This is a genomic window from Chromobacterium sphagni, assembly GCF_001855555.1.
Lineage (GTDB): Bacteria > Pseudomonadota > Gammaproteobacteria > Burkholderiales > Chromobacteriaceae > Chromobacterium > Chromobacterium sphagni.
The window spans coordinates 668,754-891,491 of sequence record NZ_MKCT01000001.1 but is presented as its reverse complement, the minus strand read 5'-3'; the positions used below and the strand labels follow the sequence as shown (position 1 = coordinate 891,491).

Genomic DNA, 222,738 nt, shown 5'->3' with positions numbered 1-222,738 from the left:
CCGCTACGGCACCGTTTCCGACGAGACAAGAACCGAACTGCGTCTGAACAAAAAAGCCATTTACGCCGACAACGGCAACATGATCTACCTGCAAGGCAGCTACCCGCTGAAAGACAAGGATGTGGCGCTGGTCAGCAGCAACTGCGGCGGCAGCGGCTGCGTGCGGCAGAGCTTCGCGCTGATCGCCATCGGCAAAGGCGGCGTCGCCAGGAAGTATAAGCTGGGAGACTTCGGCACCGACGTGGAAGCCAAGGCCAGGCTGGAGGGCCAGCAACTGAGAGTGGAATTCAGCCCGGAAGCCGGCATGCAGACCACGATCCTATTCGATGGCGACAAGACCCGCAAAACCGAACAGCGCGTCCAATCCAAGGCCGCCGTAGCACTGGCAGATTGTCAATCGGTGTATGAAATAGCCGACGCCTGCGTGGACGCCGGTCAGCAGGGCAGCGACTGCAATGGCAAAATGAGCGACGATTTCGCCGGCGGAGACGCCCGCGCGCTGGCCGATCTGCAAGGCAGTTACAAGGAAACCGCCTTCAACCAGGTGTGCCAGAGCTTCTGCCAGGCAAAACGCAAGACCATCGCTTTCAGGGCTTTCTCCAAGCGCGTCTGCGTATTGAAGTAAGCCTGACCGCCAGGCGCCGCCGCTTATCCACAGCCATTGGCAACTTGCCGCTTTATCCACAGCGGCTGGCTATTGCGCGCCGCGCGGCTGCTCGCCCTTTTTTCGCGCCAGCCGGCTGGCCAGCGGCAGCCACAACCCCCAGGCCAGGCCCAGGATAGGCAGCAGGCCGTACCAGGCGATGCCGGGCTGCAAAGCCTGTAAACGGAAGCCGGCGTAATAGGACGCCGGTCCGGCCAGCGCGCCCAGCAACATCAGCATCTTGCCGGACGGCCGCCAGTATTGCAGCTGCCACAGCCACCAGCAGGCGAAGCTGAGCCATAGCGTGATCATCCACAGCGGCAGCGCGCCGACGCCGACGAAGCGCAGCAATCCGGCGGCGGCGAGGGAGAAGTCCAGCAGGCAGCCGACGGCGGCCAGCGCCAGCGCCCGCGCCTTCAGCCCACGCGGCAGCATCTCCCACGCCAGCAAGGCTCCGGCCAGCGTCAATAGCGCGAGATGGTCGCGGAACCACACCAGCAGCAGCCACCAGCCGTTGAAAGCCAGGCCGCCGAGCGCCAGCCGGACCGGAAGCCTCATGACAGCGCCTCGCGGCGTCCCGGCTCAGGCGTCATAACCCAGATTCGGCGCCAGATCGCGCTCGGCCTGCTCTATGCTGACGCCGCGCCGTTCGGCATAGCTTTGCACCTGATCCTTTTCCACCTTGCCGACGCCGAAGTAGCGCGAGGCCGGATGGCTGAGGTAGAAGCCGGACACGGCGGCGGTAGGCAGCATCGCGTAGCCTTCGGTCAGCGTCATGCCGATCGCCGGCGCGTCCAGCAGATCGAACAACGCCTTCTTCACCGTGTGGTCCGGGCAGGCCGGATAACCGGGAGCGGGGCGGATGCCGCGGTATTGCTCGTCGATCAGCGCCTCATTGTCCAGATGCTCATCGGTCGCATAGCCCCAGAACTCGCGCCGCACTCGGGCATGCATCAGCTCGGCGAAGGCTTCGGCCAGGCGGTCGGCCAGCGCCTTGAGCAGGATGGCCGAGTAGTCGTCGTTGGCGTCCTCGAAGCGCTTCACGTGCGGCTCGATGCCGATGCCGGCGGTGACGGCGAAGGCGCCGATGTAATCCTCCACGCCGCTGTCCTTGGGCGCGACGTAGTCGGCCAGCGCCCAGTTGGCCTTGCCGTCCAGCTTGGGCAGCTGCTGCCTGAGGCCCACCCAGCGCATCAGCGCCTCGCCCTCGGAAGAGTAAATCTCGATGTCGTCGTCGTCGACACTGGCTGCCGGAAACAGGCCGATCACCGCGTTGGCGCCCAGCCAGTTTTCCTCGATGATCTGTCCCAGCATCGCTTGCGCGTCGGCGTACAGGCCGCGCGCCGATTCGCCGACGATCTCGTCGTCCAGGATGCGCGGGAAGCGGCCGGCCAGCTCCCAGCTCTGGAAGAACGGCGTCCAGTCGATATGGGCGGCGATCTCGGCGAGCGGATAGCTCTCGAAGCGGCGCACGCCCAGCCATTGCGGCTTGGGCGGAACGTAATCGGCCCAGTCGATTTTTTCCTTGTTGGCGCGCGCCGCCTCCAGGCTGACAACTTTACGATTGGCCTTGTTGGCGTGGCCGTCGCGCGCGCGCTGCTGTTCGGCGGCGTTTTCCAGCACGAAAGCGTCCAGCAGGGTGTCGGACAGCAGGTTAGAGCAGACGCCGACCGCGCGGCTGGCGTCCGGCACGTAGACTACCGGTTGCCGGTAGTGCGGGGCGATCTTCACCGCGGTGTGCACCTTGGACGTGGTCGCCCCGCCTATCAGCAAGGGGATGCTGAAGCCCTGACGCTGCATCTCCTTGGCCACGTGGCTCATTTCTTCCAGGCTGGGCGTGATCAGGCCGGACAGGCCGATGATGTCGGCCTTGTGCTCGGTCGCGGCGTCGAGGATCTTCTGGCACGGCACCATCACGCCCAGATCGATCACCTGGTAGTTGTTGCAACGCAGCACCACGCCGACGATGTTCTTGCCGATGTCGTGCACGTCGCCCTTGACCGTGGCCATGATGATCACGCCCTTGGCCGGCGCATCCGCCAGGCCCAGCCGGATCTTCTCTTCCTCGATGAAGGGCTCCAGGTGGGCGACGGCGGCCTTCATCACGCGGGCGGATTTGACCACTTGCGGCAGGAACATCTTGCCGGCGCCGAACAGATCGCCGACCACGTTCATGCCGTCCATCAGCGGACCTTCAATCACATGGATGGGCCGTGCGCACTTCAACCGCACTTCCTCGGTGTCCTCGACGATGAAGGTGGTGATGCCCTTGACCAGCGCGTGCTCCAGCCGCTTTTCCACCGGCAGGCTGCGCCAGGCCAGGTCTTCGCCCTTGGCCTCCTTGGCGTCGCCGCGGAAACTTTCCGCCAGCGCGATCAGCGTTTCGGTCACCGCCATGATGTCGTCGCCGCGCATCAGCACCACGTCTTCAATGCGCTGGCGCAATACAGGATCGACTTCGTCGTACACCTCCAGCGCGCCGGCGTTGACGATGCCCATGGTCATGCCGCGCTGGATGGCGTGATAGAGGAACACCGCGTGGATCGCCTCTCGCACCTTGTTGTTGCCGCGGAAGGAGAACGATACGTTGGAAACGCCGCCGGAAATCTTGGCGTGCGGCAGGTGCTGCTTGATCCAGCCGGTGGCCTCGATGAAGTCCAGGCCGTAGCGGGCGTGTTCCTCGATGCCGGTGGCCACCGCGAAGATATTGGGGTCGAAGATGATGTCTTCCGGCGGAAAGCCCACCTCGTCCACCAGGATGCGGTAGCTTTTGTCGCAAATCTCTATCTTGCGGGCGTAGCTGTCGGCCTGGCCCTGCTCGTCGAAGGCCATCACGATCACCGCCGCGCCGTAGCGGCGCAGCAGCCGCGCCTGCTCGACGAACTTGGCGCGGCCTTCCTTCATCGAGATTGAGTTGACAATGCCCTTGCCCTGGATGCACTTGAGGCCGGCCTCGATCACCTCCCACTTCGAGCTGTCTATCATGATCGGCACGCGGGCGATGTCGGGCTCGGCGGCGATCAGCTTGAGGAAGCGCTCCATCGCCGCCAGCGCGTCGAGCATGCCCTCGTCCATATTGATGTCGATGATCTGCGCGCCGTTTGCCACTTGCTGGCGCGCCACGTCCAGCGCGGTCGCGTAATCGCCGTTCAGAATCAGCTTGGCGAAGGCGCGGCTGCCGGTGACGTTGGTGCGCTCGCCCACGTTCACAAACAGATCATCGTCGCCGATATTGAACGGCTCCAGGCCCGACAGCCGGCATTTCTTCTCGATATCCGGCAGCGGGCGCGGCGCGACGCCGGCTACGGCCCGGGCGATGGCGGCGATGTGCTCCGGCGTGGTGCCGCAGCAGCCGCCGACGATGTTGATCAGCCCCGATTCCGCCCATTCGCGCACATACTCGCCCATCGCCTCCGGTTCCAGGTCATAGCCGCCGAAGGCGTTGGGCAGGCCGGCGTTGGCGTGCACCGAGACGAAGCCGGCCGACACCCGCGCCAGCTCTTCCACATAGGGCCGCAGCAGATCCGGGCCCAGCGCGCAGTTAAGGCCGTAGCTGACGGCGTCGGCGTGGGACAGCGAGTTGTAGAACGCCTCGGTGGTCTGGCCGGTGAGGGTGCGGCCGGACTGGTCGGTGATGGTGCCGGAAATCATGATCGGCAGCCGCGGCGTGGCCGGATGGTCGTCGAAATACCGGTGGATGGCGAACACCGCCGCCTTGGCGTTCAGCGTGTCGAAAATGGTCTCCACCAGCAGGAAATCGGCGCCGCCGGCCACCAGGCCGTCTATCGCCTCGGTGTAGGACGCCACCAGCTCGTCGAAGCTGACATTGCGGTAGCCAGGGTCGTTGACGTCGGGGCTGATGGAGCAGGTGCGGTTGGTGGGGCCTAGCACGCCGGCGCAGAAGCGCGGCCTGGCGGGGTTCTTCGCCGTCTGGGCCTCGCACAGGTCTTTCACCAGACGGGCGGCGGCGTGGTTGATTTCCCACACCAGGCTTTCCATCCGGTAGTCCGCCATCGCGATGGAGGTGGCGTTGAAGGTGTTGGTCTCGATGATGTCGGCGCCGGCGTCCAGATAGGCCTGGTGGATGCCGGCAATCACGTCCGGGCGGGTCAGCACCAACAGGTCGTTGTTGCCTTTGACGTCGCTGGGCCAGTCGGCGAAGCGCTGGCCGCGGTAGTCGGCCTCCTCTAGCCGATGACGCTGGATCATGGTGCCCATGCCCCCATCCAGGATCAAAATGCGTTGCGCGAGGTGCTGATAAACAGGATGGGTTAATGGCTTCGTCATGTCGCTTGCAGTTATTTTGTCTAAAACGATATCTAAAGACTACGGCGCTACTGGTTTATCCATCTTAACATCGGCATCCTGCTGATCCGACACCCGGCATTAGAATAAAGAGAGAACACCTATATGGCCAGTTTGCATAAAAAATGGCTCCTCCCCTGCCTGTTGCTGGCATCGACATCGGCCTGGGCGGCTACCAGCCTGCGCATAGGCGTGGCCGATACCGACGCGCCGCCGATAGCGGTGCTGTCAGAGGACGGCAATACCCTGACCGGCGGCCTGGCGCGCGATCTGGGCCTGCTGCTGGCCGAAGAAATCAACCTCAAGCCGCAATTCGTGCTGCTGGCCCGCCGCCGGGTGGAGCCCAGCATAGAAAGCGGCAAGGTGGACATCATCTGCAACGCCAATCCCGACTGGTTCCCCAACTCCAGCCGCCTGGGCTGGACCCATGAAATCTACCCGCTGGTGGAGCGCGTGCTGTCGCTAAAGGGGCAGCCGCCGATCCGCCAGCTGGACGACCTGGCCGGCAAGAACATCGGCACTCTGCACGGCTACCACTACCCGACGCTGGAATACCTGTGGGCCAGCAACCGCAGCCAGCGCCAGACCGAGGCGCGCTTCGACCTGCTGTTCAAATCGCTGGAAAAGCACCTGAGCGACGTGGCCATCGTCACCGAGCTGACCTATGTCTGGTGGACCCGCGGCCATGCGCAGGAGGCCGCGGCCTTCAAGGTGCACCCGCTGCTGGTGTCGTCGCAGCCCACCATGTGCGCGCTGTCGCCGCAATCGCCGCTGAAGCTGGACGAGCTCAACCGCGCCATCGACCGGCTGCACAAGAGCGGCAAGCTCAAGACGCTGATGTCGCGCTACCAGTGGCAGGAGTAGCAAGCCCGGACGGATGGCGGACGCACGCATGCTAAAATGGCGTTTTTGCAGCGGAAGCCCCTCCCGTCATGAGCGATCTGTTAGCCGGTCTCAACCCGGAACAACTGCGTGCCGTCACCTGGCCGGCCAAGAGCGCGCTGGTGCTGGCCGGCGCCGGCAGCGGCAAGACCCGGGTACTGACCACCCGCATCGCCTGGCTGCTGTCCACCGGACAAAGTTCGCCGGCCGGCGTGCTGGCGGTGACCTTCACCAACAAGGCCGCGCGCGAGATGCAGACCCGGCTGGCCGCCCAGGTGCCGGTCAACGTCCGCGCCATGTGGATAGGCACCTTCCACGGCCTGTGCAACCGGCTGCTGCGCATCCATTACCGTGACGCCGGCCTGCCGCAAACCTTCCAGATCCTCGACTCCGCCGACCAGCAGGCGGCGATCAAGCGCCTGCTGAAAAGCCTGGAGCTGTCCGACGAGAAGTACCCGCCGCGCGCGGTGCAAAGCTTCATCAACGGCAACAAGGAAGCCGGCGTGCGCGCCGACCGGCTGCCGCCGGCGCTCAACCCCTACGAAGCCAAGCTGGTGGAACTGTACGCCGCCTACGACGCCCAGTGCCGCCGCGAAGGCGTGGTGGACTTCGCCGAGCTGCTGCTCAGAAGCTATGAGCTGTTGTCGCGCAACGAGGCGCTGCGCGCCCACTATTGCAGCCGCTTCTCCCACATACTGGTGGACGAGTTCCAGGACACCAACCGCCTGCAATACGCCTGGCTGAAGCTCTTGGCCGGCGAACACGGCGCGCTGTTCGCGGTCGGCGACGACGACCAGAGCATCTACGCCTTCCGCGGCGCCGAAGTCGGCAATATGCGCGCGCTGCTGGCCGATTTCCACGTCGCCGAGCCGGTGCGGCTGGAGCAGAACTACCGCTCGATGGGCACCATCCTCAACGCCGCCAACGCGCTGATAGAAAAGAACGATGGCCGTCTGGGCAAGAACCTGTGGACCGACGCCGGCGAAGGCGAAAAAATCCGCTTCTTCCAGGCGATGAGCGACGGCGAGGAAGCCGAGTTCATCATCGACGAGGTCAAGGCGCTCAAGCGCGATGGCCTGCCGTTGTCCGACATCGCGGTGCTGTACCGCTCCAACGCCCAGTCGCGGCTGATGGAACACGTGCTGGTCAACGCCCAGCTTCCCTATCGCATCTACGGCGGCCTGCGCTTCTTCGAGCGCCAGGAGATCAAACACGCGCTGGCCTATCTCAGGCTGATGGCCAACCCTGACGACGACAACGCGCTGCTCAGGGTGATCAACGTGCCGGCGCGCGGAATCGGCGCGCGCAGCGTGGAAGGCCTGCAAGCCGCCGGCCGCGAACAGGGCATCTCGCTGTGGCAGGCCGCCTGCGGGGCCGGCAGCGGCCGCACCGCCGCCAAGATAGGCGAATTCGTGCTGCTGATCGAAAAGCTGCGCGAACGCAGCCAGGGCTTCAGCCTGGCCGAGACCATCAGCCTGGCGATCAACGACAGCGGCCTCTATGCGATGTACGAGCAGGACAAGAAGGACGGCGAGGAGCGGCTGGCCAACCTGGACGAGCTGGTCAACGCCGCCGTCGGCTTCCTGCCCGACGATCCGGCGCAGGCGCTGACCGAGTTCCTCACCGCCGCCAGCCTGGAGGCCGGCGAGCATCAGGCTGAAGCCGGCAGCGAGGCGCTGCAGCTGATGACGGTGCACGCCGCCAAGGGCCTGGAGTTCGACGCGGTGTTCGTCACCGGCCTGGAAGAGGGCCTGTTCCCCCACGAGAACAGCATGCAGGACAGCAAGGGCTTGCAGGAGGAGCGCCGGCTGATGTACGTGGCCGTCACCCGCGCCCGCAAGCGGCTGTACCTGTCCAGCGCGCAAAGCCGGATGCTGCACGGCCAGAGCCGCTATCCCATCCCGTCCCGCTTCATCGACGAGATTCCCGCGGAACTGATCCACTCGCTGTCTGCTAAAGTGAAAGCACCCGCCCAGCCGCAGTTGGCGCGCAGCGCCGCCAAAGCGCCGCGCCGCCAGGCGGACAACGCCTACGGCCTGAACATCGGCCAGTCGGTCAGCCACGCCAAGTTCGGCATCGGCGTGGTGATCCAGGCCGAAGGCAGCGGGGAAGACGTGCGCTTGCAAATCAACTTCGCCGAACACGGCGTGAAATGGCTGGATTTGCGTTATGCGAAACTGACGCCGGCCTGAGCCGCGTGCCGCCGGAGCGCCAATCCGATCGAAACAGGATCATGCTGCAAGCAGACGAAAGTCCCATGAGCGAATCCACCACCCCCAACTCGACGGCGGCAGCCGACGGCCGGGCGCATCATGTGCGGGCCGCTCCGCAGCGCAACAATTACGACAATCCGTACGCCAAGCGGCTGTTCCTGATCATAGACAGCCTGCCGCAGATGCAGCGGGCGCTATCCATGACCTTGTCATCTTTCGGCGCCAACAGCGTGGAGTACGCCGCCAAAGCCAGCGAAGCGCTGGCCAAGATGGCCAAGTACGACTTCGACGTGGTGCTGTGCGACTATGATCTGGGCAACGGCTACGACGGCCTGTACCTGTTCGAAGAGGTCAGGGAGCGCAATCTGCTCAAGCAGTCGTGCGTGTTCATGATCGTCACCGGCGAACGCCGCTCGCAGCGGGTGATCTCCGCCGCCGAGATGACGCCGGACGATTACCTGCTCAAGCCGTTCACCGGCGAGGTGCTGCGCGAGCGGCTAGAGCGGGCGATGCGCAAGCGCGAGGCGTTCCGGCTGGTGGACGAGGGCATCCTGCGCCACGAATACCTGGCCGCCATCGAGGCCTGCGACCGCAAGATCGACGAAAACAACGAGTTCTCGATAGACTTCATGCGGCTGAAAGGCTCGCTGGCGCTGAAAATCCACGATTTCGACAGCGCGCGCGACGCCTATATGCAGGTGCTGCGCATCAAGCCGTCCACCTGGGCCAAGATGGGGCTGGCCAAGGCGCTGGCCGGCCTCAAATCCCTGGACGAAGCGCGGCTGCTGTTCGAGGCGGTGCTGGCCGACAACAACCAGGTGATGGAAGCCTACGACTGGCTGGCCAGGCTCTACCGCGACAACCACGACCTCAGCCGCGCCCAGCACACGCTGCAGACCGCCGCCGAGATGTCGCCGGCGGTGTTCCGCCGCCAACAGCAGCTGGCCGAGGTGGCGGTGCTCAACCACGACCTGGCCACCGCCGAGGCCGCCTGCCAGCAGACGCTGGACATCGCCAAACACACCTGGCACCGCAGCCCCACCCATTACGCGGCGCTGGCGCGCATCCAGCTGGCGCGCGGCGACACCGGCAACGTCGGCCGCACGCTGGCCAGCCTGCGCCACGACTACCGCTACAACGAAGAGGCCGAATGGCTGGCCAATGTGATGGACAGCCAGCTGCAGGCCAAGAGCGGCAACGCCGACAAGGCGCGCGCGCTGCTGGAGGAGGCCGAGGGGCGCTTCAAGCAGTTGGCGGCGAAGCTGGAACAGGAAGCCCAGATGGAATACGCGCGCGCCTGCTACCAGCAGGGCAAGGAAGCCCAGGGCAACGAGGCGATGCAGTACCTGGTGCGCAACCATCACGACGACGAGCAGCTGCTGGCCCATTTCAGCGACATGTTCGAGGAGCTGGGCATGGGTCAGACCGGCCGCCAGCTGATCGCGCAAAATGTGAAATCAGTGCTGGAACTGAACAACCAGGCGGTGCGCGAGGCGCAGACCGGCGAACTCGACACCGCGATCGAACGCTTCGCCAAGGCGCTGGAGGACATGCCGCACAACGTGCAGATCATGCTCAACCTGGTCAACGCGGTGCTGGCCCACGTCAGCCAGCACGGCTGGCACGAAAGCCATATGCGCCGCGCCTACGAGCTGCTGGGCAAGGTGCGCGACATCGCGCCGACCAACAACAAGTTCCAGAAGATCCTGCAATCCTGGCGTCTGCTGGTGGACAAGATGGACAAGCCGCAATGGGCGCTCTGAGCCAGTTGCGAGTGGTGGTGGTGGACGACGAGGCGCCGGCGCGCGAACGACTGAACCAGTTGCTGGCCGATTGCGGCGTCAGCCGGACCCACAGCCTGGCGGACGGCCAGTCCGCGCTCGCCTGGCTGGCGCAGCATCCGGCGGACGTGGTGCTGCTGGACATCAGCATGCCCGGCCTGGACGGCATGGCGGTGGCGCGCCAGCTCAAGCTGCAGCCCTTGGCGCCGCAGCTGATTTTCAGCACCGCCCACGACCATTTCGCGGTGGAGGCCTTCGAACTGAACGCCGCCGACTACCTGCTCAAGCCGGTGCGGCGCGAGCGGCTGGAACAGGCGCTGCAACGAGCGCTGGCGCGCTGCGGCGGCCAGGAGGAAGCGCCCAGTTTCACCGTGCGCCAGCGCGGCCGGCTGTTGACGGTTCCCTTCACCGACGTGCGCTACCTGAAGGCCGAACTCAAATATGTCACCCTGGTCGCGCAAAACGGCGAATACCTGCTGGACGAAGCGCTGGTGACGCTGGAGCAGCGGCTGGGCGGCGCCGTGCTGCGGATACACCGCAACTGCCTGGTGATGCGCCACGCGGTGCAGGAGCTGCGCCGCAGCGGCGGCGACGGCAGCGAAGAACAATGGGTGATACGGCTGCGCGACGTGGCGGCGCCGCTGCCGGTCAGCCGCCGCCAGATCCACGCCATCAAGGACGCGCTGGGCGCCTCGCCATCCTTACGTACTATTACTTAAATGGGGATTTCGCCGATTTATTGCTAAAAAACGGGGTCCCGTTCTTATAGAATCACCCATTGCCGAATATATGTCGATGGTTTTAACATGCAAGCAAGACTGGTTTATGCTGGGTGCATGGCCCTGTGGCTGATATTGAGCGCGCTGGCGGCCCTGTCGATTGCCAGCCGCTCGCTGCTGGGCGCGGAACAGCAATTCAACAACCAGTCGCAGCAATTGACCGAGCAGTTGAAACAGCGTCTGCTCACCAATGAAACCGTGCTCGACAGCTACGCCACCTTCAGCGCCCTGGACCACCGAAACGAAATCCGGCAGAAACATCCCTTCGTATTGCAGCTGCTGCGCCGCTATCCGCAGATCACCACCCTGGCCCACATCGAACGGGTGCCGCAATCCAGAATCGACGGCTACAACCGCCAGTTGCAGCGCGAATACGGCGCTGGCTACCGACTGCGCGCCTATGCGCGGCCATCGGCCGCCCGGCCGCTGCCGGCCCAGGACGAATATTTCCCATTGATGTTCGCCGAGCCGCAGTCGCAGGGCAATCTGCAACTGGTGGGAATGGACGCCTCGCAGCAGCCGCAATTGCGCGAAGCGCTGCAGGAAACCCTCAATAGCGGCCGCACCACGCTATCGCGCCAGCTGCGTCTGCCCGATGGCGAAGCCGGCTACGTGCTGCTGCGCAGCATAGACAAGCATCAGGCCAGCGGCCCGCTTGAGCTGCAACCCCGGCATTTCGCCATGCTGTTCATCCGCGCCGACTCGCTGCTGCCGCCCGACCTCATCCTGCCGCCGGGCATGGCGGTCAGCGTGCGCCACCGCGACGATCCCCTGCGACCGCCCGGCGGCCAGGCGCTGTTGCTGGGCAACAGCCATCCCGACGCGCTGGAGCGCCTGCTGTTCCCGCGGCTGGAAACCAGCCAGCTGCTGGGCGGCGCCGGCCAGCCGCTGCGCTTCACCCTCAGTTGGCAACAGGGTTGGGCGCAGATCGGCTTGTTCGAATGGGTGGTATGGCTGCTGCTGTCGCTGCTGCTGGGCTCCGGCCTGGCGCTGGCCAGCTACAGCTTCGTGCGCAGCAACAACAGCCGCCGCCTGCGCGAGAGCCAGCTGTTCCACCTGGCCAACCACGATCGGCTTACCGGCCTGGCCAACCGCAACCTGTTCTACGACCGGCTGCAGCACGCTATCAGCCGGGTCGATCGCAGCGGCAAGCGCCTTGCGCTGCTGTTCCTCGACCTGGACCGTTTCAAGCCGGTCAACGACACCTACGGCCACATTGCCGGCGACCGGGTACTACAGCTGATCGCCGCCCGCATCCAGGACGTGATCCGCAACGAGGACACCGTCGCCAGGCTGGGCGGCGACGAATTCGTCATCCTGATGGAAGACATCGAGTCCAACCGCGAGGCCGACAAGGTGGTGGCGCGGCTGAAGCAGGCAATCCAGATGCCGTACCCGGTGGACCAGCACCGCATCATGGTGGGGGTCAGCATAGGCATCGCCTATTACCCGGAGGACGGCCTGCTGATAGACGAATTGCTGGCGGTGGCCGACCGCAAGATGTACGGCAACAAGCAATCGCCCAACCGCCAGTCGGAAACCGTCGCCTGACGGCGGCCTCCGGCCGCCATCCTCACTTCAGGCTCAGCTCCACCGCGATATTGCCGCGCGTGGCGTTGGAGTAGGGGCAGATGCGGTGGGCCGCCTGCACCAGCTCCTCCGCCGCGGCGCGCTCCATCCCCGGCAGCGAAACTTCCAACCGCACCGCGATGCCAAAACCGTGCGCTATCGGCCCGATGGTAACCTTGCCGCTGACCGCTACTTCGGCCGGCAGGCGGAGTTTGGCCTGCATCGCCGCCACTTTCAGCGCGCCGATGAAGCAGGCGGAATAGCCGGCGGCGAACAGTTGTTCCGGATTGGTGCCGTCGCCGCCGACGCCGCCCAATTCGCGCGGCGTGCTCAACTGCAGCTGCAGCGCCTTGTCGCTGGACTCGGCGCGGCCATCGCGGCCGCCAAAGGCGGTGGCTTCGGCCGTGTACAGCACTTTTTGCAGGGTATTCATCCAGATTCTCCTTCGCTCATGGTTTGAGATAAAAATAACTAGCTATTAAATAGCGAGCTATATAAATACCAAAACCCAAACGGGCTTCATGGCTGCAGCAGCTGATCGCGCAAGCCGCACAAGGCTGCTCTCAACTGCTGTATGTCCTCTAAGGGCAGTCCGCTGCGGCACAGCATCTGCAGCGGAATCGATTCCGCCTGGCCGCGCAGCTCTCGTCCGGCCGCGCTCAACCGCACCACCACTACCCGCTCGTCGCTGGCCAGCCGCTCGCGCGACAGCCAGCCGGCCGCCTCCATCCGCTTGAGCAGCGGCGTCAACGTCGCCGAGTCCAGATAAAGCTTGTCGCCGATGTCGGATACCGAGCGCTGGTCCTGCTCCCACAGCACCAGCAGCACCAAGTATTGCGAATAAGTGATGCCCAGCGGTTTCAGGCTGTCGCGGTAGGCCTTGTTCATCGCCAGCGAGGCGGAGTACAGCGCGAAGCACAGTTGCTGATCCAGTTGCAGCAGCTTGGGGTCGGACGGGCAGATTGGGTTTGGATCCATGTCCAAATATTAAATAGTGCGCTATTTATTTGCAAGCAATAATTTTTACCGCAAGCCGGACTCCCGCCCTATGCGCAAAAAACGGAACCACGTCCTCGGGCGGGCTCCGCTTGCGCCGGTTCGGCTCAGGCCGCCACCCGCACAGGGCCGCGGCCCAGATCGGCCAGCGACTGGCACACCTGATGCCAATCACCCAGGCTGCGCACGCCTTGCAGAATAATGCGGGCCAGCGATTCGTTGCAAACCTCCGGACCAAACTGCATCAGCATCTCATGCAGCGCAAAACGCAGGGTATGGCTGCCTTGCAACAGGGCATCCACTTCGTCGTGCACCTCCGCGCAAACCCGCATTTCGCCCTGGGCGTCCCATTGCACCTGATGCCGGGGACAGAAGCCGGAACGGATCAGCGCCACATCGCCGTTCAGATCCGGCGCGAACAGCAGGGCGCTGTGCTGCAGATAGCCGCAAGCCACGATCAGGCTTTCCAGCGAATGCGGGGTAGCGGCCGGCGCGCCGGCGGGAAGGGTGGTCATGTCGTTTCTCCTCGATTTTTATTTGTCGCTTATTTGAGCATCCGCCGCGCCTGGATGACAATGGCCGGCAATGGATGGCAAAGAGCTTTTACCCTAAATTTACAACTCGTCCAACTATCCGCGGCAACTGACAAGCGCTGCGCCGCGTCGTAACATCAAGTGCTATTCCACTGGCGACAAACTTCATGCATATCGTCTATCTTCATGGCTTCAACTCCAGCCCACAGTCGCTGAAGGCCGGCGAAACCGCCGCCTGGCTCCGGCAGCATGCGCCGGACATCGAACTGCATTGCCCGCGGCTGTCGCCGCATCCGGCCGAAGCCGTGCGCCAGGCTGGCGAACTGCTGGCCGCGCTGCCGGAAGACACGCTGCTGATCGGCAGCTCGCTAGGCGGCTTCTACGCCAGTTGCCTGGCCGAACGGCAGCGGCGCCCGGCGGTGCTGATCAATCCGGCCATCCGCCCCGACCGCGACCTGGCGCGCTTCGCCGGCGAGCAAACCAATCCCTATACCGGCGAGGCCTACATCCTGGGAGACGACGATCTGGCGGCGCTGCAGTCGCAGCGGGTGGAAACGCCGAGCCGGCGGCGCTACTGGCTGCTGCTGGGCAGCCGCGACGAAGTGCTGGACTGGCGCGAAGCCGCGGCCCATTACCGTCACAGCCGGCAGACTGTATTCAATGGCGACGACCACCGCCTGAACAACTGGCCTAAGGTATTGCCGGAAGTCGTCGCCTGGGCGCGCCGGCAACTGTCCATCTCCGTTTGACGGCCCGTTCAGCGGCGCCGGCTTGCCGCTGGCATGGCGTCGGAGCAGACTGACGCTTCCCATTTCCAAGGAGTGCGCCATGAGCCACAGCATCGTGTTTTCAGAAAGCGGCAGCCCGGATGTGCTGCGCCTGGCCCCGGCCCAGGTAGGACAGCCCGCCGCGGGCGAAGTCCGGCTGCGACATACCGCCATCGGCGTCAACTTCATCGATATCTACCAGCGCAGCGGCCTCTATCCGCTGCCGCTGCCCAGTGGCCTGGGCAGCGAAGCCGCCGGCGTGGTGGAGGCGGTGGGCGAGGGGGTGGACTGGCTCAGGAGCGGCGACCGCGTCGCCTATGCCGGCGGCCCTCTGGGTGCCTATTCCAGCCAAAGGCTGATCTCCGCGCAGCACCTGGTCAAACTGCCGGACGAGATCGGCGACGAAACCGCCGCCTGCGCGATGCTGCAGGGCATGACCGTCGAGTATCTGGTGCAGCGCACCTACCCGGTGCAGCCTGGGCAGACCGTGCTGTGGCATGCCGCCGCCGGCGGCGTGGGCCAGATCGCGCTGCAATGGCTGACAGCGATGGGAGCCAAGGTGATCGCCACCGTCGGTTCGGCGGCCAAGGCGGAAATCGCCCGCGCGCTGGGCGCCGCCCATGTGATCAACTACGGCGAGGAAGACGTGGTGGCCCGGGTGCGCGACATCACCGGCGGCAAGGGCGTGCCGGTGGTGTACGACTCGGTGGGCAAGGACACTTTCCAGATTTCGTTGTCCTGCCTGGCGCCGCGCGGCATGATGGTCAGCTTCGGCAATGCCTCCGGCCCGGTGCCGGCCCTTTCGCCGCTGGAGCTGACCAAGCACGGCTCGCTGTTCCTCACCCGCCCCAAGCTTGGCGACTACACCGCCAGCCGCGAAGAACTGGAGGCTTCGACCCAGGCGCTGTTCGCGCGGCTGGCTGACGGCCGAATCCGGGTGACGCCGTCGCACCGCTATCCGCTGGCCGAGGCCGCGCAAGCGCACCGCGATCTGGAAGCGCGCCGCACCACCGGATCGGTGATCCTGCTGCCCTGAGCCGCAGGCTCAATCCGCCAACGGCGGCGCCGACAGGCACCAGCCGGCGCCGCGGCGCCGCGACGAGTCGCAGGCGCCCTCCGCGCAGCTCTGCGGCAAGCGCGAGCAGTCGCCTGACGGCAGGCGTTCGTCTATGCACTGGCGCCGACCGGCGCCGGTCATGCCCTCGCAGGACGCCTGCGCCGCCAGCAAGGCTTCGCAACGCTTGGCGTCGCGCTGGCGCTGGCAACTCAATGGCGGAGTGTAGTAGGCGAGGCAGACGCGCCGCTGCGGTTCGGCCAGGTCCAGGCAGCTGCGCAAGCCCTGCTGGTAGGCCTGGCAGCGCTGCGGCGCGATGGCCCGGCTGCAATCGACATCCGCCGCCGCCGCTTGGCTGCCCAGGCAGCACAGCAACAGTCCGAAACCGGCGCGGACGCACCCCTCCCAGCTGGACATCCCCTGTTGCTTCATCACAGCGTCCTTTCCCGAGCGGACGACGAATTATTCGGACTGGTTCTGTTGTTGTTCCTGCCTGCGCTTATCTTGCCAAAAATTCGGCCTGACCGGCGTGGTTTGCGCGTGCCCGTCCGGCGTCGGCGGCAACAAGCGGTTGGACTGGTGCTTGACCGGATCAAATCCCATGTCGCCGTTCTTGGCGGCTTCGCGCAGGCGCAGATTGCGCAAGCGGCGGTTTTCCGGGCATTGCGGATCGGTTTGACACGATGTCGGCGCTGACCTGGCCTCGGCGCTGCGGGCCGGGCCATGCTGGTGGAAAGTCTGCGCCAGCGTGGCCTGTTGCGCAAACAGGCTGCCCCACAGCAGAATGATCAGGTATCGCTTCATATCGGCATTTTATCCTGTCTATGACAACCACGGCCATGACCACTCGGGACGGCATGGCGGAATCGGGTTGTCCACTGGCCTGGGGGCAAGCGTCTACCGGCCTGGATCCGCCATTGCGCCCATGATGGCGCGGCTTTTCCAAGCATTTGAAAATATTGGCCGTTGCATTGCGGAACCGGACTTTCGTCCCGCTGTTGTCCAAGCTTAGGGCCAAGCATTTGCGCAGACGTCTGCGTCGGCCCCACAATTGTTAACGACTGTATCGCGACGAGCGGGCTTAACATCTGTAAAAACAAGGCCTGCCAGAGCGCGCGCGCGCAACGCTAAGCTGGCAGCCTGAACACTGAGGACAACCACATGGAACACAATAAAATCCTGGTCGTGGACGACGATGCCAAGCTGCGCGAGCTGCTGACCCGTTACCTGACCCAACAGGGTTACAGCGTGGAAACCCTGCCCGACCCCAAGGATCTGGACCGCAAGCTGGCGCGCAACCGGCCCGACCTGATCGTGCTGGATGTGATGATGCCCGGCGAGGACGGACTGGCGGTGGTGCGCCGCCTGCGCGCCCAGGGCGAATCGCTGCCGGTGATCATGCTGACCGCCCGCGGCGAGGACATCGACCGCATCCTCGGCCTGGAAATGGGCGCCGACGACTACCTGCCCAAACCGTTCAATCCGCGCGAGCTGACCGCGCGCATCCAGTCGGTGCTGCGGCGCCACCATACCACGCCGGCGCTGGCCGCCCAGCACAATGCCGACGACGTGGTGGAGTTCGGCGAATTCTCGCTTAATCTGGGTCAGCGCGAGCTGCGCCGCAGCGGCCAGGCGATCGCGCTGACCAGCGCCGAGTTCGCCGTGCTGTCGGTGCTGGTCAACCACCCGCGCCGCCCGCTCACCCGCGAACAGTTGATGGAGCTGGCGCTGGGCAAGGGCAACGGCGAATCGCTGGACCGCAGCATAGACGTGCACATCTCGCGCCTGCGCAAGGCGCTGGAAAACGGCGACAGCCAGTTGCGCTACATCCAGACGGTGTGGGGCTACGGCTACGTGTTCGTTCCGGACGGCTCGCCCAGGGAGTAAGCCTTGTTACGCAAGCTGTTTGGCTCGCTGTTCTTTCGCTTGGCGCTGCTGGTGGTGACGGTGGTGATCGCCACCCAATTGTTCACCATCTCGCTGGCCAACCTCGAAAGACACAAGCTGCTGGAGCGCCAGCTGTACATCCAGGTGTTGGACACGCTGTCCTATCTGGAAGACTCGATGACCGGCATGAGCAACGAGGAGAAGCAGGCCTTTCTGGACAACTACAACCGTCCCGGCCTGCCCAGCCTGCTGCCGTTCAACGCCGACCACGGCCAGAGCTTCGCCGACGATCTGCCCAAGATAGGCGCCATGCTGGCGCAGCGGCTGTCGCATGACCTGAACGAGCCGATCCAGGCCCATTATGCGCGGCGCGAAGACCACAGCGAGCTGTGGGTGCACGTGCACGTGCTGGATCAGCCGTACTGGCTGGTGATTCCGTTTGGCCGCTACCGCGAGCGCTGGATCAATCCGATGCTGCAGGCGTCGCTGCTAGCCGCATTGTTCGCCACGGTGCTGGCGTCCCTGTTCGCTTGGCGCATCACCCGGCCGATCAGCCGGGTGGTGATGGCCAGCCGCGAACTGGCCGGCGGTTCGATGCCGCAGGCCATCCCGGAAACCGGCCCGCGCGAAGTGCAGCTGCTGGCGCACAACTTCAACAGCATGGCGCAGGCGCTGGACAACGCCGCGCGCGAACGGCGGCTGATGCTGGCCGGATTGTCGCACGATCTGCGCACCCCGCTGACCCGGCTGAAGCTGACGCTGGAAATGCAGGACGCCAGCCACGATCAGCACGACATGCTGTCCGACATCGACGAGCTGTCGCGCATCGTTCGCCAGTTCATCGACTTCGCCCGCGCCGAGGAAACCAGCCGCCTGGAGCCGGTGGCGCTGGCCGACCTGGCCGCCAGCGTGGTGGCGCGCTTCCGCCGCGAAGACATGGACCTGAAACTGGACATCCGCAACGAGCCGGAACTGCAGGCCGACGCGCTGGCGCTGGAGCGCCTGCTCAGCAATCTGCTGGAAAACGCCCGCCGCTACGGCCAGCCCCCGGTGGTGGTGAGAGTGGAGCAAGGAGAGGGCGAAGTGCTGCTCAGCGTGATAGACCACGGCCAGGGCATACCGGCCGCCTTGCGCGAAACCGCGCTGGCGCCATTCGAACGGCTGGCCGAGCACCGCGGCACCGATGGCGGCAGCGGCCTCGGCCTCGCCATCGTCTCCCGCATCGTCAAGCAGCATGGCGGCCGACTGGAGCTGGCCGACGAGGACGGCGGCTTCAAGGTGGCGATCCACCTGCCGCTGGCCTGAGACCGGGGCCGGGCATCCGTCCGGCCCTGTCGACGCAACCGCAAACTTCTAGCCCGGCGGTTTTGGCCAGATCCCGCCGCGCGAACCCTGCGCCGAACCGGACGGATTCGCGCCTCAGGCCATCCATGCCGCGTCTTGCGGCTGCGCCGCCAACTGCGCGCTTTCCCAACCGACCAGTTCCGCCTTGCGCGCCTCGCCCCAGCGGTATTGCCCCAAGGCGCCCTCGGCGCGGATCACCCGGTGGCAGGGAATCAGCCAGGCCACCGGATTGGCGCCGACGGCGCTGCCCACCGCCCGTGCCGCCTGCGGCCGCCCAATGCTGGCCGCCAATTGGCCGTAACTGAGTAGGCCGCCATAAGGCACACCGAGCAACGCCCGCCACACCTGGATCTGGAAATTGCTGCCCTGCACCCTCAAGGCCAGCGGCGGGCCGTCGCGCAGCGACAGCGGCGCGAACAGCCGCTCGGCCAGCGCCCGCCCCTGGCCATTCTGACGACGCAAGCGCGCCTGCGGCCATTGCTCGTGCAGCCAGGTTTCGGCGCCCGCCTCATCCACGACGAACTGCAAGGCGCAGATGCCGCGCGCCGTCTGCGCCAGCAGCAGCGGACCGAAGCGGCTGGCCTCCACGCTCCAGCCTATCTCCAGGCCGGCGCCTCCCCTCTGGTATTCGCCCGGCGTCATCGCCTCCAGCGTGACGAACAGATCATGCAATCGGCTGCCGCCCGACAGGCCCAACTCGTACGCCAGCGGCAATACCGGCACGCCGGCGGCCAAGCGCGCTTTAGCCGCTTCGCAGGTCAGCTGCTGGATAAAACGCTTGGGGCTGACCCCGGCCCAGCAGGTGAACAGCCGCTGCAGCCGCGATTGCGACAGGTGCACGGCGGCGGCCAAATCAGCCAGCTGCGGCTGCTCGGTGGCGTGCGCCACCAGATAGCGGATGGCGTCGCCGATGCGGGCGTAGTCGCGCGCGTCTTCTGGATGGGTTTGCAATTGGAGGTCCATGTCAGCCGTTCCTGTCTAGCCGCAGAGCATGGCAGCCATGGGCGGGAAAACGCAACAACGCGCTGGCGACTTCGGGCCGCGCCGCCCAGCGCGCCAGCAGATCGGCCGCCAGGCCAAGCTCGACCAGCATCGCCTCCAGCATGAATTCGCGGCGGTCGTAGGCGCGCAGCGCAATGCGCTCGCCCAGATAGGCGTCGTCCCCCGCGCGCCGCAACAAGGCCGGCAAAGACGGCGAGAACTGCGGCTGCGCCGCCGCCAAGAGGAAGACAGGCCCGTACTCGCGGTACGGCCCGGCCTGCCGGAACGGACTGTAGCTGGCCAGGATCAGCGGCTCGCCGGGCCGGGCCCGGCGCAAGGCGTCGCGGCAGGGCTCGCCTCCCTGCGCCGTCAAACGGACCACCGACTGGCCCAGATCGTCCAGGCCGTCCTCCCGCGTCCGCCGCAAAAAGCCGTCGTTCAGCGTTTGCACTCGCCAGGTCATCGCGTTCTCCTTGAGGTTTTCGATGCCTCAAGTCTAGGGAGAGGGCCGGCGGGACACGACCCGATTCTTGCCGATTTGCCGACCGGATCAGCCGGTGTACAGCAGCGAATACTGGATTTCCGACAAGGCCTGCGGTACCCGGATGAAGGACAGCGGCATGCCCAGCAGGCGCGCCATGTGGCTGGTGGAGAACAGCCCGCACACTTCATGATGGCCGCTGGCCGGATTCAGTTCCACCACCAGCGCGTGCTGGCGGCCCAGTTGCTTCATCGTCGCCACCAGCTGGCCGACATTGGCTAGCGCCACATCGGTCAGTTGCAACGCATCCAGCCTGGCGCGCGGCGTCATCACGTCGCCGACCAGCACGTCGGCGTGGTGCTTGCCGTGCTCTTTCATGCACTGGATCGGCCGCTCGCCCAGCAGATCCACCGCCGTCACCAGCCCCAGCAGGCTGCCTTCGTCATCGTGGACGAACAACAGGCGGATGCCGTGGCTGATCATGCGCTGGTGAGCCTCGCGCAGCCCGGCGTCGGCGGAAATGCCCACCGGATTGACCAGGCGCAGGTCGGTCATCGCGCTCAGCGCCGGGCTGTGCACGGTAATCGGAGGATGCGGACGCTGCTCCAGTTGCACCAGATCGGTGGTGCGTGGCAGAGTCAGGGTGGGCAAGGATTGAAAATCGTTAGCCATGGCGGCTCCTCGCGGGCCAAGACAGAAGGTGAGACGGGCTGCCCAGCCCGTTGCGGGCGGCCCAGCTTTCACGTTAGCGGAAAAGCCTCCCGACTTCAGCGTCCCGACAGGGAACTTTACGTTTATACAACGTCTATTTAATGTCTTTGTTCTAATTCTTCCGCAAATCTATGAACCATCATGCCAACCGCCGGCTCAATGCCGCTCGATTCCCCCTCAAGGCGCTGGGGCTGTTGCTGCCCGCCGCCCTATTGCTGTCCACCGCCGCTCGCGCCGACGGCTGGCCCTATCCTGGCTGGCAGGACAGCGAGGCCACCCGCGTCAAGGCGCTGGCGCTGCTGCAAACCGTCAACGCCACCCTGTTGAGCAACAGCAGCGCCACCCGCACGCTGCAGCAGTGGTGCGGCGAGCACCGGCTGGCGGCGGAGCCGCGCATCCGCGCGCTGCGCGACAACAACACCCGCAAGCCGGCCGACGCCGAAATCCGCAAGCAGCTGCAGGTCGGCGCCAGCGAGGCGATAGGTTACCGCCGGGTGCAGCTGGCCTGCGGCGACCATGTGCTGTCGGAAGCCGACAACTGGTACGTGCCGTCGCGCCTCACTCCGGAGATGAACCGTCTGCTGGACACCACCGACACCCCATTCGGCACCGCGGTGCGAGCGCTCAATTTCACCCGCCGCACCGAACAGGCCAAGCTGCTGTGGTCGCCGCTGCCGCAGGGCTGGGAAATGCGCCCGGCGCCGGCCGCCGCCAAAACCCAAGGCCTGGAGATTCCGGAACAGCTGATCCAGCACCGCGCCGTGCTGTACCGGGACGGCAATGTGCCGTTCAGCCTGGTGGTGGAAACCTACCGCCACGACCTGTTCGCCTTCCCGCTCAACCAGCCGCAGACTGCGCCATGACCAGGCGCAGATTCCTCCTGGCCAGCCTGGTCGCAAGTTGCGCGCTGGCCGGCCAGACCGCCGGCGCCGACCAGTTGGACAACATCCTGCAACGCGGCGAGTTGCGGGTGGGCACCACCGGCGACTACCTGCCGTTCAGCGGAAAGGACCCGGCCAGCGGCCGCTACCAGGGCCTGGACATAGATTTGGCGGAAGACCTGGCCCGCGCGCTGGGCGTCAGGCTGCGCTTGGTTCCCACCAGCTGGCCGGCGCTGATGCGCGACCAGGCGGCCGACAAATTCGACATCGCGATGAGCGGAATATCGGTCAGCCTGGAGCGGCAGAAGCGGGCTTTGTATTCCATCCCCTATCTGAACGACGGCAAAACGCCGATCGCCCGCTGCGAAAACCAGCGGCGCTTCCAGACGCTGGCGCAAATCAACCAGCCTGGCGTGAAGCTGGCGGTCAATCCCGGCGGCACCAACGAGCGCTTCGCCCGCACCAATCTGCCGCAAGCTGAATTGACGGTTTTCCCCGACAATACCCGGATTTTCCAACAGATAATCGATGGAAAGGCAGATCTGATGGTCACCGACGCGGTGGAAACCCGCTATCAGCAAAAACTGCATCCGGCGCTGTGCGCGATCCATCCGGAGCGCCCCTTCGATTTTTCGCAGAAAGCCTATCTGCTGCCCAACGACTGGCGCTGGAAGGCCTGGGTCGACCAATGGCTGAGCCAGAGACTGCAGGACGGCGGCTTCGCGCGCTTGTCGGCGCAGTGGCTGGGTCAGTGAACCGGATGCCGGCCCGGACGGGGCAGGATGCAGCAATGGGTTGCGCCTTGGCATGCCGGCTCCCCTAGCCGAAACAATAAAAAAGCCGTCCGCGCCCGCAGCGTGAACGGCTTTGCCAACTTCAAGCCGCGACTTATTCCCGCGCCGCCAGCGTGGCGCGTATCAGTTCCAGCATCCGCTGGCTAGCGCCGCGGTGGGCCTGGCGGAATGCCGCCGCACCCCGGCGCATCGCCTCGCGCCGCGCCGGATCCGCCAGCAGCGCCAGCGCCGCCGACACCATCCCGGCGGCATCCGCCACCTGGGTCGCCGCGCCGGCCGCCTGCGCGTCGGCGGCGGCCTGCTGGAAATTGAACACCGAAGGGCCGAACAGCGCCGGCACGCCGACGATCGCCGGCTCGATCAGATTGTGGCAACCGAAAGGCTGCAGGCTGCCGCCGATGAAGGCGACGTCGCAGGCGCCCAGGTAGCCGAACATCTCGCCCATGCTGTCGCCCAGCCATACCCGGGTATCCGCCGCCAGCGCGGCTTCGTCGCTGCGGCGCTGCAGCTTCAGGCCGCGCTGCGCCGCCAGTTCCGCCACCGCGGCCAGCCGTTCCGGATGGCGCGGCACCAGCGCCAGCAGCGTGTCGCCGACGGAGGCGCCAGCCGCGAGCCAAGCATCCAGAATCAGCGCTTCCTCGCCATCGCGGGTGCTGGCGCACAACAGCGTTTGCCGGCCGCCGATGCGGCGGCGGAAAGATTCCGCCAGTTGCATTTGCGCTGACGGAATCTCTATATCATATTTGCTGCTGCCGCAAATCGTAATGTTTTCCGCGCCCAACTGGCGGAAACGGTCGGCATCGTCAGCCGTTTGCGCAGCAATGGCGGTCAACTCCCGCATTGCCGGCCGGATCAGGCCAAGTATCCGGCGGTAGCCTTTCAGAGATTTGTCGGACAGCCTGGCGTTGGCCAGAATCAGCGGCACCCGCTGAGCGGCGGCGGCATGGATCAGATTGGGCCACAGCTCGGTTTCCATCAGGATGCCGCAGCGCGGCCGGTAAGCGGCGAGAAAAGCGGCGGCAGCCTGTGGATAATCGTAGGGCAGGTAGCGCACCTCCGCGCCCGGGTACAGCGCCTCGGCGGTGGCGCGGCCGGTCGGCGTCATCTGGGTCAGCAGCAGCGGCGCATCCGGCCATTGCCGGCGCAGCGCCTCCACCAACGGCTGGGCGGCGCGGGTTTCGCCCACCGACACCGCGTGTATCCAGATGGCGCCGGTGGCGCGTGGCTGCAGCGCGCGGCCGAAACGCTCGTCCCAATGCTCCAGATAGGCCGGAGCCTTTTGCGCGCGCTTTTTCAGATAGCGGCGAATCAGCGGCGTCAGCGGCCGCCACAGCCCGCCGTACAGGCGGCGCTGCCAGCTCATGTCCAGTCCCTGCGGGCAAACAGCGCCTGCAATACCGCTTCCACCGTCGGACATTGCCCGACATTGCCCAGATTGGTCGCCCAAGGCGTTTCCACCACCCCGGTCTGTTGCGGATCGGTATCGGTGTAGATGGCCACCAGCGGTACGTTCAAGGCGTTGGCCAGATGGGCCAGCCCGGTATCCACGCCGATGACCGCGCTGGCGTGGCCCAGCAGGCCGGCAGCCTCCAGCAGATCCATCTTCGGCGCCACCACAGCGGCCGGCAGCCGGGCCGCCAGCCGCTCGGCGCGCGCTTTCTCGCGCAGGCTGCCCCAGGGTAGCACCGTCACCAGGTCATGCTGGCTGGCCAGCCGGATTCCCAGCTCCACCCAACTCTCCTCCGGCCACTCCTTGGAAACGCGGCTGGTCGCGTGCAGCAGCACCGCGTAACGGCCGCTGAGCATCCACGCCGGTTTCGCGCCGGCCTTGACGCCGAATTGCGGCTCGCCCTGCGGCTGATAGCCGAAGCTCAGGCCGAACAGGCGGCGGTTGCGCTCTATCGCCGACAACTGGCGCGACACCGTGTGCTTCTTGTCGTAGAACAGGCTGGCCAACGATTCGCGCGCGCTGTGCCAATCCAGTCCGGCCAGCGGCGCAGCGGCCCAGCGCGCCGGAATGGCGCTTTTCAACAGCCCTTGGCTGTCCAGCACCAGATCGAAGTGGGTGTCGCGCAGCTGTTGCTTCAGCGCTTTCAGTTCGCGCCAAGCGGCAGGCCGCAGCAGACGCTTGCGCCAGCTACGCCAGCGCAGGGTCAGCACCTCGGCGACTTGCGGATGCAGCCGGGCAATGTCGGCGAAGCTTTCCTCGGCCAGCCAACTCAAGCGGATATTGGGGTAATGCGTCTTCAGCTCGGTGATGGCGGGCCAGGTGTGGATAAGGTCGCCCATCGACGAGGTGCGCACGATCAGCACATTCATCATGGCGCGCATTGTACCCGAGGGGGGCTGTGGTTAACCAAGTAAAATCCCTCCGCAGCAAATGTGGATAAGCCACTGTGAATAAGTGAAGTCAGATTTATCCACAATCTGCCAGACCTTTGCGCGCTGCAATAATCCCATGGCTATCAACAGGACAAACACATGAAAAATATGGTCTTTTGACGATTATCCACATAAAAAGCCCTCCTTCAGCATTATCATCATTTTATAGCTGCGTTAAAGAAACAACGGTGAGGCCACATCGGCCGAGCGCAAAAAATCCGTGCACAGCGCAAGCAGCGATAGCGGCCGCCAACATGTGGAAAACCAGGCTTCCACGAAAAAACTCAAACTTATCCACAACTGGCCAGTCAGCAACAAACATGGCTGACAACAGCTTTCCAGTTATAGCAAACCATTGAAATACAATGGTTATAGGTACTTACCCACAGACAAGGACCCTCTTCTACCAGTTTCTTCAATATAAAAATGGGAATATTAAGAAAAGAAGCGGGCAGGAAATATTTAGCGGCGCAGCGTGCAAAAACAGCTGGAAAAGACAAACAGAAGCGCTGCAGAACAGAAGTTTGCAAAAAAGCGAATTGGCTTGTGGACCAGTTCATCCAAGCAGGGCAAAGGTCATAGCCTCAACCTATCGATGCAAAGTTATCCACTTCTCCCTTAGGAAAGCCTTGCTGGAACCAGACAGTCCGGCAAGCGGAAACCAAGCATCCAAAGCAGGGGGAAAACGAAAATTATCATTTATTTTCAATGATATGAATGGTTCTCCACACTGGAAAAACCCGTGCCGTCATTACAGCGGACAACTTGCCGCTGACAAACGGGCTGCTGGTTTCAACATGGCAACGACGTGGGCAGCAGTGGTAAAGCGCCGCGTATTCAAGCGATGGACTGCTCGCCGGGCAAGACAGGCAAGATGTTTCGGCCCGGCATTGAATGACATTTGATTGTTCGACTTCATCTGATGCAAAATGGAATTTTGCCCACCTGATGATCGATGACGATGCAAGCCTTGGTCAGATCCATGCTGGAGAGCGACATCGCCGAGGTGGCGCGGCTATGCGGCGATCTGGACTATCCCAGCAGCGAAGAGGATGTCGCGCGGCGCTACGCCGCCATCCGCGCCTTTCCCGACAACGAGATCTGGGTGGCGGAGCGCGAAAGTCGGGTGGTCGGCTGGGCGCATGGCCACGGCGTCCATCTGCTTGAGGCCGAATCCTGTGTGGAAATCGGCGGCATCGTAGTGGACCCGGCCTTCCAAGGATTGGGCATAGGCAGGCTGCTGCTGGCCGCCTGCGAGCAATGGGCGCAGGAAAGGGGCTATCCGCGGATCCGGCTGCGTTCCGGACAGCAGCGCCTGGACGCGCACGCCTTCTATCGCCATATCGGCTATCAGCAGAAAAACACCGGCATCACTTTCGCGATCGATCTGCCGCGTACGGCGTGAACGCCTTTCGACTTATCCACAGATACGGCGCCGATCGCCAGGTAATCCACAGTTATGAAGATCCAGTTTCCCGCTCCCTTGCAAGCCGGCGACGCCGTAGTCGTCACCGCCATCTCCTCGGGCGTGCCCGTCCATCTGCACGCAGGTCTGGACGCCTCACTGGACAGGCTGCGCGCGCGCGGCTGGAAGGTGGTGGAGGGCGATTGCCTGCGCGAAGAGAAGCATGACGCCAGCGCGCCGGCAAAAGCGCGGCTGGCGGAATTCAACCACTTCCTGTTCGATCCCGGCATCCGCGCCATCCTGCCGCCGTGGGGCGGCGAGCGGGCGATCGAGCTGCTGGCCGGCATGGACTTCGCCGCGCTGGCCAAATTGCCCGCCTAATGGCTGGCCGGCTTTTCCGACATTTCCACGGTGGCGGCGCCGCTGACCCTGCTGTCCGGCTGGGCGACGCTGCACGGCGCCAATCTGTACAACCTGGCGAGTGAGGAGGGCGATTTCGGCTGCGCGGCGCTGCTGGAGACCCTGGAGTGCGGTTTGCCGCCGCTACAGACGGCCTGCGGCGAGTTCTGGAGCTGGGGCAGCCCCATGCAGCGCCATCCGGGCCAGCTGCGCGTGCTGGGCGCCGCAGAGGCCCGCATCGAGGGACGGCTGATCGGCGGCTGCCTGGATACGCTGAGCCGGCTGCAGGGCAGCCGCTATTTCGATTTGAGCGCTTTCAAGGCGGAGCCGGCCATCCTGTATCTGGAAAACTGCGAAATGGGGCCGTGCGAGCTGCTGCGCGCGCTGACCGGCTTGCGGTTGGGAGGCGCGCTGGATGGCCTGGCCGGGCTGGTGTTGGGCCGCAGCGGCGGGCCTGACGCCGGCGACGCCAACGCGCTGGATTACCGGGCGGCGCTGGAAACGGCGCTGGCCGGACTGCCGTATCCGGTGGCGGTGGATGCCGACATCGGCCATGTGCCGCCGCAGTGGAGCCTGCTCAACGGCGCCTGGGCGACGCTGGAGGTGAAGGGGAGTGCAGGGGTGCTGGAACAGCGGCGGACGCGCTGAAGGGGCCTTGCCGGGGCTTACAGGGCCATCTTGTAGAACACCACCCGCTCGCTTTCGGCGAAACCCAGCGCCAGGTGGGCCGCCTGCGCCGGATGATTGTCCAATTGGGCGTCGGAAGCCAGCTCATCGCAGCCGTGCTGCCTGGCCCAGGCCTTGACGCGGGCCAGCAATAGCCTGGCCACGCCGCGGCGCCGTTCTGCGGGGACCACGTAAATGCCTTCCAGGAAAGCCACCGGGGAACGGGATGTGCCGTTGACGTAGTCGTGGCGCAGCGCGGCCTCGATCAGGCCTATGGGCTGGCCGGCGGCGTCATGGGCGAGGAAGGCGATGTGGCGGGAGGGTTTCGCCAGTTGGGCGGCGATGTCTTCCTGGTGGCGCGGCAAGGGGCAATGAGGCCACAGCTGGCCGCGCAATTGCAGCCAGTGTGCCGCGCTGTGTTCGCTGGCAGGCGCGATGTTCATCTAGATGGACTCGAATTCCGGCTGCGGCAGGTGGCGGCGCAGCACCAGTATCTTGTCCACCCGGGTCTTGTCCATATCCACCACTTCGAAGCTGAAGCCATTCCATTCGAAGCGGTCGGTGACGCTGGGAATGCGGCCCAGCTGGTATAGCATCACGCCGGCCAGGGTGTGGATGTTGCCGCCGGCTTCGCCAGGCAGCGGATTGTCCAGCTCGAAGAATTCGCGGAACCGTTGTAGCGACACCATGCCGTCCACCAGCCAGCTGCCGTCTTCGCGCTGCACGATCTCGTCGTCTTCGACGCCGATGGCCGGCATATCGCCGACAATGGCTTCCATCACGTCGTTGATGGATACCAGGCCCTCCAGCTCGCCGTACTCGTCCACCACCAGCGCGCTGTGGCTGCGCGCCTGCTTGAACTGCTCCAGCAGCTGCATCAGCGAGCTGGTGGCCGGCACGTACAGCGGCTGGACTAGGTCGGCGGCGAAGTCGGCCGGCTGGCCGGTGAGCAGCCGGTCCAACAGCCGCTTGGCGTTGAGTATGCCTATCACCTGGTCGCTATCGCCGCGGCACACCGGAAAGTGGCTGAAGTTATGCAGCAGCAGTAGTTCGCGGTTGCGTTCCGGGCCGTCTTCCAGGTCCAGCAGCACCACGTCCTTGCGCGGCGTCATCACCGACGCCACCTTGCGGTTGTCCAGCCGGAAGATGTTTTCCACTAGTTCCTGTTCGGCGCGGTCGAACACGCCTTCATCGGCGCCCTGTTCCATCAGCACGCGGATTTCGTCCTCGGTGATGGAAGGTTCGCTGCTTTTTTTGGCGCGCAGCAGCCTGAGCAGGCCATCGGTGGTGCGGCTGAAGATCTGCACCAGCGGGCCGCTGGCGCGCGACAGCAGCAGCATGGGCCGCGCCAGCGCCATCGCCACCCGCTCCGGATTCAGCAGCGCCAGCCGCTTGGGCACCAGCTCGCCCAGAATCAGCGACAGCGTGGTGATGAACATCACCATCAGCGCCACCGACAGCGGCTTGCTGTACGGCGCCAGCAGCGCGACGGCCTGCAGCTTCTGCCGCAGGTGCTCGGACAAGGCCGCTTCGCCGTAGACGCCGGACAGGATGCTGATCGAGGTGATGCCGATCTGGATGGTGGACAGGAAGCGGGTGGGTTCGGCCGCCAGCTTCAGCGCGGCGCGCGCGCCCTTGTGGCCGTCGTCGGCTTTTTGTTGCAGCCGGACTTTGCGCGAGGAGACGATGGCGATCTCGGCCATCGCGAATACGGCGTTCAACAGCACCAGGCCAAGCAGCAGCAGGATTTCCACGATGCAATCAGGGTAAGTTGCGGAGCTACTAGCTTAGGGCAAGCCGTCCGCCGCGCAAAGTGGCGCAGCGGACAGCAGTATCAGAACAGGCTGCTCTGCGGCGCGGCGCCGGCCCAGCGGATGGGATCGCGGCCATGGGCGATCAGCCAGGCGTTGACCTGCGAGAAGTGGCGGCAGCCGTGGAAGCCGCGGCTGGCCGACAGCGGCGACGGATGGGCTGCGGTCAGCGCCAGATGGCGGCTCTGGTCTATGCGCTCGGCCTTGGTCTGCGCCCAGTTGCCCCACAGCAGGAACACGCAGCCGGGGCTTTGCGCGTTGACGGCGTCGATCAGCGCGTCGCTCACCGCCTGCCAACCCAGCTTGCCGTGGCTGCCGGCCTGGTCCTGCTCCACGGTGAACACGCTGTTGAGCAGCAGCACGCCCTGTTGCGCCCAGTGGCTGAGGTCGCCGCTGGCGGGGATGCCCAGGCCCAGGTCGGCCGACAGTTCCTTGTAGATGTTGCGCAGGGACGGCGGCACCCGCACGCCGTCCGGTACCGAGAACGACAGGCCCATTGCTTCGCCGGCGCCGTGGTAGGGATCCTGGCCCAGAATCACCACCTTGACGTCGGCGGGGGCGGTGAAGGTCAGCGCGTTGAACACCTGCGGCGGCGGCGGAAACAGCGTCTTGCCGGCTTGCTGCTGCTGCGCCAGCTGGCGGTCGATGGCGGCCAGCTTGTCGGTGATGGACGGGCTGTTCAATACGGTTTCCCAGTCCGGATGGATGCGGGCCAGGCCGGGGGACAGATAGGACAGTTGTTGCATAGGTTTCTTGAAGTGACGGCGTCGGGGTTGGAGCGGTCGGCGCGGGTATTCGTTCCTGCGCCGCGCCAAGCAAAACACCGCCCGAGGGCGGTGTCGTCTCAGGGCTGGCCCGGGCTCAGTAGCGGGCGACTTTAGGGTCCACTTGGGCGGACCAGGCGTCGATGCCGCCCTTGAGGTTGATCACGTCGTCGAAGCCGGCGTTCTGCAGGAACAGCGCCACCTGGGCGCTGCGCATGCCGTGGTGGCAGATGGCGACGATGGTGGTGTCGTCCGGCAGCTCGCTCATCCGCAGCGGGATCAGGTTCATCGGGATATGGACGCTGCCTTCTATCCTGGCAAGCTGGTATTCCCATTCTTCGCGCACATCGAGCAACAGCGTGGCCGGCGCCTGGGCGTCGGCCAGCCGGGCGGCCAGCTCGGGGGCCTGGATTTCGCGCAGCATCAGAAGCTGAACCGGGCGGGTTCCACCGCCTCGAATTTTTTCAGCCGCTCGATACAGGTTTCGAACAGCGCGGTTTCGCGGAAGCTGGTTTCGGTTTCGCGCTGGATCAGCTTGCAGCTCATCACCGGCAGGTCGCCCGCCACCATGATCAGGCGGCCGCCGACGGCCAGCTGGTCTTTCAGTTCCTGCGGCACTACCGGCAGCGAACCGCCGACCACGATCACGTCGAACGGCGCCTGCTCCGGCAGGCCCAGCACGCCGTCGCCTTCCACCAGGCTGACATTGCGGATGCCGGCTTTCTTCAGATTGGCGGCGGCGCGTTCTTTTTGCGCGGCATCGATTTCCACGCTCACCACATGCTTGCCGAGTTTGGCCAGCAGCGCGGTCAGGTAGCCGCTGCCGGTGCCGATTTCCAGAATCTTGTCTGAGGGCTGGATGGCGGCGTCCTGCGCCAGGCGGGCTTCCATCTTGGGCTGCAGCATCTTGCTGCCGTTGGGCAGCGGCAGCTCGGTATCGACAAAGGCCATCTGGCGCTGGTTGTCAGCCACGAAGTCTTCGCGTTTCACGTGAAACAGCAGATCCAGCACGGTCTGATCCAGAACTTCCCACGGACGAATCTGCTGTTCGACCATGTTGAAACGGGTTTTTTCGAAATCCATCAACTTAAACTCCGGAGGGCTGGGAGTCCGCTCCGCCTGGAGAAGGGCTGCGGCGGCAAGGACTCGTGTCATGACGATAACTTGCGATTATCCCATATTTGCCTTACCTTCACAGCATCGCTAGGGGTCCTGCGCCTGGCGTTCGGCTTGATCGGCTACCAAAGTGTAGGACATCGGGCTGAAAGATTAGGGCGCGGGTGAGAAATACCCTTGGAACCTGACCCGGATAATACCGGCGTAGGGAAGCGTCACCTGTCCGGGATAGCCCACCATCCCGCTGCAGCCGGCACCCAGCCGAACCGCTCCTTGCGCCGCTTCATCGCCTTGGAGACCCGCCCGATGAACGCGCCCGTAAACAAGCAGATGGTGGTGGACGCCGCCGCCATCCAGCCGCTTCCCAATTCCCGCAAAATATATGTAGAGGGCAGCCGCTCCGACTTGCGCGTGCCGATGCGCGAGATCAGCCAGTCCGACACTCCCACCCAGTTCGGCGGCGAGAAAAATCCGCCGATCTACGTCTACGACTGCAGCGGTCCGTACAGCGACCCCCAGGCGGAAATCGAGATCCAGAGCGGCCTGGCGCCGTTGCGCGCCGGCTGGATCGCCGAGCGCGGCGACTGCGAGCAGCTTGACGGCCTGTCCAGCGAATACGGCCGCGCCCGTGAAGCCGACCCCAAGCTGGCCGAGCTGCGCTTCAACCTCAAGCGCCAGCCGCGCCGCGCCAAGGCCGGCCGCAACGTCAGCCAGATGCATTACGCCCGCCGCGGCGTCATTACGCCGGAGATGGAATTCGTCGCCATCCGCGAAAACCTCAACCGCAACGCTTATGTGGAATCGCTGAAGTCAGCCGGCAATTCCCGGCTGCTGGAACTGATGACGCGCCAGCATGCCGGCCACAGCTTCGGCGCCAATCTGCCGGAAGAGATCACCGCGGAATTCGTGCGCCAGGAAGTGGCCGCCGGCCGCGCCATCATTCCGGCCAACATCAATCACCCGGAATCCGAGCCCATGATCATTGGCCGCAATTTCCTGGTGAAGATAAACGGGAATATCGGCAATAGCGCGGTAACGTCGTCGATATCTGAAGAAGTGGACAAGATGACCTGGGGCATACGCTGGGGCGCCGACACCATCATGGACCTGTCCACCGGCAAGAACATCCACGAAACGCGCGAGTGGATTCTGCGCAACAGTCCGGTGCCTATCGGCACGGTGCCGATCTACCAGGCGCTGGAGAAGGTGAACGGCAAGGCCGAGGACCTGACCTGGGAGATCTTCAAGGACACGCTGATCGAGCAGGCTGAGCAGGGCGTCGACTACTTCACCATCCATGCCGGGGTGCGGCTGCAGTACGTGCCGCTGACCGCCGGCCGCATGACCGGCATCGTGTCCCGCGGCGGCTCCATCATGGCCAAGTGGTGCCTGGCGCATCACCGGGAAAATTTCCTGTACACCCATTTTGAAGAGATCTGCGAAATCATGAAGGCCTACGACGTGGCCTTCAGCCTGGGCGACGGCCTGCGTCCGGGCTCCGCCTGGGACGCCAACGACGCGGCGCAGCTGGGCGAACTGAAAACCCTGGGCGAACTGACCCAGATCGCCTGGCGGCATGATGTCCAGGTTATGATCGAAGGCCCGGGCCACGTGCCGATGCAACTGATCAAGGAAAACATGGACAAGGAGCTGGAGTGGTGCCACGAAGCGCCGTTCTATACCCTGGGGCCGCTGACCACCGACATCGCGCCCGGCTACGACCACATCACCTCCGCCATCGGCGCGGCGCAGATAGGCTGGTACGGCACCGCCATGCTCTGTTACGTCACCCAGAAGGAACATCTGGGCCTGCCCAACAAGAACGACGTCAAGGAAGGCATCATCACCTACAAGCTGGCGGCGCACGCGGCCGACCTGGCCAAGGGACATCCCGGCGCGCAGATCCGCGACAACGCCTTGAGCAAGGCGCGCTTCGAATTCCGCTGGGAAGACCAGTTCAACCTGGGACTGGACCCGGACAAGGCGCGCGACTTCCACGACGAAACGCTGCCGAAGGACAGCGCCAAGGTGGCGCATTTCTGCAGCATGTGCGGCCCGCACTTCTGTTCGATGAAAATCACCCAGGATGTGCGCGAATTCGCCGCCAAGCACGGCGTCAGCGATGAAGAGGCCTTGCGCAAGGGCATGGAAGTGAAGGCGGTGGAGTTTGTGAAGGGCGGCTCCAAGCTGTACGACAAGGTGTAAGGCCGCGTTGGCGGTCCGGCCGACGGCAAGGCGCCGGCCGGGCGGATGGAAAGAATGCCGTTCACTGGATTTTGCGTGGGCGGCATTTTCTGTTTCGCCGCGGCGGCCGGAATGGCGGTCTGCCGCTCATCGCGGCTGCATTGCCGCGCCCGGGCGGCTAACATGGAGTGGTTGTCAAGCACGGGAGTGAGAGATGGATACCAGCAGCCATTTATTGCCCGGCCTGTTCTGCCAGCTTGGCCTGGCCGACGAGCCGGCCGCCATCCGCGCCTTCATCGCCAGCCATCCGCTGCCGCCGCGCGTTGCGCTCGCCGATGCGCCGTTCTGGAGCGCGTCGCAGGCGGCGTTTCTGCGTCAGGCGCTGGAGAGCGACGCCGAGTGGAGCGAGGCGGTGGATGAATTGGCGGTATTGTTGCAGCAGGCGGTGGGCTGAGCGCGGGATTGTGGATAAACGCGCTCCCGGACGGCAGGCTGTGGATAGATGGATTTCGCGTGATGGTTTGAGTACTTCGCACAGACAAATGGCAGCCTTGGTGGCTGCCGTTTTGCGTCTTCCCGCCGCAGCGGCGGCCGCCATTTTGCTGCGCTATCTTATCGAAATCTCCAATTTTTCAGTGGTTTATTTATCAAAATGGCATTGAATAGCCGGCAACGGCGATATAGCTTTAATAAGATTCATGACAATGGTAGAAGACGGTATGAAGCAGACCGATCAGACCCTGCTGGAGCAGTTGCGCATCACCGAGTTTGAAATCGACCAGCGCAAACAGCTGTTCGCTTTGGCAACGCGCGACGAGTTGCTGCTACGCGCCGCCGGCGTGCTGATAGAGGCGCAATTGGACGAACTGGTGGAGCGTTTCTACGAATTGCAGACCAGCACGCCGGAAATCGCGCTGCTGATTGGCGACGCCGACACCCTGCAGCGGTTGCGCAGCGCTCAGCGTCGCTACGTGATAGACCTGTTCAGCGGCGTCTACGATCTGGAATACGTCAACAACCGCCTGCGCATCGGCCTGGTGCACAAGCGCATTGGCGTGGAGCCCAAGCTGTACTTGGCCGCCATCCATACCTTGCGCTCGCTGCTGTCCGTCCAATTGAGCAAGCTGATCCCCGACGACGATGTGCGCGTGCAGACCCTGTTGTCTATGGACAAGCTAGTGATGTTCGACATCGCGCTGGTGTTCGAAACCTATATCCGCAGCCTGGTGGCGGAAATCGAAACCTCGCGCAACAAGTCGGAGCAGTATGCGCAGGTGTTGGAGGAAAAAGTGGTGATACGCACCCGCCAGTTGGAGGAGCTGTCGCGCACCGATCCGCTGACCAGCCTGCTCAACCGCCGCTATCTGGACGAAACCCTCACCCGGGTGCTGCGCAGTGCGCAGCGGCGGCATGAGAAGGTGACGATGGTGTACCTGGATGTGGACGACTTCAAGGCGATCAACGATACCGAGGGCCATCAGCACGGCGACGAGATCCTGCGCGTGCTGGGCGAAACCATCAACCGCATCTCGCGGGTGGAGGACGGCTGTTTCCGTTACGGCGGCGACGAGTTCTGCATCGTGCTGCCCAATTGCAGCCGCCGCCTGGCGGAGGAAAACTTTGTCCAGCGGCTGCGGGCCGAGCTGGATATCTCGCTGCCGGGCGTGAAGTTGAGCGTAGGCTGCGTCGAGACCGGGCCGGATGATTTCGTCAGCCCGGAAGCGCTGGTGGGGATGGCCGACCAGCACATGTACACGGTCAAGCAGCAGCACCGGCTGGAGAGTGAAACGGAAAAGTTCGGCAAATGACTATAGCCGGCATACCCGGTTGCGGCCGCTCTGCTTGGCCTGGTAGAGCGCCTGGTCGGCCTTCTGCTGCGCGCTGGCGAAGTCGTGCTGATGGCACTGCCATTCGTACACGCCGGCGGAAAAGCTGCAGCGCTGCTCCGGCTGTTCCGGCAACAGAGCCAGTTCGCTGAATTGCTGGCGCAGTCGGTCGGCCACCGCCATGCCGGCTTCGGCGCCGGTATCCGGCATCACCAGGCAGAACTCCTCGCCGCCATAGCGGATCAACAGATCGTTTTCCCTGACGCCGTTGTTGAGCACACCAGCCAGCGCCTGGATCACCAGGTCGCCCGCCGGGTGGCCGTAGCGGTCGTTGATGGACTTGAAATGGTCGATGTCCAGCATGACCACGCAGACTCGTTCGGTCGACGCTTCCAGCGTGCGTAGCCAGTACTGCAGCGCGCGGCGGTTGCCGGTGGAGGTGAGCGGATCGATGTTGGCGGCGTCCTGCAGCCGGCTGTTCTGCCGCTGCAACACGATGTTGAGAAAGCCCACCGAGCCGCAGACCTGGGCGGCGGCGGCCACGGTCAGCGCCAACTGGTGGGCCAGCGTGTGTTCATGCGGCAGGTGTGGCAGGCCCTGGTACAGCCGGAGCAAGTCCGGCGCGTCGCGCCAGATGAATAGCAGCGCGCCCAGCAGGAACAGCAGCGCGGTAGGGCTGAAGCGGTTGTCGCAGATCCGCTGCTCCGCGCGCTGGTACAGCCAGCCGGCGCTCAGATAGAGCGCGGGGATTTCCAGGGCGTCCAGCGCGGTCGCGTACAGGGGCTGCGGCACCCATTTGTCCAGAATCGAGTAGGCACCCACCCACAGCCACAGCGTGTCGGGCAGGCGGATACTGCTCAGCCGGGCGATGATCATCAACTGCAGCGTGATGCCGGCATTGCTCATGCCGCTGCCCAGCGACAGCCAGCCAAGGTGGCGTCCCAGCACCTCGCCTTCCAGCAACATGCCGGCGGCCAGCAGCAGCGAGGCCTGCAGCCAGCGGCGGCGCGGCCGCAGCAGATCGGCGCGCACGCTGTGTTGCCAGGTGATCGCGCCTATGCTGGCGACGGAGAGGGAAACCATGACGAGCGGGAAATTGAACATTCAGGCCTTGTCGGGAAGATGGGCGGTAGCGATTTAATCCTAGCAAAGCCGGTTTTCCGCTGTCACCGCCCAATTTCCGCCGACCGGCTTCAGAAGCGGGCCACCACCTTGCGGCGTATGCTGTAGTCGGGGCGCAGGCTGGCTTCGGTATCGAGGAAATAACGGTTGCTGTCCAGCCAGAAGTGCGGGTCGTTGGTGGCTTGCGGATCGGCCCACAGCTGGAACAGCTGGTGCACTTGTTGGGCGTGGTCGCAGCGCGCCAGCGCTTCGCGGAATGGACGCTCGCTGAACATGCGGGCGATGGTGGCCAGCAGTTGCAAGTGCTGCGGATGCGCCTCCTGCGGCAGCAGCAGCAACAGCAGGCTGTGCACCGGCGCGCCGTCGGGCGCGTCGAAGGCCATGCCGCGTTTCAGGCGCAGAAACAGCGCATGGGCTTCAGTCAGGCCGGGAATGCGGGCATGCGGCAAGGCCAGGCCGTGGCCCAGCGCGGTGCTGCCGGTCTGCTCGCGCAGTTGCAGCGCGGTCTGCAGGGTCTGGCTGTTGAGCGCGTGGCGTTGGCCCAGTTGGCGGGCGGCGTGGTCGAACAGCTGGTTTTTGCAGTCTATGTCCACGTCCAGCAGGATGTCGCTGATGCGGCAGATGTCGGGCAAGCTTTCCATGACGGATGTCTCCAGGGGGAATGACAAGACCATGCTAGGTCGCCCAGCCTAAATTCAAGCTAAATAAACCGCAGCCGGACATCAAAATGCCATCAACGCGACTGGCCCCGCTATGGTTTCGGCTGGATGGCGCCCTTGATGTCGGATGCCTGCCGTTTGAGCTTGTCCACCTGCTCTTTCAACTCCGGATTCAGCAAGGTGGCGGCGGCGCCCATTTGTTTGGCCACGCCCAGCGCGGCGCTGGCCTGCTCCTTCAGTTGCCCCAGCGGCGCGCTGGCGGTATCCACGCCCTGGTGCACGCTGCCGATGGCGGCTGAGGCGGCCTGTTGCAGCTGGGTGGTCTGTTGCGGGTTGCAGCCGGCCAGCGCCAGCGTGGCGCTCAGCAGGAAAATGGGGGTGCGCATGGTTGAGTCCGGTCTGATTATGGTGGTGTGATAGAGAGTTGGCATCGGTGCCGCAAGTTCCATCGCCGGCGGCACCGGGCTGGCATTGCCTATAGTTCAAGCCGGGTTGCCGGCTGCTTGCGGCACGACTTCGGGGAAAGGCAGGTCCGATGAAGCGCTTGCGCCACTTCCGCCGCCTGCTGCGGGCCGGATGGCTGCCGCTGCTGTTGGCTCCCGCGGACGGGATGGCCGCGGAAACGCTGCGGCTGGTCAATTTGTCGCCGCTGGACACGCCGAACATGCTGGCGATGCGCCGGACGCTCGACGCCGCGTTTGCGCATGCGGGGCTGGCGTACACCATAGAATACCAGCCGCCGGAGCGCGCGCTGGCGGCTTTCATGGCCGGAGAGTTCGACGGCGATCCCAATCGCGGGCCGCAGTTCCAGCAGTTCTATCCCGGTGCCATCCGGGTGGAGCCGCATCTGCGCACCTCCTGGTATTACGCGATCAGCGCCTCCACCCAGGTCAGGCCCAAGTCCTGGGCCGACCTGGGCCACTACCACATCGCCTATATGCGCGGACTGCACGGCATCGATCTGATGACCCGCCACGTCGCCAGGCGCGAAACGCCGTATACCCACGACGCCTGCATCAGGATGGCGCTGCTCAGGCGGGTGGATTTATGCATCGTATCCAGCGAAACCGCCGGCCATTGGCCCTTGCAGGAAAAATACGCCAGCCGGGTGCAGGCCACCGCCTTCGAGCATCTGGACATCTATCTATGGCTGGCCCCCGGCGAGCGCGCCGCCGCTGACAAATTGACCCGGGCGATGCAGGGCATGGCCGGCAGCGGCGAGTTGCAGAGGCTGATGGGGCCTTTCCGTTCCAATTGATGCGGACTGGCGACAGCGCATGTCGAAATGACATTGGCAATGTTGCGCCAGGCGGGTAAGTTGATTTCTCCGTCAAGCACAACAGGAGCTCGCCATGATCGCCGTCACCGTTGTCTATCCCAACCGCGCCGCCGCGCGTTTCGACTTTGACTACTATATGCAGCAGCACATGCCCATGGTGCAGCAACTGCTGGGCAGCGCGCTCAAGGGCGTGCAGGTGGAGCGCGGGCTGAGCGGACTGGAGCCGGGCAGCCCGCCGGACAGCCTGGCGCAGGCCCAGCTGGTGTTCGAATCGCCAGAGGCTTTCCAGCGCGCGTTCGCTCCGGTGGCGGCGCGCATCATGGACGACATCGCTAATTACACCGATATCCAGCCGACGATACAGCTCAGCGAGATTCTGCTGCATGAGGAGCGCAAACCCAGCGTCAGCGGCTGGTACGCCTCGGCGGGCTGATCCTTCAGGCCAATATGCGTTCGGCCAGGCCGTCCGGCGCCTGGCTGATGGCCAGTCGCGGCGTGCGGTGCCAGGCGGCCAGTTTGGCCAAGGCGCCGGACAGGTCGTCGGCCAGACGCTGGCTGACGCGCACGCCGGGTTCCAGATGCAGCGACTTCACCTCGAATAGTCCCTGCGCGCGGTGGGCCTTGGCGTCCAGCCGGCCCACCAGCTTGCCGCGGTTGAGGATGGGCAGGGTGAAGTAGCCGTATTTGCGCTTGTGCGCCGGGGTGTAGCACTCGATCTTGTAGTCGAAATCGAACAGCTCCAGCGCGCGCTTGCGGTCCCACACCAGCGGGTCGAACGGCGACAGGATGGCGGTGTTGCCGCTCTTGAGCCGCTCCGCCGCCGCCAGTTCCAGCTCGGCGGCGAGGCTGGCGTGAACGTAGGCCTCGTCGCTCCAGCCTTCCACTTTCACCGCGATCAGTTCGCCCTGATCGGCTAGTTGCGCCAACATCTCGCCGTACGGCGCCCGCTTCAGCCGATAGTAGTCGGCCACCCAGCCGGCCTTGACCAGCCCCAGCGCGCGGCAGCTGTTGCGCACCATCTGCAGCCTGGCTTCTTCCGGCGACGGCAGGTCGCGCGCGTCGTCCCAGCCGGGCAGCACCCGTTCCGCCAGGTCGTAGACGCGCTGGAAGCCGCGCCTTTCCTTCACCATCAGCCGGCCTAGCGTGAACAGTACTTCCAGGTGGCGTTTTTCCGGCTTCCAGTCCCACCAGCCGTTGCCCTTGCCGCCCTTGCGCTCGAAATCGGCGGAGCGCACCGGGCCGCTCTCGCGGATGTGTTCGACGATGTTGTCGATATCGGCGCAGTGTTGCTCCAGCCAGCGCTGCGAATATTTCCAGCCCATGCTTTCGGCGCTCAGCATGCGGTGGCGCAGCAGGCCGTAGTCCTCCACCGGCACGAAGCAGGCCTCGTGCGCCCAATATTCGAACAGCGCGCCTTCGGCCAGCAGCTGTTCCAGCCACTCCTGCGGATAGTCGCCGATGCGGCTGTACAGCACCATATAGGGGCTGCGCGCCACCACGCTGATGGTGTCGATCTGCAACAGCGCCATCCGGCGCACCGCCTCCAGCGCATCGGCCTTGCTTGCCTTGCGGCGTGGCGTGTTCAGCAGGCCCTGGGCAGCCAGTTGCAAGTGGCGGGCTTGTTGCCGCGAGAGGTGGGTGGAGGACATGTTGTGCGCATGAATGGTAGGAGGAAAGACTATAGCAGGGGCGAATGGGGAGTGTCTGCAGGGATGCAAATGGCCAATTCCATGCCATGCCATGGCCGATGGCGGCAGTGTGGACAATTCCAATTCATGCGCATGAAATGGAAAGGATGATCAGCCATCGACGCGGTGATCGCCAATCAGGCGGTGCATGAGCTCCGCCACCAGCGCCATGCGCCGACGCTGCATCGCCAGGTGCGCGAGGTGCTGAAACCGGGCGCGCTCTATCCGATGCGCGATCATTTCGCCGGCGACGGCGGCATGGCCAATGCCGAGCGATACCTGACGGTGGACGAGCAGCGCGCGGCCCGGTTTTGCCGCAGCGGAATTGCCGTTGCGCCAGGGCGGCTTGGCTTTGTTTCGCGCCCGATAACGCTTGTGATATGGCCGCGCCTGTCGTTTAATCCATTGTCATTGCCGCTTGACCGGCATATCAACCCGGACGTCGGATGGCCATCGGCTCCATTTTCTTAGGCGATCTCATGAATACCAGCAAAACCGTGATTCAGCGTTTCAATCGGGAAGTGATAGAAAACGGCGATATGGCGGCCTTTGCCGAACTAGTGGCGCCGGATTTCATCAACCACTCGGCCCCGCCGGGGGTACCCAACGGCCCTGACGGCTTTGCCGGATTCTTCACCGGCATGTTGCACTCGGCCTTGTCCGATATCCGCGTGCTGATACATGAGCAGATCGAAGAGAACGGCAAGGTAGTGACCCGCAAGACCATAGAGGCTACCCACACGGGCGTGTTCTTCGGTCAGGCCGCCAGCGGCAAGCGCATCGCCATTAATGCGATGGACATCGTCGTCGTGCGCGATGGCAAATACGCCGAGCATTGGAGCTGCGCCGATCTGTACGGCGCGATCGCCCAGATCCAGCGCGGCTGAACCCCGCCTGCATGGCGAAGGCCGGATAGCCTTAATTCCCGCTGCGGCGGCTGGCGAAAAACTTCCGCACCAGTTGCTGATAGCTGCCGTCCTGCCGCATTTTTTCCAGCGCCTGGTTGAAGCGCTGCAGCAGCGCCTGCTGGCCGGATTGCTTGTTGACGGCGATGAAGGTCGGTTTGGCCGCCAGGGCCGTCGCTGCGATTGCCAGGCCGGCGCGGCGCTTGGCGGGCAGGGTTTCCATCGCCTCCTGTATGCCCAGCACGGCGTCCAGATAGCCCCTTTCCAGCCGCTGCAGATTCTGCTGGTCGGAGTCTCCGTCGTAGGCGGTGAAGCGGCGTGCGGCGCGGGCATGGTCGAAGTCGTCGCCATAGCTCCATCCGGCCATCACGCCGATGCGCTTGTGGTCGAGGTCGGCCAGGCTGCGGAAGTCCAGCGGCCGCCGCCGCAGGTAAACCACCACGATGCGCTCGGTGAACAAGGGCAGGCTGAAGTCGTAGCGTTTTTCCCGCTCCGCGGTTTTATACAGGCCGCCGACCGCGCTGTTGCTGTTGTCGATCTCGTGCAGAGCCCTGCGCCAGCTCATCGCCTGCACGGTCAGCGGAATGGCGGCTCTGTCGCAAATCTGGCGGATCAGTTCGGGATAGAGCCCTTGCGCGCCGTCACCGCCGCCGGCGTACATGAACGGCGGGTCGCTGGCATCCAGCGCCACCGTCAGGCCATCGGCCGCCAGAATCGGGCTGGGCTGGCCCAGGCAGCCGCAGATCAGCATGGCTTTCAGCCACAGCCGGCATCTCCGGCTGGTCAGCGGGCGCACAGTCATTTCAGGTGGTCTCGCGAGGCCTTGGTCACCTGCTAAGAATAGTCGCAGGACTAGCCGCGAGCCCGGCGGCCGGCAATAAAAAACGGAACCGACGGGTTCCGTTTCGATATGGCGATTTCGGCGGCGCTTACGGATAGACGATGCGCAGCAGGTTGGTCGATCCCGGCGTGCCGAAGGGCACGCCGGCGATGATCACCATCGGCTTGCCCTGCTGAGCCAGGCCCAGCTTGGTGGCGCAGAAGGTGGTCTTCACCACCATGTCCTCCAGGTTTTCCGCGTCCGGACCGTGGTAGGCCACCACGCCCCACACCAGCGTCAGGCGGCGGGCGGTGTCCAGGCTGGGCGAGATGCCCAGGATAGGGGTGGATGGGCGTTCGCGCGCCAAGTATAGGCAGCTGGCGCCGCTGGTGGTGAAGGCGACCGAGACGGTGACCGGCAGCAGCGTGGCCACCTTGCGCACACAGGCGGCGATGGCGTCGGTGCGGTCGGGTTCGTCGGCCACGCTGTAGTCCAGCGCCATCACTTTGCGGTAGTCCGGCGCGTTTTCCACCCGGCGGATGATGCGGTCCATGATCTGCACCGCCTGCAGCGGGAACTGGCCGGCGGCGGTTTCGGCCGACAGCATCACCGCGTCGGCGCCTTCGTACACCGCGGTGGCCACGTCGTTGGCTTCGGCGCGCGTCGGCGTCGGCGCGGTGATCATCGATTCCAGCATCTGGGTGGCGACGATCACCGGGCGGCCCAGGTGGCGGCACTGGTGGACGATGCGGCGCTGCACCACCGGCACGTCTTCCGGCGGCAGCTCCACGCCCAGGTCGCCGCGCGCCACCATCACGCCGTCGGCCAGCGTGGCGATGGCTTCCAGATCGTCCACCGCCGAAGGTTTTTCGATCTTGGCGACGATGCCGGCCTGCTTGCCGACGATCTGCCGCAGCTCGGCCACATCCTGCGCGGTCTGCACGAAGGACATCGCGATCCAGTCGGCGCCTTCCTGCAGCGCGAACTCGGCGTCCTTGCGGTCTTTATCGGTGATGGCGGACATCGGCAGCACGGTGTGCGGCAGGTTGAAGCCCTTGTTGCTGGACATTTCGCCGCCGACGGTGACGCGGGTGGCGATGCGGCGCGGTTCCACTTGTTCCACGTGGAACGCCATCTTGCCGTCGTTCACCAGAATGACGTGGCCGGGCTCCAGTGCGGCGAAGGCTTCCGGGTGCGGCAGGCTGGCGCGCTGGGCGTTGCCTTCGACCTCATCCAGCACGAATTCGTAGCGGGCGCCGGTCTGCACGGTCGTGGGCTGTGGAAATTTGCCGATCCGCAGCTTGGGGCCCTGCAGGTCAAACAGCGCGCCTATCGGCCGCTCCAGCGCCTTTTCCGCGGCGCGGATGGCGGCCAGGCGGGCGCGGTGGTCGTCATGGCTGCCGTGGCTCATGTTGAGGCGGAAGATGTTCACCCCGGCGCGGGCCAGTTCCAGGATCTGTTCCGGGGTGCTGGACGAGGGGCCCAGCGTGGCGAGAATTTTGGTGTTGCGAAGCATGACTGTCCTTTGCGGCCTCCGGCCGGTTAGGTTGGAGCTGAAAGCATATTGCCGGAGCCGCGGCCCGGGCTTGCCGCCCGGCATGGACGGCTGCGCGGCGTTATCAAGGGGACGTTATCCCCGCTTTGCCGCCATGTATCCGATGGTGCCACGCTTGCGCCGCGGCTTCTTTGCGTTGGGTCGAATCCGCGCGTCTTGCGGGGCTGGCGGCGCGCATCGGCGGGGTGTTCGGCATTGTCGTCCATGCTGCCATAACTGCCATGTAGCGGCAGGATTACTTGAAAATCAGGATTTGTGCGTAAAACAACGGTTTATGGTGTTGTTTTTTCTGTATGTGTTATCTGAATGTTCGCTTATTTTCTTATTTTTTCTTTTGTAATAAGTGCCCTGTAATCGACGCAAAGCCTTGTTGCAGTGCGGGATTGCGCGCGGAGGACGGGATCGGCGCGCAAGCCTTGCTGGGCGGGGAAGCCTGCGGCGACGGTCCGGCGTTTTGGCGCCTGGCGCTGGCGGAATGACAGGGTAAGTGCGCGAATGTAGCGCTGCGCTACATTTTTCAATGTATTGATTTTATTGAAAAATATCATGGATTATTTCATTGCCAGGCTTGGTTGCGCTGCGGAAAATGTATTTTTTTTTACCGGATGATTGACAAGCGTGTGTTCGGGAATAGAATTGTCCGAAAATAAAACGAACGTCATAAGCAAAAAAAGCAACATTAGCGCAACGTTGACACCCCCGCTGTTAACCATGCTGCCTTACCGGCAATCAGGAGAAGACACTCATGAGCGATCAGTACGTACTGGCCTTGGACCAGGGCACCACCAGTTCCCGCGCCATCCTGTTCAACCGCAGCGGCGACATCGTGTCGCTGGCGCAAAAGGAATTCCGCCAGATCTACCCGCAACCGGGCTGGGTGGAACACGATCCGCAGGAAATCTGGGGCGGACAGGTGGGCGTGGCGGCGGAAGCCGTGGCCAAGGCCGGCATCGACGGTCGCAGCATCGCCGCCATCGGCATCACCAACCAGCGCGAAACCACCATCGTCTGGGACCGTGAAACCGGCCAGCCGGTATACAACGCCATCGTCTGGCAGGACCGCCGCACCGCAGGCTTCTGCGACGAACTTAAGGCGCGCGGCCTGGGCGAGCTGATCCGCAGCAAGACCGGGCTGCTGGTGGACGCCTACTTCTCCGGCAGCAAGATCAAGTGGATTCTGGACAATGTGCCGGGAGCCCGCGAACGCGCGATGAGCGGCAAGCTGGCCTTCGGCACCGTCGACAGCTGGCTGATCTGGAACTTCACCCACGGCAAGGTGCACGTCACCGACGTGTCCAACGCCTCGCGCACCATGGTGTACAACATCCACACCCAGCAATGGGACGCCGAGTTGCTGGACATCATGGGCATTCCGGCCAGCATGTTGCCGGAAGTGAAGAGCTCGAGCGAAGTGTACGGCCACACCCACGCCGCCCACCTGGGGGTGGAAATCCCGATCGCCGGCGTGGCCGGCGACCAGCAGGCCGCGCTGTTCGGCCAGCAGTGCACCCAGCCTGGCATGGTGAAGAACACCTATGGCACCGGCTGCTTCATGATGCTGAACACCGGCGACAAGCCGATCGAATCGTCGAACAATCTGCTGACCACCATCGCCTGGAAAGTGGACGGCAAGGTGCAGTACGCGCTGGAAGGCTCCATCTTCATCGGCGGCGCGGTGGTGAAATGGCTGCGCGACGGCCTGGGCATCATCCGCCACTCGGCCGACGTCGGCCCGCTGGCGCAGGAGGTGAAGGACAGCGACGGCGTCTACCTGGTGCCGGCCTTCGCCGGCCTGGGCGCGCCGCACTGGAACCCCAACGCCCGCGGCACCATCGTCGGCGCCACGCTGGGCACCAAGGCCGCGCACGTGGCCCGCGCCGCGCTGGACAGCATCGCCTACCAGACCATGGACGTGCTCAAGGCGATGGAGGCCGACGCCAAGATGGGCATCGCCGAACTGCGCGTCGACGGCGGCGCCACCGTCAACGAGCTCTTGATGCAGTTCCAGTCCGACATCCTCGGCGTGGACGTGGTGCGCCCGAAGATCACCGAAACCACCGCGCTGGGCGCCGCCTACCTGGCCGGCCTGGCCGTTGGCTACTGGAAGAACCTGGACGACGTGCAGGGCCAATGGCAACTGGACCGCCGCTTCCAGCCGCGGATGGCGGCCGAAGAGGTGGCCGGCAACGTCAAGGGCTGGCAGCGCGCCGTCAAGGCCGCCACCGTCTGGGCAGACGACCAGTCCTGATTTCCGGCTGAACATGCGATGACCCGCCGCGCAAACAGCGGCGGGCGGGCGACCCCTTTTCTGAAAGACAAAATCATGAATCCTCTGATTGGCGAATTCATCGGCACCGCCTTGCTGGTGCTGCTGGGCAATGGCGTGGTGGCCAATGTATTGCTGAAAAACACCAAAGGCCACAACAGCGGCCTGATCGTGGTGGCCTTCGGCTGGGCGATGGCGGTGTTCGTCGGCGTGTTCAGCGTGGCGGCGATCAGCGGCGCCCACCTGAACCCGGCGGTGTCGGTGGCGCTGGCGGTGGCCGGCAAGTTCGCGTGGAACAAGGTGCCGGGCTATGTGGCGGCGCAGATGCTGGGCGGCATGGCCGGCGCCGGCCTGATGTGGCTGATCTATCGCAAGCACTATGAAACCACCGACTGCGCCGACACCAAGCTGGCCACTTTCTGCACCGGTCCGGCCATCCGCAGCCTGCCGGGCAACCTGGTGTCCGAGATCGTGGCCACCTTCGTGCTGGTGTTCGCCATCCTGTCGATGGTGGCGCCCAAGGTGTCGCTGGGCGCGATCGATGCGTTGCCGGTGGCCCTGTTGGTGCTGGGCATCGGCGTGTCGCTGGGCGGCACCACCGGCTACGCGATGAGCCCGGCGCGCGATCTGGCGCCGCGCATCATGCACGCGATCCTGCCGATTCCGGGCAAGCGCGACAGTGACTGGGGCTATTCCTGGGTGCCGGTGATCGGTTCGCTGATCGGTGGCACGCTGGCGGCGCTGGCCTACACTTTCTAATGGCTGTCGACGGCGCGTTTCCCGGCGCGCCGTTTTCCTTTTTTGTTCGTTTTTCGCGTCGCGCGCATCGGCCTTGCCGCTATTCCCTTCATATCGAAAAGTCTTGTTATACAAGGCTTGCATGTCTGTTTTCCAGCTTGGTTCCGCCATGATTGCTTTGCCTAATTGCCGAACTTTGCGGCGGTAGTGTCGTAAAAGCGAAAAATAACGAAAGAAAAATGTATTATTTGTGTTCCATGTTAGCTATTGTGGATAGAATAAAGGCGGTAGATCAAGCAAGGACGGGGCAATGGACGTATACGATTTGATGGTGATTGGCGGCGGCATCAACGGCGCCGGAATTGCGCGCGACGCGGCCGGCCGCGGCCTGTCAGTGGCGCTGTGCGAGAAGGACGATCTGGCCTCGCACACCTCATCGGCCAGCACCAAGCTGATCCACGGCGGCCTGCGTTACCTGGAGTACTACGAGTTTGGCCTGGTGCGCAAGGCGCTGCAGGAGCGCGAAGTGCTGTTGAAGGCGGCGCCGCACATCATCTGGCCGCTGCGCTTCGTGATGCCGCATGCGCGCGACCAGCGGCCGGAGTGGATGATACGCGCCGGCCTGTTCCTGTACGACCATCTGGCCAAGCGCGAAGTGCTGCCCGGCTCGGAAACCGTCAGTTTCGCCAGGCATCCGTCGGGCGCGCCGCTGAAGGACGCCTTCAAGCGCGGCTTCGTCTATTCCGACGGCTGGGTGCAGGACGCGCGGCTGGTGGTGCTCAACGCGATGGACGCCGCCGAGCACGGCGCCAAGATCCACACCCGCACTGCCTGCGTGGCGGCGCGCCGCGACGACGGCCACTGGCTGTGCACGCTGGAGCGCGAGGACGGCAGCCGCTTCGAGGTGCGCGCCCGCGCGTTGGTCAACGCCGCCGGCCCCTGGGTGCAGAGCCTGATCGAAGACAAGCTGGCGATGCCGGCCAGCAAGTCCATCCGCCTGGTCAAGGGCAGCCACATCGTGGTGAAGAAACTGTTCGACCATCCGTTCGCCTATATTTTCCAGAACCCGGACCAGCGCATCATCTTCGCCATCCCGTACGAGAAGGATTTCACGCTGATCGGCACCACCGACGTCGAATATCACGGCGATCCGGCCCAGGTGGCGATAGACGCGCAGGAAATCGCCTACCTGTGCGAGATGAGCAACCGCTACTTCCACAGCCAGATCGGCCCGCAAGACGTGCTGTCCACCTATTCCGGCGTGCGCCCGCTGCTGGACGACGCCGCCGACAACGCCGCCAGCGTCACCCGCGACTACGCGCTGGAGACCGACCTGGCCGGCGCGCCGCTGCTGTCGGTGTTCGGCGGCAAGATCACCACCTTCCGCAAGCTGGCGGAAGAGGCGGTGGACAAGCTGGCGCCGCTGTTGGGCAACCGCAAAGCCAGTTGGACCGCCGACGCGCCGCTGCCGGGCGGCGACATGCCGGGGGCCGATTTCGGCCGTTTCCTGCAAGGCCTGCGCCAGCGCCATCCCTGGCTGCCGGCCCCGCTGGCCGAACGCTGGGCGCGCGCCTACGGCACCCGCGTCGGCAAGCTGATAGCCAAGGCCAGTTGCCTGGCGGAGCTGGGCGCGGAGATACTGCCTGGTTTGTACGAGGCGGAACTGGAGTATCTGGCGGAGCACGAATGGGCGACGCGCAGCGACGACATCCTGTGGCGCCGTTCCAAACTGAGGCTGCATCTGCCGGCTGACGCCGCCGAGGTGGTGGACCAGTGGCTGGCGCGGCGTCTGGCCGCCAGGCAAGAGGTTTTGAGCGCCTGATTGTTGCGCGTCGTCGATTCAAGCCCGGCTGAAGCCGGGCTTTTTTCTTGGCTTATTCGATGTCGGCCAGCTCCGCCATCCGCGTCGGCGTCGGCTGGGCCGTCGGATCGAGCTTCAGTTCGGTCAGCATGAACGGCGGCTTGTGGCCCTCGGCCAGCAGGAAGGCGGCGACGAAGTCGTCGAAGCGGTTCTTATCCTGAAAGCTGACCATGCCGTAGTTGGGCTCGAAGAAGCTGTACGTTCCGCCGCGACTGGACATGGCCATCGTGTGTTCGGCGGTGCGGAACACCAGCGCGCCGTCGCCGTGCGCGGGCAGGCGCGCGCATAGCTGGCGCTCGGCCGGCGTCGCGCCGGGTTTGAGGATGTCCACGCTGGCATCCATGCCGTTGCGCTTGCCCCAGCCATCGACCGCCTGCAGGTAGTTGCTCATGTCCTGCTTGGGGCTGCCGGTATTGGCGAACTGGCTGAATTGGAAGTCCTGCATCTTCTTCAGCTGGTTGAGCAGCGGGATGCGCGTCTGGCTGAGCGGAGAAGGCGCCCCGTTGCCACGTGGCCCGCGCGCCAAGCTGTCGCTGGCGGCCACCTGGGCTATCCATTCCAGCTTGTTTCCGCCGTTGCCGGTTTTCAGCTGTTCCTCGGCCCAGGCGTAGGAAAGGCCGTTGCACACGCCCTCCTTCATGTCGGTCAGTCCCAGCTTGGCCAAGTCGGCGCGGCAGGGTGTCAGTACCGCATGCTTCTGGTCGAAAACCAGCTTCTGGTCTGCGCCGCCTTGGGCATTCAGCGTTTTTTCGAAAGGATTGGCTAGCAGCATGCGCATGCGGTCTAGCAGGCCGCCGCCGTGGCGGCTGACCACCGCGGGCTGGAAGCCAGGCACGTCGATCGGCGAGTTGCCCAGCGCGCGAATGCGGGCGGCCAGCGGGGATGCCGGTGCCTGGGCCGCATCCTGGCGCAGGGTTGAGAGGCCGGATGTCTGGACTATGGAGGAATGTACTTGCATGACAAAGCCCTTCGCGGATTGATAGCCGCAGTGTCTGCGCTTGGGTTCCGCCGGTCTTGCAGATTTCGTCGCCCGCTAATGCCCCATTAGCACAAGTCGTTTCCCTGGCGGCCGCGCCTTGTTTAGCATGGTCCCCCCCAGATTCGCCAGGAGCGCCGCATGCAGATATCCCTCACTCCCCGCCTATTGGGCCGCTTGCCGCAGATGCGGGTGGCCGGGCTGATCGCGCTTGATATCGACAGCGCCGCCTTGCCGCCCTTGCTGCCGGCGCTGGTCGACACCGAACGCGACGTCGACGCGCTGCTGCTGCGCTGGAAACAGCTGTATCTGGAGCTGCCGGGGGACAAGAAGGCGCGCTGCTCGCTGGAATACCTGGTGAAGGCGGTGCGGAAAGACAAGCTGCGCAGCATCCTGCCCTTGGTGGATTTGTACAACCAGGCGTCGCTGATTAGCTTGGCCCCGTTCGGCGGCGAGGACATCCGTGCGTTGGGCGGAGAATTGGCGCTGGACCTGGCCTTGGGCGACGAACCCTTCCTGCCGCTGGGCAGGGACGAGGCGGAAAACCCGCAGCCGGGCGAGGCGGTCTGGCTGGGCGGCGGGCGCCAGGTGGTGTGCCGCTGTCTGAACTGGCTGGAGTCCGACCGCTTCAAGCTGACGGAGCGAAGCCGCGACGCGGTGTTCGTCAGCGAACGGCCGGATGCGGACTTCCCGGACGGCGAGGCGGGCATGGACTGGCTGGAGGCGCGGCTGCGGCCGCACGCCGGCCGGCTGCAGCGCTTCCGCCTGGATGCGCGGCAGCCGCTGTTCCGGCTATAGCCGGAACTTGCCGACCATGGTTTGCATGCGCTCGGCCAGCGAGCTCAGGCTGACCACGGTGCCGCGCAGTTCGATGGCGGACTGCGAATTGTCCGCCACCATCTGCGCCACGGTTTCAAAGCGCTGGGCGATGCTGTTGCAGACGGCCTTCTGCTCGGCGATGGCGTCGCGGATCTGGACGACGCCGCCGTTGGCTTCATGCACGCTGTCGTTGGCGGCCTGCAGATTGCCCATCACCACTTCCATGGTGCCGCGGCTCTGCCGGGTGGCGGAAATGCCGTTCTGCACCGTGTTGCCGACCGATTGCGCGCCCTGGTTCAGCTGTTCGGTCACATTCTTGATCTCGCTGGCGGCCTTGGCCGAGTTTTCCGCCAGCTTGCGCACCTCGTCGGCCACCACCGCGAAGCCGCGGCCCTGTTCGCCGGCGCGCGCCGCTTCTATCGCCGCGTTCAGCGCCAGCAGATTGGTCTGTTCGGCGATGTCCTTGATCTGATTGGTCAGTTGGCCGATGGACTGGGTGCTGTGCTGGAAGGCCTGCGAAGCGTCGTCCACCTGGCCCATCACCTTGTCTATCACCTCGGCCTGCTGGTGCAGCCGGGTGACTTCGTCCAGGCCGTCGCGGGTCTTTTGCGCGCTGGTGTCCGAGTCCTGGCTGATGCGCGCGGTCTGGTCGGCGATGGTGTCTATGCTGGTGGCCATCTGCTCCAGCGAAGCCGCGTTGCTGGAGATGGCGTCGTTCTGCGTTTCCGCGCCATGGGCGAGCGTGTGCGCGGCGCGGCTCAGTTCCTGGCTGGTGTCGCTGACCTCCCTGGCGGCGTTGATCAGCTCGCGGATCAGCGCGCCCAGGTTGACGCGCACGGTTTCGCTGCAGGCGGCGATCTGGCCGATCTCATCCATCCGTCCGCTGACGCAGGGGCGGGTGAAATTGCCCTGCGCCAGCAAGGTCAGGTCCTCCACCAGCCGCTGCGCGCGCGCGATGATGGTGCGGTTGACGTAGTACAGGAAAAAGACGATGCCCAGCACCGTGCCCAGCGCCATGGCGATGGCCACCCGCCACAGCGCGCCGTTCGCGCGCTCCACGGCGTTGGCCGCGGTGGCCTGGGCGCGTTTGCTCAGCAAGTCGCTGGCCTGGGTCAGCAGCTCGGTGGGCGGGCGGTCCATGCCGGCAACCTGCTTGTCGCCCACCTTGGCGTCGCCTGCCGCCTGTTTGAACGCGTCCAGGCCCTTGCGGTAGTCGTCGCCCATCTTCTGGTGGGCGGCGACGAATTGCTGCAGCAGCTGCTGCGCCTGCGGGTCGGAGACCGAGGCCGCCAGTCTGTTGCCTTCGTCGCGAACCTGCTGCTCGCGCTGCTGGAAATTGTTCCAGTATTTGGCCAGTTTGGCCGGGTCCTGGCCGCGCAGCAGCGTGTCTTTCCATTCCTGCACCTGCTTCTTGAAGTCCACCTGCATGGTCAGCACCTGCTGCATGCTGCGCTGGTCGGCGCCCACCTGGTCGCGGAACTCGCGGATGCCTCCCCACAATTGGAACAGGGAGAAAACCGAGGTGGCCAGCAGGATGCCGATCACCAGGGCAACGATCAGTGCCAGTTGCCGGGCTAGCGAGGTTTGGCGATTCATTGCGACGCTCCGTACAAAACATCCTGCTCTAGTTGTAGGGCAGTTGCCGGTCGGTTACGAAGAAATACTTAATCATTTCAATTATTTCCCGATGACGACCGTCCGGGCATGGACGCGGCGGAGGCGGTTTGGTGAAGCGGAACTCGGCGGGCGCGGTGTGGACGGAGGCGGTGTGGATAAGTTCAGCGTTCGACGCCGGTTGTGGATAAGAGCGGGGCGCGGCCCCGCCCTGAGGTTTACAAGGCCAGGGCCGGTTCGGCCTGCTGGGTAAGGTCCAGCCGCGGCAGCGCCCGGCCCTTCTGGTCGAACACTTGGCAGTGGCGCGGATCCAGCGCCAGGTGGCGGCGGCTGCCCAGCGCCGGTTCGGCCTCGTGGCCGGGCAGCTTCACCGCGATCGGCTCGCCGACCCCTTCACACAGCGCGTAGACGATCTGCTGGTCGCCCAGGTGCTCTACCAACTGCACCGTCACCGGCAGGCCGGATTCGGCGAAGAACAGATGCTCGGCGCGCACGCCCAGCGTCGCCGCGCCGTCGCCGCCGTCGCCGTCGCCGAAGGGCAGCGCCAGCCGGTAGCCGCCGGGCAGTTCCAGCTCCAGGCCGGCGGCCTGTTGCTGCAGCGCGCGCGCCGGGATGAAGTTCATTCTGGGGGAGCCCAGGAAGCCGGCGACGAAGCGGTTGGCCGGGCGGTTGTACAGCTCCAGCGGCGTGCCCACCTGTTCGATGCGGCCGGCGTTGAATACCGCGATGCGGTCGCCCATGGTCATCGCTTCCACCTGGTCGTGGGTGACATAAATCATGGTGCTGCCCAGCTCCTTGTGCAGCCGCGCCAACTCTATCCGCATCTGCACCCTGAGCGCGGCGTCCAGATTGGACAGCGGCTCGTCGAACAGGAACACGCCGGGTTTCCTGACGATGGCGCGGCCGATGGCGACGCGCTGGCGCTGGCCGCCGGACAGCGCCTTGGGCTTGCGCTCCAGCAGGTGTTCGATCTGCAGCGTCCGCGCGGCGCGGCTCACCGCGGCGTCGATCTCGGCCTTGCTCTTGCCGGCCAGTTTCAGGCTGAAGGCCATATTGCCGCGCACCGTCATGTGCGGGTACAGCGCGTAGCTCTGGAACACCATCGCCACGCCGCGTTTGGCTGGCTCGATGTCGTTGGCCAGCTTGTCGTCTATCCGCAACTCGCCGGCGCTGATCTCCTCCAGCCCGGCGATCATGCGCATCATCGTCGATTTGCCGCAGCCGGATGGACCGACGAACACCATGAACTCGCCATCGCGGATGTCCAGGCTGACATCGTGGATCACCGCGTTGCCGTCGTCGTAGGCTTTGTGGATGTTTTTCAGTGACAGTCGGGACATCTTCATTGCTCCTGATAGGGGGCGCCAAGCTGCACCGGCAGCCGGCCGGCGGCGATGGCGTCGCCGGCCAGGCAGCGGCTGGCCGCGTCGAGCGCGGCGTCGGCGAAGCCGTAGCTGATCAGCGCCGGCGCGGCGATGTCGGCGGCGGCGTACGGGTTCCATAATGCCATATGCAAGTCCGGTTTCCAGCTTTGCCGCTCGCGCGCGCCGTAGCGCTCACGCGTGGTGGAGGCCAGCACGGTGTACAGGCCGTCCTGGGGCAGCGTGTCCCAGTGCAGCGCTTCGCGTCGCTCGAAGCGCACCACCTCCAGCGCGTGGCGCCGCGATAGCGCGGCGATCAGCCGGTCCGCCGCCAGGCCTTCTTCCGACACGCCGTCGGACGGCGCCTGGTCCTGCACCACCAGCCGCAGCCGCCGGCCTGCCGGCAACGTTGGCAGCGGGCCGTGGGCGGTGAGCGCGCGCTGCCAGGCTTCGGCGAACAGCGCTTCGTCGGCGGCGCGCTGTTCGGCGCGGTAGGGCGCGTCGGCGCGGCTGGGGAAGCGGCGGATCAGCGCGTCCACCCGCTCGCTGGCTTCGATCAGCCTAGCGGTTGCCAGCTCGCCGCTTGCCAGCGCCGCCGCCACCGCGTCGGCACTGTGTTGCATTTCGTCGGCGAATTGCAGCACCAGCGCCAGGTCGGCGCCGGCTTTCAGCGTTTGTACCGCACCGAAGGCCTGGCCCCAGCGCTCGCGTATCGCCTTCATGTTCAGCGCGTCGGTGATGGCGACGCCGCGGTAGCCCAGCTCGCGGCGCAGCAGGCCGGTGAGGATGGCCGGCGACAGCGTGGCCGGCCACTCGGTATCCAGGGCGGGGAAGCGGATGTGGGCGCTCATCAGCGCCGGCGCGTGGCCGGCCAGCGCCTGGAACGGCGCCAGTTCGTAGTCGCGCAGCTCGGCCTGCGGCTTGTCCACCACCGGCAGGTCGAGGTGGGAGTCGGTATGGGTGTCGCCGTGGCCGGGGAAGTGCTTGACGCAGCAGGCCACGCCCTCGGCCAGGTGGCCATCCATCCAGGCGCGCGCCAGCAGGGCGGCGCGCGCCGGATCGGCGCCGAAGGAGCGTTCGCCTATCACCGGATTGGCCGGGTTGTTGTTGAGATCCAGCACCGGCGCGAAGTTCCAGTTGACGCCCAGGCTCTTCAGCCCGCGCGCCACCGCCGCGCCGACCTCGCGGCTCAGCGCCGCATCGTCCGCCGCCGCCAGCGCCATCGCTGACGGCGCCTGTGGCAGGAACTGCGTGCGCATCACCGCGCCGCCTTCCTGATCCAGGCCGATCAGGATGTCGTCGCCCAGCGCGGATTTGAGGTCAGCCACCAATTGGCGGGCGCGGGCGGCGTCCGGCACGTTGCGGCGGAACAGGCAGACGGCGCGTACCTGCAGCTTTTGCAGCCGGGCGGCGTCCTCGCGGGACAATTCCGGGCCGGGCAGGTCCACCATCAGGCAGCGGCCGGTCAGTTGTTGCGGGGGCAGGCTCATTTGACGGCTCCATCGAAACCGCGCAGGAAATAGCGCTGGGTGAACAGGAAGACGATCAGGATGGGCAGCACGGTCAGCACCGCGCCGGCCGCCACCACCCGGGTCTTGAAGCTGAAGGCGCCGGCGAGGTAGAGCACGCCCACCGACAGCGGAAACTTGTCCGGGCTGGACATCACGATGGACGGCCAGATGTATTGGTTCCACGCCGACACCGTGGTGAGGATGGTCAGCGCCGCCAGCGCCGGGCGCGACAGCGGCAGCATGATCTTCCAGAAGATCTGCCATTCGCCGGCGCCGTCCACCCGCGCCGCGTCTATCAGGTCCTGCGGCACCGCTTCGAACGCCTGCTTCATCAGGAAGATGCCCACCGCGCCGGCCAGCGTCGGCAGCACCACCCCGCTGTAGCTGTCGGTGAGCTGCAGCTTGGACACGGTGATGAAGTTGACCAGGAAATTGACCTCGCTGGGCAGGATCATGGTGGCCAGGATGGCGCCGAACACCAGCTTGCGGCCGGGAAAGCGCATCCTGGCCAGCGGATAGGCGGCCAGCGCGCTCACCAGCAGCGTGCCGGCCACGCTCAGCGCGGTGATGGCGATGGAGTTGCGGAAGAAGGCCAGCAGATCGATGCTGTCCGCCGCTTCGCGGAAATTGGCCAGCGACGGAGCGGTGGGCAGTAGCGCCGGCGGAAAGCTGAACACGTCGCCGTCGCTGGACAGCGCGGTGATCAGCGTCCACCAGAACGGGTAGACAGTGATCAGGGCTATCGCGGCCAGCGCCAGGTAGTGCAGCGCGCGGTTGGCCAGCTGGTTCAGCCGCGGGACGGCGCGGCGGGCTGCGGGCAGGGTAATGGCGGTCATGGCGTCTCCTCAGCGCTCGCGCGGTTGCAGATAACGGAAGTTGAGCCAGGCCAGCAGAATGCAGAACAGCGACATCACCAGGCTGGCGGCGAGCGCGCGGCCGAAGTTCAGCGACTTGATGCCGAACTCGTAGGCATAGAACAGCGCGGTGTAGGTGGACTGCATCGGCCCGCCCTTGGTCAGGATCTGCACTTCTTCAAACGCCTTCACCGCCGCCAGCACCGACATCATCGAGCACAGCAGGATGGTGGGAGCCAGCAAGGGCATGGTGATGCGCCAGAAGCGCTGCCAGCGGCCGGCGCCGTCCAGTTGCGCGGCCTCGTGCAGATCGGCGGGAATGGCTTGCAGGCCGGCCAGGTACAGCACCATATACCAGCCTATGCCGCGCCAGACGGTGATGAACATCACCGCGAACAGCGCGATGTGGTCGTCGCTGAGCCAGCCCACCGGGCTGTTGATCAGATGCAGCCACCGCAGCGCGGCGTTGAGCACGCCGTCCTCGGTGTACATGAAGTTCCAGATGATGCCTATCGCCGACACCGAGGTGACCACCGGCAGGTAGTAGGCGGCGCGGAACAGCTTGATGCCGGGCAGCTTGTTGTTGACCAGCACCGCCAGCAGCATGGCCAGCACCTGGATCGCCGGCACCACCAGCAGGTACAGCGCCGAATTCTTCAAGGCAACTATGAATAGCTCGTCGGCGAACAGCTCGCGGAAATTGTCCCAGCCCACCCATTGCGGCGCGTCTATCAGGTTGTAGCGGGTGAAGGCCAGCACCGAGCCGAAGCCCACCGGCCAGAACGAGAACAGCAGCATCAGCGCGAGCGCCGGCGCCAGGAACAGATAGGCTTGCAGCGTGGTTTTGCGTGGTTTGCGCATGGCGGGCTCCATCGGGCGGATTGATGACTGCCCGCCGCCATTGCCGGCGGCGGGCGCGAGTCGCGCTTACAGCTTGCCGTTCCAGTAGGCGGCGGCCTCGTCCAGCGCCTGCTTGGCGTCCTGTCGTCCGGTCACCGCTTTTTCCACCGCCGCCGCGAGTCGGGCCGACAGCACGTCGGCGTTCTTCACCGACAGGAACAGGGTGCGGGTCTTGTCCAGGTTGGCGGCGGCGATGCCCACCGCGCGCTCGGCCGCGCCGGCGTTGCCGGCCACCTGCTGGAAGTGCGGGTCTTGCGCCGCCTTGCGGGCGGTGGGCAGGGTGCCGGCCAGCTTGGCGAAGGCCAGCTGGTTGTCGGCGTTGGTCAGGTAATTGCCGAACTTGCCGATTTCCGGCAGCAGCGCCTTGTCCACATTGCGCGCCACCGCGAAGTTGAACATCCAGCCGCCGGCGGCGATGCCGGTGGGGCCCAGCGGCGCGGCGGCGACGCGGGTGTCGCGGTACAGCTTGGGCGCTTCGTCGCGCACCCGGGTCAGCGTGGTCGGCGTCGATTCCAGCATCGCCAGCCGGCCGCCGTTGTAGGCGGCCATCGCCACCTGGAAGTTGTCCTGGGCGAACAGGTTGTCTTTCAACAGCGCGCCGGATTTGTAGGCGTCGGCCAGCTTCTTGACGAAGGCGACGTGGGCCGGGCTGGTGAAGGCCGGTTTGCCGTCCTTCACCACTTCCAGGCCATTCTGCATCAGCAGCGCCTCGATCTTGGTGGGGCCCAGCGTCGGCGCGAAGCCGGCGACGCCGGTCCTGGCCTTGATGGTTTTGGCGTAGGCCAGTTCTTCGTCGAAGGACTTGGGGGGCTTGTTGGGATCGAGCCCGGCTTTCTTGAACAGCGCGGCGTTGTAGGCGATGACGTTGGCGCCGTTGTAGTGCGGGAAGGCGTAGACCTTGCCGTTGAAGGTGATGTCCTTCAGCGCGCCGGCGACGTACTGGCCCTTGTCTATCAGGCCGTCCAGCGGCTGGATCAGGCCCTCCTGCTGGTAGTCGTAAGCCCAGGGCACATTGAGGTTGACCAGCGCCGGAGGCTTGCCGGCGCCCACCGCGGCGGTGAACTTGGCCTGGATCACATCCCACGGGTAGTCGGTCCACTTCACTTCCACATCGGGATGCTGGGCGTTGTATCTGGCGATCATGTTCTTGAAATAGCCGTCGAACTTGGGCGACAGGCTCATGGTCCAGACTTCCAGCACCGGCTTGTCGGCGGCGAGGGCGGCCAGCGGCGCGGACAGGCCGGCAAAGATCAGCAGGGACAGGCTCAGGGTCTTCAGTTTCATCGTGCGGTTTCTCCTTTTCGGCTTCGCTTATCGGAACCGATGGGTGAAGCGGCCGGCACTGGCAGACCGGCTACTTGGTGGATCAGAAGGTTTTGCTGTAAGAAGCGATCACTTTCACGTCGTTGCGGTCGCCTTTGCCGTAACCAGCCTGTAAGAATCCTCCGCTTCTGAACCATCCAGGGTAAACGCCAATGCTGAATCCCTTGAGCGCGCCGTTTTGGACGCTGTAGCCCACGCTGGCATCGATTTCCTTGACGGTATAGGTGCGGTTGGTGTTCGGATTGAATGCGCCGTTGGAGTAGTTGCCGCTGACGCCCATGGTCAGACCGGGAACTCCGGCTTTAGCGAAGTCATAGCTGACGCCCAATTTGATGACCTTCATGCCATCCCAGACGAAGTCGTCGTCCTGGCCCCAGGTCTGGATGAAGTTGCGGTTGTCGCTGTTGCCGTATGGCGTCATGCGGAAGTTGACTTCGCCGCCGTCCGGGTTGTGGCTCTTGCCTACGCCGCCCTGCAGCGTGAGGCCGCCAGTGGTGTAGGCCAGGCTGGCGCTGCCGTGCCAGGCGGTTTGCGAGTTGGGCAGGCCCAGCGGCGCCTCGTCCTTACCTTGGAAGTAGTAGGCTACGCCGGTCAGGCTGTCGCCGCCCTGCAGCTTCCAGGTGTAGGAGCCGGCAATCTGCGCGGTGCGGCGGTAGTCCTTGCCTTCGCCGAAGCCGATGTCGACGAAGGCGTTTTCCGGCGCGTAGCGCAGGCCGACGCTGTTGACGTAGTCCACCTTGCCCGGATTGCTGCCGCTGCTGCGGCCCTGCTCCCAGGAGTTGGTCATGTCGCGGAAGCGGTTGTCCCATTCGTTGCGGAACTGGTCGGCCCAGCCGTAGCCGATTTCGAAGTCGCCAAGCTTGTATTTGCCCTCAAAGCCGCGGTAGGAGTGGGATTGCAGACCGCCGGAGGTGCCCAGGGTGCCGATGCTGATCGGGGTGTAGCCAGCGCGGGCGGAGAAGCCCTGGCCGTCCGGCGACTGGCGGAATTTCACCGCTGCCTGGCTCAGAACCGCGTCGCTCTTGTCCTGGCCGCCGCCGCCTTCCGCCGGATTGCTCATGTCCTTGTAGTCGTGGTAGAGCACTTCGGAAAAACCGATGCCTTTGGTCAGGCGGATGGAGCTATGGGCGGCGGCGTCGAAGCCCAGCCTGTCCCAGGCGTAACCGGAGCGGAAGTTCAGTCCCAGGTTCAGCGCGTTGACGCGGATATCGCCGCCGTTGCTGTTGTTGGGCTGTTTTTCCTGCCTATCGCGTCCGTAATACAGCGCGCTGAAGGTGGTTTCCGATTTGGTCAACAGGTCGTAGACATCGCTCTCGGGAATGGCCTGGTTGGTGCCTTTCAGCGGCGGGCCATCGCTGGACGGCGGGACGGAAGGTTCTTCCTCCGCCAGGGCCAGGCCGGAAAGGGCGGCCAGGACGGCCAAGAGTAAGACGCGCTGCTTGTGCATTTTTTAGCTCCAGGTCCAGTTGCGGAATCCATGCGTGGAAGTCCTGGAGGCAAGTTAGCTGGTCTTATAGTGGTCTTCAAATGGTATGAGACTATTCGGGTTGAAATTGATTGTCATGGCGTTGTAATGTTGCCATGCAGGATAAATAATCAAACAAAAGTATAAAAATAACGCTGAATTGAACAGATTTATTTTAAATAAAACCAAAATTTGGAATTTAGTTTTTATTTTGTGCGCAAGATGCCACTGGTGTTGATCAGGAGCGAAACCAATTCCAATTAAAGACCATTTTTATTTTCATAAAGGAAAATAAACCGGCGCAAGGCAAATGCTGCGTTGCAATATCTGACGGGGAGCCGATCTGGCTAGAGGCGGGGAGGCAGGTGTCCGCGCGGACAGCCCTGCCGCCGGATGGGACGCCGGCGGCAGGGCAAGGTCAGGCGCGCAGCGCGGTGGCGGAGGGGATGGCCGGCAGCGATGTATCGACCGAATGCGCCTGCCCGCCCGCCGGCAGCTTGAAGTGGCTGATGGCCACTTGCAGCGCGCCGGCCATCTGTTCCACCTGGCTGGCGGCCTCGGCGGTCTGTACCGCGGCGGCGCTGGTTTCCTCCGACATCTGCGCCACCTGCTCGACATTGGCGGCGATGCCGGTGCCGGCCTGCTGCTGTTCATTCAGCGAGATCGAGATGGTGGACAGCGACTGTTTCACCCTCTCCACATTGCCGCTGATGCCGGCAATGGCTTCGCGGGCGCGGGTAGCCTGGTTTAGGCCCACTTCCATCTGGTCCACCGTGTTGTGGATGTTTTCCACCACGTGCTGGCTGCTGTCCAGCATGTCGCGGATGCTGCCGCTGATTTCGGTGGTGGACTGCGCGGTACGCTCCGACAGCTTGCGCACCTCGTCGGCCACCACGGCGAAACCGCGGCCCTGTTCTCCGGCGCGCGCCGCTTCTATCGCCGCGTTCAGCGCCAGCAGATTGGTTTGCTCCGCCACGTCGCGTATCACTTGGATCACGTTGGCGATGTCCTGCGAGCGGCTGCCCATCAGGTCGGCCTGCTGCTGCGAGGCGCGCGCCTGTTCCGCCACGTGGTTGATGGTGCTCAGCGTTTCGCCGATGATGGCCTCGCCGCGGTGCGCCAGCTCGCCGCTGGACACCGAATCCTTGGCGACGTCGCTGGTGTGGTCGTTGACCGAGCAGATGCTGACCGACAGCTGCTCCACCGAGGCGGACATCGACGACGCGGCGCGGGTCTGCTCCTCGGCGCTGGTGGCCACCTGCTCCGAGGCGGCGGCCAATTCCGTCGCGCTGTTGGACAGTCTGAGGGTGATGGCCTGCATATTGCGCACCAACTGGATCAGCGCGCTCTGCATCCGCGCCATCGAGGCGACGATGCTGTGCTGGTCGCCCGGCTTCACCAGCAGCTTCTGTCCCAGGTCGCCTTCGGCGATGCGTTCGGCCAGCGCCACCACGTCGCGCGGCTCGCCGCCCAGCTCGGAGAGCAGGCCGCGCACGATGGCCAGCGCCAGGAGAAAGCCTATCGCCACACCGGCGACGATCAGCCCGATATTGGCGGCATGGCTGAACGAGGCGCGCTGCTGCGACTGGGCGAATTCCTCCGCCGCCACCCGCAGTTGCAGGTCGACCAGCGCCGAGATGCGCTGCGCCACCGGGTCCAGCGCCGGGTACATTTCCTGGTCGACATAGGCTTGCAGGGCCGCCGCGTCGCCGGTCTGCACCAGCTGGCGCAGCTTGTCCACGCTGCGGTTGGCGGTGGCCATCGCCGCTTCCGCCTGGTCGGCCAGTTGTTTTTCCTCCGGCGTCAGATAGGTGGCGCGGTAGTCGCTCCACTGCTGCTTCACGTCGGCTTGCGCCTTTTGCAGATTGTTGAAGAAGCTGGCCGGCGTCTGGCTACGGTTGCGCAGCTTCTGCGCGTTGTCGACTATGCCGACCGCGTAGCCGTCGCCGACTATCTTCAGCTGTTTCAGGCACACCACCCGGTCGTTGTAGGTGGTGGCGAAGTCGCCGAGTATGCCCTCCTGGGTGCGCAGGCCGTACAGGCCCACCAGGATGGGGATGGTGAGCAGGGCGACGACCATGATGGCCAGACGCTGGCTGATGGTGAGTTGGCTGAACATGACAGGCTCAATGTGGTGGAGGGCGAGGCCTCCGATATTCTTTGGGTAGCAGCCGTCATAAAGCTAAGCAATTGGATTAAGCGGTTTTAGGTAGAGGCACCTAGGACTATTACGGACTCGAGCCGGCTATCTATAAGCCGATGATTCCGTTATACTTTCGCGCCCGCCATCGCCGGCGGCGATAACCCTTACTCCAGCCCGGAATTGCCATGAGCCTGTTGCCGCATCAAGTCGAACTGCTGTCACCCGCCAAAACCGCCGAAATCGGCCGCGAAGCCATCCTGCACGGCGCCGACGCGGTGTATATCGGCGGGCCGTCGTTCGGCGCGCGGCACAACGCCTGCAACAGCATCGAGGACATCGCCTCCCTGGTGAAGTTTGCCCACCGCTACCACGCGCGCATCTTCACCACGCTCAACACCATCCTGCACGACGCCGAGCTGGACGCCGCGCGCGCGCTGATCTGGCAGCTGTACGACGCCGGCGTGGACGCGCTGATCGTGCAGGACATGGGCATCCTGCAGATGGACCTGCCGCCGATCCAGCTGCACGCCTCCACCCAGTGCGATATCCGCGACGCCGACAAGGCGCGCTTCCTGTCCGACGCCGGCTTCTCGCAGGTGGTGCTGGCGCGCGAGCTGACCATCCCGCAGATCAAAAAGATCGCCGACCGGGTGGCCGATTCCGCCACCATCGAATACTTCATCCACGGCGCGCTGTGCGTGGCCTTCTCCGGCCAGTGCTTCATCAGCCACGCCGACACCGGCCGCAGCGCCAACCGCGGCGACTGCTCGCAGGCCTGTAGGCTGCCCTACACGCTGACCGACGAAAAGGGCGGGGTGGTGGCCTTCGACAAGCATCTGCTGTCGATGAAGGACAACAACCAGAGCGCCAACCTGGAAGCGCTGCTGGACGCAGGCGTGCGTTCGCTGAAAATCGAGGGCCGCTACAAGGACGTGTCCTATGTGAAGAACATCACCAGCCACTACCGCTTGCTGCTGGACGAAATCTTCGAACGCCGCCCGGAACTGGCCCCGGCCGCCAGCGGCACCAGCGAGATCTTCTTCACTCCCAACCCGGACAAGACCTTCCACCGCGGCGCCACCGACTACTTCGCCACCGGCCGCAAGCAGGACATCGGGGCGTTTGATTCGCCCAAGTTCGTCGGTCTCGGCCTGGGCGTCGTGCACAAGGTGGGGGACGCCTGGCTGGAAATCGCCACCACCGAGCAGATGTCCAACGGCGACGGCATCAACTTCATGAAGAAGCGCGAAGTGGTGGGCATGCAGCTGAACACCGTCAAGCAGGTGGGCAAGGCCGAGGGCGGCCTCTTGGTTTGGCGCTGCGAACCCAACGACCCGGCCGCGCTGGCCGGCCTGAAACCGGGCGCCGACATCAGCCGCAACCGCGACCACGCCTGGGAGCTGGCTTTGCTGAAGAAATCGGCCGAGCGCCGCGTCGGCGTATGGGCCACGCTGTCGGAAACCGCCGACGGCCTGGCGCTGACTTACACCGATGCCGACGGCTGCTCCGCTACCGCCTGCGCGCAGCTTGCGCTTGAACCGGCCAAGGACGCGGCCCGCGCCGAGCAAAGCCTGCGCGACAGCCTGGCCAAGCTGGGCAACACCATGTTCCAGGCGCACGACGCGGCGCTCAATCTAAGCCAGCCGTGGTTCGTGCCGGCATCGGCGATCAACGGCCTGCGCCGCGAGGCGGTGGAAAAGCTGGAAGCCGCCCGCCTGGCCGCCTGGCCGCGCCAGCCGCGCAAGGCGGCGGTGGAGCCGCTGGTGCGGTTTCCGCAGACCGAGCTGAGCTACCTGGCCAACGTCTACAACGCGCTGGCCTGGGACTTCTACAAGAAGCACGGCGTCGAGGTGATCGAGCCGGCCTACGAGGCGCATCAGGAGGAGGGCGAGGTTTCGCTGATGATCACCAAGCACTGCCTGCGCTTCTCCTACAATCTGTGCCCCAAGCAGGCCAAGGGCGTGAAGGGGGTGATGGGCCAGGTGCGCGCCGACCCTATGGTGTTGAAGTCCGGCACTGAAACCTACACGCTGAAATTCGAATGCCGTCCCTGCGAGATGCATGTGATGGGCAAGATGAAGAAGCACATCCTGAAGTCGCCGCCGCCGAGCGAAATCCCGGCCTCCGCGCCGATTACTTTCTTCAAGCAGCGGCCGCAGTGATTGGCTAGGGTGCGGTTCCCCATAGGTGCGACGCACCGATACGTGCGGCTGTTACAAAAAGGGCAAGCCTTCGAAGGCTTGCCCTTTTTGATTGTCTAGAGTATTGGACTGTTAATTCACTTGCCATTCGCTGAGTGTTTCGCTCAAATGCAATGACATTTAAATTTCACTTTGTGTTGTGATTAATGTGTCGAGAGTTGGCGAGCGCATGGAAATCCGTTTGATCAAGGCAGGACTGGATGATGCCGTCGCGCTACACCTGATGCAGGTGGAGGCGTTTACGCCTTTGCTGCGGAAATATCAGGATCATGCTTTCAGTCCTGCGACCGAGTCCTTGGACAGGCTGATAGAGAAATTAAAACAACCGAATTCCGATTTCTATCTGATCCGGCGCGGCGATGAGTCTGTTGGCGCGATCCGTGTGGTGAGTCTGAATGGCGGCGAGCAAGGCCGGATCAGCCCCGTTTTCATCCTTCCCGCTTTCCAGAGCCAGGGCCTGGCCCAGCAAGCCATACGGTTGGTGGAGCAGTTATATCAACCCAGCCATGGTTGGTGCCTGGATACCATTCTGGAGGAGGAGGGCAATTGCCATCTGTATGAGAAACTGGGTTTTGTCCGTTTCGGCGCAGCCAAATTGGCGCAGCCGGGCATGCATCTGGTTTCCTACCGGAAAGCGGCGGTGGGTTAGCGCCAGCTATCCGGTAGGGACTGGTAAAGATTTATGCTGCTAGCCTAATTGCGTCCCGCCATTACGCCGCCATCCACATCCAGCACCGTGCCGGTGATCCAGCCGGCCTTGTCCGACAACAGAAATTCGATGGCGTTGGCCACGTCATCGGCGCTGCCGATGCGCCCCAGCGGGTGGAAGTTGTTGAAGCCGGCCAGGGCGGAGGGAATGTCTTCCGCCGCGATGAAGGACTGGTAGATGGTGGATAGCACCACCGCCGGGGCCACCGCGTTGACGCGGATGTCGTCGCCGGCCAGCTCCATCGCCAGGTGCTGGGTGAGGGCGTGCAGGCCGGCTTTTTGCATGGAGTAAGCCGACGATGGCGTGGCTTTCACCGCCTGATGCGCCCACATGGAGCCGATGTTGACGATGGCCCCGCCGCCATGGCGGCGCATATTGCGCGCCACCGCCTGGGTGATGAAGAAGAAGGCCTTGTTGATGTCCAGCTGGCGGTCGTAGTCCTGCTCGCTGTGTTCCAGGAAGCTGACCGGCTGAAAGAAGCCGGCGGCGTTGACCAATTGTCCGATGGGGCGGCTTTCCGCGTCCAGGCGGGCGATGAAGGCGCGCACCTGTTCCGGCTGGTGCAGGTCGACCACGGCGGTTTCCACCTGGCCGCCGCTATCGGCTTCCAGCTCTTCCTTGGCGGCGGCCAGCTTGTCGGCGTCGCGCGCCACCAGCAGGGCGATCTGGCCTTGGCGCAGCAGGCGGCGCGCGCTTTCCTTGCCCATGCCGCTGGAGCCGCCAACAATCAGGGCGATAGAATGGGAATGTGTCACGCTTGTTCTCCGTATGGTGAGGGGATGGGCGCAGCTTAAAAGCGCGCCAAACCCTTGAACAGCAGGCACAAATCGGTAAGCCACTTACTTTTTGGTGCATCTTGATGAAGGCGCAGGAAAAAAAATTTCCCCGGAAGTCGCCGCCGGAACGCAGCGCGCGCATGGTGGAGAGCATTTACGGCTGCAAATGGTCGTTGACGGTTTACCAGTTGCTGGCCTGCGGCATCAATCGTCCCGGCGAAATGGTGCGGCAGGTGGAGGGTTTGAGCACCAAGGTGCTGAATGAGTGCCTGCGCCGCAATATGGAGTTCGGGATTTTGGAGCGGGTGGCCTACGACGAGTCGCCGCCCCGGGTGGAATACCGGGTCACGCCGTTTGGCGGCAAGTTTGTGCGAGTGCTGGATGAGCTGGAAAAACTGCAGCAGGAGCTGGAGCGAGGTGACGCGCCGCCGGGCTAGTCTTCCCCTAGGCCGTCCGGCCGCAGAATGCGCGCTTTCCGGCCAAGGGAAAACTTTTCGCAAGGCAGGAGCACGATATCAAGGCGCTATCGCTATGGGCCGATTCTTTTGCGGCGCCGGCTATTCGGTGATCCAATAGTCATATCCACAGAATAGGGGCCGACGATGATCTACCCGATGTTCGCGCTGGTGTTGCTGACTTTCTTTGTGGGCATCCGTCTGGGAAGCGCCCGTTTCGCCAATGCCCGCTCCGGGCGGGTGAAGCGCAGCTATTACCGGCTGATGCAGGGCGATGCGCCGCCCGAGGGCGAACTGAAGCTGGCGCGCAATTTCTCCAATCTGTTCGAAGCGCCGATGTTGTTCTACGTGGCCGGCGCCATCGTCATCGCCAAAAATCTGGCCACGCCGGCCATGCTGGCGCTGGCTTGGGGCTATGTCGCGCTGCGGGTGGTCCATACCGCCATCCACCTTGGCTACAATCACCCGCTCCACCGTTTTCTGGCTTTCCTGGCGTCCTGCGTGCTGTTGCTGGCGCTGTGGGGCCGGCTGGCATTCTCTTGGTGAACGCCGGCGCAAAGGGCGAACCGCGGCTTTGTCCTTGCCGATGGCTTGGATGCTGAATCCGGGCCATGAGGAGCAGCCCGGCAGCGTCAACGGGCAATTCCAGCCGCTGGCCAAGGCGCTGTTCCGAGCATGGCGGTATCATGGACGGGTATCCGCTTATGGGAGCGACGATGCAAGCCGCTGATCTGCAAGATTATTTGTACCAGCATATTCCGCTGTCCCGCGCGATGGAGGTGGCCGTGGCCGCCGTCGCGCCGAATGGCGTGACGCTGACCGCGCCACTGGCGCCCAATATCAACCACCGCGCCACAGTGTTCGGCGGCAGCGCGTCGGCGCTGGCCATCCTGGCCGCCTGGTCCTTGCTGCATACCCGCTTGCGGGCAGAAGGGTGGACCGCCACGCTGGTGATCCAGCGCAACAGCATGGAATACCAGCAAGCCATCGCCGGCGCGTTTTCCGCGCATGCGGTCCTGGCGGACGCCGATGGCTGGGAGCGCTTCATCAAAACCTTGTCGCGCCGCGGCAAGGCGCGCATCGAGGTGGCGGCGGTGTTGGAGTGCGATGGCGCGGAGGCGGGCCGGCTATGCGGCGAGTTCGTGGCCTTGGCCGGCCAGCGGGCCCCGGCAATGCGGCTTGCCCAACCGGGATAGCCGCCATGCCCAATCTGCCATCCCGCTACCCCGGCTCGGCCTGGCCCGACTACCGCGGCGGCAGCCTGCTCAACCTGATGCAGACGCTGAGCGTGGAGCTGGGCGGGCCGGATCTTGGCCACGCGTCGCTGCGTTCCGGCGCGCTGGCCGGCATAGGCCGCCACCGCCATGTCTGCCTGCTGCTGATAGACGGCCTGGGCGACGCGCAGCTGGCCAGGCTGGGGCCGGACAGCCGCTTGCGCGAGCTGCGGCGCGAGGCGCTCAGCAGCGTGTTCCCGCCCACCACCGCCGCCGCGGTCACCACGGTGCTCACCGGCCAGCCGCCGGCGGCGCATGGCCTGATAGGCTGGCATCTGCTGCTGGACGAGGAAATCATCGCGCCGCTGCCGCTGTATGTGCGCCATCCCGGCACCAGCGCCAGCGCGCCGCAGGCATTGGCCGACGCGTTGTACCGCGCGCCGCCGCTGTTCGACCGCCTGGCGCGGCCGGCGGCCTGTCTGTTGCCGGACTTCATCGCCGATTCGCCGTGCAGCCGCTTTCACGCCGGCGGCGCGCAGCGGCTCGCCTACCATGGCCTGGAGGATGCGTTCGCCCGGCTGGCGGCGCGGCTGGCGTCGCCGGAACCGGCCTTCCATTACCTGTACCTGCCTCAGTTGGACACGCTGATGCATGAGCTGGGCCCGGACGCGGATGCGGCGCGCCTGTTGCTGGACCGGATCGATGCCGGCTTTGCCGGATTGTCGCAGGCGGCCGCGCGCAACGACGCGGCGCTGGTGGCGATAGCCGATCACGGCTTCGTCGCCGCGCCGGCGGCGCAATGGCTGGATCTGGACGCCGACGCCGAGCTGTACGGCATGCTGGCGCGGCCCTTGTCCGGCGAGACAAGGCTGGCCTATTGCCATCTCAGGCCAGGCTGCGCGGAGCGCTTCATCGAACTGGCCAGGCAGAGAATAGGCCACGCTTGTTGGGTGGCGCCCGGCGCCGAGCTGCTGGCCGCCGGCGTGTTCGGCCCCGGGCCGGCGCACCCGGAGCTGGAGCGCCGCTGCGGCGAGGCGGTGCTGATCGCCAGGCCCGGCTGGAATATCCGCGACACGCTGGCGCACGAGCAGCCGCTGCGGCTGGCTGGCGTGCATGCCGGCGTCCAGCCCGACGAGATGAGCATTCCGCTGATCGTGTTCCGGCCGTGAAGCCGGGCGGGCTTGCCACTGCTGCTATGCTGGCATGGTTTTCATCGCTTCAAGGCAGGGCTTTGCATGTACAACAATGACGACCTGGACGCCGCTGCGGCGGCCGGGATTTTCAGTCAGCAGGCGATAGACGACTTCCGCGCGCTGGCGGCGCGGCGGCGCCATACCCAGATGGCGGACGAGGAGCATTTCCGCTTGCTGTCCGGCTTCAACGACATTTTCGTGGTGATCGCCAGCGTGCTGCTGCTGGTTTCGGTCGGCTGGGTGGCCGGCGCGCTGTCCAAGCCGCTGGCGCCGTGGCTGGCGGCGGCGGTGTCCTGGCCGCTGGCGGAATATTTCGTCCGGCGCCGACGCATGGCCTTGCCGGCCATCCTGCTATTGGGCAGCTTCGTGCTGTGCAGCGGCGGCGGGATGCTGGCGCTGTGCCTGGAATGGTTTCCCGGCGATGGCGGGGTGGCCAGGCCGTTGGCGCTGCTGGCGTCCGGCCTGACGGCGGCGCTGGCCGCCTGGCTGCATTGGCGGCGCTTTAGGGTGCCGGTCACCGTCGCCATGGGCGTAGGCGCGTGGGTGGCGATGGCCGCGCTGGCCATCGAGGGGCTGCTGCCGCAGTGGCAGGGCCTGTCCAATGGGGTGTTGGCGGCGGGCGGCGTGTTGGCCTTTTTATTGGGCGTCCACTGGGACCGGCAGGACCCGGCGCGGCAGAAGCGGCAGTCCGACGTGGCGTTCTGGCTGCATCTGCTGGCGGCGCCGCTGCTGGTGCATCCGCTGTTCTCGATGCTGGGCATCATGGATGGCAACACCGGCATGGCGATGCTGCTGGCGGTGATCGCGCTGTACGCGGTGTTCGGCCTGGTGTCGCTGGTGATAGACCGCCGCGCGTTGATGGTGTCGGCGCTGGCCTATGTGCTGTACGCCTTCAACCAGTTGCTGCAGCATGCGGGTTTGCAGAGCGCCGGCTTTGGCGTGGCCGGCCTGTGCATCGCTTCCGGCCTGCTGCTGTTGTCGGCGTTCTGGCAGCCTTGCCGTAGCGCGGTGCTGCGGCGCCTGCCGTCCAAGCTGCGGGCGTGGCTGCCGCCGTTGAAATAGATGTGTCGTGATGGTCCGCAAGATGGCGCGGCGGCGTCTGGCGCGGGCTTCCCGGTACAGGCTGGTGCCCAATGCTGGCCTGCGGCGGATGGAGTTTTACTGACACAGGACGCGCCGACGGCGCGCCAAGAAGAGGGACGCAGATGGAAACCGCTTATGCTGGCAGCGAGTCCGACAAGCACGACATCGACCGCCTGATCGCGGATTTTTTTGCATTGTTCGATAATCGGGACGGCGCCCAGCCCGATCTGGAGCGTATTTTCGTCATGTTCACCGCCAATGGGCGGATCACCAAGGTCGAGGGGACGCAGGCGCAGGAATGGTCGGTGGAGGCGTTCCTCGCGCCGCGCCGCATTTTGTTGTCCGGCGGCGAGTTGCGCGATTTCTGCGAGCGGGAAACCAGCGAGCAGACCTGGATAGGCGGCGACATCGCCAGCCGGATCAGCCGCTACCGCAAGTCCGGTCGGCTGCGCGGCGAGCCGTATGCCGGCGGCGGCGTCAAGCTGTTCCAGCTGATCCGCGGCGCCGACGGCTGGCGCATCGCCGCGCTATGCTGGCAGGACCAGCCATGAGCGCTGCACGCCGTTTGGGGTCGCGGCGGCGCGGCTCTGATCGTACCATTCCCTACCCAGGCTTCGCCTCACCATGCAAGGATCGCCATGTTTCCGCTGATCGTCATCCTTGAAGTCACGCTGCCAGAAGAGGTGCCGCTGGTGGCCGACGCGCTGGAGCGGATGCGTCCGTTATGCCTGGCCGAGCCGGGCTGCCTGCTGTGGCAGGCCTACCATTCCCAGGCGCATCCGCAGCGTTTCGTGCTGGTCGAGCACTGGGAAAGCCAGGCGGATTGGGAGGCGCACGGCAAGCTGGCCGCCATCCAGGACATCTACCTGCCGGAAGTGCTGCCGCGCGCCAGCCGGGCGGCGCACCCATCGCTGCTGGTGGGCGATGGCGGCTGAATGCCTGCCCGAGCATGCCGAATTGCCGCCAGCGTTCGCCGCGGCTTGCCGGGATGAGCGCCGGGCCGTAGAATGCGCGCTCTCCCGTGACGGGAAAATATCGCGTATTCAATGTGTTAAGGACGTCCCGTGGCCGATATCAACCGCCTGGAAACCTGGATCAAGTACAAGAACGGCCTGTGCGGCGACTGCATGGCGTCCTGTTGCACCATGCCGGTGGAGGTGAGGCTGCCGGATTTGATCCGCATCGGCGTGGTGGACCAATTCGAGCTGGAAGAGCCGATCAAGAACATCGCCAAACGGCTGGAAAAGCAGCGGGTGATCCAGCATTTCAACTTCAAGAACAGCTTGTTCACGCTGGCGCAGCGCGCCAACGGCGATTGCCTGTACCTGGACGCCAACACCCGGCGCTGCACCATCTACGAGCGGCGGCCCAATACCTGCCGCAACCATCCCAAGGTCGGCTCCAAGCCGGGTTTCTGTGCCTATACCCGCAAGCCGGACCAGCCCAGATAGATTCAATTATCATGTCGGCTCCTGGTTTTGATCGGGAGCGGTGATGTCGAAACAACTGATTGAACGGTATTGGCGCTGCTGCGACGCGCGCGACTGGGACGGCTTCGCGTCAACCCTGCATCCGGATGTCTAATACCGGGTGTCGTAAACGCGCGGGCGGGTGTGCGGCGTGGAGCGCTGCGTCGCCTTCGACGCCACTGACCCTGGCCTGGACGCTGGAAATCATCCGGCTGCTTGCCGACGCCAATACGGTGGCCAGCGAGATCGCGTTCCACGTGGAACAACCGGTCCAGACCGGCATCTGTTTTTCACGGTGCAAGACGGCCTGATCTGGCGCACAGACGACGGATGGTCGGAAGACTACGCGCCGCCGGCGCGCGCGGTGGCGATGGAGCGTTACTGAGGGGCTTTCGGCGACAGCGGCTTCGGTCGCCGAGCCGGCATTGCCCGGCCGGGGGACCGGCCGGGCGCTTGGACGCCTATTGCGCGGCGGGAGGCTGCGCCGGCGCGGTTTGAGCGGCGGGCGCGTCTATCATGGTCATGTCGTGCAGCGACAGCGGCACGCTGGGCTGCACCCGGGAGGTGTCGAACGGGCGGGAATTGGCATCCTGGGCGCTGGCAATGCCGGTTGCCAGGAACAGGCAGGCCATCAACGGCGCGTACAGTCTGGTCATGACGAAGTCCTTTGCTGGTGGATGAATGGATGGCCCGCGGTGTTGTCATTGCCGTCAGCGGCGGCGAAACGCCGGTGGGCGTGTTTCCAGTATTGTCAGCGTTTTGACGAAAGGCATTGCCGGAAATTCCCTTTTTGTTTCAATATGTTAATTGAGTTAAAAAAGACGGCGTAGCGACTGTTTGGCATGGCTTGCGCCGTGGCGAAAAGCCATGCCGGGCGGGTTTACAGCCGCGGCGGCGGCAGATAGGCCGGGGCCATGCGCTGGCCGGGCAACTGGTTGCCCTTGGCGTACATGCATTGCTGGTAGGCGATGTTGTAGCGGGTTTGCGCGTCGTAGCCGGCGTAAGCGGCGTTGGAGCCGCCTGCCGCGGTGCCGGCCAAGAGGCCGACCCCGGCGCCGACCCCCGCGCCCTGATGATTGCCGCCTATCAGCGCGCCGGCCGCGGCGCCCACCACCGTGCCCAGCGCCATATTGGTGGCCAGGTTGGTATTGGCCGCCTCGTTGTTGCTGACGCCGCTGCTGCCGGCGGCGTAGGCGCGGCATTGCTGCTCTTCCTGGGCGAAGATTTCAAACGGCTTGCCCGGCGCCGGCATCACCGCCACGGTGGGGCCGGTGGGCAAAGTGGTGCAAGCGGTCATCAGCGGCAGCAGCAGCGCGTAATAGCGTTTTCTCATGAGGGTTCTCCCTGGCTATTGCGGCTTGGCCGGAACGGTTTTCCAGCCTCCCGGGCATTCGCTGACATAGGGGTAGTACTGTTTCACCGCCTTGCAGTAATACCAGACCTGGGCCGGCGCCGGCGGGGCGGCGGCGATGGGCGGCGCAGGCGGCTCCATCGGCACGGCGGGCGCCATCGGCGCAACCACTACCGGCGGCGCGTACAGGCTGGGGTAGGGATAGATGGGCGTGGTGTAGAAGTACCAAGCGCCGCCGACCACCCACCACCAGCCGTTGCGGCCGTGATAGTAGCCGTGGTTCCAATATCCTCCGCGCCAGACGTCTATGCTGATGCGCGGCGGTCCGCCGTGGTGGTAGTACGCCTCGGCCGGTGCGACGGCGGCCACTGCCAGCGTGGCAGCCAGGATTACGCCGCTCAAGCGGATGTAGCCTTTCATGATGAGCCTCTTTCTGCCGGGTTCACCGGTCCCGCCAACCCGCCGTCAACGGGCTGGCCGCATATGTGAAGGTAACGCTCAGCCATTGGCCGGCGCGGAAGCGCCGTGCTTGTCGTGGTGCTGCCACTTGCCGTGCGGACGATGCAGATGGTCCATGATCTTCTGTTGTTCCGGCGTCAACTGGGCGTAGAAGGTTTTCAGCGCGTCCAGGTGTTTCTGCATTTCGGCCTGGCGGTGCTGCATCATGCGTTCCATTTTTTCCGGCGCGGTGGCGTTGTCGTCCATTGGCTTGGCCATTTTCTCGTGCTTCATCGACGCGGTGAAGGTTTGCCAGGCGGCTTCCTGCTGCGGCTGGATCTTCAGCTTGTCGTGCAGCATCTGCAGATGCTTGGCCATCATCGCCTCCCGCTTGGACGGGTCCATATGCCAGCCTTTGGCTGCGGAGTCGGCGCCGGCATCCTGGGCGTAGACGGCGCCGCTGCCGACGATCAGCAATCCGGCGAGCAGCAGGGGCTTGAGCAGCTTGGTCATGGTATTTTCCTTCCATTGTCGGGTCTAGGTGATTGCAGTATTGGATGCAATTGTCTGGCGAGTTTTTCGCTGAAAATCGCATGTGTTTAAGACTGTTAATCCGCAATACCTTGTTGATATCTATCTTGAGCGGAGGTGAAGCCCGGCAGGCTGGGCTAGAGTGAAGACTGATGACATCGGGGAGAGCGCAATGGCCAAGGCGGACAAGGCGGGGTGGTGGTCGTGGGGGCAGCACTGGACGGATTACTGGACCGACGCCGCCCAGCGCGGCCTGTTGTTCTGCGATGCGCTGCGCGAGCGGGGCGATACCTATCTGGAGCACGCGGCCTCCGGCAATCCGCCGGTGCTGGTGTTCGACTTCGACATCATCGTCGACGGGCGCGAGCTGCCGCAGCCGGTCAACTACGCGCTGGCGGCGATCCGCCCGCCGGACGGCTGCCCGGCCACCGATGCCGGCAAGCGGCCCTTCGTGGTGATAGATCCGCGCGCCGGCCACGGCCCGGGCATCGGCGGCTTCAAGATGGACAGCGAGATCGGCATCGCGATGCGCCAGGGCCATCCCTGCTATTTCGTGATGTTTTTTCCGGTGCCGGTGCCGGGCCAAACCATAGAATGCGTGTGGCGGGCGGAGAAGGTGTTCCTGCAGAGGGTCAACCAGCTGCATCCGTGCGGCAGCGCCGGCAAGCCTTTCGTCATCGGCAACTGCCAGGGCGGCTGGGCGCTGGCGATGTTGGCGGCGTCGGCGCCGGAACTGGTGGGGCCGATCCTGCTGGCGGGCTCGCCCTTGTCGTATTGGGCCGGGGTGGCTGGCAAGAATCCGATGCGCTATCAGGGCGGACTGATGGGCGGCACCTGGCTGGCCTCGCTGGCCGGCGACCTGGGCAACGGCCAGTTCGACGGCGCGCAGCTGGTGGGCAATTTCGAGCAATTGGACCCGGCCAACACCTATTGGAAGAAGGCCTATCACCTGTACGCCAATATCGACGGCGAGCGCGGCCGCTTCCTGGAGTTCGAGCGCTGGTGGGGCGGCCATTACCTGCTGAACAAGCAGGAGATGGAGTGGATCAGCCAGAACCTGTTCGTCGGCAACCGCCTCAGCCGCGGCGAGGTCTACCTGGAGGATGGCGAGCAGCGGATAGACCTGCGCCAGATCCGCTCGCCCATCATTGTGTTCGCCTCCTGGGGCGACAACATCACGCCGCCGCAGCAGGCGTTGTTCTGGATCGCCGACCTCTACCGCAATGTGGAGGACATCCGCAGCAACGAGCAGACCATAGTCTATTGCCTGCACGAGCAGGTGGGCCATCTTGGCATCTTCGTCTCCGCCGGCGTCGCCAACAAGGAGCACAGCGAACTAGCCAGCGCGCTGGACCTGATCGATGTGTTGCCGCCCGGCCTCTACGAGGCGGTGATCACCGACACCCACCCGGAAACCCCAGGCCTGCAATACCTGCAGGGCCGCTACATCATCCGCTTCGAGCCGCGCGAGGTGTCCGACATCCTGGCGCTGGGCGACGGCCGCGACGGCGAGCGCGCCTTCCAGGTGGTGAAGCGGGTGGCGGAGATCAACCAGCAGCTGTACGACTGCTTCGTCTCGCCCTGGCTGCAGGCCTTCAGCTCGCCGCAGTCGGCGCACTGGCTGCGCGAGACGCACTCGTCGCGGCTGGAGCGGCGCTGGTTCTCCAGCGGCAATCCGCTGTTGGGCAGCCTGCCGGACTGGGCCGCCAAGGTGCGGGAAGCGCGGCGGCCGCTGAGCAAGGACAACCCGTTCTGGCAATGGCAGGAGACGGTGTCCAACTGGAGCGCCAGCGTGCTGGACGGCTGGCGCGACCAGCGCGACACCTTCAAGGAAATGGCTTTCCGCATGGTTTACGACGCGCCGCTGACCGCCGCGCTGGTGGGGCTGGATCCCAAGCGCGAATACAGCGTGCGCCGCCAGCAGGGCGGCTGGGAGCGCGGCGAAATGCTGCGGCTGAAACGGCGCGAGCTGGAGGAGTACTATTCGCAGGGCGGCGCGGTGGATGGCTTCCTGCGCTTGCTGATTTATGTCGCCATCGGCACCGGCGTGGTGGACGTGCGGCCGTTCAACGCCATCCGCCGCGTGATGCAGGACACCGGGCTGGGCGAGGAGCTGACGCTGGAGGAATTCAAGCAGGCGGTGCGGCGCCAGACCTGGCTGGTGCGCAACGACGAGAAGCGCGCGCTGGAAACCATAGGCGACCTGCTGCCGGACGAGCAGCAGCGGCAGATGGCGCTGGAGCTGGTGATGCTGCTGCTGGCCGCCGCCGGCCCGATCAGCGTGGAGAAGCAGCAAAGGCTGGGCCGGGTGGCGCTGGCGATGGGGGTGGATGGCGGCGGGGCCAGGATGGCCGATCCCGGCAACTTGTATCCGCCGGAGGATGCCGCGCCGGCTAAGGCGCGCGCCAAGCGTAGCCGGCGCAAGGCGGGGCCCGCCAACTAGCTTTGCCAGCGGGCGGGAGCGGCCTTACACTCGGCGCTTTCACACATTACGCAGGATATGCACCGGATGAGCGCACCGCAGGCCAACAACCCCACCCACGGCGTCACGCTGGAGAAGATGCTGACCGAGCTGTTGGCGCATTACGGCTGGGACGGACTGGGACAAAGGGTCAATATCCGCTGTTTCCAGCAGGACCCCAGCATCAAGTCCAGCCTCACCTTCCTGCGGCGCACGCCCTGGGCGCGCGCCGAAGTGGAATCTTTGTACCTGCAGTTCAAAAATCGTCCCGCCGCGCCGGCGGATGCCCGCCCCCGGCTGTTTGGCAAGAAGCCGGGCGGATAACACTTTTGTCCGCCAGCTGCGTTATGCAGGATGGAAGCCCGGACTGCCGTCGCCAGGCAGACATTCAAGCAGATATTTAAGGAGAAGCGGCATGGAAGTGGAAATCAGCGTGGAGGCGGAAAAGAAGCGCCTGAACAGCCTGGTGGCGCTGACGGTGGTCTTGCTGTCGGTGCTGATGGGGCTGGGTAAGCTGAAGGACGAGAATATCGTCCAGGCGCGCCAGTTGCTGAAGGCCGACGCGCTGGATAGCTGGTCGGAATACCAGTCGAAGAAGATCAAGCTGCATCTGACCGAAGCCAGCCTGCGCCAGGCGCAGATGCTGGCGCTGGCCAATCCGGCCAGCGCGGCCGCTCTCGAACCGCAACAGCGGCAACTGCGGGGCGAGATCAAGCGCTACCAGGCCGAGGGGGGCGCGCTGCAGCGCAAGGCCGAGGGCCAGGAGACGGGTTTCGAGGCGCTGAACCAGCGCCACGATCTGTTCGACATCAGCGACGCCGCCTTGTCGATCGCGGTGGCCAGCGCGGCGGTGGCGGCGCTGTCGGCCAACCTGTTGCCGTTGTTCAGCTCCTGGGCTTTCGGCGCGCTGGGGTTGCTGTTCTGGCTGGCCGGATTCGGCGGCTGGAATCTGCGCATCGAGTGGCTGGTCAGCCTGCTGGGCTGAGCCGCACAACCCTGTCGGGCGGGGGGTTGCAATCGGCATGGTTTTGGATCAGTCTGAGACCCGATTGCGGTTTGTCCCCTTCCTTCAATGCACAGGAGAGTTGTGATGAAACTGTATTTTTCCCCCGGTGCCTGCTCGCTGGCTTCGCATATCGTCCTGTTCGCCAGCGGTTTGCCTTTCGGCAGCGAAAAAGTCGATCTGCGCGCGCAGCCGCATGTCACCGCCGAAGGCGTGAACTTCTCCACCATCAATCCAAAAGGCTATGTGCCGGCCTTGCAGCTGGACAACGGCGAGCTGTTGACCGAGGGCGTGGCCATCCTGCAATACATCGCCGACCAGGCGCCGGACAAGCAGCTGGCGCCGGCCAACGGCACGCTGCCGCGCTACCGGCTGCAGGAGTGGCTGAACTATATCTCCACCGAAGTGCATAAGAACTTCACTCCCATCTTCTTCGGCAAGACCGAAGAAGTGAAGGACGACGCCTGGGCGCGGCTGCAGCCCCGGCTGGCGCTGCTGCAGCGGCAGCTGGAGAAAACGCCGTATCTGCAAGGCGGACAGTTCAGCGTGGCCGATGCCTACCTGTTCACCTGCCTGTCCTGGGCGCAGTACGTGCAGCGCTCGCTGGCCGATTTCCCGGCCCTGCTCGATTACCTGAAGCGCGTGGCGGCGCTGCCGGCGACGCAGCAGGCGCTGCAGGCGGAAGGCCTGGGGCAGTAAGCGCCTGTCCGGCGTGTCCCTCGACAATGCCCGGCGCTGCCGGGCGTTGTCGTTTCCGGCCGGCGGCTTGGCGCCATCCGGCGAGCGTGATTGCCGCGGCCCCGGCGGTGGGCGGTACAATGCGGCAGGCACGTTTGCCCGATGTTTCACGTGGAACCGCAACGCTATGACTGAAAACAGTTTGATCGACGCCAGCCGCCTCACCGCCGCGCTGCAGCGCTTCGCCGACGAGCGCGACTGGAATCGCTACCATTCGCCGCGCAATCTGGTGCTGGCGCTGATGGGGGAGGTGGGCGAATTGGCGGAGATCTTCCAGTGGCTGGACGACGACGCCGCGGCGCGGCTGGGGGACGATCCGGCGCGCTTCACCCATCTGCAGGAGGAAATTGCCGACGTGCTGCTATACCTGACCCGGCTGGCGATGGTGACCGGGGTGGACCTGGACGCGGCGGTGCGCGACAAGCTGGCCAAGAACGCGATCAAATACCCGGCCATCTGACCCTTACGCTATAGTGGACCGAAGCAAGTCCGGCGGTAAGGAAGTCCAGATGAATGTTTCCCCCCAGCAGCAACTGCAGCAATTGATCGACGGCGCCCGCCGCATCGCGGTGCTGACCGGCGCCGGCATGAGTACCGAATCCGGCATTCCCGACTTCCGTTCCGCCAACGGCCTGTGGTCGCAGGACATGAGTCTGGCCGAGGCGGTGTCGGTGGAGTATTTCCGCCGCGCGCCCTCGGCGTTCTGGCAGGCCTTCCGCGACATCTTCCGCATCAAGCTGGTGGGCGATTACCAGCCCAACGACGGCCACCACTTCCTCGCCGCGCTGGAAGCGTCGGGTAGGGAAGTGACCATCCTCACCCAGAACATCGACGGTCTGCACGGCCGCGCCGGCAACCGCCGCGTGCTGGAGATGCACGGCACCCTGCTGTCCGCCAGCTGTCCCGATTGCCATATGCCGCACCCGCTGGACTATGTGCAGCAGCACGAGGTGCCGGCCTGCCGCCGCTGCCGGGCGGTGCTCAAGCCCGACGTGGTGCTGTACGGCGAGGCGGTGCCGCTGATAGACGTGGCCTTCGAGGCGGCGCTCAACGCCGATCTGCTGCTGGTGATGGGCTCGTCGCTGGAGGTGTCGCCGGTCAATCTGATCCCGGTGGAAGCCGCGCGCGCCGGCATACCCTGCGCGCTGATCAATTACACGCCCACCCGTTTCGACACCCTGTTCGACCTGTGCGTCCACGCCGGCATCGGCGACACCTGCCGCCAGCTGAGCTGCTGATCCGTTTGGCATTGCCGCGGCCGCCGCCTATCTTGAGAAAGCCGTTATCCGGCTTTTCAGACAAGGGGTTGTCAGATGGAAAACATCAATTGGAATCACTGGCTGGACCTGGCGGTCGGTTTCGCCGGCAATATCGTCTCCGCCATCCTGCTGTGGCTGATCGGTCGCTGGCTGATCGCGCTGTCCGCCCGGCTGCTGGATGAACAACTAGCCACGCGCCACCTGGATCCCACCTTGCGCCGCTACGCGCATTCCTTCCTGTCGGTCACGCTGACCATCGTGCTGGTGATCGGCATCCTCGGCTTCTTCGGCGTGCAGACCGCTACCTTCGCCGCGGTGATCGCCACTGCCGGCATCGCCATCGGCATGGCCTGGAGCGGCCTGCTGGCCAATTTCGCCGCCGGCGTGTTCCTGGTGGTGCTCAGGCCGTTCAAGGTGGGCGACGTGGTGTCGGTGGCCGGCCTCACCGGCACGGTGCGCGAGATCGGCCTGTTCGCCACCACGCTGGACACGCCGGACGGGGTGCAGACGCTGGTGGGCAACAACAAGATCTTCTCCGACACCATTCAGAACTACAGCGCCAACGCGGTACGGCGAGTGGACCTGAAGGCGCAGTTGGCCAACAGCGCCGATCACGTCGAGGCGATCCGCCTGCTGAGCGCGGCGTTGACGCGCATTCCCAATGTGCTGGCCGCGCCGGCGCCGGACGTGGGCCTGCTGGAGTTCACCGCGCTGGGGCCGGTGTTGGCGCTGCGGCCCTATTGCGCGCCTGAGCATTACTGGCAGGTGTATTTCGACAGCAACCGCGCGATACGTGAAACGCTGGGCGCGGCCGGCTTCCCGGCGCCGGAGCAGGCGATGGTGGTGCGGCAGGGGTGAGAGGGGGAAAACGGGACGGTTCGCCCCGTTTCTCATTGGCGTATGAGCCATTTTTACAAGCCGGCCGCCACGGCCTGTTTTTCAATGAGGGCTCTGGGTGCCGCGCAACTGGCGCGGCGCGGGCAGCATGGAGAGCAGGATGAAGATAGACATGTTGGGCGGCGCCGGTGTGCGCCAATGGCTGGCCGGCGTCGGCGATCGCATGGCTGGCGTCGGGCGCGGTCTGGCCGGCCGCTTGCGCCAGGCGGGAAACGCGGCACGTCCGCTTGCGCCGCGGCTGGAGACCGCGGCGCGGGCCGGCAGCTGGCAACGTTTTGCGGCGAAGTTTCAAGGCGGAGGGCTGGCCGCTCAGCGCCCGAGCACGCTTTCGCGTGGCGGCTTGCTGCGCGCGCCGGTCAGTCCCGGCGAGGTCAAGGCGATGATGCGCAGGCAGGCCGACGAGTTGGGCAAGACTATGGCCGGCGACGCGGTCTTTCGCCGGCAGGCGCTGGAGTCGACCTATGCGGCGATCTATAGCGAGGCGAAGAATGCCTTTCATCGCGCCAATGGCAACGTCATGCCGGATGGCTATCTGCGCGCGCTGGGCGAGGTGGCGCGCGAGGCCGGCCTGCCGGGCCAGGAAAAGCATGGCGCTTTTCTCCCGGCGGGAGACGGCGCCAGCCCTTTCGTCACCAGCCTGCTCAGCCCGGTGCAGAAGCAATTCAGCCAGCGCGTGCGCAATCCGGCGCAGCAGAGCCTGTATCGGGAATTCGCCAAGCAGTTGGCCATCCAGCTGGTGGCGCCGCATGCGCAGCCGCATGGCTGGGAGCCGCCGGCCGCTTTCCAGGCCAGGCTGGAGGCAGTGGGGCGGCCATGGCTGGAGCAGTCGTGACCGGGGCCGCTCCACTGCGGTGACAAAGCCTGTAGGCCGGGCAGGCATTGCTGAGCCCGGGCACAGTGCTGCGCGGCTGCCAGGCGCGGTTCAGCAGCGCCGCACCGTTTGCGTGTGGCGCCGCGTTGACTGGGCCCGGCAGTTTGGACTCCCGCCCGACGCGGGGATGCGGCTTGTATGTCCTGCCGCGGCGCGATGCGGCCGTTGCGCCCGCCGGCGGCCACCGCTACTGCATCCGGTCGCGGAGGCGGGTACGTCTTCGATGATGTCCTGCTCGTTCTCGATATCGACGCCACCGCCGCGGCTGAACGGCTTGCCTGTTGCGAGCCGCAGAGCAGGCAGCCGGGTAGGCTGGTTGGCCGGGCAGGGGGCGGTTGACGCTTACATCGCCGGCGGAAAGGCGCCTTCGTCCTGGCAGTTTTCCACCTGGATATCGTCCGGGCTGGTGTTGGGCACATACACCTGATTGACCGGGGACGGCGGAAAATCGGGATCGGGCGCGCAGTTGGCGCTCTGGCCGGTGCCCACCGCCACCTGGACGCCGGCTTTCAGCTGGCAGCGCACCACGCTATTGAGCCGGCTCCAGGCCGGGCAGATGGCGTTGTCAGCCTGGTACTTGGCCAGCGGGCCCTGCGGCTTGCTGAACGACCACCAGCGTCCCAGGCGGGAGTTGGGCTTGCCGCTGTCCCAGACGCGGTAGACGGTGGTGCCGGGAGCCGCGGCGTTCTGCTGATAGACCACGCCCTCGCACAGGCCGCCATTGCCGGGGGCGCCGATGGCGTTGGCGAGCAGGGTGTCGTGCTGTACTGGGCCCATGCCGGTGGGGGCTTGCATTACCTGGCCGACGCAGCCGCCTGCGGTTTGGGAAATCTGGCTGGGCGGGGTGGCGCAGGCGATCAGGATCAGGCTGAGCGAGGCGACTAGGGTTCGGCGTAGCAATGCTGACATGAGCGGTCTCCGGGTGGGTGAATCCATCTGCATGAATGACAGGATAGTAAATTCATTCATCATTTTCAGTGTGAATTGGGGAAGAAAAAAGGGCGCCGACACAGGTCGACGCCCAAAGCTGCGGAAACAATCGTTGATCAGGCCACGTTGCGCGATGTCTTGCCGGCCGTCGCGCCGCCGCTGAGCAGTTGCTGCTGGCGGCTGCGGGCCTGTTGGTAGTTCTTCAGCTTGATGTGGCCGAAGCCGCGCACGCCTTCCCAGCTCTTCACCGCTTCGGCCGCCTGCGGCAGCGTCTCCAGCGTCAGGCCGGCCAGGATGCCGGCCAGCTGCTGTTCGAACTCCGCTATCATGCGGCGCTCCAGCTTGCGGTCTTCCTGCCAGGCGAACGGGTCGAGCGCGCTGCCGCGCAGGAAGCGCAGTTTGGCCAGGACCTTCATCGCCGGCATCAGCCATGGGCCGATGGCGAGCTTGCGCGGCTGGCCGCGGGTCAGCCAGGCCACGCCGATGTGGAAGCGCAGCTTGTAGTCGCCGTCGAACTGGCTGGCCAGATCGCGCTGGAACTCGCCGTCGCTGTACAGCCGCGCCACTTCGTACTCGTCCTTGTAGGCCAGCAGATGGTGGTAGGCGCGCGCCACCGCCAGCGTCAACGCGGTGCTGGCCGGGTTCAGCGCCTCTTCCGCCTGTTTGGTCTTCAGCACCAGCGCCTTGTAGCGTTCCGCCAGCGCCTCGTTCTGGTAGGCGGCGAGCAGGTTGGCGCGATGGTGCAGCACCGCGTCGGGGGTTTCGCGCGGAACGAAAGCGACCACCGCGGTGGGGCTGACCAACGCTTCCACCCGCGCCGGATCGTGGGCGGCGTGGCGGCCCCAGCTGAAGGCGTCCTGGTTGAACTTCACCGCGGCGCCGTTCAGCCGCACCGCTTCCAAGATGGCCTCCAGCGATACCGGCACCAGGCCCTTTTGCCAGGCATAGCCCAGCATGAACATATTGGCGGCGATGGCGTCGCCCATCAGCGAGGTGGCGAGGCGGGTGGCGTTGACTTCGTTGTAGCGGCCCTGGCCCACCGATTCTATGATGGCTTCCTTCATCGCCTTGGCCGGGAAGCGCAGGTCGGGGTTTTTCAGGAAGCCGCTGGTCGGCGATTCGTAGTTGTTGACGATGGCGTGGCTGAAGCCTTCGCGCATCTTGGCCAGCGCCTCTTCCGCCGCCGTCACCACCAGATCGCAGCCCAGCACCAGGTTGGCGTCGCCGGCGGCGATGCGCACCGCGTGCAGCTGTTCCTGATGCTCGGCGATGCGCACGTGCGACCACACCGAGCCGCCTTTCTGCGCCAGGCCGGCCATGTCCAGCACCGTCACGCCTTTGTTGTCCAGGTAGGCCGCCATGCCCAGCACTTGGCCGATGGTGACCACGCCGGTGCCGCCGACGCCGGTGACCATGATGCCGAATGGCTCGTGCAGCGTCGGAATCTTGGGCTCCGGCAGCGCCGGCAGCTTGGCCAGATCGGCGCTGGCGCCGGCCGGCTTCTTCAGCTTGCCGCCTTCCACGGTGACGAAGCTGGGGCAGAAGCCCTCGACACAGGAGTAGTCCTTGTTGCAGCTGCTTTGGTCTATCTTGCGCTTGCGCCCCAGCGGCGTTTCCACCGGCAGCACCGATAGGCAGCCGGACTTCTGGCTGCAGTCGCCGCAACCTTCGCATACCTTCTCATTGATGAAGGCGCGCTTGGCCGGGTCCGGGTATTCGTTGCGCTTGCGGCGGCGGCGCTTCTCGGCGGCGCAGGTCTGGTCGTGGATCAGGATGGTGACGCCTTCGGTTTCGCGCAGCTCGCGCTGCACGCGGTCCAGCTCGCGGCGGTGGAACACGTCTATGCCGGGGGCCAGGCCCTGCGCGTTCTGGTACTTGTCCGGATCGTCGCTGGTGATGACGATGCGCGCCACGCCTTCGGCCGCCAACTGGCGGGTCATCATCGGCACGTCCAGATAGCCGTCCACATGCTGGCCGCCGGTCATCGCCACCGCGTCGTTGTAGAGGATCTTGTAGGTGATGTTGACCTTGCCGGCCACCGCGGCGCGGATCGCCAGGATGCCGGAGTGGAAGTAGGTGCCGTCGCCCAGATTGGTGAAGATGTGGCGGGTGGTGGTGAACGGCGCCTGGCCCAGCCAGGTGATGCCTTCGCCGCCCATCTGGGTGAAGGTCTTGGTGTTTTCCGGGCTGATCCAGTGCGCCATGTAGTGGCAGCCGATGCCGGCCACCGCGCGGCTGCCTTCCGGCAGCTTGGTCGAGGTGTTGTGCGGGCAGCCGGAGCAGTAGTGCGGCACGCGGGCGATGGATTCGCGCGGCTTGACCAGCTGGGCTTCTTTGTCGTCGTAGAACTTCAGGCGGTCGTGGATCACTGGGCTGTCGAAGATCAGCGCCAGCCGGCTGGCGATGGCGCGGGCTATCATCGCCGGGGTCAATTCGCCGGCGGCCGGCAAGAGCCAGTCGCCGTGCGGCAGCGCCCATTCGCCTTTTTCGGCGAACTTGCCCACCACGCGCGGGCGCACGTCGTCGCGCCAGTTGTACAGTTGTTCCTTCAGCTGGTATTCGATGATCTGGCGCTTCTCTTCCACCACCAGGATTTCTTCCAGCCCCTCGGCGAACTGGCGCACGCCTTCCGGCTCCAGCGGCCAGACCATGCCCACCTTGAAGATGCGCAGACCGATATCGGCCGCCTGCGCCTCGCTGATGCCCAGGTCGTCCAGCGCCTGCATCACGTCCAGATAGCTTTTGCCGCAGGTGATGATGCCCAGGCGCGCCTTGGGAGAATCCAGCGTGATGTGGTTGAGCTTGTTTTCGCGGGCATAGGCCAGCGCCGCGTACAGGCGGTGGTGCAGCACGCGCTTTTCCTGCGCCAGCGGGGTGTCCGGCCAGCGGATGTTGAGGCCGCCTTCGGGAATCGGGAAGTTTTCGGGGATCTTGAACTGCAGCCGCTCGGGGCTGATGTCGACGATGGCCGAGCTTTCTATGGTGTCGGTGATCGCCTTGATCGATACCCAGCAGCCGGAATAGCGGCTCATCGCCCAGCCGTGCAGGCCGAAGTCCAGCACTTCCTGCACGCCGGACGGGCTCAATACCGGGATCATGCTGGCGGCCAGGATGTGGTCGGACTGGTGCGGGAAGGTGGAGGACTTGGCGGCGTGGTCGTCGCCGCATACCAAGAGCACCCCGCCCAGCGGGCTGGTGCCGGCCACGTTGCCGTGCTTGAGCACGTCGCCGGAGCGGTCCACGCCCGGGCCCTTGCCGTACCACATCGCGTAGACGCCGTCGTATTTGGCGCCTTCGAAGATGTTCACCTGCTGGGTGCCCCATACCGCGGTGGCGGCCAGATCCTCGTTGAGGCCGGGGTGGAACACCACGTTGTGGGCGTCCAGGTGTTTCTTGGCCTTCATCATGGTCTGGTCGACGTTGCCCAGGGGCGAGCCGCGGTAGCCGGTGACATAGCCGGCGGTGTTGCGGCCGGCGGCGCGGTCCAGTTCTTGCTGCAGCATCGGCAGGCGCACCAGCGCCTGGATGCCAGTCATCAGTACCTGGCCGGTGGGGGCGGTGTATTTCTCTTCCAGGTCTGCATGGCGGATTGACATGGTTTCTCCTCCTGTCGTGCTCGCTTGTGGCGATCAGCCCGCGGCGGCCTTGTGGGCATCCTGTGTCGGGCGGCTGCTGCGATGGCGGCCATCTGTGTGTGACACCTTATTTATTTTTATACCGTGGCTCCGGCGCGTGTGCGGCTGTCGCAGCTTAGAGTGTTAACCCTAATGTCGCCAGACTATAGTTTACGTTTACGTCAACGTCAAAGGGATTGCAGCATCCGCCATCACGGTGCGGTTTATGTGCCAGTGCAGCAAAAACCTTAGCGGTTAAGTGTTTGTAAACGGACTGTATAGAAGACAATGGTTATTGTCGGCGGGCAAAGCGGTTAAGCTGTGCGCTGGAATATTCCGTCTTGCCGAGTTCTACATGTCCGCTCCCTCTTCCGCCGGCGATAGCCGCGGCGTGTTGTATACCCTGGGCGCCTTCATCTGCTGGGGCCTGTTTCCTTTGTATTGGAAACCGCTGCACTCGGTGCCTGCCTTGCAAATTCTGTGCCACCGCATCGTGTGGTCGGCCTTGTTCGTCGCCCTGGTGCTGACTTTCCTGCGCCAGTGGGGCGATCTGCGCGCCGCCTTGCGCCAGCCGCGCCAGTTAGCGATCTTCGGCCTGTCGTCGACGGTGCTGTCGCTGAACTGGCTGATCTACATCTGGGCGGTGAACGCCGGCCACGTGGTGGAGGCCAGTCTGGGCTACTTCATCAATCCGCTGGTCAATGTGTTGCTGGGACGGCTGTTCCTGGCCGAGCGGCTGAGCCGGCCGCAGACGCTGGCGGTGGCGCTGGCCGGAGCCGGCGTGGCCTGGCTGACCGTCAGCGCTGGTTCGCTGCCGTGGATCGCGCTGTCGCTGGCGGCCACTTTCGGCGTCTATGGCCTGCTGCGCAAGAAAGCGCCGCTGGCGTCGCTGCCGGGTCTGGCGCTGGAGACTTTCCTGCTGTCGCCGCTTGCGCTGGCCGCATTGCTATGGTTTGGCTGGCAGGGACAGGGCGCCTTCGGCCAGGTGGGCGTTGGGCGCGACCTGCTGCTGATGGGGGCCGGCGTGGTGACGGCGGTGCCGCTGCTGATGTTCGCCGCCGGCGCGCGCCGGCTGAAGCTGGCCACGGTGGGGGTGATCCAGTACGTCGGCCCCAGCATCCAGCTGGCGCTGGGCGTGATCTTGTACGACGAACCGTTCGGCAGCGACCGCGCACTGGGCTTCGCCCTGATTTGGAGCGCGCTGTTGCTGTATTCCGCGGTCGGCCTGCGCGCCTTGTGGCGGGAAAGACGCATTGCCGGCGCCTGACGCCGATGCTTTTTTGATCGCGGCCCCGCTTCTGGCGGGGCTTTGTCATTTTTTAGGACTGACCGATTGGAACTGGCCAAATGGACAGTGAGGCTGGCTATAACGGTATTAGGAGCGGGCGGGCAAGGAGCCGGCTTCATTTTCCGATGATACGGGCGACCGCGAGCAGGCATTCCGGTTCGGTCGCCGACGTTTTTGTGGAGCCCTGCCATGGCCTTGTACCTGCTCAGTCTGGTGTTCTTCCTTACCGATATCGGCGCGCGCCTGGCGTTGCGCACCCAGTCGTGGCGCGCGGTCGAGCTGACCTTGCTGACCGGCCTGCTGCTGGCCTGGCTGCTGTACCCGCACCTGAGCGGCTGGGCGGTGCCGTTGATGCCGGTGGGGCAGGGCATGCTGTTGTACGCGGTGCTGGTCGGCCTGCAACTGGGCCTGATGGATGCCGCGCTGCGCACCAGCCTGGAGCGTTGGTGGACGCAGCGGCAGCCGGTGCGCCAAACGCGCCGGCGCCATGATTGACGGGTTTCCCGATTTCCCGCGCATGAAAAATAGGCTTGACGGCTAATGACGGCGGTAGCAGACTGCGCGCTTCCGCCGCATCGCCATGCCGATTGGCCGGCGGGAACATAACCGGAGAGGCCGCCGCCTTGGCGCAACGCTCTCCCCTGATCTTTATCGTTCTTTACAGGTACCGCCGTCATGGCATCGATCTTTATCCTGTCGCGCCACTTGCTGCGCGATGTGCTCGGCGACGAGCGCGTTCATTTTTCATCCGACACCCCCACCATCCCGTATTGCCGACCGCAGGACGCGGCCGACGACATGCGCCGCCAGCGGCTGGAGTCGCGCCTGCAGCAGCTGCGGCTGGAGAAGGGCCACCTATGCTGATCCTGCCGCTGGTTTCGCCGCGCCTGCTGCTGCGCGATTTCAGCGCCGCCGACCTGCCGCGCTATCAGCAGCTGCGCGGCGGTTCGCGTTGCGGCCCGCATGATTCGGCGCTGGAAGCCAGTCCGGCGTTTTCCGCGCAATTGCTGGAACGTTTCGTCGACCAGCAGCGGCAGCAGCCGCGCCGCGCCTGGCAGTTGGCGCTGATCCGCCGCGACGACAATCAACTGATCGGCTCGGTCGGCCTGCGCTTGAGCTTGTCGCCCGGCATTGCCGGCTTCGGCGTCGAGCTGGCCGAAGCCGCCTGGGGCCAGGGCTATGCTGCGGAGGCGGGCCGGCTGCTGCTGGACGCCGGCTTCAACCAACTCGGCCTGAGCCGGGTGGAGGCGGATACCGCCGAAGGCAACCTGGCGGCGCGCAAGCTGGCCGCCAGGCTGGGCTTCGTTCCCGCGCCATCGCGCAATGGCCGGGTGAGCCTGGCGCTGAGTCTGGGCATGCTGGGCGCCGAAACCGAATGGCGGCTGCTGGGGGAAGCGGGGCGGCTGCAACGCCTGGACTATGGCTGGCGCCTGTCCGCCGATGCCGCAAGCTTCCCGGATGGGGATGCGTTGTGGCTAGACCATGCGCCGCAGGCGCAGCAGCGGCAACGCTGGGAGCAGCGGTTTGCCGACGCTTTCCCCGACCGGTTGCCGGGCCATTGCAGGCTGCGCTGGCAGGCGCGGGCTGAAGATGGGCCGGACGCGTATGCCGACTGGACCGCCGCCGGCTACCGCTACCGCCAGGCTGAAGCATGGCTGCTGGGCGAGGGCATGTTGCGGCCGGCGGCGCTCAGCCCGATGCTGACGATGCGGCCGTTGTCCAGCCAGGGCGACTGGCGGCAATGGCGGCAACTGTTGCGGGATGCCTGCCGCGAGGAGGGCCAGGGCGGGGCGCAGCTGGAGCGGCGCGCCGAGCGCTATCGCCGGCTGGAGGCGGCCGGCCATGGCCATGTCTGGGGCGTGTTCGACGGCCAGGCGCTGCTCGCTTGCGCCGGGCTGTTCGTCTGGCAGGGGCTGGGCCGTTTCCAGCAAGTGGCCACCGCGCCGCAGGTGCGGCGGCTGGGCATCGCCAGCCAGCTGCTCAGCCATCTGGCCGCATGGGGTTTGCGGCGTTCGCCGCGGCTGCTGGCGATGGTGGCGGCGCGGGAAGCGGCTGTCGGCCTATACCGGCAACTAGGCTTTACTCATGTTGGCGGTGAATGCTTCTTGAGCCGAAACTGCTGATTAGCTTGACCTTGTCCGGCATTGCGCATGAAACTCACTCATGCATGCTTTCGGGATACCGACCGATGGCGCCGGATGCCGCCGTTCGAGCGGCACCGCTACCCTGGAGAAATGGCAATGACCACACTGGCCGCGCTGCGCCAAGATTTCGACGCGCTCAACCACGACTACCTGGCGATACACAAGGCCAAGGAAGACCTGTTCTGGGACACTTATATGGCGGTGTCCGACGACCACGCCGGCTTCGCCCAGGCCGAGGCCGCGTTCAAGGACTTTATTTCCAGCCCCGAGCGCCTCTCGGCGGTGCAGCGGGCGCTGGCGCAACTGGACGCGCTGCCGGACAGCGAGGAGAAGCAGGGCTTGGCGCATGGCTACCGCGGCTGGCTGGCGCTGTTCCAGAGCAATATCATCGAAAGCGACGAGGCGCGCCGGCTGATGACCGGGCTGATCGAGCTGGAGGCGGAATTGTTCGCCAAGCGCCGCGACTACAAGATGCAGCACGTCAACGACAACGGAGTGCGCGAGGACGCCACCCTCAGCATGCTGTCGACCAATATGGGCACCAACCGCGACGAGGCGGCGCGCAAGAGTTCGCACGACGCGCTGCTGGGCCTGGAGCGCTGGGCGCTGGACAACGGCTTCATCGATATCGTCAGGCAGCGCAACGCGCTGGCGCGCAGCCTGGGCTACGCCGACTATTTCGAATACAAGGTGAAGAAGAACGAGCAGATGACGCCGGACGAGCTGTTCGCCATCCTCGATGATTTCGAAGCCCGCACCCGCGACGCCAACCAGCGCGCGCTGGACGATCTGAAAGCCAGGCACGGCGCGGATGCGTTGAAGGCGCACAATCTGCGCTTCCACATGAGCGGCGACGTCACCCGCCAGATCGACCCCTACCTGCCGTTCGCCAAGGCGGTGGAGCGTTGGGTGCTGAGCTTTCGCCGCCTGGGCGTCCAGTACCGCGGCGCCACCATGCAGCTGGACCTGGTGGAGCGCGAGGGCAAGTATCAGAACGGCTTCTGCCACGGTCCGATTCCCGCCTTCCAGGATGGCGCGAACTGGGTGGCCGGCCAGATCAATTTCACCGCCGACGCCAAACCGGACCAAGTGGGCAGCGGCGCGCGCGCGATCAACACCCTATTCCACGAAGGGGGCCATGCCGCCCACTTCGCCAATGTCGCGCAGAATTCGCCGTGCTTCTCGCAGGAGTTCGCGCCGACCTCGATGGCTTACGCCGAAACCCAGAGTATGTTCTGCGATAGCCTGCTGGACGATGCCGACTGGTTGAAGCGCTACGCCAAAAACAGCCGCGGCGAAGCGATTCCGGACGCGTTGATCCGCGCCCGCATCGAAACCAGCCAGCCGTTCGCCGCCTACGCCGAACGCTCGATCGCGGTGGTGGCGTATTTCGAGCGCGCGCTGTACGCGCTGCCGGAGGCCGAACTGACGGCCGGCCGCATTCTGGAGCTGGCGCGCGCCTGCGAGCAGCGCATATTGGGCATCGCGGTCAGCCCGCGCCCGCTGCTGGCGATTCCGCACCTGCTCAATCAGGAATCCGCCGCCGCCTATCACGGCTATCTGCTGGCTAATATGGCGGTGCACCAGACCCGCGCCTATTTCCTGCGCGAATACGGCTACCTCACCGACAATCCGGCCATCGGCCCCCTGCTTGCCCAGCATTACTGGGCGCCGGGCAACAGCATCAACCACAACGCCACTCTGGTCAGCCTGACCGGCGAGCCATTCAACGCCCGCTATCTGGCCGAATCCTGCACCCAGAGCGTGGCACAAGCCTGGGCCGACGCCGAGCAACTGATCGCGGAATCCGCTGCGCGCAGCTATCCGCGGCAGTACCCGGACCGGCTGGACGCCCATATCCGCCTGGTGCACGGCGCCGAGCTGATCGCCGACAACGCCGACGGCGAGGAGGCGATGTTCCAGCGTTTCGAAGCCTGGGTGGCGCAGCGCTATCCGGCCAGCGTGCACTGAGGCGGGTCCGCGCTGCGACAAAGAGAACGGCCGGGATGCCCCGGCCGTTTTGCATTGCCGGCTGGGCGCCTACAGCGCCAGCCCGGCGGTTGGTCGACGGCCCGGCTGCGGCGACAACGGCTTGGCTTCGGCGTGGGGGCCGGGCGCATCCGGCGCCTGGGCCAGCGCCAGCAGCGATTGCGCGGCGGGCTTGAGCGCGGCAGCGGCAAGCTCCAGCGTGGCCGGCTTGCCATCCGGATGCAGCAGGCTGACCCGGCTCTGGCCGTCGTGCAGCATCGCGAACCCGGCTTTGGCCAGCCCCTGCTTCCAGCCTGCCTGGCTCAGCGCCGCGCTGATGTTTTCGCGCTGATCGGCGTTGAACGGCAGTTTGTCGCGTTGGCACATCTGCTCCACCGCGCCGCGCGCCTGTTGCAGCAGCGCCTGCTTGGCGGGGCTGAGCGCGGCAGCGGCCGCCTGGGGAAAGGCCACCCGGCTGGTGGCGCCCGCGAAATAATCGTGGATCGTCATCACGCCTTGCGGGCCGCCGGGGCCTTGGCTTTGCTGCAGCTGCACCAGCTTGCCGGCGAAGTCGTTGAAGCGGGTGGTGGTGACGCCGTTGGCGCTGGTCACTTCGGCCTGGCGCGCCACTTGGTCGGTGCGGCGCGCCACCCGGTCCTGATCGTAGCTGCCGTAGGTGGTCCAGATGGTCTGGCCGTACTGGTTGACGCCCTCGTCGTGCACCAGCGCCGGCTGGCGCGGATCGAAGCCGCGCTGCGGCGGCACCGGGGCGATGGCGAGTCCGGCCTTTTGCAGGAAAGCGGTGCCGGCCTGCAGTGCCAGCGCGCCCAGGCCATTGTCGTAGCCGCCGCCGACGTCGCAATGGTTGCCGGGCAGGCTGAAATTGACTGCGCCTTTTTGCGCGGAAAAATCGGCGGCCTGGAATTCGCTGCGGTACTCATGCTCGGCGCGCAGGATCAGCAGGTTGCGGCTGTTGGGCGGGAAGGCCATGTTGCCGGACATGCCGGTCATCACCGGATCGTACAGCGCCGCGGCCGACAGGCCCAGCTGGCCGGGCGGTACCAGCATCCTGTTGCTGGCTGGGTCGGTCAGGCCGCGCTCGTACAGCAGCTGGGCGAATACCGAGGCGGCGTCGTTGCCGCGGCTGAAGGCGGCGGCGGCCACGGCGACGCTGCCGCCGGGGTGGGTTTTCAGCCAGGATGACGCCTGTTGCTGAAAGTCGTCGTAGGCGAGATTGGCGGTGCGCACCGCCTCGGCGGTGACCGCCGGCGGCAGGAAGGACGAGCCGGGCAGGGTGCCGGAGGTTCCGGGGCCGGCGAAGTAGCGCGCCGTCAGGTTGGAATTGTGGCTGGCCGCCTGGGCGGCCTGCTGGTAGAGCTGGGCGGCATTGGTGCTTTGCATGCCGCGCGGCAATTTGTCTTTATTGTTGCTGGTGCCATCAAAGGCGGCGAAATAGACGAATTGCCCGGCGGCGATGTCGGGCTTGGCGGCTTTGGCGATGGCGGCGGCCTGGTCCTGTGCCGCCTTCAGCTGCTCCGCGCTCAGTTGTCCGGCGATTCTGGTCATGTCGGTTCCAGTTCAGCCGTTCATTGCTGCCGCGACAGCGGATAGATCACGTAGCGCTGGAAGCCTTGCTGGCCGTCGGCTTGCAGGCTGCCGAACAGGTATAGCGGGGCGGCGCCGGCCGGAATGCCGGACAGCGAGCAGGCCAGCATGTAGCCGGCCTGCGGCGCGTTCAGGTCCCAGCATTGCCGGATGGCCGGCTTGGCGGCCAGCGCCGGCTTGAGCCTGGCCATCGCCTCCGCCAGGTCGGGCGGCAAGGCCGAGTCATCCTGATGCCGGATGGCGAATTGCAGCGCCGCGGTTGCTTCGCCGCTGTCCTGCAGCAACCGCACCTGATCCAGCTGCTGGCGGTAAGGCTGGGCCGGCGCGCCGGGGGCGGAGAAGACGGTGGTGAGCATGCAGTGGCTGTCGTCGCGGCAGGCCAGTTGCAATTGCAGCTGGTTGCCGGCCTGGCCGATGCTGGCAGTGAAGTCGCCAGCCAGACCGGCGGCGGGCGCGCTTTGGGCCGGCAGGCTGGCCAGCGTGCAGGGCAGGGACAATAGTAGGATCGTCAGGGGTTTGCGCATGTTTTTCCTTGGCTGTGCGTTTCCGGCCGGGCCGGCCTGGGGGCGTCGCCGCAAGGGCGGTGGAAAAAGCATACGCGGAGCGCCGCGGCACGCACAAATGACCGGACTCCTCCGGGATGGGCCGTCAGACCGGCGCCGAATCCGCCTCCGCCCGCAGCGCCTGGCGGACCGCGTCGCGGCCGTCCACCCGCGCGTGAAAAGCGCGCAAGCGCGGCCAGCCGGCCAGGTCGATGGCAAAGCGCGGCAGCCAGCCCAGCACCGTGTACAGATAGGCGTCGGCCACGGAAAAAGCGTCGCCCAGCAGGTAGTCGCGCTCCCGCAATACACGGTCCAGCCAGTCCAGGCGCTTGCCCAGCCTGGCCTGGAACATCGCGCGCGCCGCTTCCGGCAGGTCGGACTGGAACAAGGGGGCGCTGCCGGCGTGGAGCTCGGCGCTGATGAAGTTGAGCATTTCCTGCAGGCGCAGCCGCTGCCAGCTGCCGTTGGCCGGGGCGAGTCCCGCCTGCGGCCTGAGGTCGGCCAGGTATTGCAGGATCGCCGGGCCTTCGGTCAGCACCTCGCCGTTTTCCAGCCGCAGCGCGGCGACGTAGCCCTTGGGGTTGATGTCGCGGAAGTCGCCGCCCTCGGCGGTGCGTTTGCTGTGGTTGTCGACGCGGATCAGTTCGAACGGCAACCGCAGCTCGCGCAATACGATGTGGGGCGCCAGCGAGCAGGCGTGGGGAGCGAAATACAGTTTCATCGGGTTTTCCTGTGCGGGGCCGCTGCCGGAGCGCAGCGGATCATGGTCATGCTGCCGGCTGCGGCAGGGGCAGTAAAACGGCTTTTTCAGCCGATTGCCATCAGCTGCGCTTATGGCAGAATGCCAGGGGTATTTTGGCGAATGCATGGACGGGAGACGGCGATGATGAATCTGATGCACTGGCGCTTGCTGCTGGCGGTGGCGGATTGCGGCACTGTGACGCAGGCGGCGAGCCGGCACGGCATCAGCCAGTCCGGCGCCAGCCAGGCGATACGCCAGTTGGAGCAGGCGCTGGGCATGGAGCTATTTGTCCGCGACCGCCGCGAGACCAGGCCGACCGCGCTGGGCGAGCAGGTGCTGCAACGGGCGCGCGCGATGCTGGCCGAACTGGACGGCATCCGCCGCCTGGCCGACGAGGCGCGCGGTCTGGCGGCGGGGCGGTTGACGGTGGCGGGCTTTCCCTCGCTGTTCGCGCGCGGCCTGGCGCGCAGCCTGGACCGCTTCCGCCTGCTGCATCCGGGGCTGGAGCTGTTGTGGCTGGAAGGCAGCGACGAGGAGATCGAGCAGTGGCTGGCGGAGGACAGGATAGATCTGGGCGTGGTGCTCAATCCGCAGGCCGACGGCGCGGCGCAGTTGCTGGGAGAGGACGCCTGGATGGCGGTGCTGCCTGGCAGTCACCCGTTGGCCGGACGCGCCAGCAGCCTGGGGCTGGCGCCGGAGACGCTGGCCGGGCAGCCCTTCATCGCCGCCACTGGCGGCTGCCGGTTGGATGGAGAGAGTGTGCTGGCCGGCCTGGGCGTGGCGCTGGCGGATGTTAGGATGAGGCTGCGCGACTGGGGCAGCGCGCTGGCGATGGTCCGTGGAGGCCTGGGCGTGGCGGTGGTGCCGGAGTCGGTATTGCCGGAAGGGCGGCGCGGCCTGCGGGCCTATCCGCTGCTGGGAGCGCCGCCGCGGCGTTTCGCGCTGGCGGCGTCGGCGCGCGGGGTGGCGTCGCCGCAGGCCCGGGCGCTGCTGGCCTGGCTCGCGAGCGAGCCAGTGTGAGCGCTTATTGCTGGCGGTAGATCAGCCGGCCTTCGAACAGCAGCTCGTTGGGCGTTAGCGACAGGCTGTTGCCGGGCGCGGCGCGGTCGAAGACGAAGCGTTGGCCCTGGTACTCGATCCAGGCGCTGATCGGCTCGCCCTGGAAGCGGCCCAGAATCTCTTCGGAGCGCACCACCTCGGCGTCGGCCGGCAGGGTCAGCCCCTGCGGCGTTTCCGGCTCCACCTCCCAGTTGTCGCGGTTTTCCGGTTGCGGGTCGTGGCGGGTGGCGGAGTTCAGCCAGATGCGGAACATCCACAAGGGCAGCAGCACGCGGTGCACGCGCTTGTCGTCGGTGATGACGCAGGCCACCGGGAAGCGCTGGTGGCATTGCGGACAGCAGGCTTCTGCGGACAGGAAGATCTTGCTTTGCTTGAGGCTGGCGATGCCTTCCATGTGTTCCGCGCCCACCATGGCGCGGCACTGCGGGCAGTGCTTGCCGAAACGGCGCACGCTGTTGCCGTTGGCGAAGGTGAGCGGGAGGAAGCGGGAGATCTTGTCGGGTCGTGCCATTGCTGCGTTATCCGGGTATGGGCGCCGCCGTTTTTTGGCTGCGGCGGCAAGCCCTTGATTATAACGCCTAGTCGGCGCGAGAGAAATGCAGCCGGCAACTTAGCGTGTGGCCGGCGCCGGGCGCCAGCGTGCGGGCGTCATCGCCGGCGTTGGCGGTTTCGACGCAGATGAAGCATCGCCAGTCTTCGTCCGGCAGATCGGCGAAGCGCTGCGCCTTGGCCGGCGCCGGGTTCCACAGCACGGTGCTGGCGGAGCCGGCGCTGGCGATGACGAGGCGGCGGCACCAGCCGCTGTCGTCCAGCGTCACGGGGTGAGCGGAGTACGCCACCAGGTCCACTTCGCCGGCGAAGCGGAACGGCTCGGCCGGCAGCAGGGTGTGGGCGTCGCCCACCTTGTCGTGAGCCGGCGCGCCTTCCAGGCCGCTCAGCGAGACGTTCGCAATGTCGGACACCGCGAAATAGCTGTGCAGCGCGGCGCTGACGGTTTGCGGCTGCGCGCCGTGGTTGCGGCTGTGCAGGGCGATCTCTACGCCGTCGGGGCCGATGCGGTATTCCAGGTTGGCCGACAGCTCGCCATGGCGCGGTCCGGCCAGTTTCACGTGGAACACCTCGCCGTCGCGGCCTGCGTCGGCCAGCGTCCACAGCTGCTGGCGCGCCACGCCGTGCGCCGGCTGGCCGCTGCCCGCGGGATGCGGGCCGAACCACGGCCAGCACACCGGCACGCCGCCGCGTATCGCCTTGCCTGCTTGATAGGTGGCTTGCGGCGACAGGTAGAACAACGGCGCTTCGCCGTCGCGGCGGTAATCCAGCAACTGGCCGCCCAGCAGCGACAGCCGCGCGGAGAAGCCGTCGCCGGTCAGCTCGATCTGATTGACGCCGGGCGACAGTTCTCCGAGCGTGAGTCCTTGTGGATGAGACATGCTGCGCTCCATCGGATGCGGGGAAGCGCCGATGATAACGCGGACGGCGTGACAGGGCGACGACGCCGCTCAATCGTTGCGCAGCAGGCCCAGCCGCCGCCACAGCGCGCGCAGCGTCCATAGCGGGCCGATCAGCAGAAACTGCAGGTCCTGCGCGAACGACGGTTTCCGCCCTTCGCGCGCATGGCCGGCGAACTGGCCGGCCCAGGCCAGCGCGAACACCAGCAGCGAGGCGTAGCCCAGCGGCAGCCCCTGGCTCTGCGCGATGGTGAGCAGCAGCAGCGCCAGGCTGCACAGCACCGCCATCACCAGCGCCACCGGGCGCGACAGCCGCCAGTACCAGAGCACGGCGCCCAGCCACAGCAGCCAGGCCCAGGGCAGCGGGCCGGGCAGCGCGATCAGCATGCCCAGCAGCGACAGCACGATCAGCGGCACGCACAGCTTGTGGATGGCGATGTTGAACGGATGGCGGTGGCTTTCGTCGTAGGCGGCCAGCCATTGCGGCAATGTCATCATGGCGACGTCTCCTGCTGCGGTGGAAGGGTTCCGGCATTTTCTGCGCTGGATCAGGCGGCAAGGCGGCGGCCCGCGTTACAATCCGCCATCCCCGCTCACTCTGGAACCACGGTGTCAGACTCCCCGCTACCGCGTTATCAGCGCATCAAAGACTATATCCTGTCCGGCATACGCGACCGCCATTTTCTGCCCGGCTGCAAGATTCCGCCTGAACTGGAACTGGCGCGCCAGTTCGGCGTGTCGCGGATGACGGTCAACAAGGCGGTGCGCGATCTGGCCGAGGCCGGCATCCTGCTGCGCTTCGCCGGCGACGGCACCTATGTGGCCGAGCGCAAGGCGGAGTCGCCCTTGCTGGACATCAACAATATCGCCGCCGAGATCGAAGCGCGCGGCCACCGCCACACCGCCCAGGTGATCGTGCTGGAAGCGCTGCCGGCCAGCGAGGAGGTGGCGCTGCGGCTGGGGATGAAGGCCGGCGGCCGGGTGTTCCATTCTTTGATAGTCCATTGCGAGGACGATGTGGCGATCCAGCTGGAAGACCGCTACATCAACCCGGCCTTCGCGCCGGACTACCTGGCGCAGGACTTCAGCCAGCGCACCCCCAACGACTACCTGATGCACAGTTGCCCGCTGACCGACATCGAGCACAGCGTGGAGGCGGTGCTGCCCGGCGTGGGGGAGCAGGCGCTGCTGGGCATCGCCGCCGGCGAACCCTGCCTGTTGGTGCTGCGCCGCACCTGGTCGCACAAGAAGCTGGTCAGCTTCGCCCGGCTGACCCATCCCGGGCTGCGCTACAAGCTGCGCTCGCAGACCCGGGTGAAGAAGTGAACGGTATATACAATTAGGCCGCAGAGGCCATCCAGACAGGCCGCCCGCGGGGCGGCCTTTTTTATTGCCCCGCAACATCAAAAGCTTGCTCGGACCGGGATGGCGGCGCGCTTGCGCATCAGGCTTGACAGGGCGTGCCGTCTGGATAATTGTATATACAAATATAGACGGACATGACGCCATGACCCCATCTTCCGCTTCCCGTCCCAGCCTGTGGCTCAACGCCAGGCTGGCCAGCATGGACCCGGCCCATCCGGCGCCTTACGGCGTGCTGGAAAACCACGCGCTGCTGTTGCGCGGCGGCAACATCGAGGCGGTGCTGCCGCAGGCCGGCGTCGATCCCGCCGCTTTCGACGGCGACGTCCACGACCTGCAGGGCCGCTGGATCACGCCCGGCTTCATCGATTGCCACACCCACCTGGTCTATGGCGGCAGCCGCGCCGCCGAATGGGAAAAGCGCCTGAACGGCGTGCCCTACCAGCAGATCGCGGCGGAAGGCGGCGGTATCGTCTCCACCGTGCGCGCCACCCGCTGGCTGGACGAGGAGGAGCTGGCGCTGGAGAGCCTGCCCCGGCTGAAGGCGCTGATGGCCGAGGGCGTCACCACGGTGGAGATCAAGTCCGGCTACGGCCTGACCCAGGCGGATGAAATCAAGCAGCTGTCGGCCGCGCGCCGGCTGCAGGACTCGCTGCCGGTGGAAGTGGCCGCCACGCTGCTGGCCGCGCACGCGGTGCCGCCGGAATACGCCGGCGACGCCGACGGCTACATCGCCTACGTGGTGGACAGCATCCTGCCGCTGGCGGCCAGGGCCGGGCTCGCCGAAGCGGTGGACGTGTTCTGCGAGAGCGTCGGCTTCACCCCGGCGCAGACCCGGCGCGTGTTCGAAGCGGCGCGCGCCCACGGCCTGAAGGTGAAGGGCCATGTCGAGCAGCTGTCCAATCTGCACGGCGCCGAGCTGGTGGCGGAGTTCGGCGGCCTGTCGGCCGACCACATCGAATACCTGGACGCCGCCGGCGTGGCGGCGCTGAAGGCCGCCGGCACCGTGGCGGTGCTGCTGCCCGGCGCCTTCTATTTCCTGCGCGAAACGCAGAAGCCGCCGGTAGCGCTGCTGCGCGCCGCCGGCGTGCCGATGGCGGTATCCACCGACCTCAATCCCGGCACCAGCCCCTTCGCCTCCATCCGGCTGGCGATGAACCAGGCCTGCGTCTTGTTCGGCCTGAGCCCGGAAGAGGCGCTGGCCGGCGTCACCCGCCACGCCGCCCGGGCGCTGGGGCGCGGCGCCACCCATGGCCGTCTGGCCGCCGGCTGCGTGGCGGACCTGCTGGTGTGGGACATCGATCATCCCGCCGAGCTGGCCTACAGCGTCGGCGTGCCGCAGCTGAAGCAGCGAGTATTCCGCGGCTCTGCGCAAAACCTCGAATGAAGCGAGAGCGAACATGAGCATAGACATGAGCGGCTGGAGCGGCCGCATAGACAAGGGCGAGGGCGACGGCGCCAGGCGCTGGCACCAGCTGGTGCAGCCGCTGGCCGAAGGCTCGGCCCCCGGCATCGCCATCATCGGCTTCGCCTGCGACGAGGGCGTGCGCCGCAACCAGGGCCGTGTCGGCGCCGCCGGCGGCCCGCGCGCCTTGCGCAAGGCGCTGGCTAACCTGGCCTGGCATCCGACGCTGCCGCTGTACGACGCCGGCGACGTGGTGTGCGACGCCGGCAATCTGGACGCCGCGCAGCGCAAGCTGGCGCTGAAAGTGCAGCAGGTGGTGGAAGCCGGCCATCTGCCGCTGGTGCTGGGCGGCGGCCATGAAACCGCCTACGGCCACTGGCTGGGCCTGGCCGACTCCCACCCCGGCAAGCGCATCGGCATCGTCAATTTCGACGCCCACTTCGACCTGCGCCACGCCGATGAGGCCACCAGTGGCACGCCGTTCGCGCAGATCGCCGCCGACTGCGCCGCGCGCGGCCAGCATTTCCGCTACCTGTGCCTGGGTGTGGCCGAAACCGCCAACACCCAGGCGCTGTTCGACAACGCCCGCGCGCTGGGGGCCGAGTGGCGGCTGGACACCGAGATGACCGGCTGGCAACTGGCCGACATCCGCGGCCAGCTAGCCGAATTCCTGGACAGCGTGGACGCCGTCTACCTCACCATCGACCTGGACGTGCTGCCGGCGGCGCAGATGCCGGCGGTGTCGGCCCCGGCCGGCTACGGCGTCGACATCGCGGTGATCGAGACGCTGGTGGGCCGGCTGGCCAAGAGCGGCAAGCTGATCGGCGCCGACCTGGTGGAATTCAATCCCGAATACGACATCGACAGTCACGGCGCGAAAGCGGCGGCGCGGCTGGCATGGAGCCTGACCCGTCATTTACGCCGTTGATTGCGCAACATCCAGAGGAGAGACAGAGATGACCGACCCCCGCCACGATCCGTCGCGCGTGATCCGCGCTCCGCGCGGCAAGCAGCTAACGTGTAAAAGCTGGCTGACCGAAGCCGCCTACCGCATGATCCAGAACAATCTGGACGCCGAGGTGGCCGAGCACCCGCAAAGCCTGGTGGTCTACGGCGGCATCGGCCGCGCCGCCCGCAACTGGGAGTGCTACGACAAGATCCTGGAAACGCTCGCGCGCCTGGAAGACGACGAGACGCTGCTGGTGCAGTCCGGCAAGCCGGTGGGCGTGTTCAAGACCCACGAGAACGCGCCGCGGGTGTTGATCGCCAACTCCAACCTGGTGCCGCACTGGGCCAACTGGGAGCACTTCAACGAGCTGGATAAGAAGGGCCTGATGATGTACGGCCAGATGACCGCCGGCAGCTGGATCTACATCGGCAGCCAGGGCATCGTGCAGGGCACCTACGAGACTTTCTACGCGGTGGCCAACCAGCATTTCGGCGGCAAGCCGCAAGGCCGCTGGATTCTGACCGGCGGCCTGGGCGGCATGGGCGGCGCGCAGCCCTTGGCGGCGACGATGGCGGGATTTTCGATGATCGCCGTCGAATGCGACGAAACCCGCATCGATTTTCGGTTGAAAACCCGTTACGTGGACCGCAAGGCCACCACGCTGGACGAGGCGCTGGCGATTGTGCAGGACGCCAAGCAGAACGGCCGCGCGGTGTCGGTGGGCTTGCTTGGCAACGCCGCCGACGTGTTCGCCGAACTGGTGGCGCGCGGCATCACGCCGGACGTGGTCACCGACCAGACCTCCGCCCACGATCCGGTGCACGGCTATCTGCCGCAGGGCTGGAACGTGGCCGAATGGCGCGACAAGCAGAAGACCGACGCCGTCGCCGTCAGCGCCGCCGCCAAAAAGTCCATGGCCATCCAGGTGCGCGCGATGCTGGCGCTGCAGGAACGCGGCGCCGCCACGCTGGACTACGGCAACAATATCCGCCAGGTGGCGCTGGAGGAGGGCGTGGCCAACGCCTTCAACTTCCCCGGCTTCGTGCCCGCCTATGTGCGCCCGCTGTTCTGCGAGGGCATAGGCCCGTTCCGCTGGGTGGCGCTGTCCGGCGATCCGGAAGACATCTACAAGACCGACCAGAAGGTGAAGGAGCTGATCCCGGACGATCCGCACCTGCACAACTGGCTGGATATGGCGCGCGAGCGCATCGCCTTCCAGGGCCTGCCGGCGCGTATCTGCTGGGTGGGCCTGAAGGACCGCGCGCGCCTGGGCCTGGCTTTCAACGAGATGGTGAAGAACGGCGAACTGCAGGCGCCCATCGTCATCGGCCGCGACCATCTGGATTCCGGCTCGGTGGCCTCTCCCAACCGCGAAACCGAAGCCATGAAGGACGGCTCCGACGCGGTTTCCGACTGGCCGCTGCTCAACGCCCTGCTGAATACCGCGGGCGGCGCCACCTGGGTGTCGCTGCATCACGGCGGCGGCGTCGGCATGGGTTTTTCCCAGCATGCCGGCGTGGTGATCGTCTGCGACGGCACCGATGCGGCAACCGAGCGTCTCTCCCGCGTGCTGCGCAACGACCCGGGCACCGGCGTGATGCGCCATGCCGACGCCGGCTACGACATCGCGGTGAACTGCGCCAAGCAGCAGGGACTGGACCTGCCGATGCTGAAGTAAGCGCGGCAACGCGGAGGCTCCTGGCGGGGCCCCCGCCAAGCGGCGCGTTGCAGGATAAGCAAAGCGTAAACAGCAGAATAGAGAAGCAAGAGAGACCGAAGCCATGAGCATCCTCAACATCGTACCCGGCCAGCTCACCCTGGCCGACCTGCGCCGTGTTTCACGTGAAACCGGCCTGCAACTGCAACTGGACGCGTCCGCCCACGCTGGCATCGACGCCTCCGCCGCCACCGTGGCCCGCGTGCTGGCCGAAGGCCGCACCGTCTACGGCATCAACACCGGCTTTGGCCTGCTGGCCAGCACCAAGATCGCCACCGATGAACTGGAGCTGCTGCAGCGCTCCATTGTGCTGTCGCACGCCGCCGGCATCGGCGCGCCGATGGAAGACAGCACGGTGCGGCTGGTGATGGCGTTGAAGATCAACTCGCTGTCGCGCGGCTTTTCCGGCATCCGCCGGCTGGTCATCGACGCGCTGATCACGCTGTTCAACCGCGGCATCTACCCGGTGATTCCGCAAAAAGGCTCGGTCGGCGCGTCCGGCGACCTGGCGCCCTTGTCGCACATGAGCGCGGTGCTGATCGGCGAGGGCGAAGCCTTTGTCGACGGCGTGCGGGTGCCCGGCGCGGTGGCGATGCGCTCCGCCGGCCTCACGCCGATCACGCTGGCGCCGAAGGAAGGCCTGGCGCTGCTCAACGGCACTCAGGCGTCCACCGCCTTCGCGCTGGAAGGCCTGTTCGCGGCGGAAGACTTGTTCGCCGCCGCCACCGTGGCCGGCAGCCTGTCGGTGGAGGCCGCGCTGGGCAGCCGCACCCCGTTCGACGCGCGCATCCACGAAGTGCGCGGTCACCAGGGCCAGATCGACGCCGCCCGCGCCTACCGCGAGCTGCTGGACCACAGCGACATCGAGCGCTCGCATGAAAACTGCGGCAAGGTGCAGGACCCGTACAGCCTGCGCTGCCAGCCGCAGGTGATGGGCGCTTGCCTGACCCAGATCCGCAATGCCGCCGAAGTGCTGCGCGTGGAGGCCAACGCGGTGTCGGACAACCCGCTGGTGTTCGCAGGCGACAACGACATCCTGTCCGGCGGCAATTTCCATGCCGAGCCGGTGGCTTTCGCCGCCGACAACCTGGCGCTGGCCATCGCCGAGATCGGCTCGCTGTCGGAGCGCCGCATGGCGCTGCTGATAGACAGCAATCTGTCCAAGCTGCCGCCCTTCCTGGTCAACAACGGCGGAGTGAACTCCGGCTTCATGATCGCGCAGGTGACCTCCGCGGCGCTGGCCAGCGAAAACAAGTCGCTGGCGCACCCGGCCTCGGTGGACAGCCTGCCCACCAGCGCCAATCAGGAAGACCATGTGTCGATGGCCACTTTCGCCGGCCGCCGCCTGAGGGAGATGGCGTCCAATACCGCCGGCATTCTGGCGGTGGAGCTGCTGGCGGCGTGCCAGGGCATCGATTTCCGCGCGCCCAACAAGTCCAGCGAAAAATTGGAAGCCGCCAAGGCGATGTTGCGCGAGAAGGTGTCGTTTTACGACAAGGACCGTTATTTCGCGCCGGATATCGAGCAGGCGGCGGTATTGGTGGCGAGCGGTCGCTACAACGCGCTGTTGGCTGGCGGCTTGTTGCCGTCGGTGTAATCCGGTTTTTCCAGGCGGTCAGCGATGGACCGCGTGGGCTATAAAGAAAAGGGCAAGCCGTGGCGCTTGTCCTTTTTTCATTTCTTGGGCTGGTGAAATCATGGGTGCCAAGGCGGCATGCTTCGTTTTGATTCAAGTAGCGCGAAGTCGGTAATTTTTTCAGCGGGTCAGGCGCCTGGAGTCCTGAGTAGCGTTCCGATATCCGGGCGGTGCAGATGCTATTTTCGGGATTGAAAAGGAGATGGCGATGTCTTTTTTGAAAAAGCTGCAAATCAATATAAACAAGGTGGCGGAAGGGTATTTTGCCAACTGGACGCCTGAAATGCCTGTTTCTGTCGGAGACTATGGCGATATCAATGGATACCGGTTCACCCGAGATGGAAACATCTCTCGATACCGACTCAATCTAAAGATAGAGAGAATCCGCAAGGAAACCGCCAGCTTTGAGAAGAAGGATGGACTCATCGTCAAGACGCAGGCCTCTGCCGAGAGCGGCCTAGGCAGTGGGAATGTGAAGCTGGATTTGCAATTTGGCGAGGCGGGGTCGTTTTTATACCACCTCAGGGATATCACCAATATTCAGTTTCAGGAGCGGCGCGACGCATTCGAAAAGATCGGGCAATTGTTATTGTCGGGCAGGATAAAATGGAAAGACGATTACGTCTTGGTTGTTGAGGTCAAGCAGGCGGGAAAGGCTTTCATCCTGGTGGCCGAAGGCGATAATGTCAGCCTGCAGCTAGAATGCAACAGCGATATCGTCGGCAACCTTAACCTTGCCGATGTCGCCGGGCGAGTGGGCTATGTGAGGGACAGCGATAGCGTGATCAGGTATGAGGTAAGCGAGGCGATCTCTCCATTGTATCGGGTGGTCAGCTTTGCGGAAAGTCCGCCGGATGGCGGTGGAAAGCTTCCGCTGGGCGGGCTGGTGGAAAAGATACGCATGTGGTTTTCCGATAAAATGCCATTGCCTGAAACCATCTATCTGACCGAGTATTTCGATCGGGGTCATTCCGTGGCGGGAACTTTCACCCTGCCAAATGGCGAGACAGTCGGTTTGTGCCAAACCGTGGAAGACGCGGCTGGCTTTATATCAAAAAGCGAAAATGGCGACTTGGCCACATTGGGCATAGCGGAGTTGGAGGTGGTTTCCGTTTTGCTCAATGCGGGGCAAATGTATGATGAATGACAAGCGGCCCACTTGATCGGGCATATTGACTCTGTTCCTGCGGTGGCGATGTGCAATCGCATCCTGCCCGCCCGCCGGGCTGCAAGTCCGCCAGCGCGATTGCCTGCGCTGGCGGATAGGATTTGCGGCCAGTCCGCTGTGCAGGTCTGATATTGCGGGAGTCGAACCCGCGGCCTTTCCGCACTTGCTCTGCCGCAGAACTTCCTCGCCATGGCCGCGGTCTATGCCGATCGACCCGGCGCGGCGTGATGATTTGGCCTGCCTGTCGCCGGCCTTCATCCCGTACAACCGCTTATTTGGCAGATCCCATGTCACATCCGATTCCGCGCCGCTTGTTCCTGCTTTCCGCCGCCATGCTGCCCCTGGCCAGCCTGGCCTACCCTCCCACCAACCGTCGCGACGCCGCCGCTGCCGGCGCGCGGCTGGCCCGCTTGGAAAAAGACTTCGGCGGCCGGCTGGGGGTGTTCGCCATCGACACCGCCGACGGTGCCACGCTGGGCCACCGCGCCGGCGAGCGCTTTCCGTTCTGCAGCACTTTCAAGGCGATGCTGGCCGGAGCGATCCTGGCGCGCAGCGAGCGCCAGCCGCAGCTGCTGGCGCAGCGCATTCATTATCAGAAGAGCGGACTGGTCGAGTATTCGCCTGTCACCGAGCGGCATCTGGAGGATGGCATGACGGTGGCGGAGCTGTGCGCAGCCACGGTGCAGTACAGCGACAACAGCGCCGCCAATTTATTGCTCCAGCTATTGGGCGGCCCGGCGGAGCTCACCGCCTATATGCGTTCCATCGGCGACGGCAGCTTCCGGCTGGAGCGCTGGGAACCCGAACTCAACGGCGCGATTCCGGGCGAGGAGCGCGACACCACCACGCCGCAGGCGATGGCGCAAAGCCTGCGGCAGCTGGCGCTGGGGGATGGCCTGGCGTCGCCGCAGCGCCGGCAGCTGGTCGACTGGCTGTGCGGCAACACCACCGGCGCGGAGAAGATCAAGGCTGGCGTGCCAGCCGATTGGCTGGTCGGCGACAAGACCGGCGCCGGCCGCTACGGCAGCAGCAACGACATTGCCGTGCTGTGGCCGCAGGGCCGTCCGCCCATCGTGCTGGCGGTGTACACCACCCAGCCGCGGCGGGACGCCAAGCCGCGCCACGACGTGGTGGCGTCGGCCGCGCGCATCGTGGCGGACTGGCTGGCCTGAGCGCCTGGCGACGCGTTGTCGGGCAAGGGCGGGAATGTCCCGCCTTTTTTCATCGGCATTGCCGTGGGCTATCGTCGCCATCTTGAAATCCAATTGGCATTGGATGCGTCGCGGGAGCAAAGTGAGGCGATATGGCGGTTCAATGGAGATGCGCAATGATGCAAGACCTTTTGTCCCCGCTGCTGGCTTATTCCGGCAGCTATCGAGGCGGTTTGTCCAATCACCTGCCGATGGAATTGCAGGCGCTGGCGGAGCTGGGCGCGGACGAGGGGCAATTGCGTCGGCACGCTGCGCGTCACGGCCATCTCGAGTTCTTGCAGGACGATGGCCGCGACATCGCCGACACCTGCGGCTGGCTTGGCGATGAGGCCAGCGAGGCGGCATGGAGGCGGCGCTTCGCCTGGGAGAGGCGGCAGGGGGAATGGCTGCGCCATTGGGCTGGCCGTTTGCGGCTGGTGCAGGCCGCGCCGGCCGGCGCGTCGTTCCATGGCCTGATCCGGCTGGCGTATGCGTTGCGGGGCGGCGTGGATGGCGAGATCGACGCCGCGCTGGCCTATGCCTTGTCACACTGGAAACTGCTGGATCTGCCGGGCCAGTCGCCGTCGGCGCAGACGCTGCCCGACCTGCTGGCTGATTGGCGACGCTCGCCGATCCTGCTGCCACCGCAGGGCGGCCTGATCCTGGACGACATCGAGCGGGCGCTGGCATTGGCGGAGTTGTCCGCCCGCCTGCCGCCCGGCTTGCTGGGCAGCGCGAGGGAGCAGCGCCGCTATTGCCGCCTGCTGTTTCTGGCCACGCGTGATCTGGATGCGCTGCATCTGATCACCGCCTGGGAGGCGGCGCTGAGCCTGGCGCGCGCCCAGGGGCTGGCCGAGGTGGCCGACAGCACGGCGTTGCAGATGCAAGCGGCGCTGATCGGGGTGTTCATCTATTGCGGCTGTCCGGCGCTGGATGTGGCGGTGCCGCAGATGCGGCGGGATGCCGCGGCCATCCGCCGCATGGTGCTGCGATTGCAGGACGCGCACAGCATCAAGCTGGCGCTCAGTTGCCTGTGGCTGGCCGGAATGGAGGGCGATGCAGCCTGGCTGGCGCTGGCAGAGCAAACGGCGCAACAAGGCTGGAAAGCCATTGCGCTTGCTTAGTGCGCCAGCGGACAGGAGCCGCGCGGGAAAAGTAAAACGGCAGCGTGACGGCTGCCGTTTTTCTATTTGGCCGGGCGGCTCAGACGGATGGCGCGGCGTTGCCGCCGCTGGAGAAAATGTCCAGCCAGGCCATGTACAGCGAGATGTAGATGACCGGAATCAGCACCAGCAGCGCCAGGCCCAGCGTGAAGATGCTGAGGATGGCCAGCAGCAGGATGGCCAGGAAGTAGACCAGCAGCGGGCCCCAGTTCTTTTGCACGGCGCTGATGCTCAGCCGCAGCGCCGGCCACAGCGTGGCCTGGTGGAGGCTGATCAGCGGCACGACGAACATGCAGGCGATGCTGAACAGCCACAGCAGCACTTCGCCGAAAATCAGCAGCTGGTGCCGCGCGCCGCTGGTTTCAACCACATGCTGGGCGATGTAGCCGTTCAAGATGGCAATCGGCAGCAGTAGCAGGCAGTAGCCGGCCATGGGTTTGAGGCACAGCCGCCAGCCCAGGAACAGGTCCGTCATGCTGACCGTTTCGCCCTGGCGCTGTTTGCTGGCGGCCAGCAGGTAGCCGGCGGTGAACAGCGGGGCGGAGAGGCCGAGCAGCGCTTGGCCGAGCAAGGACAACCGCGACAGCAGCAGCGTGATGGCCAGATAGACAATGCCCATCAGCACCCATGTCATTTTTTGCTGGCGGAATAACTGGTAGCCGTCGACGATCCAGCGCCAGCCCTGTTTGGCTTCGACTGCGCGTGCCTGTATTGCGGATTCCATGCATTGCTCCCAACGGGTGTCGCGGGCCGGGAGGGGGAGTCCGGGCGCGTAAGTTTACGAGAGGGTATTCTATACGAATCAAGATGCGGGCAGCAGCCACGCCATGGTGATGGCGGGAGAGGAAGACGGGCCGCCGTCCGGAGAGGCGGCCCGTGGAAGCGGTGTTACTGCACCTTGGCGAAAGCCTCGGCGACGTAGGGCGCGTTGGCGGTGTTGAGGCCGGCCACGCACATGCGGCCGCTCCCCACCAGATAGACGCCGAACTGTTCGCGCAGCTTGTCCACCTGGCCCTGGCTGAAGCCGGTGTAGCTGAACATGCCGCGCTGGTTCACCAGATAGCCGAAGTCGCGGCCCGGCAGCGACTCCTTCAATACCTTCACCAGCACGCCGCGCATCGCCTGGATGCGTTCGCGCATCTCGTTGACTTCCGACACCCACAACGCCTTCAGTTCAGGATCGTTCAGCACGGTGGCGATCACCCGCGCGCCGTGCGTCGGCGGGCTGGAGTAGTTGCGGCGCACGGTGGCTTTCAGTTGGCCGGCCACCAGCGCCGCCTCGGCGGCGTCGTCGCACACCACCGACAGGCCGCCGCAGCGTTCGCCGTACAGCGAGAAAATCTTGGAGAAGGAATTGCTGACCAGGCAGGCCACGCTGGCGTCGGCCATCGCGCGGATGGCGTAGGCGTCCTGCTCCAGGCCGGCGCCGAAACCCTGGTAGGCGATGTCGAGGAAGGGAATCAGCTGGCGGGCCTTGGCCACCGCCACCACCTGGTCCCATTGCGCGTCGGTGAGGTCGGCTCCGGTGGGGTTGTGACAGCAGGGGTGCAGCAGCACGACGCTCTTGGCCGGCAGCGTTTGCAGCTTGGCCAGCATGGCGGCGAAATCGACGGCGCGGGTGGCGGGGTCAAAATACGGATAGCGCTCCACCGTGAAGCCGGCGCCTTCGAAGATGGCGACGTGGTTGTCCCAGGTGGGATCGCTGACCCACACGCCGGAGGCGGGGAAGTAGCGCTTGAGAAAGTCGGCGCCCACTTTCAGCGCGCCGGAACCGCCCAGCGTCTGCAGCGTGGCGATGCGGCCGCTTTGCACCGCCGGGTGGCCGGCGCCGAACAGCAGCGTCTGGATGGCGTTGCGGTAGGCGGCCAGGCCGTCCATCGGCAGGTAGGTGCAGGGTTGGGCCGGCTGCTTGGCCAGCAGCGCTTCGGCCTGTTCCACCGCCTTCAGCCGCGGAATGCGGCCGGCTTGGTCGTAATACAGGCCGATGCTGAGATTGACCTTGTCGGCGCGCGGATCTTTGCCGAAGGCTTCCACCAGCGACAGGATGGGGTCGCCGGCATAGGCGTCTACATGTTGGAACACGAGTCTTCTCCTCTTGGTTGTTTGCGCCCGCGCTGTGGTCCGGCGGGTCGTCGGGTGGTGTCAGGCCAGGTCGTCGCGCTTCAGGGCCAGGCCCATCGCCACGATCCAGGGCAGGATCAGCCAGCCGCCCAGCAGGTTGAGCAGCACGATCCTCTTCAGCCGCGGACTCTTCACCAGCGCCGCGGTCACCGTCGGCAGCAGGTAGGCGCCGGCCATCACCAGCGCGTCGCCCAGATACAGGGCGATGTCCACCAGCTGCGGCTGCTGGCGCCAGTTGCCGTAGCACCATAGCGCAATTGCCAGCAACAGCAGCGCGAACAGCAGGTTTCTCAACAAGGGCAGTGGTTTCATGGCGGCGGGGGCAAGAAATGGCAAACCGATATCCTGCGAGTTTTTGCTCTGGCTGGCAACGGCTAGTTGCAAACCAAGCAGCAATTAAATGCCATAAAATCAGGATGATTAAGCATCTTGAATCTGTTCGCATGCCAAATGCTTGTTTGGCTCCGGCCATTTGTTTAGGCTGTGACTTTACGCAAGAGAGTAAGGCGATGGCGCTTGAAGTGGATACCCGGCCCGAACGGCTGGACCGCGACATGGTTTACCGTTATCTGTCGCAGGAGTCCTATTGGGCGCGCGGCTTGCCGCGCGAGGTGTTCGAACGCTCGCTGGCCAATGCGCTGTGTTTCGGCGGCTATGCCGAAGATGGCAGCCAGATCGCCTTCGCCCGGGTGATCACCGACCGCGCCACCTTCGCCTACCTGGCCGATGTGTTCGTGTTGGCGGCCTGGCAGGGGCGGGGCATGGGCAAGCAGCTATTGCGGACCATTCTGGCGCATCCGGATTTGCAGGATTTGCGGCGGATGATGCTGGCCACCGCCGACGCGCACGGCCTGTACGCGCCATTCGGTTTCAACGAGTTGTCCAAACCGGAGCGGCTGATGGAGCGGCTGGACCAGGATGTCTATCAGCGGCTGGCGGTTGCGCGATGACCCGCAAGCAGTTCTGGAATGATCCCTACCAGACCGAGCTGACCACCCGAATCAATCGGGTGGACGGCGAGCGGATATGGTTGGAGGCGACTATCTTCTATGCTTTCTCCGGCGGCCAGGAGAGCGACAGCGGCAGCATAGGCGGCCATCCGGTGCGGCTGGCGGAGAAGCAGGGGGCTGACATCGTCTACACGCTGGACGCGGACCATGGGCTCAAGGCCGGCGACGCGGTGGAAGTGAAGATAGACTGGCCGCGCCGCTACCGGCTGATGCGGCTGCACTTCGCCGCCGAGCTGGTGCTGGAGGTGATCTGCCGCGACGTCGCCGGGGCGGAGAAAATAGGCGCGCACATCGCGGCGGACAAGGCGCGGATAGACTTCGCGCTGGACGCGCCGATCACACCCTTGCTGCCTGCCATCGCCGCCCGCGCGCAAGCCATCGTCGACTCCAACCTGCCGATAGCCAGCGAATATTCCGATGAAACCAGTCAGCGCCGCTATTGGCAGCTGCCCGGCTTCGCCCGGGTGCCCTGCGGCGGCACCCACTTGAAGCGCAGCGGCGAGGTGGGGCGGCTGCGGCTCAAGCGCCGCAACCTCGGCCAGGGCAAGGAGCGGGTGGAGATCTACCTGATGGATGAATGATGCTGTATGACCTCGCCGCGGTCGGCGCCGCCGGCTGCTGGGCCTTGGGCAGCCTCTTGGGCGCCGCGCCTTCGCGCCATTTCGGCCCGTTCGCCTTCACCCGTTTGCGCCTGACCCTGCTCACCGTGCTGTTGGGCAGCTACAGCTTGCTGTCCGGCGGCTGGCACAGCGTCAGCGCCGCCAGTCTCTGGCCGGCGCTGCTGTCCGGGCTGACCGGGATATTCCTCGGCGACACCGTGATGTTCGCTTCGATGAACCGGCTGGGGCCGCGCCGCACTGGATTGTTGTTCGCCACCCATTCGGTGTTTTCGGTGCTGCTGGGCGTGTTGTTTCTGTCAGAACGCTTGAGCGCGGGCGCGTTGCTGGGCTGCCTGCTGGTGTTCGGCGGCGTGCTGCTGGCGGTGGCCTTTGGCCGGCGCGAGGTGGACGCCCACGTTTGGGAGCGCAACGACAAGCTGATGGCCGGGGTTGCGCTGGGCCTGGCCGCCGCCTTGTGCCAGGCTTTGGGCACCTTTTTCGCCAAGCCGGCGATGGCGGCCGGGCTGGAACCGGTGACCGCCTCGGCGCTGCGGATGGGCATCAGCTGCGGCGCGCACTATCTGTTGTGGCTCAGCGGCTGGAAACTGGCGCAAAGCCGCGGCGGCTATACCCCGCGGATGCTGGGCCAGACCGCGCTGAACGGCATCGTCGCGCTCGGCTTGGGCATGACGCTGATCATGCTGGCCTTGCAGCGCGCCGATGTCGCCACGGTGGGGATCTTGTCGGCGCTGAGCCCGGTGCTGATCCTGCCGATGCTGTGGGTGGCGCTGAAACGGCCGCCGCCGCCGCTGGCCTGGCTGGGCGCGGCGGTCAGCTGCGCCGGCACCGCGCTGGTGGTGCTGCGCTGAGCAATGAAAAACCGCGCCAGGCGGCGCGGTTTCACGTGGAACATCGCGGGGGGGACTTCAGCACTTGATGCAGGCGAGCAGGGCGACGTTGCGGGGACGAGTTTCAACTCCACCGAAAGCTTGAGCAAGACCCAGACCGGTATTGGAATTGATAGCCCCATTACCGCCTTGCGCTCCTGCCAAGCCCGGACCACTTGAGCTTCCTCCAGTATTAAATCCCCAGGCTATAACATCGTGTTGATGTGCGCGCAGCTCATCTCGTTCCAACGAGCCGAATTTTCTGTCGGCTTGTCCTGGCACATCGGACGCTGGCCTTCCGCCAATCCATCCCCGCACGAATTCGCCGCGCAAGTCTGGTAGTACGAATGTTGTCGAGCCATCTCCCACGCCGTAGCAAATGCCAATGGCAGCGAACAGCGGCGCGTAATCCTTGCGTGATACGGCGCGGCCATCGGCAATTAACCAGCCGGCAGGCGCGTCTTTCATCGCGAAGTACGCCACCATGCCGGCAGGCGCCGCTGCGTTGACCTGGGTCGATGTGGCGCCATCGGCGATGCCATAGCCGGCCAGCGTGGCGGCCTTGTCGGCCTTGCCGGCAAGCAGCTTGGCGATGCTGGCGGCGAAATTCTGGTCGTTGCCCAAAGCCGCCGCCAGTTCCTGCAGGGTATTGAGCGCGCCAGGCGCGCCGGCCACCACGCCGTCGATGGCGGTTTTCAAATCGGTTTTGCTGGCGCCGTCGACGATGCCGTAGCCGGCCAGCGTAGTGGGTTTTTGGGCGCCGCCCCAGGCCATGTTCTGCACCGCTTGCAGCAACTGATCCTTGCGTGTCGGATCGGCATTCTGGCCGTTGTTCTTGATGACGGTCAGCACTTCCTGCTGGGTGGATTGAATGGCGGCCTGGGCATTGTTGAGCCAATCGGCGCTCAGCACGGTGCCAAGAGTGCCGTTGGCGGGGTTGCCGTCGTGGAACAGATTGTCGTCGCTGCTTATCGGCTTGAGAATGTCTTGCAAGGCATGGTCTCCTGCTGGGCAAAAAAGGAAATCGGCCGAGGCCGATGACAGATGTCGTGGAATTGGCGACGATTGTGCAGGAGGCGCGAAAGAAGGATCAGCGGACGCACGTCAGTACTGACGTCCATCCGCGCAATGAAAAACCGCGCCGGCAGGCGCGGTGGCTGGTGGGGCGGCCCGGCATGGCCTGGGGGAGCGCGAGACCGGGCTTGCGCAGATGTTCAAGCCCGGTTCGTGTCACGGCTTGCGCAAGGCGGTGAGGATGCTGGGCATCAGCGCCTGGTACTCGGTCAGGCCTTTTACTTGATAACCTTGCGCCGTGGGATGCACGCCATCGGATAGCAGCGCTTTCCAGTTCGGCAAGGCGGTCCATATCTTGTAGTGCTGGATGATCTGGATTTTGCGCTGCTCGGCTACCAGATTCATGGCATCAACGTAGGCGGCCAAGTCTTTCCGGTCGGGGCTGGTCGAGGGCGTGGGCTCGATCAATATCGGCACTTTCCCCGCGGCAATGGTGATATCCACCAAGCTGCGAAGATCATCTGCAAATTGAATTGTGGATCGATGGCAGACGAAATGGTCATTCAAGCCAAAACCAAAAGTGATGATGTCCGCTTTTGTACGCTTTACCCTGTCGCGCCAGGCCGGCGTCTTACCTTCTCCATGCAATAGCTGGATGGCGCAGGAGTTGGAAACTCCCTTGTTGGCGATGGATGCGGCCGGACCAAACCGCTTGTTTATGTTGAGGTAGATGATATCAACGCTAGATCGTTTAGCCTGTTGCAGTCGCCCACTGTAAAAAGAAAGTCCGGTTGTGGTCGAGTCGCCATATTGTTCAATGCTGATTCCCGCATAGGCCTGCATGGCAAACAGGAGCAGGGCTGGAATAGTTGGTAAAAGCTTCATTTCCCCATTCCTTTGATAAATTTCTTGCCGGGTTTTTCAATGTAATTGAATGACAGTCTGGATATGGTCAATACCATGCCAGTCATGATAAGAAATTGGATTGGGCTTTTAAGGTTCACATTCAATCCCCACGCATATTTCATGAAATATTCTACAAAGATCAACATAATCCAGTGCGTCATGCATATGGCGTAGGAGCACTCCCTAGCCATTCCAGCGCGCCGCTCATGGAAGCATTTTTGTAGACGCCCTCGAGCAAGGCCAATGAGATGACGGCAGCAGCACTTATGGGAACGATCAGAAATTCTGCATGCTCAAAGTGTGGCCACCCAGCGATAAGGCAGAACTGAAATACGATAGATAGCAAGGCCAGGAGGATGATTGAAATTCTGGATCGCTTCCCAATGGCAGGGAGGATTTTCTGATATGCAGCATAGCAGAGCACCCCTGCAGTCATGCCTGCTATCCCACGGAGCATTCCGGTATTGATAAAACCGATATTTTTATAAAAATCGCCAAGGCTGCCAATGCTGAAGAAGAGAGTGGAGTATGCAAGCATAAAGGCAGCAATGCAAAATGCGAGTAAGTATTTGCGCATTTTCAGCGCGATGCCGGCAAGCAGAATGTTAATCCAGAACTCGACTGAGATGGACCATGCAGGGGCATTCCAGGAGGGGCCACCAGGAGTCAGTCCAATATTATTCAGCAACAGTAAATGTAAAGATAATGTATATGTTCTTCCATCTTGATACGACCAGCCTTGTTCCAGCCATTGTCCCTTGGTGATTTCCACAAACCAGATATTCAGGAACATCAGGATAAAGAGTGTGGCAAGGTGTAATGGATAGAGGCGGGCTACCCGGTCGCGGATGAAGCTGCGAAGGAAGTTGGAGTTGGATAGTTTATCTTTGTAAGCATGGGTTAAAACAAATCCGGAGAGTATGAAGAAATAATCTACAGCGAGCTGGAATTTCTCCATGGCGAAAAGCGTCTTGGCATGACCAAAAAAAACTATCATGGCAAATGCAAAGCGCAAAAAATCTAGATAAACAAAACGAACAGGTGATTGGGGTATGATTTCAACTTGTTTTTGATGAATATTGGCTTGTTTTTATGTTAACTCAAATTGCCATTCGGCAGCTCAGTATTCTCAGGGAAATCAATGCAGGTTGTCCAGAGCGCGACATCATATTTTTGGTTAGGCGTCAGTATGTTACAAGCTTGATCACTATTCAATAGCAGGCAACGGCGGGCCATGAAAAACCGGCACAGAGCAAGGCGTCTGCGCCGGTATGGGTTATGTTTTTTTAAGGTGTAATTTTCTGGTAAACATATGCGCCACTGTTGCCTGGCGTATTGGGCGCCGGGTCGTACAGTTGTGTGCAACCATAAGACCCGGCTTGGGTTCCGGATGCATCCAGCCATGCTAAACCATCAGCGCAGTAGCCAACTTTTTTGCTGTTTCGGCTCCAACCGTTGGCGGCATATATGGCCCCACTGTATACGGCATAGAAACCGCAGTTGCAATTATCAGCGGTTGCCATATACGCGTAGATAGTGCCGCCCCGACCGGCGAGATAACCGATGTCAGCGTTGCTGGCTTTGCCGCGGCGGCCATTCGGCACGGCGGGGCTAGGATTGGCGCCACTATTCCAAATCAGGCCCCCCCATTCCGCCTGGAAGGCATTGGTGGCCTGGTCGACGGCGGTGCCATCCGCCCAGAGATAGGAGTTGCTTGCGCTTACGCAGCCTTGGAAGACATTGGAAATGCTGCTGACGCTCAACCAGGCCTTGCTGCCCTCTACGCATTGCAGGCCGGAGGACATGAGGCTGGGCATATCGGGGTTGACAAATGCGGGCGTGGTGGTGGAGACATTTATTCCCAGGCCGGTGATCGCGCAATTGTGCAGGATGGCATGGGCGCCGCCGATGATGGATGCCGCCCAGCCCTTGATTCCGGAAATGCGGATTTTTACGAAATTGCCGCTGGCATTCTGATCCACTTCCAAACCGGCGGCTGCGCCTTCCAGCACGATGGTGCCGGGGTCGGAGTAGACCACCGCGGCTTCCTCCACCCGCAGGCAACGGTAGCTCCAGTGATTGGCGCTGGCTTCGCCGACGATGTGGAAGCCGGAGAAGTTGACGCCGGACACCCGGCTGAATACGACGCCGTTGCTGAGTTTGTTGGCGTCCGGGGTCAGTACGATCTTGCAAGCCGATGGATTGGCGGTGTTGCCCTGGATCCGGATGCGGCTGGCGAAGGGCTGATTGTTAAGCCAGATGCCGGAGGTGGCGTACTGGCCGTCGGCCACCTGGATCAGCACGTCGGCCTGCAGCACCTTGCCGATCAGGCTGTTCCAGGCATCCTGGATGCTGGCGAAGGCTTTGCCGGGGCCGACTTGCAGCGTGGTGTAGCCTTGCACGCCCCAGTCGCTGGCTTTCATTGCGTCGACAATGCCGTAGCCGGCCAGGGTGGAGGCTTTGTCGGCTTTGCCGGATAACAACTTTGTGACCGATGCCGCGTAGTTGGAGTCATTACCCAAGGCCGCCGCCAGCTCCTGCAGGGTATTGAGCGCGCCGGGCGCGCCGGCCACCACGCCGTCGATGGCGGCTTTCAGGTCGGTCTTGCTGGCGCCGTCGGCGATGCCGTAGCCGGCCAGCGTGGATGGCCGTTGCGCACTGCCCCAGGCGATGTTCTGCACCGCTTGCAGCAACTGGTCTTTGCGTGTCGGGTCGGCGTTCTGCCCGTTGTTCTTGATGACGGTCAGCACCTCTTGCTGGGTGGACTGGATGGCGGCCTGGGCATTGTTGAGCCAGTCGGCGCTTACCACGGTGCCAGGAGTGCCGCTGGCGGGATTGCCGTCATGGAACAGGCTGTCGTCGGTGAGTACGGGCTTGAGGGTATCTTGCATGCGGGATCTCCGGGAGGGAAGGCGAGGGAGGCGTTGGCGGCTGCCAGCGCCGGGGATGGAGCGGGGGATTACGGCTGGTAGGCGAAGTAGACGAAGGTGTGCGCGGGCTTGAGGTCGTTGAACAGCTCTTCCAGCCTGGGGTCGCCGAAAGTGGTGAGGCGTTCGCCGGCCAGCGATTGCCCGGCGCGGAACTGGTAGGGGCGGACCTTGCTGCCGTATGCGGTGACCTGCCACACCCAGGGGATGTCGGCGCTCCACAGCGGCTGGCCGGCGCGGTTGACGCCGGCGCGGAACGGCTGCGGCTCGTCGATCCGGATCTGGTAGCCCATGCCGGCGGCCAGCCGGGTGAAGTAAGAGATGGACAGGCCGCCGGTTTCCGCCAGCTTGGCCAGCACCGCCTGCTGGCGTTGCTGGTAGGGCGCGTCGGCGGCCGGCATCAGCCCGCATACCCGTTCCCAGTCCGGCAGCAGCGCCTCGGCGGCCAGCGGGGTGACCGCGCCGGCTAGCTGGCGGGCGCTGTTCTGCGCCCGGTCCAGCGCCGCGCCCTCGCTGGCCAGCTCGGCCTGCAGCCGCGGGCCATCGGGGCTGTAGCTGGCCGGCGGCAACAGCCGGGTCAGCAAGTCCTGGTAGGGAGGCTGCGGCATCATGGCATGGCCCTCAGCGTCAGTTTGCCCAGCCGCAGCCATTCCACCTTGCCGGCGTCGGAAACCGGCGCGACATTGCCGGCGGGGGCGTTGAGTTGGCGGTCCTGCACGCCGGGCAGGTCGGAGATCAGCGCCTCGATCCGGCTCCTGACCAGGCGCTCGCCCGGGGCGAGGCCGGCGAAGTAGGCCTGCAGCGTTTGCTGCAGCTGCGGCGTGAAAACGTCCAGACTGATGCCGCCCAGATTGAGCGCGAGGTCGATGTCGACCGCGCGCGGGGTCGGCGCCAGCACCAGGCAGCTCTTGGCGGTGACCGGCCGCAGATCTTCAATATGGTCTTGGACCTTGGCTAGCGTGGCGGTGGAGGGCAGGCCGCCGTTGGCGGTGATGACCACGTCCACGGTGCCCAAGCCGCGGCGCAACGGGTAGACATAGGCAGCGCTTACGCCGTCTATTTCCATCGCCCAGCGCCGGTAGTCGTGCTGGTTGCCGCCGGCGGGGGGGCGGCGGATCAGTTCCAGCAGCCGGCCCAGCAGCGCCTGGTCGTCTTCCGTGTCGGTTGCGCCCTTCATTGTCATCAGCACGGCCTTGCTGGCCACGCCAGGCGGCGCCTGCATCAGCTCCACCTGCAGATTGTCAGGCTGGTTGCCGCTGCTGCCTGGCAGATTGGCCAGGATGGGCAGATTGGCCTGGCCGTTCGCATCCAGCCGGTCCGGCGCGGGGTTGCCTTGCGTATCGAAGGCCTGCGAGGCGTATAACTGATCGCCTATCCGCAATTGCAGCCCACCTGCTGCCAGGGCGCCGGGCGTGCCGCTGATCTGCAACCAGCCTGCGGCCGCGGTGGCCGCCTTGCGCACGATGCCGCGCAGGCGGGCGTGCTGTTCCAGGTCTTCGCGGTCGGCGGTGTCGGGGAAGATCTGGCGGGCGACCCAGCTTTGGTGCTGGTACAGTCCCTCCACCGCGCTGGCCACCGAGCTGGCGCGGACGAAGTAGTCGCTGTCCGGGCCGGTGTCGGCGTCGGCGCGCAGATTTTGCAGGTCGCGCAGCAGCGTATCGCGGATGCTGGCGAAATCGGGGGTGGACAGGGGCATCAGGCTATCCTCACTTGGTGTTGGAAATGTCGGGTGTGGCCGCCAGTCTCGGCGGCTTCTATCTGCAGCAGCAGCCGGCCAGGGCCCTGCCGTTGCGAAGACACCTGGATCCGGCTGGCGCGGCCGTCTTGCTGCAAGGGCTGCAGCGCTTGTTCTGCGTATTGGCAGGCCAACAGGTCGATGCGGCTGCTGTCCTTGCTGCGGGTGAGCTCATGCAGGCGCGAACCCAGCGCGGGGTCTGCCCACCAGCCGCCCAGCGGCGTCATCAGGCGCAGATAGACGGCGTTGGCGAGGGTGTCGGTGGCGGGGCCGGCGTAGTCGCCGGTGGCGGGGTCCAAGAGTGGGTCCATGGCTATTGTCCTGGGATGGGGGATGGGGCGGCAGGGGACGCCGGTCAGTGGCGCGGCTTATTTCGGCGGGCTGGTGGGGCCGTTCGGCGCGTCGTGGGTGTGGGAAACCAGGCTTTTGCCGCCGGCCTTCACGTCGCCGCTGGCGGTCATCGCGCCGTTCAGCTTGATGTCTCCGGTGACGCTGGCACCGCCGCCGCCCTGGATGGCCAGGCCGCCGTTGCCGCTGATCTGGCCTTGGGCCACCAACTGTTGGCTGGTCTGCAGCGTGGGGGTGGTGAAGCCGGCCTGTTGGCTGGCGTCCACCTGCATGCTCTGGCATTTCAGCGCGACGCTGTCGCTGGCGTTGACCTGCATGGTCTTGCAGTTCAGCACGAAGCTGTCGCAGGTGGCTTCGATGATTTTGCCGCGTTTGAGCACGACCTTGCTGCCTTCGTCGCTGTACAGCGCCACTTCTCCCGGTTGCAGCGATTGCAGCCGGTAGCTGCCGTGCTCGGTGGCCAGCACCACGCTGTGGCTGGTGCGGCCGCCCAGCGGCAGCACCATTGCCATGCTGCCCGGCGGCGGGTTGGAGGTGTAGCCATAGTGCTGGAACAGTTCGGCGTCTTGCAGCTGTTCGCCGGCCAGGCCTTCGGCCTGCACCGTCTGCACGCCGCCGCCGCTGTCCACATGGGTGAGCGCGGCGCGGAAGCCCTGGCGCACATTGCTGAAGGCGCGGCGGATGCGGTGGTCTACTTCATGCCACATGGCGTGTGTCCTTTCATTTGTTGCCGGCGCGCATCGCCGGAATCCAGCACTTGTCTTCCTTCAGCGTCAGCCGGGTGGTGCTGCCCTGGCCGCGGCCGCCCTCGAAGGTGCGCGCCATCAGGAAATAACTGCCATTGACGCCGTGCGGCTCGCTTTCCACTTCGATGCGCTGGCCCGGCGTCCACAGCTGGCCGCGGCTGTCGCGGTGTCCGGCCACGGTGGCGGACAGGGTGTAGCCGGCCAGGCGGGCGTCGGCCAGCATCTTGTCGGCGCGCGCGGCCAGCTCAGCCTGGCTGGCGGCGTCCGGCTCCACCTGGATGCGCGGCTTGTGGTAGCAAACGTCGGAGTCGTAGGACTGGTGCTGCAGGCGGTGGCGGCCCGGCGTCAGCGCCTGGCCGTGGCCTTGGCCCAGTAGGGTCAGCTCGGAGTAGCGCTGCGCGTGGGAGCGGGTTTCGGACAGGCTGATCACGTTATTGCCCTTGCCGTCGCGGCGCAGGATCAGCCGCGCGCTGGCCGGTTGGCTGTAGTCCGGGCCGCCCACCACCAGGGTGCCGTCCGGGTCGAACCAGGCGGTGAGGCCGTTGGCCTGGGCGGCGCGGCTGAGCACGTCCCAGGCGCTGTTGCCGGGGTCCACGCTGATTTTCTCGATCTGGCCCCGGCCCTTGGCGTCCACCCGGACTTTGCTGATGCCCAGCGGCCTCACCACATTGTCCAGCACGTCCTGCAGCGTCATGTTCTTGGCGGTGAGCAGCGGCGCGCTGCAATCGAGCAGCATGCCGGCCAGGTCGCGGCCGGACAGCGACAGCTGATGGCTGTCGGAAGCCACGCTGTGACTGATGTCGTCCACCCGGCCCATCAGTACGGTTTCCTCTCCCACCATCACCTTGATCATCGCGCCCGGCTCCACCTCGGGCGGGAAGACGCCGCCGGGCAGGCCCAGCGCCACTTGCCAGCCGTCTGCGGGGACGGTCAGGTCGGAATCGATGGAGTAGTGGGTCCAGTCGCTGTGCTGGCGGCTGGCGATCTGCAGGCTGACGGTGTTATCTGGCGCGGCGGGTTTAGTGGGCGTAGCCATGGATCACGGTTCCCGGGGTCAGGTGGTTGGGATAGGCCAGCTGCGGGTTCAGCCGCAACAGCTCGGCGGCGCGCTCGCTGTCGCCGTACCACAGGTGGGCCAGCTGGCGCAGGTTGGCGCTGGCTTCCACCTTGCGCGTGATCAGCGGCGGCTTGGCGGCGATCAGGCTGGCCGCGCCCTGCTGCACCTGCAGGCCCAGTTCGCGCAGGCTGTCCACCACCTGGTAGGCGGCGTCGGACGGCATGCTGGCGCGCCATTGGTCTATGGTGGTCTGCAAGGCGCCGCGCACGTCGCCGGCGATCTGCTCCAGCGCCGGCGGCGTCAGCGTGGCCTGGCTGGCCTCGCTGCCGAAGATGCCGGCGGCGGCGCTGGCCAGCTTGGTGGAGACGTTCAACTGCAGCAGCGCGTCTATCCGTTGCTGGTCGCTGCTCCACACGGTGAGGGCGGCGCCGGCGCTAAGCGGCGCGGTGCCCTGGCGTATCTTGTCCGGCAGGCCGTCCAACCGGCGGCGCAGCGCGTTCCAGTCGGTCAGGGTGGCGGCAGGCAGGCTGGCGGCGGTTTTCAGCGCCGGCAGCGGGCCAAGGTCCACCGCGATGTCGAATTTCCAGTCGGCCACCTGGTCCACCAGCGCGCTCACCTGGCTGACGAAGGCCTGCGGATAGGCCAGCAAATCGTTGACCTGGGCCACCGCCTGGTTGGCCATCCCGGCCAGCGCCTTGACGGTGCTGGTCAGCTGCTGGCGCAACGCGCCCAGCCGCGCTAGCGCGCCCTTGGCGGTGGCGACCAGCGCTTGCGCCTTGGCGTAAGCCTCGCCTGCCATGCCGCGCAGCTTGTCCACCTGGGCGTTGATGGCCTCGCTTTGCTGCCGCGGCTTGTTCTGCGTGAAGAAGGGATTGCCCGGTGTGGCTTCCAGCCAGTTGACGTCCACGGTGCAGGAGTCCGGCGTGTCGGCGTCGTGGCTGATCTGGTAATCCACCACCTGCGCCTGCGGCATGCTGCCGAATACCGGGTGCACCAGCTCGCCGGGGCCGGCGGTGTCCAGCGCGGCGATGAATTGCCGCAGCCGGTGCTGGTAGTCCTTGCCCCAGAACATCACGCTGAGCGATACCTTGCGCGCCTTGCGGCCCAGGTCCTCGACGTCGGCGCCGTCCAGGTAAGGGTATTCGTGCACCGCCTGGTCGCGCTGCGCGCTGTCCTGGCTTCTCAGGCAATCGAAGCGTACGCCGCGGAAGCTGGCGTCCACCAGAGGGCCGGCGGACAGGCCGGCGAACACATTGAGGCTGAACATCAGCTCCTCCTTTGTTGTTGGCTGTTGGCGGCGTTGACGGCGGCGACGATGTTGCCGTGCTGGACGTCGACGACTACGCGGAGGGGTTGGTGGAGCTGGGCGACGGCGGCAGCGAACTGGTTGACCAGGACCTGGAGCTGGGGCAGCAAGGATGCTGCGGCGCTGTCGCCCTTGCCCTTCGGCTGCGGCTGGGGAGGCTTGGCCGCAGTGGTCTGCGGCGCGCCTGGTCTCGCAGTCGCTGGCGCGTTCGCGCCGGCAGGAATGCTTGGCCGGGTTCCGGCCTTCTGAGCCGAGGCCGCCGGAGACGACGCCGGTGTGCCGGGAGCCTGACGATGGTCTATCTTATTGCCCAGCATCGCCCCTGCCTTGTCTCCCAGCGTTTCTCCCAGCCAGCCCCCCACGGCGCGTCCGGCCATGGCGCCCAACGCCGCGCCGGCGGGGCCGCCCAGCATGCCGATCGCTCCGCCCACCACACCGCCGATCGCGGAGCCGCCGAAACCGCCCAGCTGTCCGCCGACGGCGCGTATCTTGTTGCCGACGGTTGAGTTGGGGTTGGACAGCACCTGGTAGGCGCCAATGGCCCCGGTGGCGAGCCCCACGATACCGGAAGCCTTGCCGGCAATGCGCAGGCCGCCTTTCAGGAACCCGCCCAGTATGCCGCCGCTCTGCCTCAGTGAGTGGCCGCCGGATCCGGCCATGCTGCGCAGCTTGGCGGGAAGCCCTGTGCCGGATTGGGCGGTTTTTTGCAGCATGCCCTTGGTTTTTGTGGCCAGTTGGCTGAATATGCCGGTACTTTTCTCCGATGCGCCGGCACGGGTGGGCCCGGAGGAGCGGGACGAGGAGGGAGTGGCTTGGGGCCCTTGGAGCTTTTTAGAGGCCGAACCGGATTTTTGCGGAGCGGTTTTACTCTTGGATGATCGATTTCCGCTTGCGTTCTTGCCCTGTTTGCCTCCGGGTTTGGAGGGCAGGGACGGCGTGGATCCATCGGCGCCTTTGGCGATCTTGCCGACGATGGCGACCACCCCGGCCAGCGCCGAGCCGAACGTCAGCAGGGCTGCGGCGCAGTCCAGCAATGGCGAGACGATTTCGCTGTAGTTGGCTTTTTGGTCTCCGAGAATCTGACTGGCTCGCTTGTTCTGTTCGCTGTTCGCCAGCGCGCTTTGCTGGCTTTGATCCTTGAATTGGGCGCTTTCCCGCATCATTTGGACATTGTTGTCGTAACGGGTCAGGTTTTCTTGGCTGACGCCATTCTTCCCGACTTTTTTCAGTAGATCCGGCAGCCATTTGTCGGCTTCGTCCGGATGGTAGTCGGCCGGTTTTGCGGCGGCTTCGGCCAAGGCAAAACGCAGGTTTTGGTTGATCTTGTCGGCGTCGGGCGGCGATTTCGCTTGATCCTTGGCATCCTTTTTGTCCTCCCCTTGTCCGACGGCGGCCTCGGCAAGCTTCTGCGCGCTGACCCCCAGAGCCTGTCCGCCGTTGACCAACTGCGGCAATAGTTTTTCGGCATCATTGAGTTTCACACCGTTCTGCAACAGCGTGGTCAGCGCCGCCGCCGCGTCATCTCTGCCGCCGCCGGCGGCAACGACGATCTTGTCCAACTGGGCCATGCCCTGTTTTCGTCCCGACATATCGCGTTCGGGAAAAGCAAGATTGGCGAGCTGGCGCAGCTGGTGATCGGCGGCATCGGCTTTGCGCGCCATGTTGACCATGCTGTCGCCGGCTTTCTTAACATTTTCCGGCAGCTTGCCGAGCTGCTCCGCCGCGTCTTTGCTTGTTTCCCAGGCGCTTCCCTGTTCTTTTCCTGGCATCTCGTCTTCCTTTCAATCATGAAAAACAGGCGTCCCCGTCACCCCATCGAGGAGACGAGGGACGCCTGCAACCGGCTGGCGGCCTGCAGATAACCATCCAGTTCAGACTCGGTCAGCTGTCTGATCCGGGGTTCGCTCAGTCCGTAGCGGCCGAGGAGGAGGACGGCTTCACGGTAGTCAGCGAGGCGCTTTTCGCGTTGATCCGCTTTTTTTTAAGCGCGTTGCGCATGTCGATCAGCAGTTCGAAGTCATCGTCCACCAGATTGGCCGACAGGAAATCGGTGGTGATGGCTTCCGCCGGCATGCCGCCCAGCTTGGTCAGGCAGCGCGCGGTGAGCGCCAGGTTAAATAGCAGGTTGGAGTCGGCGCCGACTTCGTCGATGGCCGCGATGCTGTCGGCGACCATGGGCAGGCGCAAGTCGACGTCGTAATGCATTTCGCCTTGGTATTCCACGCCGTAGCGCAGTCGTGCTTGTATGATGGCCATCACTCCACCACCTTCCGCAACGACATCAGCTTGATATCGCGGCGCGCCTCGTTTTCCACGCCGTACTTCTCGCCCACCTCCAGCGTGAAGCAGTCCAGATAGCTGGTGCGCTTGCCGCCGGCGAGCGGGAACTCGGTCAGCTTGGCGCCTTCCACCGCCTCCCAGTCCAGGTCGCCGGTCAGCGGGATGGATACGGTGACGGACAGGTCGTACTCGGTGATGCCGCGGGCGAAGCCGCGGGCTCTGCCGCTGGAGTTCATTGTCTTCACCAGTTTGCGGCCGGTCTTGCTGCTGACGTTGAGGTCGATCACGTCGATTTCCTGGCCGTTCACTTCCAGGACGATCGAGCCTGCGTATTCTTTCAAAGCCATGGGATGTTCCTTTTCGATTCAGGGAGGGGCCAGCCGGGAGCGCCGGCCGGCGTCAAGCAGGGTTAGGGAGGGTTTACAGCAAGAGGTCGATGCGGCCGGCGAACACGTGCAGGCCGTTGACCACGTCCACCGGAATTTTGGCGTCCAGGCGGTTGGCGTCCTGCAGGTCGCGCTCGACGATCAGGCCGTCCTTGTTGGCGTCGACCTGTTCGATGATTTCCAGCTCCTCCAGCTTGTACAGCACGTCAAGCAGCTCGGAGCGCACCTTGGACGGCGTGCGGTCGGACAGCTTCTCGCGCGGGAAGCGCAGCGCGATGCGCTCGCGGCAGGCCTGGCGCACGTAGTCCAGCGTGCGGATGGTGGTGATGTCCAGCAGCGACACGTCGTCCACGCCTTGCGCGTCCTTGGTGTAGGTGCTGATGGCCCGCACGATCTGCACGCGGTTGCCGGCGGCCACTTCCAGCGGGGTGACGCCGCTGTACAGCGCGCTTTCCTGTTCGGTGCGGCTGGTGCGGAAAGCCAGGTCCACCACGTCCAGGCCGTTCAGCGCCAGGGTGTTAAGCGGACGGGCCGGATCTTCCTCGCTGGCGATCACCGCGGCGTAGGCGGCGGCCACGTCGCCCGGCAGCTTGGCCGAGCCGCGGTACCAGGCGGCGGTAATGCGGCCGCTGTCCAGCTTGGCCGATAGGGCGGCGGCGTCGGCGAGCGCGCCGGTGGTGGCGATCACGCCGATGGCGCCGCGCTGTTCCATCGGACCGGAGACGAAGTCCAGGTGCGCGCGCAGCGCGGTCAGGGCGGCGTCGGTGTTGAACGGGTTGACCACGATCTGGTGGCCGCCGCTGACCACCGCCGCCAGCGCCGGGGCGATGTCCGGGTCGCCGGCGCCGCCCTTCATCGGGGCGACGGCGACGCCGAGGCCGGCGATCTGTTCCTGCGCTTTCAGCGCGATGCCGTTGCCGATGCTGCCCTTGTGGCGGGCGGTGATGGTCAGCACTTCCTTGGCGGCGCTCGCGACTACCGGTAGGTCGGTGAGTTTGGCGATGGCGGCCAGGGCGTTGGCGGAGATCTTGGGCGCGTCGTCGCCGGCGGCGACGGGGACGTCGACGCGCACGCTGCCGATGTAGAGGCTCATCACGCCGGAGGCGGCGGCCGGGCCGCTGAAGGTGAAGGTGCCGGAAGCCGGGGTGCCGGCGGCGGCGTCGTCCACCGCGATCATGGTCAGCTGCAGGTAGGGATTGGCGTTGATGGCGGCGCGCGCCATCAGGTGGGCGTAGGAGCCGCGGCCGAAGGCCAGGGCGGCCTGCTCGTCGCTGAACACGTCCAGCGCGGCCAGCGCCGGCTGGGCGGCGTTCTTGCCGGGATTGGCCGGATCGTCGGCCATGCGCTGGCCTATCATCAGCACGCGCTGCGGGTTGCCCGGCAAGGTGCGGACCGCCAGCTTGGTGTTGAACTCAAAGTACTTGCCCGGTTTGCGGATGGATGCCGGGATCTGGTCGAAGCTGATGTTGGGGCTGGCCATAAGAGATGGACTCCTGATGCTGCGGTTGGGTGAGAGTGCCGCGCCGACTGGCGCGGCGACGGGAAAACAAGGAAGGCTTGCGGGGGCTTATTTGGGCGCCGGCTGGCTGACCACGTCCTGCGCCTTGACGTCGGGTTTGCCAGCCAGGCTGAAGTTGAGCTGGGTGCTTTGCCAGTTCTTGGACGGATCGTCCAGGCGGCCGCCGAAGCGGGAGAACAGCGCGTCGGCGTCGCTATCCTTCAACGGCGCCGGCCAGTGGCCGTTGTCCAGCGCCTCGTCCAGCCAGTAGGTGCTGAAGTCGCAGGCCACCAGGCTCCACGGCTGGCCGTCGCGCGGCGACTGGCCCAGCGGGCGGACTTTTTCCGGCACCAGCGGGTTGACCGCCAGGCCGAAATCCTGCGAGGCCAGCAGGCGGCGCACCGCGTAGACCAGTTGCCAGACGCCGGCGCCGCTGTAGCTGGCGTCGGCCTGCAAACGGTCGCCGACGATGACGGTGAACAGCGCGTTGGCCTTGTAGCGCTGGCGCTGGCTGGCGGACGGCTGGCTGGCGGTGATGCCGCCGGCCACGGTCCACACCGCCGGCAGCCGGGCCAGCGCCTGGGGATTGATGGCGGGGCTGGACTGGCCGGGGGTGAGCCGGCTGGCGTAGTCGCCGTGGGCCAGCTGCAGGCCGCACAGGGCGGTTTCGTCTAGGTCCGCCGCCACTTCGCGCACCATGCGCGCCAGGCCCTGGTGCAGGCGGTCGGCGATGGCGGTTTGCAGTGAAATCAGCATGGACATGGGGCATTCCTTGAGGAGCGTCGGAGGATGAGGCGGATTGTGGCGCGGGACGGCGCCGGGACTTAGTTGAGCGGTGTCAGTGCAGCACGCGCTTGAGGAGTTCGCCGGCCAGGGTGACCAGCAGCGCGGACAATGCGCCGGACAGCGCGCCGCTCTTGGCGGCCTGCACTTCCACATCGCGCAGGCGGGTGTCCAGTTCTTCCAGTTTCTTGTCTTGTTTGGCGAGGTGGGCGACGATCATGTCAAGCTTGCCCTCTATGCGGCCCAAGGCCAGCAGATTGTCGTGTTCCACGTGAAACCTCCTCAGCGCTCGGCCAGTTGCTGGCAGATCACGCAGCGGGTGCAACTGGGCAGCGCGGCGCGGCGCGGTTGCGGAATCGGGTCGCCGCAATCCTCGCAGTGGCTGTAGCCGCTTTGCTGCAGTTGCTGGAAGTGGCGCGCCAGCGCCTGTTCGCGGAATTCGGTCTCCAGTTCGCTGGCGCGGTCGAAGAAGTCGGTCATGGCTGAGGGTCCTGTTGATTGAAGAGTTGTTTCAGGGCGACGAGGCGTTGTTCCAATTGCTGGCACCAGGCGCCGTAATCGGCGGCGTGGGCGAGGAGGTCTGGCGCCGGTAGCCCGCCGTCGGCGCCGGCGGCCGCGCCGGCAGCGTCAGCAGATAGGGGCTGGGCGCCGGGCAGCTCGGCGGGATAGCCGAGGAGCTGGCGGTAGAGGCGCAGGCTGTCAGGACCAAGGCCGGTAAAGCTGTAACCATCTGTGCGAGTGACATCGTCTATCCTTTGCGCTTGCTGGCGTTGCTGGTTCTGCAAGGCCTGCTGTTGTCGCAGCAGCCGGCCTTCCAATTGATCTATGCGTTGCCGCCACTGCTGCTGCAGCGCCAGCGCGGCGGCCTCTTGCTGTTGCAGCGCGAGGCTCCGGCTGGCGTCCATCTCGGCCACGCGTACCTGCAGCTGGGCTTGCCAGTAATGGCTGCTGCGCGAGCTGCCCATGGCGTAGCCGCCAATGCCCGCGGCCGCCGGTAACAGCAGACAGGCGCTCAGGCGCAGGGTGGCCAGGCTGATCATGCAGCGCTCCGGTCGCGATAGGCGGCGATCATCCGCAACGAGGCGGAATAGCCGCCCACCACGCCCAGGTAGATCAGCCACAGATCCGGGGTGAGGGTGCCGCGCCAACCGCCGACGATGAACATGGCGGTGGCGGCGGCGCAGGCGATGTTGGCCCATAGCCGGCTGTGGCTCAGGCGGCGGCTGTGCGGACTGCAGAACAGATCGGCGATGCGCATGGTCAGAACTCCTGGGAGAGTTGAAAGTGGGGGTATTCCTGAAAGGGGGCATCGGGCTGGCCGTACCAGTTCAAACCCAGCGCCTGGCCGATTTGCCCCATCAGGTGCCAGTGCGGGTGTTCGGCATCCCATACCGGTTTGCCGGCCACCAGCGGCACCACGTCGAAGGCGCGGGCGGCTGGGCTGCCGTACAGCATGGCGTTGTGGGCGGATTGGCCGGCGCGTGCCTGGGTGACGATGGCGCCGGGCTTGCTGCGGCCCTGCTGATACAGCGCGTCCTGCTCGGCGGCGGAGCGCCAGGTGCAGGTGAGCAGAGGATCCAGGCCCTGGTCGCGGCAGCGGCGCAGGAAGATTTCGGCCAGAGGTTGCAGTTGCGGGTGCAGATCGGAAATGGCGCGGCTGGCCATGCGGGGTCTCCTTGCTGGTGAATCAGTGCACCTCGTGTGGCGCCGGCGGGGTTTTCAGCACGCGCCAGATCATGCGGTCGCTGAGGTGGTAGCGCATCGCCAGCACGCCGACGGCTTCGTTGGCGCCCAGGCCTTCTATCAGCAATGCGTCGAAGTCGCGGATCAGCTGCTGGTTGCGCGCTTGGCGCAAGGCTTGGCTGCAGCGCGGGATATAAAGAATGTCGCCGCCGAAGTGGTGGGTGAGTTGTTCAGCCGCATTCTGGCCGATCACCTCGACCAGCGCGGCGAAGCGCAGTTGCCCGGCGCGACTCTGGTTTTTGGAGAAAGGCAGGGTGGTGCCGCCCAGCGCCTGTACCAACTGCAAGGTGCGCGGCATGCCAATCAGCTTTGCGACCAGTTGCATGGTGGCGGGAAGGGCGGGAAATTGCGCAGTGGTGTTCATCACGGATACTCCTGGGGTCGCCAAATAGCCTTGGCAGACGTGAAGTTCTAAATGAGTTATAATTTTCATCGTGTACTGATGTGTGCAGGCGGTCTGTTTTTGCCGCGCTCTATTTAGAACCACATCAATTCGGCGATGAATTTTATTGCTAAATTACGTATATTCACTAGATAATAGAACTGCTTATGCAGTTCGATTGCCATTCTAAACTGGTGTTTTGAACTGAGCAAGCTGTTGAATGTCACTACTCATGTCAGTCACATGTGATGGAATGACAATAAAATAGTACTCTGGAGGGGAGTTCCAGTCGTACTTGATTACTGATGGAGTTCTAAATGGAAAATTCCCTGCAGCAGTCCGACTTTCGGCAGCGTCTGGAGCTGCTGATCGGCGCAGAAAAACCCTATGCTTGGGCAGCCCGCATGGGCATCAACAAAGGGTCCTTCACCAATATGTGGTACAAGGGCGGCGTGCCGCGGACGGCGACGGCGGAAAAGATAGCCTGCAGCAGCGGCTGCCGGCTGGAATGGCTGTTGTACGGCGAAGGCCTCATGCAGGAGGAGGGGGGCGTCGCGGCCGAGATGGCCGAGCCGCCTGCGCGCGAAGCGGCCGAACATCCGCCCGAGCCCTTGCGCTTGGCGGGCGACGAGCATTTCGTACCCGAGGGCGTGCACGAGGAGTTCTGTTTCATTCCGCGGTATAACCTGAGAGCGTCGGCGGGATTTGGAACCAGTGCCGCGGGCGAGCAGCCGATGTTCTATATGGCCTTCCGTCGCTACTGGGTGAAGAACTATTTGAACGCGTCGCCCAGGGACTTGGCGGTGATCAGCGTCAAGGGCGACAGCATGAGCGGCGTGTTGGAGGATAGGGACACCATCCTGATCAATACTGTCGAACGCAATCCCGGCGAAGGCCTGTTCGTGATCCGCATCGGCGACGACATCTTCGTCAAGCAGCTGCAGCGGCTGCCCGGGGGCGCGCTGCAAGTGAAGAGCGCCAATCCCCTATATGAGACTTTTACTGTGGATCTGGCGCGGACATCGGGCGAGTTCGAGGTGATAGGCCGGGTGGTGTGGTTTGGCCGGCAGATCGCCTGAGCGCCGCCGCGCCAGCCGATGAAGTAAACTGACATGCTGACAATGGAGACTGCACCCGAGATGAAATCACATATCCACGCCAGCCTGAGCGAGGCCAAGACGGCGCTCGACAACCTGCTGGCCAATCCCGATGCCCTGGGCAGCATAGAAGCCGCGGGCGCAACCATCATCGCCGCGCTTGAGGCCGGCGGACGGGTGTTTTCCTGCGGCAACGGCGGTTCGATGTGCGACGCGATGCACTTCGCCGAGGAATTGACCGGCCGCTACCGCAATAACCGCCGCGGCATGGCCGCCATCGCCATCAGCGACCCCAGTCACATCAGCTGCGTCGGCAACGACTACGGCTACGACGAGATCTTCGCCCGCTATCTGGAAAGCCATGCCCGCGCCGGCGATGTGCTGCTGGGCCTGAGCACCAGCGGCAATAGCCGCAATATCATCCGCGCCGCGGAAACCGCGCGCGAACTGGGCGTGAAAGTGATCATTCTCACCGGTCGCGCCGGCACCAAGCTGGAGCCGCTGGCCGACGTCTACGTCAATACGCCGGGCGGGCAGTACGCCGATCGGGTGCAGGAGCTGCACATCAAGGTGCTGCACATCCTGATCGAGCTGACTGAGCGCCACTTCTTCCCGGAAAACTACTGAGGCGATGATGCCTGCCGCCGCAGGCTTGCCTGAAGCTGACCGGTTTCAGCGCGGCGGCGGCGCAGGCGTCATCTGGCGTTGAGGAAGGCGCTGATGCGGCGGTAAACCAGGCCGCATACCTCCGGCACCAGCGCCTCCATATTGAGGAAGGCGTGCATCTGGTCGTCCAGATGCAGTTGTTCCACCGCCACTCCCGCCGCCTTCAGCCGCGCGCCGTACTGCAGGCCTTGATCGCGCAGCAGATCGCGCCCGGCGGTGATCACCAGCGTGGCGGGCAAGCGCGGGCTGAGTTCCCAATGCAGCGGCGATGCCTGGTGGCGGTCTTCCGCGTGCTGGAAGTACTGGTCGAAATACCATGCGGTGCGGCTGGTGGTCAGGAAGTAGCCGTCGCCGTTCTCCGCTACCGACGGCTGGGTCAGCGTGTAGTCGACGCAGGGGTAGATCAGCACCTGGCGGTTGATGTCCAGCGAGGCGTCGTATTGAGCCTTGCCGCTCAGACTGGCGCATAGCGCGCCGCCTGCCGAGTCGCCGACCAGCGCCAGGCGCCTGAGGTAAGGCAGGCGCCGTTCGTCCAGCATCCCCCATATTCCCTTGACCACGCAGGCGGCGTCATTCAGGCCGGCCGGATAGGGATTCTCCGGCGCCAGCCGGTATTCCGCGGCCACCACGATATGGCGGCTGGCCTGGGCCAGCCGGCGGCAGATCGGATCGTAGACGCTGACGCTGCCCGCCATATGACCGCCGCCATGCAGGAAAACCAGCGCCGGCAGCGCCTGCTGTGGTTCCGGATGATAGATGCGCACCGGCACGCTGTATTCGCGGCCGGCCACCAAGTCTTCGTTGACCCAGGCGATGGGCGGCCCGGCGGGAACCTGCTGGAGGGTCAACTCGGCCAGCGCTTCGCGCGCGCCGATGGCGGTGGCCTTGTAGCCGGTGTCGATCTTCTGCTGGAGGACGCGGTTGAACTCGGCGAGCCAGGGGCGCAGATTGGGATGGAGTGTGTGCATGGTCTGCCTCTGCTGTGCAGTCGCGTGGGACATCCTCAAATTAGACCATTGACATTCATGTGGCAATCACTATGACCTGTTTGCGGGTCATCGCGCTCAGCCGAACAGCAGATCCAGCAGTCCCGGCTTGCTGCGGCTGCGCAGCTGGTGGCTGCCGAGCAACAGGTCGTCGATCAGGCTGCTGTCGGCGTGCGGCTGCCTGGCCCGCACCGGGTCGCTGAGGCCGGTGGGGCTGAGCGACAGTTTGCCGCCGTTCCGGTTTAACCGGTAGCCGCTGGCGCAGCTGGGACAGAAGATATCCTCTCCGTCCGCCACGCTGCCGGGCACCGCGATGATGGGGCCGCAGGCGGCGCAATTCTGCATGGGAATGCCGGGCTCGCTGTGCCCCAGCACATGGTCCAGCCGCCCGCGCTGCCCCAGCTGGATGAAGCGGCTGCCCAGCTCGTGATCGAACTGGCTGCCCAGCTTGTCCTGCAGGATGGCCAGCGCCTGGATCATCGGCATCCCCTTGCGATAGGGACGGGTGCTGGTCATCGCGTCGAAGGCGTCGGTGAGGCCGACGATGCGCGCCACCAGCGGGATGGCTTTGCCGGCGAGCCGCTGCGGGTAGCCGTTGCCGTCCGGGGTTTCGTGGTGGCATAGCACCGCGTCCATCACCAGTTCCGCCAACGGATGGTCTTTCAGCAGTTCGGCTCCTACCCTGGGATGGGTCTTGATCACCGCGTATTCGGCATCGTTGAGTTTGTCCGGCTTGTTCAGCACCGCGTCGGGCACGCCTATCTTGCCCAGGTCGTGCAGGAAGCCGCCCAGCGCGATGCGCTCCACTTCCGGCTGCGGCAGGTGCAGCTCTTCGGCCAGCAGATAGCTGTAGCGCGACACGCGCCACAGGTGGCCGCCGGTATAGGCATCGCGCGCCTCGACCAGCATGGCCATCGTGTACAGGGTTTTCAGCAGTTCGCGGCTGGGTTGCATGGCGTCCTCGCAGGCGGATGGCGGGTGGCGGCTATTTCAATATGGCATATGCGGGGCAAAACGCGCGCAGGCCGCCCCCGGCTTGCTGCGCTGGCGATAACGCGACAATAAATCGAGCGTTTAATCTAATTTTTACCGTAACGTCATGATTTGCCATATACAAATTTCATATTCTCTTCTTAATGTTGGCGTTACGCGTCATTTAGTCGGGCGCGTAGTCGTTCCATTACACACAATCAGGAGGAGAACGCATGAAATCATGGTTGCTGTTGGGCTTGACCCTGTCCTCGCTGGCGGTTGCCGGCAACGATGCCGGCCAGCCGGATCCGCGCTACGGCCATATCCTGTCGCCGTCCGGCCCGCTCAGCCGCGAGCAGCTGCTCAAGCAGGGCCTGCCCAAGGCCAAGCTGAACGCCGCGCGCGTCAGCGCCGCCGCGGCGCCGGGGCCGTCCACCTACACCTATCTGCGCTGCTACTACCGCACCGGCAGCGGCAACACCCAGCCGACCACCGACTATGTCTGGGGGCTGAATCCGTCCAGCGGCGACTACTACCGGCTGAACGGCCATTGGTGGTCCAGCAGCATCCTGGACTGGAAGAACATGTTCTACAGCGACGCGACCCAGGACGCGCTGCGCTCGATCTGCCAGGGCACGCTGGCCAAGAAGGGCATCAACCAGGCGCCGGCGATGGTGTTCGCCGCCGACAACGCCATGTCCTTCAACTACACGGTGTGGACCAACGATGTGGCCGGCCAGGGCGGCGGCATCAACAAGATCATCGCCTTCGGCGACAGCCTGTCGGACAACCAGAACGTGTTCAACGCCTCGCAGTGGACGTTGCCCAACCGCAACAGCTGGTATATCGGCCATTTCAGCAACGGTCCGGTGTGGGTGGAATACCTGGCCGCGCGTTTGCAGCTGCCGATGTACAACTGGGCGATAGGCGGCGCCGGCGTCAGCACGCAGAAGCTGGTGATCCCGGGCGTGGTGCAGCAGGTGCAGTCCTGGCAGCAGTACATGCAGCAGGCGCCCAACTACAACCCGGCCACCACGCTGTTCACGATGTGGATAGGCGGCAACGACCTGGTCAACTACGGCAGCACGCCGGACAAGGTGATCGCCGGCCAGCAGCAGGCGCTGACCAGCCTGATCGGCGCCGGCGCGCGCAACATCCTGCTGCTGAAGCTGCCTGACGTGTCGCGTGCGCCGGTGTACCAGCTCAAGGGCGGCGCATCGACCGTGGCGGCGCAGGTGCTGGACTACAATCAGAAGCTGGACGCGCTGGCGGCCTCCCTGCAACAGCAGTACGGCGTGAACATCCGCGTGTTCGACAGCTACGCGCTGTTCAACGATGTGCTGACCAATCCGGCCAAGTACCAAGTGGCCAACACCACCCAGTCCTGCCTCAACATCAACACCGATTCGGCGCTGAACTACATGCAGAGCCAGTCGCCGCGCAGCAACTGCGGCAACGCCGACAGCTTCGTGTTCTGGGACACGCTGCACCCGACCACCCATACCCACATGCTGCTGGGCAACGCGGTGGCCGACTTCCTGAACGCCTCCGGCAACGTGCTGCCGGCGTTGAAGAAGCTGCGTTAAGGCCATGAAGCAGGGCGGCGCGCTTGGTGCGCCGCCCTTCAGGGCTTACAATCCGGTTTTTACCGGCCGCGCGCATATTCCCGCGGCCCGGCCTGGAACCGAACCGAAAGTCCCCATGTCCACCCTGACCGAACTCCTCAGCCGCGCTACCGCGGCGCGCGCCGAATTGCTAGTGCGCCTGGCCGCCGAAGACACCAACTGTTACCGCCTGTTTCACGGCAGCGTGGAAGGCGTGTCCGGCCTCACCGTAGACCGCTACGGCGAACAGATCCTGGTGCAGAGCTTCCACAAGCCGCTGAGCGAGGAAGAGCTGGCCGAAGTCCGCGGCTACTACCAAGCGACGCTGCCCGAGCTGGCGCTGGTTTACAACGACCGCAGCGAAGCCAATTCGCGCATCCGCAACGCGCTGCCGCTGGCGGAGCAAGCGGTGGCCGAGCAGGACGTCGCCATTCGCGAAAACGGCGTGTCCTTCGTCTATCAGGCCCGCCACAAGGGGCAGGATCCCTGGTTGTTCCTCGACTTGCGCGCCGCGCGCCGCCGCGTGATGCAGCTGTCCGCCGGCAAGAGCGTGCTCAATTTGTTTGCCTATACCTGCGGCGTCGGCGTGGCGGCTGCCAAGGCAGGCGCCAGCTTTGTGCTGAACGTCGATTTTTCCGAGTCCAGCCTCAGCGTCGGCCGCGCCAACGCCAAGCTCAACCTGGTGACCACCCGCCCGCGCTGCCTGCACAGCGATGTGTTCGCCGCGCTGCGCCAGCTGTCCGGCATCGGCCAGGCGGAGCGGGTGCGCGGCAAGAAGATGCCGCCCTTCCCCAAGCTGGAGGCGCGCCAGTTCGACCTGGTGTTCCTCGACCCGCCGCGCTACTCCAAGAGCCCGTTCGGCGTGGTGGATCTGGTCAACGATTATCAGGCGCTGTTCAAGCCGGCGCTGCTGACCACCGCGGTCGGCGGCATGCTGGTTTGTTGCAATAATGTTGCAGAAGTGGACGGCGAAGCCTGGTTGGAGTCGCTGAAGCGCAGCGCGGTGAAGGCCGGCCGCGAGGTGCGTTCCGCCGAGTGGATCGTCCCCGACGCCGATTTCCCCAGCGGCGACGGCAAACCCCCGCTGAAGACAGTCCTGCTGCACGTTTGAGACGCATTCTTATTTACAAAGCTGCTACAAAACCGCCCCAGAACCGGGCGGTTTTTTTATGCATTGATACCGTGCAGTACCTTATTTAATCCGTTAAATTGTTTAAAATTAACGTTTTATTTTAAATATATTTGCTTGGTATGATAATTGACACGGATGCCCCGCGCCAGGCCGGCAAGCTGCCGACGCCGGCGATGAGAGAGCGATCCCGTTGATAAAAACAAGGTACCGGGTGAATACATGAAAACAAGCATCATTTTGTCCCTGCTGCTGGGGGCGCTGGCGGCGGACCAGGCCTTGGCGCTGGCGGAGCAGCCGCCTAGCGACGAGCTGGACGGCGTGATCTCGGCCGGCAAGCCGCTATCCGACAACGAGGCGCGCGCCGCCGGGGGCCAGGCCAAGCCGCAGCCGGGCAGCGCCACCTACACCTATCTGCGTTGCCATTACCGGCTGGACGCCGCGGCCAACAAGCCGCAGACCAGCTATGTCTGGGCCACCGATCCCGGCTCCGGCGACTACTATCGGCTGAATGGCTACTGGTGGTCGGACAGCATCGTCGCGCTGAAGAACATGTTCTACAGCGACGTCGGCCAGGATCAGCTGCGCTCGGTCTGCCAGCAGACGCTGGCCAAGCAGGGCATCGCCAAGCCGCTGGCGCTGGTGGCGGCCGCCAACAACTTCTTGTCATACAACCACACGGTATGGACGCTGGACAGCGCCAGCCAGAGCGCTGGCGTCAACAAGCTGATCGTGTTCGGCGACAGCCTGTCCGACACCCAGAACATGTACGGCGCCACGCAATGGAAGCTGCCCACCGCCAAGAGCTGGTATCTCGGCCGCTTCAGCAACGGTCCGGTATGGGTGGAGTATCTGGCCCAGCAGCTCAGGCTGCCGCTCTATAACTGGGCGATAGGCGGCTCTGCCGCCGATCAGCATCTGGTGGTGCCGGGCCTGTTGCAGCAGGTGGAGTCGTGGCGGCAGTACATGCAGAAGGCGCCAGGCTACCGGCCGGAGAACACGCTGTTCACCATGCTGATCGGCGGCAACGACCTGCTGAACTACGGCCGCAGCGTGGAGCAGGTGATCGCCGATCAGGGCAAGGCGCTGGAGCAGGTGATAGCCAACGGCGGGCGCAATATCGTGGTGCTGAACCTGCCCGACTTGTCGCGCACGCCGTCCGGCGGCGCCGGCGGCAAGACGGCGCAACTGGCGCAGCAGGTGAAGGCTTACAACGCCAAGCTGGCGCTGCTGGTGTCGTCCCTGCAGCAGAAGCACGGCGCCAGCCTCAAGCTCAAGCTGTTCGACGCCTACTCGATGTTCAACGACCTGCTGGGCAATCCGGCCAAGTACCAGATGGGCAATGCCACGCTGCCATGCCTGAACGTGGCGGTCAACGCCAGCCTGCCTTACATCTCGGCGCAGACGCCGCGGGCGGAGTGCGCCAACGCCGACGCTTTCGTGTTCTGGGACAATCTGCACCCGACCAGCCACACTCATCTGCTGCTGGGACAGTTCGTCGCCGATTTCGTCCGCGGCCAGGGCTACGCCCTGCCGGCGATGGCGCGCAAACGCTAAGCGCCGGGTGGGCGGCATGGCCGCAGTCGGTCAATGGAATGGGGCCAGAATGGGCCCCGTTCCTTTTTGCCAAGCCGCCATGGCCGGGTTTATTGGTTGGCGCGCACCCAGCGGTGCCACTGGCCGAACAGCTCCGGGGTGATGGCCGCGATCACCGAGCGCTTCCACACCACGTCGCTCCAGTAGTCGTCGCTGTTCAGGCTGGCGATGCGGCCGCCGGCCTCTTCCAGGATCACCGCGCCGGCGGCGTAGTCCCACAGGCGCTGGCCGCCGTGCAGGTAGAGGTCGTAGCGGCCGGCGGCGAGGAAGCACCAGTCCAGGGTGCTGGAGCCCATATTGCGCTGGCTGCCGCACGGCGCCAGGCTGCCCAGGCGGGCGGCCAGCTTGCCGGAGCGCAGGTATTTCACCTCGACGCTGGCGATGGCGTCGCCTATGCAGTTGTGTATGGTCTTCAGTGGCAGGCGGCGGCCGTTCATCCAGGCGCCCAGTCCGCGGCGGGCGTAGAACATTTCGTCCGACACCGGGTTGTAGATCACGCCCAGCTCGCTCTTGCCATCCACCATCAATCCCACCGAAATGGCGAAATACGGCAGGCCGTTGACGAAGTTGGTGGTGCCGTCTATCGGGTCCACCACCCACAGGCCGCCGGCGTTGGCCGACCACAGCGCGTCCTGCTCTTCGCGGTCCATTTCCTCGCCTAGCACCGGGTGCGGCAGGATTTCCGGCAGGCTGCGCTGCAGCGCCTGCTGGCAGGCGAGGTCGGCCTCGGTGAACAGGGTGCCGTCTTCCTTGCGGCTTTTGCCGACGTGCAAAAAGCGCGGCATCACCTCGCGGGCGGCCACTTCGCGCACCAGCTGCATAACCTGTTCGAGCACCTGCATCCTGTTTCTCCTGCGGGTTTGCGTCGTCGCGACGCAAAAGCGGTTTGCCGAATGGAGCAAACCTAGCAAAATACCGGTATCAACAGCGACTTTCAATATCCGATGCCAAGGTTTTATTTAGATGCCGATCTTCAGGTCGGCCAGCAACTGTCCCTACCCGATGCTGTGGTGCGTCATGTCCAAGTATTGCGGCTGAATGCCGGCGACGCCATCACCTTGTTCAACGGCAAGGGCGGCGAGTACCAGGCCACCCTCAACTCGGTGCAGAAGCGCGACGCCCAGTGTCTGATCGAGCACTGCGACCAGGTTTCACGTGAAACGCCGTTGTGGCTGGGGCTGGCCCAGGGGATTTCCAGCGGCGACAAGATGGAGTTCACGCTGCAGAAAGGCGTGGAGATGGGCGTCAGCCAATTCCAGCCGCTGGCCGCCGGCCGTTCGGTGGTGAAGCTGTCCGGCGAGCGCGCCGACAAGCGGGTGGCGCGCTGGCAGGAGATCGTCATCTCCGCCTGCGAGCAGAGCGGGCGCAACACCATTCCGCAGGTGTTGCCCATTCTGACGCTGAATGAGTGGCTGGCGCAGCCGCAGCAGGTCGACATCCGGCTGATTCTGTCGCCGCGCGGCGACCGGAGTCTGGCCGAATTGTCGGCGAAGCCAGTCCGCAGCTGGCTGATGGTGGGCCCGGAGGGCGGTTTTTCTGGCCTGGAGGAGGATGCTGCGTTGGCTGCCGGCTGGACGCCGCTGAGGCTGGGGCCGCGCATCCTGCGCACCGAAACCGCCGCGCTGGCGGCGGTGGCGGCGATGCAGGCGGTATGGGGGGACTACCGGTAGAGCGTCGCACCACGTCTTACAGAAAGCGCAGCGGGTCGATCTTCCATTTCTCCGGCACCTCGTGTTTGACGATCTTGTCGCCGCCGCCATGCCCCATCCGCCGCGACAGATCGACCACCTCGGGCGGAATGTAGCTATTGCTCTTGATGCTGAAGAACACCTTCACCTTGGGCGCGATCAGATTGTTCTCGTTCTGCTCGATCACCACGCCCAGCCGGCCGCTTTCCAGCCGCACCAGGGTGCCGATCGGATAGATGCCGATGGCGCGCATGAAGGCCTGCACCAGTTCGGGGTTGAAGTGGAATTTCGACCACTCGTAGATCTTGCGCAGCGCGTCGGTGGGAGGCATGCCTTTGTGATAGCAGCGGTTGGAGGTGAGGGCGTCGTAGACGTCGACGATGGCGGCCATCTGTCCCAGTTGCGAGATTTCCTCGCCCTTCAGGCCGGCGGGGTAGCCGCTGCCGTCGTGGCGCTCGTGGTGCTGCGCCGCCACCAGCACCGCGGTTTCCGAGATGCCCTGGGTGGCCAGTAATATCTGCTTGCTTTCCACCACATGGCATTTCATCACCGCGAATTCCTGCTCGGTCAGCTTGCCCGGCTTGTTGAGGATGGTGTCCGGCACCTTCATCTTGCCGATGTCGTGCAGCATGCCGCCGATGCCGGCATGGTGTATCACTTCCTTGCTCATGCCCATCGCGTTGCAGAAGCTGACCATCAGCGCGCCGACGCTGACCGAGTGCTGGAAGGTGTAGTTGTCCTTGTCCTTGATCCGGCACAGCGACAGCAGCGCGCCGCCGTTGCGCAGGATCGAGCCGGTGAGCTTTTCCACCTGCGGCTCCACCTGATCCAGCACCATCTGCTTGCCCAGTCGCACATCCTGCAGGATGTCGCGCACGATCTGGTTGGCCTCGCTGTGGATCAGCTGGGCGCGGCCGAATTCCTCGCCGGCTTCCACCTGGCGCGGGGCGATGGTTTTCCGGCTGGCGATTTCGCGCAGTTCGTTTTCAAGCTGCTTGCGCACCTCGCCTTCGGTGGGGGCCGATGGCAGGTCCAGCCCCTTGCGGGTATCGATGTAGACTTCGTGGATGCCGGCGTCGACTATCTTCTCTATTTCGCCTTCGTTGCCGACCAGAAACCGGTTCACCAGAAAAGGATGGGACATCCAGTCGCAATTGAGGTCGTGGATGTACATGCCGACCTTGAGGTCGCTGACGTCTATGCACTTGATCATTACGCTAATTCAGGAAAGCCCGGCAGTGAAACCAGCCAGCCGGCGGATAGGCAGCTTGGCGGCATTCAGGCCGAAGAGGATTGCGGTGGAACAACGCCTGGTTTTCTACAAGCATCAGCCGCAGCCGGGGGATTTTCAAGGAACGATCGCCGGGGGCGGCCAATCCGCCGCGCCGGTCCGGCCGATCCGGACAGGCGGATATTTTCGCAAAGCATGCGCCGGCCATCTTGCCCTGCAGGGGCGGATCGGGATATATTCCCGCAGTTTTGTTCGGAACACGGTAATGAACCAGGCAGCACGACAGCGCGACGGCAACAGCGGCACCTGCAGGGGTGGCGTGGCGGCGTTGCCGTTCGGAGCCGCCGTTCCCGAAGATCCCGTATTCCAGAAAAAAAGCCCCTGACGCCAGGGGCTTTTTTTTCGTCCGTCACCAGCCTGCCAATATGAGGAAAGCGACCATGGCCAATCCACTGTACCGGAAACACATCATCTCCATCCCTGACTTCAGCCGCGAAGAACTGGAACTGGTGGTGGATACCGCCAGTCGCCTGAAACAGAACCCGCGCAACGACCTGCTGCAGGGCCGGCTGGTGGCCAGCTGCTTCTTCGAGCCCTCCACCCGCACCCGGCTGTCGTTCGAGACCGCGGTGCAGCGCCTGGGCGGCAATATCATCGGCTTCGCCGACGGCGGCAATACCAGCGCCAAGAAGGGCGAGACGCTGGCCGATTCGATCAAGATCATCAGCTCTTACACCGACGCGGTGGTGATGCGCCATCCCAAGGAGGGCGCGGCGCGGCTGGCCAGCGAATTCTCGGCGGTGCCGGTGATCAACGGCGGCGATGGCTCCAACCAGCATCCCACCCAGACCCTGCTCGACCTGTTCACCATCCGCGAGACCCAAGGCCGGCTGCAGGGCCTGTCGGTGGCCTTCGCCGGCGACCTCAAGTACGGGCGCACCGTGCACTCGCTGGCGCAGGCCTTGTCGCTGTTCGGCGCGCGCTTCTACTTCGTGGCGCCGGAGGCGCTGGCGATGCCGGACTACATCTGCGAGGAGCTGGACGAAAAGGGCGTCGAATACACGGTGGTGGACAGCCTGGAGGCGGTGATCCCGGAAGTGGACATCCTGTACATGACCCGCGTGCAGCGCGAGCGCTTCGACGAGGCCGAGTTCAAGAAGATCCAGGGCAAGTTCGCGTTGCGCGCCGAGATGCTGAAGAATGCCCGCCCCGGCATGAAAGTGTTGCACCCGCTGCCGCGGGTGGACGAGATCGCGGTGGACGTCGACGCCACGCGGCACGCCTATTATTTCGAGCAGGCCAAGAACGGCGTGTTCGCGCGCCAGGCGCTGTTGTCGCTGGTACTGAACGAAACCGTCTAATCAGGCAAGGAAGGACAAGATCATGCAATACACCCGCACCGTAGAAGCGCTGAAGCAAGGCACCGTGATCGACCACATTCCGGCCGGGCAGGGCGTGAAGATTCTGCGCCTGTTCAAGCTCACCGAAACCGGCGAGCGCGTCACTGTCGGCCTCAACCTGGTCAGCCGCCACATGGGCAGCAAGGACATCATCAAGGTGGAGAACGTGGCGCTGACCGAGGAGCAGGCCAACGAGCTGGCGCTATTCGCACCAAAGGCGACAGTGAACGTCATCGACAACTTCGAAGTGGTAAAAAAGCATAAATTGACACTGCCGGACGCAGTGGAAGGCATTTTCTCCTGCCCTAATTCCAATTGCATTTCGCATAATGAGCCAGTGACGAGCTTTTTCTACGTCAAAACCCTGGCGCATGACACAAAAATGAAGTGCAAGTATTGCGAAAAGGTGTTCAGTAGGGATATTGTTGCAGAGGTGCGCTGAGTCGTACAAAGGGTGAGAATAGAGATATATCAAGAAAAACACTGCGTTCGACAGTGGCAGTAAAACGGAGAGGCGCCGCAGGCAACTGCGGCGCTTTTCATTTGCTGCGACGCCCGGCTCTGCTAGGCTTGTTTACCTAGGCTGCCGCGACAGCGCAGAAGACCATCCACACCATGCACTCCTTGCCCAAGCGCCATCCCCATGTCCTCAATCTACTGCTGGCCGCCGCCTGCGGCATGCTGGGCGCATTGCTGGTGCTGTGCTTCCAGAGCGCGCTGCACGGCATTGAGCATCTGCTGACCGGACACAGCGGCAGCCTGGTCGGCATCGCACGCCAGTTGCCGCCCTGGCAGCGGGCGCTGGCGCCGGTGGTGGGTGGCCTGCTGGCCGGCGCGGTGTTGGAGCAGGGGCGGCATCTGCTGCGTGGCTCGGCCAGCGGCGACTACCTGGAGGCAGTGCGGGTGGGCGACGGTCATCTGGCCTTGCGCCGCACGCTGGTCAACAGCCTGTCTTCGCTGGCCACCGTGGCCTCCGGCGGCTCCATCGGCCGCGAAGGCGCGATGGTGGCGCTGTCGGCCCAGGGCGGCTCGCTGCTGAGCCGTTTCGTGCCGATGACGCTCCCCGCCCGGCGCTTGCTGGTGGCCTGCGGCATCGCCGCCGGCTGGGCGGCGGCCTACCATGCGCCGTTGTCGGCGGTGGTGTTCGTCTGCGAGGTGGTGTGGCGGCGGCTGGACTGGCGCGCGTTGCCGGCGCTGCTGCTGGCAGCGTTGACCGCCAGTCTCACGGTAGACCACCTGTTCGGCCTGCAACCCCTGTACCGCCCCGCGTCCTTGCCGGCGGCGGATCATCTGGCGCTGGCCGGTTACTGCCTACTGGCGCTGGCCCTGGGCGCCTGCTCGCCCTTGTTCCTGAAATGGATGGAGTTGGGCCGCGCGGCCTTCGCCCGGCTGCCGCTGCGCCTGCCGCTCAGGATGGCGCTGGGCGGCGCGGTGGTGGGAGGCCTGGCCTGGTTCTGGCCGCAGATGTGGGGCAACGGCTACAGCACGGTGTCCTGGCTGCTGCAGGCCGAGCCGGCCTGGCAACTGGTGCTGATCCTGCTGCTGTGCAAGCTGTGCGCCACCGCTGCCACCAGCGGTTCCGGCGCGGTTGGCGGCATTTTCACGCCGATGCTGTTCGCCGGCGCGGCCGGCGGCGCGCTGGCCGGGCAACTGCTGAACTTGCTGCTGCCCGGCTGGCTGCCGCTGGGCGGGGCGGTAATGGTGGGGATGGCGGCTTTTCTGGCTGCGACCGCGCAGGCGCCCCTGCTGGCCATCCTGATGCTGATGGAACTGACCGCTGCCTGGCATATGCTGCCGCCGGTGGCTTTGGCGGCGTTGTTGGCGGCGCGCATCGGCCGCCGTCTGGGCGGCCGCGCGCTATACCAGGACGAGGCTGCGCTCAGGCGCCGCTAGCGGGGCCGCTGCTGGCGTCGCCGTCGATGAAGCGCTGCAGGTAGACCAGATCCAGCCAGCGACCGAACTTGAATCCCACCTGGGGCAGCCTGCCCACCTGCGCGAAGCCCAGTTTCTCATGAAAGCGGATAGAGCCCTCATTGTCCGCATCCACCGCGCCCAGCATGGTGTGCTTGCCCAGCGCTTGGGCGCGCGGAAACAGCGCCTGCACCAGCGCGGTGCCTATGCCCTTGCCGCGGGCATCGGCCGCCAGGTGCACGCTGTGCTCCACGGTGAAGCGGTAGCCGGGACGCGGGCGGAAGTCGCTGAAACTGGAAAAGCCCAGCACGCGGCCGTTTTCCTCGGCCAGCAGCACCGGGCAGCCGGCGGCGGTGCGGTCCTGGAACCATACCGCGAACTCGCCGGCCGACAGCGGATCGTCGTTGTAGACGGCGGTGGTGGTGGCGATCACTTCGTTGTAAATATCGAGGATCGCGGCCAGGTCTTCCAAATTGGCATCACGAATCTGCATGATCTGTCCTTGCATCGGGTCGTTGGGCCTAGGGTCAAGGCCGAAGCAAATACCGTACCAGCTTCAGCCGGCGGGCGTCGCCTTCTTGCGCGGGCTGCGCTTCTTGCGCAGCGGCGCGGGCGGCGGCTCTTCTGCCGGCGGCGCCGCTTCCGGCGCGGGCGCGGCGATCTCCTGTTGGGCGTGGTCCGCCTCGTGTTTCAGGCGGATCTCGCTGTGCAGCTTGGAGCCGTTGCGGTTTTCCTGCACCGACAGGAAATCCAGCTTCTTCACCATTTGCGACAGCCGGCTGTGGCCCCAGTTGCGCGGGTCGAACGAGGGATCGTTCTTGGCCAGGTAGGAGCCCACCGCCGACAGCTCGGCCCAGCCGCTGTCGCGCGACACGGCCTCTATCGCCGAGGTGAACATGTCCTGCAGCGGATGGCGCTCGCGCTGCGGCAGAACCTTGGCGCGGGAGCGGCTGGCGCGGGCCTTGGGCCGGTCGGACGGCGCTTCCGGCTTGGCCTTGGCGGGCTGGGCCGGACGCAGGATCTCGGTGAAGACGAATTTGTCGCAGGCGGCGATGAAGGGGCGCGGAGTCTTGGACTGCTCGCCCAGGCCGATCACCATCAGGCCGGCCTCGCGCAGCCGGGTGGCCAGGCGGGTGAAGTCGCTGTCGGAGGACACCAGGCAGAAGCCGTCGAAATTGCCGGTGTACAGCAGGTCCATCGCGTCGATGATCAGCGCCGAGTCGGTGGAATTCTTGCCCTTGGTGTAGGCGAACTGCTGGATCGGCGAGATGGCGTACTGGTGCAGCACTTCCTTCCAGCCCTTGAGCTGGGTGGTGGTCCAGTCGCCGTAGGCGCGCTTGACGACCGCGGTGCCGTATTTGGCCACTTCGGCCAACAACTCGGCGATCAGCGCCGACTGGGCATTGTCGGCATCTATCAATACCGCCAGTTTGCGGTTTTCCATTGCGTCTTTCGTGGTAGGCGACAGCACATGCTAAGCCGGGCTTTCCAGCGCTGTCAAAAAGAGGGCGGCACCGCTTGCGTGCGGGCGGCGTCCAGCGCGCGGTTGAGGATGCGGTCTATCTGGCCGTTGCGCTTCATTTCGCCCAGCGCCTGGTTGAGCTGCCTGACGAAATCCTGCTTGTAGGGAAAGCGGCCCTGGTCGCGGTCGGTGAAGCCGACATAGCCCTGCTCCTCCGACACGCCGACCGCCTCCTGCAGGGCGCCTGGGATGTAGAGGCGCTGCTGCTGCAGCCGCGCCAGCTCCAGCTGGATTGCCAGCTTGTCGTTGAGGTAGCAGTCCAGATGGCCGCGGATGAGCTTGAGCAGGTTGGTGCGGGCGTCGGCGGCCTCCTCCAGGTTGATTTGTCCCTGGCCGATCAGGGCCCAGAACGCGTCGCCGCCGGGGCGGAAGCCGGAGTTGTTGCCGAAGCGCAGGCCGCGGTAGTCGTCCGGCCAGCGTTTCCGCGGCGTTTGCAGGACTTCCGCCCGGCAGTAGACCACCACCTGCTCGTTCAGCATCGGCACAGAATACGGCTGCATATAGGGCCGTTCGCGTGGACGGTAGTAGGGCGGCGACAGCGCCAGCGCGCGGCCATTCTCCACTTCGGCCAGACCGCGCTTCCACGGCACCGGCTTCAGTTCGATCTGGTAGCCGCGCAGCCGGCTGGCCGCGGCGCGCAGGATGTCGTTGTAAATGCCTTGCGCCTGGCCGCCGGCCTCGTAGGAATAAGGCGGGTAGCCGTTGTCGGTCAGGATGGTGACGGTCTGGACATCGGCCGCCGCCCAGGCCGGCAGCAGGAGGAAGAGGATGTGGCAAGCATCGGACAACCGCATGGCATCAGGCTGGTGAGGAGACGATATACCCGTTATAGCCGCTGGCTGATCCGGCGGATGGCACGGCTTTTGCGTAATGGGGGATAAATCGACCGGCCAGGGGAAAGTCATGAAAACGCAAGCGATGGCGCCAGCGAAAACCAGCGAGATGGTGGTATTCAATTATCGTCGGCCGGTGCGGGCGCGGCGGGTCGAGCTGCAGGGCGGCAGCGGCTTGTGGCTGGTGGAGATGCTGGACCGGCAGTGCCAGGTCTGGGTGTGGCAGGACGAGTGGGCCGGGGCCGACGCCGCGCTGGAGCGCGCGCGCCGGCTCAGCCTGATGCTGGATTAGCTTATTTCTTGGCGATGGTCTTGCCGTAGGTTTCGGCCGCGGCCTCCATCTTGGGCAACAGGGTCTTTTCGGCGTTCTTCAGCGTCTCGCCGGCAATGGCGTCGCCGATTTGCGGCTGCTGTTTCAGCAGCTTCTGGCCGGCCGGGGTCTTGTAGAAGGCGTTGATCTGCTTCAGCTCGTCGGCGCTGAACTGGGCGCTGATATTTTTCGTCACGGTTTGCTCGAACTGCTGCTTGACGGCGGCCGAGCCGAAGTAGTCGGCAGCCAGCTTGTGGATACCGTCCATATAGCCCTTCAGGCCGGCCTGGGCTTTTTTCTGCTGGGCGGCATTGAGCTGGATCTTGTTCTTGCCGATGTAGTTCTGCAGCAGCAGCGGGCCGCTGGCGGTAGTCCGTTCGACCAGCGCGGGCAGCATGTTGTTGATGTTGAGCGTGGCGGCCAGTTCCTTGGCTCCGGCATCCTGGGCGGCGTCGGCATGCGCCAGCAGCGGCAGGGTGAGCAGCAGGGCGGCGAGGCTGGCCTTGAGCGGGCGGGAAGCAAACATGGCAAATCCTTTGATCTGGTGAAAGATATCGGATCGGCAGTGTGACACCCCATACCGCTCAGGTCAAAGCGGAAACTTCGGTTTTTCAGCGTTTTCCGGGTGAAATCTGGCGGCTTTGCCAGCCTTGGTAGCTGGACAGGTTGGCGCGGGAGACCAGGACGACCGGCACCGTCACCAGGCGTTTGCCGATGTCGCCCTGCCGCAGCCGCTGGCCCAGCAGCACGGCTTCGCGGCCGATCAGATAGGGCGACTGGCTGGCCGAGGCGACGATCTGGCCCGGTTGTCGCAACGCGTGCTCGATATCGGGCGAGCCGTCCACCGCGCCGATGATGGTCCGGCGGCGCCCGCCGGCGCGCAGCGCCTTTTCGGCGCCCAGCGCTTGGCGGTCGTTGGTGGCGAACACCGCGTCGATGCGCGGGTAGCGTTTTAGATCCTGCTGCATCACGCGTTGGCCGCCCAGGCTGGAGCCCATGGCATTGGATTGGTCGTTCAGCACGCGGATGCCGGGATAGGCGGCCAGGGCGGCCAGGCAGCCGGCGATGCGGTCGCTGACCGAGGTGACCGGCGGTCCGCCCTGAATCAGCAGCGCGCCTTTGCCCCCCAGTTGCTGAGCCAGGTAGCGGCAGGCGATCTCGCCGGCCTGGCGGTTGTCCGATTTCACCGTGCCGTCCACCTCCGGCGCGTCCACATCCACAGCGACCACCGTGATGCCGGCGGCGCGCGCTTGCCGCACCTGCGGGGCGATGGCCCGGCTGTCCACCGCGCCCAGCAGGATCAGGTCGACTTTCTGCGCGATCAGCTGGCGCATCTGCTGTTGCTGCCGCGACAGCGTGAAGTTGGCGGACAGCGAGCTGACCTGCACGGAGGGATTCAGGCTGTGGGCGGCCTGTATCGCGCCGCGCGCCAGCGCCTGGTAGAAGGGATTGTCCAGCGCGCCGACCAAGATGCCCATGCTGGCGGGGCCGGCCGCCAGACCGGATGGGCTGCATAGCAGCAGGGAGCCGTAGAGAAGCGTGTTGAGGGCGGCGCGCATGGCATACCGGTAGCGGCGGAAATGCTTCAGTCTAGACCATCGTCGGCGCGGCGGCGGCCGACTCCAGCCGGCTGAGCGCCCGGCCGGCCAGTTGGCGCAGCAGTGGCCAGCCTTCCTCCCACTGGCTGTGGCCGGAGTCGACATTGATATGGCCGGCGTGCTGCAGCCAGGTGATGGGCGTTTGCCAGTAGCCGGCCAGCCGCGCCGCGCGCGCGGTTTTGCAGAAGGGGTCGTTGCTGCTGGCGATGATTCTGGCCGGGAAGGACAGCGGCCGGCGGGGCACCGGCGCGAAGTTCATCAGTTCGGCCGGCGCGAATGGCCGTTCGACATCGGCGGGCGCCACCAGCAGCGCTCCAGCGATGCGCTCGGGATGACGCTGGGCATAGTGCGCCACCGTGACGCAACCCAGGCTGTGGGCGATCACCAGCGCTGGCCGGCGGCAGCGCGACAGGGCGTCATCCAGGCCGTCCAGCCAGTCTTCCAGCTGCGGTTGCGTCCAATCGGCGTTGTCCACCCGGCGCGCGCCCAGCCGTCGCTGCCAGTGGCTTTGCCAATGTCCGGGGCCGGAATTGTTCCAGCCGGGCTGGATGATGAGGTCGAAGGGCTGCAGCGAGGCGAACATGTCGGACTTCCGCTAGGGGGATGGCCTGAACTGTAGCGCGGGGAGAATAGTATTAAAAATAATATGGAATTGTTTTGTTATTCTTTTGGATAATAAAAGCGCGGGGATTCAAGCTGTTTCCAGCTCGCGCCAGCTCAGCCACAGCCGCAGGTCGAATTCCAGCTGGTGGTAGTCGGGCAGCATGTGGCAGCACAGTTGGTAGAAGGCCTTGTCGTGGTCGCGCTCCTTCAGGTGCGCCAGTTCGTGCACCACGATCATCTGCAGGAAGGGCAGCGGCAGCTCGCGGAACAGCGCGGCGATGCGGATTTCGCTTTTGCTCTTGAGCTTGCCGCCCTGCACCCGCGAGACCAGGGTGTTGGTGCCCAGCGTGCCTTTCAGCGGATGTTGCTGGTTGTCGTACAGCACCTTGGCCGGCAGCGGGGCGTTCTTCAGGTAGCGTTGCTTGATGGCCGCGACAAACTGGTACAGCGCCTTGTCGGTCTGCACTTCGTTGGCGTCGGGATACTTGCGCCGCAGCCACGGGCCCAACTGGCCGGCGTCCAGCAGCGCCTGGGCCTGTTGCACCAGGGCCGGCGGGTAGTGCAGCAGGTATTTGAGTGTGGACATGGGTGTATTGTAATGCGGCGGCGCGGATCAGAGTTGTCGCCGAGCAAGCAGGTTTCAGAGCAGGCGGGCCGGGTTGCGCCATGCCATGCCATGCGTTGCGCACCGCCATGGCCCAGGAGCAGGCCGGCGTGTCGGTTCCCATGTTTTCAATCTGCACGCCGCCCAACGCTTGGTAGAGGCGGCAGGCGGCAGTGTTCTGTTGATACACTCACGATAAAGCGGCCTGCCCGGCGCGGCGCGCTTCGGCGGCGGCTGCCGCCATCAAGCAGACGAAGCCGACCGGATGGTCCTGCCAGCAGGCCAGCCGCACCCAGCACGTTTGCGGCGCGGCGAAGCGCCGCCGCCACAGCGCCAGTCTTTCCGCCGGAGCCAGGCGGTCCTGTTAGTCGTCCGGAAAAATGCCGCGGTAGCTGCTCTGCCAACTGGCGGCATGGATGGCGGCCAGGCATCGCCGGCCTGCGCGATTCTCAAGCTCAATGGCTGCTGCATGGTCCGTTTGCATCCTGCTGCCAGGGTGGCGGCGCTTACTTCAGCCGCTGCGGTTCGAGCAGCACGGTGTGCTGCTCGTCGGCCAGCCACATCTGGCCGTCCTGGATGGTGATGTTCAGCTGCATGCTGCGCTGGGCCAGGCCGGTCAGCTGCTGCAGCGCCTCGCTGTCGATGCGGAACACTTCCAGCTTGTCCAGCCGCGACAGCTTGTTCTCGATCTGGCTCCACCACACTTCGCTGGCGCGGCCGCCATAGCTGTACAGGATCACCTTGTCGGAACGGCTGCAGGCCTTCTTCAGCCGCTTCTCGTCCGGCTCGCCCAGCTCCAGCCATAGTTCGATCTCGTCGGAATAGTTCTTTTGCCACAGCTCCGGTTCGTCGTCGGCGCTGAGGCCGCGGGTGAAGCTCAGCGTTTCGCTGGCGTTGAGCGCGAAAGCGGCGACGCGCAGCATCATCCGCTCCAGCGTCTCCGAGGGATGCTGGGCCAGGGTCAGCTGATGGCTGGCGTAATAGCCGCGGTCCATGTCGGACAGCGTCAGGGAGGCTTTGTAAATGGTGGCGGTCAGGGCCATGGCAGGATCTTCGTGAAGTCGGTCGGCCCGGCGCGGGGATGCGGCGCGGGCGACCGATTCTAACCGCAGGCGCGCTCAGGCGCCATGTTTCACGGCGTGGGCTGGCTGGTGCACTCCAGCGATTCGCCGCGCCAGTTGACGCTGGCGTCGCGGCCCTTGATCCAGAACTCCACGCCCTGGCCGACATAGCGCGCGCCGCTGCCGCTCAGGCCCTGGTGCACGATGACCAGGGTGTTGCCGCGCTCCAGTTTGGCGGTGGCCGGATGAGTGCGGTAGAAGGTGGCCAGGATGGTGGACGAGGGCTGGCCGCGGCATAGGTAGCGCAGCGGCGTCAGCGAAGGCGCCAGGCTCCAGGCCGCCTGCAGTTGCGAAATGCGCAGGATGTAGGCGTCGCCCAGGCACATGTGCGGGTCTTCGTTCTTCAGGCAGTCCTTCAGACTTTTTACCCAGCGTTTCTGTTCGCCGACCAGCTTGGCCTGGGCGCCGTTGCGGTTTTGTTCCGCCTGGCCCATCGCCTGGGTGTAGACTTTCTCCAGGCGGTTGTCGAGCCGGGTCAGGCCGTCGTCCTGGCAAACCATGCTTTCCACCATATTGGCGGGTTTGTCGCAATGGAAGTCGGTGGCCACCGGCGGCGGCGCGTCGCCATTTTCATCAACGGGTTTGCCTGTATCCGTCTGGACGCGGCCTGAGCCGGCCGCGTGCGACCGGTCGTTCCTGCCGGCCAGCGCCAGCGCGGGAAGCAGCAGCAGCAAGCCTATCAGCCTGAATGAGGCTATGGGCATATTCAATCCTCAAAAACGACAACATGGAGCGCGCCGGTGGGTGCGCCGGCTCTTTGGCGCGGGGCGGGGCGATGAGTTCCCATCCCCGGCGAATGCCTGTACACTGCGACGCTTCGTGCGAGTACCAGTCCCGCACGCCTTTCTCATCATCGAGTCCAACTTCTTTTTCCCGTCAGCCTGGATTGGTCGCAGTTCTGCGATAGGCCGTCGCAGGAGCATATTATGTCCGATCTTACCTTTGCCGACCTAGGCCTGGCAGACCCTTTGTTGCGCGCGGTCGCCGATACCGGTTATACCACGCCCACGCCCATCCAGGCTCAGGCCATTCCGCAAGTGCTGCAAGGCGGCGATCTGCTGGCCGCGGCCCAGACCGGCACCGGCAAGACCGCCGGTTTCACCCTGCCGCTGTTGCAGCTCTTGATGCGCTCGCCCAGCCACAAGGCCGGCCGTCCGCGCGCGCTGGTGCTGACCCCCACCCGCGAGCTGGCCGCCCAGGTGGAAGAGTCGGTACGTACTTATAGCAAATACCTGCCGCTGAAGTCGTTGGTGATGTTCGGCGGCGTCAACATCAATCCGCAGATCAAGGCGTTGCGCTCGTCGGTGGACATCTTGGTGGCGACGCCGGGCCGCCTGCTGGACCACGCCGGCCAGAAGACCATCGATTTGTCCGGCGTGGAAATCCTGGTGCTGGACGAAGCCGACCGCATGCTGGACATGGGCTTCATCCACGACATCAAGAAGGTGCTGGCGATGCTACCGGCCAAGCGGCAGAATCTGCTGTTCTCCGCCACTTTCTCCGACGAGATCAAGTCGCTGGCCGACCGCTTGCTGGACAACCCCAAGCTGGTGGAAGTGGCGCGCCGCAACACCACCAACGAGCTGGTGACCCAGAAGGTGCACCTGGTCGACCGCGATAAGAAGACCGACCTGTTGATCCATCTCATCCGCGAGCACAATTGGTTCCAGGTGCTGGTGTTCACCCGCACCAAGCACGGCGCCAACCGCCTGGCGGAAAAGCTGGACAAGATCGGCATCTCGGCCGCCGCCATCCACGGCAACAAGAGCCAGAACGCCCGCACTCGCGCGCTGGCCGACTTCAAGAGCGGCGAGTTGCAGGTGCTGGTGGCCACCGACATTGCCGCGCGCGGCCTGGACATCGACCAGCTGCCGCACGTGGTCAACTTCGAATTGCCCAATGTGGCGGAAGACTATGTGCACCGCATCGGCCGCACCGGCCGCGCCGGCACGCCGGGCGAAGCGTTGTCGCTGGTGTGCGTGGACGAGTTCAGCTTCCTGCGCGACATCGAGAAGATGATCAAGATGTCGATCGAGCGTTTCACCGTGCCCGGCTTCGAGGCCGACCTCAACGTCAAGCCGGAGCCGATCCCGATGGGCGGCGGCGCCCGTGGCCGCGGCCAGGGGCAAGGCCAGGGCCGTGGTGGCCAGGGTCGCAGCCAGCAGCCGCGCAACCCGGCTTCCAAGCCGCGCCACCAGACCGAAAGCAAGCCGGCCGGCCACGGCCACCGCGGCGCCGCCCAGGGCCAAGGCCAGGCGCGCCAGGAAGGCGCGCGTTCGCCCAAATCCTCGGCGCCGCGCGCCGCGCTGTTCAGCCCGCCTAAAAGCCGTTAAGCCAACGGTTTAAACGCAATGGGCCCGGTGTGAATTCCACCGGGCCCATTCGCATTGAAGCCTATCGCATTGCCGGTTATGCTCAGCGGAAAGACTGTCTGCAGCATATAAAACAACGGACGGCTTGCTGACTTTTGCAAGAATCGGGAAAACAATGCGATACCACGGCTATCTGCTGGGTATCCTGAGCTGGGCCGTGCTGCAGGCGGCTCCGGTTGAGGCTGCCCCGCGCCTCAAGATCACCCTGTCCAATCAGGAATGGCCGCCGTACATGGGCCAGGAGTTGCCGTACGACGGCATTCTGTCGCGGCTGGTGAAGGAAGCCTTCGCCCGCGGCGGCGTCGACGTCACCTACCGCTATTATCCCAACAACCGCACGCTGCAGTCGGCGCGCAACGGCCAGGTGGACGGCAGCTTCGGCTGGGCGCCCACCGCCGAGCGCAAGCGCGACCTCCTGTATACGCTGCCGGTGTTGTCGGCGCGTATGGTGTTTTTCCAGCGCAAGGAGCACCGGCTGGACTGGAGCCGCTGGGCCGACCTCAAGGGGGTCAGGGTGGGTGTCACGGTGGGCAATTTCTATTCCGACGACTTCGATGCCCAGGTCAAGAACGGGATGCTGACGGTGGACAGCGCGCCGGACGACCTGATCAACCTGCGCAAGTTGTTGGCCGGCCGCATCGATCTGTTCCCCATCGATCTGGAAGTGGGCAAATACCTGATCGCCCATCATTTCCCGCCGGCGCAGGCCAGCCTGCTGGACGCGCAGAACAAATCGTTCTGGTCAGCGCCGCTGCACGTGGTGATCTGGCGCAAGCACGCGCGCGGCAAGGAACTGGTGGAGCGCTTCAATCATGGGTTGAAGGCCTTGCAGGACAGCGGCGATTTCGAGCGCCTGCTGCAGGAAACCCGCGAAGCCTGTCTGATGCCCAGAAGCTTCTCGCCGTGACGGCGCGGGCCTAGCCGTCCAGCAGCGCCGCGCGCGCCTCGTCAAGTATCCGCTGCGACAGTCCGCTGTCGCTGACCGTCCGCGCCAGCAACAGCGCTCCCACCATCAATGCCAGGCCGACCAGCGGCGCCGGGCCGGTGCCGTCGCGCCGCCTGGCCTCATCCAAGGTGTCCAGCATCGGCTGCAAGCCGTCGGTGAAGCGCTGCCGCACTTCGGGACCCTGGCGCGCCAGTTCGCCGGCCAGCGCCGCCGTCAGGCAGCCGGAGTCGCAGAAGTCGCGGTGGGCGGGGCTCAGGTATTGGCCGGCCAGCGCCGCCAGGCAGCCGCCGTCGCGGCTGTCCGCCAGTTGCTGGCGCCAGTGGCGGTTCATTTGCTCCAGCGCCTCGCCGCAGGCGGCGGCGATCAGCGCCTCCTTGCTGGCGAAATGGGCGTAGAAGCCGCCATGGGTCAGGCCGAGATCCGCCATCAGATTGGCGATGCCGACCTGGGCCAGTCCTTCGGCGCGGAAGCGCAGCGAGGCCATGGCGACGATGCGGCGTCGGGTCTGGAGCTTGTGCGAAGCGGGATAACGCATGCGTCCTCCTGATCGGGCCATTTTGCATGATCACTATAATATAAACATTGTCTAAATGAATCATCGGGATAGCGCCTGGGGCGGCATCCCGCCGCCTCCATCCGGAAATAATCGTTCACATCATGCCATGGCGATTACATGGATTTGCCCGCCGGCGCCAGCTAATCTGAAATGCATAATAAATGGGTGGAGTCGGCCCGCCCTTTCAGGATGGAACCGAGATGTCGCCAAGCGATGCTTCATTGCGCAATCTGGGAGACGCCGTGCTTCGCCAGGGCGGGACGGGTTTGGCCTATGCGGCGTTCGCGATGCTGCTGGCGCGGCTGCTGCCGCCGCCGCTGGCCGGCTTGCTGCAGCCGGAACTGCCGTTGGCGGTGGTGTTGCTGCTGCGGCTGGGCAAGCGAGTCTGGCCGGCGCTGGCGCTGGTCGCGCTGTGGCTGGCATGGCGGGAGCCAGGGGCGCAGGCGGGCGACGCGCTGCTGCGGGCCGCCAGCGGCATGGGGGCGGCGCTGCTGGGTGCCGGTCTGCTGCGGCAGCGGCGCTTGCCGTTTTTCCAGTTGGCGGATGTGCTGGTGTTCCTGTTCGGCGTCGCCGCGTTGGGCGGCTTGCTGGCCGCGCTGGGCCAGGTGTTCGCGTTGCTGCCCGGCCATGCGCACCGCCTGCCGGCACTGGGGCTGGCCGGTCTGCAGGCCTGGCTGGGCGACATGGTGCTGAGCCTGACCCTGGTGCCCATCCTGCTGCTGCTCAGCCAGCCGGACGTCGGCCGGCCGAGCGCCGCAGCGGCGCGCTGGCGCGAGAGCGCGATGGTGGCGCTGCCCACGCTGGCGCTGGCGCTGCTGGTGTGCTGCGGGCTGGATGGCCGTGGCGGCTACTACGCCATGCTTCCTTATCTGTTCATCATGCCGCTGTTGTGGTTGGCGTTTCGCGGCCAGCCGCTGCTGGCGCATCTGCTGGCGCTGGCGGTGGCCGCGGCGGCGCTGGCCGGCGTGCGGCTGGGCCATGGCGCGCTGGCGATAGACGGCGGCGGCCATTCGCTGCTGAACGTGGCTTTGCTGGCGCTGGCGCAGTCGGTAACCCTGTTGGTGTTCGGCGCGCTGCTGGAGGAGAGGCGGCTGGTGGAAAGCCGCCTGCTGCAAGCCAACCAGTCGCTGGAGGCCAAGGTGGGGGAACGCACCAGCCAGCTGGCGGAGAGCGAGGCCAGGCTCAGGCTGATGGCCGACGCGGCGCCGTTTCCACTGGCGATGAACCGCCTGTCCGGCGGCGAGTTGATCTACGCCAACACCCGCGCCGAGGAGTTGTTCGGCGCCCGGCTGCGACCCGAGCTGGCGCTGCGGGTGCAGGATTTCTACGTCGATCCGGCGGAGCGCGAGCAGGTGTCCCAGGCGCTGCGCGTCGGCGGCAAGGTGCTGGACCGCGAGGTGAAGCTCAAGGACGCGCAGGGGCGGGAATTCTGGGCGCTGATCTCCTGTTCGATGGTGAGGAGCGACAAGGTCTGGTATGTGATCAACGGCATCAACGACATCAGCGAACGCAAGCGGCTGGAGCAGAGCCTGCAAGACGCCAACGCCGCGCTGCGCCGCCATGTCGGCGAAATCGAAGTGCTGCAGCAGGGGCTGCGCGAACAGGCGCTGCGCGACCCGCTGACCGGCCTGTTCAACCGCCGCCATCTGGACGAGATCCTGCCGCGGGTGCTGGCCCACATGCTGGCGCTGCACCGCGACGTGGCGGTGCTGATGGTGGACGCGGACCACTTCAAGCGGGTCAACGACACCTACGGCCACCGCTGCGGCGACCTGGTGCTGACCGCGCTGGGCGCCTACCTGAGCGACCATTTCCGCTGCGGCGACATCGTCTGCCGCTACGGCGGCGAGGAGTTTTTCGTGTTGCTGCCCGGCGCGTCGCTGGAGGCCGCGCACGCCAAGGCGCAGCAGCTGTGCGAGACGGTGCGGCGCATGCCGATCGAAGCGCTGGGCCACACGCTGTCGCTGACCTTGTCGATCGGCCTGGCGCTCAGCCCGCTGCATGGCGAGGACGCCGAGAGTGTGGTGCTCGCCGCCGACGAGGCGCTGTACCAGGCCAAGCAGCAGGGCCGCGACCGGGTATGCATCGCGTCGCCGCTTCAGTCGCTGCTGTCCTGAGCGCGCGGCAGCGGCCGGCGCTGGCGCAGGAACCAGGCCAGCGCGCCGAGCAGCATCGCGGCGATCAGGGTGTCGGCGACTCTTTCCAGCATGCCGTGCGCCAATTGAGTCGGCGGCAGCAGCGACAGCACCAGCGCGGTGAGCATGGCGATGAAGACGCGGAAGCTGTGGCGGATGGTGATCAGCAGCAGCATCTGCAGCAGGCACAGCGCCAGCACATGCCATACCGGCGCCAGGCTCAGCCACAGCAGCGTCCAGTACAGCAGGCCGCTGAGCAGCGTGCCGGCCAGGGTGCCGATGGCCCTCTCCCGCGCCAGCCACAGCATCCGCTCCGGCGACGGATCGGGGATGGCCACCACCGCGAGCGGCAGCCACCAGGCGTGGGCGCCGTGCATCCAGTTGCCGGCCAGCCAGGCCAGCATGCCCCACGGCAGCAGATGCCAGGCGTAACGCCGCGCATCGGCCGCCGCCGCGCCGGGCAGCGCCTGGAACCAGTCCGCCAGGCCGATCCGCGCCAGCGCGCCGCCATAGCCGGCGCCCAGCAGCATCCAGCCGGCCTCCTGCCATGGCGCGATCGCCGCCGTCGGGGTCATATTGCCCAGCAGCAACGCAAACACCCAAAACTGCATGCCCTTGTGCAGCCCGCGGCGCGCGCTGGCGGCCAGCAGCGCCAGGCAGGCACTCAGCAGCAGCGCCATCGCCAGCGGCTGGCCGACGCACAGCCGGCCCGCCAGGTATAGCGCCGGAATGGCTGGCACCGACCAGGGCTGCAGCCGGCGCGCCAGGATCATGCACAGCACGCTATAGTTGGCGGCCAGCGCGAACAGGAAGACCGCGGCGGCGTGGCCGGCCAGAGCCAATCCCACCGCCGGAGCGAACAGCAGCGCGCTGATCTGGCCGGCGCGCAGGATGCGGCGGCGCTGGTAGCGCAACCAGCCCAGGCTGTGCAGGGCGAGCTTGCGATGCGGCATGCGGGTTTCCCATTGCGGCGGTTGCCGGTGAATTGACTATGGCTGCGGGAGTCGGGCCAGGCAAGCCGCGCGCCGGGCCAGGGCGCGTGCTAACATCGCGGGATGGAACTCTATCGACTGTTGCAACAACAAGGCTTCGGCGGCCGCAAGGAATGCCGCCAGCTGATCGAATACGGCCTGGTGGAAGTGAATGGCGAGGTGGTGGACAACTACCGCGCCCAGTTCGAGCCGACGGACATCTCCAGCCTGGTGGTGGACGACGAGCCGTGGCCGCTGGTGATCGGCCCGCTATACCTCTTGCTACACAAGCCGGCCAATTACGAAACTTCGCACAAGCCGCAGTGCCATCCCAGCATCTACCGGCTGCTGCCGGACCAGTTCTCCAACCTGGACCTGTCGGCGGTCGGCCGGCTGGACGTGGACACCACCGGACTGATCCTGCTGTCCAACAACGGCCAGTTCATCCACGCGCTCAGTTCGCCGAAGAAGCTGGTGGCCAAGGTCTACCGCGTTACCCTCAAGCACGAGGCCACGCCGGAGCTGATCTCCCAGCTGCAGAGCGGCGTCTACCTCAACGACGAGGCGCGCGAATTCGCCGCCGACAGCGTGGAGCAGCTGGACGCGCACACCATCCGGTTGACCATCACCGAAGGCAAGTATCATCAGGTGAAGCGCATGGTGGCGGCTGCCAGCAACCGCGTCGAGGCGTTGCACCGCGAAAGCCTGGGCTCCATTGCGCTGGGAGATTTACCGGCAGGCAAGTGGCGCCATCTTTCCGCGGAGGAGTTGGCGGCGTTCGGGTTCTGAGCCGGCTGCTCGGTAAGCAACGCGCCGCGGTCTTGCGACCCGGCGTTTTTCTTGGCGTATCGCGGCGGCCGCATCGGGCTGGGGACAAAATGAAACGGCGGGGAGGCGGCCTCCCCGCCGTTTTTCACTGCGCTGGCGCTTCTGCCTGGATCTGGCGCGGCGCGTAGCCGCGGGGAGCGTCGACGTGCGCCCGCAGGCCGGTTTGCCCCGGGGCGACCTGCAGCGCCAGTTGATGACCGTCGGGATAGTCTCCGCCGTTCTGGCGCCGGAACGGTATCGGCGTTTCGTCGAACAGGCCGGCCAGCCTGCGCCGCCAGATGCCCAACTGCTGTTTCACCGCTTCGCGGCTCAGATGGTTGACGCCGTACACCGCATGCGTGGGCAGCACGTCCATACCGGGATAGAACAGGCAGCCATGAGTCACCGGGAACAGCAGCTCCGGCAAGGCCCATTGATGCCGCGCGGCCCGTAATCCCGCTCGCCGCCGCCCACCATGGTCGCCAGCATCGCCCGCTTGCCTTTGAGCATGCCGTCGCCGAAGCGCAGCCGGTTGCCTGCGCCGCGGTAGCCATAGCCGAAGCCATAAGCGTAAACCCGCTCGAACCAGCCCTTGAGGATGGCGGGGATGCCATACCACCACAAGGGAAACAGCAGAATCACCGCGTCGGCGGCCAGCAGCTTGCGCTGTTCCTCCGCGACGTCGGCCGCTTGCGCGCCGCTGGTGTAGGCATGGCCGGACTCCGTTATGAAGCACAAGCGTTCAGGATCGGCGCGGTCCGGGAAGTCATCGGCATCCAGCACCGCTTTCCAGCGCATGCCATACAGGTCGGATTGCAGAACTCGATGGCCCTGCCGCGCCCGGCATCCAGGTGGCGGTGCGGCATCTGGAGCCGGCCCGTCTGCAGGGGCAAGCCGAGCGTGGCGAAGTCGATCTGGCCTTGATCAGTCCCGATTGCGTGCCGCCCAGCCTTCATTCCAGGCCGCTGTTCGATGACCGCTATGTGCTGATCGGACGCCGGAATCATCCGGCTATGCAAGGCGAAATCACGCCGCAGCGGTACCTGGCGCTGGAGCATGTGGTGGTTTCGCTCGCCGGCGGCGATTTTTCCACTGCCGTGGACACGGTGTTGGCCGAGCAAGGATGGTCGCGGCATGTCGCCTTGTCGGCCGCGTCATTTTTATTTGTGCCGGATATGGTGGCGCAGACCGATTTCGTTTCCTTGATGCCGGAGAAGCTGATGTCGGCATGGCGCGGCCGATTGACGGTGCGGGAATGCCCGTTTCCGCTGCGCGCATTTGGCGTGGCACGAGCGCAATCATGGCCATCCCGGCCAGCGCTGGATACGCCGGACCTTGGCCGGGCTGATGGGCGAGGCGGTTTAGGCTTGCGGCTTGGGCGTGCGGGCCCGCGCAAGCTCAGTCTTTGGCCTTGCCCAGCCGCCGGTACAGCGTGGAGCGGCTGATCCCCAGCGCGCGCGCCGCGGCGCTGGCGTTGCCGCCGCAGCGGCGCAGCAGTTCCGCGATGGCGTCGCTGGCCACCGCGTGGCCCTGGCGGCGCATGTCTTCGCGCAAGGTCTGCGGCATCTGCTCCGGCGTCAGCGCCGCGCCGTCGTCGGCCAGCGCCAGCAAGGTGGCCAGCAGATTGGACAACTCCCTGAGATTGCCGGGCCAGCGGTAGCCGCGCAACGCCCGAGCCAGTTGCGGCGACATCGATATGCCGCGGCGGCCGGCGCCCATCTGGTCGAGCAGGCGCTGCGCCAGCGCGGCGACGTCGCCGCGTTCGCGCAACGGCGGCAGCGTCAGCGGGTAATGGCACAGCCGATAGTAGAGGTCGGCGCGGAAGGTGCCGTCGTCCACCCGCGCGCGCAGCTCATGGTGGGTGGCGCAGATCAGGCGGAAATCCAGCTTCTGCGCCGCGCCGCCGCCCAGCGGCGTCACCTCCCGCTCCTGCAGCACCCTGAGCAGCCGCGCCTGCAGCGACAGCGGCATGTCGCCTATCTCGTCCAGGAACAGTACGCCGCCTTCGGCCTCGCGCAGCCTGCCCTTGCTGCCCTGGCGGCTGGCGCCGGTATAGGCGCCCGGCTGGTAGCCGAATAGCTCCGCTTCTATCAAGCCTTCCGGTATCGCCGCGCAGTTCACCGCCACGAACGGCGCGGCGCGGCGGCTGCCGGCCAGATGCAGCGCGCGCGCCAGCCTGTCCTTGCCGGTGCCGGTTTCGCCCAGGATCAGCACCGGAATGTCGGCCTCCAGCAGCTTGAGCGCGGTGGCGAACAGGTTTGGCGGCAGGCCGTCCAGTACGGGGGGCGGACATGGCGCGGATGCCGGAGCGCCGGCCGCCGGCTTGGCCATGCCGACGGCGCTGGCAGCAAGGCGCGGGGCGGGCGGCCGCAGCCGGGCGGAGAAGCGCTGCGCGCCGGCTTCCAGCGCGCCTATCGCCTGGCCATGCCTGTGCAGCCAGTGTTCCAGGCTCTGGCCGAACAAGGCGGCGAAGTGGCGCGGCCGCCAGTTGCCCGGTTCCAGGCCGCACAAGGTTAGGCCGGCGCGGTTGGCGGCCAGTAGGCGGCCGTCCTCGTCGAAGGCCAGCTGGCAGGCGGCCGGGCTGTCCAACAGGCGCGGATCGTGGTGCAGGCTCAGCCGCCAGCCATGGCGGGCGGCGTCGGCGAACAACTGGGCCTCGATCTGGCAGCGCGCCGCCCGCACCGCCAGCTGCTGCGCCTGGCCCAGCTTGCGGCTGGCGCCGCTGACGTCCAGCGCGCCCAGCATGCGGCCTTGCGGGTCCAGCAGCGGACTGGCGGCGCAGGCCAGGCCGCGGTTGCGTTCCAGATAGTGTTCGGCGCCGCGCACCAGCATGCTGTCCGCCGCTGCCAGCGCGGTGCCGATGGCGTTGGTGCCGCGCGCGGCCTCGCTCCAGTCCATGCCCGGCAGCAGCGCCAGCCGCTGCGCCTTGTCGAGAAAACCGGCTTCGCCGCTTTCGTCCAGGATCATGCCGTCGCGGTCGGCCACCACCAGCACCAGGCCGTTGGGGCCAACCTGTTCGAACAGCCCCGCCAGCGCCGGCCGCGCCAGCTCCAGCCAGCCGGCATTCGCCTCGCGCCGCTCGCGCAGCTGCGCTTCCTCCAGCCGTTCGCCTCCGCCGCCGCCGCCGGCCGGCAGCCCCAGGCCGCGGCAGCGTTGCCAGGAATGCAGGATGGGCGCCGGCAAGGCCTGGCCGGGCAACGGCTGATCGGCGAAGAAGCGGCGGCGGATTTCGTTCAGCGGCAGGCGGGAAGCTTGGCTCATGCGCGACTCCGGCAGGCTGCGCCGGCGTAGCGCGACAGCTGTGTCAGCCTGCGACAGTTGGGGTGGAATATCGGGTCGATTATCGGCGGATTCGGCCGTCTGGCAAGCCGTTGGTCTGGCGCGATCCTGCTGCGCTGCGGCAGGAAAAAAACATGCGCCTTGCCGCAGCGGGGCGGGCACCGTGCTGCCATGCAATATGACATGAGGCTGGCATGCCGCTTGCAGTGTTGCGCTATCCACAACATGGATAGCCAACCAGCAGAGGAGACTGCGATGCAATTGCTGCCCGGATTCGAACTGAAAGCGCGCTACGCCAACTATATCGGCGGGCGCTGGGTGCCGCCGGTGAACGGCCGCTATTTCGAGAATGTCACCCCGATTACCGGCAAGACGCTGTGCGAGATCGCGCGCTCCGACGAGCAGGACGTGGAGCAGGCGCTGGACGCCGCCCATGCCGCCCGCCGCGCCTGGGGCCACACCCCGGTGACCGAGCGCGCCCTGGCGCTCAACCGCATCGCCGACCGGATGGAGCAGAATCTGGAACTGCTGGCCACGGTGGAAACCTGGGACAACGGCAAGCCCATCCGCGAAACCCGCGCCGCCGACATCCCGCTGGCGATAGACCATTTCCGCTATTTCGCCGCCTGCGTGCGCGCGCAGGAAGGCAGTCTGGGCGAGATCGACGCCAATACCGTGTCCTACCATTTCCACGAGCCGCTGGGCGTGGTGGGCCAGATCATCCCGTGGAACTTCCCCATCCTAATGGCGGCCTGGAAGCTGGCGCCGGCGTTGGCCGCCGGCAACTGCGTGGTGCTCAAGCCGGCCGAGCAGACGCCGTTGTCCATCCTGGTGCTGATGGAGCTGGTGGGCGATCTATTGCCGCCTGGCGTGCTCAATGTGGTGAACGGCTTCGGTGTCGAGGCAGGCAAGCCGTTGGCGAGCTCCAAGCGCATCGCCAAGATCGCCTTCACCGGCGAAACCGGCACCGGCCGGCTGATCATGCAGTACGCCAGCCAGAACCTGATTCCAGTGACGCTGGAACTGGGAGGCAAGTCGCCCAACATCTTCTTCGACGATGTTGCCGCCAAGGACGACGCTTTCTTCGACAAGGCGATAGAAGGCTTCGTGATGTTCGCGCTCAACCAGGGCGAAGTCTGCACCTGCCCCAGCCGCGCGCTGATCCAGGAGTCTATCTACCCGCGTTTCATGGAAAAGGCCCTCAAGCGCGTGGCCGCCATCCGGCAGGGCAATCCGTTGGATCCGGCCACTATGATAGGCGCGCAGGCGTCGCAGGAGCAGATGGACAAGATCCAGAGCTATCTCGCCATCGGCCGCGACGAAGGCGCCAAGGTGCTGGCCGGTGGCGCGCGCGCGCAACTGGCCGGCGATCTGGCCGGCGGCTTCTACATCCAGCCGACGGTGTTCGAAGGCAACAACAAGATGCGCATTTTCCAGGAGGAGATTTTCGGGCCAGTGGTGTCAGTCACTACCTTCAAGGACCGCGACGAGGCGCTGGCCATCGCCAACGACACCCTGTACGGCCTGGGCGCCGGGGTGTGGTCGCGCAATATCAACACCGCCTTCTTCATGGGCCGCCATATCGAGGCCGGCCGGGTCTGGACCAACTGCTACCACGCTTATCCGGCGCATGCGGCGTTTGGCGGCTACAAGCAGTCCGGCATTGGCCGCGAAACCCACAAGATGATGCTGGACCATTATCAGCAGACCAAGAACCTGCTGGTCAGCTACGGTGAGGACAAGCTGGGCTTCTTCTAGGCGGCAGCGGCATCCGCATGGCGGTGCGCGGAGCACCGCTTGGCCGCGCATCTGGACAGCCGCCCTTTGCCGGGCGGTTTTTTTATGGTTACGGGGGCGAGGCCTGCGAAAAGACAGAACAGTTGACTGATTTTATCAGCGCCTTTTGGCGAGGAGTTTATGATTTTTGCCTAGAGCAAATATCTAATTATTATTTTTGTAATGAAATACATTATTTATTTACGTAATTTTTTCAAATTGCAGCGTGTTTGCATGATGTTATGCTATTGAGGTTGCAAAGCGCGAGAAGCTCCATGGAGAACACAATGCAGTCGGATGGGGAAATGAAGACCTACTACGCCGAGCGCGCCGAGTATTACGACGCGGTGTACGATATGCCGGAGCGCGCGCTGGATCTGGCCTGGCTGCGGCGCTATTTGCCGCAGCGGCTTGCCGGCCGCAAGGTATTGGAAGTGGCGTGCGGCACTGGTTACTGGACGCAATACCTGGCGCCGCAGGCGCAGCGTTATCTGGCGATAGACGCGGTTGCGGAGCCGCTGGCGCTGGCGCGGCAACGCCAGGGGGTGGACAAGGTGGAGTTTCGTCAGGCGGACGCTTACGCGCTGCCGGCCGAGGCCGCGGGCTTCGACGCCGCATTCGCCGGCTTGTGGTTCTCGCATGTGCCCAAGCAGCGGCGTGACGACTTCCTGGCTGGCCTGCATGGCTGCTTGCAGACGGGCGCCGAGGTGGTGTTCATCGACAACAGCGAGATGCAGTGCCGCGAGCACCCGGTGGTGGAGTACGACGAGGCTGGAAATGGCTACCAGATGCGGCCGCTGCGAGACGGCAGCCGGCATCGGGTATTAAAGAACTTTCCCAGCGAAACCGAATTGCGCATCCTGCTGGGGCGGCACGGCGTCAGCGACATGGTTTTCCTGCGGCGCGAGCATTTCTGGCTGCTGCAATACCGGCTGCCGGATCGCCACTGATCCCGGCCTTTCCACGTCGTCCGGGCGTGAAAAAGCCGGGCATAGGCCCGGCTTGGGGAGTGCCTGCGGCGATCAGACGGCGGACAACTGGTCCAGCCCCTGCTGCAGTTTCTGGCTGGCCTGTTCCATCGCCTGCATCCGCGCGACGATGCCGGCCTCATCCAGCTGGCCGCTCTGGCTGGCGGCGGCCAGCGCCGCGCCGACCTGCTGCTGCAGCTGCGACAGCGGCTGGCGCAAGGCCTGGGTGGAGCCGGTGCCGAACAGGCTGGCGCCGCCGCCGTCTATCCATTGTTCCAGCTCTACCGCCGGCGCCTGCGCTTCGGCTTCCTCTATCGCATGGTAGGCGCTCTGCTTGTAGATCACATGCGCCACTTTCTGCAATGAGGTCTGCGACTTCTGCTGCACCTCGCTCACCTGCTTGAGCACCAGGTCGGATTGCTCCGCCAGGCTGGCGAAGCGCTGGCGAAACGACTCCACCGAGGTTTGCACATTGCCGGCCACGCTGCCGGCGTCGCTGGCCTGGGCTTGCATGTCGGCAATGCGGGTGGACAGCGATTCCAGCACGTTCTGCACCTGGTGGGCGGTGCTCTTGCTGCGCTCGGCCAATTTGCGCACCTCGTCCGCCACCACCGCGAAGCCGCGGCCGGTTTCGCCGGCGCGGGCGGCCTCGATGGCGGCGTTCAGCGCCAGCAGATTGGTCTGGTCGGCGATGGCCGAGATGTCGGCCAGCGAGCTTTCTATGCCTTGCCACTCCTGCGCCAGCAACTGGCTGGCCTGATCCATGCTGTTGACGCTGCCGGCGATGGTGTCCAGATGGCCGGACAATTCCGCCGCGCTGTCCAGGCTTTCGCGGGCGCCGGCGGCGTTGTCGCGGGTGATGTCGGCCACCGCGTCCATCGCCTGGCTGATGGCGGTGAGATCATGCTGGCTGCCGGACAGGTCGTGGCGCAGGTTGGGGTTGTTCAGCGCCGCCAGTTGCGACGACAGCCGGTTGCGGCGCACGAAGCCGTCGTTGTCGGCCATGGTCTGGATGGTCTTGTTGACGTTCTCCAGCGAGCTGGCCAGGATGCCGGGCAGGCCCTGGTTGAGCGGCCGGCGCGAGAAGTTGCCTTGGCTGATCTCCTGGAAGCAGGTGTTGATTTCCTTGAAATAGGTTTCCACCAGGTCGAGGAAGTCGTTCAGCTGCCAGGCCACCAGGCCGACTTCGCCCATCTCGCGGGTGCCGGTGCTGCGGTGGTGCAGCTCGCCGCTGCAGGCCAGACCCAACTGGCGGGTGAGGGCGTTGAGCAGCAGAAAGATGCGGCTGCCTTTTTGCCACAGCCACCAGGACAGCGCGAGGGTGGCGATCAGCAGCAGGGCGCTGACCGCCAGTTGGGCGCCCGCCGGCAGCAGATAGTCGTCGACGATGGACAACAGCACCAGCAGGTTGAAGCCCGCCAGCACCCAGACCAGATGCGAGCGCAGGAAGGGGGTGGCTTTGCGGGGTGAACTCATCCGGCGACTCCTTTGGCTTTCAGTACGTCGGCGTTCAGCCCCAGGATGAAGTCCTGGTAGCTGCAGCCTTTTTCCGCCAGCAGCGCCAGCAGCCAGTCGCGCGAGGTGTCCGGCGCGCTGGCCTTGCCCTGGCCGGCTTCTATCTTGCGCATTTCCGCGTAGATCGGTTCGATGGCGGCGATGGCGCCGCGGCTGGGCGGGCGGCGCACCGAGTAATAGCCTTGCAGCCGGCCCTGCGGGTCGTAGTCCGGTGTGACGTTGGCCAGCACCCAGTAGTAGTTGCCATCCACGGTGGCGTTTTTCACCAGCGCGAAGAATTCATGGCCGGCCTGCAGCGTCTGCCACATCAGCCGGTAGGCGCCGCGCGGCATGTCGGGGTGGCGGATCAGATTGTGCGGCTTGCCCAGCAGCTGATGTTCGGCATAGCCCGCCACGCGCATGAACACGCGGTTGGCGTAGGTGATGTGGCCGCTGGGATCGGTCTTGGTGACGATCAATTCGTGCGGGGCCAGTTGCACTTCGCGGCCGGCGCCCCTGCCCATTGCTGTCTGTTCCATTGTCTGCGTCTCTTTGACCTGTTCTTTGTAGTATTGCCGGCAAATTGGCATTGTCATGTTCTGCGCATGACAGGGCAAGGATTTATTGCAATGTTGTTTAAATTGATATTGTTCTATTTAAATCATATTCTTGGCGCCGGCAAAAAGGGGATGCCTTTGGACATCCCCTTGTGCGCGGCGCAGGTCTGCGGCGATTACAGCTTCAGTATCTGCCGAACCTCGGTCGAGCAGGCGCGCGCCTGGCGGTTGAGCGCGGCGAATTCCGGGCTGACGATGTCGTTGTGGCTCAACCAGCGCACCTTGCGTGTCAGCCGATACTGGTAGCGGATGCCGGCGGCGGTGGCGCTCTGCCGCAGATCCAGGTCGAACCAGGGGGAGCGCGCCTGGCAGCTGAAGGCGGGTTGGATGGCCTTGGCGCCTTGCAATTCCACCGTGCGTTCGATGATTTCCGGATCGCCAAGATAGACGTCGGCCTGATTGCCGTTGTCGCGGTAGTTGTCGAAATCGTTCCAGCGGCTTTCCAGGCGCGGGTCGTACAGGTAGAGGCCGGAAATCTTCTCCAGCGCGCGCACATCGTCGCCGCCGACGCGAATGGCGTAGCGCTCCGGAATCAGGAAACCGGTTGGCGCGCGTTCCACCTTGCAGTTTTGCGCCTGGTTGCCCAGGCCGTGGCAGACGCTCTGCTCAGTGCTGCTGCTGCCTTGATAGCGGTCCTGCATCGTCATTTCAATCAGCGGCCAGCCGGACAACTGGCTCTGGCTGACGATGCGCGCGCTGCTGTCTCGCTTCAGCGTCTCAGTGCGGTTGACGGTGCTGCTCAAGGTTGGCGCCTGCAGCGGAATGAAGTCCTGCCGCACTTTGCCGTCGCGGCCCATCAGGTAGCTGACGCGCTCCTGCAGGTCCGGCATGATGCGGCCGGCGGCGAAGAAGGGATTGGTGGCGTCTAGCCATTCGGTTTTGCCGTTGATTTCCGCGCGCACGATCATGTGGTTGACGGTGCCCAGGCCCGGGAGCAGCGGCGGCTGCGCGTAGTTGCCGCGGAAGACCAGCGCCGGTTCGGCCTCGATGCCGGCGCGGCGCAGCATCGCCGTCAGCAGCGTGGCCAGGTCCTTGCAGTCGCCGTAGCCGTGCTGTTCGATCTCGGCCAGCGTGAACGGCACCAGGCCGCGCTCTGCCAGCCGCTGGTCGTTGAGGTAGCGGTAATGGCTGTTGATGTGCTGCATGAAGGCGGCCACCTGCTGCGCGGCCGGCTTGCCTTGCTGTTCTGCCACCACCGCGGCGGCGCCCGGCGGCAGCGCCGCGGCCAGGATACTGTTGTAGCGCTCGGCGTAGACGCCGAAGTGCTGCTGCGGCGCGTCGCTGGTGGCGATGCTCAGCCGCGGCCAGCCGCGCAGCGCGCTGTTGTTCCATTCATTGGTGAAGTTCAGGTAGCGGCTGCCTTGCTGATCGACGGTGATCCGCTTGTTGTCGGCGCTGACGGCGGTCTTGAAACCGTCCATCAGCTCGCTGCGCGATAGCAGCGGCCGCGGCGAGCTCAGCTCGAAGTGGTAGCTGTCGTAGCGCACCGGCTCTGGATCGAAGTCCAGCCGGTACAGCATTTCGCGGCTGAGCGGCGGCGCGGCGATATGGTGTTTCACCTGGTAGGAGACCACGCTGCCCACCGCCAGCTCGGGGAAGGCGAGCCAGGTCTGCTTGTCGCGGCTGACGCCGGCGTACGGGTTCGGCGCGGCGCGGGTTTCCACCTGCGATTTTTCCAGTTTCACCACTTTGCCGCCTTGCTGGCGCACCTCGCCGTCCACCACTTCCAGCGTGTCGGTGTCGGGATAGGTGAAGTCTATGCGCGACAGAAAGTCCTTGCCGGCCGGCTTCAGGATGGTGAACTGGTTGCGGGTGGTGCAGTCCAGGCTGTTGTCGGCGTTGTGCCGGCAGTTGATGCTGGTGTTCAGCGCCAGCGGCGCTTCTGCCGCCGGCTGGCGCGCCGCCAGGATGGCGGGGCTGGCCAGGACCAGCGTGGTGCTCAACAGGGAAGCGGGAAAACGCATCGAAGGAACCATTCTCTATGGCGCGCCATGGCGGCGCGCGGGGTGGATCGATAGGCAAGTGGCAATGATCTTGCCATGAGCGGGCGGCGCGGGCTAGGGCGGGTTTTCAAATGCCATGCGGCTCGCGAAGCTGAAGCGGCGGATAGGACTTAGTGCGCGCGCCGCGGCGACAGTTCAATGTGCGCGGAGCGCCCGGCCTCCTGGTGGAGGGCGGGCTGGGGCTGATGGAAGGGAGTCAGGGCGCGGTGGTGACGAAGCCGATCTTGCCGACGCCGTTGCTCTGGGCGGCGGCCAGGGTCTTGGCCACGGTTTCGTAGCGCACGGCCTTGTCGGCCGACAGGTGCAGCTCCACCTCGGGATTGACGTTGGCGGCGGCGGCGAAGCGCGCCGGCAGCTCGGCCTCCGCCACCGGCTGGTCGTTCCAGAACAGCTTGCCCGCCGCGTCCACCGCCAGGCGGATCTGCTCCGGCTTGTCCTGGTTCTGGGCGGCCTGCGCGCGCGGCAGATCCACCTTGACCGCGTTGGTCAGCAGCGGAGTGGTGATGATGAATACCACCAACAGCACCAGCATCACGTCCACCAGCGGGGTGGTGTTGGGTTCGGCCATCGGCGCGGCCGGACCCTGGTTGAAACTACCGAACGCCATCTTGCTCTCCGGATTGGGTTAGCAGTTGGGCGTGCAGGTCATGGGCGAAATAGTCCAGTTCCTGCGCCATCACGCGCTGGGCGCGAGTCAGGGCGTTGTAGGCCAGCACCGCCGGGATGGCGGCGGCCAGGCCGGCCGCAGTGGCGATCAGCGCTTCGCCTATCGGCCCCGCCACCGCGCCTATGCTCATCTGGCCAGCCTGGCCGATATTGACCAGCGCGTGGTAGATGCCCCACACGGTGCCGAACAGGCCGATGAAGGGGGCGGTGGAGCCTATTGAGGCCAGCACGGTTAGGCCGGCTTCCTGGCGGGCGTTTTCCTGCGCCAGCACCTTGCGGATGGCGCGGGTGACGAACTCGTCCACGCCGCAGGCCTGGCCCAGCGCGCGGCTTGCCTGGCTCTGATGCAGGCGCAGCGCGGCGAGGCCGGCGCGCGCCAGGTTGGCGACCTGCCCCTGGCTGTGCGCCAGGCCGTTTTCCGCCTGCTGCCAGTCGGGCGCGCTCCATAGCGCGCTCTCCGTGCTGCGGTTGGCGCGGCGGGCTTGCAAGGTTTGCGCGCCGCGGACGATGATCAGGTACCAGGTGAGCACCGACATCAGGATCAAAATCATGAACACCGAAATCAGTACGGCGTCCCCTTGCTGGAATACGGTCAGAACATTCATGTTGTTTGGGCAGACTTGAGTGAGAATTCAACGGGAACGATATAGGTGTAAGCGATCGGTTCGGCGCCGCGTTTGGCCGGGATGAAGCGCCAGCGCTTGACCGAGGCCAACGCGGCGCGGTCCAGCCGGGTGAAGCCGCTACTGCTTTGCACCGACACTTCGAGCGGCAGACCCTGGGCGCTGACATGCACGCGCAGCTTCACGGTGCCGGTTTCGCCTTCCTCTTTGGAGATCGCCGGGTAGGCCGGCTGTGGATTGTTCAGATAGCCGCCGTACGCCAGCGGCTCGGAAATCGGCTGCTGGCGGCTGTCGCCGTCGGGCTTGCCGCCAGTCTCGGCTTTGGCGGGCGCCGGAGCGGGGGGCGGCGCGGCAGGCGCCGCCGTCGCCACATTGATCGCCTTGGCGGGAGCCGGCGGCGGCGTATTGGTTTGCGGCTTTACCACCGGCAACTGCGGCGTCTTCGGCGCCGGCTTGTTGGGAGCGGCCTTGGCCTGGACCTGCGGTTTCTGCGGCTTGGCGACCGACGGCGCGGCGGCCTTGGGCGGGGCCGGCTGCGACGGCGCCAGCATCGTCATCGTCATCGTTGTCTGCAGTCGCGGCGGCGCTACCGGCAGCTCCCGACTAGCCGGGTGACTCAGCAACAGCAGCGCCAGCGCGTGCACGCCCAGGACGGCGGCAATGGCAGAAAATTGCAGGGTCGGCAGGGGTTTCATGGGTTAAATGATAATACAAATAATTCTCATTATACAACATGGACCACCCCGCCCGCTGCAAAAGCGGCTTGTAATCGCTGCGATTGCCTGCATATTCTGAGCTAGGCCGGCGCCGCGCCGGCATTCTTGATATCTATTGGAATACCGAACATGCAGCAGTTTGACGGAACCACCATTGTTTCCGTCCGTCGTGGCGAGCGCGTGGCGCTGGGCGGCGACGGTCAGGTGACGCTGGGCAATATCGTGATCAAATCCACCGCGCGCAAGATTCGCAAGCTGCACGACGGCAAGGTGCTGGCGGGCTTCGCCGGCGGCACAGCCGACGCCTTCACCCTGATCGAGCGTTTCGAGGCCAAGCTGCAGAAGCACCAAGGCAATCTGCTGGTGTCGGCGGTGGAGCTGGCCAAGGATTGGCGCACCGACCGCATGCTGCGCCGGCTGGAGGCGATGCTGATCGTCGCCGACAAGAGCAGCACGCTGATCATCACCGGCAACGGCGACGTGCTGGAGCCGGAGCAGGGCATCGCCGCCATCGGCTCAGGCGGCGCCTATGCGCAGTCGGCGGCGCGCGCGCTGTTCGAAAACACCGACCTGGCGCCGGAGGTGGTGGTGAAAAAATCGCTGGAGATCGCCGGCGACATCTGCATCTACACCAATCAAAACCATCTGATCGAAACCCTGGGTCCGGAAGAGGCCTGAGGCTGCCCCGAATGAATGGCCCGGCGCTGTCCGCCGGGCGGAGAACGTCATGACGCAAATGACCCCGCAGGAAATCGTCCACGAACTGGATCAGCACATCATCGGCCAGCACGCCGCCAAGCGCGCGGTGGCCATCGCCTTGCGCAACCGCTGGCGCCGCCAGCAGGTGGCCGAGCCGCTGCGCAGCGAGATCACCCCAAAGAACATCCTGATGATAGGCCCCACCGGCGTCGGCAAGACCGAAATCGCCCGCCGGCTGGCCAAGCTGTCCGGCGCGCCCTTCATCAAGGTGGAGGCCACCAAGTTCACCGAGGTGGGCTATGTCGGCCGCGACGTCGACACCATTATCCGCGACCTGGTGGAGGTGGCGATCAAGGACACCCGCGACGCCGCCATCAAGCGCAACCGCACCCGCGCCGAGGACGCCGCCGAGGAACGCGTCCTCGACGTGCTGCTGCCGCCGGCGCGCAAGCCGTCCGGTTTTTTCAGCGAAGAGCCGGTGCAGGAGGAAAAGCACGAAGACGGCGCCACCCGGCAGAAATTCCGCAAGATGCTGCGCGAAGGCAAGTTCGACGATAAAGAGATTGAAATCGAAATCGCCGCGCCCATCGCCCAGATGAACGTGATGGCGCCGCCAGGCATGGAAGACTTCGCCAGCCAGCTGCAGGGCATGTTCCAGGGCCTGGGCGCCGGCAAGAAGCAGGCCGCCAAGATGAAGGTGGCCGATGCCTTCAAGCAGTTGGTGGACGAAGAGGCCGCCAAGCTGGTCAACGACGAGGAGTTGAAGGCGGAGGCGCTGAAGAGCGTCGAGCAGAACGGCATCGTGTTCCTCGACGAGATCGACAAGGTCACCAGCCGCGGCGAAGGCCAGGGCGCCGATGTGTCGCGCGCCGGGGTGCAGCGCGACCTGCTGCCGCTGGTGGAGGGCACCACCGTGTCCACCAAGTACGGCATGGTCAAGACCGATCACATCCTGTTCATCGCCTCCGGCGCCTTCCAGCTGTCCAAGCCGTCCGACCTGATTCCGGAGCTGCAGGGCCGGCTGCCTATCCGGGTGGAGTTGTCGTCGCTGTCGGTTGACGACTTCAAGGCCATTCTGACCAGCACCAACGCCTGCCTGACTCGCCAGTATCAGGCATTGCTGGCTACCGAGGGAGTGGAGCTGGAATTCGTCGAATCCGGCATCCAGCGCTTGGCCGAGATCGCCTGGCAGGTCAACGAGAAGACCGAGAACATCGGCGCTCGCCGCCTGTACACGGTGATGGAGAAGTTGCTGGAGGAGGTGGCGTTCGACGCCAAGTCCGGTCCGTGCCGGATCGATGGCGTCTACGTCGACGGCAAGCTGGAGAAGGTGGCCGAGCGCGAGGATCTGGCGCGCTACGTGCTTTGATCGGCCTCTATACCTTATATATGTAAAAAACGGCGACTGCCACAGTCGCCGTTTTCTTTTGCCGCTTGCGGCCGATGGCTCACACCGGCTGTTTCAGTTTGGCGTCCGCCACCACGATGGGTTCGAACGCTTCCGGGTACTGATGCCGATACCAATCCTTCACTTCTTGATGATTGAGGTTGAGGAAGGCGTTCACCCCGGGCAGACGCAGCATGGGCGGCACGCTCAGCAGATGAAAGACGGCGAAGAACAGATACACGGCGTCCAGCGACCAGCTGTGCAGCAAGATGCCGGCCAGCGCCGGTCCCAGCATGCTGCCCAGTTTGGCCACCAGCACATTGATGGCGGAGACGCGGGCGCGGTAGGCTTCCGGCACCGCCAGCGTGCGGTGGGTTTGGCCGATCAGCATGGTGATGGATAGCAGCACGCCTTCTATGCCGAACATCGTGAGCATCAGATACGGGTTGTCGGTCAAGGCCACCACTACGAATACGGCGGCCAGCGACCACATCGCCAGCGCGCGGGCGCGTGGCCGGCTGCAACGTCGCAGCAGACGGTGGGCCAGCCATAGCGAGCCGATCAGCAAGCCGCCGCTGGCGGCCGCTTCGCAGATGCCCAGCCAGAAGGCGGGCAGGCCCAACTGGTGCAGCTTGATCGGCAGCAGCGTCACCACCATAGGAAAGTAGGCGGTCATCGCCAGCAGCCCCCAACATGCCCAGCTGCGCTCCAGCGGAATGCGCCAGCGAATGCGCAAGCCGCTGCGGATCTGGGCGACGAAGCTTTCCGCTTGCAACTGCTCGCGGTCGCGCGGCGGAATGCGGATGCGCAGCGCGCCGCCGGCGGCGATCAGCAGCAGCAGGCCGTAGCTGCCCAGCGCCAGCCAGGCCGGCGCGAACGCCATCAGGCTGCCGCCCAGCACCGGGCCGAACAGATTGCCGACGGCCTGCGAGCTTTTCTGCAGCGACAGCGCGTCGGTTAGCCGCTCGGCCGGCACCAGTTCAGAGGCGATGCTGAGCATGGACGGGATGACCAGCGCCCAGGCCAGCATCGCCAGCGACTCGCTGGCGATCACCCAGCGCAGTCGATAGCAGTCGAACCAGGCCATTGTCGCCAAGGCGAAGCCGGACAGCATCGCCAGCAGGATGCCAGCAGCGATGATGCGGTTCTTGGGAAAGCGGTCGCCCAAGGGAGCGGTCAGCGGCAGCGCTGCCAGCATCACCAGCGCGGTACAGGAGCTGAACCAGGCCATGTCGTTGGCGCCGCCTTTGCTGACCACCCACCAGCTGATGCTGACGTAGCCGGCGCCCATCGCCAGGCCGCTGAGCACATCGCTGAGCATCAATAGATGGAAACCGGGAGGCAGGCCGCGTAATCGTTGTCGTAGAGAGGTATGCACGGTGCGCTCCTTGGCGATGAGGCATTTCATCCTATCACGAAATGACATTGTCACGAGATGGCGGCGAGAAAGTAGGCGGTTTTGCCATGGAAGACAAAAACCAGAGGTTTTTTGCGCGTTTTTCAAAGTTATCTAATGAGGGAACCGGCGGGAAATGAGCTTTTCTACTGTGTTTCCGGCATTTTCAATAAATATGTAAAGTCATTGATTTTAATAAAATCAATTAGTTATAGATTTCATCGTGAAAAACGTGCGTTTTTCTCAAAAAAGCAGTTGACCGAGGGTGAGGGCGCAGGTATAGTTCGTCTCCTCAGCTGACGCAGCGAACGAAACAAGCCGAACGAAACAGGTTCCGGCGGTGTTCGAAGCGGCCGGCACTGCTCTTTAACAGAACGAATAACCGATAGGTGTAAGTGCTTGGCGAAAGCCAAAAACTTGCACTGCAAGAGACAAGAAATACTTGTTTTATTTCTTTGAACTTGCGTGCCAGAAAATTTGCTATGAGATTGAACTGAAGAGTTTGATCCTGGCTCAGATTGAACGCTGGCGGCATGCTTTACACATGCAAGTCGAACGGTAACAGGGAGCTTGCTCCGCTGACGAGTGGCGAACGGGTGAGTAACGCATCGGAATGTACCGTGTAATGGGGGATAGCTCGGCGAAAGCCGGATTAATACCGCATACGCCCTGAGGGGGAAAGTGGGGGACCGTAAGGCCTCACGTTATACGAGCAGCCGATGTCTGATTAGCTAGTTGGTGAGGTAAGAGCTCACCAAGGCGACGATCAGTAGCGGGTCTGAGAGGATGATCCGCCACACTGGGACTGAGACACGGCCCAGACTCCTACGGGAGGCAGCAGTGGGGAATTTTGGACAATGGGCGCAAGCCTGATCCAGCCATGCCGCGTGTCTGAAGAAGGCCTTCGGGTTGTAAAGGACTTTTGTTCGGGAGGAAATTCCGCTGGTTAATACCTGGCGGGGATGACAGTACCGGAAGAATAAGCACCGGCTAACTACGTGCCAGCAGCCGCGGTAATACGTAGGGTGCAAGCGTTAATCGGAATTACTGGGCGTAAAGCGTGCGCAGGCGGTTTTGCAAGTCTGATGTGAAAGCCCCGGGCTCAACCTGGGAACGGCATTGGAGACTGCAAGACTAGAGTGCGTCAGAGGGGGGTAGAATTCCGCGTGTAGCAGTGAAATGCGTAGAGATGCGGAGGAATACCGATGGCGAAGGCAGCCCCCTGGGATGACACTGACGCTCATGCACGAAAGCGTGGGGAGCAAACAGGATTAGATACCCTGGTAGTCCACGCCCTAAACGATGTCAATTAGCTGTTGGGGGTTTGAATCCTTGGTAGCGTAGCTAACGCGTGAAATTGACCGCCTGGGGAGTACGGCCGCAAGGTTAAAACTCAAAGGAATTGACGGGGACCCGCACAAGCGGTGGATGATGTGGATTAATTCGATGCAACGCGAAAAACCTTACCTGCTCTTGACATGTACGGAACTTGCCAGAGATGGCTTGGTGCCCGAAAGGGAGCCGTAACACAGGTGCTGCATGGCTGTCGTCAGCTCGTGTCGTGAGATGTTGGGTTAAGTCCCGCAACGAGCGCAACCCTTGTCATTAGTTGCCATCATTAAGTTGGGCACTCTAATGAGACTGCCGGTGACAAACCGGAGGAAGGTGGGGATGACGTCAAGTCCTCATGGCCCTTATGAGCAGGGCTTCACACGTCATACAATGGTCGGTACAGAGGGTCGCTAAGCCGCGAGGTGGTGCCAATCTCATAAAACCGATCGTAGTCCGGATCGCACTCTGCAACTCGAGTGCGTGAAGTCGGAATCGCTAGTAATCGCAGATCAGCATGCTGCGGTGAATACGTTCCCGGGTCTTGTACACACCGCCCGTCACACCATGGGAGTGAGTTTCACCAGAAGTGGGTAGGCTAACCGCAAGGAGGCCGCTTACCACGGTGGGATTCATGACTGGGGTGAAGTCGTAACAAGGTAGCCGTAGGGGAACCTGCGGCTGGATCACCTCCTTTCTAGAGAAGGCGATCGTCAAGTACTTACAGCCTATCGGTTATTCTGTTAAGGGCAGCCAGCTCCTTGTGGGGCTGGCGTAGAAGTTTACTGGGTTTGTAGCTCAGCTGGTTAGAGCACTGTGTTGATAACGCAGGGGTCGTAGGTTCGAGTCCTACCAGACCCACCAGTTGGGGGATTAGCTCAGTTGGGAGAGCACCTGCTTTGCAAGCAGGGGGTCGTCGGTTCGATCCCGTCATCCTCCACCACAACTCAAACACAAGCGAACTCGGAAGAGTTTGGTTCTGTTTGCGTTGTAATTTTAACGCCCGATCTTTAACAAACTGAAGAAGCCGAATATATAAGACGGCGAAATGAAAGCGTAGAGTTAATTCTGTACGCGGACAAATCGTCATCTTGGGTATTTGATTGTATCTAAGGCTGCGTCGCCATATCAAAAGGGGCGGTGCAGTCGTCGCGCAAACACGCTCTGTCATGAAGTGACGTAGGTTACTGAAATGATAGGGTCAAGCGACTAAGTGCATCTGGTGGATGCCTTGGCGATCACAGGCGATGAAGGACGTGTAAGCCTGCGAAAAGCGCGGGGGAGCTGGCAATAGAGCTTTGATCCCGCGATATCCGAATGGGGAAACCCGGCCCTTAGGGGTCATCCCAGACTGAATACATAGGTCTGAGGAAGCGAACTCAGCGAACTGAAACATCTAAGTAGCTGAAGGAAAAGAAATCAACCGAGATTCCGTAAGTAGTGGCGAGCGAACGCGGAACAGCCTGTATGTGATAGAGATTGAGTTAGTGGAAGGTTCATGGAAAGGACCGCCGTAGTGGGTGATAGCCCCGTACACGAAAACGCATTCTTGGTACTAAGCATACGAAAAGTAGGGCGGGACACGCGAAATCCTGTTTGAAGATGGGGGGACCATCCTCCAAGGCTAAATACTCGTGATCGACCGATAGTGAACCAGTACCGTGAGGGAAAGGCGAAAAGAACCCCGGGAGGGGAGTGAAATAGAACCTGAAACCGGATGCATACAAACAGTGGGAGCGGACTTGTTCCGTGACTGCGTACCTTTTGTATAATGGGTCAGCGACTTACATTCAGTGGCAAGCTTAACCGAATAGGGGAGGCGTAGGGAAACCGAGTCCGAATAGGGCGAATCAGTCGCTGGGTGTAGACCCGAAACCGAGTGATCTATCCATGGCCAGGATGAAGGTGCGGTAACACGCACTGGAGGTCCGAACCCACTAGTGTTGCAAAACTAGGGGATGAGCTGTGGATAGGGGTGAAAGGCTAAACAAACTCGGAGATAGCTGGTTCTCCCCGAAAACTATTTAGGTAGTGCCTCATGTATCACTTCCGGGGGTAAAGCACTGTTATGGCTAGGGGGTCATTGCGATTTACCAAACCATGGCAAACTCTGAATACCGGAAAGTGCCAGCATGGGAGACAGACAGTGGGTGCTAACGTCCATTGTCAAGAGGGAAACAACCCAGACCGCCAGCTAAGGTCCCAAATGATCAGTTAAGTGGTAAACGAAGTGGGAAGGCATAGACAGCCAGGATGTTGGCTTAGAAGCAGCCATCATTTAAAGAAAGCGTAATAGCTCACTGGTCGAGTCGTCCTGCGCGGAAGATGTAACGGGGCTCAAACTGATAACCGAAGCTGCGGATGGGCACAGTCAAATGTGTCCGTGGTAGGGGAGCGTTCTGTAGGTCTGTGAAGGTGTGTCGAGAGGCATGCTGGAGATATCAGAAGTGCGAATGCTGACATGAGTAGCGATAAAGCGGGTGAAAAGCCCGCTCGCCGAAAGCCCAAGGTTTCCTACGCAACGTTCATCGGCGTAGGGTGAGTCGGCCCCTAAGGCGAGGCTGAAAAGCGTAGTCGATGGGAAACGGGTTAAAATTCCCGTACTTTTGTGTAGTGCGATGTGGGGACGGAGAAGGTTAGGTCAGCAGACTGTTGGAATAGTCTGTTCAAGCCGGTAGGTGTGAAGAGTAGGCAAATCCGCTCTTCTTTAACACCGAGACGTGATAACGAGGGTCTACGGACCTGAAGTGACTGATACCACGCTTCCAGGAAAAGCCACTAAGCTTCAGCTACACAAGAACCGTACCGCAAACCGACACAGGTGGGCAGGATGAGAATTCTAAGGCGCTTGAGAGAACTCAGGAGAAGGAACTCGGCAAATTGATACCGTAACTTCGGGAGAAGGTATGCCTGTTGTGGTGTAAGACTTCGCGTCTGAAGCTATGACAGGTCGCAGAGAATCGGTGGCTGCGACTGTTTAACAAAAACACAGCACTGTGCCAACACGAAAGTGGACGTATACGGTGTGACGCCTGCCCGGTGCCGGAAGGTTAAGTGATGGGGTGCAAGCTCTTGATCGAAGCCCCGGTAAACGGCGGCCGTAACTATAACGGTCCTAAGGTAGCGAAATTCCTTGTCGGGTAAGTTCCGACCCGCACGAATGGCGTAACGATGGCCACACTGTCTCCTCCTGAGACTCAGCGAAGTTGAAGTGTTTGTGAAGATGCAATCTACCCGCTGCTAGACGGAAAGACCCCGTGAACCTTTACTGTAGCTTTGCATTGGACTTTGAAGTGGTTTGTGTAGGATAGGTGGGAGGCTATGAAGCCTGGACGCTAGTTCAGGTGGAGCCAACCTTGAAATACCACCCTGACCCCTTTGAGGTTCTAACCTTGGTCCGTGATCCGGATTGGGGACAGTGCATGGTAGGCAGTTTGACTGGGGCGGTCTCCTCCCAAAGTGTAACGGAGGAGTTCGAAGGTTACCTAGGTACGGTCGGAAATCGTGCTGATAGTGCAATGGCAAAAGGTAGCTTAACTGCGAGACCGACAAGTCGAGCAGGTGCGAAAGCAGGACATAGTGATCCGGTGGTTCTGTATGGAAGGGCCATCGCTCAACGGATAAAAGGTACTCCGGGGATAACAGGCTGATACCGCCCAAGAGTTCACATCGACGGCGGTGTTTGGCACCTCGATGTCGGCTCATCACATCCTGGGGCTGTAGCCGGTCCCAAGGGTATGGCTGTTCGCCATTTAAAGTGGTACGTGAGCTGGGTTCAAAACGTCGTGAGACAGTTTGGTCCCTATCTGCAGTGGGCGTTGGAAGTTTGACGGGGGCTGCTCCTAGTACGAGAGGACCGGAGTGGACGAACCTCTGGTGTACCGGTTGTCACGCCAGTGGCATCGCCGGGTAGCTAAGTTCGGAAGAGATAACCGCTGAAAGCATCTAAGCGGGAAACTCGCCTGAAGATGAGACTTCCCTGGAGGCTAGACCTCCCTGAAGAGTCGTTCGAGACCAGGACGTTGATAGGTCGGGTGTGGAAGCGCTGTGAGGCGTGAAGCTAACCGATACTAATTGCTCGTGAGGCTTGATCCTATCATTTGAGTGGCTTGGGAAACTGAGTGACGAAGATGGAGTGTGAGTGCGACACAATTGAGTACCCGAAAAAATATTCAGAACGCGTTGAGAGACGAGTTCAGGCTTCTTGAGTTTGTACCAGTTTATGTCTGGTGGCCATAGCGAGGTGGTCCCACGCCTTCCCATCCCGAACAGGACCGTGAAACGCCTTAGCGCCGATGATAGTGTGGCATTCGCCATGTGAAAGTAGGACACCGCCAGACGCCCGATAGCGGAACCCCAGCTCAATGAGCTGGGGTTTTTGCGTTTGGCGCACGCCAGACCGATGTCCTGATACCTGACCAAAACCCCCGCCAGGCAAACTGGCGGGGGTTTTATTTGCCGCGGGCCGGGCGCGCTTACAAGCCTATCCACTTTCCTTGTTTCAGCTGATACAGCGACACCGTCGCTTGCTGAATATCGCCCTTGCCGTCGAACTTCACCGGTCCGGTGACGCCCTGATAGTCGGTTTTGGCGACTTCGGGCAGATACTTGGCCGGGTCGGCCGAGCCGGCGCGTTTCATCGCCGCGATCAGCACCTTGGCGGCATCGTAGTTGTACGGCGCATAAGCCTGGATTTCGGCCTGGAACTGCTGCTTGAATTTCTGGTTGAAGTCGGCGTAGCCGGGCAGCTTTTCCTTGGGCTGGCCGGCGCTGGAGGCATAAGCGCCTTCGGCGCTGCCGCCGCCCAGCTTGGCGAACTCCGGCGTATTGACGCCGTCGGCACCCATGAAGGCCGCCTTGAGGCCGAGCTTGCCCATCTGCTTGACCATCGGACCGGCTTGGGCGTCCATGCCGCCGTAGAACAGCAGGTCGGGCTTTTCGCCCTTGATCGAGGTGAGCACCGCCATGAAGTCGGTGGCGCTGTTGGTGGTGAACTCGCGCTTCACCACTTTCCCGCCGGCCTGCTCCACCGCCTTGGCGAAGTCGTCCGCTAGTCCCTGGCCGTAAGTGGTGCGGTCGTCTATCACCGCCACGCGCTTGGCGCCCAGCTTGCCCACTGCGTATTTGGCCAGCGCCTCGCCTTGCTGCTGGTCATTGGCGATCAGGCGGAAGGTGTTGCGGTAGCCTTGTTGAGTGAAGGAGGGGCTGGTGACCGAGCCGGAAATCATCGGAATGCCGGCGTCGGCATAGATGCGCGAGGCGGGAATGGCGGCGCCTGATGTCAGGTGGCCGACGATGCCGGCGACCTTGGCGTCTACCATGCGTTGCGCGACCTGGGTGGCGACCTTGGGATCGGCCTGGTCGTCTTCCGACACCACTTCGAAGCTGACCGGCTTGCCATCCAGCACCAGCTTTTCCGCATTGGCTTCCTCTACCGCCAGCTTGACGCCGTTGTCGGCGTCGCGGCCCCAGTGGGCGAACGGACCGGTGAGCGGGTTGGCGGTGCCGATCTTGACCACGGTTTTGTCCGCGGCGGTCTTGTCGTTGGATTGGGTCTGGCCGGCTGGCTTGTTGCAGGCGGCGACGCCTGCCATCAGCGCGCACAGTAGCAGGCTGTGTCGGGTTTGCATGATGAATCTCTCCTGATGCTCTTTGTTTATTTTGATAGTGTCGCCAATGCTATGGCGTGAGCTTACTGTGTCGATTGGCCATGCGTTTGTCAATCGGCGCGGCGGCAGGTTCTGCCGCGCAAACGGGCGCAGTCGTTGCGGAATGCGCGTTTTGGCGCGATTTTGACGATTTTGTAAATCCGCAGCCATGAAAAAAAGCCCGCCTTGGATCAGGCGGGCTTTTACCGTGCGGGATGGGCGAGGCTTATTGCGGCTTGGGCGCTTCCCAGCCGCCGCCGAGCGCCTTGTACACGCTGATGGTGGTGTTGAGGCGGTCCAGCTTGGCGCTCACCAGGTTCAGCTCGGCCTGGAAGCTGTTGCGCTGCGCGTCCAGCACGTCCAGATAGCTGGAGTAGCCGTTGTCGTAGCGCAGGCCGGCCAGTTTCAGCGTACGGTTGAGCGCGGTGAGCTGGGTGGTCTGCGCCTGCACGATGTCGCGCGCGGCGCTGTTGGCGGCCAGCGAGTCCAGCGCGTCCTTGAACGCCGACTGCACCGACTTCTGGTACAGCGCCAGCGCCTGCTTCTGGCCGGCGCTGGCGGCATCCACGCCGTAGCCGGTGGCGCCGAAGTTGAAGATGGGCGCGGCCAGGTTGGCGGCGAAGCCCCAGGTGCGGGCCGGGCTGGTAAACAGGCTGTCCAGCGACAGGCTTTGCGAACCCAGCGCGCCGGTGAGGTTGATGCTGGGGAAGTAGGCGGCGCGCGCCACGCCGATATTGGCGTTGGCGGCGATCAGTTGCTGTTCGCTGGAGGCCACGTCGGGGCGGCGCTCCAGCAGGCTGGCCGGCAGGTTGGCCGGCACGTCCGGCGGGCTGGCCAGGCTGTTGATGTCCTTGCCGCGGTTGAGGTTGCCGGCCACCAGCTGTTTCGGGCTGTGGCCCAGCAGCACGCCCAGCGCGGTTTCGGTCTGTTCCAGCGAGCGGGCGATCTGCGGCACCGCGGCGCGGGCGGCGGCGGCCTCGGCTTCGGCCTGGCGCTGGTCCAGCTCCGAGATCAGGCCGCCGTGGAAGCGCTTGGTCTGCAGCTGCAGCGACTCTTCCCGGCTTTGCAGCGTGCGCTTGGCTATATCCAGCTGGGCGTCGAAGGCGCGCAGCTGGAAGTAGGTTTGCGCCACCTGGGCCGATAGCGCCAGCTGGGCGGCGTCGCGGTCGTAGCGGCTGGCCTGGTAGCTGGCGCGCGCAGCCTCGTTGCCGCGGCGCAGCTTGCCCCACAGGTCCAGCTCCCAGGCGGCGGTCAGGTTGGCGGTGCGCAGGTCGGCCACCAGCGGGGTGCCGGGGGCGGTGGTCAGCGCCGAGGTGCGGCCGCTCTGGTAGCTGCCGCTGGCGCCCAAGGACGGCAGCAGCGCCGCGCGGGCGATGCCGGCCTGGGCGGCCGCCTGCTCGACGCGGGCGGCGGAAGCCTGCAGGTCCAGGTTGCTTTTCACCGCCTCTTCTATCAGCTGGTTGAGCACCGGGTCGTCAAACTGTTTCCACCAGTCGGCGCTCACCGTCGGCTGCGCTTGGCCGGCCTGCGCCTCGGGCAGCTCGACCTTGGGGCGGCTGTAGTCGGGGCCCACCGCGCACGCGGATACGGCCAGCGCGACGGCGACGGGGATCAGGGCACGCTTAAGCATCTGCGTTTTCTCCTGCCTCAACGCTCGGTTGAGGTTTTTTCTTGCCTATCTTCATGATCATGATGAAGAACAGCGGGATGAAGAAGGTGGCGATGAAGGTGGCGGCCAGCATGCCGCCTATCACGCCGGTACCGATGGAGTGGCGGCTGGCGGAGCCGGCGCCGCTGGAAATGGCCAGCGGCACGCAACCCAGCACGAAGGCGAGAGACGTCATCACGATGGGGCGGAAGCGCAGGCGGGCGGCCTGCAGCGCGGCGGTCACCGCGTCCATGCCCTCGTCCATCTGCTGCACCGCGAATTCCACGATCAGGATGGCGTTCTTGGCCGACAGGCCGATCAGCGTCACCAGCGCCACCTGGAAGTAGACGTCGTTGGCCAGGCCGCGCAGCCAGTTGGCCATCAGCGCGCCGAACACTGCGAACGGCACCGCCATCAGCACCGAGATCGGCAGGCTCCAGCGTTCGTACTGCGCCGCCAGGATCAGGAACACCATGATGATGGCGAAGCCGAATACCAGGGTGGAGGAGCCGCTGGTGGACTTCTCCTGGAAGGCGGAGCCGGTCCAGGCCAGCGCGTAGCCTTCCGGCAGCGTTTCCTGGGCTACCTGTTCCATCGCCGCCAGCGCCTCGCCGGAGCTGTAGCCCGGCGCCGGGCCGCCCACCACCTTGGCCGCCGGGAACACGTTGAAGCGTTCCAGCGTTTCCGGGCCGGTAGTCTGCTGGATGGTCACCAGCGCGGTCAGCGGGATCATCTGGCCGGTTTGCGAACGCACGTAGACGTTGCGCAGGTCGTCCACCTTGGTGCGGAACGGCGCTTCGGACTGCAGTTGCACGCGGAAGGTGCGGCCGAACTTGTTGAAGTCGTTGACGTACAGCGCGCCGAAGGTGCTCTGCATGGTGTCGAACACGCTGTTCACCGGCACCCCCAGCGCCTTGGCCTTGTCGCGGTCCAGCTTGACGAAGACTTGCGGCACGCTGGCGGAGAAGGTGGTCTGCACGCCCTTCAGCTCCGGGTGCTTGGCGGCGGCCGCCACCAATTTCTTGGTGACCTCGCCCAGCGCCAGCGAAGTGCCGCCTGCGCGGTCCTGCACATAGGCTTCGAAGCCGCCGGTGTTGGACATGCCGGAGATCGGCGGCGGGTTGAAGGCCAGGATGATGCCGTCGGTGACGCCCATCATGCCCTTGCCGAAGATGTCCTTCACCACCGCCATCGACGACAGCTCGGGCGACTTGCGCTCGCTCCACGGCTTGAGGGTGATGAAGGATACGCCGGCGTTGGTCTTGTTGCCGCCGGACAGGATGTCGAAGCCGGCGAAGCTCATGCGGTCCTTCACCGCCGGATTGCTGGCCATCATCGCGTCCAGCTTGTCCATGCTGGCGGCGGTGCGTTGCAGCGACGCGCCGTCCGGCAGGAAGGCCGCGGCCAGTACATAGCCCTGGTCCTCGTCCGGCGCCAGGCTGGACGGGATGATGCGGAACAGGCCGGCAGAAACCGCGATCAGGGCGCCGAACAGCACCACCGCCAGCAGGCTGCGCTTGATGATGAAGGCCACGCCGCTGGTGTAGCGCTCGGTCAGGCGGTCGAACCAGCCGTTGAACCATTCAAAGAAGCGGTTCTGGTGCTGGTGTTCCGACTTGAGCAGCAGCGCGCACAAGGCCGGGGTCAGCGTCAGCGCCACGATGCCGGAAATCACCACCGACACCGCGATGGTCATCGCGAACTGCTTGTACATCTGGCCGGCAATGCCGCCGAGGAAGGCCACAGGGATGAACACCGAGCACAGCACCAGCACGATGGCCACCAGCGCGCCGGACACTTCCTTCATCGCCTTCAGGCTGGCCTCGGTCGGCGACAGCCCTTCCTGGGTCATCAGCCGCTCGACGTTTTCCAGCACCACGATGGCGTCGTCCACCACGATGCCGATGGCCAGCACCAGGCCGAACAGCGTCAGCGTGTTGATGGTGAAGCCGAAGGCGTACATGCCGGCGAAGGCCCCGACGATGGACACCGGCACCGCCAGGCACGGTATCAGCGTGGCACGCCAGTTCTGCAGGAACAGGAACACCACCAGGAATACCAGCACCATGGCCTCGGCCAGCGTGTGGTACACCTCCTCGATCGACACTTCGACGAACTTGGTGGTGTCGTACGGAATGCCGTAGGACATGCCGTTGGGGAAGGCCTTGGACAGCCGCTGCATTTCCACTTCCACCGCCTGGGCGGTGGCCAGCTGGTTGGCGCCCGGCGCCAGGAAGATGCCGATCGGGATGGTGGCCTTGCCGTTGTGCTTGCCGTGGAAGTCGTAGGACAGCGCGCCCAGCTCGACGCGGGCCACGTCCTTCAGCTTCACCGCCGAGCCGTCCGGATTGGCGCGCAGGATGATGTTCTCGAACTCCTCCGGCTCGGACAGGCGGCCCTGGGTGGTGACGGTGTAGGTGAAGTCCAGCTTCTGCGGCGTCGGCTCGGCGCCCAGCTTGCCGGCGGCGAACTGCGAGTTCTGCTCGCGGATGGCGGCGGCCACGTCGCTGGGGGTCAGCTTCAGCTGCGCCAGCTTGTCCGGCTTCAGCCAGATCCGCATCGAGTAGTCCTGGCCGGCGAAGTTGATCACGTCGCCCACGCCCGGCACCCGCTTGAGCTCATCGACTACGTTGAGCAGCGCGTAGTTGCTGATGAACAGCGTGTCTCGGCTGTTGTCCGGGGAGAACAGCGAGATCACCTGCAAGATGGTGGCGGACTTCTTGCGCACGTTGACGCCCTGGCGCCGCACCTCTTCCGGCAGCTGCGACAGCACCGACTGCACGCGGTTGTTGACGTTGATGGTGGCCTGGTCCGGGTTGGTGCCGATCTTGAACGACACGCTCATCGACAGCGTGCCGTTGCTGGCGCTGCCGGATTGCACGTAAAGCATGTCGTCGACGCCGTTGATCGCCTGTTCCAGCGGCGCGGCCACGGTGTTGGCGATCACTTCGGCGGAAGCGCCCGGATAGCTGGCGGTGACGTTCACCACCGGCGGCACGATTTCAGGGTACTGCTCGATCGGCAGCGCCTTGATGGCGGCCAGGCCCGCCAGCATGATCACGATGGAGATCACACTGGCGAAGATAGGCCGCCGGATGAAGAAAGCGGAAAACATAAATCAGATTCCCCCTGGGATTACGGCTTGGCTGCGGCGGCGGGCGCGCTGGCGTCGGCCTGGAACGGATGCGGCTTGAGGTCGGCGCCCGGACGCAGCTTGATGATGTTGTCGACCACCACCTGGTCGCCGGCTTTCAGGCCCTGCTCGACCAGCACGTCCAGGCCAACTTCCTGCGACACGGAGATCGGACGCGGCTGCGCCTTGCCGTCCGGGCCCACCACCCACACCATCTTGCCCTGCTGCGAGGTGAGCACCGCGCGCTGCGGCACGGTGATGGCGTGGGTGCGCACCGCGCCGTTCAGCTGCACGCGGACGAACTGGCCGGGCAGGATGCCGCCTTGCGGATTGGCGAAGCTGGCGCGCGAACGGATGGTGCCGGTATTGGTGTCCACCAGGCTGTCGGTGAAGTTGAGGTGGCCGGTCTTGCCGTAGATGCTGCCGTCGGGCAGCTTCAGCTGCACTTCGAAGCCGCCGCCGTTGGCCAGCTTCAGCTTGCCGGTGTGCTGCATCTTGCGCAGCGACAACATGTCGCCGTCGGACATGCTGAAGTTGACGTAGATCGGGTCCAGCTGCGAGATCTTGGTCAGCAGGCTGGCGTCGGCGCTGGTGGCCACCAGGCTGCCTTCGGAGCGCGCTTCCTGGCTGGTGATGCCGGAAATCGGCGCGGTGACGCGGGTGTAGCCTAGGTTGATCTGCGCCTGCTCCAGCTGCGCCTGGGCCGAGGCCACCTGCGCCTTGGCGGCATTGTAGGCGGCCACCGCGTCGTCGCGGTCTTTCTGGCTGACGGCGTTTTCCTTGAACAGCGGCAGCACGCGTTCGTAGTCCTGCTTGGTGCGCAGCAACTGCGCCTGCTGCACTTGCAGGTTGCCGCGGGCCTGGTCCAGCGCCGCCTTGAACGGCTCTGGGTCGATCTGGAACAGCAGGTCGCCCGCCTTCACCGGCTTGCCTTCGGCGTAGGCGCGCTTTTGCAGGATGCCGCCGACGCGGGCGCGCACTTCCACTTCGCGCGAGCCGGCCGCCTGGCCGACGAACTCATACGACACCGGCACGTCGGCCGGCTCAACCTTGATCACGGCCACCGGCACCGGCGGCATCGCGCCGGCCTTGGCGTCGGGTTTTTGGCCGCAGGCCGCCAGGCTGGCCGCCAGTATGCCCAGCAGCAGGCCGCGCGCGGCGCGCGGGAGGGGTGCAGTTCCTTGCATGGTATCGAATCCTCGAAAGCAAAATCGGGAAGGGTGTAAGTAATGACTAGGGCTTCAGAGGATGGTTGTCTGGATTGTCATAATCTGAAGCTTCGGCATTTTACATACATACGCGTCTGTATGTAAAATGCTATAATGTCGTGGATATGTAAAAAAGCAGCGGTTTGCGCAACAAAGAACCGTTAAAATTCATACTAGTACTAAGTGCGAAGAATGATGGATGGTACGGAAAACACGTGAAGAAGCGGAGCAGACCCGCCAGCAGCTGCTGGACGCTGCCGAGCAGTTGTTCAGCGAGCACGGCGTATCGCGCACCTCGCTGGCGGAAATCGCCACCGCGGCCGGGCTGACGCGCGGCGCGGTGTATTGGCATTTCCAGAACAAGCTGGATCTGTACCGGGCGATGATGGATAGAGTGTCGGCGCCCTTCGACGAGTTGCGCGAGCAGTTGCTGCAGTCCGCCGGCGCCGACCCGGCGCGGGCCTTGTGGGACCACAGCCATAAACTGCTGGTGCTGGTGGCGGAAAACGCCCAGGTGAGGCGCATTCTGCTGATCCTGTTCATGCGCAGCGAGCACGTCGGCGAACTGGCGCCCATCCACGATGAGTGCGTGGCGCACATGCACGAGGCGCGCGGCCTGCTGGGCCAGGTGGTGATGGCGGCGATGGATCGGGGGCAGGCGCTGCCCGGCATCGATCCGGACGATGTCGCGGTGGTGCTGCAATCGCTGCACGAAGGCCTGATGAGCCGCCTGCTGGTGGAGAGTCCCTGTCCGGAAGCCACCGATGCGGTCAGTCGACTGTTGCAATATCTGTACCGCGGTATTTTTCTGCCGCAAGTGATGGAACAACTTACCACTTGCCGTTGAGCCGGCGCTATAATTGCGCTTTTTTCTCAAGCCACTAGCGCAGCCCTATTGATTCGGCATCGCTTTGGTGGCGTCATGGTTTTCATGTCCCACGCAATCGAAATTGAGGCCGTCAGCAAACGCTACGGCCAGCTGCAGGCGCTGGATAAGGTCAGCTTCAATGTGGAGCCGGGCGAGTTCTTCGCGCTGCTGGGCCCCAACGGCGCCGGCAAGACCACGCTGATCTCCGCGTTGGCGGGCCTGGCGCGCCCGGACAGCGGCAGCATCCGGGTGATGGGCCACGATGTGGTGCGCGATTTCAAGCAGGCCCGGCGCGCGCTGGGCGTGGTGCCGCAGGAGCTGGTGTTCGATCCCTTCCTGTCGGTGCGCGAAACGCTGCGCTTCCAGTCGGGCTACTTCGGCCTGGCCCGCAACGATGCCTGGATCGACGAGCTGCTGTTCAAGCTGGGCCTGGCCGACAAGGCCGACAGCAATATGCGCGCCCTGTCCGGCGGCATGAAGCGGCGGGTGATGGTGGCGCAGGCGCTGGTGCACCGTCCGCCGGTGATCGTGCTGGACGAGCCCACCGCCGGCGTGGATGTGGAGCTGCGCCAGAGCCTGTGGCTGTTCGTGCAGGAGCTGAACCGCGCCGGCCACGCCATCGTGCTGACCACCCACTATCTGGAAGAAGCCGAAACCCTGTGCTCGCGCATCGCCATGCTGAAAAAAGGCAGGCTGCTGGCGCTGGAGAACAAGGACAAGCTGCTGGCGCATAGCGCGCGCCGCGAAGTGGCGGTGAAGCTGTCCGCCGCGCTGCCCGACAGCCTGCTGCCGCGCAAGCTGCGCGATGAGGACGGCCGGGTGGTGCTGCAGCTGGCGGAACTGGCTGAACTGGAAACGGTGCTGGCCACGCTGCGCGAAGCCGGCGTGGAGGTGCGCGAACTGAATGTGGTAGAGGCGGATCTGGAAAGCGTGTTCGTCAAGATGATGAACGGGGGGGCGGCATGATAGGTTTCCTCACCCTGTTCAAGAAGGAGCTGGTGCGCTTCTGGAAAGTGGCCTTCCAGACCGTGGCGGCGCCGGTGCTCACCGCGCTGATGTACCAGTTGATCTTCGCCCACGTGCTGTCCAAGCATGTCGAGGCCTATCCCGGCGTCGGCTACACCGCCTTCCTGATTCCGGGCCTGGCGATGATGTCGATGGCGCAGAACGCCTTCGCCAACAGTTCAAGCAGCCTGATCCAGTCCAAGATCACCGGCAACATCGTGTTCCTGATGCTGCCGCCCTTGACCGCGCTGGAATTCTTTTCCGCCTATCTGCTGGCGTCGGTGGTGCGCGGGCTGGCGGTGGGGGCCGGCGTGCTGCTGGTCACCGCCTGGTTCGGCCTGCCGCTGCCGGCGCAGCCGCTATGGGCGGTCCTGTTCGCGGTGCTGGGCTGCGGCGTGCTGGGCACGCTGGGCGTGATCGCCGGCATCTGGGCGGAGAAATTCGACCAGCTGGCCGCCTTCCAGAATTTCCTGATCATGCCGCTGACCTTCCTGTCCGGCGTGTTTTACTCCATCAACAGCCTGCCATCGTTCTGGTACGCCGTGTCGCACGCCAACCCGGTGTTCTACATGATAGACGGCTTCCGCTACGGCTTTTTCGGCCAGGCCGACGTCAGCCCCTGGCTGTCGGCCGGCGTGGTGGCGGGCAGCTTCGCTGTGCTGGTGTCTTTGGCCCTGTGGTTGATCCACTCCGGCTACAAGATGCGCCACTGAATATTATTCGCTCTGGATGTCCCCAATGATGACCGAACAGCAAGTCAAGCAATACATCGAGGCCGGCCTCGAATGCACCTATCTGAACGTGGAAGGCGACGGCCACCACTTCTACGCCACCGTGGTCTCGGCCGCCTTCGAGGGCAAGCGCCTGATCGACCGCCACCGCCTGGTGAAGGAAGTGATCGCCGCCCGCCTGGCCAGCAATGAAATCCACGCGCTGTCCATCGTCAAGGCGGCCACGCCGGACGAGTGGGCCAAACTGCAAGCTTGAAAGCCACACCATGGATAAACTGAAAATCATCGGCAACGGCCCGCTCAACGGCGAGATCCGCGTCTCCGGCGCCAAGAACGCCGCGCTGCCCATTTTGTGCGCCAGCCTGTTGACCGGCGACACCATGCGTTTCACCAACGTGCCGATGCTGCGCGACATCGCCACCACTCAGAAGCTGCTGCAGGGCATGGGCGTGCGGGTGATGACCGACAATGTGCACGAGATGGAGATCACTGCCGGCCAGCTGGATAGTCTGGTGGCGCCGTACGATCTGGTGAAGACCATGCGCGCCTCCATTCTGGTGTTGGGCCCGACGCTGGCGCGCTTCGGCGAAGCCACCGTGTCGCTGCCCGGCGGCTGCGCTATCGGCAGCCGGCCGGTGGACCAGCACATCAAGGGCCTGGTGGCGATGGGCGCCGAAGTCAGCATTGAGCACGGCTACGTCAAGGCGCGCGCCAAGCGCCTGCGCGGCGCCCGCGTGGTGATGGACATGGTCACCGTCGGCGGCACCGAGAACCTGCTGATGGCCGCCACCCTGGCCGAAGGCACCACCGTGCTGGAAAACGCCGCGCGCGAGCCGGAAGTGACCGATCTGGCCAACTGCCTGGTGGCGATGGGCGCCAAGATCTCCGGCATCGGCAGCGACCGCCTGGTGATCGAGGGCGTGGACCGGCTGCACGGCGCCGACTACGCGGTGATGCCGGACCGCATCGAGGCCGGCACCTTCCTGGTGGCCGGCGCGATGACCCGCGGCCACGTGGTGCTGAAGAACGCCGCGCCCAAGAGCATGGAGGCAGTGCTGGACAAACTGGCCGAAACCGGCGCGCTGATCGAATGCGGCGACGACTGGATCTCGCTGGACATGAAGCAGCGCCCCAAGGCGGTCAATTTCCGCACCCTGCCGTATCCGGCTTTCCCCACCGACATGCAGGCGCAGCTGATGACGCTGAACTGTGTGGCCGAGGGCGCCGGTGTGGTGACCGAGACCATCTTCGAAAACCGTTTCATGCACGTGCCCGAGCTCAACCGCATGGGCGCCAACATCGAAGTGGAAGGCAACACCGCCATCATCAAGGGCGTGGACAAGCTGTCCGGCGCCACGGTGATGGCCACCGATCTGCGCGCTTCCGCCAGCCTGGTGATCGCCGGCCTGGTGGCCGAGGGCGAGACCATCGTCGACCGCATCTACCACCTGGACCGCGGCTACGAGCATATCGAGAGGAAGCTGGGCGCCGTCGGCGCCTTGATCGAACGCGTCAGCTGATCCGCTCCGCGCCTGCCGCGCAGCCACGCCACGCCCCTTTTGGGACGTGGCGTTTTTGTTTCCTGGGCGGCGATTTAAAGATATCGCCGCCGTTGCCGCTGGCATTGCGATGCTTTTATCATGTCAATCCAGCCAAGGACGACATCATGGACGAAGCAACATCTTGCTACCGCATCCTGTCGATAGACGGAGGCGGCTTGCGCGGCATCATTCCGCTGGTGATTCTCGACCGGCTGGATCAGGCGGTGCCGGGATGGCGGGCCGCCGTCAATATGTACGCCGGCACCTCCACCGGCGGGATGATCGCGCTGGGCCTGGCCAAGGGTATGGCGCCGCGCGAAATCCTGCAGGTTTATCTACAGCAGGGTGCGAAGATTTTCTCCCGCAGTTGGTGGTGGCGGCTGAAAACGCTGAATGGACTGACCGGCCCCAAGTACGATAGCCAGGTCAAGGAGCGGATTTGCCGCGGCCTGCTGGGGGACGGCAAGCTGAGCTCGCTGTTGAGCGATGACGGCCGGCGCGGCCATGTGCTGGTGCCGGCTTTCAATCTGGATGGCTATGCCAGGTTGCCGGAAGGGCTGCGGTATTGGCGGCCCAAGGTGTACCACAATCTGCCCACCGTCGATGGCAGCGACGACGGGACTCAACAGCTGTACCGGGTGGCGATGGAGACCTCGGCCGCGCCGGCCTATTTCGCTTCGTATGCCGGCTTTGCCGATGGCGGAGTGTTCGCCAACAATCCGGCGATGTGCGCGCTGGCGCAAACCCGCGATGCGCGGCTGAGTCTGGCGATCGCGCCGGACGCGGTGGCGATGTTGTCGTTGGGCACCGGCTACAGTCCCTTCCATCTGAACGGGGGCGAGAGCTGGGGACTGGCGCAGTGGGGTCCCAAGATGGCGGATCTGTTGATGGACGGCATCAACGAGGTGGCGGATTTTCAGGTGCGGCAGATGCTGGGCGGCGGGCGTTATCTGCGCGTTTCGCCACTGTTGCCGCGGCAGGTGGCGCTGGACGATGCCGCCAGCCTGACATTGTTGCAAGGCCTCGGCCGCCAGGCGGATCTGCAGCCTGCGGAGGCGTTCATCCGCTCGCGGTTTCAGACTGCCGGCGCCTAGCGCGGCGGTGGGCTTGCGCCCGCCGGATCGGGCTCGATCGTTTCTTGAGCGCCGAGCCATGCTCGGCCAGATAGCCATCAAGGCCCTGGCCGAAGCGCAGCAAACCCGGATGCGCGGCGGGCGGTGCCAGGCGCTGTACGCACAGCCCGCCGCGGCGGATGGGCGAAGGCCGGTCAGGCCTTCTTGACGAATTCCGACTTCAGGCCCATTGCGCCGATGCCGTCTATCTTGCAGTCGATGTCGTGGTCGCCGTCGACCAGGCGGATGTTCTTCACCTTGGTGCCGACCTTGACCACCAGCGACGATCCTTTCACCTTCAGATCTTTGATCACGGTGACGCTGTCGCCGTCCTGCAGCAGGTTGCCGACGGCGTCGCGCACCACGCGGGTCTCCTCCTCGACGGCGGCGGCCGAGCCGGACCATTCGTGCGCGCATTCCGGGCAGACCAGCATTTCGCCGTCTTGATAGGTGTATTCCGATCCGCATTGCGGACAGGGGGGAAACTGGCTCATGGCGATTCCTGACAGATAAAAAAGAAAGGCTGCCGTCTATCCGGACGGCAGCGATTGGGTTCCGCCCGCGCCGCAGGCTTTACTGCGGGGTGGAGGCCGGCTTGTCCGCCTGGGCGGCGGCGGGCGCCGAACTGTCGCGGCTGCGGGCCGCCGGCGCGGAGCTGTCGCTCTTGCCGCCTGGTCCCGGCGAATCCATCAGTTCGTCCAGATTGAGGCTGTCGGCCGGCTGGGTCGGGTCTGGCTGGCCCAGCTGCTTGGCGCGCAGCTGCATGTAGACATCGCGGGTGTAGCTGTAGCGATCCACCGCGGCGGTGTCCAGCAGGTTGTCCACGCCAAGGTACTTGGCGCGGGTGTTGACGCCGTACAGGGTGTAGAAGGCGATGGCTTCGTTGCCGTTGTGGTAGATCAGCCGCTCGGGACCGGGGCCGGCCAGCGAGGCGGCCAGACCGGTGCTGTCGCGCACGGTGGACGGGCCGAAGAAGGGCAGCACGAAATAGTTGCTGCTCTTCCAACCCCAGGTGGCCAGGGTGTCGCCCAGCGTGGTCTTGTTGTTCTTCAGGCCCGCCTGGTCGGCGATGTCGATCAGGCCGAACAGGCCGAAACCGGTGTTGATCGCCACGCGCATGAAGTCGTTGGCGGCTTTTTCCGGCTCGGCGCGCAGCAGGTTGAAGGCAAAGCTGTAGACGTCCTTCAGGTTGTCGAAGAAGTTGCCGACGCCGGTGCGCACCGGCGAGGGCACTACTTTCTGGTAGCCCTTGGCCAACGGCTGCAGCACCCATTGGTCGGCGGTGTCGTTGACTTTGAACACCGTGCGGTTGTAAGGCTCGTACGGATCGTACGGGGCGGCCGGGTTGCTGGCGCAGCCAGCCAGCAGCAGGATGGCGACTAGAGGCAGGATGCGGCGCATTTCACTCTCCGGCGGATAGCAGGGGGGCCAGATTGTACAGGCCGGCCAGGGTGGCGAGGTCCGCCGGCATGCCGGCGAAGGTCAGCGGATGGCCGGCCGCGGCCGCGGCGCGGCGCGCCTGCAGCAGCAGCGCCAGCGCCGAGGAGTCGGCCGACGCGATGCCGGACAGTTCCAGCCGCAGCGGCCCGCGCGCGGCCAGCTCGGCGAGCGGCCGCGCCAGCGCGGCGCTGCTGGCCATGTCGATGCGCCCGCTGAGGCTGGCCTCGCCGGGGGCGGTGGTTTTCAGCATCAGCCCTTGCCCTTGCCGGCCGGCGCTGCGGCGACCGGCGCCGCGTTCTTGTCCTGCAGCAGCTTGATCAGGCCGTCCACGCCGGTTTTCTGGATTTCTTCGTTGAAGCTGTTGCGGTAGACGGTGACCAGGCTGGCGCCTTCGACGCTGACGTTGTAAATCTTCCAGCCCTTGTCGCCCTTGTACATCACGTAGTCGACCGATACCGGATTGGTGTTGCCCGGCAGGGTGACGCTGGACTTGACGGTGGCGTCGCGGCCATTGGCGGCGACCACCGGGTTGGGCTTCACGTCGACCTGGGCGGTTTTGAAGCGGGTCATGGTGGTGGAGTAGGTGCGCACCAGCAGGGTTTGGAATTGCTGGGTCAGCTGACTGCGCTGCTCCGGGGTGGCCTGGCGCCAGCCCAGGCCGACCGCCAGCGCGGTCATGCGCGGGAAGTCGAACAGCGGCACCGCCGCGGCTTCCGCCTGCTGGCGGACCTGCCGGGTATTCTTGCCGTTGTCCTGCTTCAGGATGTCCAGCACCTGGCGCGAACCGTCCTTGACGATTTCAACCGGGGAATCGCCGGCGGCGATGGCCTGGGCGGACGACAGGCCGACAATGAGACAGAACAGGGTAAACAGTTTTTTCATTTTCGATATTCCATGTTTCACAGTTCATGCGGCACCCAGCGGCGGCAGGCGCCTGCCGCTGAGTATCCGCGTTGAGGGTTGCCCTTTTGCGACGCTATTTGCTTGCGTCTTTGCCGGAAAATCCGGTCATGAATTTGCCGATCAATTGTTCCAGCACCATGGCCGACGAGGTGATGGTGATGGTGCCGCCGGCCGCCAGCGTGGTTTCCGAACCGCCCTGCTGCAGGCCGATGTATTGCTCGCCCAAGAGGCCGGAGGTCAGGATCGAGGCGCTGGTGTCGTCGGACAGCTGGTAGGCCTTGTCGACGCTCAGCGTCACACGGGCGCGGAAGGTCTTGGGGTCCAGCCGGATGTCGGTGACGCGGCCGACCAGCACGCCGGCCTCTTTCACTGGCGCTTTCACCTTCAGGCCGCCGACGTTGTCGAAATCGGCGTACAGCACATAGCTTTGCGCGGCGCTTTGCGGCGTCAGGTTGGCCACCTTCAGCGACAGGAAGGTGACGGCGGCGATGCCCAGCGCGACAAAAATGCCGACCCACAAATCAATGGTAGAGCGTTTCATTCGGTTTTTTTCCTAGAACATTAAGGCGGTCAACACGAAGTCCAGCGCCAGGATCACCAGCGCCGAGGTAACCACGGTGCGGGTGGTGGCCGCGGACACGCCGGCGGCAGTCGGCGTGGCGTCGTAGCCTTCGAATACGGCGATCAGGGTGACGGCCACGCCGAAGCACAGGCTCTTGATCAGGCCGTTGACCACGTCGTAATGTAGATCGACGTTGCCCTGCATCTGCGACCAGAAGGTGCCGGCGTCCAGGCCTATCATCACCACTCCCACCAGATAGCCGCCGAAAATGCCGACGACGTTGAATAGCGCGGCCAGGATGGGCATGGAGATCACGCCGGCCCAGAAGCGCGGCGCGATCACGCGGGCCATCGGATTGACCGCCATCACGCTCATCGCGTCCAGCTGCTCGGTGGTTTTCATCAGGCCGATCTCGGCGGTCATCGCGCTGCCGGCGCGGCTGGCGAACAATAGCGCCGCCAGCACCGGGCCCAGCTCGCGCAGCAGCGACAGCGCCACCATCGCGCCCAGCGCGTCGGCCGAGCCGAACTTGGCCAGCGTGGTGTAGCCCTGCAGGCCCAGCACCATGCCGACGAACAGGCCGGACACCACGATGATGATCAGCGACATCACGCCGGCGAAGTAGATCTCGCGTATGGTCAGCTGCAGCCTGAGCAGGCTCTGGCCGCTATTGAGCAGGATGGCCACCAGGAAGCGGCTGGCGAAACCCAGCCGCCACACCGCGTTGATGGTGACGTGGCCCAGGCGGCGCAGCGGCGAAGTGAGGAAATCAAGCATGCGCGCCTCCTTGCAGCCCCAGGTCGGCGGCCAGCGTGCTGGCGGCCGGGAAATTGAAATGCACCGGGCCGTCGGCCTCGCCGTTGACGAACTGCCGCACCCACGGCGAATCCGAGCCGCGCACCTCGTCCGGGGTGCCCTGGGCGATGATCTGGCCGCCGGCGACAAATAGCACGTGGTCGACGATCTCCAGCGACTTGTGCACGTCGTGGGTCACCATCACCGCGGTGGTGCCCAGCGCGTCGTTGAGCTTCTTGATCAGCAGCGCGATCACGCCCAGCGAGATCGGGTCCAGGCCGGTGAAGGGCTCGTCGTACAGCATCAGCTGCGGGTCGAGCGCGATGGCGCGCGCCAGCGCCACCCGCCGCGCCATGCCGCCGGACAGCTCGGCCGGCATCAGCTTCTGGGTGCCGCGCAGTCCCACCGCCTCCAGTTTCATGGTGACGAGGTCCTTTACCATGCTGTCGGGCAGCTTGGTGTGTTCGCGCAGCGGGAAGGCGACGTTGTCCTCGACGTTGAGGTCGGTGAACAGCGCGCCGAACTGGAACAGCATGCCCATGCGGCGGCGGTGCTGGTACAGCTCGGCATGGCTCATCCTGGCGATGTCGCGGCCGTCTATCAGCACCGCGCCCGACTGCGGGCGGATCTGGCCGGAAATCAGCCGCAGCAGCGTGGTCTTGCCGCTGCCGCTGCCGCCCATGATGGCCACCAGCTTGCCGCGCGGCACGCTGAGGCTGAGGTCTTTCAGAATAGGGCGGTCGCCGTAGGCGAAGCTGACGTTCCTGAATTCTATGAAATGGTCTGAGGACACGAAAGTTCCAAACTGCTTGCAAGAGGAGTTCTGTTGAGACTCCGGTGAGACGGCGAAATTCACGCGAGCTTCACTGCCGCGGCAGAGCGGGGCCGCCGCATGGGTGAGGAAGGGCCGCCACTCTGCGGTGCCGGGCAGGCAGCTTGCCGGTGGCGTGCTATCCAGTCTCGAATAGCTGGATTTTATAGCGTTGCGGCCGCGCCGCCAAATCTGGCTATGTTACTGAGTGCAAATTTGCCGCATTGAAATGCTTTTGTCTTGACTTGTGAAGTCAAGAGGCTTGTCGCAAAAGCTGCGCCGGCGGGGCCCGGCGCAGCCCGCCGGGTGCTTACACGCCGCGCAGCAACTCGTTGATGCTGGTCTTGCTGCGGGTTTGCGCGTCGACTTTCTTGACGATCACCGCGCAGTACAGGCTGTGGCTGCCGTCCTTGGACGGCAGATTGCCGGACACCACCACCGAGCCCGGCGGGATGCGGCCGTAGCTGACTTCGCCGGTTTCGCGGTCGTAGATCTTGGTGGACTGGCCGATGTAGACGCCCATCGAGATCACCGAGCCTTCGCCGACGATCACGCCTTCCACCACTTCCGAGCGCGCGCCGATGAAGCAGTTGTCCTCGATGATGGTCGGGTTGGCTTGCAGCGGCTCCAGCACGCCGCCGATGCCGACGCCGCCGGACAGATGCACGTTCTTGCCGATCTGGGCGCAGGAGCCGACAGTGGCCCAGGTGTCCACCATGGTGCCTTCGTCGACATAGGCGCCGATGTTGACGTAGGACGGCATCAGCACGGTGTTCTTGGCGATGAAGCTGCCCTTGCGCGCCACCGCGCCCGGCACCACGCGGAAGCCCGCTTCCTGGAAGCGAGCCTGGTTCCAGTCGGCGAACTTGGTGTCCACCTTGTCGAAGTAGCGGTTGACGCCGTCGTCCTGCACCGCGTTGTCGCGGATGCGGAAGGACAGCAGCACCGCCTTCTTCACCCACTGGTTCACCACCCAGTCGGCGCCCTGCTTCTCGGCGACGCGCAGGTGGCCGTTGTCCAGCTCGGCGACGACCTGGTCGATGGCGGCCTTCAGCTCCGGCGATACGGTGGCGGGAGTGATTTCGGCGCGGTTTTCGAATGCCTGTTCGATCAGGCTTTGGATCGGATGCATCTGGTTCAGTCCTTTGGCAAGGTGTATCGGGGTATTCATTTATCTCTGTCTGCGGATGTTAAGCGTTTATGCCAGCGTGGCGGCAGGATGGGTCTGGCAGAATTCTACAATCCTTTGCGTGGCGGCCGCGCATTCCTCTTGTCCGGCCACCAGCGCGATGCGCACATAGCCCCGGCCCGGATTGCCGCCGTGGGCGTCGCGGGCCAGGAAGCTGCCCGGCAGCACCGTTACGTGCTGCTGGGCGAACAGCGCTCGGGCGAAGGCGACGTCGTCGCCGCCAGGCACTTGCGTCCACAGGTAGAAGCCGGCGTCGGGCCGCGCCACCTTCAGCGCCGGCGACAGCAGCGGCAGCGCTGCGTCGAACTTGGCGGCATAGGCTGCCCGGTTGGATTCGACATGGGCCTCGTCGTTCCAGGCGGCGATGCTGGCGGCCTGCACCGTCAAACTCATCGCGCTGCCGTGGTAGGTGCGGTAGAGCAGGAATTTTTCCAGGATGGCGGCGTCGCCGGCGACGAAGCCGGAACGCATGCCTGGCACGTTGGAGCGCTTGGACAGGCTGGTCAGCATCACCAGCCGCGCGAGGCTCCGGCCCAGCTGGCGCGCGGCGGACAAGCCGCCCAGCGGGGGCTCGCCGAAATGGATTTCCGAATAGCACTCGTCGCTGGCGATGACGAAGCCGTATTGATCGGACAGCGCGAACAGCTTTTTCCAGTCGGCCAGGTTCATCACCGCGCCGGTGGGATTGCCGGGGCTGCAGACGATCACCAGTTGGGTTCGGCGCCAGACGGACTCCGGCACGCTGTCCCAGTCGGGCTGGAAGCGGCGCGCCGCGTCGCAGTTCAGGTAGTAGGGCTCGGCGCCGGCCAGCAGTGCCGCGCCCTCGTAAATCTGGTAAAACGGATTGGGGGAGATCACTACCGGCGGCTCGATGCCGCTGGCGTCCACCAGGCACTGTGTCAGCGCAAACAGCGCCTCGCGGCTGCCGTTGACCGGCAGCACCTCGCGCGCCGGATCGAGCTTCACGCCGTAGCGGCGCTCGGCCCAGCCGGCGCAGGCCTGGCGCAGCGCCGGCGAGCCCTGCGTCGCCGGGTAGCCGGACAGGCCGTCCAGGCTGGCGCACAGCGCGTCCTTTACCAGCTGCGGCGCCGGATGTTTGGGCTCTCCCATCGCCAGGCTGATGTGGGGCAGGCCGGCGGGCGGCGCGGCGTCGGCCAGCAAGGCGGCTAGGCGTTGGAACGGGTAGGGGTGCAACTGGGCCAGGCGTGGGTTCACCGGACATCTCCAAAAATCGGCACGGGCAATCGACCATCTTAAGAACAGCCATGACACCTGTAAAACAAAAATTTGTCGCCACTTCCGGCATCCTCACCACCGCGCTGGTGTGGGGGCTGATGTGGTATCCATTCCGCAGCCTCAACAACCAGGGCGTCAGCGTGGCGATGGCCTCGCTGGCCAGCTATCTGGTCACAATCGCGCTGGGCCTGACAGTGTTCTTCAAGCTCTATCGCCGCCAGTTCCGTTTCGAGCCGGTGCTGGTGCTGCTGACGCTGGTGTTCGGCTGGTGCAATTTCAGCTATACGTTGGCGGTGGCGGAGGGGCAGGTGATGCGGGTGTTGCTGCTGTTCTACCTGTCGCCGCTGTGGACGGTGCTGCTGTCGCGGCTGATGCTGAACGAGCGGCTGACCCGCAGCGGCTGGCTGGTGGTGGGGCTGTCGCTGCTGGGCTGCTTCATCTTCATATACCATCCGGGGCTGTTCGCCGGCGAACTGCCGTTGAGCCACCGCTACGAATGGCTGGCCTTGTCCGGCGGCATGGCCTTCGCCTTCGGCAATGTGGTCAGCCGCAAGGCGCACGCGATACCGGTGCCGGTGAAGTCGGCGTCGATCTGGTTCGGCGTGGCGCTGATCGGCGCGGTCAGCCTGCTGCACAGCGGCGAGATGGGCAAGATGCTGACCATTCCGCTGGACAGCTGGCTGGTGCTGGCCATCCTGGGGGTGGTGCTGATGTGCACCAGCGTGGTATCGCAGCATGGCCTGTCCATCCTGCCGGCCACCCAGGCGATGACGCTGATGCTGATGGAGCTGGTGTTCGCCGCTGTGTCCGCCTACCTGTTGGCCGGCGAGGCAATGACGCTGCGCGAATGGCTGGGCGGGGCGCTGATCGCCAGCGCCAGTCTGCTGTCCGGCCAGATGACGCAGCCGGCGAGTAAGCCGCAGCCGACGCCGTAACCATCGTTTTCTCGAGGCGCGCTCGCCGCGCCGCCAAACCATCAGGAAGCAAGATGCAGATCAGAGCGATGCAGCCGCAGGATTTCGCGGCGTTCTGGCCGGTGTTCCACGCGATTGTCGCCGCGCGGGAAACCTATGCCTACGAGCCGGACCTCAGCCTGGAGCAGGCGCGGCGGCTGTGGTGCGAGGTGCCGCTGGAAACCTGGGTGGCGGAGGAGCAGGGACAGTTGCTGGGCAGCTATTTCCTGAAAGCCAACGCCGCCGGCCCCGGCGGCCATGTCGGCAACTGCGGCTATATGGTGGCGCCGGCGGCGCGCGGCAAGGGCGTGGCGCGGCTGATGTGCGAGCACTCGCAACAGCGGGCGCGGGCGCGCGGCTTTCTGGCGCTGCAGTTCAACAGCGTGGTGGCGAGCAACGCGGCGGCGGTGGCCTTGTGGCAGAAGCTGGGCTTCGACATCGTCGGCCGCCTGCCGCGCGCCTACCTCCACGCGTCGCTAGGCCTAGTGGACTGCCTGGTGATGTACAAATGGCTGGGAGAGTCGGCCAGGCCTGAGAGGGCGTAGTGGATGCGGCGGGATGGCGCGCAAGAATATTGAGGCGCAGGTGTCGCGGTGCAAGCCGTGGACCAGTCGAGTGAAGAGGCCGACATGGTTGTAACCCTTGGCCAGACCGGTAGCCGGAGTACGTCGGTCAAACTTAAGGCCGGTATCAAGGCGCTGGCCTATCGGGAAAACAGTGTCGCATCATGGCAGGGCGTGGCGTTATCCCCAAGGCTTGTCGGGCAAAGGCAAGGCGTGGTGCTGTGGGGCCGGGTTCGTCCGGCGCAATGGCATTGGCAGCGGGCTTTTGCCTATGATGGCGATTTCGAGATCCGGATAGGTTGACGCTTGATAACGGTGTCAGCTTGCATCTGACGCGTGTGCGATAGGTGTTTCGCTTGCGCTGCTCATCGGGGGAGCGGGCTGAGAGGTCGCTCAGCCGCGGTCGCCAAGTTGCGGCCGGATGACGCGGGCGAAGCCCCGCGGCGGGGTGGCGGCCATCCTCAGTAGTGCGGCGGAATCTCGTCGCGCAGTCCGGCGCCGTCGTCCGGCTGGTTGCTGCGCAATTGCTGGTACAGCAGCCGCATCTGCTGCTGCAACAGCTCCATTTCCTTTTGCTGCCGCGCCACGGTGGCGTTCAGCGCGTCCAGCAGCTCGTCCTGGAAGGCCAGCTTCACTTCCAGTTCGGCCAGGCGGGTGTCGATTTCGGTATTCATGCGCCTATTCTACAACACCATCGCCGCAATCCAGCCGGCGGCCATCAAGGGCAGGTTGAAATGCAGGAAGGTGGGAATCACCGTGTCGCGGATATGGTCGTGCTGGCCGTCCAGATTCAACCCGGAAGTCGGCCCCATGGTGGAGTCGGACGCCGGCGAGCCGGCGTCGCCCAAGGCGCCCGCGGTGCCGATGATGGACACCGTCGCCAGCGGCGAGAAGCCCAGGTGCGCGCATAGCGGCACGTAGATGGCGGTGAGGATGGGCACGGTGGAGAACGACGAGCCTATGCCCAACGTCACCGTCATGCCTATCGCCAGCATCGCCAGCGCGGCCAGCGGCCGCTGGCCTTCGAACAGCGCCGCGCCGGTCTGGACCAAGGGCGCGATCTGGCCGGTGGCGCGCAGCACTTCGGCAAAGCCTTGCGAAGTGATCATGGTGAAGCCCACCATCGCCATCATCTTCATGCCCTCGTTGAACACGCCGTCGGCGTCCCTCCATTTCACCACGCCGGTGGCGAGGAACAGCAGGAAGCCGGCCAGCGCGCCCATGATCATCGATCCGGTGTACAACTGCACCGAGAACGCCGCGACGATGGCGGCCAGCGCGGTGGCCAGCGACTTGGGGCTGACGCGGGCGCGGGTGCGTTCGGCGTTTTCTATCTTGCCCAGCGAATACTGGCGCGGCTTGCGGTAGCTCGCCAGCACCGCGCACAGCAGCCCCGCCAGCATGCCCAGCGCCGGAATCGCCATCGCATGCATCACGTTGACGCCGCGAATGTCCATGCCGGCCTTAGCGGCATTGCCCAGCAGGATCTGTTTCAGGTAGATGTCGCCAAAACCCACCGGGAACACCATATACGGCGTCACCAGGCCGAAGGTGATCACGCAGGCCACCAGCCGGCGGTCCAGCTTCAGCCGCGCCATCACATACAACAGCGGCGGAATCAGCATCGGGATGAAGGCGATGTGGATCGGCACCAGGTTCTGGCTGGCGACGCTTACGCCGCCCAGCAGCAGGATCAGCGTCCACTTCAGCCGGCCGTGGCCGCTGCTGTGCTCCAGCCGCTTGACGGCGATGTCGGCCATCGCGTGCGGCAGGCCGGATTTGGCTATGGCGACGGCGAAGGCGCCCAATAGCGCGTAGGACAGCGCCACCGCGGCGCCGCCGGTGATGCCGTTGTTGAAGGCGGCCAGGGTGGCGGACAGCGATAGGCCGCCGGCGAGGCCGCCGATCAGGGCGCCCAGCAGCAGGCTGATGACGACGTGGGTGCGCAACAGCGCCAGGGTGAGCATGGCGCCCACGGCAAGGACAACGGCATTCATTTGTATAGACAAATCAGTAACTTATGCGCGGCGGCGCGGGGCGGCAGGGTAACGGGTTTTGTCCGCGCTGTCGAGTTCGGCGGGAAAGAGGCGGTCTTTATATATCAAAAAGAGATAGTATTAAAATTTCATATTACTAGAGGAAATTAGAAGCCGGCTTTACAGTCAAGTCATCACCTGAATCCGTGTGACACGGCAAGGAGGCAAGATGGAGGCGCTGCTGGTAGGAGCTGACAGTCTGGGCAATATTCCGCAAGTGCTGCAACAGTACAACATCCGCATCGGCCGCCATATCTGCGGCCGCAACGTCGCGCACCAACGCAAGACGCCGCTGCCGGGGAGGCCGGACGTGCTGATCCTCTTGACCGACTTTCTCGGCCACAACGTGATGCGGCATTACCGCGACAGCGCCGCGGCGCTCGGGATTCCGGTGTTGGCCTGCCGCCGCTCCGCCACCGCGGTGGAGCAGCGGCTGCGGCACCATGGCTGGAGCCGAAACGCATGATCTTTTCCGGCAATGAAAACTGGCTGGCCTGGCAGCTGAAGCAGACGCCGCAGCAGGCGCTGCCGCGGGTGGAGTGGCTGAAGGTCAATCATAGTCCCGAGCCGGCCAAACCGCCGGCGCCTCCGGCCCGCTGATTCACGCTTGCCGCGCGCGCGTCTTCCCGGCGCGCCAGCTGGCCCATCGCCCGCCATTCTGCGAAAATCCCCGCCGCTTTACTCGTCCAAATAACCGCCGTCCGCCGTGGACGGCGGTTTCTTTCCCTCACCAGCACAGGATGCGTCAGATGTCGGTTTTTTCCGTTGAATTCAAGGTGCGCGATTACGAATGCGATATGCAGGGCATCGTCAACAACGGCGTGTACTTCAATTATCTGGAGCATGCCCGCCACGAGTTTTTGCTGGCAAAGGGCGTCGATTTCGCCCAGTTGGCGCGCGATGGCGTCAATCTGGTGGTGGTGCGCTCGGAGATGGACTACAAGGCTTCGCTGACCAGCGGCGACCGCTTCGTCGTCACCGTGGCGTTCGAGGCGGTATCGCGGGTGCGCTTCGGCTTCCGCCAGCGGGTGGTCCGCCTGGCGGACGACAAGGTGGTGCTGGAGGGGCTGGTGATCGGCACCGCCATCAACGAACGCGGGCGGCCGGCGATTCCGGACACCTTCGTCGAGCGGCTGGCCGGCTGAGTCAGCCGGCGATATCCTGCGGCCGCAAGCCCCATTGCCGCCGCAAAAAATCATAGCCGGCCGGGCTGACGCGCAGCGCGCGGCCATTCTGGCGCCGCTCCACCCAGCCGCGCTGCAGGAAGGCGCGGCATAGCGCGGCGCCCAGCTGCCCGGCCAGGTGGGGCCGGCGCTCGCTCCAGTCCAGGCAGGCGCGCACCAGCGGTCGCCGCGATCCGCCGGACTCCGCCGCCTCCACGCCAAGTTCCCCGGCGAACCATTGCCGCCCGCGCGCGGTCAGCTCGAATTCCCTTTGTTCATTCAGCAGCAGCAGCGCGTCCGCCTGCATCGCGTCGGCCATGGCGATCCCCAGCCGGCCGGCCAGGTGGTCATAGCAGGTGCGCGCCAGCCGCAATTCCGGCGCCACCCGGCTGGCGATCGCCGGCCGCGCCAGGTCGTGGCCATGGGCGGCGGCGCTCAGCGCCTCTATCGCCTGGGCGATGGCGGAGTCCGCCAGCAGGTAGTAGCGGTGGCGGCCATGCTGCTCCACCTTGACCATGCCGCCGTGCAACAGCTTGGCCAGATGGTTGCTGGCGGCCTGCGGCGACAGGCCGGCGTGTTGCGCCAGCTCGGAGGCCGGGAAGCTTCTGCCGTCCAGCATCAGCAGCAGCATGCGGGCGCGGCCGGGATCGGCCAGCAGGCTGGCCAGGCGGCTGATGTCGGGCAGGGCGGAATGGTCGGCGGTCATGATTCACTCCAGCGTGAAACATCGAGGAGGATGGCTGGCTACGATAACGGCATCTTCAGGACAAGCCAAGGAGTTTTGCCATGCGGACCTATCTGCACACCGATTTGCTGAGCGAGTCTCAGCTGCCGTTCCGCCGCGGTCTGGCGCCGGAGCGGCGCCAGTCTTGGGGAGGCGCGGCATGAGCGCCTGGCCCCAACACGCGCTGGCCGCCGCCAGCCATCCCGATCCTTATCCTTATTATCGCGATCTGGCGCGGCGGGGCTGGTGTTACGACGCGGAGCGGCGGATGTGGCTGGCGGCATCGTCCGACGCCGCCCAGGCGGTGCTGTCCAGTCCGGCCTGCCGGGTGCGGCCGCCTGAGGCGCCGGTGCCGCCGGCATTGGCAGATAGCGGGCTGGGAGAGGTATTCGGCCGCTGGCTGAGAATGTGCGAGGCGCCGGCCCATCCGTCCTTGCGCGCCGCTGTGCAGGCGAGCCTGACGGGTTTGCCGCTGAATGGCGTGCGCGACCGCGCCTTTTCCTTGGCCGGCCGCTATCAGGCGGGGAGGCCGGTCGACGGCGCGGCGCTGGATGGCCTGACGGCGTATCTGCCGGTGGCGACGTTGGCGGCGCTGCTTGGCTGGCCTGGCGGGCAGCTGCAAGCGCTTGCGGCGCGGATCGGCATGCTGGCGCGGGCGCTGGCCGCCGATGCCGGCGGCGACGCCTTGCGGAACGGCGAGGCGGCTTGCGCAGATGTGCTGGACGGGCTGCGGGCTTTGCCCGCGCCGGACGGCAGCTGGCTGCGGCAATGGCGGCGGCAGTTCGCCGAATTGGACGAGGCGGCGTTGCAAGCCAATCTGCTGGGCGTGCTGTTCCAGAGCCTGGATGCGACCGCCGGCTTGTTGTCCGCCGGCATTGCCTGGCGTTGTCAGGAACGGTGGGATTGGCGCGACGACGCGCAATGGCGGCGGCGCTTGCAGCGCGATCCGGTGCTACACAATACCCGTCGTTTCGTCGAGGCGGATGTGGCGCTGGCCGGCCAGGAACTGCGGGCCGGCGATCAGGTGCTGGTTTTGCTGGCCGCCGCCGCGCAGGACCCGGCGGGGCCGGGCGAGGCGATGGACTTCGGCTGCGGCCGGCATGCCTGTCCCGGCGAGGCGCTGGCTTTGGCCATCGCCAGGGGCGCGCTGGACGCGTTGGAGGAGAGTCGTCCGGATTGGCGTAGCCTGGGCGGCGGCATCACGTTTCGCAGCCTGCCCAATGTCAGAGTGCGCCGCTTCGGCGCGGGAGAGAGAACATGATCGCAGTGATTTTCGAGGCTACGCCGGCGGCAGACGGCCGCGATGGCTATCTGCAATGGGCGGCGCGCCTGGGGGAACAGCTGGCGCAGATGGATGGTTTTGTCTCCATTGAGCGTTTCCAGAGCCTGGCCCGGCCCGATACGTTGCTGTCCTTGTCGTTCTGGCGCGATGAGGAGGCGGTGGCGGCCTGGCGCAATCTGGAATCGCACCGCATGGCGCAGGCCGCGGGACGGGAGAGGCTGTTCGCCGGCTACCGGCTGCGGGTGGCGGCGGTGTTGCGCGACTATGGCATGAACGAGCGGGAGCAAGCGCCGGCCGACAGTGGCGCCGCGCACTCAGCCTGAGGCCAGCGCCTTGATCACGTAGAGGTCGAAGCGGGTGGACTTGCCGTCCAGCACCGCCGACGGCTTGACGCCGGCGATGGCCGCGCCCAGGCGCGGCCGCTTCACCACCACCCTTACCTTGGCGGCGGCGATGGCTGCCGTCAGCAGTTCGGAACTGTCCATATCGTCGCCGATGACATGCTGGAAAGCCTGCATGTCCTTCTTGGCCGCTGCGGATTTCTTGTCGGTGTCCGGGAACATCGGGTCGACAAACACCACGTCCGGCCGCTCGGCTTCCGCCAGCGAGCCCAGCCAGGCGATGGAGCTGGCATGCACCAGCGTCATCCGCGCGGCGATGTCGCGGGTGGCGTCGTCGCGCAGGGCGCGTTCCAGCGCGTCGGCCAGCAGTGCCGCCGCCGCTGGCGAGCGCTCCACCATCGTCACCCGGCAGCCCAGCGTGGCTAGCACGAAGCTATCGCGGCCGAGTCCGGCGGTGGCGTCGACCACCGAGGGCAGGTCCTTGGCGCCCTTCAGGCCCACCGCCTTGGCCACTGGTTGGCCGCGGCCGCCGCCCTGTTCGCGGCGGTGGCGCGCCGCGCCCTCGACGAATTCCGCATATACCGCGCCGTGCTTGCCGGTGGTGACCAGCTCCAGCCGCTCCGGCCCCAGTTCCAGCCAGTAGCCAGTGGCCGGACGCTGGCGGATCAGGAGGAGGTCGAAGCGCTCGGCCAGACGGCGGGCGGCATCGATGCGGGCGGGTTCGGCGCAGTACAGCGGGGTGGCGGTCATCGGCATTCCTTGAAAACTGTTGCGCACGATACGGGATGAGCCTGTTTGCCGCAAGCCGGCGCCGATTTTGCCGCGGTCCTTGCAGACTAAGTAGATTTATCTAAAACCTATTTACTCAATCAACATTTTTTATATGGGCAACTAGTCTATCTATTTAAGTAGGTGTTCTTTATTTATGCCTTTGGCGGTATCGCCGGGGGTGGTCAGGAGAATCAGCATGGCATGGTGGAAATCGGCAGGCCGGCAGCAGGCGGCCAAACAGGCGGACCGTCCGGCCAATCGCTTGCTGTTGCAGGCGCTGGAGCCTCGGATGATGTTTGACGGCGCAGTGGCTGCCACCGCCAACCATGTCGCGCAGCATGTCGGCGTGATGCACGACCCGCAGGACGCCGGCGCGCAGCAGCATCACGGCGAGGCTAGGCCGGCCGCCGCCGCGGCGCCGTCGGCCGCAGAAGCGCCGCGCGCGGTCGGAGCGCGGGACGGCGCGGCCAACGTGCCGCAAGTGGTGTTCGTCGAAAACGACGTCGCCAACCTGCAAAGCCTGGTGTCGCAGTTGCCGTCCAATTACCAGGTGGTGATTCTGGACAGCAGCAAGGACGGCCTGGCGCAGATCGCGCAGTGGGCGCAAACCCACAGCGGCTACGGCGCCATCCACATCATTTCGCACGGCCAGGAAAACGATCTGCAGCTGGGCACGACGCAGCTGACGACGGCCAATGTCGCCAGCTATCAGGCGGAATTGGCCACGATAGGACAGGCCTTGCGCCCCGGCGGCGACATCCTGCTGTACGGCTGCGATGTGGCCGAAGGCAGCGACGGCGCGGCGCTGGTCAATGCGATCGCGCAGGAAAGCGGCCGCGTGACAGCTGGCTCTACCGACCTTACCGGCGCCGCCAGCCTGGGCGGCGACTGGACGCTGGAATACGCCACCGGCAAGCTGCACGTGGCGACGCTGGACCTGTCGGGCTATGACGGCCTGCTGACGCAACCCACTTCCGGCACCACCAGTTTCGATTCGCTGGATGGTTCCACCACCGTGGTGCCCACCGGCAACGCCACGCTGACGGTAAGCAATTACCTTGGCTGGAATTTCACCATGAACATGAACTCGAACAGCGACGGCCAGAACGAGATGATCATCGTCGAGAAAGATGGTTCGAGCACCACGGAAACGGTGGACGCGCTGAGCGACGGTGTCAAGCAGATCAACTACTTATCGGTCAAGCCCAACGACAGCAGCCTGTTCACGCTGAACTCCATCACCGTGGTGATCAACGGCTACGACTCCACCTTCAACGGCGGCACCATGCAGCTGGTGGGCTATCTGAACGGTTCCGCCGTCGCCGGCGCCACCTTGAGCCAGAGCGTCAGCGACATCGACAACAGCGGCTCGCCGGTCACCTTCAATGTGTCCAGCAACAGCAATTTCGTCGGCATCGACTCCTTCCGCGTGATCGCGGCCAATGGCCACAACGTCACCGGCCTGGTGGGCATCGGCGCCATCAACGCCACCACCTTCCATTTCCCGGGGCCGACGCTGACCGCCAGCGGCGGCAGCAGCGCCTACAGCTCCGGTAGCGGCAACGCGGTGACGGTGGACAGCGGCATCACGCTCAGCGATACCGCGGCCTCGACCCAAACCAGCGCCACGGTATCGATTACCGGCAACTTCCACAGCGGCGAGGACGTGCTGGCATTCACCAATAACGGCAGCACCATGGGTAATATCAGCGGCAGCTACAACAGCGGCACCGGTGTGCTGACGCTGACCTCCAGCGGTTCCACCGCCACCAATGCGCAGTGGCAGGCGGCGCTGGAGGCGGTGACTTACCGGGACAGCTCGCTGTCGCCGAATACCAGCACCCGCACCCTCAGCTTCGCCATCACCGACGCCAGCAGCAACACCAGTTCCACGGTGACCAAGACCGTCACCGTGGCGGCGGACAGCGCGCCGGTGATCAGCAACCTGAACGGCGACAGCAATACCTACTACGCCGGCAGCGGCGCGGTGAGCCTGGACACCGGCACCGCGGCCACGGTCAGCGATAGCGATACTTCGAATTTCAACGGCGGCAATCTGACGGTGCACATCTCCGCCAACGGCCACAGCGGCGAGGACGTGCTGGGCATCAGCACCGCCGGCACGGTCACGCTCAGCAACGGCACCAACTCCGGCAGCACGGTGTCGGTAGGCGGCGTAGCGGTCGGCACCATAGACAGCAGCGGGGTGGGCAGCGGCGGGCAGGATTTGATCGTCGACTTCAACAGCAACGCCACTGCCTCCAGGGTGGGCACGCTGGTCAACGCGCTGACCTTCAACGACACCGCCGGCACGCCCAATACCTCCACCCGCACCGTGCAGGTGACGGTCAACGACGGCCGCGGCGGCACCAGCTCGGCGTCTAGCGTGACGATGGCGATCAGCGACGCGCCGCTGCTGAGCACTAGCGGCGGCAGTTCGGCCTTCACCGCCGGCGACAACGCCACTTCCACGCCGGTGGCGGTGGACGGCAGCGTCAGCGTCACCGACAACGCCAGCAGCACGCTGGCCAGCGGCACCGTGTCGATCACCGGCAACTTCCACAGCGGGGAGGACGTGCTGGCGTTCACCAATGACGGCAGCACCATGGGCAACATCAGCGCCAGCTACAACAGCGGCACCGGTGTGCTGACGCTGACCTCCAGCGGCGCCACCGCCACCATCGCGCAATGGCAGGCCGCATTGCGGGCGGTGACGTATACCGACAGCGCGGTGACGCCGAACAGCGCCACCCGCACCATCAGCTTCCAGGTCCAGGACGGCGGCAGCAATACCAGCACGGCGGTGACCAAGACGGTGACGGTGGCGGATACCGACCAGACGCCTATCGCCTCCGCCAGCGGCGGCAGCACGGCCTTCACCGCCGGCGACAACGCCACCTCCACGCCGGTGGCGGTGGACAGCGGCATCACAGTGTCCGACCTCGACAACACCACGCTGGCCAGCGGCACGGTGTCGATCACCGGCAACTTCCATAGCGGCGAAGACTCGCTCAGCTTCACCAATACCAGCGCCGTCACTTACGGCAACATCGTCGGCAGCTACAACAGCGGCACCGGGGTGCTGACGCTGACTTCCAGCGGCGCGACGGCGACGGTGGCGCAATGGCAGGCGGCCATGCGCGCGGTCAAATACACCGACAGCGCGGTGACGCCCAACAACGCCACGCGCACCATCAGCTTCGTGGTCAACGACGGTTCCAAGAACAGCGCCGCTACCACCAAAACGGTGACGGTGACGGATACCGACCAGACGCCGCTGCTCACCGCCAGCGGCGGCAGCGCCGCGTTCACCGCCGGCAACAACGTCACCTCCACTCCGGTGGCGGTGGATAGCGGCGTCACGGTGTCCGACCTGGACAACACCACGCTGGCCAGCGCGACGGTGTCGATCACCGGCAACTTCCATAGCGGCGAGGATGTGCTGGCCTTCAGCAATACCAGCTCCGCCACCTTCGGCAATATCAGCGCCAGCTACAGCAGCGGCAGCGGCGTGCTGACGCTGACGTCCAGCGGCGCCACCGCCACGGTGGCGCAATGGCAGGCGGCATTGCGCGCGGTGACGTACACCGATAGCGCCATCACGCCGAACAACAGCACCCGCACTATCAGCTTCACGGTGAACGACGGAACCAACAACAGCACCGCGGCCACCCGTAGCGTGACGGTGGCGGACACCGACCAGACGCCGGTCACCACCGCCAGCAGCGGCAACAACTCCTATATCATCAGCGCCACGCCCACCCCGGTGGTGGTGGACTCCGGCGTCACGGTGTCCGACCGCGACAACGCCACGCTGTCCAGCGCCACGGTGTCCATCACCGGCAACTTCCAGAGCGGCGAGGATGTGCTGGCTTTCAGCAATACCAGCTCTGCCACCTTCGGCAATATCAGCGCCAGCTACAACAGCGGCACCGGTGTGCTGACGCTGACGTCCAGCGGCGCCACCGCCACCGTGGCGCAATGGCAAGCGGCGCTGCAGGCGGTTACCTACAACGACACCTCGGGCACGCCCAATACCGCCACCCGCACCATCAGCTTCGTGGTGAACGACGGTCAAGTGAACAGCGCCGCCGTCACCCGCAGCATCGCCATCCAGCTGCCGACGCCGACGGTGAGCGGGCTGACCGCCGGCACCGACACCGGTAGCAGCAGTTCCGACGGCATCACCAGCGACACCACGCCGACAGTGACCGGCAGCGCCGAAGCTAACAGCACCGTCACCGTTTATCTTGATGGCGTCAGTGTTGGCACCACCACCGCCAATGGTTCCGGTGCCTGGAGCTATGCCTTCGGCACGGCGATCAGCAGCGGCTCGCACACCATCACCGCGATGGCGACCAGCGGCAGCGTAAACAGCAGCGTATCCAGCGGCTATGCGGTGACGATCGATACCACCGCGCCGGCCGCCCCCAGCGGCCTGGCCTTGAGCGCGGCGACGGACACCGGCAGCAGCCACACGGATGGCATCACTGACAACAACCAGCCAACCATTACCGGCAACGCGGCAGCGAACAGCACGGTGACGGTATACGTGGACGGCACGGCGGTGGGCAGCGCCACCGCCAATGGCAGCGGGGCGTGGAGCTACAACCTCGCCAGCAGCCTGGCCGACGGCAACCACGCGATCCGCGCCACGGCGACCGACGCCGCCGGCAATGTCAGCGCGCAATCGACGGCGGATACCATCACCATCGACACCGCGACGCCGGCAGCGCCGAGCGGCATTGCCTTGAGCGCCGCCACCGACACCGGCAGCAGCCATAGCGACGGCATCACCGACAACAACCAGCCCACCATCACCGGCAGCGCGGAAGCCAACAGCACGGTGACGGTGTACGTGGACGGCACGGCGGTGGGCAGCGCCACCGCCAATGGCAGCGGGGCGTGGAGCTACAACCTCGCCAGCAGCCTGGCCGACGGCAACCACGCGATCCGCGCCACGGCGACCGACGCCGCCGGCAATGTCAGCGCGCAATCGACGGCCTACAACATCACGGTGGACACCGCGACGCCGGCAGCGCCAAGCGGCATTGCCTTGAGCGCCGCCACCGACACCGGCAGCAGCCATAGCGACGGCATCACCGACAACAACCAGCCCACCATCACCGGCAGCGCGACGGCGGGCAGCACGGTGACGGTGTATGTGGACGGCACGGCGGTGGGCAGCGCCACCGCCAATGGCGGCGGGGCGTGGAGCTACAACCTCGCCAGCAGCCTGGCCGACGGCAACCACACGATCCGCGCCACGGCGACCGACGCCGCCGGCAATGTCAGCGCGCAATCGACGGCCTACAACATCACGGTGGACACCGCGACGCCGGCAGCGCCAAGCGGCATTGCCTTGAGCGCCGCCACCGACACCGGCAGCAGCCATAGCGACGGCATCACCGACAACAACCAGCCCACCATCACCGGCAGCGCGACGGCGGGCAGCACGGTGACGGTGTATGTGGACGGCACGGCGGTGGGCAGCGCCACCGCCAATGGCGGCGGGGCGTGGAGCTACAACCTCGCCAGCAGCCTGGCCGACGGCAACCACACGATCCGCGCCACGGCGACCGACGCCGCCGGCAATGTCAGCGCGCAATCGACGGCCTACAACATCACGGTGGACACCGCGACGCCGGCAGCGCCAAGCGGCATTGCCTTGAGCGCCGCCACCGACACCGGCAGCAGCCATAGCGACGGCATCACCGACAACAACCAGCCCACCATCACCGGCAGCGCGACGGCGGGCAGCACGGTGACGGTGTATGTGGACGGCACGGCGGTGGGCAGCGCCACCGCCAATGGCGGCGGGGCGTGGAGCTACAACCTCGCCAGCAGCCTGGCCGACGGCAACCACACGATCCGCGCCACGGCGACCGACGCCGCCGGCAATGTCAGCGCGCAATCGACGGCCTACAACATCACGGTGGACACCGCGACGCCGGCAGCGCCAAGCGGCATTGCCTTGAGCGCCGCCACCGACACCGGCAGCAGCCATAGCGACGGCATCACCGACAACAACCAGCCCACCATCACCGGCAGCGCGACGGCGGGCAGCACGGTGACGGTGTATGTGGACGGCACGGCGGTGGGCAGCGCCACCGCCAATGGCGGCGGGGCGTGGAGCTACAACCTCGCCAGCAGCCTGGCCGACGGCAACCACACGATCCGCGCCACGGCGACCGACGCCGCCGGCAATGTCAGCGCGCAATCAACGGCCTACAACATCACGGTGGACACCGCGCCACCGCAGGTGCAAAGCTTCACCACGGTCGGCGCTGTCGACACCTTGGACAGCACGCTGTCCTACCAGGTGGTTTTCTCCAAGCCGGTGACCGGCTTCACCGCCGACGATCTGACGGTGGTCAGCAGCGGCAGCGCGCATGGCACGGTCGGCAGCGTGACTCAGATCAGCGCCACCACCTATGTGATCGGGCTGACCGGCGTGGGAGGCAGCGGCTCGCTGTCGGTGGCGATCAAGGCCGGCACGGTCAGCGATGCCGCAGGCAATCCGCTGTCCGGCAATGCCACTGCGCCGGCTTATCAGGTTTCGGCGCAGATGGTGGTCGTGAATCCGGTCGCGCCGACGTCCATTCTGCCGTCTGAGGTGGTCTCGACAAATATCCAGTTGCCGGCGATCACACCGAATATCGTGCTGACTGCGGTCAGCAATGCGGCGGCCAATGCGCCCCTGGTCCAGGGGGATGCCACGGTTGCCACCACTACGACTACCGAGCGTTCCGCCTTGTCTCCTGCGTCTTTCGGCACCACCAGCGTCGATAACGTCAACGGCAATGCGGCCACCTACATCAGCAATACCAACAGCAATCTGACTACGTCGCTGCAGGTGAATCCAGATCTGGGCGCGCGGCCGTTGATCGCCGGGCAGTCGTTCAGCATCGTGTTGCCGCCGGCTACCATCATCACCCGCGACGCGACCGCCAGCCTGAGCATCCAGGTGCGGCAGAGCAATGGCCAGCCCTTGCCCTCCTGGCTCAAGTTCGACCCGGTGACCGGGCGCTTCTCCGGCCAGGCGCCGGCGGGCTGGAACAAGCCCATCTCGATAGAAATGCGGGTGCAGGACAGGTCCGGCCATCATGGCAACAGCCATCTGCAGCTGAATTTCGGTCAGAAGCAGCCGGCCACGCAGTCGACGCGCAACGCCGCGCCGCAAGGCAAGCAGGCGTTGAACGAGCAGTTCGCACGACATGGGCACCAGGCACTCGCGCAGCAGTTGCAGGCTCTGCTGGGAGACGATGCGCAAGCGTAGTGGCAGGCGAGGCCGGGCGCAGAGCAATGTAGGGAACAACCCTGACAACCTTCAAAGCTTAAGGGGCAGCAGCATGCAATCGAGCAATCAGGCAGCACCAGCGGACCTTGTTCATGCACCGGCTAGCCGGCTCCGTTTGTTGCCGCTGGTTCTGGCCATGGCGATGGCGGGCTGCGCGGTGACGCCGCAGCCGCTCAGCCTGTCCGATCGGCGGGCGACGCTGGCTGCCGACCGGCAAGCGATGTTCGGCAGCCAGGAGGCGCTTTCCGGGCCGGTCACCTTGCAGGAGGCGATGGCGCGCGCGCTGAAGTACAACTTGGACTACCGGGTGAAGCTGATGGAGGAGGCGATGGCGCAACGCCAGCTGGACCTGTCCAGCCTGGACATGCTGCCCAAGCTGGCGCTGGCGGCGGGTTATACCTCGCGCAGCAAGGACAATGCGTCGTCCTCGCAGAATATCGCCACCGGTGAGCAGTCGCTGGTGCCGTCCATCTCCACCGAAAAGCGCGATCACACCGGCGATCTGAACCTGAGCTGGAACGTGCTGGATTTCGGCGTCAGCTATTATTCGGCCCAGCAGCAGGCCGACCGGGTGCTGATCCTGCAGCAGCGCAAGCGCAAGGTGGCGCAGCAGCTGATGCAGCAGGTGCGCGAGGCCTGGTGGCAGGCGGCCGGGGCGCAGCAGCTGCAGGGACGGATAGACGCTTTGCTCAAGGAGGCGGAATCCGCGCTGGAGGACGCCCGCCAAGTGGAGCGGCAGAAGCTGCGCGCGCCGCTGGACGCGCTCAACTACCGGCGCCAGCTGCTTGACGTGGAGCGGCAGATGTCAGCGGTGCGCAATGCGTTGTCGCAGGCCAAGCCCAGGCTGGCAGCCATTATGAACGTGACGCCTGGCCAGGACTTCCAGATCGCGGTGCCTGCCGACATGCCGGTGCCGGGGTTGGGCATGGAGCTGGACAAGATGGAGGAAATGGCCCTGCTCAACCGGCCCGAGGTGGTGGAGGCGCACTACAACCAGCGCATAGGCGCGCTGGAAACCCGCAAGGCGATCGCCAAGCTGCTGCCGGGGCTGGAATTCAGCGTCGGCCAGCATTACGACAGCAACAAATTCCTGGTCAACAACGCCTGGAGCGACGCCGGCCTGCGCATCAGCTGGAACCTGCTCAACCTGTTCAGCGCCGGGCCCATCACCCGCGCGGCGGATGCCCAGGTGGCGGTGGACCAGGCGCAGCGGCTGGCGCTGAACATGGCGGTGCTGACCCAGGTGCACGTCGCCTATCTCGACTATCGGGGCCGCGCGCGCCAGTTCGAGCTGGAGCATGAGCTCAACGGCGTGGATCAGGCCATCTACGAGCAAACCCGCAACGCGGTGGACAGCGGCGCCACCGCGCGGCTGCAGGGCATTCTGGCCGACGCCAACGCGGTGTTCTCATCGCTGCGGCTGTTCCAGACTTACGGCGACTTGCAGAATGCCTACGGCCAGATGGGCGCCAGCCTGGGGCTGGACCCGCTGCCCGCGACAACCAGCGGCTACGATCTGGCTTCGCTCAGCGCCGCGTTCCGCGGCTCCGAAACCAAATGGCAGGGCACGGTGGCGGGAGGCGCGGCCAAATGAGAACGCGCTGGCTCACTCTCGCCGCCATCGGGCTGGCCGGCGTCGCCGGCGCGGCCACGCCGCCGGCCTCGACGCTCAACGCCGCCGACGGCCGCATCCGCGTGCAGCTGATGTCGCGCCACGCGGTGACCCTGTCCAGCGAAATCCCCGCCAAGATCTCCGCGCTGCCGGTGGTGGAAGGCGGAAGCTTCCATCGCGGCCAGCTGCTGGTGGAGTTCGATTGCAGCAGCTACCGGGCGCAGCTGCGCAAGGCGCAGGCCTCGCTTGAGGCGGCCAGCCAGCTGTTGAAGGTCAACAATCAGCTGGCCAAATACAACTCGGTCGGCACGCTGGAGCTGACCCAGGCGCAGGGCAAGGCCAAGGAGGCCGCCGCCGATGCCAGCTACGCGCAGACGCTGGTGTCGAAGTGCAGCATCGCGGCGCCGTTCGACGGCCGGGTGGCCAAGCGCAGCGCGGCGGTGCACCAGTATGTCAGCCCGGGCAACCCCATTCTGGACATCGTCGATTCCGATTCGCTGGAATTGCGCATGTTGGTGCCGTCGAAGTGGCTGGCCACGCTGAAGCCTGGCAGCCGTTTCACGATCTCGGTCGACGAGCTGGGCGCCAGCTTCCCGGCCCGGATAGAGCGGCTGGGCGCGCAGATCGACCCGGTGAGCCAGTCCATCCTGGCGATAGGCGTGATAGACGGCAAGGCTGGCAACCTGCTGCCCGGCATGAGCGGCTGGGCCAGTTTCAAATAAGGCCATGGGACACGCCGACAAAAGCCTGGAACTGGCCACCCTGCTGCAGCTGCAGCGCCATGCCCGGGAGGCCGACAGCGCGGCGCAGCTGGGCTTCGTGATGGTCAACGAAAGCCTGCAGCTGCTGCCCTACCGCCAGGCCGCCTTCTGGCGGGAGGGGCTGCACCGCCATGTGGCCTCCCTGTCCGGCCTGGCCGAACCCGATCCCACCGCGCCTTACCTGCAATGGCTGAGCGCCGTGTTCCGCCATCTGCGACGCGAATCCGGAGAGGCGGCCAGCCGTTGTTGCACCGCCGCCGATCTGCCCGAGGCCCTAGCCGAGGAGTGGCGGCAATGGCTGCCGGAGCATGGCCTGTGGCTAGCGCTGGGCGAGCATGGCGCCTTGCTGTTGGCGCGCGATCAACTTTGGAGCGACTACGAGCTCAAGCTGGCGGAAGAGCTGGCGCACGCCTACGCCCATGCCTTGCGGCATTTCGCGCCGCGCCGCAACTGGCGGGCGCTGTTGCGGGAGGGCCTGAGCGCCGGGCCGCGGCGGCGGCGCGCGTTGTTGGCGGCCCTGCTGGTGGCCTGTTTTCCCATTCGCCAAAGCGTGCTGGCGCGCGCCGAAGTGGTGCCCAGCGACCCGATGCTGTTGCGGGCGCCGGTGGCGGGGGTGATAGACCGCGTCGAAGTGTTGCCCAACCAGCCGGTGAAGCGTGGCGCGCCCTTGTTCGATCTGGACGCCACCTTGTTGTCCGGCCAGTTTGAGCTGGCCAAGGAAGAAAGGCGGGCGGCTGAGGAAAGCTTCCGCGCTAGCGCGCAATTGGCGGTCACCGACGACAAGGGCAAGCTGGCGATGGCGCAGGACAAGGCCAGGCTGGAGGAGAAGGACATCAGCGCCGATTTCGCCGGCCGCGAGCTCAAGCGCCTGCATGTTACCGCTCCGGCCGACGGCGTGGTGGTGTTTTCCGACCGCAACGACTGGCAGGGCAAGGCGGTGGCCCAGGGCGAAAAGGTGATGACGCTGGCGGACCCGGCCAAAGTGGAGCTGACCGCCTGGCTGCCGGCGGCCGAAGCGATCGCCATCCAGCCCGGCAGCCAGGTCACGCTGTATCCCAACGCCTCGCCATTCCGCTCCTACGATGCCACTTTGCTGCGCGTGGCCTACAAGGCCGAAGTCAGCGAGGGCAATCTGCTGGCCTACCGTCTGCAGGCGAGCTTCGCCGCCGGCCAGCGTCTGCCGCAATTGGGCCAGATGGGCACCGCGCGGGTGTATGGCGACTGGGTGCCTTTGTCCTATTACGCGCTGCGGCGGCCGTTGACGGCGGCGCGGCAATGGCTGGGCTGGTGATGGGCTCCGCGGCGCTGCCGCCGCTGCGGCAGGAGTTGACGCTGCACGCCGGCCCGGCGCAGGCGGACGGCTCGCCCAGCTGGATGCTGCACGATCCGGGAGCCAACCGTTTCTACCAGCTGGGTTGGGCCAGTTTCGAGATGCTGTCGCGCTGGCCGCTTGGCGACGCCGCGGCGGTATTGGCGGCGGTGAATGCCGAAACCACGCTCGAACTGGGCGAAGACGATCTGCTGCAGCTGCTGCTGTTTTTACGGCAGCACCAATTGCTGCAACCGTTTGCCCCCGCCGATTGCGAACGGGTCTGGCGCCAGTACCAGGCCGGCAAGCCCGGGCATGCGATGTGGCTGTTGAAGAACTACCTGTTCTTCCGCATTCCGCTGGTGCGGCCGGAGCCGGTGTTGAACCGGCTGCTGCCCTGGCTGACGGCGGTGTTTCGGTCGGCGTTCTGGTGGCTGATGGCGGCGTTGGCTGCGCTGGCGCTGGCGCTGGCGTCCCGGCGCTGGGATGAGTTCACTCATACCTTCTCCGGTTACGGCGGCTGGAGCGCCGCATTGGGCATCGCGGCGTCGCTTAGCTTGGCCAAGATATTGCACGAGCTGGGCCATGCGTTGACGGCCCGGCATTTCGGCTGCCGGGTGCCGGCGATGGGAGTGGCCTTCCTGGTGATGGTGCCGGTGCTGTACACCGATACCAGCGACGCCTGGAAACTGCCGTCGCGGCGGCAGCGGATGCTGATCGGCGCCTCCGGCATGCTGGCGGAGCTGACGCTGGCGGCCTGGGCCACGCTGGCCTGGTGCTTCCTGCCGGACGGTCCGCTGCGGGCGGGGGTGTTTCTGCTGGCCACCACCACCTGGCTGGCGACGCTGGCGATCAACTCCAGCCCCTTCATGCGCTTCGACGGCTATTTTCTGCTGGCCGACTGGCTGGGCATTCCCAATCTGCACGCCCGCGCCTTCGCGCTGGCGCGCTGGAAGATGCGGCAGTGGCTGTTGGGGCTGGACGACCCGGTTCCGGAATTCTTCCTGCCCGCCCGGCGCCGCGCGCTGATCCTGTTCGCCTGGGCCACCTGGCTGTACCGGCTGGTGCTGTTCCTCTCCATCGCCTTCCTGGTTTACCACCTGTTTTTCAAGACTTTGGGCCTGCTGTTGCTGGGCGTCGAACTGGGCTGGTTCATCGCGCGGCCCATCGTCGCCGAGCTGCGTTGCTGGTGGGCGCGGCGGGCGGATTTGCGCTGGCAGCTGGAAACCGCGCGCAGCGCCGCTTTGTTGGCGTTGATCACCCTGTTTCTGTTGCTGCCGTGGCAGCGCGATGTCTCCAGCCCGGCGGTGCTGGCCGCCGCGCAATCGCAAGGCTTGTACGCGCCGGATGCGGCGGAGGTGGTCGAGGTCAAGGCGCGGGATGGCCAGCAGGTGCGGGCGGGCCAGGTGCTGGCCAGGTTGTACTCGTCGGAATTGGCCCGGCAAATGGCGCAGGCCCAGGTGGTGGAGCGCCACCTGGCCTGGCAGGCGTCGCAGCAGCCGTTCAACAGCGAGTTGCAGCAGCAGGGGCCGGCCTTGCAGAAACAATGGCTGGCCGCGCAGCAGCAGGTAGCCAGCCTATCCCGGCAATTGGCCAGACTGGTGCTGACGGCGCCGTTCGCCGGCCGGGTGGCGGACAGCAGCGAGGCGTTGCGGCCGGGCACCGTGGTGGCGGAGGGCGAGCATCTGCTGGATCTGGTTGGGCCGGACGGGTCGCGGGGGGAGGCGTTCGTCGACGAGGACAGCCTGATCGGGCTGCGGCGCGGCGGCCGGGCCAGCTTTGTGCCAGACAGCGGCGAGGGCTGGGCGGTGTCTTGCCGGCTGGGACCGATAGACAGCCTGAATCTGGCCACGCTGGACCAGCCGCTGCTGGCTTCCACTTTCGGCGGGCCGATCGCCACCGAAGCGCGCGACCATGGCCTGGTGCCATTGAGCGCGGTGTTCCGGGTCCGGCTGGAGGACTGCGACCGCCAGGTCGCGCCGCTGCGCGAAACCGCGGGTTGGGCGAAGTTGCGCGGCGAGCGCTACAGCCTGTTGCAGCTGGGTTGGCGGCATCTTCTGGCCGTTGTCGAGCGCGAGGCCGGGTTGTAGCCGTTACGCGCCGTCCGATCGAGACGGCGCTGGTTTTCCCATCATTCACCGTGTCAATTCCAAGGAGAGAGCATGGCCGCCGAACTCAATTTCGCCTCACTGGCCCAGGGCCTGACCCTGAGGCCGGCGCAGTCCGCCGACGCGCCTTTCATCGACAGGGTCTACCGCAGCGCGCGGCCGGACCTGCAATGGATACAAGGGGAGCGCGAACTGATCGACACGGTGCAGCGCCAGCAGTTGCAGGCGCTGTTGCAGGGCGCTGGGCAGAATCATCCGAACGCGATGCATTTCGTGGTGGAGCAGACCGGCGCCGCCATCGGCGTGGTGATGGTGGATTTCGGCCATAACGAGGTGCGGGTCATTTTCCTGGCCATGCTGCCGGAGACGCGCGGGCGCGGCTATGGCAAGCAGGTGCTGCAGGGCTTGCAGCAGGCGGCGCGCCAGGTGCGTTGCCCGCTGGCGGTGGTGGTGTGGCATGGCAACGAGCAGGCGAGGCGTCTGTATCAGTCGCTGGGTTTCGTGCTGGAAGAGGCGGGCGCGGTGGCCGACAAGCTGGTGTGGTATCCGGACGGCCGTTCCATCATGGTCGGCGCGGTTTGAAGTCGCCAGCCGCTGGCGGCTGGCGTTGGCTGCGTTAATTGAACGGCAACTGGAAATAGCAGTACTGGCGGTCGCGGCCCATGGCGCCGGTGCGGCTGATCCAGACGTTTTCCAGCCGCCGCTCGGGCAGGCCGCCTGCCGCCGGCAGGCTCAGGGTGCCGACGGCGTCCACCAGTTCGGTGGCGTGGGCGGCGACCAACTCGACCACGAAAGGCGTGCGCTGCGTGTCCTCCCGGCCAGGCACTTGAGCCAGCGGCTTCTGGCGGACGGTCTGGATTCGCAATTCCAGTTCGGGCTGCTGCTCCACGCTGAACAGACAGCTCTGCCCCAGCAAGGGAGCGAAATCTTCGCTACGGAGTTCGGCCAGCATCGGGTTCTCCTCGGCGGCGCGGCCGGGCCGCCGCCGCCTGCAGTGGCGTTATTGTCTGGTGGGGAAGATGCCTTGCACGGCGATGCAGAAATTCAGCGCCAGGTAGGGGTTGAGCACGCTGACCGGGGCGGTGCCGCCGGCGGTGTCGGTATTGCCGCTCAGTCCCAGCCCTTTGACGGTGACCGGGCTCTCCAGTTGCTGGCTCCAGATGGTGGCGAGGCCGGTGCCGCCGCCAGAGGCGCCCAGATAGGGGTTGCTGGTGCTGGGCGCGCTGGCCGGCGTCGTCGGGTTCGGGACGGTGGAGGCCTGGAAGCTGACGTTGACAGCCGAAGTGCCGTGGTTGTGTAGCGGCATGTTGGAGGTCAGCAGGTTGACGGTCTGTTGGCCGCCGAAGTTGCCTATCGCGTAGGACGGCAGGTTGTAGGTGGGTTGCGCCGGCCCGATGCTGATGGGCATCCGGCCACACAAATTGGGCAACTGGAATACGGTGCTGCCATTGCCGCCGTAAAAACTGCCGATGGTGGCGAAAAGCGCCTGGTTCTGGGAGACCTGCAGGGTTTGGCCCTGGCATTGCGCCCAGTCTATCGGGGGAAAGTCGAAGCCAAAGGCGAGAATGGTGCCGATATATGCGTCCACGTTTGCTCCTTCGTCAGTGATCCCGCTGGCGGGATGCCGGCAGGGCTGTAACTTCCGCGATTGCCATAGGTTCAGCTTATACAGAATTGCATTTAATCCACATTGTCATTTGCCATGATGGTATTTCCACTTAATCGGCGGCCGGGCAGAGGCGAAATGCCGGATGGCCGCGAACGGCGCGCCAGGGCCGCCCCCGGCATGGCGGCGTTGATTGCCTGGGTCGTCGGGGTGGGGTGCTGCGCCTTCCTGCCGGCTTTGCCGGACCTGCGCGGGTATGCGCTGCTGCCGGCGGCGCTGGCCGCTTGCGCCTGGCGCTCGGGCTTGCCGCTCCGCCGATGGCTGCTGGTATTGCTGGCGCTGTCCCTGGGTCTTGGCTATGCCACGGCGCGCGCGCAGTGGCGGCTGCAGCATGAGCTGCCGGTGGCCTGGCAGCAGAAGCCGATTGCGTTCGTCGCGGTGGTGCGCGGCCTGCCAGATCCCGGCGAGTACGGCGTCCGGCTGGTGCTGGAGGTGGAGCGGGCGCTGACGCCGGGCGCGGCGCTGCCGGAGAGGGTACAGCTGCACGACTATCTGAAGCGGGACTGGCCGCCGGGCAGCCGCTGGCAATTGAGCGCGCGATTCAAGCCCATGCGCGGCAGCGCCAACGCGTTCGGCTTCGACGCCGAGCAGTGGCTGTGGTCGGAGGGGCTGCTGGCCAGCGGCTCGGCCGGCAAGGAGCGGCGGAGGCTGGCCGATGGCCAGGGCCTGATGGCCTGGGTGGACGGCTGGCGCGCGCGCCAAGTGGCGCGCATCGAACGGGCGCTGGGCGCCGGCAGGGAGTCGGCGTTGGTGGCCGCGCTGACGGTGGGCGCGCAGCAACGGGTGGCGAGGGAGGATTGGCAATTGTTCGCCGCCACCGGCCTGACCCACATCGTGTCCATCTCTGGTTTGCATATCACGATGTTGGCGGGATTGGCGGGCTGGGCATGCGCCAGCCTGCTGCGCCGCTGGCCGGTGGCGCGCGCGCCGCGCTTGCTGGTCGCCGGCGCCGCCCTGTCGGCGGCCACCGTCTATGCGCTGTTGGCCGGCTTCACGGTGCCGACCCAGCGCACCCTGTTCATGTTGGTGGCCGGCTGGGGCTGTTTGCAGCTGCGCCGCCAACTGTCGCCGTTCCAGGTGTGGTGGCTGGCGCTGTCGCTGACCTTGCTGCTGGACCCGTTCGCGGTGCTGGCGCCTGGCCTGTGGCTGTCGTTCGGCCTGGTGGCGGCGCTGATGTTTTGTTCGCTGGCGCGACGGCGACCGCCGCCGCACTGGCGCGCCGCGCTGGATGGGCAATGGGCTGCCGGCGTGGCCAGCCTGGTGCCGCTGGCGGCGCTGTTCGGCGGTTTTCCGCTGTTGTCGCCGTTGGCCAACGCTCTGGCCATACCCTTCGTCTCAATGCTGCTGACGCCGTTGTCGCTGCTGGCGGTGGCGCTGCCGTGGGACGGCCTGTTGCCCATGGTCGGGTGGCTGGCTCGAGTGTTCTATTCCGGCGTGGCGTGGTTGGCGCAGGGGCCGGCCTGGCATGTGGCCGGCTCTCCCTGGCCGCTGCTGGCATTGGCGAGCCTGGGCACGCTGTGGCTGATTGCGCCGCGCGGCGTGCCGGGCAAGCCGTTGGCGGGTCTGTTGCTGTTGCCTGTGCTGGTGTATCGGCCGCCGGGACCCGCGCCGGGAGAGTTCCGCGCCACGGTGCTGGACGTGGGCCAGGGCTTGTCCATGCTGGTGCAGACGGCGGAGCATGCCTTGCTGTTCGACACCGGCGCCGGCGAGGCCGGCCGGGTGGTGTTGCCGCAGCTGCGCGGCCTGGGCGTGGAGCGGCTGGATATGCTGATATTGTCGCATCACGACAGCGATCACGATGGCGCGGCCGCCGGCGTATTGGCAGCGCTGCCGGTGGCCCGCGTGCTGGCCGGCCAGCCGCAGGCCCTGCCGCAAGCGCGGGCCCGGCCGTGCCGCCAGGGACAGAGCTGGGAGTGGGATGGCATACGTTTCGATGTGCTGGCGCCGGGACCAAGCCCGGCGGCCGGCGAGGACAACGCCTACAGCTGCATCCTGCGGATCGCGGCCAGCCGGCATGCGTTGCTGGTCAGCGGCGACGCCCCGCAGCAGGTGGAGGAGGCGCTGGTGGCGCAGCCGGGCGTCCGGCTGGCCAGCAGCGTGCTGATCGCCGGCCATCATGGCAGCCGCACTGCCAGCGGCGAGGCGTGGCTGGCGGCGGCGCGGCCGCAACTGGCGGTGATCAGCGCCGGCTTCCTCAACCGCTACCGCCATCCCCATCCGCAGGTGCTGCAGCGCCTGCGGCAGCATGAGGTCGGCGTATTGCGCACCGATCTGGACGGCGCCATCACGCTGGACTTCGCCGCCGAGGTGCGATGGCAATGCCTGCGACAGCAGCAGCCGCGCTACTGGCGCGCCCGCGGCGCGTGCGCCGCACCCGGCCTCAGTCCAGGTTGACGCAGGCGATCACCCGGTTGCCTGGGCCTTCGTAGTGCAGGCTGTCGAAGGACAGCTTGCGGGCGATCAGGATGCCGCGGCCGTGGCTGGTCATCAGCGAGGCGGGTTCGGCGTTCTGGTAGTACTCCCAGTCGAATCCCGAACCCATGTCCTCTACGATGAACTGCAACTGGCGGCCGTTCAGACTGAACTCCACCGAGACTTCGCGTTCGCGGTACTCCGGCGCCTGCAGCCGGCTTTCCAGCTCCTTTTCCCAATCGCCGCTGGCGAGCAGCTGGCTTTTCTGCTCGTAGCTGATGTCCAGGTTGCCGTGTTCGATGGCGTTGACCAGCAGTTCGAACAAGCCAGTGGCCACCCGTTCCGGCTGGGAGCTGGTCTTGGCCAGCAGCGCGGTGACGGCCTGGGCTTCGCGGTGGGTACGGCAGCGGAAGCAGGCGCTTTGCAGGTGGCGCAGCGCGTCGACATGCAGGTTGGCCAGCTCGCGGAAATGGACGTAGCGGTCCCAGTGGCCGACGGCGGCGCCGACAATGGCCAGCAGCATGTCGCGCGAGAACGGTTTGGTAAGATAGTAGAAGGCGCCGGCCGCCAAGCCCTCCTGCACGCTGGATGCGGCGCCCATCGCGGTCTGCATGATGACCGGCAGAAACTCCAGCCGCGGTTCGGCCTTGATGCGCTTGAGCACGTCGAAGCCGCTGATGCCCGGCATCATCTTGTCCAGCAGGATGGTGGAGAAGTGTTCGCCCTCGCGTTCCAGTATCTGCCAGGCGGCTTCGCCGTTTTCGGCCAGCTGGGTTTCGTAGCCGGCGTCCTCCAGCAGTTCGGACATCAATTCCAGATTGAACGGCTCGTCGTCAACGAGCAAGAGTTTGTGAGGCATCCGGCGTTCCCTCCTCTAGGTTACGCTGAAAATGGCGGGGAATCGAAAAGGCGAAGATGGCGCCGCCCGCCGGCAGGTTGTCGGCGCTGATCCGGCCATGATGGGCGTGGATGATTT

Annotated in this window: 218 protein-coding genes, 2 tRNA genes, 3 rRNA genes, 1 pseudogene and 1 riboswitch (2 of these 225 running past the window's edge); of the genes and pseudogenes, 108 read left to right on the top strand and 116 right to left on the bottom strand. The window is 65.1% G+C overall.

The genetic code is table 11. The annotated features are described in order from the left end of the window. On the top strand, nt 1-625 hold the 3' portion of the coding sequence (locus BI344_RS04320) for a hypothetical protein (protein WP_139166880.1). The gene continues 77 nt to the left of window position 1, outside the view; 625 of the gene's 702 nt are visible here — the last part of the coding sequence; its start codon lies beyond the left edge, outside the window; it ends in the stop codon at nt 623-625. A 69-nt stretch (nt 626-694) separates the two neighbouring features. On the opposite strand, the gene BI344_RS04315 is transcribed toward BI344_RS04320, so the two are convergent. Together BI344_RS04315 and metH are read right to left on the bottom strand one after the other, a co-directional pair. Beyond that, a complete protein-coding gene (locus BI344_RS04315) occupies nt 695-1,201 on the bottom strand; it encodes a DUF2878 domain-containing protein (RefSeq protein WP_071111689.1) in 507 nt (168 codons plus the stop codon). A gap of 24 nt (nt 1,202-1,225) precedes the next feature. Beyond that, the gene (gene metH, locus BI344_RS04310; RefSeq protein ID WP_071111688.1) at nt 1,226-4,930 is read right to left on the bottom strand and encodes a methionine synthase; all 3,705 of its coding nucleotides are present in this window, start codon (nt 4,928-4,930) and stop codon (nt 1,226-1,228) included. 123 nt (nt 4,931-5,053) lie between these two features. Here metH and BI344_RS04305 point away from each other — a divergent pair, with 123 nt between their 5' ends. The 5 genes from BI344_RS04305 (at nt 5,054) to BI344_RS04285 (ending at nt 12,154) form a co-directional block, all read left to right on the top strand. Further along, nucleotides 5,054-5,812, top strand: a complete 759-nt coding sequence (locus BI344_RS04305) for a substrate-binding periplasmic protein (RefSeq protein WP_071111687.1) — start codon at nt 5,054-5,056, stop codon at nt 5,810-5,812. Nucleotides 5,813-5,880: 68 nt separating this feature from the next. After that, entirely contained in the window at nt 5,881-8,022 is a 2,142-nt protein-coding gene (locus tag BI344_RS04300; protein ID WP_071111686.1) for a UvrD-helicase domain-containing protein, read from the top strand. A 65-nt stretch (nt 8,023-8,087) separates the two neighbouring features. After that, nucleotides 8,088-9,806: a tetratricopeptide repeat-containing response regulator gene (locus tag BI344_RS04295; RefSeq protein WP_071111685.1), complete on the top strand. Its 1,719-nt coding sequence runs from the start codon at nt 8,088-8,090 to the stop codon at nt 9,804-9,806. Further along, nucleotides 9,794-10,543 carry a LytR/AlgR family response regulator transcription factor gene (locus BI344_RS04290; RefSeq protein ID WP_071111684.1) on the top strand — a complete coding sequence of 250 codons (750 nt, stop codon included), beginning with the start codon at nt 9,794-9,796 and terminating at the stop codon, nt 10,541-10,543. Before BI344_RS04295 ends, BI344_RS04290 begins: the two co-directional genes overlap by 13 nt. 117 nt (nt 10,544-10,660) lie before the next feature. Then, on the top strand, nt 10,661-12,154 hold the full coding sequence (locus BI344_RS04285; protein WP_158020684.1) for a sensor domain-containing diguanylate cyclase: 1,494 nt from the start codon (nt 10,661-10,663) through the stop codon (nt 12,152-12,154). A gap of 22 nt (nt 12,155-12,176) precedes the next feature. Here the strand turns inward: BI344_RS04285 and BI344_RS04280 are convergent, their stop codons facing one another. The 3 genes from BI344_RS04280 to BI344_RS04270 form a co-directional block, all read right to left on the bottom strand. Beyond that, nucleotides 12,177-12,605, bottom strand: a complete 429-nt coding sequence (locus BI344_RS04280) for an organic hydroperoxide resistance protein (RefSeq protein WP_071111682.1) — start codon at nt 12,603-12,605, stop codon at nt 12,177-12,179. 86 nt (nt 12,606-12,691) lie between these two features. Then, complete coding sequence (locus BI344_RS04275) at nt 12,692-13,150, bottom strand: MarR family winged helix-turn-helix transcriptional regulator (protein ID WP_071111681.1); 459 nt, start codon at nt 13,148-13,150, stop codon at nt 12,692-12,694. A gap of 125 nt (nt 13,151-13,275) precedes the next feature. Further along, on the bottom strand, nt 13,276-13,683 hold the full coding sequence (locus BI344_RS04270) for a hypothetical protein (RefSeq protein ID WP_071111680.1): 408 nt from the start codon (nt 13,681-13,683) through the stop codon (nt 13,276-13,278). 185 nt (nt 13,684-13,868) lie between these two features. On the opposite strand from BI344_RS04270, the gene BI344_RS04265 reads away from it, so the two are divergent. Continuing rightward, nucleotides 13,869-14,450 (top strand): YqiA/YcfP family alpha/beta fold hydrolase, encoded by a 582-nt coding sequence (locus BI344_RS04265; protein WP_071111679.1) that lies wholly within the window; start codon nt 13,869-13,871, stop codon nt 14,448-14,450. Nucleotides 14,451-14,529: 79 nt separating this feature from the next. Next, entirely contained in the window at nt 14,530-15,504 is a 975-nt protein-coding gene (locus BI344_RS04260) for a quinone oxidoreductase family protein (RefSeq protein WP_071111678.1), read from the top strand. A 9-nt stretch (nt 15,505-15,513) separates the two neighbouring features. Here BI344_RS04260 and BI344_RS04255 read toward each other — a convergent pair whose 3' ends face one another. Further along, a complete protein-coding gene (locus BI344_RS04255) occupies nt 15,514-15,954 on the bottom strand; it encodes a hypothetical protein (RefSeq protein ID WP_139166879.1) in 441 nt (146 codons plus the stop codon). Between the two features lie 30 nt (nt 15,955-15,984). Continuing rightward, entirely contained in the window at nt 15,985-16,326 is a 342-nt protein-coding gene (locus BI344_RS04250; RefSeq protein ID WP_071111676.1) for a hypothetical protein, read from the bottom strand. Nucleotides 16,327-16,683: 357 nt separating this feature from the next. Here BI344_RS04250 and ompR point away from each other — a divergent pair, with 357 nt between their 5' ends. Together ompR and BI344_RS04240 are read left to right on the top strand one after the other, a co-directional pair. After that, complete coding sequence (gene ompR / locus BI344_RS04245; RefSeq protein ID WP_071111675.1) at nt 16,684-17,409, top strand: osmolarity response regulator transcription factor OmpR; 726 nt, start codon at nt 16,684-16,686, stop codon at nt 17,407-17,409. A gap of 3 nt (nt 17,410-17,412) precedes the next feature. After that, complete coding sequence (locus BI344_RS04240; protein WP_071111674.1) at nt 17,413-18,714, top strand: ATP-binding protein; 1,302 nt, start codon at nt 17,413-17,415, stop codon at nt 18,712-18,714. Between the two features lie 114 nt (nt 18,715-18,828). Here BI344_RS04240 and BI344_RS04235 read toward each other — a convergent pair whose 3' ends face one another. From BI344_RS04235 to BI344_RS04225, 3 genes are all read right to left on the bottom strand, one after another. Next, complete coding sequence (locus BI344_RS04235; RefSeq protein WP_071111673.1) at nt 18,829-19,716, bottom strand: methylated-DNA--[protein]-cysteine S-methyltransferase; 888 nt, start codon at nt 19,714-19,716, stop codon at nt 18,829-18,831. Between the two features lies 1 nt (nt 19,717). Beyond that, nucleotides 19,718-20,197: a DUF1203 domain-containing protein gene (locus BI344_RS04230; protein WP_071111672.1), complete on the bottom strand. Its 480-nt coding sequence runs from the start codon at nt 20,195-20,197 to the stop codon at nt 19,718-19,720. Between the two features lie 87 nt (nt 20,198-20,284). Next, on the bottom strand, nt 20,285-20,887 hold the full coding sequence (locus BI344_RS04225) for a CBS domain-containing protein (protein WP_071111671.1): 603 nt from the start codon (nt 20,885-20,887) through the stop codon (nt 20,285-20,287). Nucleotides 20,888-21,057: 170 nt separating this feature from the next. Between BI344_RS04225 and BI344_RS04220 the strand changes: the two genes are divergently transcribed. Both BI344_RS04220 and BI344_RS04215 read left to right on the top strand, forming a co-directional pair. After that, complete coding sequence (locus BI344_RS04220) at nt 21,058-21,789, top strand: chorismate--pyruvate lyase family protein (RefSeq protein WP_239690797.1); 732 nt, start codon at nt 21,058-21,060, stop codon at nt 21,787-21,789. After that, entirely contained in the window at nt 21,786-22,562 is a 777-nt protein-coding gene (locus tag BI344_RS04215) for a transporter substrate-binding domain-containing protein (RefSeq protein ID WP_071111670.1), read from the top strand. The genes BI344_RS04220 and BI344_RS04215 overlap by 4 nt, the downstream gene beginning before the upstream one ends. Nucleotides 22,563-22,695: 133 nt before the next feature. Here the strand turns inward: BI344_RS04215 and waaA are convergent, their stop codons facing one another. Next, a complete protein-coding gene (waaA, locus tag BI344_RS04210; protein WP_071111669.1) occupies nt 22,696-23,964 on the bottom strand; it encodes a lipid IV(A) 3-deoxy-D-manno-octulosonic acid transferase in 1,269 nt (422 codons plus the stop codon). Then, nucleotides 23,961-24,920: a lipopolysaccharide heptosyltransferase I gene (gene waaC / locus BI344_RS04205; protein WP_193430962.1), complete on the bottom strand. Its 960-nt coding sequence runs from the start codon at nt 24,918-24,920 to the stop codon at nt 23,961-23,963. Before waaC ends, waaA begins: the two co-directional genes overlap by 4 nt. 428 nt (nt 24,921-25,348) lie before the next feature. On the opposite strand from waaC, the gene BI344_RS23690 reads away from it, so the two are divergent. The 4 genes from BI344_RS23690 to BI344_RS04195 are packed head-to-tail and all read left to right on the top strand — an operon-like array spanning nt 25,349 to nt 27,435. After that, a complete protein-coding gene (locus tag BI344_RS23690; RefSeq protein WP_139166878.1) occupies nt 25,349-25,888 on the top strand; it encodes a hypothetical protein in 540 nt (179 codons plus the stop codon). 50 nt (nt 25,889-25,938) lie between these two features. Further along, nucleotides 25,939-26,388, top strand: coding sequence for a GNAT family N-acetyltransferase (locus BI344_RS04200; RefSeq protein WP_071111668.1), 450 nt, complete (start codon nt 25,939-25,941; stop codon nt 26,386-26,388). A 54-nt stretch (nt 26,389-26,442) separates the two neighbouring features. Further along, complete coding sequence (locus tag BI344_RS22685; RefSeq protein ID WP_083370061.1) at nt 26,443-26,769, top strand: LD-carboxypeptidase; 327 nt, start codon at nt 26,443-26,445, stop codon at nt 26,767-26,769. Between the two features lie 30 nt (nt 26,770-26,799). Further along, on the top strand, nt 26,800-27,435 hold the full coding sequence (locus BI344_RS04195) for a S66 peptidase family protein (RefSeq protein ID WP_158021029.1): 636 nt from the start codon (nt 26,800-26,802) through the stop codon (nt 27,433-27,435). 17 nt (nt 27,436-27,452) lie between these two features. Here the strand turns inward: BI344_RS04195 and aac(6') are convergent, their stop codons facing one another. From aac(6') to BI344_RS04170, 5 genes are all read right to left on the bottom strand, one after another. Beyond that, the gene (gene aac(6') / locus BI344_RS04190) at nt 27,453-27,896 is read right to left on the bottom strand and encodes an aminoglycoside 6'-N-acetyltransferase (protein ID WP_071111667.1); all 444 of its coding nucleotides are present in this window, start codon (nt 27,894-27,896) and stop codon (nt 27,453-27,455) included. Continuing rightward, nucleotides 27,897-29,207 (bottom strand): hemolysin family protein, encoded by a 1,311-nt coding sequence (locus tag BI344_RS04185; protein WP_083370059.1) that lies wholly within the window; start codon nt 29,205-29,207, stop codon nt 27,897-27,899. Between the two features lie 80 nt (nt 29,208-29,287). Then, the gene (locus BI344_RS04180; RefSeq protein WP_071111665.1) at nt 29,288-30,010 is read right to left on the bottom strand and encodes a uracil-DNA glycosylase; all 723 of its coding nucleotides are present in this window, start codon (nt 30,008-30,010) and stop codon (nt 29,288-29,290) included. Nucleotides 30,011-30,125: 115 nt separating this feature from the next. Beyond that, the gene (locus BI344_RS04175) at nt 30,126-30,452 is read right to left on the bottom strand and encodes a rhodanese-like domain-containing protein (protein ID WP_193430953.1); all 327 of its coding nucleotides are present in this window, start codon (nt 30,450-30,452) and stop codon (nt 30,126-30,128) included. Continuing rightward, nucleotides 30,452-31,111, bottom strand: a complete 660-nt coding sequence (locus tag BI344_RS04170) for a protein-L-isoaspartate O-methyltransferase family protein (RefSeq protein ID WP_071111664.1) — start codon at nt 31,109-31,111, stop codon at nt 30,452-30,454. The genes BI344_RS04175 and BI344_RS04170 overlap by 1 nt, the downstream gene beginning before the upstream one ends. Before the next feature lie 112 nt (nt 31,112-31,223). Further along, nucleotides 31,224-31,372, top strand: a riboswitch (TPP riboswitch). 78 nt (nt 31,373-31,450) lie between these two features. On the opposite strand from BI344_RS04170, the gene thiC reads away from it, so the two are divergent. The 3 genes from thiC to BI344_RS04155 all read left to right on the top strand — a co-directional run bounded on the left by thiC (nt 31,451) and on the right by BI344_RS04155 (nt 35,136). Further along, nucleotides 31,451-33,349, top strand: coding sequence for a phosphomethylpyrimidine synthase ThiC (gene thiC, locus BI344_RS04165; RefSeq protein ID WP_071111663.1), 1,899 nt, complete (start codon nt 31,451-31,453; stop codon nt 33,347-33,349). 193 nt (nt 33,350-33,542) lie between these two features. Next, the gene (locus BI344_RS04160; RefSeq protein ID WP_071111662.1) at nt 33,543-33,782 is read left to right on the top strand and encodes a DUF2789 domain-containing protein; all 240 of its coding nucleotides are present in this window, start codon (nt 33,543-33,545) and stop codon (nt 33,780-33,782) included. Nucleotides 33,783-34,026: 244 nt separating this feature from the next. Further along, nucleotides 34,027-35,136 (top strand): GGDEF domain-containing protein, encoded by a 1,110-nt coding sequence (locus tag BI344_RS04155; RefSeq protein ID WP_241499249.1) that lies wholly within the window; start codon nt 34,027-34,029, stop codon nt 35,134-35,136. On the opposite strand, the gene BI344_RS04150 is transcribed toward BI344_RS04155, so the two are convergent. The 3 genes from BI344_RS04150 to BI344_RS04140 form a co-directional block, all read right to left on the bottom strand. Beyond that, nucleotides 35,137-36,237: a GGDEF domain-containing protein gene (locus BI344_RS04150; RefSeq protein WP_206600320.1), complete on the bottom strand. Its 1,101-nt coding sequence runs from the start codon at nt 36,235-36,237 to the stop codon at nt 35,137-35,139. 110 nt (nt 36,238-36,347) lie between these two features. Then, nucleotides 36,348-36,917, bottom strand: a complete 570-nt coding sequence (locus BI344_RS04145; RefSeq protein WP_071111659.1) for a PTS sugar transporter subunit IIA — start codon at nt 36,915-36,917, stop codon at nt 36,348-36,350. A 110-nt stretch (nt 36,918-37,027) separates the two neighbouring features. After that, complete coding sequence (locus BI344_RS04140) at nt 37,028-37,321, bottom strand: lipoprotein (protein WP_071111658.1); 294 nt, start codon at nt 37,319-37,321, stop codon at nt 37,028-37,030. Nucleotides 37,322-37,470: 149 nt separating this feature from the next. Here BI344_RS04140 and BI344_RS04135 point away from each other — a divergent pair, with 149 nt between their 5' ends. Beyond that, the gene (locus BI344_RS04135; RefSeq protein WP_071111657.1) at nt 37,471-38,193 is read left to right on the top strand and encodes a substrate-binding periplasmic protein; all 723 of its coding nucleotides are present in this window, start codon (nt 37,471-37,473) and stop codon (nt 38,191-38,193) included. A 94-nt stretch (nt 38,194-38,287) separates the two neighbouring features. Then, nucleotides 38,288-38,647: an EthD family reductase gene (locus BI344_RS04130; protein ID WP_071111656.1), complete on the top strand. Its 360-nt coding sequence runs from the start codon at nt 38,288-38,290 to the stop codon at nt 38,645-38,647. A gap of 4 nt (nt 38,648-38,651) precedes the next feature. On the opposite strand, the gene BI344_RS04125 is transcribed toward BI344_RS04130, so the two are convergent. Continuing rightward, nucleotides 38,652-39,863: a winged helix-turn-helix domain-containing protein gene (locus tag BI344_RS04125; RefSeq protein WP_071111655.1), complete on the bottom strand. Its 1,212-nt coding sequence runs from the start codon at nt 39,861-39,863 to the stop codon at nt 38,652-38,654. A gap of 165 nt (nt 39,864-40,028) precedes the next feature. Here BI344_RS04125 and BI344_RS04120 point away from each other — a divergent pair, with 165 nt between their 5' ends. Together BI344_RS04120 and BI344_RS04115 are read left to right on the top strand one after the other, a co-directional pair. Continuing rightward, entirely contained in the window at nt 40,029-40,373 is a 345-nt protein-coding gene (locus BI344_RS04120; RefSeq protein WP_071111654.1) for a hypothetical protein, read from the top strand. An 8-nt stretch (nt 40,374-40,381) separates the two neighbouring features. Next, on the top strand, nt 40,382-40,789 hold the full coding sequence (locus BI344_RS04115) for an ester cyclase (protein WP_095210774.1): 408 nt from the start codon (nt 40,382-40,384) through the stop codon (nt 40,787-40,789). A gap of 31 nt (nt 40,790-40,820) precedes the next feature. Here BI344_RS04115 and BI344_RS04110 read toward each other — a convergent pair whose 3' ends face one another. The 3 genes from BI344_RS04110 to BI344_RS23685 form a co-directional block, all read right to left on the bottom strand. After that, nucleotides 40,821-41,609, bottom strand: a complete 789-nt coding sequence (locus BI344_RS04110; protein ID WP_083370057.1) for a substrate-binding periplasmic protein — start codon at nt 41,607-41,609, stop codon at nt 40,821-40,823. 127 nt (nt 41,610-41,736) lie between these two features. After that, nucleotides 41,737-43,143 carry a pyruvate kinase gene (gene pyk / locus BI344_RS04105; protein WP_071111651.1) on the bottom strand — a complete coding sequence of 469 codons (1,407 nt, stop codon included), beginning with the start codon at nt 43,141-43,143 and terminating at the stop codon, nt 41,737-41,739. 353 nt (nt 43,144-43,496) lie between these two features. After that, complete coding sequence (locus BI344_RS23685) at nt 43,497-43,730, bottom strand: hypothetical protein (RefSeq protein ID WP_139166877.1); 234 nt, start codon at nt 43,728-43,730, stop codon at nt 43,497-43,499. Between the two features lie 197 nt (nt 43,731-43,927). Between BI344_RS23685 and glpK the strand changes: the two genes are divergently transcribed. The 3 genes from glpK to glpD all read left to right on the top strand — a co-directional run bounded on the left by glpK (nt 43,928) and on the right by glpD (nt 48,008). Further along, nucleotides 43,928-45,430 (top strand): glycerol kinase GlpK, encoded by a 1,503-nt coding sequence (gene glpK / locus BI344_RS04100; protein ID WP_071111650.1) that lies wholly within the window; start codon nt 43,928-43,930, stop codon nt 45,428-45,430. 75 nt (nt 45,431-45,505) lie between these two features. Next, nucleotides 45,506-46,207, top strand: coding sequence for an MIP/aquaporin family protein (locus tag BI344_RS04095; RefSeq protein ID WP_071112062.1), 702 nt, complete (start codon nt 45,506-45,508; stop codon nt 46,205-46,207). Nucleotides 46,208-46,496: 289 nt separating this feature from the next. Beyond that, nucleotides 46,497-48,008 carry a glycerol-3-phosphate dehydrogenase gene (gene glpD / locus BI344_RS04090; RefSeq protein WP_071111649.1) on the top strand — a complete coding sequence of 504 codons (1,512 nt, stop codon included), beginning with the start codon at nt 46,497-46,499 and terminating at the stop codon, nt 48,006-48,008. Nucleotides 48,009-48,060: 52 nt separating this feature from the next. On the opposite strand, the gene BI344_RS04085 is transcribed toward glpD, so the two are convergent. Further along, on the bottom strand, nt 48,061-49,005 hold the full coding sequence (locus BI344_RS04085) for a YopT-type cysteine protease domain-containing protein (protein WP_071111648.1): 945 nt from the start codon (nt 49,003-49,005) through the stop codon (nt 48,061-48,063). 159 nt (nt 49,006-49,164) lie between these two features. On the opposite strand from BI344_RS04085, the gene BI344_RS04080 reads away from it, so the two are divergent. Next, the gene (locus BI344_RS04080; RefSeq protein ID WP_083338611.1) at nt 49,165-49,821 is read left to right on the top strand and encodes a B3/B4 domain-containing protein; all 657 of its coding nucleotides are present in this window, start codon (nt 49,165-49,167) and stop codon (nt 49,819-49,821) included. On the opposite strand, the gene BI344_RS04075 is transcribed toward BI344_RS04080, so the two are convergent. From BI344_RS04075 to BI344_RS04040, 8 genes are all read right to left on the bottom strand, one after another. Then, a complete protein-coding gene (locus BI344_RS04075; protein ID WP_071111646.1) occupies nt 49,816-51,438 on the bottom strand; it encodes a methyl-accepting chemotaxis protein in 1,623 nt (540 codons plus the stop codon). The two genes, BI344_RS04080 and BI344_RS04075, sit on opposite strands and share 6 nt — an antisense overlap. A 236-nt stretch (nt 51,439-51,674) precedes the next feature. Beyond that, complete coding sequence (locus tag BI344_RS04070; RefSeq protein WP_071111645.1) at nt 51,675-52,796, bottom strand: ABC transporter ATP-binding protein; 1,122 nt, start codon at nt 52,794-52,796, stop codon at nt 51,675-51,677. Between the two features lie 2 nt (nt 52,797-52,798). After that, nucleotides 52,799-54,307: a beta-N-acetylhexosaminidase gene (nagZ, locus tag BI344_RS04065; RefSeq protein ID WP_071111644.1), complete on the bottom strand. Its 1,509-nt coding sequence runs from the start codon at nt 54,305-54,307 to the stop codon at nt 52,799-52,801. Then, the gene (locus tag BI344_RS04060) at nt 54,304-55,164 is read right to left on the bottom strand and encodes a carbohydrate ABC transporter permease (protein ID WP_071111643.1); all 861 of its coding nucleotides are present in this window, start codon (nt 55,162-55,164) and stop codon (nt 54,304-54,306) included. Before BI344_RS04060 ends, nagZ begins: the two co-directional genes overlap by 4 nt. 9 nt (nt 55,165-55,173) lie before the next feature. Beyond that, nucleotides 55,174-56,043 carry a carbohydrate ABC transporter permease gene (locus tag BI344_RS04055; protein ID WP_071112061.1) on the bottom strand — a complete coding sequence of 290 codons (870 nt, stop codon included), beginning with the start codon at nt 56,041-56,043 and terminating at the stop codon, nt 55,174-55,176. A 66-nt stretch (nt 56,044-56,109) separates the two neighbouring features. Then, a complete protein-coding gene (locus BI344_RS04050; RefSeq protein WP_071111642.1) occupies nt 56,110-57,366 on the bottom strand; it encodes an extracellular solute-binding protein in 1,257 nt (418 codons plus the stop codon). Between the two features lie 82 nt (nt 57,367-57,448). Continuing rightward, on the bottom strand, nt 57,449-58,852 hold the full coding sequence (locus BI344_RS04045; RefSeq protein WP_071111641.1) for an OprD family outer membrane porin: 1,404 nt from the start codon (nt 58,850-58,852) through the stop codon (nt 57,449-57,451). Nucleotides 58,853-59,288: 436 nt separating this feature from the next. Further along, nucleotides 59,289-60,989, bottom strand: a complete 1,701-nt coding sequence (locus tag BI344_RS04040; RefSeq protein WP_071111640.1) for a methyl-accepting chemotaxis protein — start codon at nt 60,987-60,989, stop codon at nt 59,289-59,291. A gap of 209 nt (nt 60,990-61,198) precedes the next feature. Here BI344_RS04040 and BI344_RS04035 point away from each other — a divergent pair, with 209 nt between their 5' ends. Both BI344_RS04035 and BI344_RS04030 read left to right on the top strand, forming a co-directional pair. Beyond that, nucleotides 61,199-63,175, top strand: coding sequence for a peptidase U32 family protein (locus BI344_RS04035; RefSeq protein ID WP_071111639.1), 1,977 nt, complete (start codon nt 61,199-61,201; stop codon nt 63,173-63,175). A gap of 208 nt (nt 63,176-63,383) precedes the next feature. Then, the gene (locus BI344_RS04030; protein ID WP_071111638.1) at nt 63,384-63,863 is read left to right on the top strand and encodes a GNAT family N-acetyltransferase; all 480 of its coding nucleotides are present in this window, start codon (nt 63,384-63,386) and stop codon (nt 63,861-63,863) included. A gap of 44 nt (nt 63,864-63,907) precedes the next feature. On the opposite strand, the gene BI344_RS04025 is transcribed toward BI344_RS04030, so the two are convergent. Further along, nucleotides 63,908-64,678 carry an SDR family NAD(P)-dependent oxidoreductase gene (locus tag BI344_RS04025; protein ID WP_083370056.1) on the bottom strand — a complete coding sequence of 257 codons (771 nt, stop codon included), beginning with the start codon at nt 64,676-64,678 and terminating at the stop codon, nt 63,908-63,910. 104 nt (nt 64,679-64,782) lie between these two features. Between BI344_RS04025 and BI344_RS04020 the strand changes: the two genes are divergently transcribed. From BI344_RS04020 to BI344_RS03985, 8 genes are all read left to right on the top strand, one after another. Continuing rightward, the gene (locus BI344_RS04020) at nt 64,783-65,136 is read left to right on the top strand and encodes a winged helix-turn-helix transcriptional regulator (RefSeq protein ID WP_071111636.1); all 354 of its coding nucleotides are present in this window, start codon (nt 64,783-64,785) and stop codon (nt 65,134-65,136) included. Between the two features lie 165 nt (nt 65,137-65,301). Beyond that, nucleotides 65,302-65,700 carry an MAPEG family protein gene (locus BI344_RS04015; protein ID WP_071111635.1) on the top strand — a complete coding sequence of 133 codons (399 nt, stop codon included), beginning with the start codon at nt 65,302-65,304 and terminating at the stop codon, nt 65,698-65,700. A 170-nt stretch (nt 65,701-65,870) separates the two neighbouring features. Next, the gene (locus tag BI344_RS04010; protein ID WP_071111634.1) at nt 65,871-66,350 is read left to right on the top strand and encodes a YiiD C-terminal domain-containing protein; all 480 of its coding nucleotides are present in this window, start codon (nt 65,871-65,873) and stop codon (nt 66,348-66,350) included. Nucleotides 66,351-66,355: 5 nt separating this feature from the next. Beyond that, entirely contained in the window at nt 66,356-67,537 is a 1,182-nt protein-coding gene (locus BI344_RS04005) for an alkaline phosphatase family protein (protein WP_071111633.1), read from the top strand. A gap of 66 nt (nt 67,538-67,603) precedes the next feature. After that, nucleotides 67,604-68,623: a hypothetical protein gene (locus BI344_RS04000; protein WP_071111632.1), complete on the top strand. Its 1,020-nt coding sequence runs from the start codon at nt 67,604-67,606 to the stop codon at nt 68,621-68,623. A gap of 143 nt (nt 68,624-68,766) precedes the next feature. Further along, nucleotides 68,767-69,195, top strand: coding sequence for a hypothetical protein (locus BI344_RS03995; protein WP_071111631.1), 429 nt, complete (start codon nt 68,767-68,769; stop codon nt 69,193-69,195). A gap of 87 nt (nt 69,196-69,282) precedes the next feature. Further along, nucleotides 69,283-69,579: a putative quinol monooxygenase gene (locus BI344_RS03990; protein WP_071111630.1), complete on the top strand. Its 297-nt coding sequence runs from the start codon at nt 69,283-69,285 to the stop codon at nt 69,577-69,579. Nucleotides 69,580-69,708: 129 nt separating this feature from the next. Further along, entirely contained in the window at nt 69,709-70,095 is a 387-nt protein-coding gene (locus BI344_RS03985) for a YkgJ family cysteine cluster protein (RefSeq protein ID WP_071111629.1), read from the top strand. A 479-nt stretch (nt 70,096-70,574) separates the two neighbouring features. Here BI344_RS03985 and BI344_RS03980 read toward each other — a convergent pair whose 3' ends face one another. The 4 genes from BI344_RS03980 to BI344_RS03965 all read right to left on the bottom strand — a co-directional run bounded on the left by BI344_RS03980 (nt 70,575) and on the right by BI344_RS03965 (nt 72,415). After that, nucleotides 70,575-70,769 (bottom strand): hypothetical protein, encoded by a 195-nt coding sequence (locus BI344_RS03980; protein ID WP_071111628.1) that lies wholly within the window; start codon nt 70,767-70,769, stop codon nt 70,575-70,577. 224 nt (nt 70,770-70,993) lie between these two features. Further along, nucleotides 70,994-71,446, bottom strand: a complete 453-nt coding sequence (locus BI344_RS03975) for a YMGG-like glycine zipper-containing protein (RefSeq protein ID WP_071111627.1) — start codon at nt 71,444-71,446, stop codon at nt 70,994-70,996. 15 nt (nt 71,447-71,461) lie between these two features. Beyond that, a complete protein-coding gene (locus BI344_RS03970) occupies nt 71,462-71,884 on the bottom strand; it encodes a hypothetical protein (protein ID WP_071111626.1) in 423 nt (140 codons plus the stop codon). Nucleotides 71,885-71,962: 78 nt separating this feature from the next. Then, nucleotides 71,963-72,415 carry a Spy/CpxP family protein refolding chaperone gene (locus tag BI344_RS03965; RefSeq protein WP_071111625.1) on the bottom strand — a complete coding sequence of 151 codons (453 nt, stop codon included), beginning with the start codon at nt 72,413-72,415 and terminating at the stop codon, nt 71,963-71,965. 190 nt (nt 72,416-72,605) lie between these two features. Between BI344_RS03965 and BI344_RS03960 the strand changes: the two genes are divergently transcribed. From BI344_RS03960 to BI344_RS03925, 8 genes are all read left to right on the top strand, one after another. Next, on the top strand, nt 72,606-74,876 hold the full coding sequence (locus BI344_RS03960) for a TerB family tellurite resistance protein (protein ID WP_083338613.1): 2,271 nt from the start codon (nt 72,606-72,608) through the stop codon (nt 74,874-74,876). 66 nt (nt 74,877-74,942) lie between these two features. Continuing rightward, complete coding sequence (locus BI344_RS03955) at nt 74,943-75,218, top strand: VF530 family protein (RefSeq protein ID WP_071111624.1); 276 nt, start codon at nt 74,943-74,945, stop codon at nt 75,216-75,218. Nucleotides 75,219-75,309: 91 nt separating this feature from the next. Next, nucleotides 75,310-75,879: a DUF4337 domain-containing protein gene (locus tag BI344_RS03950; RefSeq protein WP_071111623.1), complete on the top strand. Its 570-nt coding sequence runs from the start codon at nt 75,310-75,312 to the stop codon at nt 75,877-75,879. Nucleotides 75,880-75,984: 105 nt separating this feature from the next. Beyond that, nucleotides 75,985-76,596 carry a glutathione transferase GstA gene (gene gstA / locus BI344_RS03945; protein WP_071111622.1) on the top strand — a complete coding sequence of 204 codons (612 nt, stop codon included), beginning with the start codon at nt 75,985-75,987 and terminating at the stop codon, nt 76,594-76,596. Nucleotides 76,597-76,762: 166 nt separating this feature from the next. Further along, nucleotides 76,763-77,095: a nucleotide pyrophosphohydrolase gene (locus BI344_RS03940; protein WP_071111621.1), complete on the top strand. Its 333-nt coding sequence runs from the start codon at nt 76,763-76,765 to the stop codon at nt 77,093-77,095. A 49-nt stretch (nt 77,096-77,144) separates the two neighbouring features. After that, entirely contained in the window at nt 77,145-77,873 is a 729-nt protein-coding gene (locus BI344_RS03935) for an NAD-dependent protein deacylase (RefSeq protein WP_071111620.1), read from the top strand. Nucleotides 77,874-77,948: 75 nt separating this feature from the next. Then, a complete protein-coding gene (locus BI344_RS03930; RefSeq protein WP_071111619.1) occupies nt 77,949-78,752 on the top strand; it encodes a mechanosensitive ion channel family protein in 804 nt (267 codons plus the stop codon). A gap of 139 nt (nt 78,753-78,891) precedes the next feature. Further along, the gene (locus BI344_RS03925) at nt 78,892-79,623 is read left to right on the top strand and encodes a hypothetical protein (protein WP_158020688.1); all 732 of its coding nucleotides are present in this window, start codon (nt 78,892-78,894) and stop codon (nt 79,621-79,623) included. Nucleotides 79,624-80,004: 381 nt separating this feature from the next. Here the strand turns inward: BI344_RS03925 and BI344_RS03920 are convergent, their stop codons facing one another. Both BI344_RS03920 and BI344_RS03915 read right to left on the bottom strand, forming a co-directional pair. Continuing rightward, complete coding sequence (locus tag BI344_RS03920; protein ID WP_071111617.1) at nt 80,005-80,571, bottom strand: hypothetical protein; 567 nt, start codon at nt 80,569-80,571, stop codon at nt 80,005-80,007. Nucleotides 80,572-80,708: 137 nt separating this feature from the next. Beyond that, nucleotides 80,709-84,188: an indolepyruvate ferredoxin oxidoreductase family protein gene (locus BI344_RS03915; RefSeq protein WP_071111616.1), complete on the bottom strand. Its 3,480-nt coding sequence runs from the start codon at nt 84,186-84,188 to the stop codon at nt 80,709-80,711. A gap of 373 nt (nt 84,189-84,561) precedes the next feature. Between BI344_RS03915 and rarD the strand changes: the two genes are divergently transcribed. The 5 genes from rarD to BI344_RS03890 all read left to right on the top strand — a co-directional run bounded on the left by rarD (nt 84,562) and on the right by BI344_RS03890 (nt 89,609). Next, nucleotides 84,562-85,473 carry an EamA family transporter RarD gene (gene rarD / locus BI344_RS03910; protein ID WP_071111615.1) on the top strand — a complete coding sequence of 304 codons (912 nt, stop codon included), beginning with the start codon at nt 84,562-84,564 and terminating at the stop codon, nt 85,471-85,473. Nucleotides 85,474-85,683: 210 nt separating this feature from the next. Next, nucleotides 85,684-85,989, top strand: a complete 306-nt coding sequence (locus tag BI344_RS03905) for a hypothetical protein (RefSeq protein ID WP_071111614.1) — start codon at nt 85,684-85,686, stop codon at nt 85,987-85,989. Nucleotides 85,990-86,169: 180 nt separating this feature from the next. Beyond that, complete coding sequence (locus BI344_RS03900; RefSeq protein WP_071111613.1) at nt 86,170-86,358, top strand: hypothetical protein; 189 nt, start codon at nt 86,170-86,172, stop codon at nt 86,356-86,358. After that, nucleotides 86,352-87,617: a GNAT family N-acetyltransferase gene (locus BI344_RS03895; protein ID WP_071111612.1), complete on the top strand. Its 1,266-nt coding sequence runs from the start codon at nt 86,352-86,354 to the stop codon at nt 87,615-87,617. The genes BI344_RS03900 and BI344_RS03895 overlap by 7 nt, the downstream gene beginning before the upstream one ends. A 117-nt stretch (nt 87,618-87,734) precedes the next feature. Further along, nucleotides 87,735-89,609 carry a M3 family metallopeptidase gene (locus tag BI344_RS03890; protein ID WP_071111611.1) on the top strand — a complete coding sequence of 625 codons (1,875 nt, stop codon included), beginning with the start codon at nt 87,735-87,737 and terminating at the stop codon, nt 89,607-89,609. 69 nt (nt 89,610-89,678) lie between these two features. Here BI344_RS03890 and BI344_RS03885 read toward each other — a convergent pair whose 3' ends face one another. From BI344_RS03885 to gstA (BI344_RS03875), 3 genes are all read right to left on the bottom strand, one after another. Further along, nucleotides 89,679-91,172 carry a DUF2235 domain-containing protein gene (locus tag BI344_RS03885; RefSeq protein WP_071111610.1) on the bottom strand — a complete coding sequence of 498 codons (1,494 nt, stop codon included), beginning with the start codon at nt 91,170-91,172 and terminating at the stop codon, nt 89,679-89,681. Between the two features lie 20 nt (nt 91,173-91,192). Continuing rightward, nucleotides 91,193-91,735 carry a hypothetical protein gene (locus BI344_RS03880; protein ID WP_139166876.1) on the bottom strand — a complete coding sequence of 181 codons (543 nt, stop codon included), beginning with the start codon at nt 91,733-91,735 and terminating at the stop codon, nt 91,193-91,195. Nucleotides 91,736-91,859: 124 nt separating this feature from the next. After that, complete coding sequence (gene gstA / locus BI344_RS03875) at nt 91,860-92,474, bottom strand: glutathione transferase GstA (protein WP_071111608.1); 615 nt, start codon at nt 92,472-92,474, stop codon at nt 91,860-91,862. Nucleotides 92,475-92,636: 162 nt separating this feature from the next. Between gstA (BI344_RS03875) and BI344_RS03870 the strand changes: the two genes are divergently transcribed. Continuing rightward, a complete protein-coding gene (locus tag BI344_RS03870) occupies nt 92,637-93,515 on the top strand; it encodes a LysR family transcriptional regulator (RefSeq protein ID WP_071111607.1) in 879 nt (292 codons plus the stop codon). 4 nt (nt 93,516-93,519) lie between these two features. On the opposite strand, the gene BI344_RS03865 is transcribed toward BI344_RS03870, so the two are convergent. The 3 genes from BI344_RS03865 to BI344_RS03855 all read right to left on the bottom strand — a co-directional run bounded on the left by BI344_RS03865 (nt 93,520) and on the right by BI344_RS03855 (nt 95,500). Next, entirely contained in the window at nt 93,520-94,065 is a 546-nt protein-coding gene (locus BI344_RS03865; protein WP_071111606.1) for a hypothetical protein, read from the bottom strand. A 67-nt stretch (nt 94,066-94,132) separates the two neighbouring features. Next, nucleotides 94,133-94,984, bottom strand: a complete 852-nt coding sequence (locus BI344_RS03860; RefSeq protein ID WP_083370055.1) for a D-hexose-6-phosphate mutarotase — start codon at nt 94,982-94,984, stop codon at nt 94,133-94,135. A gap of 69 nt (nt 94,985-95,053) precedes the next feature. Continuing rightward, the gene (locus BI344_RS03855) at nt 95,054-95,500 is read right to left on the bottom strand and encodes an Mpo1 family 2-hydroxy fatty acid dioxygenase (RefSeq protein WP_071111604.1); all 447 of its coding nucleotides are present in this window, start codon (nt 95,498-95,500) and stop codon (nt 95,054-95,056) included. 111 nt (nt 95,501-95,611) lie between these two features. Here BI344_RS03855 and hutC point away from each other — a divergent pair, with 111 nt between their 5' ends. The 8 genes from hutC to BI344_RS03815 all read left to right on the top strand — a co-directional run bounded on the left by hutC (nt 95,612) and on the right by BI344_RS03815 (nt 105,553). Then, nucleotides 95,612-96,328 carry a histidine utilization repressor gene (gene hutC, locus BI344_RS03850; protein WP_071111603.1) on the top strand — a complete coding sequence of 239 codons (717 nt, stop codon included), beginning with the start codon at nt 95,612-95,614 and terminating at the stop codon, nt 96,326-96,328. A gap of 181 nt (nt 96,329-96,509) precedes the next feature. Then, nucleotides 96,510-97,751, top strand: coding sequence for an imidazolonepropionase (gene hutI, locus BI344_RS03845; RefSeq protein WP_071111602.1), 1,242 nt, complete (start codon nt 96,510-96,512; stop codon nt 97,749-97,751). Between the two features lie 13 nt (nt 97,752-97,764). Further along, a complete protein-coding gene (gene hutG, locus BI344_RS03840; RefSeq protein WP_071111601.1) occupies nt 97,765-98,697 on the top strand; it encodes a formimidoylglutamase in 933 nt (310 codons plus the stop codon). 28 nt (nt 98,698-98,725) lie between these two features. After that, nucleotides 98,726-100,396, top strand: coding sequence for a urocanate hydratase (gene hutU, locus BI344_RS03835; RefSeq protein ID WP_071111600.1), 1,671 nt, complete (start codon nt 98,726-98,728; stop codon nt 100,394-100,396). A 103-nt stretch (nt 100,397-100,499) separates the two neighbouring features. Further along, a complete protein-coding gene (gene hutH, locus BI344_RS03830; protein WP_071111599.1) occupies nt 100,500-102,032 on the top strand; it encodes a histidine ammonia-lyase in 1,533 nt (510 codons plus the stop codon). Between the two features lie 247 nt (nt 102,033-102,279). Continuing rightward, on the top strand, nt 102,280-103,218 hold the full coding sequence (locus BI344_RS03825; RefSeq protein ID WP_139166875.1) for a hypothetical protein: 939 nt from the start codon (nt 102,280-102,282) through the stop codon (nt 103,216-103,218). Nucleotides 103,219-103,526: 308 nt separating this feature from the next. Further along, nucleotides 103,527-104,411 carry a class A beta-lactamase gene (bla, locus tag BI344_RS03820; RefSeq protein ID WP_071111597.1) on the top strand — a complete coding sequence of 295 codons (885 nt, stop codon included), beginning with the start codon at nt 103,527-103,529 and terminating at the stop codon, nt 104,409-104,411. A gap of 155 nt (nt 104,412-104,566) precedes the next feature. Continuing rightward, entirely contained in the window at nt 104,567-105,553 is a 987-nt protein-coding gene (locus tag BI344_RS03815; protein WP_071111596.1) for a questin oxidase family protein, read from the top strand. A gap of 79 nt (nt 105,554-105,632) precedes the next feature. Here the strand turns inward: BI344_RS03815 and BI344_RS03810 are convergent, their stop codons facing one another. The 3 genes from BI344_RS03810 to BI344_RS03800 all read right to left on the bottom strand — a co-directional run bounded on the left by BI344_RS03810 (nt 105,633) and on the right by BI344_RS03800 (nt 108,025). Beyond that, nucleotides 105,633-106,316, bottom strand: coding sequence for a BPSS1780 family membrane protein (locus BI344_RS03810; protein WP_071111595.1), 684 nt, complete (start codon nt 106,314-106,316; stop codon nt 105,633-105,635). Nucleotides 106,317-106,480: 164 nt separating this feature from the next. Continuing rightward, nucleotides 106,481-107,674: an amino acid aminotransferase gene (locus BI344_RS03805; RefSeq protein ID WP_071111594.1), complete on the bottom strand. Its 1,194-nt coding sequence runs from the start codon at nt 107,672-107,674 to the stop codon at nt 106,481-106,483. A gap of 60 nt (nt 107,675-107,734) precedes the next feature. Then, nucleotides 107,735-108,025, bottom strand: coding sequence for a superinfection immunity protein (locus BI344_RS03800; protein ID WP_083338617.1), 291 nt, complete (start codon nt 108,023-108,025; stop codon nt 107,735-107,737). 197 nt (nt 108,026-108,222) lie between these two features. On the opposite strand from BI344_RS03800, the gene BI344_RS03795 reads away from it, so the two are divergent. Genes BI344_RS03795 through BI344_RS03785 form a run of 3 tightly spaced genes read left to right on the top strand, consistent with a single transcriptional unit; the run spans nt 108,223 to nt 110,191 of the window. Then, the gene (locus BI344_RS03795) at nt 108,223-108,663 is read left to right on the top strand and encodes a GNAT family N-acetyltransferase (RefSeq protein WP_071111592.1); all 441 of its coding nucleotides are present in this window, start codon (nt 108,223-108,225) and stop codon (nt 108,661-108,663) included. Then, nucleotides 108,660-109,304: an alanyl-tRNA editing protein gene (locus tag BI344_RS03790; RefSeq protein WP_071111591.1), complete on the top strand. Its 645-nt coding sequence runs from the start codon at nt 108,660-108,662 to the stop codon at nt 109,302-109,304. The genes BI344_RS03795 and BI344_RS03790 overlap by 4 nt, the downstream gene beginning before the upstream one ends. After that, complete coding sequence (locus BI344_RS03785) at nt 109,301-110,191, top strand: DMT family transporter (protein ID WP_083370054.1); 891 nt, start codon at nt 109,301-109,303, stop codon at nt 110,189-110,191. Before BI344_RS03790 ends, BI344_RS03785 begins: the two co-directional genes overlap by 4 nt. A 57-nt stretch (nt 110,192-110,248) precedes the next feature. Here BI344_RS03785 and BI344_RS24300 read toward each other — a convergent pair whose 3' ends face one another. The 21 genes from BI344_RS24300 to BI344_RS03675 form a co-directional block, all read right to left on the bottom strand. Then, nucleotides 110,249-111,202, bottom strand: coding sequence for a tail fiber protein (locus BI344_RS24300; RefSeq protein WP_071111590.1), 954 nt, complete (start codon nt 111,200-111,202; stop codon nt 110,249-110,251). A gap of 237 nt (nt 111,203-111,439) precedes the next feature. Continuing rightward, nucleotides 111,440-112,108 carry an SGNH/GDSL hydrolase family protein gene (locus tag BI344_RS03775; protein WP_071111589.1) on the bottom strand — a complete coding sequence of 223 codons (669 nt, stop codon included), beginning with the start codon at nt 112,106-112,108 and terminating at the stop codon, nt 111,440-111,442. Nucleotides 112,109-112,286: 178 nt separating this feature from the next. Continuing rightward, nucleotides 112,287-113,183, bottom strand: coding sequence for an acyltransferase family protein (locus tag BI344_RS03765; RefSeq protein ID WP_277620424.1), 897 nt, complete (start codon nt 113,181-113,183; stop codon nt 112,287-112,289). Between the two features lie 232 nt (nt 113,184-113,415). Further along, a complete protein-coding gene (locus BI344_RS03760) occupies nt 113,416-115,020 on the bottom strand; it encodes a hypothetical protein (protein WP_071111586.1) in 1,605 nt (534 codons plus the stop codon). 68 nt (nt 115,021-115,088) lie between these two features. Continuing rightward, the gene (locus BI344_RS03755; RefSeq protein ID WP_071111585.1) at nt 115,089-115,667 is read right to left on the bottom strand and encodes a YmfQ family protein; all 579 of its coding nucleotides are present in this window, start codon (nt 115,665-115,667) and stop codon (nt 115,089-115,091) included. Next, nucleotides 115,664-116,752, bottom strand: a complete 1,089-nt coding sequence (locus tag BI344_RS03750) for a baseplate J/gp47 family protein (RefSeq protein ID WP_071111584.1) — start codon at nt 116,750-116,752, stop codon at nt 115,664-115,666. Before BI344_RS03750 ends, BI344_RS03755 begins: the two co-directional genes overlap by 4 nt. Then, nucleotides 116,752-117,102, bottom strand: a complete 351-nt coding sequence (locus tag BI344_RS03745) for a phage GP46 family protein (RefSeq protein ID WP_071111583.1) — start codon at nt 117,100-117,102, stop codon at nt 116,752-116,754. The genes BI344_RS03750 and BI344_RS03745 overlap by 1 nt, the downstream gene beginning before the upstream one ends. Nucleotides 117,103-117,159: 57 nt before the next feature. Further along, a complete protein-coding gene (locus BI344_RS03740) occupies nt 117,160-117,846 on the bottom strand; it encodes a phage baseplate assembly protein V (RefSeq protein WP_071111582.1) in 687 nt (228 codons plus the stop codon). 13 nt (nt 117,847-117,859) lie between these two features. Beyond that, nucleotides 117,860-118,921 carry a phage baseplate assembly protein gene (locus BI344_RS03735; protein WP_071111581.1) on the bottom strand — a complete coding sequence of 354 codons (1,062 nt, stop codon included), beginning with the start codon at nt 118,919-118,921 and terminating at the stop codon, nt 117,860-117,862. After that, nucleotides 118,905-120,209 (bottom strand): DNA circularization protein, encoded by a 1,305-nt coding sequence (locus BI344_RS03730; protein WP_083370053.1) that lies wholly within the window; start codon nt 120,207-120,209, stop codon nt 118,905-118,907. The genes BI344_RS03735 and BI344_RS03730 overlap by 17 nt, the downstream gene beginning before the upstream one ends. After that, a complete protein-coding gene (locus BI344_RS24555; protein ID WP_193430952.1) occupies nt 120,209-121,918 on the bottom strand; it encodes a hypothetical protein in 1,710 nt (569 codons plus the stop codon). The genes BI344_RS03730 and BI344_RS24555 overlap by 1 nt, the downstream gene beginning before the upstream one ends. A gap of 235 nt (nt 121,919-122,153) precedes the next feature. Beyond that, the gene (locus BI344_RS03720; protein WP_071111579.1) at nt 122,154-122,504 is read right to left on the bottom strand and encodes a hypothetical protein; all 351 of its coding nucleotides are present in this window, start codon (nt 122,502-122,504) and stop codon (nt 122,154-122,156) included. Beyond that, nucleotides 122,504-122,875 (bottom strand): phage tail protein, encoded by a 372-nt coding sequence (locus BI344_RS03715; RefSeq protein ID WP_071111578.1) that lies wholly within the window; start codon nt 122,873-122,875, stop codon nt 122,504-122,506. The genes BI344_RS03720 and BI344_RS03715 overlap by 1 nt, the downstream gene beginning before the upstream one ends. A 73-nt stretch (nt 122,876-122,948) precedes the next feature. Next, on the bottom strand, nt 122,949-124,394 hold the full coding sequence (locus BI344_RS03710) for a phage tail sheath C-terminal domain-containing protein (protein ID WP_071111577.1): 1,446 nt from the start codon (nt 124,392-124,394) through the stop codon (nt 122,949-122,951). Between the two features lie 87 nt (nt 124,395-124,481). Then, entirely contained in the window at nt 124,482-125,174 is a 693-nt protein-coding gene (locus BI344_RS03705; RefSeq protein WP_071111576.1) for a DUF1834 family protein, read from the bottom strand. Between the two features lie 76 nt (nt 125,175-125,250). Then, on the bottom strand, nt 125,251-125,466 hold the full coding sequence (locus tag BI344_RS03700; protein WP_071111575.1) for a hypothetical protein: 216 nt from the start codon (nt 125,464-125,466) through the stop codon (nt 125,251-125,253). Nucleotides 125,467-125,477: 11 nt separating this feature from the next. Continuing rightward, on the bottom strand, nt 125,478-125,675 hold the full coding sequence (locus tag BI344_RS03695) for a TraR/DksA family transcriptional regulator (protein ID WP_071111574.1): 198 nt from the start codon (nt 125,673-125,675) through the stop codon (nt 125,478-125,480). Then, nucleotides 125,672-126,235: a hypothetical protein gene (locus tag BI344_RS03690; protein WP_071111573.1), complete on the bottom strand. Its 564-nt coding sequence runs from the start codon at nt 126,233-126,235 to the stop codon at nt 125,672-125,674. Before BI344_RS03690 ends, BI344_RS03695 begins: the two co-directional genes overlap by 4 nt. After that, nucleotides 126,232-126,453 carry a hypothetical protein gene (locus tag BI344_RS03685; RefSeq protein WP_071111572.1) on the bottom strand — a complete coding sequence of 74 codons (222 nt, stop codon included), beginning with the start codon at nt 126,451-126,453 and terminating at the stop codon, nt 126,232-126,234. The genes BI344_RS03690 and BI344_RS03685 overlap by 4 nt, the downstream gene beginning before the upstream one ends. A 2-nt stretch (nt 126,454-126,455) precedes the next feature. Beyond that, nucleotides 126,456-126,860 carry a M15 family metallopeptidase gene (locus BI344_RS03680; RefSeq protein ID WP_071111571.1) on the bottom strand — a complete coding sequence of 135 codons (405 nt, stop codon included), beginning with the start codon at nt 126,858-126,860 and terminating at the stop codon, nt 126,456-126,458. Between the two features lie 22 nt (nt 126,861-126,882). Continuing rightward, nucleotides 126,883-127,302: a Mor transcription activator family protein gene (locus BI344_RS03675; protein WP_071111570.1), complete on the bottom strand. Its 420-nt coding sequence runs from the start codon at nt 127,300-127,302 to the stop codon at nt 126,883-126,885. Nucleotides 127,303-127,637: 335 nt separating this feature from the next. Between BI344_RS03675 and BI344_RS03670 the strand changes: the two genes are divergently transcribed. Both BI344_RS03670 and gmhA read left to right on the top strand, forming a co-directional pair. Further along, entirely contained in the window at nt 127,638-128,399 is a 762-nt protein-coding gene (locus BI344_RS03670; RefSeq protein WP_071111569.1) for a LexA family transcriptional regulator, read from the top strand. A gap of 60 nt (nt 128,400-128,459) precedes the next feature. Further along, nucleotides 128,460-129,044, top strand: coding sequence for a D-sedoheptulose 7-phosphate isomerase (gmhA, locus tag BI344_RS03665; RefSeq protein ID WP_071111568.1), 585 nt, complete (start codon nt 128,460-128,462; stop codon nt 129,042-129,044). Between the two features lie 68 nt (nt 129,045-129,112). Here gmhA and BI344_RS03660 read toward each other — a convergent pair whose 3' ends face one another. Further along, nucleotides 129,113-130,051 (bottom strand): alpha/beta hydrolase, encoded by a 939-nt coding sequence (locus tag BI344_RS03660; protein ID WP_071111567.1) that lies wholly within the window; start codon nt 130,049-130,051, stop codon nt 129,113-129,115. Between the two features lie 96 nt (nt 130,052-130,147). Next, nucleotides 130,148-131,023 carry an HD domain-containing phosphohydrolase gene (locus BI344_RS03655; protein ID WP_071111566.1) on the bottom strand — a complete coding sequence of 292 codons (876 nt, stop codon included), beginning with the start codon at nt 131,021-131,023 and terminating at the stop codon, nt 130,148-130,150. A 251-nt stretch (nt 131,024-131,274) separates the two neighbouring features. Here BI344_RS03655 and BI344_RS03650 point away from each other — a divergent pair, with 251 nt between their 5' ends. From BI344_RS03650 to BI344_RS03640, 3 genes are all read left to right on the top strand, one after another. Then, complete coding sequence (locus tag BI344_RS03650; protein ID WP_241499247.1) at nt 131,275-132,627, top strand: SGNH/GDSL hydrolase family protein; 1,353 nt, start codon at nt 131,275-131,277, stop codon at nt 132,625-132,627. Between the two features lie 115 nt (nt 132,628-132,742). Then, nucleotides 132,743-133,756 carry a class I SAM-dependent rRNA methyltransferase gene (locus BI344_RS03645; RefSeq protein WP_071112057.1) on the top strand — a complete coding sequence of 338 codons (1,014 nt, stop codon included), beginning with the start codon at nt 132,743-132,745 and terminating at the stop codon, nt 133,754-133,756. Nucleotides 133,757-133,996: 240 nt separating this feature from the next. Then, nucleotides 133,997-135,331: an SGNH/GDSL hydrolase family protein gene (locus BI344_RS03640; protein ID WP_083370051.1), complete on the top strand. Its 1,335-nt coding sequence runs from the start codon at nt 133,997-133,999 to the stop codon at nt 135,329-135,331. 89 nt (nt 135,332-135,420) lie between these two features. Here BI344_RS03640 and BI344_RS03635 read toward each other — a convergent pair whose 3' ends face one another. Further along, nucleotides 135,421-136,212 (bottom strand): inositol monophosphatase family protein, encoded by a 792-nt coding sequence (locus tag BI344_RS03635; protein WP_071111565.1) that lies wholly within the window; start codon nt 136,210-136,212, stop codon nt 135,421-135,423. Nucleotides 136,213-136,314: 102 nt separating this feature from the next. On the opposite strand from BI344_RS03635, the gene BI344_RS03630 reads away from it, so the two are divergent. Beyond that, nucleotides 136,315-137,040: a 16S rRNA (uracil(1498)-N(3))-methyltransferase gene (locus BI344_RS03630; protein WP_071111564.1), complete on the top strand. Its 726-nt coding sequence runs from the start codon at nt 136,315-136,317 to the stop codon at nt 137,038-137,040. 16 nt (nt 137,041-137,056) lie between these two features. Here the strand turns inward: BI344_RS03630 and BI344_RS03625 are convergent, their stop codons facing one another. Continuing rightward, nucleotides 137,057-138,271, bottom strand: coding sequence for an HD-GYP domain-containing protein (locus BI344_RS03625; protein ID WP_071111563.1), 1,215 nt, complete (start codon nt 138,269-138,271; stop codon nt 137,057-137,059). 25 nt (nt 138,272-138,296) lie between these two features. On the opposite strand from BI344_RS03625, the gene BI344_RS03620 reads away from it, so the two are divergent. The 4 genes from BI344_RS03620 (at nt 138,297) to BI344_RS03605 (ending at nt 141,582) form a co-directional block, all read left to right on the top strand. Then, nucleotides 138,297-138,674 (top strand): hypothetical protein, encoded by a 378-nt coding sequence (locus BI344_RS03620; RefSeq protein ID WP_071111562.1) that lies wholly within the window; start codon nt 138,297-138,299, stop codon nt 138,672-138,674. Between the two features lie 55 nt (nt 138,675-138,729). After that, the gene (pyrB, locus tag BI344_RS03615; protein ID WP_071111561.1) at nt 138,730-139,650 is read left to right on the top strand and encodes an aspartate carbamoyltransferase; all 921 of its coding nucleotides are present in this window, start codon (nt 138,730-138,732) and stop codon (nt 139,648-139,650) included. A 22-nt stretch (nt 139,651-139,672) separates the two neighbouring features. Beyond that, nucleotides 139,673-140,131 carry an aspartate carbamoyltransferase regulatory subunit gene (pyrI, locus tag BI344_RS03610; RefSeq protein WP_043575102.1) on the top strand — a complete coding sequence of 153 codons (459 nt, stop codon included), beginning with the start codon at nt 139,673-139,675 and terminating at the stop codon, nt 140,129-140,131. A 173-nt stretch (nt 140,132-140,304) separates the two neighbouring features. Continuing rightward, the gene (locus BI344_RS03605; protein WP_071111560.1) at nt 140,305-141,582 is read left to right on the top strand and encodes a chloride channel protein; all 1,278 of its coding nucleotides are present in this window, start codon (nt 140,305-140,307) and stop codon (nt 141,580-141,582) included. Here the strand turns inward: BI344_RS03605 and BI344_RS03600 are convergent. The 3 genes from BI344_RS03600 to BI344_RS03590 form a co-directional block, all read right to left on the bottom strand. Beyond that, the gene (locus BI344_RS03600) at nt 141,569-142,093 is read right to left on the bottom strand and encodes a GNAT family N-acetyltransferase (protein ID WP_071111559.1); all 525 of its coding nucleotides are present in this window, start codon (nt 142,091-142,093) and stop codon (nt 141,569-141,571) included. The two genes, BI344_RS03605 and BI344_RS03600, sit on opposite strands and share 14 nt — an antisense overlap. Before the next feature lie 63 nt (nt 142,094-142,156). Beyond that, complete coding sequence (locus BI344_RS03595; RefSeq protein ID WP_071111558.1) at nt 142,157-143,044, bottom strand: NYN domain-containing protein; 888 nt, start codon at nt 143,042-143,044, stop codon at nt 142,157-142,159. A gap of 53 nt (nt 143,045-143,097) precedes the next feature. Beyond that, a complete protein-coding gene (locus BI344_RS03590) occupies nt 143,098-143,916 on the bottom strand; it encodes a substrate-binding periplasmic protein (protein ID WP_071111557.1) in 819 nt (272 codons plus the stop codon). Nucleotides 143,917-144,025: 109 nt separating this feature from the next. On the opposite strand from BI344_RS03590, the gene BI344_RS03585 reads away from it, so the two are divergent. Then, on the top strand, nt 144,026-144,247 hold the full coding sequence (locus tag BI344_RS03585) for a hypothetical protein (RefSeq protein WP_071111556.1): 222 nt from the start codon (nt 144,026-144,028) through the stop codon (nt 144,245-144,247). Nucleotide 144,248: 1 nt separating this feature from the next. Here BI344_RS03585 and BI344_RS03580 read toward each other — a convergent pair whose 3' ends face one another. The 6 genes from BI344_RS03580 to BI344_RS03555 form a co-directional block, all read right to left on the bottom strand. Then, nucleotides 144,249-144,791: a DUF2059 domain-containing protein gene (locus BI344_RS03580; RefSeq protein ID WP_071111555.1), complete on the bottom strand. Its 543-nt coding sequence runs from the start codon at nt 144,789-144,791 to the stop codon at nt 144,249-144,251. 85 nt (nt 144,792-144,876) lie between these two features. Next, nucleotides 144,877-145,824 (bottom strand): substrate-binding domain-containing protein, encoded by a 948-nt coding sequence (locus BI344_RS03575; RefSeq protein WP_071111554.1) that lies wholly within the window; start codon nt 145,822-145,824, stop codon nt 144,877-144,879. Nucleotides 145,825-145,855: 31 nt separating this feature from the next. After that, a complete protein-coding gene (locus tag BI344_RS03570) occupies nt 145,856-146,446 on the bottom strand; it encodes an alpha/beta hydrolase (protein WP_071111553.1) in 591 nt (196 codons plus the stop codon). 108 nt (nt 146,447-146,554) lie between these two features. After that, nucleotides 146,555-147,052 carry a YgjP-like metallopeptidase domain-containing protein gene (locus BI344_RS03565; protein ID WP_071111552.1) on the bottom strand — a complete coding sequence of 166 codons (498 nt, stop codon included), beginning with the start codon at nt 147,050-147,052 and terminating at the stop codon, nt 146,555-146,557. Between the two features lie 524 nt (nt 147,053-147,576). After that, the gene (locus tag BI344_RS03560; RefSeq protein WP_071111551.1) at nt 147,577-148,113 is read right to left on the bottom strand and encodes a YaeQ family protein; all 537 of its coding nucleotides are present in this window, start codon (nt 148,111-148,113) and stop codon (nt 147,577-147,579) included. Between the two features lie 89 nt (nt 148,114-148,202). Then, on the bottom strand, nt 148,203-148,895 hold the full coding sequence (locus tag BI344_RS03555) for an MliC family protein (RefSeq protein WP_071111550.1): 693 nt from the start codon (nt 148,893-148,895) through the stop codon (nt 148,203-148,205). Nucleotides 148,896-149,117: 222 nt separating this feature from the next. Here BI344_RS03555 and BI344_RS03550 point away from each other — a divergent pair, with 222 nt between their 5' ends. Further along, nucleotides 149,118-150,524, top strand: coding sequence for a DEAD/DEAH box helicase (locus tag BI344_RS03550; protein ID WP_071111549.1), 1,407 nt, complete (start codon nt 149,118-149,120; stop codon nt 150,522-150,524). A gap of 154 nt (nt 150,525-150,678) precedes the next feature. Next, nucleotides 150,679-151,470: a substrate-binding periplasmic protein gene (locus tag BI344_RS03545; protein WP_083338624.1), complete on the top strand. Its 792-nt coding sequence runs from the start codon at nt 150,679-150,681 to the stop codon at nt 151,468-151,470. A 10-nt stretch (nt 151,471-151,480) separates the two neighbouring features. Here BI344_RS03545 and BI344_RS03540 read toward each other — a convergent pair whose 3' ends face one another. Then, nucleotides 151,481-152,044 carry a TetR/AcrR family transcriptional regulator gene (locus BI344_RS03540; RefSeq protein ID WP_071111548.1) on the bottom strand — a complete coding sequence of 188 codons (564 nt, stop codon included), beginning with the start codon at nt 152,042-152,044 and terminating at the stop codon, nt 151,481-151,483. A gap of 221 nt (nt 152,045-152,265) precedes the next feature. Here BI344_RS03540 and BI344_RS03535 point away from each other — a divergent pair, with 221 nt between their 5' ends. Next, complete coding sequence (locus BI344_RS03535; RefSeq protein ID WP_071111547.1) at nt 152,266-154,182, top strand: sensor domain-containing diguanylate cyclase; 1,917 nt, start codon at nt 152,266-152,268, stop codon at nt 154,180-154,182. On the opposite strand, the gene BI344_RS03530 is transcribed toward BI344_RS03535, so the two are convergent. Continuing rightward, the gene (locus BI344_RS03530; protein ID WP_071111546.1) at nt 154,164-155,153 is read right to left on the bottom strand and encodes an FUSC family protein; all 990 of its coding nucleotides are present in this window, start codon (nt 155,151-155,153) and stop codon (nt 154,164-154,166) included. The genes BI344_RS03535 and BI344_RS03530 overlap by 19 nt on opposite strands. A 102-nt stretch (nt 155,154-155,255) precedes the next feature. Between BI344_RS03530 and BI344_RS03525 the strand changes: the two genes are divergently transcribed. After that, nucleotides 155,256-155,960, top strand: a complete 705-nt coding sequence (locus tag BI344_RS03525; RefSeq protein WP_071111545.1) for a pseudouridine synthase — start codon at nt 155,256-155,258, stop codon at nt 155,958-155,960. A gap of 124 nt (nt 155,961-156,084) precedes the next feature. On the opposite strand, the gene BI344_RS24715 is transcribed toward BI344_RS03525, so the two are convergent. Together BI344_RS24715 and BI344_RS24710 are read right to left on the bottom strand one after the other, a co-directional pair. Continuing rightward, entirely contained in the window at nt 156,085-156,405 is a 321-nt protein-coding gene (locus tag BI344_RS24715; RefSeq protein ID WP_071111544.1) for a hypothetical protein, read from the bottom strand. Next, nucleotides 156,381-156,800: pseudogene (locus tag BI344_RS24710) on the bottom strand (NAD(P)H-dependent oxidoreductase); the annotation flags it as partial. The pseudogene BI344_RS24710 and the gene BI344_RS24715, both read right to left, overlap by 25 nt. On the opposite strand from BI344_RS24710, the gene BI344_RS03510 reads away from it, so the two are divergent. Next, entirely contained in the window at nt 156,791-157,423 is a 633-nt protein-coding gene (locus tag BI344_RS03510) for a LysR substrate-binding domain-containing protein (RefSeq protein WP_083338626.1), read from the top strand. The pseudogene BI344_RS24710 and the gene BI344_RS03510 overlap by 10 nt on opposite strands. Here BI344_RS03510 and BI344_RS03505 read toward each other — a convergent pair. Further along, a complete protein-coding gene (locus BI344_RS03505; RefSeq protein WP_241499246.1) occupies nt 157,377-159,239 on the bottom strand; it encodes a sigma-54-dependent Fis family transcriptional regulator in 1,863 nt (620 codons plus the stop codon). The genes BI344_RS03510 and BI344_RS03505 overlap by 47 nt on opposite strands. A gap of 273 nt (nt 159,240-159,512) precedes the next feature. Between BI344_RS03505 and adh the strand changes: the two genes are divergently transcribed. After that, nucleotides 159,513-161,015, top strand: a complete 1,503-nt coding sequence (adh, locus tag BI344_RS03500; RefSeq protein WP_071111541.1) for an aldehyde dehydrogenase — start codon at nt 159,513-159,515, stop codon at nt 161,013-161,015. Nucleotides 161,016-161,320: 305 nt separating this feature from the next. Continuing rightward, nucleotides 161,321-161,983, top strand: coding sequence for a class I SAM-dependent DNA methyltransferase (locus tag BI344_RS03495; RefSeq protein ID WP_158021027.1), 663 nt, complete (start codon nt 161,321-161,323; stop codon nt 161,981-161,983). A gap of 72 nt (nt 161,984-162,055) precedes the next feature. Here BI344_RS03495 and BI344_RS03490 read toward each other — a convergent pair whose 3' ends face one another. The 6 genes from BI344_RS03490 to BI344_RS24290 all read right to left on the bottom strand — a co-directional run bounded on the left by BI344_RS03490 (nt 162,056) and on the right by BI344_RS24290 (nt 168,099). Then, the gene (locus tag BI344_RS03490) at nt 162,056-163,477 is read right to left on the bottom strand and encodes a methyl-accepting chemotaxis protein (protein ID WP_071111540.1); all 1,422 of its coding nucleotides are present in this window, start codon (nt 163,475-163,477) and stop codon (nt 162,056-162,058) included. Beyond that, nucleotides 163,474-164,034: a PAS domain-containing protein gene (locus tag BI344_RS03485; RefSeq protein WP_071111539.1), complete on the bottom strand. Its 561-nt coding sequence runs from the start codon at nt 164,032-164,034 to the stop codon at nt 163,474-163,476. The genes BI344_RS03490 and BI344_RS03485 overlap by 4 nt, the downstream gene beginning before the upstream one ends. A 194-nt stretch (nt 164,035-164,228) precedes the next feature. After that, the gene (locus tag BI344_RS03480) at nt 164,229-166,076 is read right to left on the bottom strand and encodes a DUF3857 domain-containing transglutaminase family protein (RefSeq protein ID WP_071111538.1); all 1,848 of its coding nucleotides are present in this window, start codon (nt 166,074-166,076) and stop codon (nt 164,229-164,231) included. A 235-nt stretch (nt 166,077-166,311) separates the two neighbouring features. After that, nucleotides 166,312-166,722: an ExbD/TolR family protein gene (locus tag BI344_RS03475; protein WP_071111537.1), complete on the bottom strand. Its 411-nt coding sequence runs from the start codon at nt 166,720-166,722 to the stop codon at nt 166,312-166,314. Then, nucleotides 166,709-167,386, bottom strand: a complete 678-nt coding sequence (locus BI344_RS03470; protein ID WP_071111536.1) for a MotA/TolQ/ExbB proton channel family protein — start codon at nt 167,384-167,386, stop codon at nt 166,709-166,711. The genes BI344_RS03475 and BI344_RS03470 overlap by 14 nt, the downstream gene beginning before the upstream one ends. Further along, nucleotides 167,383-168,099: an energy transducer TonB gene (locus BI344_RS24290; RefSeq protein WP_071111535.1), complete on the bottom strand. Its 717-nt coding sequence runs from the start codon at nt 168,097-168,099 to the stop codon at nt 167,383-167,385. Before BI344_RS24290 ends, BI344_RS03470 begins: the two co-directional genes overlap by 4 nt. A gap of 150 nt (nt 168,100-168,249) precedes the next feature. Between BI344_RS24290 and hslV the strand changes: the two genes are divergently transcribed. After that, on the top strand, nt 168,250-168,798 hold the full coding sequence (hslV, locus tag BI344_RS03460; RefSeq protein WP_071111534.1) for an ATP-dependent protease subunit HslV: 549 nt from the start codon (nt 168,250-168,252) through the stop codon (nt 168,796-168,798). 49 nt (nt 168,799-168,847) lie between these two features. Continuing rightward, nucleotides 168,848-170,188 (top strand): ATP-dependent protease ATPase subunit HslU, encoded by a 1,341-nt coding sequence (gene hslU, locus BI344_RS03455; protein WP_071111533.1) that lies wholly within the window; start codon nt 168,848-168,850, stop codon nt 170,186-170,188. A gap of 79 nt (nt 170,189-170,267) precedes the next feature. On the opposite strand, the gene BI344_RS03450 is transcribed toward hslU, so the two are convergent. Next, nucleotides 170,268-171,584: an MFS transporter gene (locus BI344_RS03450; RefSeq protein ID WP_158021026.1), complete on the bottom strand. Its 1,317-nt coding sequence runs from the start codon at nt 171,582-171,584 to the stop codon at nt 170,268-170,270. A 508-nt stretch (nt 171,585-172,092) separates the two neighbouring features. On the opposite strand from BI344_RS03450, the gene BI344_RS03445 reads away from it, so the two are divergent. From BI344_RS03445 to rrf, 5 genes are all read left to right on the top strand, one after another. Continuing rightward, nucleotides 172,093-173,628: ribosomal RNA gene (locus BI344_RS03445) — 16S ribosomal RNA — on the top strand. A 90-nt stretch (nt 173,629-173,718) separates the two neighbouring features. Next, a tRNA-Ile gene (locus BI344_RS03440) sits at nt 173,719-173,795 on the top strand. A gap of 3 nt (nt 173,796-173,798) precedes the next feature. Further along, nucleotides 173,799-173,874: transfer RNA gene (locus BI344_RS03435), tRNA-Ala, on the top strand. A gap of 256 nt (nt 173,875-174,130) precedes the next feature. Then, nucleotides 174,131-177,026: ribosomal RNA gene (locus BI344_RS03430) — 23S ribosomal RNA — on the top strand. Between the two features lie 130 nt (nt 177,027-177,156). After that, a 5S ribosomal RNA gene (gene rrf, locus BI344_RS03425) occupies nt 177,157-177,271 on the top strand. The 16S, 23S and 5S rRNA genes sit together here with 2 tRNA genes alongside, the layout of an rRNA operon. A 135-nt stretch (nt 177,272-177,406) precedes the next feature. Here the strand turns inward: rrf and BI344_RS03420 are convergent. From BI344_RS03420 to BI344_RS03405, 4 genes are all read right to left on the bottom strand, one after another. Next, complete coding sequence (locus BI344_RS03420) at nt 177,407-178,561, bottom strand: branched-chain amino acid ABC transporter substrate-binding protein (protein WP_071111531.1); 1,155 nt, start codon at nt 178,559-178,561, stop codon at nt 177,407-177,409. Between the two features lie 244 nt (nt 178,562-178,805). Next, a complete protein-coding gene (locus tag BI344_RS03415; RefSeq protein WP_071111530.1) occupies nt 178,806-180,209 on the bottom strand; it encodes an efflux transporter outer membrane subunit in 1,404 nt (467 codons plus the stop codon). Further along, nucleotides 180,202-183,342 carry an efflux RND transporter permease subunit gene (locus BI344_RS03410; RefSeq protein ID WP_071111529.1) on the bottom strand — a complete coding sequence of 1,047 codons (3,141 nt, stop codon included), beginning with the start codon at nt 183,340-183,342 and terminating at the stop codon, nt 180,202-180,204. Before BI344_RS03410 ends, BI344_RS03415 begins: the two co-directional genes overlap by 8 nt. 20 nt (nt 183,343-183,362) lie before the next feature. Next, nucleotides 183,363-184,547: an efflux RND transporter periplasmic adaptor subunit gene (locus tag BI344_RS03405; protein ID WP_071111528.1), complete on the bottom strand. Its 1,185-nt coding sequence runs from the start codon at nt 184,545-184,547 to the stop codon at nt 183,363-183,365. A gap of 220 nt (nt 184,548-184,767) precedes the next feature. Between BI344_RS03405 and BI344_RS03400 the strand changes: the two genes are divergently transcribed. From BI344_RS03400 to BI344_RS03375, 6 genes are all read left to right on the top strand, one after another. Next, a complete protein-coding gene (locus BI344_RS03400) occupies nt 184,768-185,415 on the top strand; it encodes a TetR family transcriptional regulator (protein ID WP_071111527.1) in 648 nt (215 codons plus the stop codon). Between the two features lie 84 nt (nt 185,416-185,499). Further along, the gene (locus BI344_RS03395) at nt 185,500-186,402 is read left to right on the top strand and encodes an ABC transporter ATP-binding protein (protein ID WP_071112052.1); all 903 of its coding nucleotides are present in this window, start codon (nt 185,500-185,502) and stop codon (nt 186,400-186,402) included. Beyond that, a complete protein-coding gene (locus BI344_RS03390) occupies nt 186,399-187,154 on the top strand; it encodes an ABC transporter permease (RefSeq protein ID WP_071111526.1) in 756 nt (251 codons plus the stop codon). The genes BI344_RS03395 and BI344_RS03390 overlap by 4 nt, the downstream gene beginning before the upstream one ends. 25 nt (nt 187,155-187,179) lie before the next feature. Then, nucleotides 187,180-187,428: a BolA family protein gene (locus BI344_RS03385; RefSeq protein ID WP_071111525.1), complete on the top strand. Its 249-nt coding sequence runs from the start codon at nt 187,180-187,182 to the stop codon at nt 187,426-187,428. A 10-nt stretch (nt 187,429-187,438) separates the two neighbouring features. Further along, nucleotides 187,439-188,692: a UDP-N-acetylglucosamine 1-carboxyvinyltransferase gene (gene murA / locus BI344_RS03380; protein WP_071111524.1), complete on the top strand. Its 1,254-nt coding sequence runs from the start codon at nt 187,439-187,441 to the stop codon at nt 188,690-188,692. A 146-nt stretch (nt 188,693-188,838) separates the two neighbouring features. Next, on the top strand, nt 188,839-189,807 hold the full coding sequence (locus BI344_RS03375; RefSeq protein WP_071112051.1) for a patatin-like phospholipase family protein: 969 nt from the start codon (nt 188,839-188,841) through the stop codon (nt 189,805-189,807). Nucleotides 189,808-189,980: 173 nt separating this feature from the next. On the opposite strand, the gene BI344_RS03370 is transcribed toward BI344_RS03375, so the two are convergent. From BI344_RS03370 to dapC, 9 genes are all read right to left on the bottom strand, one after another. After that, nucleotides 189,981-190,319 (bottom strand): zinc ribbon domain-containing protein YjdM, encoded by a 339-nt coding sequence (locus tag BI344_RS03370; protein WP_071111523.1) that lies wholly within the window; start codon nt 190,317-190,319, stop codon nt 189,981-189,983. Nucleotides 190,320-190,398: 79 nt separating this feature from the next. Next, the gene (locus BI344_RS03365; protein WP_071111522.1) at nt 190,399-191,226 is read right to left on the bottom strand and encodes an MlaA family lipoprotein; all 828 of its coding nucleotides are present in this window, start codon (nt 191,224-191,226) and stop codon (nt 190,399-190,401) included. Nucleotide 191,227: 1 nt separating this feature from the next. Next, nucleotides 191,228-191,515, bottom strand: a complete 288-nt coding sequence (locus BI344_RS03360) for an STAS domain-containing protein (RefSeq protein ID WP_071111521.1) — start codon at nt 191,513-191,515, stop codon at nt 191,228-191,230. Beyond that, nucleotides 191,515-192,147, bottom strand: a complete 633-nt coding sequence (locus BI344_RS03355; RefSeq protein WP_071111520.1) for an MlaC/ttg2D family ABC transporter substrate-binding protein — start codon at nt 192,145-192,147, stop codon at nt 191,515-191,517. The genes BI344_RS03360 and BI344_RS03355 overlap by 1 nt, the downstream gene beginning before the upstream one ends. 94 nt (nt 192,148-192,241) lie before the next feature. Beyond that, nucleotides 192,242-192,709 (bottom strand): outer membrane lipid asymmetry maintenance protein MlaD, encoded by a 468-nt coding sequence (gene mlaD / locus BI344_RS03350; protein WP_071111519.1) that lies wholly within the window; start codon nt 192,707-192,709, stop codon nt 192,242-192,244. Nucleotides 192,710-192,721: 12 nt separating this feature from the next. Then, on the bottom strand, nt 192,722-193,507 hold the full coding sequence (mlaE, locus tag BI344_RS03345) for a lipid asymmetry maintenance ABC transporter permease subunit MlaE (protein ID WP_071111518.1): 786 nt from the start codon (nt 193,505-193,507) through the stop codon (nt 192,722-192,724). Next, a complete protein-coding gene (locus BI344_RS03340) occupies nt 193,500-194,318 on the bottom strand; it encodes an ABC transporter ATP-binding protein (protein ID WP_071111517.1) in 819 nt (272 codons plus the stop codon). Before BI344_RS03340 ends, mlaE begins: the two co-directional genes overlap by 8 nt. Before the next feature lie 328 nt (nt 194,319-194,646). Continuing rightward, nucleotides 194,647-195,468: a 2,3,4,5-tetrahydropyridine-2,6-dicarboxylate N-succinyltransferase gene (gene dapD / locus BI344_RS03335; protein ID WP_071111516.1), complete on the bottom strand. Its 822-nt coding sequence runs from the start codon at nt 195,466-195,468 to the stop codon at nt 194,647-194,649. A gap of 66 nt (nt 195,469-195,534) precedes the next feature. Next, the gene (dapC, locus tag BI344_RS03330; RefSeq protein ID WP_071111515.1) at nt 195,535-196,740 is read right to left on the bottom strand and encodes a succinyldiaminopimelate transaminase; all 1,206 of its coding nucleotides are present in this window, start codon (nt 196,738-196,740) and stop codon (nt 195,535-195,537) included. Between the two features lie 50 nt (nt 196,741-196,790). Here dapC and BI344_RS03325 point away from each other — a divergent pair, with 50 nt between their 5' ends. From BI344_RS03325 to BI344_RS03315, 3 genes are read left to right on the top strand one after another with little or no spacing between them, the layout of a single operon-like run. Further along, nucleotides 196,791-197,696 carry a DMT family transporter gene (locus BI344_RS03325; RefSeq protein WP_071111514.1) on the top strand — a complete coding sequence of 302 codons (906 nt, stop codon included), beginning with the start codon at nt 196,791-196,793 and terminating at the stop codon, nt 197,694-197,696. A 53-nt stretch (nt 197,697-197,749) separates the two neighbouring features. After that, nucleotides 197,750-198,259, top strand: coding sequence for a GNAT family N-acetyltransferase (locus BI344_RS03320; RefSeq protein WP_071111513.1), 510 nt, complete (start codon nt 197,750-197,752; stop codon nt 198,257-198,259). Nucleotides 198,260-198,307: 48 nt separating this feature from the next. Then, a complete protein-coding gene (locus BI344_RS03315) occupies nt 198,308-198,580 on the top strand; it encodes a hypothetical protein (protein ID WP_071111512.1) in 273 nt (90 codons plus the stop codon). Nucleotides 198,581-198,738: 158 nt separating this feature from the next. Here the strand turns inward: BI344_RS03315 and BI344_RS03310 are convergent, their stop codons facing one another. Both BI344_RS03310 and BI344_RS03305 read right to left on the bottom strand, forming a co-directional pair. Beyond that, nucleotides 198,739-198,951, bottom strand: coding sequence for a SlyX family protein (locus tag BI344_RS03310; protein ID WP_083338630.1), 213 nt, complete (start codon nt 198,949-198,951; stop codon nt 198,739-198,741). Nucleotides 198,952-198,960: 9 nt separating this feature from the next. Then, complete coding sequence (locus tag BI344_RS03305) at nt 198,961-200,274, bottom strand: Na+/H+ antiporter family protein (RefSeq protein ID WP_071111511.1); 1,314 nt, start codon at nt 200,272-200,274, stop codon at nt 198,961-198,963. Between the two features lie 187 nt (nt 200,275-200,461). Here BI344_RS03305 and BI344_RS03300 point away from each other — a divergent pair, with 187 nt between their 5' ends. The 3 genes from BI344_RS03300 (at nt 200,462) to BI344_RS03295 (ending at nt 201,458) form a co-directional block, all read left to right on the top strand. Further along, nucleotides 200,462-200,779 (top strand): DUF2325 domain-containing protein, encoded by a 318-nt coding sequence (locus BI344_RS03300; RefSeq protein WP_241499245.1) that lies wholly within the window; start codon nt 200,462-200,464, stop codon nt 200,777-200,779. After that, complete coding sequence (locus BI344_RS24285) at nt 200,776-200,913, top strand: hypothetical protein (RefSeq protein WP_158020696.1); 138 nt, start codon at nt 200,776-200,778, stop codon at nt 200,911-200,913. Before BI344_RS03300 ends, BI344_RS24285 begins: the two co-directional genes overlap by 4 nt. A gap of 149 nt (nt 200,914-201,062) precedes the next feature. Next, the gene (locus BI344_RS03295) at nt 201,063-201,458 is read left to right on the top strand and encodes an acyl-CoA thioesterase (protein WP_071111509.1); all 396 of its coding nucleotides are present in this window, start codon (nt 201,063-201,065) and stop codon (nt 201,456-201,458) included. Nucleotide 201,459: 1 nt separating this feature from the next. Here BI344_RS03295 and BI344_RS03290 read toward each other — a convergent pair whose 3' ends face one another. Continuing rightward, nucleotides 201,460-202,182 carry an ArsR/SmtB family transcription factor gene (locus BI344_RS03290; protein WP_193430950.1) on the bottom strand — a complete coding sequence of 241 codons (723 nt, stop codon included), beginning with the start codon at nt 202,180-202,182 and terminating at the stop codon, nt 201,460-201,462. A gap of 178 nt (nt 202,183-202,360) precedes the next feature. Between BI344_RS03290 and BI344_RS03285 the strand changes: the two genes are divergently transcribed. Then, a complete protein-coding gene (locus BI344_RS03285; RefSeq protein ID WP_071111508.1) occupies nt 202,361-203,461 on the top strand; it encodes a cytochrome P450 in 1,101 nt (366 codons plus the stop codon). Further along, a complete protein-coding gene (locus BI344_RS03280) occupies nt 203,458-203,805 on the top strand; it encodes an antibiotic biosynthesis monooxygenase family protein (RefSeq protein WP_071111507.1) in 348 nt (115 codons plus the stop codon). The genes BI344_RS03285 and BI344_RS03280 overlap by 4 nt, the downstream gene beginning before the upstream one ends. Here the strand turns inward: BI344_RS03280 and BI344_RS03275 are convergent. Further along, on the bottom strand, nt 203,797-204,573 hold the full coding sequence (locus BI344_RS03275) for a class I SAM-dependent methyltransferase (protein ID WP_071111506.1): 777 nt from the start codon (nt 204,571-204,573) through the stop codon (nt 203,797-203,799). The genes BI344_RS03280 and BI344_RS03275 overlap by 9 nt on opposite strands. Before the next feature lie 217 nt (nt 204,574-204,790). Here BI344_RS03275 and BI344_RS03270 point away from each other — a divergent pair, with 217 nt between their 5' ends. From BI344_RS03270 to BI344_RS03245, 6 genes are all read left to right on the top strand, one after another. Then, nucleotides 204,791-211,873, top strand: a complete 7,083-nt coding sequence (locus tag BI344_RS03270; RefSeq protein WP_071111505.1) for an Ig-like domain-containing protein — start codon at nt 204,791-204,793, stop codon at nt 211,871-211,873. Between the two features lie 139 nt (nt 211,874-212,012). After that, the gene (locus tag BI344_RS03265; RefSeq protein ID WP_241499244.1) at nt 212,013-213,488 is read left to right on the top strand and encodes a TolC family protein; all 1,476 of its coding nucleotides are present in this window, start codon (nt 212,013-212,015) and stop codon (nt 213,486-213,488) included. After that, nucleotides 213,485-214,228, top strand: coding sequence for an efflux RND transporter periplasmic adaptor subunit (locus BI344_RS03260; RefSeq protein ID WP_095210772.1), 744 nt, complete (start codon nt 213,485-213,487; stop codon nt 214,226-214,228). Before BI344_RS03265 ends, BI344_RS03260 begins: the two co-directional genes overlap by 4 nt. A gap of 4 nt (nt 214,229-214,232) precedes the next feature. Beyond that, on the top strand, nt 214,233-215,558 hold the full coding sequence (locus BI344_RS03255) for an efflux RND transporter periplasmic adaptor subunit (RefSeq protein WP_071111503.1): 1,326 nt from the start codon (nt 214,233-214,235) through the stop codon (nt 215,556-215,558). Beyond that, nucleotides 215,543-217,666 carry a site-2 protease family protein gene (locus tag BI344_RS03250; protein WP_241499243.1) on the top strand — a complete coding sequence of 708 codons (2,124 nt, stop codon included), beginning with the start codon at nt 215,543-215,545 and terminating at the stop codon, nt 217,664-217,666. Before BI344_RS03255 ends, BI344_RS03250 begins: the two co-directional genes overlap by 16 nt. Before the next feature lie 72 nt (nt 217,667-217,738). Beyond that, nucleotides 217,739-218,266: a GNAT family N-acetyltransferase gene (locus tag BI344_RS03245; protein WP_071111502.1), complete on the top strand. Its 528-nt coding sequence runs from the start codon at nt 217,739-217,741 to the stop codon at nt 218,264-218,266. A gap of 34 nt (nt 218,267-218,300) precedes the next feature. On the opposite strand, the gene BI344_RS03240 is transcribed toward BI344_RS03245, so the two are convergent. Continuing rightward, a complete protein-coding gene (locus BI344_RS03240; RefSeq protein WP_071111501.1) occupies nt 218,301-218,636 on the bottom strand; it encodes a DUF6916 family protein in 336 nt (111 codons plus the stop codon). Nucleotides 218,637-218,684: 48 nt separating this feature from the next. Then, on the bottom strand, nt 218,685-219,272 hold the full coding sequence (locus tag BI344_RS03235) for a phage tail protein (RefSeq protein WP_071111500.1): 588 nt from the start codon (nt 219,270-219,272) through the stop codon (nt 218,685-218,687). Between the two features lie 156 nt (nt 219,273-219,428). Here BI344_RS03235 and BI344_RS03230 point away from each other — a divergent pair, with 156 nt between their 5' ends. After that, the gene (locus tag BI344_RS03230; RefSeq protein WP_241499242.1) at nt 219,429-221,744 is read left to right on the top strand and encodes a DNA internalization-related competence protein ComEC/Rec2; all 2,316 of its coding nucleotides are present in this window, start codon (nt 219,429-219,431) and stop codon (nt 221,742-221,744) included. Here BI344_RS03230 and BI344_RS03225 read toward each other — a convergent pair. Together BI344_RS03225 and BI344_RS03220 are read right to left on the bottom strand one after the other, a co-directional pair. Next, a complete protein-coding gene (locus BI344_RS03225; protein WP_071111499.1) occupies nt 221,731-222,621 on the bottom strand; it encodes an ATP-binding response regulator in 891 nt (296 codons plus the stop codon). The two genes, BI344_RS03230 and BI344_RS03225, sit on opposite strands and share 14 nt — an antisense overlap. Then, nucleotides 222,596-222,738 carry the end of an ATP-binding protein gene (locus tag BI344_RS03220; protein WP_071111498.1) on the bottom strand. The gene runs 2,455 nt beyond the window's last position, so the window shows 143 of its 2,598 coding nt (coding positions 2,456-2,598); its start codon lies beyond the right edge, outside the window; its stop codon occupies nt 222,596-222,598. Before BI344_RS03220 ends, BI344_RS03225 begins: the two co-directional genes overlap by 26 nt.

Coding starts and splice junctions, on each gene's coding strand:
- BI344_RS03400 (WP_071111527.1), top strand. CDS start 184,768: ATGGTACGGAAAACACGTGAAGAAGCGGAGCAGACCCGCCAGCAGCTG.
- BI344_RS04225 (WP_071111671.1), bottom strand. CDS start 20,887: ATGGCTAACGATTTTCAATCCTTGCCCACCCTGACTCTGCCACGCACC.
- BI344_RS03275 (WP_071111506.1), bottom strand. CDS start 204,573: ATGACCGCCACCCCGCTGTACTGCGCCGAACCCGCCCGCATCGATGCC.
- BI344_RS04070 (WP_071111645.1), bottom strand. CDS start 52,796: ATGTCCCGACTGTCACTGAAAAACATCCACAAAGCCTACGACGACGGC.
- hutI (WP_071111602.1), top strand. CDS start 96,510: ATGACCCCATCTTCCGCTTCCCGTCCCAGCCTGTGGCTCAACGCCAGG.
- BI344_RS03370 (WP_071111523.1), bottom strand. CDS start 190,319: ATGAGCCAGTTTCCCCCCTGTCCGCAATGCGGATCGGAATACACCTAT.
- BI344_RS03995 (WP_071111631.1), top strand. CDS start 68,767: ATGGAAACCGCTTATGCTGGCAGCGAGTCCGACAAGCACGACATCGAC.
- pyk (WP_071111651.1), bottom strand. CDS start 43,143: ATGCTTCGCAACACCAAAATTCTCGCCACGCTGGGCCCCTCGTCCAGC.
- BI344_RS03755 (WP_071111585.1), bottom strand. CDS start 115,667: ATGATGCCGCAGCCTCCCTACCAGGACTTGCTGACCCGGCTGTTGCCG.
- BI344_RS03710 (WP_071111577.1), bottom strand. CDS start 124,394: ATGGCCAGCCCCAACATCAGCTTCGACCAGATCCCGGCATCCATCCGC.
- BI344_RS03645 (WP_071112057.1), top strand. CDS start 132,743: ATGTCCACCCTGACCGAACTCCTCAGCCGCGCTACCGCGGCGCGCGCC.
- BI344_RS04285 (WP_158020684.1), top strand. CDS start 10,661: ATGGCCCTGTGGCTGATATTGAGCGCGCTGGCGGCCCTGTCGATTGCC.
- BI344_RS04030 (WP_071111638.1), top strand. CDS start 63,384: ATGGAAATCCGTTTGATCAAGGCAGGACTGGATGATGCCGTCGCGCTA.
- pyrB (WP_071111561.1), top strand. CDS start 138,730: ATGGCCAATCCACTGTACCGGAAACACATCATCTCCATCCCTGACTTC.
- BI344_RS03955 (WP_071111624.1), top strand. CDS start 74,943: ATGAGCGCACCGCAGGCCAACAACCCCACCCACGGCGTCACGCTGGAG.
- waaA (WP_071111669.1), bottom strand. CDS start 23,964: ATGAGCTGGCAGCGCCGCCTGTACGGCGGGCTGTGGCGGCCGCTGACG.
- glpK (WP_071111650.1), top strand. CDS start 43,928: ATGAGCGATCAGTACGTACTGGCCTTGGACCAGGGCACCACCAGTTCC.
- BI344_RS03940 (WP_071111621.1), top strand. CDS start 76,763: ATGACTGAAAACAGTTTGATCGACGCCAGCCGCCTCACCGCCGCGCTG.
- BI344_RS24555 (WP_193430952.1), bottom strand. CDS start 121,918: ATGGTCAACATGGCGCGCAAAGCCGATGCCGCCGATCACCAGCTGCGC.
- BI344_RS03320 (WP_071111513.1), top strand. CDS start 197,750: ATGCAGATCAGAGCGATGCAGCCGCAGGATTTCGCGGCGTTCTGGCCG.
- BI344_RS03720 (WP_071111579.1), bottom strand. CDS start 122,504: ATGGCCATCATACAAGCACGACTGCGCTACGGCGTGGAATACCAAGGC.
- glpD (WP_071111649.1), top strand. CDS start 46,497: ATGGACGTATACGATTTGATGGTGATTGGCGGCGGCATCAACGGCGCC.
- BI344_RS04260 (WP_071111678.1), top strand. CDS start 14,530: ATGAGCCACAGCATCGTGTTTTCAGAAAGCGGCAGCCCGGATGTGCTG.
- BI344_RS04155 (WP_241499249.1), top strand. CDS start 34,027: ATGACAATGGTAGAAGACGGTATGAAGCAGACCGATCAGACCCTGCTG.
- nagZ (WP_071111644.1), bottom strand. CDS start 54,307: ATGAGCCTGCCCCCGCAACAACTGACCGGCCGCTGCCTGATGGTGGAC.
- BI344_RS03865 (WP_071111606.1), bottom strand. CDS start 94,065: ATGGCACGACCCGACAAGATCTCCCGCTTCCTCCCGCTCACCTTCGCC.
- BI344_RS03555 (WP_071111550.1), bottom strand. CDS start 148,895: ATGCCCATAGCCTCATTCAGGCTGATAGGCTTGCTGCTGCTGCTTCCC.
- BI344_RS03950 (WP_071111623.1), top strand. CDS start 75,310: ATGGAAGTGGAAATCAGCGTGGAGGCGGAAAAGAAGCGCCTGAACAGC.
- BI344_RS03270 (WP_071111505.1), top strand. CDS start 204,791: ATGGCATGGTGGAAATCGGCAGGCCGGCAGCAGGCGGCCAAACAGGCG.
- BI344_RS03670 (WP_071111569.1), top strand. CDS start 127,638: ATGGAAAATTCCCTGCAGCAGTCCGACTTTCGGCAGCGTCTGGAGCTG.
- BI344_RS03785 (WP_083370054.1), top strand. CDS start 109,301: ATGATGCTGTATGACCTCGCCGCGGTCGGCGCCGCCGGCTGCTGGGCC.
- BI344_RS03980 (WP_071111628.1), bottom strand. CDS start 70,769: ATGACCAGACTGTACGCGCCGTTGATGGCCTGCCTGTTCCTGGCAACC.
- BI344_RS03600 (WP_071111559.1), bottom strand. CDS start 142,093: ATGCAGATTCGTGATGCCAATTTGGAAGACCTGGCCGCGATCCTCGAT.
- BI344_RS04140 (WP_071111658.1), bottom strand. CDS start 37,321: ATGCGCACCCCCATTTTCCTGCTGAGCGCCACGCTGGCGCTGGCCGGC.
- BI344_RS03310 (WP_083338630.1), bottom strand. CDS start 198,951: ATGAATACCGAAATCGACACCCGCCTGGCCGAACTGGAAGTGAAGCTG.
- ompR (WP_071111675.1), top strand. CDS start 16,684: ATGGAACACAATAAAATCCTGGTCGTGGACGACGATGCCAAGCTGCGC.
- pyrI (WP_043575102.1), top strand. CDS start 139,673: ATGCAATACACCCGCACCGTAGAAGCGCTGAAGCAAGGCACCGTGATC.
- BI344_RS04010 (WP_071111634.1), top strand. CDS start 65,871: ATGCAAGCCGCTGATCTGCAAGATTATTTGTACCAGCATATTCCGCTG.
- BI344_RS03225 (WP_071111499.1), bottom strand. CDS start 222,621: ATGCCTCACAAACTCTTGCTCGTTGACGACGAGCCGTTCAATCTGGAA.
- BI344_RS04015 (WP_071111635.1), top strand. CDS start 65,302: ATGATCTACCCGATGTTCGCGCTGGTGTTGCTGACTTTCTTTGTGGGC.
- BI344_RS03470 (WP_071111536.1), bottom strand. CDS start 167,386: ATGAATGTTCTGACCGTATTCCAGCAAGGGGACGCCGTACTGATTTCG.
- BI344_RS03480 (WP_071111538.1), bottom strand. CDS start 166,076: ATGCGTTTTCCCGCTTCCCTGTTGAGCACCACGCTGGTCCTGGCCAGC.
- BI344_RS03695 (WP_071111574.1), bottom strand. CDS start 125,675: ATGACCGACTTCTTCGACCGCGCCAGCGAACTGGAGACCGAATTCCGC.
- BI344_RS03575 (WP_071111554.1), bottom strand. CDS start 145,824: ATGCGCGCCGCCCTCAACACGCTTCTCTACGGCTCCCTGCTGCTATGC.
- BI344_RS04250 (WP_071111676.1), bottom strand. CDS start 16,326: ATGAAGCGATACCTGATCATTCTGCTGTGGGGCAGCCTGTTTGCGCAA.
- BI344_RS03385 (WP_071111525.1), top strand. CDS start 187,180: ATGATGACCGAACAGCAAGTCAAGCAATACATCGAGGCCGGCCTCGAA.
- BI344_RS03740 (WP_071111582.1), bottom strand. CDS start 117,846: ATGTGGCATGAAGTAGACCACCGCATCCGCCGCGCCTTCAGCAATGTG.
- BI344_RS03905 (WP_071111614.1), top strand. CDS start 85,684: ATGGCCTTGTACCTGCTCAGTCTGGTGTTCTTCCTTACCGATATCGGC.
- BI344_RS03230 (WP_241499242.1), top strand. CDS start 219,429: ATGCCGGATGGCCGCGAACGGCGCGCCAGGGCCGCCCCCGGCATGGCG.
- BI344_RS03895 (WP_071111612.1), top strand. CDS start 86,352: ATGCTGATCCTGCCGCTGGTTTCGCCGCGCCTGCTGCTGCGCGATTTC.
- BI344_RS24285 (WP_158020696.1), top strand. CDS start 200,776: ATGATCTTTTCCGGCAATGAAAACTGGCTGGCCTGGCAGCTGAAGCAG.
- waaC (WP_193430962.1), bottom strand. CDS start 24,920: ATGAATGTGCTGATCGTGCGCACCTCGTCGATGGGCGACCTTATCCAC.
- BI344_RS04175 (WP_193430953.1), bottom strand. CDS start 30,452: ATGCTGCGCGAAATCCAGGCCCCCGAGCTGGCCGCCCGGCTGGCCGAC.
- BI344_RS03795 (WP_071111592.1), top strand. CDS start 108,223: ATGGCGCTTGAAGTGGATACCCGGCCCGAACGGCTGGACCGCGACATG.
- BI344_RS04095 (WP_071112062.1), top strand. CDS start 45,506: ATGAATCCTCTGATTGGCGAATTCATCGGCACCGCCTTGCTGGTGCTG.
- BI344_RS03595 (WP_071111558.1), bottom strand. CDS start 143,044: ATGGAAAACCGCAAACTGGCGGTATTGATAGATGCCGACAATGCCCAG.
- BI344_RS04035 (WP_071111639.1), top strand. CDS start 61,199: ATGAGCCTGTTGCCGCATCAAGTCGAACTGCTGTCACCCGCCAAAACC.
- murA (WP_071111524.1), top strand. CDS start 187,439: ATGGATAAACTGAAAATCATCGGCAACGGCCCGCTCAACGGCGAGATC.
- BI344_RS03375 (WP_071112051.1), top strand. CDS start 188,839: ATGGACGAAGCAACATCTTGCTACCGCATCCTGTCGATAGACGGAGGC.
- BI344_RS03650 (WP_241499247.1), top strand. CDS start 131,275: ATGAAATCATGGTTGCTGTTGGGCTTGACCCTGTCCTCGCTGGCGGTT.
- hutU (WP_071111600.1), top strand. CDS start 98,726: ATGACCGACCCCCGCCACGATCCGTCGCGCGTGATCCGCGCTCCGCGC.
- BI344_RS03880 (WP_139166876.1), bottom strand. CDS start 91,735: ATGCGCAAACCCCTGACGATCCTACTATTGTCCCTGCCCTGCACGCTG.
- BI344_RS03625 (WP_071111563.1), bottom strand. CDS start 138,271: ATGATCAAGTGCATAGACGTCAGCGACCTCAAGGTCGGCATGTACATC.
- BI344_RS03525 (WP_071111545.1), top strand. CDS start 155,256: ATGGAACTCTATCGACTGTTGCAACAACAAGGCTTCGGCGGCCGCAAG.
- BI344_RS04235 (WP_071111673.1), bottom strand. CDS start 19,716: ATGGACCTCCAATTGCAAACCCATCCAGAAGACGCGCGCGACTACGCC.
- BI344_RS03925 (WP_158020688.1), top strand. CDS start 78,892: ATGAAGATAGACATGTTGGGCGGCGCCGGTGTGCGCCAATGGCTGGCC.
- BI344_RS04265 (WP_071111679.1), top strand. CDS start 13,869: ATGCATATCGTCTATCTTCATGGCTTCAACTCCAGCCCACAGTCGCTG.
- BI344_RS04275 (WP_071111681.1), bottom strand. CDS start 13,150: ATGGATCCAAACCCAATCTGCCCGTCCGACCCCAAGCTGCTGCAACTG.
- BI344_RS22685 (WP_083370061.1), top strand. CDS start 26,443: ATGAAGATCCAGTTTCCCGCTCCCTTGCAAGCCGGCGACGCCGTAGTC.
- BI344_RS03535 (WP_071111547.1), top strand. CDS start 152,266: ATGTCGCCAAGCGATGCTTCATTGCGCAATCTGGGAGACGCCGTGCTT.
- BI344_RS03920 (WP_071111617.1), bottom strand. CDS start 80,571: ATGTCAGCATTGCTACGCCGAACCCTAGTCGCCTCGCTCAGCCTGATC.
- BI344_RS04305 (WP_071111687.1), top strand. CDS start 5,054: ATGGCCAGTTTGCATAAAAAATGGCTCCTCCCCTGCCTGTTGCTGGCA.
- BI344_RS03935 (WP_071111620.1), top strand. CDS start 77,145: ATGAATGTTTCCCCCCAGCAGCAACTGCAGCAATTGATCGACGGCGCC.
- BI344_RS04060 (WP_071111643.1), bottom strand. CDS start 55,164: ATGACCGCCATTACCCTGCCCGCAGCCCGCCGCGCCGTCCCGCGGCTG.
- BI344_RS03325 (WP_071111514.1), top strand. CDS start 196,791: ATGACACCTGTAAAACAAAAATTTGTCGCCACTTCCGGCATCCTCACC.
- BI344_RS03605 (WP_071111560.1), top strand. CDS start 140,305: ATGCACTCCTTGCCCAAGCGCCATCCCCATGTCCTCAATCTACTGCTG.
- BI344_RS03960 (WP_083338613.1), top strand. CDS start 72,606: ATGGCCAAGGCGGACAAGGCGGGGTGGTGGTCGTGGGGGCAGCACTGG.
- BI344_RS04145 (WP_071111659.1), bottom strand. CDS start 36,917: ATGGAAAGCTTGCCCGACATCTGCCGCATCAGCGACATCCTGCTGGAC.
- BI344_RS03860 (WP_083370055.1), bottom strand. CDS start 94,984: ATGTCTCATCCACAAGGACTCACGCTCGGAGAACTGTCGCCCGGCGTC.
- BI344_RS03975 (WP_071111627.1), bottom strand. CDS start 71,446: ATGAGAAAACGCTATTACGCGCTGCTGCTGCCGCTGATGACCGCTTGC.
- BI344_RS04160 (WP_071111662.1), top strand. CDS start 33,543: ATGGATACCAGCAGCCATTTATTGCCCGGCCTGTTCTGCCAGCTTGGC.
- BI344_RS04170 (WP_071111664.1), bottom strand. CDS start 31,111: ATGGATTTCGAAAAAACCCGTTTCAACATGGTCGAACAGCAGATTCGT.
- BI344_RS03635 (WP_071111565.1), bottom strand. CDS start 136,212: ATGCAGGTGCTCGAACAGGTTATGCAGCTGGTGCGCGAAGTGGCCGCC.
- BI344_RS03760 (WP_071111586.1), bottom strand. CDS start 115,020: ATGCAAGATACCCTCAAGCCCGTACTCACCGACGACAGCCTGTTCCAT.
- BI344_RS03810 (WP_071111595.1), bottom strand. CDS start 106,316: ATGGAATCCGCAATACAGGCACGCGCAGTCGAAGCCAAACAGGGCTGG.
- BI344_RS03885 (WP_071111610.1), bottom strand. CDS start 91,172: ATGACCAGAATCGCCGGACAACTGAGCGCGGAGCAGCTGAAGGCGGCA.
- BI344_RS04045 (WP_071111641.1), bottom strand. CDS start 58,852: ATGCACAAGCAGCGCGTCTTACTCTTGGCCGTCCTGGCCGCCCTTTCC.
- BI344_RS03405 (WP_071111528.1), bottom strand. CDS start 184,547: ATGCAAGGAACTGCACCCCTCCCGCGCGCCGCGCGCGGCCTGCTGCTG.
- BI344_RS04200 (WP_071111668.1), top strand. CDS start 25,939: ATGACGATGCAAGCCTTGGTCAGATCCATGCTGGAGAGCGACATCGCC.
- thiC (WP_071111663.1), top strand. CDS start 31,451: ATGAACGCGCCCGTAAACAAGCAGATGGTGGTGGACGCCGCCGCCATC.
- BI344_RS03890 (WP_071111611.1), top strand. CDS start 87,735: ATGACCACACTGGCCGCGCTGCGCCAAGATTTCGACGCGCTCAACCAC.
- BI344_RS03705 (WP_071111576.1), bottom strand. CDS start 125,174: ATGTCCATGCTGATTTCACTGCAAACCGCCATCGCCGACCGCCTGCAC.
- hutG (WP_071111601.1), top strand. CDS start 97,765: ATGAGCATAGACATGAGCGGCTGGAGCGGCCGCATAGACAAGGGCGAG.
- BI344_RS03655 (WP_071111566.1), bottom strand. CDS start 131,023: ATGCAACCCAGCCGCGAACTGCTGAAAACCCTGTACACGATGGCCATG.
- BI344_RS03675 (WP_071111570.1), bottom strand. CDS start 127,302: ATGAACACCACTGCGCAATTTCCCGCCCTTCCCGCCACCATGCAACTG.
- BI344_RS03690 (WP_071111573.1), bottom strand. CDS start 126,235: ATGATCAGCCTGGCCACCCTGCGCCTGAGCGCCTGTCTGCTGTTACCG.
- BI344_RS23685 (WP_139166877.1), bottom strand. CDS start 43,730: ATGATATTTTTCAATAAAATCAATACATTGAAAAATGTAGCGCAGCGC.
- BI344_RS03355 (WP_071111520.1), bottom strand. CDS start 192,147: ATGAAAAAACTGTTTACCCTGTTCTGTCTCATTGTCGGCCTGTCGTCC.
- BI344_RS03245 (WP_071111502.1), top strand. CDS start 217,739: ATGGCCGCCGAACTCAATTTCGCCTCACTGGCCCAGGGCCTGACCCTG.
- BI344_RS03255 (WP_071111503.1), top strand. CDS start 214,233: ATGGGACACGCCGACAAAAGCCTGGAACTGGCCACCCTGCTGCAGCTG.
- gstA (WP_071111622.1), top strand. CDS start 75,985: ATGAAACTGTATTTTTCCCCCGGTGCCTGCTCGCTGGCTTCGCATATC.
- BI344_RS03745 (WP_071111583.1), bottom strand. CDS start 117,102: ATGGACCCACTCTTGGACCCCGCCACCGGCGACTACGCCGGCCCCGCC.
- BI344_RS04135 (WP_071111657.1), top strand. CDS start 37,471: ATGAAGCGCTTGCGCCACTTCCGCCGCCTGCTGCGGGCCGGATGGCTG.
- bla (WP_071111597.1), top strand. CDS start 103,527: ATGTCACATCCGATTCCGCGCCGCTTGTTCCTGCTTTCCGCCGCCATG.
- BI344_RS03475 (WP_071111537.1), bottom strand. CDS start 166,722: ATGGCGTTCGGTAGTTTCAACCAGGGTCCGGCCGCGCCGATGGCCGAA.
- BI344_RS04055 (WP_071112061.1), bottom strand. CDS start 56,043: ATGCGCAAACCACGCAAAACCACGCTGCAAGCCTATCTGTTCCTGGCG.
- gstA (WP_071111608.1), bottom strand. CDS start 92,474: ATGAAACTGTATTTCGCTCCCCACGCCTGCTCGCTGGCGCCCCACATC.
- BI344_RS03550 (WP_071111549.1), top strand. CDS start 149,118: ATGTCCGATCTTACCTTTGCCGACCTAGGCCTGGCAGACCCTTTGTTG.
- BI344_RS03305 (WP_071111511.1), bottom strand. CDS start 200,274: ATGAATGCCGTTGTCCTTGCCGTGGGCGCCATGCTCACCCTGGCGCTG.
- BI344_RS04080 (WP_083338611.1), top strand. CDS start 49,165: ATGCAGATATCCCTCACTCCCCGCCTATTGGGCCGCTTGCCGCAGATG.
- BI344_RS03800 (WP_083338617.1), bottom strand. CDS start 108,025: ATGAAACCACTGCCCTTGTTGAGAAACCTGCTGTTCGCGCTGCTGTTG.
- BI344_RS03485 (WP_071111539.1), bottom strand. CDS start 164,034: ATGGAACAGACAGCAATGGGCAGGGGCGCCGGCCGCGAAGTGCAACTG.
- BI344_RS23690 (WP_139166878.1), top strand. CDS start 25,349: ATGGTTATAGGTACTTACCCACAGACAAGGACCCTCTTCTACCAGTTT.
- BI344_RS04040 (WP_071111640.1), bottom strand. CDS start 60,989: ATGTTCAGCCAACTCACCATCAGCCAGCGTCTGGCCATCATGGTCGTC.
- BI344_RS03540 (WP_071111548.1), bottom strand. CDS start 152,044: ATGCGTTATCCCGCTTCGCACAAGCTCCAGACCCGACGCCGCATCGTC.
- BI344_RS04255 (WP_139166879.1), bottom strand. CDS start 15,954: ATGAAGCAACAGGGGATGTCCAGCTGGGAGGGGTGCGTCCGCGCCGGT.
- BI344_RS04150 (WP_206600320.1), bottom strand. CDS start 36,237: ATGGTTTCCCTCTCCGTCGCCAGCATAGGCGCGATCACCTGGCAACAC.
- BI344_RS03250 (WP_241499243.1), top strand. CDS start 215,543: ATGGCTGGGCTGGTGATGGGCTCCGCGGCGCTGCCGCCGCTGCGGCAG.
- BI344_RS04125 (WP_071111655.1), bottom strand. CDS start 39,863: ATGTCCTCCACCCACCTCTCGCGGCAACAAGCCCGCCACTTGCAACTG.
- BI344_RS03790 (WP_071111591.1), top strand. CDS start 108,660: ATGACCCGCAAGCAGTTCTGGAATGATCCCTACCAGACCGAGCTGACC.
- metH (WP_071111688.1), bottom strand. CDS start 4,930: ATGACGAAGCCATTAACCCATCCTGTTTATCAGCACCTCGCGCAACGC.
- BI344_RS03965 (WP_071111625.1), bottom strand. CDS start 72,415: ATGACCAAGCTGCTCAAGCCCCTGCTGCTCGCCGGATTGCTGATCGTC.
- BI344_RS24290 (WP_071111535.1), bottom strand. CDS start 168,099: ATGAAACCCCTGCCGACCCTGCAATTTTCTGCCATTGCCGCCGTCCTG.
- BI344_RS03240 (WP_071111501.1), bottom strand. CDS start 218,636: ATGCTGGCCGAACTCCGTAGCGAAGATTTCGCTCCCTTGCTGGGGCAG.
- BI344_RS03630 (WP_071111564.1), top strand. CDS start 136,315: ATGCCAAGGTTTTATTTAGATGCCGATCTTCAGGTCGGCCAGCAACTG.
- BI344_RS03900 (WP_071111613.1), top strand. CDS start 86,170: ATGGCATCGATCTTTATCCTGTCGCGCCACTTGCTGCGCGATGTGCTC.
- BI344_RS03775 (WP_071111589.1), bottom strand. CDS start 112,108: ATGAAGCTTTTACCAACTATTCCAGCCCTGCTCCTGTTTGCCATGCAG.
- BI344_RS03545 (WP_083338624.1), top strand. CDS start 150,679: ATGCGATACCACGGCTATCTGCTGGGTATCCTGAGCTGGGCCGTGCTG.
- BI344_RS03870 (WP_071111607.1), top strand. CDS start 92,637: ATGATGAATCTGATGCACTGGCGCTTGCTGCTGGCGGTGGCGGATTGC.
- BI344_RS04315 (WP_071111689.1), bottom strand. CDS start 1,201: ATGAGGCTTCCGGTCCGGCTGGCGCTCGGCGGCCTGGCTTTCAACGGC.
- BI344_RS03735 (WP_071111581.1), bottom strand. CDS start 118,921: ATGGCTACGCCCACTAAACCCGCCGCGCCAGATAACACCGTCAGCCTG.
- BI344_RS04270 (WP_071111680.1), bottom strand. CDS start 13,683: ATGACCACCCTTCCCGCCGGCGCGCCGGCCGCTACCCCGCATTCGCTG.
- dapD (WP_071111516.1), bottom strand. CDS start 195,468: ATGCATCCGATCCAAAGCCTGATCGAACAGGCATTCGAAAACCGCGCC.
- BI344_RS03495 (WP_158021027.1), top strand. CDS start 161,321: ATGCAGTCGGATGGGGAAATGAAGACCTACTACGCCGAGCGCGCCGAG.
- BI344_RS04230 (WP_071111672.1), bottom strand. CDS start 20,197: ATGACCTGGCGAGTGCAAACGCTGAACGACGGCTTTTTGCGGCGGACG.
- BI344_RS04220 (WP_239690797.1), top strand. CDS start 21,058: ATGAACCATCATGCCAACCGCCGGCTCAATGCCGCTCGATTCCCCCTC.
- BI344_RS03685 (WP_071111572.1), bottom strand. CDS start 126,453: ATGCGCATCGCCGATCTGTTCTGCAGTCCGCACAGCCGCCGCCTGAGC.
- mlaD (WP_071111519.1), bottom strand. CDS start 192,709: ATGAAACGCTCTACCATTGATTTGTGGGTCGGCATTTTTGTCGCGCTG.
- BI344_RS03260 (WP_095210772.1), top strand. CDS start 213,485: ATGAGAACGCGCTGGCTCACTCTCGCCGCCATCGGGCTGGCCGGCGTC.
- BI344_RS03915 (WP_071111616.1), bottom strand. CDS start 84,188: ATGTCAATCCGCCATGCAGACCTGGAAGAGAAATACACCGCCCCCACC.
- BI344_RS03390 (WP_071111526.1), top strand. CDS start 186,399: ATGATAGGTTTCCTCACCCTGTTCAAGAAGGAGCTGGTGCGCTTCTGG.
- BI344_RS03290 (WP_193430950.1), bottom strand. CDS start 202,182: ATGACCGCCGACCATTCCGCCCTGCCCGACATCAGCCGCCTGGCCAGC.
- mlaE (WP_071111518.1), bottom strand. CDS start 193,507: ATGCTTGATTTCCTCACTTCGCCGCTGCGCCGCCTGGGCCACGTCACC.
- BI344_RS03365 (WP_071111522.1), bottom strand. CDS start 191,226: ATGCGCCGCATCCTGCCTCTAGTCGCCATCCTGCTGCTGGCTGGCTGC.
- BI344_RS03530 (WP_071111546.1), bottom strand. CDS start 155,153: ATGCCGCATCGCAAGCTCGCCCTGCACAGCCTGGGCTGGTTGCGCTAC.
- BI344_RS04050 (WP_071111642.1), bottom strand. CDS start 57,366: ATGAAACTGAAGACCCTGAGCCTGTCCCTGCTGATCTTTGCCGGCCTG.
- BI344_RS03715 (WP_071111578.1), bottom strand. CDS start 122,875: ATGGCTTTGAAAGAATACGCAGGCTCGATCGTCCTGGAAGTGAACGGC.
- hslU (WP_071111533.1), top strand. CDS start 168,848: ATGACGCAAATGACCCCGCAGGAAATCGTCCACGAACTGGATCAGCAC.
- BI344_RS03930 (WP_071111619.1), top strand. CDS start 77,949: ATGGAAAACATCAATTGGAATCACTGGCTGGACCTGGCGGTCGGTTTC.
- BI344_RS03395 (WP_071112052.1), top strand. CDS start 185,500: ATGTCCCACGCAATCGAAATTGAGGCCGTCAGCAAACGCTACGGCCAG.
- BI344_RS04280 (WP_071111682.1), bottom strand. CDS start 12,605: ATGAATACCCTGCAAAAAGTGCTGTACACGGCCGAAGCCACCGCCTTT.
- BI344_RS03730 (WP_083370053.1), bottom strand. CDS start 120,209: ATGTTCAGCCTCAATGTGTTCGCCGGCCTGTCCGCCGGCCCTCTGGTG.
- BI344_RS03970 (WP_071111626.1), bottom strand. CDS start 71,884: ATGAAAGGCTACATCCGCTTGAGCGGCGTAATCCTGGCTGCCACGCTG.
- hutH (WP_071111599.1), top strand. CDS start 100,500: ATGAGCATCCTCAACATCGTACCCGGCCAGCTCACCCTGGCCGACCTG.
- BI344_RS03640 (WP_083370051.1), top strand. CDS start 133,997: ATGAAAACAAGCATCATTTTGTCCCTGCTGCTGGGGGCGCTGGCGGCG.
- gmhA (WP_071111568.1), top strand. CDS start 128,460: ATGAAATCACATATCCACGCCAGCCTGAGCGAGGCCAAGACGGCGCTC.
- BI344_RS03815 (WP_071111596.1), top strand. CDS start 104,567: ATGATGCAAGACCTTTTGTCCCCGCTGCTGGCTTATTCCGGCAGCTAT.
- hslV (WP_071111534.1), top strand. CDS start 168,250: ATGCAGCAGTTTGACGGAACCACCATTGTTTCCGTCCGTCGTGGCGAG.
- BI344_RS03420 (WP_071111531.1), bottom strand. CDS start 178,561: ATGCAAACCCGACACAGCCTGCTACTGTGCGCGCTGATGGCAGGCGTC.
- BI344_RS03360 (WP_071111521.1), bottom strand. CDS start 191,515: ATGCTGAAAACCACCGCCCCCGGCGAGGCCAGCCTCAGCGGGCGCATC.
- BI344_RS03560 (WP_071111551.1), bottom strand. CDS start 148,113: ATGGCCCTGACCGCCACCATTTACAAAGCCTCCCTGACGCTGTCCGAC.
- BI344_RS03825 (WP_139166875.1), top strand. CDS start 102,280: ATGTCTTTTTTGAAAAAGCTGCAAATCAATATAAACAAGGTGGCGGAA.
- BI344_RS03585 (WP_071111556.1), top strand. CDS start 144,026: ATGAAAACGCAAGCGATGGCGCCAGCGAAAACCAGCGAGATGGTGGTA.
- BI344_RS03660 (WP_071111567.1), bottom strand. CDS start 130,051: ATGCACACACTCCATCCCAATCTGCGCCCCTGGCTCGCCGAGTTCAAC.
- BI344_RS03590 (WP_071111557.1), bottom strand. CDS start 143,916: ATGCGGTTGTCCGATGCTTGCCACATCCTCTTCCTCCTGCTGCCGGCC.
- BI344_RS03295 (WP_071111509.1), top strand. CDS start 201,063: ATGTCGGTTTTTTCCGTTGAATTCAAGGTGCGCGATTACGAATGCGAT.
- BI344_RS04020 (WP_071111636.1), top strand. CDS start 64,783: ATGAAGGCGCAGGAAAAAAAATTTCCCCGGAAGTCGCCGCCGGAACGC.
- rarD (WP_071111615.1), top strand. CDS start 84,562: ATGTCCGCTCCCTCTTCCGCCGGCGATAGCCGCGGCGTGTTGTATACC.
- adh (WP_071111541.1), top strand. CDS start 159,513: ATGCAATTGCTGCCCGGATTCGAACTGAAAGCGCGCTACGCCAACTAT.
- BI344_RS04085 (WP_071111648.1), bottom strand. CDS start 49,005: ATGCAAGTACATTCCTCCATAGTCCAGACATCCGGCCTCTCAACCCTG.
- BI344_RS04300 (WP_071111686.1), top strand. CDS start 5,881: ATGAGCGATCTGTTAGCCGGTCTCAACCCGGAACAACTGCGTGCCGTC.
- BI344_RS03565 (WP_071111552.1), bottom strand. CDS start 147,052: ATGTCCACACTCAAATACCTGCTGCACTACCCGCCGGCCCTGGTGCAA.
- BI344_RS04075 (WP_071111646.1), bottom strand. CDS start 51,438: ATGAATCGCCAAACCTCGCTAGCCCGGCAACTGGCACTGATCGTTGCC.
- BI344_RS03680 (WP_071111571.1), bottom strand. CDS start 126,860: ATGGCCAGCCGCGCCATTTCCGATCTGCACCCGCAACTGCAACCTCTG.
- BI344_RS04295 (WP_071111685.1), top strand. CDS start 8,088: ATGAGCGAATCCACCACCCCCAACTCGACGGCGGCAGCCGACGGCCGG.
- BI344_RS03580 (WP_071111555.1), bottom strand. CDS start 144,791: ATGTTTGCTTCCCGCCCGCTCAAGGCCAGCCTCGCCGCCCTGCTGCTC.
- BI344_RS04290 (WP_071111684.1), top strand. CDS start 9,794: ATGGGCGCTCTGAGCCAGTTGCGAGTGGTGGTGGTGGACGACGAGGCG.
- BI344_RS03855 (WP_071111604.1), bottom strand. CDS start 95,500: ATGATGACATTGCCGCAATGGCTGGCCGCCTACGACGAAAGCCACCGC.
- BI344_RS04110 (WP_083370057.1), bottom strand. CDS start 41,609: ATGACTGTGCGCCCGCTGACCAGCCGGAGATGCCGGCTGTGGCTGAAA.
- BI344_RS03415 (WP_071111530.1), bottom strand. CDS start 180,209: ATGCTTAAGCGTGCCCTGATCCCCGTCGCCGTCGCGCTGGCCGTATCC.
- BI344_RS03285 (WP_071111508.1), top strand. CDS start 202,361: ATGAGCGCCTGGCCCCAACACGCGCTGGCCGCCGCCAGCCATCCCGAT.
- BI344_RS04005 (WP_071111633.1), top strand. CDS start 66,356: ATGCCCAATCTGCCATCCCGCTACCCCGGCTCGGCCTGGCCCGACTAC.
- BI344_RS03280 (WP_071111507.1), top strand. CDS start 203,458: ATGATCGCAGTGATTTTCGAGGCTACGCCGGCGGCAGACGGCCGCGAT.
- BI344_RS03750 (WP_071111584.1), bottom strand. CDS start 116,752: ATGCCCCTGTCCACCCCCGATTTCGCCAGCATCCGCGATACGCTGCTG.
- BI344_RS04180 (WP_071111665.1), bottom strand. CDS start 30,010: ATGCAACAACTGTCCTATCTGTCCCCCGGCCTGGCCCGCATCCATCCG.
- BI344_RS03410 (WP_071111529.1), bottom strand. CDS start 183,342: ATGTTTTCCGCTTTCTTCATCCGGCGGCCTATCTTCGCCAGTGTGATC.
- BI344_RS03490 (WP_071111540.1), bottom strand. CDS start 163,477: ATGAGTTCACCCCGCAAAGCCACCCCCTTCCTGCGCTCGCATCTGGTC.
- BI344_RS03990 (WP_071111630.1), top strand. CDS start 69,283: ATGTTTCCGCTGATCGTCATCCTTGAAGTCACGCTGCCAGAAGAGGTG.
- BI344_RS03505 (WP_241499246.1), bottom strand. CDS start 159,239: ATGAGCCAAGCTTCCCGCCTGCCGCTGAACGAAATCCGCCGCCGCTTC.
- BI344_RS04130 (WP_071111656.1), top strand. CDS start 38,288: ATGATCGCCGTCACCGTTGTCTATCCCAACCGCGCCGCCGCGCGTTTC.
- BI344_RS04115 (WP_095210774.1), top strand. CDS start 40,382: ATGAATACCAGCAAAACCGTGATTCAGCGTTTCAATCGGGAAGTGATA.
- BI344_RS04000 (WP_071111632.1), top strand. CDS start 67,604: ATGTACAACAATGACGACCTGGACGCCGCTGCGGCGGCCGGGATTTTC.
- BI344_RS03570 (WP_071111553.1), bottom strand. CDS start 146,446: ATGTTCGCCTCGCTGCAGCCCTTCGACCTCATCATCCAGCCCGGCTGG.
- BI344_RS04215 (WP_071111670.1), top strand. CDS start 21,786: ATGACCAGGCGCAGATTCCTCCTGGCCAGCCTGGTCGCAAGTTGCGCG.